Origin of the sequence: Kordiimonas laminariae (assembly GCF_023008165.1) — a bacterium.
Classification (GTDB): Bacteria; Pseudomonadota; Alphaproteobacteria; order Sphingomonadales; family Kordiimonadaceae; genus Kordiimonas; species Kordiimonas laminariae.
In genome coordinates this window covers 115056-342888 of the sequence record NZ_JAKQZA010000003.1, presented here as the reverse complement: position 1 = coordinate 342888, position 227833 = coordinate 115056, and the positions used below count along the sequence as shown (strand labels likewise).

At 46.1% G+C, this 227833-nt stretch carries 231 protein-coding genes, 1 tRNA gene and 1 other RNA gene (2 of these 233 only partly in view); 112 read left to right on the top strand and 121 right to left on the bottom strand.

All coding sequences use genetic code 11. From position 1 onward, the window contains the following. A protein-coding gene (locus tag MF542_RS07625; RefSeq protein ID WP_247017612.1) for a transglycosylase domain-containing protein crosses the window boundary here: on the bottom strand, positions 1-1464 show its 5' portion. 546 nt of this gene lie to the left of the window's left edge; 1464 of the gene's 2010 nt are visible here — the first part of the coding sequence; it begins with the start codon at positions 1462-1464; the stop codon falls past the left edge of the window. Positions 1465-1595: 131 nt separating this feature from the next. Here MF542_RS07625 and MF542_RS07620 point away from each other — a divergent pair, with 131 nt between their 5' ends. Then, complete coding sequence (locus MF542_RS07620) at positions 1596-2141, top strand: TetR/AcrR family transcriptional regulator (protein ID WP_247017610.1); 546 nt, start codon at positions 1596-1598, stop codon at positions 2139-2141. Between the two features lie 67 nt (positions 2142-2208). After that, positions 2209-2769 carry a NifU family protein gene (locus tag MF542_RS07615; protein ID WP_247017608.1) on the top strand — a complete coding sequence of 187 codons (561 nt, stop codon included), beginning with the start codon at positions 2209-2211 and terminating at the stop codon, positions 2767-2769. 5 nt (positions 2770-2774) lie between these two features. Here the strand turns inward: MF542_RS07615 and MF542_RS07610 are convergent, their stop codons facing one another. Beyond that, complete coding sequence (locus MF542_RS07610) at positions 2775-3809, bottom strand: polysaccharide deacetylase family protein (RefSeq protein WP_247017606.1); 1035 nt, start codon at positions 3807-3809, stop codon at positions 2775-2777. Between the two features lie 100 nt (positions 3810-3909). Here MF542_RS07610 and MF542_RS07605 point away from each other — a divergent pair, with 100 nt between their 5' ends. The 3 genes from MF542_RS07605 to rimI are packed head-to-tail and all read left to right on the top strand — an operon-like array spanning position 3910 to position 5670. After that, on the top strand, positions 3910-4500 hold the full coding sequence (locus MF542_RS07605) for a malonic semialdehyde reductase (protein ID WP_247017604.1): 591 nt from the start codon (positions 3910-3912) through the stop codon (positions 4498-4500). A 10-nt stretch (positions 4501-4510) separates the two neighbouring features. Continuing rightward, the gene (tsaB, locus tag MF542_RS07600; protein ID WP_247017602.1) at positions 4511-5170 is read left to right on the top strand and encodes a tRNA (adenosine(37)-N6)-threonylcarbamoyltransferase complex dimerization subunit type 1 TsaB; all 660 of its coding nucleotides are present in this window, start codon (positions 4511-4513) and stop codon (positions 5168-5170) included. Beyond that, a complete protein-coding gene (gene rimI / locus MF542_RS07595) occupies positions 5170-5670 on the top strand; it encodes a ribosomal protein S18-alanine N-acetyltransferase (protein WP_247017599.1) in 501 nt (166 codons plus the stop codon). The genes tsaB and rimI overlap by 1 nt, the downstream gene beginning before the upstream one ends. A 28-nt stretch (positions 5671-5698) precedes the next feature. On the opposite strand, the gene MF542_RS17890 is transcribed toward rimI, so the two are convergent. After that, on the bottom strand, positions 5699-5992 hold the full coding sequence (locus MF542_RS17890) for a sulfurtransferase TusA family protein (protein WP_425531248.1): 294 nt from the start codon (positions 5990-5992) through the stop codon (positions 5699-5701). A gap of 129 nt (positions 5993-6121) precedes the next feature. Here MF542_RS17890 and MF542_RS07590 point away from each other — a divergent pair, with 129 nt between their 5' ends. From MF542_RS07590 to MF542_RS07505, 18 genes are all read left to right on the top strand, one after another. Then, positions 6122-6532 carry a Ros/MucR family transcriptional regulator gene (locus MF542_RS07590; protein ID WP_247017597.1) on the top strand — a complete coding sequence of 137 codons (411 nt, stop codon included), beginning with the start codon at positions 6122-6124 and terminating at the stop codon, positions 6530-6532. A 135-nt stretch (positions 6533-6667) separates the two neighbouring features. Further along, the gene (locus MF542_RS07585; protein WP_247017596.1) at positions 6668-7090 is read left to right on the top strand and encodes a Fur family transcriptional regulator; all 423 of its coding nucleotides are present in this window, start codon (positions 6668-6670) and stop codon (positions 7088-7090) included. A 19-nt stretch (positions 7091-7109) separates the two neighbouring features. Further along, positions 7110-8009, top strand: a complete 900-nt coding sequence (locus MF542_RS07580; RefSeq protein ID WP_247017594.1) for a lysophospholipid acyltransferase family protein — start codon at positions 7110-7112, stop codon at positions 8007-8009. A gap of 132 nt (positions 8010-8141) precedes the next feature. Beyond that, positions 8142-9548, top strand: a complete 1407-nt coding sequence (gene miaB, locus MF542_RS07575) for a tRNA (N6-isopentenyl adenosine(37)-C2)-methylthiotransferase MiaB (protein WP_247017592.1) — start codon at positions 8142-8144, stop codon at positions 9546-9548. A 45-nt stretch (positions 9549-9593) separates the two neighbouring features. Further along, positions 9594-10649, top strand: a complete 1056-nt coding sequence (locus MF542_RS07570) for a PhoH family protein (protein WP_281501580.1) — start codon at positions 9594-9596, stop codon at positions 10647-10649. Next, on the top strand, positions 10621-11181 hold the full coding sequence (gene ybeY, locus MF542_RS07565; RefSeq protein WP_247017960.1) for an rRNA maturation RNase YbeY: 561 nt from the start codon (positions 10621-10623) through the stop codon (positions 11179-11181). The genes MF542_RS07570 and ybeY overlap by 29 nt, the downstream gene beginning before the upstream one ends. Next, entirely contained in the window at positions 11181-12092 is a 912-nt protein-coding gene (locus MF542_RS07560; RefSeq protein WP_247017588.1) for a hemolysin family protein, read from the top strand. The genes ybeY and MF542_RS07560 overlap by 1 nt, the downstream gene beginning before the upstream one ends. Then, positions 12082-13695, top strand: a complete 1614-nt coding sequence (lnt, locus tag MF542_RS07555; RefSeq protein ID WP_247017586.1) for an apolipoprotein N-acyltransferase — start codon at positions 12082-12084, stop codon at positions 13693-13695. Before MF542_RS07560 ends, lnt begins: the two co-directional genes overlap by 11 nt. 40 nt (positions 13696-13735) lie before the next feature. Beyond that, positions 13736-14458: a tRNA (guanosine(46)-N7)-methyltransferase TrmB gene (gene trmB, locus MF542_RS07550; protein WP_247017584.1), complete on the top strand. Its 723-nt coding sequence runs from the start codon at positions 13736-13738 to the stop codon at positions 14456-14458. Between the two features lie 274 nt (positions 14459-14732). Continuing rightward, entirely contained in the window at positions 14733-15239 is a 507-nt protein-coding gene (gene rimP, locus MF542_RS07545) for a ribosome maturation factor RimP (protein WP_247017582.1), read from the top strand. Between the two features lie 57 nt (positions 15240-15296). After that, positions 15297-16925: a transcription termination factor NusA gene (gene nusA, locus MF542_RS07540; RefSeq protein ID WP_247017580.1), complete on the top strand. Its 1629-nt coding sequence runs from the start codon at positions 15297-15299 to the stop codon at positions 16923-16925. A gap of 39 nt (positions 16926-16964) precedes the next feature. Continuing rightward, a complete protein-coding gene (locus MF542_RS07535; RefSeq protein ID WP_247017578.1) occupies positions 16965-17648 on the top strand; it encodes a DUF448 domain-containing protein in 684 nt (227 codons plus the stop codon). 1 nt (position 17649) lies between these two features. Further along, positions 17650-20352: a translation initiation factor IF-2 gene (gene infB / locus MF542_RS07530; RefSeq protein WP_247017576.1), complete on the top strand. Its 2703-nt coding sequence runs from the start codon at positions 17650-17652 to the stop codon at positions 20350-20352. A gap of 40 nt (positions 20353-20392) precedes the next feature. Continuing rightward, entirely contained in the window at positions 20393-20815 is a 423-nt protein-coding gene (gene rbfA / locus MF542_RS07525; RefSeq protein ID WP_247017574.1) for a 30S ribosome-binding factor RbfA, read from the top strand. Between the two features lie 9 nt (positions 20816-20824). Further along, a complete protein-coding gene (truB, locus tag MF542_RS07520) occupies positions 20825-21727 on the top strand; it encodes a tRNA pseudouridine(55) synthase TruB (RefSeq protein ID WP_247017572.1) in 903 nt (300 codons plus the stop codon). Between the two features lie 22 nt (positions 21728-21749). After that, the gene (rpsO, locus tag MF542_RS07515; protein WP_247017570.1) at positions 21750-22019 is read left to right on the top strand and encodes a 30S ribosomal protein S15; all 270 of its coding nucleotides are present in this window, start codon (positions 21750-21752) and stop codon (positions 22017-22019) included. Positions 22020-22212: 193 nt separating this feature from the next. Further along, positions 22213-24387 carry a polyribonucleotide nucleotidyltransferase gene (pnp, locus tag MF542_RS07510; RefSeq protein WP_247017568.1) on the top strand — a complete coding sequence of 725 codons (2175 nt, stop codon included), beginning with the start codon at positions 22213-22215 and terminating at the stop codon, positions 24385-24387. An 84-nt stretch (positions 24388-24471) separates the two neighbouring features. Further along, on the top strand, positions 24472-25866 hold the full coding sequence (locus MF542_RS07505; RefSeq protein WP_247017566.1) for an NAD(P)H-dependent flavin oxidoreductase: 1395 nt from the start codon (positions 24472-24474) through the stop codon (positions 25864-25866). Between the two features lie 49 nt (positions 25867-25915). On the opposite strand, the gene MF542_RS07500 is transcribed toward MF542_RS07505, so the two are convergent. Further along, positions 25916-26290: a nuclear transport factor 2 family protein gene (locus tag MF542_RS07500; RefSeq protein ID WP_247017564.1), complete on the bottom strand. Its 375-nt coding sequence runs from the start codon at positions 26288-26290 to the stop codon at positions 25916-25918. A gap of 184 nt (positions 26291-26474) precedes the next feature. Between MF542_RS07500 and MF542_RS07495 the strand changes: the two genes are divergently transcribed. Then, positions 26475-27044, top strand: coding sequence for an ANTAR domain-containing protein (locus MF542_RS07495; RefSeq protein WP_247017562.1), 570 nt, complete (start codon positions 26475-26477; stop codon positions 27042-27044). Here MF542_RS07495 and MF542_RS07490 read toward each other — a convergent pair. The 5 genes from MF542_RS07490 to MF542_RS07470 all read right to left on the bottom strand — a co-directional run bounded on the left by MF542_RS07490 (position 27041) and on the right by MF542_RS07470 (position 29965). After that, on the bottom strand, positions 27041-27562 hold the full coding sequence (locus tag MF542_RS07490) for a GNAT family N-acetyltransferase (protein WP_247017560.1): 522 nt from the start codon (positions 27560-27562) through the stop codon (positions 27041-27043). The two genes, MF542_RS07495 and MF542_RS07490, sit on opposite strands and share 4 nt — an antisense overlap. Continuing rightward, positions 27559-28020 (bottom strand): GNAT family N-acetyltransferase, encoded by a 462-nt coding sequence (locus MF542_RS07485; RefSeq protein ID WP_247017558.1) that lies wholly within the window; start codon positions 28018-28020, stop codon positions 27559-27561. Before MF542_RS07485 ends, MF542_RS07490 begins: the two co-directional genes overlap by 4 nt. After that, positions 28010-28483, bottom strand: a complete 474-nt coding sequence (locus MF542_RS07480) for a GNAT family N-acetyltransferase (protein ID WP_247017556.1) — start codon at positions 28481-28483, stop codon at positions 28010-28012. The genes MF542_RS07485 and MF542_RS07480 overlap by 11 nt, the downstream gene beginning before the upstream one ends. Then, positions 28484-29437, bottom strand: a complete 954-nt coding sequence (locus MF542_RS07475) for a bifunctional helix-turn-helix transcriptional regulator/GNAT family N-acetyltransferase (RefSeq protein ID WP_247017554.1) — start codon at positions 29435-29437, stop codon at positions 28484-28486. A gap of 126 nt (positions 29438-29563) precedes the next feature. After that, entirely contained in the window at positions 29564-29965 is a 402-nt protein-coding gene (locus MF542_RS07470; RefSeq protein ID WP_247017552.1) for an SH3 domain-containing protein, read from the bottom strand. Positions 29966-30171: 206 nt separating this feature from the next. On the opposite strand from MF542_RS07470, the gene MF542_RS07465 reads away from it, so the two are divergent. The 3 genes from MF542_RS07465 (at position 30172) to MF542_RS07455 (ending at position 34187) form a co-directional block, all read left to right on the top strand. After that, positions 30172-31164, top strand: coding sequence for a 2-hydroxyacid dehydrogenase (locus tag MF542_RS07465; RefSeq protein WP_247017550.1), 993 nt, complete (start codon positions 30172-30174; stop codon positions 31162-31164). A gap of 69 nt (positions 31165-31233) precedes the next feature. Next, on the top strand, positions 31234-33036 hold the full coding sequence (gene lepA / locus MF542_RS07460) for a translation elongation factor 4 (protein WP_247017548.1): 1803 nt from the start codon (positions 31234-31236) through the stop codon (positions 33034-33036). A gap of 317 nt (positions 33037-33353) precedes the next feature. Further along, positions 33354-34187, top strand: coding sequence for a hypothetical protein (locus MF542_RS07455; protein ID WP_247017546.1), 834 nt, complete (start codon positions 33354-33356; stop codon positions 34185-34187). Positions 34188-34421: 234 nt separating this feature from the next. On the opposite strand, the gene MF542_RS07450 is transcribed toward MF542_RS07455, so the two are convergent. Further along, on the bottom strand, positions 34422-36035 hold the full coding sequence (locus MF542_RS07450; RefSeq protein WP_247017544.1) for an EAL domain-containing protein: 1614 nt from the start codon (positions 36033-36035) through the stop codon (positions 34422-34424). Positions 36036-36201: 166 nt separating this feature from the next. On the opposite strand from MF542_RS07450, the gene MF542_RS07445 reads away from it, so the two are divergent. Beyond that, positions 36202-38229, top strand: coding sequence for an alpha/beta hydrolase family protein (locus tag MF542_RS07445; protein WP_247017542.1), 2028 nt, complete (start codon positions 36202-36204; stop codon positions 38227-38229). Positions 38230-38285: 56 nt separating this feature from the next. Here the strand turns inward: MF542_RS07445 and MF542_RS07440 are convergent, their stop codons facing one another. Next, positions 38286-38696 carry a SufE family protein gene (locus tag MF542_RS07440; protein ID WP_247017540.1) on the bottom strand — a complete coding sequence of 137 codons (411 nt, stop codon included), beginning with the start codon at positions 38694-38696 and terminating at the stop codon, positions 38286-38288. A gap of 148 nt (positions 38697-38844) precedes the next feature. Here MF542_RS07440 and MF542_RS07435 point away from each other — a divergent pair, with 148 nt between their 5' ends. Next, entirely contained in the window at positions 38845-40179 is a 1335-nt protein-coding gene (locus MF542_RS07435) for a spinster family MFS transporter (RefSeq protein ID WP_247017538.1), read from the top strand. A 56-nt stretch (positions 40180-40235) separates the two neighbouring features. Here the strand turns inward: MF542_RS07435 and pspC are convergent, their stop codons facing one another. The 3 genes from pspC to pspA are packed head-to-tail and all read right to left on the bottom strand — an operon-like array spanning position 40236 to position 41600. Further along, positions 40236-40628, bottom strand: a complete 393-nt coding sequence (gene pspC / locus MF542_RS07430; protein WP_247017536.1) for an envelope stress response membrane protein PspC — start codon at positions 40626-40628, stop codon at positions 40236-40238. After that, positions 40615-40845, bottom strand: coding sequence for an envelope stress response membrane protein PspB (pspB, locus tag MF542_RS07425; protein ID WP_247017534.1), 231 nt, complete (start codon positions 40843-40845; stop codon positions 40615-40617). The genes pspC and pspB overlap by 14 nt, the downstream gene beginning before the upstream one ends. A gap of 47 nt (positions 40846-40892) precedes the next feature. Next, positions 40893-41600: a phage shock protein PspA gene (pspA, locus tag MF542_RS07420; RefSeq protein WP_247017532.1), complete on the bottom strand. Its 708-nt coding sequence runs from the start codon at positions 41598-41600 to the stop codon at positions 40893-40895. A gap of 486 nt (positions 41601-42086) precedes the next feature. Here pspA and pspF point away from each other — a divergent pair, with 486 nt between their 5' ends. Both pspF and MF542_RS07410 read left to right on the top strand, forming a co-directional pair. After that, positions 42087-43121 (top strand): phage shock protein operon transcriptional activator, encoded by a 1035-nt coding sequence (gene pspF, locus MF542_RS07415; protein ID WP_247017530.1) that lies wholly within the window; start codon positions 42087-42089, stop codon positions 43119-43121. A 39-nt stretch (positions 43122-43160) separates the two neighbouring features. Further along, positions 43161-43490 (top strand): hypothetical protein, encoded by a 330-nt coding sequence (locus MF542_RS07410; RefSeq protein ID WP_247017528.1) that lies wholly within the window; start codon positions 43161-43163, stop codon positions 43488-43490. Here the strand turns inward: MF542_RS07410 and MF542_RS07405 are convergent. Beyond that, positions 43487-44863, bottom strand: a complete 1377-nt coding sequence (locus MF542_RS07405) for a putative O-glycosylation ligase, exosortase A system-associated (RefSeq protein WP_247017526.1) — start codon at positions 44861-44863, stop codon at positions 43487-43489. The two genes, MF542_RS07410 and MF542_RS07405, sit on opposite strands and share 4 nt — an antisense overlap. Positions 44864-45036: 173 nt before the next feature. On the opposite strand from MF542_RS07405, the gene MF542_RS07400 reads away from it, so the two are divergent. Continuing rightward, on the top strand, positions 45037-46752 hold the full coding sequence (locus MF542_RS07400) for an amidohydrolase (RefSeq protein ID WP_247017524.1): 1716 nt from the start codon (positions 45037-45039) through the stop codon (positions 46750-46752). Positions 46753-46890: 138 nt separating this feature from the next. Next, positions 46891-47310 carry a helix-turn-helix domain-containing protein gene (locus MF542_RS07395; RefSeq protein ID WP_247017522.1) on the top strand — a complete coding sequence of 140 codons (420 nt, stop codon included), beginning with the start codon at positions 46891-46893 and terminating at the stop codon, positions 47308-47310. Between the two features lie 48 nt (positions 47311-47358). Here the strand turns inward: MF542_RS07395 and MF542_RS07390 are convergent, their stop codons facing one another. From MF542_RS07390 to pdxR, 4 genes are all read right to left on the bottom strand, one after another. Continuing rightward, positions 47359-48702, bottom strand: a complete 1344-nt coding sequence (locus MF542_RS07390; protein ID WP_247017521.1) for a sodium-dependent transporter — start codon at positions 48700-48702, stop codon at positions 47359-47361. Between the two features lie 147 nt (positions 48703-48849). Continuing rightward, a complete protein-coding gene (locus MF542_RS07385; RefSeq protein WP_247017519.1) occupies positions 48850-49668 on the bottom strand; it encodes an SPOR domain-containing protein in 819 nt (272 codons plus the stop codon). Then, a complete protein-coding gene (locus MF542_RS07380) occupies positions 49652-50401 on the bottom strand; it encodes a carbonic anhydrase (RefSeq protein ID WP_247017517.1) in 750 nt (249 codons plus the stop codon). Before MF542_RS07380 ends, MF542_RS07385 begins: the two co-directional genes overlap by 17 nt. 72 nt (positions 50402-50473) lie before the next feature. Further along, positions 50474-51892, bottom strand: a complete 1419-nt coding sequence (gene pdxR / locus MF542_RS07375; protein WP_247017515.1) for a MocR-like pyridoxine biosynthesis transcription factor PdxR — start codon at positions 51890-51892, stop codon at positions 50474-50476. Between the two features lie 93 nt (positions 51893-51985). On the opposite strand from pdxR, the gene MF542_RS07370 reads away from it, so the two are divergent. The 4 genes from MF542_RS07370 (at position 51986) to MF542_RS07355 (ending at position 54748) form a co-directional block, all read left to right on the top strand. Continuing rightward, entirely contained in the window at positions 51986-52645 is a 660-nt protein-coding gene (locus MF542_RS07370; protein WP_247017513.1) for a pyridoxamine 5'-phosphate oxidase family protein, read from the top strand. After that, positions 52645-52953, top strand: coding sequence for a DUF1272 domain-containing protein (locus MF542_RS07365; protein WP_343264861.1), 309 nt, complete (start codon positions 52645-52647; stop codon positions 52951-52953). Before MF542_RS07370 ends, MF542_RS07365 begins: the two co-directional genes overlap by 1 nt. After that, complete coding sequence (locus tag MF542_RS07360; RefSeq protein WP_247017511.1) at positions 52954-53628, top strand: GNAT family N-acetyltransferase; 675 nt, start codon at positions 52954-52956, stop codon at positions 53626-53628. A gap of 316 nt (positions 53629-53944) precedes the next feature. Continuing rightward, complete coding sequence (locus tag MF542_RS07355; protein WP_247017509.1) at positions 53945-54748, top strand: hypothetical protein; 804 nt, start codon at positions 53945-53947, stop codon at positions 54746-54748. 37 nt (positions 54749-54785) lie between these two features. On the opposite strand, the gene MF542_RS07350 is transcribed toward MF542_RS07355, so the two are convergent. Together MF542_RS07350 and MF542_RS07345 are read right to left on the bottom strand one after the other, a co-directional pair. Beyond that, on the bottom strand, positions 54786-55688 hold the full coding sequence (locus tag MF542_RS07350; protein WP_247017507.1) for a DMT family transporter: 903 nt from the start codon (positions 55686-55688) through the stop codon (positions 54786-54788). A 66-nt stretch (positions 55689-55754) separates the two neighbouring features. Continuing rightward, positions 55755-56276 (bottom strand): DnaJ domain-containing protein, encoded by a 522-nt coding sequence (locus MF542_RS07345; RefSeq protein WP_247017505.1) that lies wholly within the window; start codon positions 56274-56276, stop codon positions 55755-55757. Positions 56277-56461: 185 nt separating this feature from the next. On the opposite strand from MF542_RS07345, the gene MF542_RS07340 reads away from it, so the two are divergent. The 4 genes from MF542_RS07340 to MF542_RS07325 are packed head-to-tail and all read left to right on the top strand — an operon-like array spanning position 56462 to position 60921. After that, positions 56462-57139: a DNA-3-methyladenine glycosylase I gene (locus MF542_RS07340; protein ID WP_247017503.1), complete on the top strand. Its 678-nt coding sequence runs from the start codon at positions 56462-56464 to the stop codon at positions 57137-57139. Between the two features lie 47 nt (positions 57140-57186). Next, entirely contained in the window at positions 57187-57582 is a 396-nt protein-coding gene (locus tag MF542_RS07335; protein WP_247017501.1) for a hypothetical protein, read from the top strand. Positions 57583-57627: 45 nt separating this feature from the next. Continuing rightward, on the top strand, positions 57628-59664 hold the full coding sequence (locus MF542_RS07330; protein WP_247017499.1) for a TonB-dependent receptor: 2037 nt from the start codon (positions 57628-57630) through the stop codon (positions 59662-59664). An 18-nt stretch (positions 59665-59682) separates the two neighbouring features. After that, the gene (locus MF542_RS07325; protein ID WP_247017497.1) at positions 59683-60921 is read left to right on the top strand and encodes a PepSY-associated TM helix domain-containing protein; all 1239 of its coding nucleotides are present in this window, start codon (positions 59683-59685) and stop codon (positions 60919-60921) included. 232 nt (positions 60922-61153) lie between these two features. Here MF542_RS07325 and MF542_RS07320 read toward each other — a convergent pair whose 3' ends face one another. Beyond that, the gene (locus MF542_RS07320; RefSeq protein ID WP_247017496.1) at positions 61154-61687 is read right to left on the bottom strand and encodes a hypothetical protein; all 534 of its coding nucleotides are present in this window, start codon (positions 61685-61687) and stop codon (positions 61154-61156) included. A gap of 141 nt (positions 61688-61828) precedes the next feature. Beyond that, positions 61829-63388 (bottom strand): phosphoenolpyruvate carboxykinase, encoded by a 1560-nt coding sequence (locus tag MF542_RS07315; protein ID WP_425531247.1) that lies wholly within the window; start codon positions 63386-63388, stop codon positions 61829-61831. A gap of 353 nt (positions 63389-63741) precedes the next feature. On the opposite strand from MF542_RS07315, the gene MF542_RS07310 reads away from it, so the two are divergent. The 16 genes from MF542_RS07310 to MF542_RS07235 all read left to right on the top strand — a co-directional run bounded on the left by MF542_RS07310 (position 63742) and on the right by MF542_RS07235 (position 82486). Continuing rightward, on the top strand, positions 63742-64452 hold the full coding sequence (locus MF542_RS07310) for a response regulator transcription factor (protein WP_247017492.1): 711 nt from the start codon (positions 63742-63744) through the stop codon (positions 64450-64452). A gap of 101 nt (positions 64453-64553) precedes the next feature. After that, positions 64554-66110, top strand: a complete 1557-nt coding sequence (locus tag MF542_RS07305) for a stimulus-sensing domain-containing protein (protein ID WP_247017490.1) — start codon at positions 64554-64556, stop codon at positions 66108-66110. Between the two features lie 39 nt (positions 66111-66149). After that, the gene (locus tag MF542_RS07300) at positions 66150-66590 is read left to right on the top strand and encodes an HPr kinase/phosphorylase (protein WP_247017488.1); all 441 of its coding nucleotides are present in this window, start codon (positions 66150-66152) and stop codon (positions 66588-66590) included. Then, positions 66583-67482 carry an RNase adapter RapZ gene (rapZ, locus tag MF542_RS07295; protein WP_247017486.1) on the top strand — a complete coding sequence of 300 codons (900 nt, stop codon included), beginning with the start codon at positions 66583-66585 and terminating at the stop codon, positions 67480-67482. The genes MF542_RS07300 and rapZ overlap by 8 nt, the downstream gene beginning before the upstream one ends. Positions 67483-67520: 38 nt before the next feature. Beyond that, entirely contained in the window at positions 67521-67919 is a 399-nt protein-coding gene (locus MF542_RS07290) for a PTS sugar transporter subunit IIA (protein WP_247017484.1), read from the top strand. A gap of 7 nt (positions 67920-67926) precedes the next feature. Next, positions 67927-68208 (top strand): HPr family phosphocarrier protein, encoded by a 282-nt coding sequence (locus MF542_RS07285; protein WP_247017482.1) that lies wholly within the window; start codon positions 67927-67929, stop codon positions 68206-68208. A gap of 126 nt (positions 68209-68334) precedes the next feature. Then, positions 68335-69621 carry an adenosylhomocysteinase gene (ahcY, locus tag MF542_RS07280; RefSeq protein WP_247017480.1) on the top strand — a complete coding sequence of 429 codons (1287 nt, stop codon included), beginning with the start codon at positions 68335-68337 and terminating at the stop codon, positions 69619-69621. A 42-nt stretch (positions 69622-69663) separates the two neighbouring features. Then, positions 69664-70830: a methionine adenosyltransferase gene (gene metK, locus MF542_RS07275; RefSeq protein WP_247017478.1), complete on the top strand. Its 1167-nt coding sequence runs from the start codon at positions 69664-69666 to the stop codon at positions 70828-70830. Between the two features lie 105 nt (positions 70831-70935). Further along, entirely contained in the window at positions 70936-73287 is a 2352-nt protein-coding gene (locus MF542_RS07270; protein WP_247017476.1) for a PAS domain-containing sensor histidine kinase, read from the top strand. Between the two features lie 11 nt (positions 73288-73298). Then, the gene (gene tsaE / locus MF542_RS07265) at positions 73299-73778 is read left to right on the top strand and encodes a tRNA (adenosine(37)-N6)-threonylcarbamoyltransferase complex ATPase subunit type 1 TsaE (RefSeq protein ID WP_247017474.1); all 480 of its coding nucleotides are present in this window, start codon (positions 73299-73301) and stop codon (positions 73776-73778) included. 2 nt (positions 73779-73780) lie between these two features. Next, complete coding sequence (locus MF542_RS07260) at positions 73781-74512, top strand: nucleotidyltransferase family protein (RefSeq protein WP_247017472.1); 732 nt, start codon at positions 73781-73783, stop codon at positions 74510-74512. A 3-nt stretch (positions 74513-74515) separates the two neighbouring features. Continuing rightward, positions 74516-77503 carry a double-strand break repair protein AddB gene (addB, locus tag MF542_RS07255; protein WP_247017470.1) on the top strand — a complete coding sequence of 996 codons (2988 nt, stop codon included), beginning with the start codon at positions 74516-74518 and terminating at the stop codon, positions 77501-77503. Next, positions 77496-80918: a double-strand break repair helicase AddA gene (addA, locus tag MF542_RS07250; RefSeq protein WP_247017468.1), complete on the top strand. Its 3423-nt coding sequence runs from the start codon at positions 77496-77498 to the stop codon at positions 80916-80918. The genes addB and addA overlap by 8 nt, the downstream gene beginning before the upstream one ends. 137 nt (positions 80919-81055) lie before the next feature. Beyond that, complete coding sequence (gene trxA, locus MF542_RS07245; protein WP_255833807.1) at positions 81056-81373, top strand: thioredoxin; 318 nt, start codon at positions 81056-81058, stop codon at positions 81371-81373. Positions 81374-81494: 121 nt separating this feature from the next. After that, positions 81495-81944 (top strand): DUF1801 domain-containing protein, encoded by a 450-nt coding sequence (locus MF542_RS07240; protein WP_247017466.1) that lies wholly within the window; start codon positions 81495-81497, stop codon positions 81942-81944. Then, the gene (locus MF542_RS07235; protein ID WP_247017464.1) at positions 81941-82486 is read left to right on the top strand and encodes a DUF1697 domain-containing protein; all 546 of its coding nucleotides are present in this window, start codon (positions 81941-81943) and stop codon (positions 82484-82486) included. Before MF542_RS07240 ends, MF542_RS07235 begins: the two co-directional genes overlap by 4 nt. Here MF542_RS07235 and MF542_RS07230 read toward each other — a convergent pair whose 3' ends face one another. The 9 genes from MF542_RS07230 to MF542_RS07190 all read right to left on the bottom strand — a co-directional run bounded on the left by MF542_RS07230 (position 82487) and on the right by MF542_RS07190 (position 91458). After that, positions 82487-83827, bottom strand: a complete 1341-nt coding sequence (locus tag MF542_RS07230; RefSeq protein ID WP_247017462.1) for a bifunctional folylpolyglutamate synthase/dihydrofolate synthase — start codon at positions 83825-83827, stop codon at positions 82487-82489. A 27-nt stretch (positions 83828-83854) separates the two neighbouring features. Beyond that, complete coding sequence (gene accD / locus MF542_RS07225; RefSeq protein ID WP_247017459.1) at positions 83855-84727, bottom strand: acetyl-CoA carboxylase, carboxyltransferase subunit beta; 873 nt, start codon at positions 84725-84727, stop codon at positions 83855-83857. 19 nt (positions 84728-84746) lie between these two features. Beyond that, on the bottom strand, positions 84747-85568 hold the full coding sequence (gene trpA, locus MF542_RS07220) for a tryptophan synthase subunit alpha (protein ID WP_247017457.1): 822 nt from the start codon (positions 85566-85568) through the stop codon (positions 84747-84749). A 14-nt stretch (positions 85569-85582) separates the two neighbouring features. After that, complete coding sequence (trpB, locus tag MF542_RS07215) at positions 85583-86791, bottom strand: tryptophan synthase subunit beta (protein WP_247017455.1); 1209 nt, start codon at positions 86789-86791, stop codon at positions 85583-85585. 29 nt (positions 86792-86820) lie between these two features. After that, the gene (locus tag MF542_RS07210; protein WP_247017454.1) at positions 86821-87465 is read right to left on the bottom strand and encodes a phosphoribosylanthranilate isomerase; all 645 of its coding nucleotides are present in this window, start codon (positions 87463-87465) and stop codon (positions 86821-86823) included. Beyond that, positions 87465-88406: an NINE protein gene (locus MF542_RS07205; RefSeq protein ID WP_247017452.1), complete on the bottom strand. Its 942-nt coding sequence runs from the start codon at positions 88404-88406 to the stop codon at positions 87465-87467. The genes MF542_RS07210 and MF542_RS07205 overlap by 1 nt, the downstream gene beginning before the upstream one ends. Continuing rightward, positions 88407-89249: a crotonase/enoyl-CoA hydratase family protein gene (locus MF542_RS07200; protein WP_247017450.1), complete on the bottom strand. Its 843-nt coding sequence runs from the start codon at positions 89247-89249 to the stop codon at positions 88407-88409. A gap of 66 nt (positions 89250-89315) precedes the next feature. Then, positions 89316-90764, bottom strand: a complete 1449-nt coding sequence (locus MF542_RS07195; protein WP_247017448.1) for a M1 family aminopeptidase — start codon at positions 90762-90764, stop codon at positions 89316-89318. Positions 90765-90819: 55 nt separating this feature from the next. Further along, entirely contained in the window at positions 90820-91458 is a 639-nt protein-coding gene (locus tag MF542_RS07190; protein WP_247017446.1) for a B3/B4 domain-containing protein, read from the bottom strand. Positions 91459-92024: 566 nt separating this feature from the next. On the opposite strand from MF542_RS07190, the gene MF542_RS07185 reads away from it, so the two are divergent. Beyond that, entirely contained in the window at positions 92025-95081 is a 3057-nt protein-coding gene (locus MF542_RS07185; protein WP_247017444.1) for a TonB-dependent receptor domain-containing protein, read from the top strand. Positions 95082-95180: 99 nt separating this feature from the next. On the opposite strand, the gene MF542_RS07180 is transcribed toward MF542_RS07185, so the two are convergent. Beyond that, positions 95181-97013, bottom strand: a complete 1833-nt coding sequence (locus MF542_RS07180) for a 2OG-Fe(II) oxygenase family protein (RefSeq protein ID WP_247017442.1) — start codon at positions 97011-97013, stop codon at positions 95181-95183. An 83-nt stretch (positions 97014-97096) separates the two neighbouring features. Then, positions 97097-97672, bottom strand: coding sequence for a TetR/AcrR family transcriptional regulator (locus tag MF542_RS07175; protein WP_247017440.1), 576 nt, complete (start codon positions 97670-97672; stop codon positions 97097-97099). Between the two features lie 87 nt (positions 97673-97759). On the opposite strand from MF542_RS07175, the gene MF542_RS07170 reads away from it, so the two are divergent. The 3 genes from MF542_RS07170 to MF542_RS07160 are packed head-to-tail and all read left to right on the top strand — an operon-like array spanning position 97760 to position 100080. Then, the gene (locus MF542_RS07170) at positions 97760-98233 is read left to right on the top strand and encodes a DUF2141 domain-containing protein (RefSeq protein ID WP_247017438.1); all 474 of its coding nucleotides are present in this window, start codon (positions 97760-97762) and stop codon (positions 98231-98233) included. Between the two features lie 18 nt (positions 98234-98251). Beyond that, positions 98252-99127, top strand: a complete 876-nt coding sequence (locus tag MF542_RS07165) for a sterol desaturase family protein (RefSeq protein ID WP_425531246.1) — start codon at positions 98252-98254, stop codon at positions 99125-99127. A 59-nt stretch (positions 99128-99186) separates the two neighbouring features. Continuing rightward, the gene (locus MF542_RS07160) at positions 99187-100080 is read left to right on the top strand and encodes an ABC transporter six-transmembrane domain-containing protein (protein WP_247017434.1); all 894 of its coding nucleotides are present in this window, start codon (positions 99187-99189) and stop codon (positions 100078-100080) included. Here the strand turns inward: MF542_RS07160 and MF542_RS07155 are convergent. From MF542_RS07155 to MF542_RS07120, 8 genes are all read right to left on the bottom strand, one after another. Further along, entirely contained in the window at positions 100068-100727 is a 660-nt protein-coding gene (locus tag MF542_RS07155; RefSeq protein ID WP_247017433.1) for a DUF2461 domain-containing protein, read from the bottom strand. The genes MF542_RS07160 and MF542_RS07155 overlap by 13 nt on opposite strands. 10 nt (positions 100728-100737) lie before the next feature. Then, positions 100738-101082 (bottom strand): TfoX/Sxy family protein, encoded by a 345-nt coding sequence (locus MF542_RS07150; RefSeq protein ID WP_247017431.1) that lies wholly within the window; start codon positions 101080-101082, stop codon positions 100738-100740. A gap of 128 nt (positions 101083-101210) precedes the next feature. Further along, positions 101211-102095 (bottom strand): hypothetical protein, encoded by an 885-nt coding sequence (locus MF542_RS07145; RefSeq protein WP_247017429.1) that lies wholly within the window; start codon positions 102093-102095, stop codon positions 101211-101213. Position 102096: 1 nt separating this feature from the next. Next, positions 102097-102483 carry a GntR family transcriptional regulator gene (locus MF542_RS07140; RefSeq protein WP_247017427.1) on the bottom strand — a complete coding sequence of 129 codons (387 nt, stop codon included), beginning with the start codon at positions 102481-102483 and terminating at the stop codon, positions 102097-102099. Between the two features lie 318 nt (positions 102484-102801). After that, a complete protein-coding gene (locus MF542_RS07135) occupies positions 102802-105012 on the bottom strand; it encodes a 3-hydroxyacyl-CoA dehydrogenase NAD-binding domain-containing protein (RefSeq protein WP_247017426.1) in 2211 nt (736 codons plus the stop codon). A 32-nt stretch (positions 105013-105044) separates the two neighbouring features. Beyond that, positions 105045-106250, bottom strand: a complete 1206-nt coding sequence (locus MF542_RS07130) for an acetyl-CoA C-acetyltransferase (RefSeq protein ID WP_247017424.1) — start codon at positions 106248-106250, stop codon at positions 105045-105047. A 31-nt stretch (positions 106251-106281) separates the two neighbouring features. Further along, complete coding sequence (locus tag MF542_RS07125; protein WP_247017422.1) at positions 106282-108075, bottom strand: acyl-CoA dehydrogenase C-terminal domain-containing protein; 1794 nt, start codon at positions 108073-108075, stop codon at positions 106282-106284. Positions 108076-108112: 37 nt separating this feature from the next. Next, positions 108113-108559: a MerR family transcriptional regulator gene (locus MF542_RS07120; protein WP_247017420.1), complete on the bottom strand. Its 447-nt coding sequence runs from the start codon at positions 108557-108559 to the stop codon at positions 108113-108115. 320 nt (positions 108560-108879) lie between these two features. Here MF542_RS07120 and MF542_RS07115 point away from each other — a divergent pair, with 320 nt between their 5' ends. After that, the gene (locus tag MF542_RS07115; protein ID WP_247017418.1) at positions 108880-109818 is read left to right on the top strand and encodes a sulfite exporter TauE/SafE family protein; all 939 of its coding nucleotides are present in this window, start codon (positions 108880-108882) and stop codon (positions 109816-109818) included. Further along, the gene (locus tag MF542_RS07110; protein WP_247017416.1) at positions 109818-110576 is read left to right on the top strand and encodes a TIGR02186 family protein; all 759 of its coding nucleotides are present in this window, start codon (positions 109818-109820) and stop codon (positions 110574-110576) included. Before MF542_RS07115 ends, MF542_RS07110 begins: the two co-directional genes overlap by 1 nt. 8 nt (positions 110577-110584) lie before the next feature. Here the strand turns inward: MF542_RS07110 and MF542_RS07105 are convergent, their stop codons facing one another. The 5 genes from MF542_RS07105 to MF542_RS07085 form a co-directional block, all read right to left on the bottom strand. Continuing rightward, positions 110585-110842: a sulfurtransferase TusA family protein gene (locus tag MF542_RS07105; protein ID WP_247017414.1), complete on the bottom strand. Its 258-nt coding sequence runs from the start codon at positions 110840-110842 to the stop codon at positions 110585-110587. 85 nt (positions 110843-110927) lie between these two features. Further along, positions 110928-111713: a response regulator transcription factor gene (locus MF542_RS17785; RefSeq protein ID WP_247017412.1), complete on the bottom strand. Its 786-nt coding sequence runs from the start codon at positions 111711-111713 to the stop codon at positions 110928-110930. A gap of 232 nt (positions 111714-111945) precedes the next feature. Continuing rightward, positions 111946-112173 carry a hypothetical protein gene (locus tag MF542_RS07095; protein ID WP_247017410.1) on the bottom strand — a complete coding sequence of 76 codons (228 nt, stop codon included), beginning with the start codon at positions 112171-112173 and terminating at the stop codon, positions 111946-111948. Between the two features lie 156 nt (positions 112174-112329). Beyond that, entirely contained in the window at positions 112330-113004 is a 675-nt protein-coding gene (gene bioD / locus MF542_RS07090; protein WP_247017408.1) for a dethiobiotin synthase, read from the bottom strand. Position 113005: 1 nt separating this feature from the next. Further along, complete coding sequence (locus MF542_RS07085) at positions 113006-114184, bottom strand: aminotransferase class I/II-fold pyridoxal phosphate-dependent enzyme (protein ID WP_247017406.1); 1179 nt, start codon at positions 114182-114184, stop codon at positions 113006-113008. Between the two features lie 119 nt (positions 114185-114303). Here MF542_RS07085 and bioB point away from each other — a divergent pair, with 119 nt between their 5' ends. The 3 genes from bioB (at position 114304) to MF542_RS07070 (ending at position 117521) form a co-directional block, all read left to right on the top strand. Then, positions 114304-115329 (top strand): biotin synthase BioB, encoded by a 1026-nt coding sequence (gene bioB, locus MF542_RS07080; RefSeq protein WP_343264860.1) that lies wholly within the window; start codon positions 114304-114306, stop codon positions 115327-115329. After that, positions 115319-116587, top strand: a complete 1269-nt coding sequence (locus MF542_RS07075) for an adenosylmethionine--8-amino-7-oxononanoate transaminase (protein WP_247017404.1) — start codon at positions 115319-115321, stop codon at positions 116585-116587. The genes bioB and MF542_RS07075 overlap by 11 nt, the downstream gene beginning before the upstream one ends. 79 nt (positions 116588-116666) lie before the next feature. Then, entirely contained in the window at positions 116667-117521 is an 855-nt protein-coding gene (locus MF542_RS07070) for a peroxiredoxin family protein (protein ID WP_247017403.1), read from the top strand. Positions 117522-117580: 59 nt separating this feature from the next. Here MF542_RS07070 and MF542_RS07065 read toward each other — a convergent pair whose 3' ends face one another. The 3 genes from MF542_RS07065 to MF542_RS07055 form a co-directional block, all read right to left on the bottom strand. After that, on the bottom strand, positions 117581-118294 hold the full coding sequence (locus MF542_RS07065) for a Bax inhibitor-1/YccA family protein (protein ID WP_247017402.1): 714 nt from the start codon (positions 118292-118294) through the stop codon (positions 117581-117583). A gap of 101 nt (positions 118295-118395) precedes the next feature. Next, positions 118396-120930: an ABC transporter permease gene (locus MF542_RS07060; RefSeq protein ID WP_247017401.1), complete on the bottom strand. Its 2535-nt coding sequence runs from the start codon at positions 120928-120930 to the stop codon at positions 118396-118398. Further along, positions 120930-121670, bottom strand: a complete 741-nt coding sequence (locus tag MF542_RS07055) for an ABC transporter ATP-binding protein (RefSeq protein WP_247017400.1) — start codon at positions 121668-121670, stop codon at positions 120930-120932. The genes MF542_RS07060 and MF542_RS07055 overlap by 1 nt, the downstream gene beginning before the upstream one ends. A 77-nt stretch (positions 121671-121747) precedes the next feature. Here MF542_RS07055 and MF542_RS07050 point away from each other — a divergent pair, with 77 nt between their 5' ends. Together MF542_RS07050 and thpR are read left to right on the top strand one after the other, a co-directional pair. Further along, positions 121748-122428, top strand: a complete 681-nt coding sequence (locus MF542_RS07050) for an arylesterase (protein ID WP_247017399.1) — start codon at positions 121748-121750, stop codon at positions 122426-122428. A gap of 41 nt (positions 122429-122469) precedes the next feature. Further along, complete coding sequence (thpR, locus tag MF542_RS07045) at positions 122470-123039, top strand: RNA 2',3'-cyclic phosphodiesterase (protein ID WP_247017398.1); 570 nt, start codon at positions 122470-122472, stop codon at positions 123037-123039. On the opposite strand, the gene MF542_RS07040 is transcribed toward thpR, so the two are convergent. From MF542_RS07040 to MF542_RS07030, 3 genes are all read right to left on the bottom strand, one after another. After that, complete coding sequence (locus MF542_RS07040) at positions 123036-123905, bottom strand: alpha/beta fold hydrolase (RefSeq protein WP_247017397.1); 870 nt, start codon at positions 123903-123905, stop codon at positions 123036-123038. The genes thpR and MF542_RS07040 overlap by 4 nt on opposite strands. Positions 123906-124010: 105 nt before the next feature. Next, the gene (locus MF542_RS07035) at positions 124011-124877 is read right to left on the bottom strand and encodes a fructosamine kinase family protein (RefSeq protein WP_247017396.1); all 867 of its coding nucleotides are present in this window, start codon (positions 124875-124877) and stop codon (positions 124011-124013) included. Next, positions 124877-125353 (bottom strand): low molecular weight protein-tyrosine-phosphatase, encoded by a 477-nt coding sequence (locus MF542_RS07030; RefSeq protein ID WP_247017395.1) that lies wholly within the window; start codon positions 125351-125353, stop codon positions 124877-124879. The genes MF542_RS07035 and MF542_RS07030 overlap by 1 nt, the downstream gene beginning before the upstream one ends. A gap of 71 nt (positions 125354-125424) precedes the next feature. Here MF542_RS07030 and cobB point away from each other — a divergent pair, with 71 nt between their 5' ends. Together cobB and MF542_RS07020 are read left to right on the top strand one after the other, a co-directional pair. Next, positions 125425-126129, top strand: coding sequence for a Sir2 family NAD+-dependent deacetylase (cobB, locus tag MF542_RS07025; protein ID WP_247017394.1), 705 nt, complete (start codon positions 125425-125427; stop codon positions 126127-126129). A 9-nt stretch (positions 126130-126138) separates the two neighbouring features. Beyond that, entirely contained in the window at positions 126139-126438 is a 300-nt protein-coding gene (locus MF542_RS07020; RefSeq protein WP_247017392.1) for a 4a-hydroxytetrahydrobiopterin dehydratase, read from the top strand. Here the strand turns inward: MF542_RS07020 and MF542_RS07015 are convergent. Genes MF542_RS07015 through nudC form a run of 3 tightly spaced genes read right to left on the bottom strand, consistent with a single transcriptional unit; the run spans position 126435 to position 128554 of the window. Next, on the bottom strand, positions 126435-127241 hold the full coding sequence (locus MF542_RS07015; RefSeq protein WP_247017390.1) for an alpha/beta fold hydrolase: 807 nt from the start codon (positions 127239-127241) through the stop codon (positions 126435-126437). The genes MF542_RS07020 and MF542_RS07015 overlap by 4 nt on opposite strands. 42 nt (positions 127242-127283) lie before the next feature. Then, positions 127284-127589: a hypothetical protein gene (locus MF542_RS07010; RefSeq protein ID WP_247017388.1), complete on the bottom strand. Its 306-nt coding sequence runs from the start codon at positions 127587-127589 to the stop codon at positions 127284-127286. A gap of 2 nt (positions 127590-127591) precedes the next feature. Further along, on the bottom strand, positions 127592-128554 hold the full coding sequence (nudC, locus tag MF542_RS07005) for an NAD(+) diphosphatase (protein ID WP_247017386.1): 963 nt from the start codon (positions 128552-128554) through the stop codon (positions 127592-127594). 82 nt (positions 128555-128636) lie between these two features. Between nudC and ffs the strand changes: the two genes are divergently transcribed. From ffs to MF542_RS06980, 5 genes are all read left to right on the top strand, one after another. Next, an RNA gene (ffs, locus tag MF542_RS07000) (signal recognition particle sRNA small type) lies at positions 128637-128735 on the top strand. Positions 128736-128829: 94 nt separating this feature from the next. Further along, positions 128830-130605: a DNA polymerase III subunit gamma/tau gene (locus tag MF542_RS06995; protein ID WP_247017384.1), complete on the top strand. Its 1776-nt coding sequence runs from the start codon at positions 128830-128832 to the stop codon at positions 130603-130605. Between the two features lie 37 nt (positions 130606-130642). Then, complete coding sequence (locus MF542_RS06990; protein ID WP_247017382.1) at positions 130643-130960, top strand: YbaB/EbfC family nucleoid-associated protein; 318 nt, start codon at positions 130643-130645, stop codon at positions 130958-130960. A 12-nt stretch (positions 130961-130972) separates the two neighbouring features. Next, positions 130973-131581 carry a recombination mediator RecR gene (gene recR / locus MF542_RS06985; RefSeq protein ID WP_247017380.1) on the top strand — a complete coding sequence of 203 codons (609 nt, stop codon included), beginning with the start codon at positions 130973-130975 and terminating at the stop codon, positions 131579-131581. After that, positions 131578-131955: a GFA family protein gene (locus MF542_RS06980; protein ID WP_247017378.1), complete on the top strand. Its 378-nt coding sequence runs from the start codon at positions 131578-131580 to the stop codon at positions 131953-131955. The genes recR and MF542_RS06980 overlap by 4 nt, the downstream gene beginning before the upstream one ends. Here MF542_RS06980 and MF542_RS06975 read toward each other — a convergent pair. From MF542_RS06975 to MF542_RS06955, 5 genes are all read right to left on the bottom strand, one after another. Next, positions 131952-132344: a hypothetical protein gene (locus tag MF542_RS06975; RefSeq protein WP_247017376.1), complete on the bottom strand. Its 393-nt coding sequence runs from the start codon at positions 132342-132344 to the stop codon at positions 131952-131954. The two genes, MF542_RS06980 and MF542_RS06975, sit on opposite strands and share 4 nt — an antisense overlap. A 23-nt stretch (positions 132345-132367) precedes the next feature. Beyond that, positions 132368-132685 carry a hypothetical protein gene (locus MF542_RS06970; RefSeq protein WP_247017374.1) on the bottom strand — a complete coding sequence of 106 codons (318 nt, stop codon included), beginning with the start codon at positions 132683-132685 and terminating at the stop codon, positions 132368-132370. Positions 132686-133155: 470 nt separating this feature from the next. Continuing rightward, positions 133156-134304 (bottom strand): succinyl-diaminopimelate desuccinylase, encoded by a 1149-nt coding sequence (gene dapE / locus MF542_RS06965; protein ID WP_247017372.1) that lies wholly within the window; start codon positions 134302-134304, stop codon positions 133156-133158. 6 nt (positions 134305-134310) lie between these two features. Beyond that, complete coding sequence (dapD, locus tag MF542_RS06960) at positions 134311-135156, bottom strand: 2,3,4,5-tetrahydropyridine-2,6-dicarboxylate N-succinyltransferase (protein WP_247017370.1); 846 nt, start codon at positions 135154-135156, stop codon at positions 134311-134313. Positions 135157-135301: 145 nt separating this feature from the next. Then, complete coding sequence (locus MF542_RS06955) at positions 135302-135934, bottom strand: pyrimidine 5'-nucleotidase (RefSeq protein WP_247017368.1); 633 nt, start codon at positions 135932-135934, stop codon at positions 135302-135304. 179 nt (positions 135935-136113) lie between these two features. Here MF542_RS06955 and MF542_RS06950 point away from each other — a divergent pair, with 179 nt between their 5' ends. Next, positions 136114-137748 carry a sensor domain-containing diguanylate cyclase gene (locus MF542_RS06950; RefSeq protein WP_247017366.1) on the top strand — a complete coding sequence of 545 codons (1635 nt, stop codon included), beginning with the start codon at positions 136114-136116 and terminating at the stop codon, positions 137746-137748. A 9-nt stretch (positions 137749-137757) separates the two neighbouring features. Then, complete coding sequence (locus tag MF542_RS06945) at positions 137758-139023, top strand: DUF2336 domain-containing protein (RefSeq protein ID WP_247017364.1); 1266 nt, start codon at positions 137758-137760, stop codon at positions 139021-139023. Here the strand turns inward: MF542_RS06945 and argB are convergent, their stop codons facing one another. From argB to MF542_RS06925, 4 genes are all read right to left on the bottom strand, one after another. Continuing rightward, positions 139024-139926: an acetylglutamate kinase gene (argB, locus tag MF542_RS06940; RefSeq protein WP_247017362.1), complete on the bottom strand. Its 903-nt coding sequence runs from the start codon at positions 139924-139926 to the stop codon at positions 139024-139026. It lies immediately after the preceding gene. A 47-nt stretch (positions 139927-139973) separates the two neighbouring features. Next, positions 139974-140681 (bottom strand): lysoplasmalogenase, encoded by a 708-nt coding sequence (locus tag MF542_RS06935; protein ID WP_247017360.1) that lies wholly within the window; start codon positions 140679-140681, stop codon positions 139974-139976. Positions 140682-140787: 106 nt separating this feature from the next. Continuing rightward, a complete protein-coding gene (locus tag MF542_RS06930; protein ID WP_247017358.1) occupies positions 140788-142068 on the bottom strand; it encodes an MFS transporter in 1281 nt (426 codons plus the stop codon). A gap of 9 nt (positions 142069-142077) precedes the next feature. Further along, positions 142078-142719, bottom strand: coding sequence for a cation efflux transmembrane domain-containing protein (locus MF542_RS06925; RefSeq protein WP_247017356.1), 642 nt, complete (start codon positions 142717-142719; stop codon positions 142078-142080). Between the two features lie 155 nt (positions 142720-142874). Here MF542_RS06925 and MF542_RS06920 point away from each other — a divergent pair, with 155 nt between their 5' ends. After that, entirely contained in the window at positions 142875-143957 is a 1083-nt protein-coding gene (locus MF542_RS06920; protein ID WP_247017354.1) for a succinylglutamate desuccinylase/aspartoacylase family protein, read from the top strand. On the opposite strand, the gene MF542_RS06915 is transcribed toward MF542_RS06920, so the two are convergent. Next, a complete protein-coding gene (locus tag MF542_RS06915) occupies positions 143947-144336 on the bottom strand; it encodes a hypothetical protein (protein WP_247017352.1) in 390 nt (129 codons plus the stop codon). The two genes, MF542_RS06920 and MF542_RS06915, sit on opposite strands and share 11 nt — an antisense overlap. Positions 144337-144487: 151 nt before the next feature. Here MF542_RS06915 and hemH point away from each other — a divergent pair, with 151 nt between their 5' ends. Continuing rightward, positions 144488-145498, top strand: a complete 1011-nt coding sequence (gene hemH / locus MF542_RS06910; RefSeq protein ID WP_247017350.1) for a ferrochelatase — start codon at positions 144488-144490, stop codon at positions 145496-145498. Positions 145499-145500: 2 nt separating this feature from the next. On the opposite strand, the gene MF542_RS06905 is transcribed toward hemH, so the two are convergent. From MF542_RS06905 to MF542_RS06890, 4 genes are all read right to left on the bottom strand, one after another. Beyond that, positions 145501-145956 (bottom strand): copper chaperone PCu(A)C, encoded by a 456-nt coding sequence (locus tag MF542_RS06905; RefSeq protein ID WP_247017348.1) that lies wholly within the window; start codon positions 145954-145956, stop codon positions 145501-145503. Positions 145957-145969: 13 nt separating this feature from the next. Further along, positions 145970-146935, bottom strand: coding sequence for a prolyl aminopeptidase (gene pip, locus MF542_RS06900; protein ID WP_247017346.1), 966 nt, complete (start codon positions 146933-146935; stop codon positions 145970-145972). 118 nt (positions 146936-147053) lie between these two features. Continuing rightward, positions 147054-147863, bottom strand: coding sequence for an NTP transferase domain-containing protein (locus MF542_RS06895; protein WP_247017344.1), 810 nt, complete (start codon positions 147861-147863; stop codon positions 147054-147056). A gap of 45 nt (positions 147864-147908) precedes the next feature. Next, positions 147909-149309, bottom strand: a complete 1401-nt coding sequence (locus tag MF542_RS06890) for an MmgE/PrpD family protein (RefSeq protein ID WP_247017342.1) — start codon at positions 149307-149309, stop codon at positions 147909-147911. A 141-nt stretch (positions 149310-149450) separates the two neighbouring features. On the opposite strand from MF542_RS06890, the gene MF542_RS06885 reads away from it, so the two are divergent. From MF542_RS06885 to MF542_RS06870, 4 genes are read left to right on the top strand one after another with little or no spacing between them, the layout of a single operon-like run. Further along, positions 149451-150590, top strand: coding sequence for an ABC transporter permease (locus MF542_RS06885; RefSeq protein WP_247017340.1), 1140 nt, complete (start codon positions 149451-149453; stop codon positions 150588-150590). 6 nt (positions 150591-150596) lie between these two features. Next, a complete protein-coding gene (locus MF542_RS06880; RefSeq protein ID WP_247017338.1) occupies positions 150597-151379 on the top strand; it encodes an ABC transporter ATP-binding protein in 783 nt (260 codons plus the stop codon). Positions 151380-151383: 4 nt separating this feature from the next. Further along, the gene (locus MF542_RS06875; protein ID WP_247017336.1) at positions 151384-152355 is read left to right on the top strand and encodes an MlaD family protein; all 972 of its coding nucleotides are present in this window, start codon (positions 151384-151386) and stop codon (positions 152353-152355) included. After that, on the top strand, positions 152352-152993 hold the full coding sequence (locus tag MF542_RS06870; RefSeq protein ID WP_247017334.1) for an ABC-type transport auxiliary lipoprotein family protein: 642 nt from the start codon (positions 152352-152354) through the stop codon (positions 152991-152993). Before MF542_RS06875 ends, MF542_RS06870 begins: the two co-directional genes overlap by 4 nt. Here MF542_RS06870 and MF542_RS06865 read toward each other — a convergent pair whose 3' ends face one another. Together MF542_RS06865 and phaR are read right to left on the bottom strand one after the other, a co-directional pair. Beyond that, positions 152994-154175 (bottom strand): MFS transporter, encoded by a 1182-nt coding sequence (locus MF542_RS06865; protein WP_247017332.1) that lies wholly within the window; start codon positions 154173-154175, stop codon positions 152994-152996. Between the two features lie 57 nt (positions 154176-154232). Next, positions 154233-154799 carry a polyhydroxyalkanoate synthesis repressor PhaR gene (gene phaR / locus MF542_RS06860; protein ID WP_247017330.1) on the bottom strand — a complete coding sequence of 189 codons (567 nt, stop codon included), beginning with the start codon at positions 154797-154799 and terminating at the stop codon, positions 154233-154235. A gap of 71 nt (positions 154800-154870) precedes the next feature. Here phaR and MF542_RS06855 point away from each other — a divergent pair, with 71 nt between their 5' ends. The 5 genes from MF542_RS06855 to rraA all read left to right on the top strand — a co-directional run bounded on the left by MF542_RS06855 (position 154871) and on the right by rraA (position 157988). Then, positions 154871-155113 carry a hypothetical protein gene (locus tag MF542_RS06855; protein WP_247017328.1) on the top strand — a complete coding sequence of 81 codons (243 nt, stop codon included), beginning with the start codon at positions 154871-154873 and terminating at the stop codon, positions 155111-155113. 7 nt (positions 155114-155120) lie between these two features. After that, the gene (locus tag MF542_RS06850) at positions 155121-156329 is read left to right on the top strand and encodes an alpha/beta fold hydrolase (protein WP_247017326.1); all 1209 of its coding nucleotides are present in this window, start codon (positions 155121-155123) and stop codon (positions 156327-156329) included. Further along, positions 156319-157056, top strand: coding sequence for a methyltransferase domain-containing protein (locus tag MF542_RS06845; RefSeq protein WP_247017324.1), 738 nt, complete (start codon positions 156319-156321; stop codon positions 157054-157056). Before MF542_RS06850 ends, MF542_RS06845 begins: the two co-directional genes overlap by 11 nt. Before the next feature lie 209 nt (positions 157057-157265). Next, positions 157266-157478, top strand: a complete 213-nt coding sequence (locus tag MF542_RS06840; protein WP_247017322.1) for an SMc00767 family acetate metabolism repressor — start codon at positions 157266-157268, stop codon at positions 157476-157478. Positions 157479-157481: 3 nt separating this feature from the next. Continuing rightward, complete coding sequence (gene rraA, locus MF542_RS06835) at positions 157482-157988, top strand: ribonuclease E activity regulator RraA (RefSeq protein WP_247017320.1); 507 nt, start codon at positions 157482-157484, stop codon at positions 157986-157988. Here the strand turns inward: rraA and metW are convergent, their stop codons facing one another. The 5 genes from metW to MF542_RS06810 form a co-directional block, all read right to left on the bottom strand. Next, a complete protein-coding gene (gene metW / locus MF542_RS06830) occupies positions 157989-158588 on the bottom strand; it encodes a methionine biosynthesis protein MetW (protein ID WP_247017318.1) in 600 nt (199 codons plus the stop codon). Then, positions 158585-159721 (bottom strand): homoserine O-acetyltransferase MetX, encoded by a 1137-nt coding sequence (gene metX, locus MF542_RS06825; RefSeq protein ID WP_247017316.1) that lies wholly within the window; start codon positions 159719-159721, stop codon positions 158585-158587. Before metX ends, metW begins: the two co-directional genes overlap by 4 nt. A 29-nt stretch (positions 159722-159750) precedes the next feature. Beyond that, positions 159751-160356, bottom strand: coding sequence for a flavin reductase family protein (locus tag MF542_RS06820; protein ID WP_247017314.1), 606 nt, complete (start codon positions 160354-160356; stop codon positions 159751-159753). A 171-nt stretch (positions 160357-160527) separates the two neighbouring features. After that, the gene (locus MF542_RS06815; RefSeq protein ID WP_247017312.1) at positions 160528-161196 is read right to left on the bottom strand and encodes a glutathione S-transferase family protein; all 669 of its coding nucleotides are present in this window, start codon (positions 161194-161196) and stop codon (positions 160528-160530) included. A 17-nt stretch (positions 161197-161213) separates the two neighbouring features. Continuing rightward, positions 161214-161645: a MarR family winged helix-turn-helix transcriptional regulator gene (locus tag MF542_RS06810; RefSeq protein ID WP_247017309.1), complete on the bottom strand. Its 432-nt coding sequence runs from the start codon at positions 161643-161645 to the stop codon at positions 161214-161216. Between the two features lie 259 nt (positions 161646-161904). Between MF542_RS06810 and hisC the strand changes: the two genes are divergently transcribed. Both hisC and MF542_RS06800 read left to right on the top strand, forming a co-directional pair. Continuing rightward, complete coding sequence (gene hisC / locus MF542_RS06805) at positions 161905-162984, top strand: histidinol-phosphate transaminase (RefSeq protein WP_247017307.1); 1080 nt, start codon at positions 161905-161907, stop codon at positions 162982-162984. A 3-nt stretch (positions 162985-162987) separates the two neighbouring features. Further along, positions 162988-163914, top strand: coding sequence for a prephenate/arogenate dehydrogenase family protein (locus tag MF542_RS06800; RefSeq protein WP_247017305.1), 927 nt, complete (start codon positions 162988-162990; stop codon positions 163912-163914). On the opposite strand, the gene MF542_RS06795 is transcribed toward MF542_RS06800, so the two are convergent. Genes MF542_RS06795 through ftsE form a run of 4 tightly spaced genes read right to left on the bottom strand, consistent with a single transcriptional unit; the run spans position 163911 to position 167017 of the window. Continuing rightward, on the bottom strand, positions 163911-164846 hold the full coding sequence (locus MF542_RS06795; RefSeq protein ID WP_247017303.1) for a DUF2125 domain-containing protein: 936 nt from the start codon (positions 164844-164846) through the stop codon (positions 163911-163913). The two genes, MF542_RS06800 and MF542_RS06795, sit on opposite strands and share 4 nt — an antisense overlap. Positions 164847-164868: 22 nt before the next feature. Then, complete coding sequence (locus tag MF542_RS06790) at positions 164869-165438, bottom strand: YdcF family protein (RefSeq protein ID WP_247017301.1); 570 nt, start codon at positions 165436-165438, stop codon at positions 164869-164871. A gap of 8 nt (positions 165439-165446) precedes the next feature. Continuing rightward, a complete protein-coding gene (locus MF542_RS06785) occupies positions 165447-166328 on the bottom strand; it encodes a cell division protein FtsX (RefSeq protein ID WP_247017299.1) in 882 nt (293 codons plus the stop codon). Between the two features lie 2 nt (positions 166329-166330). Next, positions 166331-167017, bottom strand: coding sequence for a cell division ATP-binding protein FtsE (gene ftsE, locus MF542_RS06780; protein ID WP_247017297.1), 687 nt, complete (start codon positions 167015-167017; stop codon positions 166331-166333). 187 nt (positions 167018-167204) lie between these two features. Here ftsE and MF542_RS06775 point away from each other — a divergent pair, with 187 nt between their 5' ends. Continuing rightward, on the top strand, positions 167205-168299 hold the full coding sequence (locus MF542_RS06775) for a zinc-ribbon domain-containing protein (protein ID WP_247017295.1): 1095 nt from the start codon (positions 167205-167207) through the stop codon (positions 168297-168299). A 266-nt stretch (positions 168300-168565) separates the two neighbouring features. Then, positions 168566-169000, top strand: coding sequence for a response regulator (locus tag MF542_RS06770; protein WP_247017293.1), 435 nt, complete (start codon positions 168566-168568; stop codon positions 168998-169000). On the opposite strand, the gene lysA is transcribed toward MF542_RS06770, so the two are convergent. The 3 genes from lysA to argH are packed head-to-tail and all read right to left on the bottom strand — an operon-like array spanning position 168937 to position 171750. Beyond that, complete coding sequence (gene lysA / locus MF542_RS06765) at positions 168937-170211, bottom strand: diaminopimelate decarboxylase (protein WP_247017291.1); 1275 nt, start codon at positions 170209-170211, stop codon at positions 168937-168939. The genes MF542_RS06770 and lysA overlap by 64 nt on opposite strands. Before the next feature lies 1 nt (position 170212). Further along, complete coding sequence (gene lptM / locus MF542_RS17885; protein WP_425531245.1) at positions 170213-170332, bottom strand: LPS translocon maturation chaperone LptM; 120 nt, start codon at positions 170330-170332, stop codon at positions 170213-170215. Between the two features lie 2 nt (positions 170333-170334). After that, positions 170335-171750 carry an argininosuccinate lyase gene (gene argH / locus MF542_RS06760; RefSeq protein WP_343264865.1) on the bottom strand — a complete coding sequence of 472 codons (1416 nt, stop codon included), beginning with the start codon at positions 171748-171750 and terminating at the stop codon, positions 170335-170337. A gap of 90 nt (positions 171751-171840) precedes the next feature. Here argH and MF542_RS06755 point away from each other — a divergent pair, with 90 nt between their 5' ends. Next, positions 171841-172422, top strand: coding sequence for a TlpA disulfide reductase family protein (locus MF542_RS06755; RefSeq protein ID WP_247017287.1), 582 nt, complete (start codon positions 171841-171843; stop codon positions 172420-172422). Here the strand turns inward: MF542_RS06755 and MF542_RS06750 are convergent, their stop codons facing one another. From MF542_RS06750 to MF542_RS06735, 4 genes are all read right to left on the bottom strand, one after another. After that, positions 172423-172923 carry a SixA phosphatase family protein gene (locus MF542_RS06750; RefSeq protein ID WP_247017285.1) on the bottom strand — a complete coding sequence of 167 codons (501 nt, stop codon included), beginning with the start codon at positions 172921-172923 and terminating at the stop codon, positions 172423-172425. A gap of 64 nt (positions 172924-172987) precedes the next feature. Then, on the bottom strand, positions 172988-173650 hold the full coding sequence (locus MF542_RS06745) for a DJ-1/PfpI family protein (RefSeq protein WP_247017283.1): 663 nt from the start codon (positions 173648-173650) through the stop codon (positions 172988-172990). Next, the gene (locus MF542_RS06740; RefSeq protein ID WP_247017281.1) at positions 173647-174660 is read right to left on the bottom strand and encodes a GlxA family transcriptional regulator; all 1014 of its coding nucleotides are present in this window, start codon (positions 174658-174660) and stop codon (positions 173647-173649) included. The genes MF542_RS06745 and MF542_RS06740 overlap by 4 nt, the downstream gene beginning before the upstream one ends. Before the next feature lie 79 nt (positions 174661-174739). Then, positions 174740-175414 carry a glutathione S-transferase family protein gene (locus tag MF542_RS06735; protein ID WP_247017279.1) on the bottom strand — a complete coding sequence of 225 codons (675 nt, stop codon included), beginning with the start codon at positions 175412-175414 and terminating at the stop codon, positions 174740-174742. A gap of 342 nt (positions 175415-175756) precedes the next feature. Between MF542_RS06735 and MF542_RS06730 the strand changes: the two genes are divergently transcribed. Then, entirely contained in the window at positions 175757-176407 is a 651-nt protein-coding gene (locus tag MF542_RS06730; protein ID WP_486209770.1) for an FAD:protein FMN transferase, read from the top strand. A gap of 58 nt (positions 176408-176465) precedes the next feature. On the opposite strand, the gene MF542_RS06725 is transcribed toward MF542_RS06730, so the two are convergent. After that, entirely contained in the window at positions 176466-177071 is a 606-nt protein-coding gene (locus tag MF542_RS06725) for a hypothetical protein (protein WP_247017275.1), read from the bottom strand. A 185-nt stretch (positions 177072-177256) separates the two neighbouring features. On the opposite strand from MF542_RS06725, the gene MF542_RS06720 reads away from it, so the two are divergent. After that, positions 177257-179188 carry a tetratricopeptide repeat protein gene (locus tag MF542_RS06720; protein WP_247017273.1) on the top strand — a complete coding sequence of 644 codons (1932 nt, stop codon included), beginning with the start codon at positions 177257-177259 and terminating at the stop codon, positions 179186-179188. A 39-nt stretch (positions 179189-179227) separates the two neighbouring features. Here the strand turns inward: MF542_RS06720 and MF542_RS06715 are convergent, their stop codons facing one another. From MF542_RS06715 to MF542_RS06690, 6 genes are all read right to left on the bottom strand, one after another. After that, complete coding sequence (locus MF542_RS06715) at positions 179228-180103, bottom strand: 3-hydroxybutyryl-CoA dehydrogenase (protein ID WP_247017271.1); 876 nt, start codon at positions 180101-180103, stop codon at positions 179228-179230. A gap of 109 nt (positions 180104-180212) precedes the next feature. Then, positions 180213-181139, bottom strand: coding sequence for an electron transfer flavoprotein subunit alpha/FixB family protein (locus MF542_RS06710; protein WP_247017270.1), 927 nt, complete (start codon positions 181137-181139; stop codon positions 180213-180215). After that, positions 181140-181886: an electron transfer flavoprotein subunit beta/FixA family protein gene (locus tag MF542_RS06705; protein ID WP_247017268.1), complete on the bottom strand. Its 747-nt coding sequence runs from the start codon at positions 181884-181886 to the stop codon at positions 181140-181142. A gap of 195 nt (positions 181887-182081) precedes the next feature. Then, entirely contained in the window at positions 182082-182648 is a 567-nt protein-coding gene (locus tag MF542_RS06700; RefSeq protein WP_247017266.1) for a cob(I)yrinic acid a,c-diamide adenosyltransferase, read from the bottom strand. A gap of 3 nt (positions 182649-182651) precedes the next feature. Continuing rightward, a complete protein-coding gene (locus MF542_RS06695) occupies positions 182652-182840 on the bottom strand; it encodes an HIG1 domain-containing protein (RefSeq protein ID WP_247017264.1) in 189 nt (62 codons plus the stop codon). A gap of 118 nt (positions 182841-182958) precedes the next feature. Then, positions 182959-183405, bottom strand: a complete 447-nt coding sequence (locus MF542_RS06690) for a MerR family transcriptional regulator (RefSeq protein ID WP_247017262.1) — start codon at positions 183403-183405, stop codon at positions 182959-182961. A 313-nt stretch (positions 183406-183718) separates the two neighbouring features. On the opposite strand from MF542_RS06690, the gene MF542_RS06685 reads away from it, so the two are divergent. Continuing rightward, entirely contained in the window at positions 183719-186247 is a 2529-nt protein-coding gene (locus tag MF542_RS06685) for a M1 family metallopeptidase (protein ID WP_247017260.1), read from the top strand. Here MF542_RS06685 and gluQRS read toward each other — a convergent pair. Further along, positions 186223-187095 (bottom strand): tRNA glutamyl-Q(34) synthetase GluQRS, encoded by an 873-nt coding sequence (gluQRS, locus tag MF542_RS06680; protein WP_247017258.1) that lies wholly within the window; start codon positions 187093-187095, stop codon positions 186223-186225. The genes MF542_RS06685 and gluQRS overlap by 25 nt on opposite strands. 240 nt (positions 187096-187335) lie before the next feature. Between gluQRS and MF542_RS06675 the strand changes: the two genes are divergently transcribed. Beyond that, on the top strand, positions 187336-187911 hold the full coding sequence (locus MF542_RS06675) for an HNH endonuclease (RefSeq protein ID WP_247017256.1): 576 nt from the start codon (positions 187336-187338) through the stop codon (positions 187909-187911). Positions 187912-187955: 44 nt separating this feature from the next. On the opposite strand, the gene MF542_RS06670 is transcribed toward MF542_RS06675, so the two are convergent. The 4 genes from MF542_RS06670 to MF542_RS06655 form a co-directional block, all read right to left on the bottom strand. Continuing rightward, positions 187956-188315: a DUF6232 family protein gene (locus MF542_RS06670; protein ID WP_247017254.1), complete on the bottom strand. Its 360-nt coding sequence runs from the start codon at positions 188313-188315 to the stop codon at positions 187956-187958. A 173-nt stretch (positions 188316-188488) separates the two neighbouring features. Then, positions 188489-189079, bottom strand: coding sequence for a demethoxyubiquinone hydroxylase family protein (locus MF542_RS06665; protein ID WP_247017252.1), 591 nt, complete (start codon positions 189077-189079; stop codon positions 188489-188491). A gap of 13 nt (positions 189080-189092) precedes the next feature. Continuing rightward, on the bottom strand, positions 189093-189578 hold the full coding sequence (locus MF542_RS06660; RefSeq protein ID WP_247017251.1) for a disulfide bond formation protein B: 486 nt from the start codon (positions 189576-189578) through the stop codon (positions 189093-189095). Between the two features lie 7 nt (positions 189579-189585). Beyond that, on the bottom strand, positions 189586-190164 hold the full coding sequence (locus tag MF542_RS06655; protein ID WP_247017249.1) for a YqaA family protein: 579 nt from the start codon (positions 190162-190164) through the stop codon (positions 189586-189588). A gap of 146 nt (positions 190165-190310) precedes the next feature. Between MF542_RS06655 and MF542_RS06650 the strand changes: the two genes are divergently transcribed. The 5 genes from MF542_RS06650 to MF542_RS06630 all read left to right on the top strand — a co-directional run bounded on the left by MF542_RS06650 (position 190311) and on the right by MF542_RS06630 (position 200798). Then, a tRNA-Leu gene (locus tag MF542_RS06650) sits at positions 190311-190397 on the top strand. 778 nt (positions 190398-191175) lie between these two features. Next, positions 191176-192435, top strand: coding sequence for an MBL fold metallo-hydrolase (locus MF542_RS06645; protein ID WP_247017247.1), 1260 nt, complete (start codon positions 191176-191178; stop codon positions 192433-192435). A gap of 98 nt (positions 192436-192533) precedes the next feature. Beyond that, on the top strand, positions 192534-193646 hold the full coding sequence (locus MF542_RS06640; protein WP_247017245.1) for a hemolysin family protein: 1113 nt from the start codon (positions 192534-192536) through the stop codon (positions 193644-193646). Between the two features lie 502 nt (positions 193647-194148). Beyond that, positions 194149-199365, top strand: a complete 5217-nt coding sequence (locus MF542_RS06635) for an endonuclease/exonuclease/phosphatase family protein (protein ID WP_247017243.1) — start codon at positions 194149-194151, stop codon at positions 199363-199365. 167 nt (positions 199366-199532) lie between these two features. Next, positions 199533-200798: a serine hydrolase domain-containing protein gene (locus tag MF542_RS06630; RefSeq protein ID WP_247017242.1), complete on the top strand. Its 1266-nt coding sequence runs from the start codon at positions 199533-199535 to the stop codon at positions 200796-200798. Between the two features lie 32 nt (positions 200799-200830). Here the strand turns inward: MF542_RS06630 and MF542_RS06625 are convergent, their stop codons facing one another. From MF542_RS06625 to pabB, 10 genes are all read right to left on the bottom strand, one after another. Beyond that, a complete protein-coding gene (locus MF542_RS06625; RefSeq protein WP_247017239.1) occupies positions 200831-201232 on the bottom strand; it encodes an ExbD/TolR family protein in 402 nt (133 codons plus the stop codon). Between the two features lie 14 nt (positions 201233-201246). Then, a complete protein-coding gene (locus MF542_RS06620) occupies positions 201247-201849 on the bottom strand; it encodes an energy transducer TonB (RefSeq protein ID WP_247017238.1) in 603 nt (200 codons plus the stop codon). A 179-nt stretch (positions 201850-202028) separates the two neighbouring features. Next, the gene (locus MF542_RS06615; protein ID WP_247017235.1) at positions 202029-203432 is read right to left on the bottom strand and encodes a tetratricopeptide repeat protein; all 1404 of its coding nucleotides are present in this window, start codon (positions 203430-203432) and stop codon (positions 202029-202031) included. Positions 203433-203450: 18 nt separating this feature from the next. Next, positions 203451-204068, bottom strand: a complete 618-nt coding sequence (locus MF542_RS06610) for an energy transducer TonB (protein ID WP_247017234.1) — start codon at positions 204066-204068, stop codon at positions 203451-203453. Between the two features lies 1 nt (position 204069). Further along, complete coding sequence (locus MF542_RS06605; protein WP_247017232.1) at positions 204070-204468, bottom strand: ExbD/TolR family protein; 399 nt, start codon at positions 204466-204468, stop codon at positions 204070-204072. A gap of 63 nt (positions 204469-204531) precedes the next feature. After that, positions 204532-204948: an ExbD/TolR family protein gene (locus MF542_RS06600; RefSeq protein ID WP_247017230.1), complete on the bottom strand. Its 417-nt coding sequence runs from the start codon at positions 204946-204948 to the stop codon at positions 204532-204534. A 23-nt stretch (positions 204949-204971) separates the two neighbouring features. Further along, entirely contained in the window at positions 204972-205499 is a 528-nt protein-coding gene (locus MF542_RS06595; RefSeq protein WP_247017229.1) for a MotA/TolQ/ExbB proton channel family protein, read from the bottom strand. Then, on the bottom strand, positions 205499-206851 hold the full coding sequence (locus MF542_RS06590) for a MotA/TolQ/ExbB proton channel family protein (RefSeq protein ID WP_247017227.1): 1353 nt from the start codon (positions 206849-206851) through the stop codon (positions 205499-205501). Before MF542_RS06590 ends, MF542_RS06595 begins: the two co-directional genes overlap by 1 nt. 15 nt (positions 206852-206866) lie before the next feature. Continuing rightward, positions 206867-207637, bottom strand: a complete 771-nt coding sequence (locus MF542_RS06585; protein ID WP_247017225.1) for a DUF3450 domain-containing protein — start codon at positions 207635-207637, stop codon at positions 206867-206869. A 976-nt stretch (positions 207638-208613) separates the two neighbouring features. Beyond that, the gene (pabB, locus tag MF542_RS06580) at positions 208614-210416 is read right to left on the bottom strand and encodes an aminodeoxychorismate synthase component I (RefSeq protein ID WP_247017223.1); all 1803 of its coding nucleotides are present in this window, start codon (positions 210414-210416) and stop codon (positions 208614-208616) included. Between the two features lie 144 nt (positions 210417-210560). On the opposite strand from pabB, the gene MF542_RS06575 reads away from it, so the two are divergent. After that, positions 210561-212936: a hypothetical protein gene (locus MF542_RS06575; protein ID WP_247017221.1), complete on the top strand. Its 2376-nt coding sequence runs from the start codon at positions 210561-210563 to the stop codon at positions 212934-212936. Between the two features lie 42 nt (positions 212937-212978). On the opposite strand, the gene MF542_RS06570 is transcribed toward MF542_RS06575, so the two are convergent. Next, positions 212979-213734, bottom strand: a complete 756-nt coding sequence (locus MF542_RS06570; protein ID WP_247017219.1) for a ubiquinone biosynthesis protein COQ4 — start codon at positions 213732-213734, stop codon at positions 212979-212981. A 92-nt stretch (positions 213735-213826) separates the two neighbouring features. Between MF542_RS06570 and MF542_RS06565 the strand changes: the two genes are divergently transcribed. Continuing rightward, a complete protein-coding gene (locus tag MF542_RS06565; RefSeq protein ID WP_247017217.1) occupies positions 213827-214480 on the top strand; it encodes a TetR/AcrR family transcriptional regulator in 654 nt (217 codons plus the stop codon). Positions 214481-214496: 16 nt separating this feature from the next. Here the strand turns inward: MF542_RS06565 and MF542_RS06560 are convergent, their stop codons facing one another. Further along, entirely contained in the window at positions 214497-214886 is a 390-nt protein-coding gene (locus MF542_RS06560; RefSeq protein ID WP_247017215.1) for an MAPEG family protein, read from the bottom strand. Between the two features lie 126 nt (positions 214887-215012). On the opposite strand from MF542_RS06560, the gene MF542_RS06555 reads away from it, so the two are divergent. Next, complete coding sequence (locus MF542_RS06555; RefSeq protein ID WP_247017213.1) at positions 215013-215591, top strand: SRPBCC family protein; 579 nt, start codon at positions 215013-215015, stop codon at positions 215589-215591. A 20-nt stretch (positions 215592-215611) separates the two neighbouring features. Here MF542_RS06555 and MF542_RS06550 read toward each other — a convergent pair whose 3' ends face one another. From MF542_RS06550 to MF542_RS06535, 4 genes are all read right to left on the bottom strand, one after another. Beyond that, positions 215612-215791: a hypothetical protein gene (locus MF542_RS06550; protein ID WP_247017211.1), complete on the bottom strand. Its 180-nt coding sequence runs from the start codon at positions 215789-215791 to the stop codon at positions 215612-215614. Between the two features lie 81 nt (positions 215792-215872). Beyond that, complete coding sequence (locus tag MF542_RS06545; protein ID WP_247017209.1) at positions 215873-217012, bottom strand: acyl-CoA dehydrogenase family protein; 1140 nt, start codon at positions 217010-217012, stop codon at positions 215873-215875. 158 nt (positions 217013-217170) lie between these two features. Continuing rightward, positions 217171-217521 carry a hypothetical protein gene (locus tag MF542_RS06540; protein ID WP_247017207.1) on the bottom strand — a complete coding sequence of 117 codons (351 nt, stop codon included), beginning with the start codon at positions 217519-217521 and terminating at the stop codon, positions 217171-217173. A gap of 95 nt (positions 217522-217616) precedes the next feature. Next, the gene (locus MF542_RS06535; protein ID WP_247017205.1) at positions 217617-218402 is read right to left on the bottom strand and encodes a hypothetical protein; all 786 of its coding nucleotides are present in this window, start codon (positions 218400-218402) and stop codon (positions 217617-217619) included. Between the two features lie 196 nt (positions 218403-218598). Here MF542_RS06535 and MF542_RS06530 point away from each other — a divergent pair, with 196 nt between their 5' ends. Continuing rightward, positions 218599-219039 (top strand): hypothetical protein, encoded by a 441-nt coding sequence (locus MF542_RS06530; protein ID WP_247017203.1) that lies wholly within the window; start codon positions 218599-218601, stop codon positions 219037-219039. Here the strand turns inward: MF542_RS06530 and MF542_RS06525 are convergent. Genes MF542_RS06525 through MF542_RS06515 form a run of 3 tightly spaced genes read right to left on the bottom strand, consistent with a single transcriptional unit; the run spans position 219036 to position 220706 of the window. Next, entirely contained in the window at positions 219036-219563 is a 528-nt protein-coding gene (locus MF542_RS06525) for a hypothetical protein (RefSeq protein ID WP_247017201.1), read from the bottom strand. The two genes, MF542_RS06530 and MF542_RS06525, sit on opposite strands and share 4 nt — an antisense overlap. A 43-nt stretch (positions 219564-219606) precedes the next feature. Continuing rightward, positions 219607-219906 carry an SCP2 sterol-binding domain-containing protein gene (locus tag MF542_RS06520; protein WP_247017199.1) on the bottom strand — a complete coding sequence of 100 codons (300 nt, stop codon included), beginning with the start codon at positions 219904-219906 and terminating at the stop codon, positions 219607-219609. 59 nt (positions 219907-219965) lie between these two features. Beyond that, complete coding sequence (locus tag MF542_RS06515) at positions 219966-220706, bottom strand: DUF748 domain-containing protein (protein ID WP_247017197.1); 741 nt, start codon at positions 220704-220706, stop codon at positions 219966-219968. Between the two features lie 174 nt (positions 220707-220880). Between MF542_RS06515 and MF542_RS06510 the strand changes: the two genes are divergently transcribed. Together MF542_RS06510 and MF542_RS06505 are read left to right on the top strand one after the other, a co-directional pair. Beyond that, positions 220881-222302 (top strand): EAL domain-containing protein, encoded by a 1422-nt coding sequence (locus MF542_RS06510; protein WP_247017195.1) that lies wholly within the window; start codon positions 220881-220883, stop codon positions 222300-222302. A gap of 8 nt (positions 222303-222310) precedes the next feature. Beyond that, positions 222311-223198, top strand: coding sequence for a TIGR01459 family HAD-type hydrolase (locus MF542_RS06505; protein WP_247017193.1), 888 nt, complete (start codon positions 222311-222313; stop codon positions 223196-223198). Positions 223199-223201: 3 nt separating this feature from the next. Here the strand turns inward: MF542_RS06505 and MF542_RS06500 are convergent, their stop codons facing one another. Both MF542_RS06500 and MF542_RS06495 read right to left on the bottom strand, forming a co-directional pair. Continuing rightward, positions 223202-224191 carry a protein phosphatase CheZ gene (locus MF542_RS06500; RefSeq protein WP_247017191.1) on the bottom strand — a complete coding sequence of 330 codons (990 nt, stop codon included), beginning with the start codon at positions 224189-224191 and terminating at the stop codon, positions 223202-223204. After that, positions 224192-224578: a response regulator gene (locus MF542_RS06495; RefSeq protein ID WP_247017189.1), complete on the bottom strand. Its 387-nt coding sequence runs from the start codon at positions 224576-224578 to the stop codon at positions 224192-224194. It lies immediately after the preceding gene. Between the two features lie 246 nt (positions 224579-224824). On the opposite strand from MF542_RS06495, the gene MF542_RS06490 reads away from it, so the two are divergent. The 4 genes in view from MF542_RS06490 to MF542_RS06475 are tightly spaced (at most 56 nt apart) and all read left to right on the top strand, a layout consistent with a single transcriptional unit that may run on beyond the window. Beyond that, positions 224825-225250, top strand: coding sequence for a MaoC family dehydratase (locus MF542_RS06490; protein WP_247017187.1), 426 nt, complete (start codon positions 224825-224827; stop codon positions 225248-225250). A gap of 54 nt (positions 225251-225304) precedes the next feature. Next, entirely contained in the window at positions 225305-226336 is a 1032-nt protein-coding gene (locus tag MF542_RS06485) for a bifunctional riboflavin kinase/FAD synthetase (RefSeq protein ID WP_247017185.1), read from the top strand. A 56-nt stretch (positions 226337-226392) separates the two neighbouring features. Beyond that, positions 226393-227265, top strand: a complete 873-nt coding sequence (locus MF542_RS06480; RefSeq protein WP_247017183.1) for a substrate-binding periplasmic protein — start codon at positions 226393-226395, stop codon at positions 227263-227265. Between the two features lie 33 nt (positions 227266-227298). Beyond that, a protein-coding gene (locus MF542_RS06475; protein WP_247017181.1) for a substrate-binding periplasmic protein crosses the window boundary here: on the top strand, positions 227299-227833 show its 5' portion. It continues 269 nt past the right edge of the window; the window shows 535 of its 804 coding nt (coding positions 1-535); its start codon is at positions 227299-227301; its stop codon lies beyond the right edge, outside the window.

Genomic DNA, 227833 nt, shown 5'->3' with positions numbered 1-227833 from the left:
CTCTTCTGTACCGAGCGGTAGGCTGGCAAGGGCTTCTACTTCGGTGGAAATGCCAAGGCGTTTGGCCATGCTGGCAACGCGGTTCCTACCTGCCTCTTCAGAAATTTGTACAGCTACAGTGTTGATTGACCGTGCAAAAGCTTCTTGCATGTCCATTGGACCGTTGAATTTACCATTGTAGTTCTTCGGGGACCAATCACCGATGCTCGTTTTTTCATCAATGTATCGATCTGTCGGTTTTATGCCTGCTTCCAAGGCGGCTAGGTAAGAAAACAGTTTGAAGGCTGAGCCAGGTTGGCGCAAGGCTTGTGTGGCCCGGTTATACTGTGTTTTAGCATAGTCACTTCCGCCCACCATCGCGCGCACCGCGCCGTCATGATCAATGGCGACCACCGCACCTTGGCTGGCGCCGCGCTCTTTGCCTTCACCTTCCAGACCGCGCTCTAGTGCCATAGCCGCAGCACGTTGAACACTGGGATCAAGCGTTGTGTATATGATAAGTGATTTACCAGCCGTTTCCGGCAACATTTGATGGGCGGCTTGTTCAACCCAGTCGGTGAAGAAACGTACATCCCTACCGGCGCTTGCTTCTTTTATGCGAGGTGGTTGGGTTTTAAGTTTGTCAGCTACTTGCTGGGTAATAACACCCTCTTCAACCATAGTTTTTAGAACCACACGTGCGCGTTTCCAAGCACCTTCCGGGTTAATATGGGGCGCATAGCGTGAGGGCGCTTTCACAAGGCCTGCGAGCAATGCAGCTTCACTGATTGAAAGGTCTCTAGCGCTGTGGCCGTAGAATTTACGGCTTGCTGCATCAATGCCGTATGCGCCACCACCGAAGTATACGTTGTTGAGATAGAGGGTAAGTATCTGTTCTTTGGTGAAGCGCTGCTCAATCCAAAGGGTGAGCAGAAGTTCTTGTGCTTTCCTTTTGATCGTACGTTCATTGGAGAGGAATAGATTCTTTGCGAGCTGCTGGGTGATCGTACTCCCTCCCGCACGCACGCCTCCTGCACGAATATTGGTCCAAAGTGCGCGGATGAGGCCTTTGGCATTTACTCCAGAATGGGAGAAAAATTCCCTGTCTTCCACAGAAGTGAAAGCGCGAACGAGGGCATCGGGGATTTCATTATATGGGATGCGGTCACCGTGGATAGGTCCACTGCGTACAAGAGTTGCGCCGTTAGCTGCTTTTACAACAACAGCTGTATCATTTGAGCCTGGAGTAGGTGGATTTTCCAGATCCGGTAAATCTAGCGAGAGATAGGCGAGCGTAAGGAAGCCAAGAATAAAACCCCAGACACCAATTACAGCGCTGTAGTAAAATAGGCGCTTCCAGATTGGTTTCTTTGGCGTTTCGGGTTGAGCCTGTTTTTTAGCAGCCTTTGATATAGCCCCCTTTTTAGCTTTCGCTGATTTCTTGGGTGTCGCTTTTCTTGGCTTTTTTGTTGGCTGTTTGCTCACGCAGGTTCCTTTGGTTTCTTTCTGCTTCCATAACATGGCAATAAAATGCGGCAAAGTTTGGAATTAATTTACATTAAATTATAGAAACAAACCAAATGTTCGGTTATTATTGTGGCGAAAGAAGAAAGAATATGCCTCGCATTGCGAAATTGAATAAAACCGAAATGGCAGCGCGTCTTAGTAATGTGTTTCAGGAAAATGGTTATGAAGGTGCGAGTATGGCAATGCTCGCGGGAGCTGCGGAACTGTCTAAAGCCAGTCTGTATCATCATTTTCCAAACGGTAAGAAAGATATGGCTGATAAGGTTTTGGCACATGCAGGCGCGCGCCTGCAAAAATATGTGCTTGCGCCCCTAAATGGTAAGGACACGCCTGAGAAGCGGCTCGCAAATAGCTTTGAAGGTGTCGCACAATATTATGAGGGCGATGTTCCTTTTTGCCTTATGAATAGTTTGTTGGTGGGGGAAGGTAAGGCGTTATTTCAGCAGCAAATTAACACTGCTGTTGGTATGTGGCAGGCCGGGCTTGAAAGGGCATACCTGGAAATGGGTTTGGCTACAGAAGAAGCAGAACGTAAAGCACGGAGCAGGTTGGTCGCTATTCAGGGCAGTTTGGTTTTGTGCCGTGTGGAAAATTCCCGCGCACCTCTTGAAGAGTGCCTTCAGGCTTTCAAGTAACGGTCTTTTTGCTTGACCTTTAGCGGCAAAATCACCAAATGAAGGCTACATAAAGAAGGATTTTGTTATGTTTATTGAAACTGAAATGACGCCAAACCCGGATACGCTTAAGTTTCTGCCGGGTAAAATACTGCTTGAAGCGGGTACTGCGAATTTCACTGATGTAGAAGCGGCAGAATCCTCACCTCTTGCGAATGCTTTGTTTGCACAAACGGGTGTTGCCGGTGTGTTTATTGGGCACGATTTCATCACGGTGACCAAGGCTGGTGATACCGAGTGGGATGAGCTTAAGCCAAATGTGCTTGCGGGTCTTATGCAGTTTTTCGCTTCAGGTGCCCCGGTTGTGAACGCCGATGCTTCTATGAGTGAATCTTCTTTTGAAGATGATGAAGCTGATGCCGAGATTATTGAGCAAATCAAGACATTGCTTGATGAAAAAGTTCGGCCAGCTGTTGCTGGTGATGGCGGTGATATCACCTATCATGGTTTCCAGGAGGGTGTTGTTTATTTGCAGATGCAGGGTGCCTGCGCCGGATGCCCAAGTGCGACTATGACACTGAAACACGGCATTGAAAATCTGCTTAAATACTATATCCCGGAAGTAACAGAAGTACGGGCTGTTGAATAACAGCTTTAATCCAGTTTGCCGCCCGGCAGCAGGAAAAACTTCCCTAGCCAATACCAGCGCCCGTTTCCAGCGGGCATGGTGCAGTTGATCCGACTTCTGCCTTTCGGAAATGGTTTGTCGAATCTCACTTCTATTCGGTGATCAAGTGGTTTTACCAAATCCGCAGCTTTACCAAGATGGCTTGGGTAACATGCTAAGGCACCAGGGCCTCTTACATTTTCATCAACACTAAAGCCAAAAAGCGGTGGATTGTTGGTATCGCTTAAAAGTGGTTCAGCCGGTATGATATCGGATACTGGCAGGGCCATGGCTTGGCTGATAAGTTTAAACCTGTTCTCGCCGCCATAGCGCTCATTTACAGGGAAGCGCGGCAAAGCATATAAGTTATCCCACTGGGCTATAGCGCCTGAGAATTGAGCGAAAGCTGCATTAAAGCCTTCGTCTTGGATGGCATCAGCTATCTCCAGACTATGTTCCCCATACGGATAGGCGAAGATTTTGGGCACTTCGCCTAATTCTTCTTCGAAACGTTTGCTGGCTCTGCGCACATCTGCCATAGCTGCTTCAAGACCTGCATGAACCATATGTAGGTGAGACGCAGTATGGTGGGCTATTTCTACGCCTTCTTCCTTAAGCTGCCTGATCTCGTCCCACGACATGTAATTGCTGCTGCCACTGTCTACTGGATCAGTAGACACAAACACAGCAAGGGGAATTCCTGCTGCTTTCAACATTGGCCAACCATTCGTGAATACTGACTTATATGCATCATCCACCGTGATAATCACTGTACGTTCTGGGAAGTCTCGTTTCTCCTTGAGATGAGCAATAGCATCCGTAAGCGCCATGAAGTGGTAACCGCCTTCTTTTAGGATTTTGATATGGGCTTCAAACTGTTCCAGCCGGATATTGGTGGAGGGTATATTATCTTCGCCGAAACGGTGGTAGAGCAACACAGATGCTGATTTATCTGCGTAGGCAGGTGAAAAGCCAAGTAGCATGCTAAACAGGCTTAAAATACATAGAAAAAAAGGCCGCATTTCAAAACTCCCTCCTTACTAGTCTTGCCTTGTTTGCGTGAAACTGGCAAGACGAAGAAAAAAATATACGAAAATCCCCCAACTTTCGGAGAGTAAAACCATGTCCATCAGTTTAAACGATCAAGCGCTTGACCAATTATTTCGTGAAGCACGCAGCATCAATGTTTGGGAAGACAAACCTGTAAGTGATGAGCAAATTCAAGCGCTTTATGATTTAGTGAAAATGGGCCCTACAAGTGCAAATTGCTGCCCTGCTCGTTTTCATTTTGTGAAATCTGATGCGGCGAAAGCACGTTTGAAGCCACTTGTGATGGAAGGCAATGATACGAAGGTAATGCAGGCGCCGGTTACGGTGATTATTGCAAACGACATGGATTTTGCTGAAAAACTGCCTCAGCTTTTCCCGCATAATCTGGATGCGAAAAGCTGGTTTGCTGATCCGGCTGTTGCAGAGGAAACTGCTATGCGAAATGCCACGCTTCAAGGTGGGTATCTGATTATGGCAGCGCGCAGCCTTGGCCTTGATTGTGGCCCAATGTCGGGTTTTGATAAAGATGCGGTGGATGCAGAGTTTTTTGCGGGTACTAACCTTAAATCAAACTTTATCTGCTCCATTGGGTATGGTTCTTCTGAGGGTATTTTTGACCGCAGCCCTCGTCTTGCTTTTGATGACGCAGCGAAAATTCTTTAGGGTATAAACGGTGGCAATACTCGCGATTGATACATGTGAAAGCTATTGCTCTTCCGCTGTGCTACTTGCTTCTGGTGAGATGTTTTCGTCTGCGGATGCTATCGGCCGAGGGCATGCGGAACATTTGATTCCTCAATTAGAGGGTTTGATGAAGCAAGCAAGCATTAGTTATACAGATATCACGCGCGTTGCTGTTACGACAGGGCCTGGCACTTTTACCGGGCTCCGCATAGGTTTGTCCGTCGCGCGCGGTATCGCGCTTGCACAGAATATCCCTTGTGTTGGCTTAACGGCATTATCCGTTTTGGCAGCACAGGCGCACCCAAAAGATGGTGAGCCGGTCTACAGTCTGATGAAGGGGCGAGGCGGGCAGGTGTTCCTGCAAGCTTTTGTTGGCCTTGAGGCTGATGGGCTCCCCAAAATGCTTGGTGAACCTATGAATATAGATGAGCCTGATGCGCTGCAAATGATAGAAGATAATCCTGGCCGAGTAGTGGGAAGTGGCGCCGCTCTTTTAGGGCTGAGTACAGAGCATGATTATGTCGATCCTGCTATTTTGGCCAGAATCGCACATAATGTTAGCCCTGAGGCTTATCCTCCGGAGCCCACATATTACCGCCAAGCTGATGCTGCGAAAGCAAAACGGCTTATCCCTATCGGTGATAGTTAATGACTGAATCGGTCAGTGGAAAATATTCTGCAACGGCAGTTAATGTTTCTGACGAAGATACTATTGCGGCATTTTCTGAGGTGCATCAAGCTGCATTTGCGGCGCAGAATGAGAACGGGTGGGCTGAAAAATCGATTAAATCATCCTTGGAAACTTCTGGTACAGCCGGGTTTGTTTTCAAGGATGGAGAGCAGACGGTTGGTGCGTTAATGGTTCGTACAGTATGTGATGAATCTGAGCTCATTACGGTAGCGGTACATCCTGAATGGCAATTAAAAGGTGTAGGGAAGTGGATTCTTTCCTTCATGGTAGACTATCTGAAGGGGCAGAATGTAGCTACCTGTTTCCTAGAGGTGAGGCAAGACAACTTAAAGGCAGTTAGTCTCTATTCAAAAATAGGATTTGTACAGGTGGGGCTTCGTAGAGGTTATTATCAAAATCGAGAAGGTAAAAGAACGGATGCCTTGTTGTACTCTTTCGATTTATTAAATAAAAAATAATAGTTAAAATTTTAACTATTATTTTTCTTTATATCTTTACTTGAATTTCAACTCTAATTACATGTAGCGTACCACTTCGGGAGGAAGCGTCGGAGTTGGGTACAGTATCGTCAGTACTTTCAAATTGGGTTTTTGAAAGTACGGTATGTCCTAGCGCCTCAATGGATCTAATTAGAGGTTCGTTGGCAGGGGTATCCTCGAAGACAATAACGGTAACCGCTGAGTTGGGTAATTGGTCTATGTGCATCCGTGCTTTGACAAAAGCCATAGGGCAACTTGTGCCAATTAGATTTAATGCGTTCTGTTGGGTGGCTGAAGGCATAAAAGAACCAATGACTGAGGTTGAAACAAAGGCTTTGTATAGCACGTGGCTCTGAGGAACTAAACTGCGCAATGCAGTGAAAATAGAGTTATCCATTGTTATGCCACGATATAAAATAGAATGAGTAAAATGGAAGATACACAGGTTTTAAAACATGAGCTGTTGGCGCTGACAACAGATATAGTTTCTTCACATGTGGCCAATAATAAAGTGGATGTGGCGGAGCTTCCGTCATTAATTAGTAGTGTATTTAATACTTTGTCGGGATTGGGTGCCTCTCAGGTTTCTGGACAGGACCGTCCGCGTCCTGCTGTGCCAATTAAAAAATCTATTACACCGGATTACATAGTGTGCCTTGAGGATGGGAAGCAGCTTAAGATGCTGAAGAGGCATTTGAAGACACAATATGGTTTAACGCCGGAAGAATATCGTGATCGCTGGGGGTTGCCTGTAGATTATCCGATGGTGGCGCCTAATTATGCAGATCAACGCCGGGTTCTTGCCAAGAAAATTGGCTTGGGCAGAGATAAGCGTAAATAAAGCAGTCAAAACTGGTAAAAGCTTAGTGAATCGAACGTTTTAAATTGACGCTCGACTTGCTCTTCTTATTGAGTTATGCCATCTTTCAACTGAAATACCACTAAAACTATCTCATTTAGGGGAGTGCATTAGCTCATGCCTTCAAACACACCGTCTATCGAAGAATTATGCCTGCAAAAAGGCATGCGTATGACAGATCAGCGTCGTGTAATCGCTCGGGTTCTGACGGAAGCTGAAGATCACCCGGATGTAGATGAAGTTTACAGCCGTTCAAAAGAAGTAGATGATGGTATCAGCATTGCCACTGTTTACCGTACAGTTCGCTTGTTTGAAGAAGCTGGAATTCTTGAACGTCATGATTTCCGTGATGGCCGTTCGCGTTATGAGCCTGCATCTGATGATCACCATGATCACCTTATTAATGTTGAATCAGGTGAGGTGGTGGAATTCCACAGCGAAGAAATTGAAAAGCTGCAGGAAGAAATCGCTCGCAAACTAGGCTATAAATTAGTAGACCACCGCATGGAACTCTACGGGGTACCTCTTAAGGAAGAATAAGCGTTCTGGTGGATAGAAAATGGCAGAAGAATATGGCGGCTTAAAATCCAACTTGAAGTCTGATGGTTGGTCCAAGCTTGGTCTGGTTCGTGTTTCCAGTGTTATTGCCTTTTCTGCTTTGGTTCTTCCTTTCCAGTATCTAATGATCAAAAGTGGCCTCCGGATATGGTGGCCTATTGCAGGTTTCTGGCACCGTACTGTGTGCCGGATTATGGGCGTTAAGGTTCAATTCAAGGGATTGAAGAAACACAAGGGCCCTGTTCTTTATGCTGCAAACCACATTTCCTGGCTGGATATTATTATCCTTGGTGGCTCCCTTAAGAATAGCAGTTTTGTCGCGAAATCAGATATTGAAGGTTGGGGTACAATTGCCTCACTTTGTAAGCTTCAGAAAACTGTATTTGTAAATAGAGAGCGCCGTACAGATAGTGCGCGTCAGCGTGATGCCCTTAGTTCTCGTGTGCAGGACGGTGATAGTTTAATCCTATTCCCAGAGGGTACTTCCACCGATGGTGTGAAAATGGCACCGTTTAAATCCGCTCTTTTCTCTGTGGCAGAACGGGCTGATGCAGCAACAGATCATAATCTCCTTATCCAGCCGCTAACCATTGCCTATACCGAGATGAACGGTATGCCGATTATCCGTAGCCAGAAGCCTCGTGTTGCTTGGCTTGGGGATGTAGAATTATTTGAGCATTTGCGTGAGTTTCTGGGCATGGCTCGTACGGTGGTCACAGTGGAATTTCATGAACCAACGAGCTTTGAAGCAATGGGGTCCAGAAAAGCGCTCGCGAAATACTGTGAAGCAGAGGTGCGGGGCGGACTGGAGCGTGCTCTTCGTCATGAAATGAAGTTGGGGCCGAGGGAAAAGGTTTTGCTGGCAGCTCCTCAGGAAGCTCCTGTGGAAGAAGGCGTGTAGCCTTTCCGTCTGGAAATCTTGACTCTCACCGCTTTGGTGCTAGTCTCCGGCACCTTTTGAGAACACACAGTTAACGGCACGGAGTTTCGCGGTCAGATCGCGAAAGCTTCAGTATTTGCAGGAGAGATCCTCATGAGTAAAAAAGTATTCGTAAAAACATATGGTTGTCAGATGAATGTCTATGACAGTGACCGTATGACAGATGTACTGAAGCCTCATGGATATGAAGTCTCTCAGTCTGCTGATGATGCTGATCTGGTGATTCTCAATACCTGCCATATCCGTGAAAAAGCCGCAGAGAAGGTATATTCTGAAATCGGCCGTCTGAAACTGAATAAGCAGGAGAAGGCGGCAGAAGGTAAAGATACCTATATTGCTGTTGCTGGCTGTGTGGCGCAGGCTGAGGGTGGCGAAATGATGAAGCGTGCGCCTGCCATTGATATGGTACTTGGTCCGCAAACTTATCACCGTTTGCCTGAGCTTCTCAAAGAAGCTGAAGAACAGCGCGGTGGCGGTAAAAATCATGCTCGTGTGCTGGATACTGATTTCCCGGCTGAAACCAAGTTTGACTACCTGCCGGAAGAGAAAACCTTTGATAATGCTGCTCAGTTCCTGACTGTGCAGGAAGGCTGTGATAAATTCTGCGCTTTCTGCGTAGTGCCTTACACACGTGGTGCTGAATATAGTCGCCCACTAAAGGCCATTCTTGAAGAGGCGCAGCGTATGGCTGATGCAGGTGTAGTGGAAATTACGCTTCTAGGTCAGAATGTGAATGCCTACCACGGTGAGAAATCTGGCGGCGGTACAGCATCCCTTGCCGAGTTGATCCGCGAGTTGGATAAAATCGATGGTATTGAGCGCATTCGTTATACCACATCGCATCCTAATGATATGGAAGATGATCTCTTTAATGTGCACGGCGAAGTAGCGGCTTGTATGCCTTATTTGCACCTGCCTGTCCAAAGTGGTTCTGATAACACGCTTAAAGCTATGAACCGGAAGCATACACGGGAAGAGTATTTCGCAATCATCGAACGCCTTCGTGCATCGCGCCCGGATATTGCGCTTTCTGGTGATTTTATTGTTGGTTTCCCGGGTGAAACTGATGAAGATTTTGAGCAAACACTTGACCTCGTTCGCCGCGTTAAATACGCGCAAGCTTACAGTTTTAAATATAGCCCGCGCCCAGGCACGCCAGCTTCTGCAACTGAAGATCAGGTGCCGGAATATGTTAAATCTCAGCGCCTGCAACGTTTGCAGGCTCTGCTAAATGAGCATCAGTTGGAGTTTAATGAAAGCAAGCTTGGTACAGAAATGGATGTGCTTCTGGAACGTCCAGGTAAGCTTGAAGGCCAGTTGATTGGCCGTAGCCCATATCTGCAATCTGTTCACGTAGATTTAACAAAAGGTGGCGAGAACAAACTGGACGCTGGCCCAGATAACACTTACAATGCATATATGGGTAAATTGGTACGCGTGAAAATTGTTGATGCGGGACCAAACAGCCTTAAAGGGGAATTTGTCAGTCTTTTGAATTAATGGTGGTTCAAAAGGCGGCAGCTAAGGAGCCTGAAACCTTTTAATATGTACGCCAAGGCAAGCTCGGAGAGCGATCACTCTGCAGGGGTGCAAACCTCGGAAAACGGCAACAATTCAAACCAGAACCGTACGGTTATAGAGTTTGAAGATAATCGTTTAGCCGCAATTATTTTCGGCCAGCACGACCACAACCTCGCTCGCATAGAACAGCGGCTTGGTGTCCTTCTTATAAATCGTGGAAATAGAGTTGCTATTGAGGGCAGCCCTGAAGCTATGGATCTTGCCAAGAAAGTTCTGGAAGAACTGTATGAGCGTGCCAAGGCTGGCCATGATGTGGAAATGGGAGATGTAGACGGTGCACTTCGTATGATTGCCGGTGTTGACGAGCCAGTTAAGAAGAAAACTCCTAAACCTGCTGCTGAAAGTAGGGCGCACAATAGCCATCTCAAAATCACTACTCGAAACAAGGTAATTATGCCGCGTTCCCCCGGGCAGGCTGATTATATGGCTAAACTCCAAAAGAACGAGATGGTGTTCGGTGTAGGTCCTGCAGGTACTGGTAAAACATATTTGGCTGTTGCGATGGCTGTTTCGCGGATGCTGGCTGGAGAAATTGACCGTATCGTGCTCTCTCGTCCAGCGGTGGAAGCTGGTGAAAACCTTGGCTTTTTGCCTGGTGATCTGAAGGATAAAGTCGATCCATACCTTCGCCCACTTTATGATGCGCTCTATGATATGATGCCAGCTGAGCAGGTGGAAAAACGTATTGCCAGTGGGCATATTGAAATTGCGCCACTTGCCTACATGCGAGGGCGGACGCTTTCAAACGCTTTTGTTATTCTTGATGAAGCGCAAAATACCACACCAATGCAGATGAAAATGTTCCTCACCCGTTTTGGCGAGAATAGCCGGATGGTGGTGTGTGGTGATCCAAGCCAGGTAGATTTGCCGCGTGGGACACGTTCTGGCCTTCGGCACGCTCTTGATATTCTTCGCGGTGTTGACGGTATTGCGGTAACGCGCTTTAACCAGAAAGACGTAGTGCGCCATCCGCTTGTGGCTCGTATTGTCGATGCATACGGCGATGATGATGGACGGTAACCATACAGCGCCGGATGAATTTGCAAGGCTGCAGCTTGATGTGGAATTGAGCGATAGTATTCTTGATGCCGATGTGGATTGGGAAAGCCTGATTGTTCGAGCGACAAAAGCAGCGCTTTCGGGTGGGTTATCTACGAAAAATGCTCCGATGGAGCTTTATGTTGAACTGGTGGATGACGAGCAAAGCCAGCAGCTTAATTGTGATTATCGCGGAAAAGATAAACCAACAAATGTTTTGTCTTTCCCCGGTATTGAGCCAAATGATCTCCCTGCAGCATTTCTTAAGGCCATAAAGGGCGGACCGCCGGTTTTGCTGGGAGATTTAATGATTGCGGATAATGTTGTTATCCGCGAAGCAGTCGAGCAACAAAAGACTATAGAAAACCATTTAAGCCATCTTGTGGTGCATGGGGTTTTACATTTGCTGGGTTATGACCATATAGAGGATGAGGAAGCAGAGGAAATGGAAGCGCTGGAACGTGAAATTCTGGCTGGCCTCGGCATCTCAGACCCTTACGAGACGGAAGACTAATGCCTGACGAACAGAGCGAACCATCCAGTAGTAGGCCTAACGGCGGCTTTTGGAAGGGACTAAAAGAAAAGTTTGGATTTAAAAACGGTGAGACCTCTCTCCGGGAAAGCCTTGAAGAAGCGCTTGAGGAGCATGAAGAGGAAAACCGAATAAAAGCACTGGGGGATGAAGAGCGGGAGATGCTCTTCAATGTGCTTGAATATGGTACGCTCCGGGTGACCGATGTGATGGTGCCGCGTGCTGATATTGTCTCTGTCCCACAGGGTATTTCATACAGTGAATTAGTGAAGGTATTTGCGGATGCTTTCCATTCTCGTATCCCTGTGTTTCGGGAAACGTTGGATGATGTGCTTGGTATGGTGCATGTGAAGGACGCGCTCAAGGAAGTGGCGGACGGTAAGGATCCTGAAGCTTTCAGTATCGAGAGTATTCAGAGACCGGTTCTTTTTGTGCCGCCCTCTATGAAAGCAATCGATCTGCTCTCTAAAATGCGTCAAGGGCGTACCCATATGGCCATCGTAGTTGATGAATATGGCGGTACTGACGGCCTTGTGACCGTGGAAGATATCGTTGAAGAAATTGTTGGCGAAATTGAAGACGAGCACGATGAAATCGAAGAAGCTGATCTGGTAGCTCTTGATGGTGGCGGCTATGATGCTGATGCTCGTGTGGAAATTGATGAGCTAGAGGAATTGCTTGCAATTAACTTCTTGCCAGAAGATCAAGATGAAGATGTAGATACCCTTGGGGGGCTTGTTTTTGCGCTTGCGGGTTGCGTGCCAGAGATTGGTGAAGTAATCCTACATGAAAGCGGATATAAATTTGAAGTGGTGGACGCTGATCCGCGCAGAATACAAAAATTGCGTATTCACCCACCAGCGAGGGAATACATAGCCAAAAATGGCGACTAAATCTGAACAGAGCCAACCGCAAGGCTATGCTGCGCGGCTTCTCAATTTTCTGGATGGGCAAGGGCGATTTCGAATTGCGCTGATCGCCTTTCTGGGTGGAGCATTGCTTGCGCAAGCTTTTGCGCCGCGTAATTTTTTTCCTGCCCTTTTTATCGCGTTCCCGCTTTTTGTTTTGCTTGTTGATCGGGCACGTACCGGTGGTGAGGCTTTTGGCCGTGGTTGGTGGGCTGGCTTTGGGTTTCTATCTATAGGCCTGAACTGGATAAGCCATTCCTTTACCCAGCAGGATAATGTTCCTGCCATATTAGGGCCTTTTGCTGTGTTTGGCCTTTCTGCGTTGATGGCGATTTATATTGGCCTGACGTTCTGGTTGTCCTGGCGTATCAATACCCGTGGAATTGGCCGTGTAGTTTTGTTTGCTGCCAGTTGGACCCTTTTTGAGGGCGCGCGCGGGATGTTGTTTACGGGCTTTCCGTGGCATTTGGTGGGGTCCGCTTGGTCTGAATGGCTTTCAGTTGCGCAGGCTGTTCACTATACAGGCGTTTATGGGCTTTCTTTTATAACAGTACTGGCGGCTGGTAGTTTGGCACTGTTGGTAACAACAGGCGGTTCGCTTAAGAAAAATGCTTTTGTTGTATTGCCGCTTTTGCTTGTTTTGCCAGTTATGTCTTTTACAGGGAAAAGTCGTTTAGATGCCAATGAAACACGGTATCATCTTGGTGTAACACTTCGGCTTGTGCAGGCGAATGTATCTCAGCGTGACAAATGGCGCTCCTATCTGATCAATGACCACTTCGATAATCATATGCAGCTTTCTCGCGGCAATGATGCTGACGGTAAGGCACGTGATGTAAAGCTGCTTATCTGGCCAGAAACAGCTGTGCAGCGCGAAACTTTTGATCGAGAAGGATCCCTGCAACGCTGGCGTATGTCACGCCTTTTGGAGTACGGCAATTTTGCTGTTACTGGTGTGCCGCGTTTTGAACGCCGTGATAACCGTATTCAATATTTTAACAGTTTGATGGCTGTGAATTCTGAAGGCGATATTTACGCGCGCTATGATAAAAATCACCTAGTCCCTTTTGGTGAATATGTACCGTTTGCATCTCTCTTTGAAGCGGTGGGGCTTGGTCAATTAACGGGTGGTGTGCCATTTTCCTCAGGTGCTGAATTACAGACAATTAATCTGCCAGGAGTGCCATCTTTCTCTCCTCTTATTTGTTATGAAGCTATTTTCCCTGGGCGGGTCGTGAGAAATGATGAACGTCCTGAATGGATGCTGAATATCAGTAACGATGCCTGGTTTGGCCTAACAAGTGGTCCCTACCAACATCTGGCGCTGGCACGTCTTCGTGCAATTGAAGAAGGTATGCCAATCGTACGGTCAACCAGCACAGGCATCTCTGCCGTTCTCGATAGCTTTGGTCGTACTGTAGGTGCCATGGGGTTAAACAAACGAGGAGTGCTTGATCTCCCGCTTCCTGTTGCTCTGGAAGCGCCGGCTGTTGAAACTATAGTGCGAGTATATGCAGTTCTTACGCTGTGTCTTTGGCTTGTTATCGGGTTTGCGGTTGTTTCTTACGTAGGCTCATGGCGCAAATAAAGCTTGGCTCTGGCGGCTAACTTCGGTTATAGGGGCGCTCATGAACGATACAGCTGATACAAAAAAAGAATTCCTTCCGCCAACACAGCGCTTTTTTGGGCGCCGTAAAGGGCCTTCTCTGTCTGACCGTAAGCAAGGCCTGATGGATGGTCTTCTGCCGCGTATCAGTGTGCAAATCCCTGAAGGGGATGATGATCAGATTGATCTGGAAGCTTTGTTTGGCGCAAAGAAGGCCGAGGTTTGGCTGGAAATCGGTTTCGGTAAAGGTGAGCATATGGCTTGGCAGGGGCAACATAACCCTGACAAAGGCATGATTGGTTGCGAACCTTATTTGAATGGTGTTGCGGGCTTGCTTACGCAGATTGAAGAGCAGGGAATCGATAATATCCGTGTTTATGGTGATGATGCGCGTCATGTGCTTTGGAAATTACCAGATGCGAGTGTTGATCGAGTTTTCCTGATTCACCCAGATCCGTGGCCGAAGAAGCGTCACGCACGCCGCCGTTTCGTGAACCCGGACAATCTCAATGAAATTGCTCGTGTACTTAAGGATGGTGGTGAGTTCCGAGTGGGGACAGATCATCCTATCTACCGTGAATGGACGGCCCTTCAGATGTCAGCGCGTGAAGACTTTGAGTGGCAGGCCAAAGAACCATCTGATTGGCTTGTTCGCCCTGATGACTGGCCAGAGACTCGGTATGAAGTAAAGGCTCTTGAAGGGCATGCAACATACTTCCGTTTCACGCGTTTGGTGCGTAAATAGAAGCTACTCTCTTTTCTCTGTATCGATTCGAATAGTGAAGAATCTTTGGTGAATCCTGTGCTTTAGTTAAAAAGCGCAGGATTGCGTGCTTTTTGCCCTTGCCCCCGGGGTGTCTTGGGGGTATATAGGGGCCACTTCTCCTAGAGTATTGGTTAATTATTCAAGGGGTGAGCCTAGGCTCACAGCCGCGATAACCTATATCTAAGGCGCAGTTTGTAGCAGTTTTAGCGCCGTAGACGAGTTGAGTTTGGAGAAGAAGGAAAGGACAAGCTTGGTGAGCGAAGCCGCAGATAAAATTTCTGATATCATTGAGGCGACTGTAGAGTCGCTTGGCTTTGAGTTGATTCGCGTAACATATGGCGGTGGTCGTAAGCCGACCCTGCAAATTATGGCGGAACGGCCTGATGGCACAATGAATGTTGATGACTGTGCGACGCTATCGCGGGAAATTTCCCTTCTGTTGGATGTGGAAGACCCGCTACCTGAAGAGTATCTGCTTGAAGTATCTTCTCCTGGAATTGATCGTCCGCTCACACGCGTGAAAGACTTTGAGCGCTGGATCGGATTTGATGCCAAGATTGAGCTGAATGAACAGCTTGATGGGCGTCGTCGTTTCAGAGGAAAGATGTTGAAGTTTGATGGTGAAACCATCTCCATCTCTACAGATGAAGGTGATTTTGATCTGGCTTATGCAGATGTTTCAAAAGCCAAGCTGTTATTAACGGATGAACTGCTTGAAGCGGTGCAAAAGAGTGCGCCGGATCAAGCTGCCAATGAGTAAAGTTACGCCGGTTGGTTAACTTTCAGGGGCTTGTCCCCTAGCAATGGAGTGAAGTCGATGGCATCTGCTGTCAGTGCAAACCGTCTTGAGCTACTGCAAATCGCAGACCTGGTAGCGCGCGAGAAATCTATCGATAAAGATATCGTTCTCGAAGCTATGGAAGAAGCTATCCAGAAAGCTGCCCGTTCCAAATATGGTGCGGAAAACGAAATCAGAGCGCAGATTGATAAGAATAACGGTGATATCCGTTTGTTCCGTGTGCTTGAAGTTGTTGAAGAAGTTGAAGAGCCAGCCGTTCAAATCAGCGTTGAAGATGCGCGTGAAGATAAGCCAGACGCTGTCGTGGGTGATTTCCTTGCATCAAGCCTTCCTCCAATGGATTTTGGCCGTATCGCAGCACAAACTGCAAAGCAGGTTATTGTTCAGAAAGTACGTGATGCTGAGCGTGAGCGTCAGTATAACGAATATAAAGACCGCGTTGGTGAAGTGATCACTGGTCTTGTGAAACGTGTTGAATATGGCAACGTGATTGTCGATCTGGGTCGTGCGGAAGCAATTATGCGCCGTGATCAGGTGATCCCGCGTGAGCATATTCGTCAGAATGAGCGTATCCGCGGTTTCATTTATGAAGTACGCCGTGAAAACCGTGGTCCGCAAATCTTCATGTCTCGCACGAAGCCTGAATATATGGGCGCTCTTTTCGCTCAGGAAGTACCAGAGATCTATGATAATATTATCGAGATTCGTTCTGTAGCGCGTGATCCTGGTAGCCGTGCGAAAATCGCAGTTATATCAAATGATAATTCAATTGATCCTGTTGGTGCATGTGTTGGTATGCGCGGTAGCCGTGTGCAGGCCGTTGTAAACGAACTGCAGGGTGAGAAGATTGATATTATTCCTTGGTCGCCAGATGTAGCTTCTTTCATTGTAAATGCTCTTCAGCCTGCTGAAGTTGCAAAGGTAGTGATGGACGAAGAAAGCAACCGTGTTGAAGTTGTGGTTCCTGATGATCAGCTGTCTCTGGCAATCGGTCGTCGTGGTCAGAACGTTCGTCTTGCATCACAGCTTACAGGCTGGACGATTGATATCATGACGGAAGCTGAAGAAAGCGAACGCCGTCAGGAAGAATTCATGGCTCAGAGTAAAGCGTTCGTTGCTGCTCTAGATGTGGATGAAACACTTGCACATCTTCTCGTTGCTGAAGGTTTCACTGAGCTTGAAGAAATTGCTTATGTTGAGCCTGAAGAGCTTCTTTCTGTTGAAGGTCTGGAAGAGGAACTCGTTGTTGAGCTTCAGCGCCGTGCAAATGATCATCTTGAAGCGGCTGCTCGTGAAGCAGAAGCTAAGCGTGTAGAGCTTGGTGTAGCTGATGAGCTTGCGGATGTTGAAGGCTTGACACCTCAGATGCTTGTAGCTCTTGGTGAAGACGAAGTGAAAACGCTTGAAGACTTTGCTGGTTGTGCAGCTGATGAACTAACAAGCAAGGAAGATGGCATTCTTAAAGCATTCCCGCTGACGCAGGATGAAGCCAGTGATATGATCATGGCAACACGTGTTGCGCTTGGCTGGATTTCTGCTGAAGAAGCTTTTGGTGGTTCTGAAGAAGAAGTTACCGAAGAAGCTGAAGAAGTGGAAGGCGAAGAAACTACTGAGGTTGAAGCTGTAGCTGAAGAAGCAGAAGCTTAATCACAGAATAGGTGCACTGAATTTGTTGGAAGGCGTATAATGCCAGAAAATGAAAAGCCTGATACCAGCGCGAAATCGCGCAGAAAAAATGGGCGTCGGTGCATTTTAACAAACGAAACCGAACCAACAGAAAACTTGGTTCGGTTGGTCGAGGGACCAGATGGAACTTTGGTACCTGATCTGGCAGAGCGCTTGCCAGGGCGTGGTATCTGGGTTTCAGCAGATGGACCCAAACTGCGTGAAGCAGTAGAAAACGGTCAGCTCCATAAGGCTGCATGTCGGTCATTGAAGGCGAAGCTTTCAAAGGATGTAGTGCAGAATGATCTTGTTGATTTGATTGATCGTTTGCTGGTTCGACGAGTACTTGACCGATTAAACCTTGAACGCCGGGCAGGCAATTTGGTTACAGGCTTTGATAAAATCAAGGCAGCTATGACCAAAGCGGGTAAAGGAAAAGCTGGCATAAAGCCTGCGGTTCTGGTAACTGCCTCTGACAGCGGCGATGATGGGCGAAAAAAGATAAAAGCAGCTGTAGGCGATGTGCCTGAAGTTGCAGTGTTTGACCGGGATGCGCTTTCTGATGCGCTGGGTCGTGATAATGTAGTGCACGGACTTTTGTTTAAAAGTGGCGGTGCCGAGAAGTTTATGGCTGATGTCAGCCGTTTGTTAAGTATGCGAGGCCTCGCCCCGCTGACTTGTGAAGCGCAAGGGAACGAAGAATAGTATGAGCGACGATAAGAAATTAACCCTGTCCGGCAAAACCCTTGGTGTAAGCAAAGGGGTTGAAACGGGCCAGGTTCGTCAAAACTTCAGTCAGGGACGCGGCAAGGCGGTAGTTGTTGAGCGCAAGAAAAAGCGTGTACTAACAAAAGGTGGTGCGCCGGAACAACCAGCAGGTCAAAAGCCAGCAGGTCAAAAGCCGGCAGGCCAAAGGCCAGCAGGTGGTGGTCAGAAACCAGGGGGTAACAAACCAAGAAAACCTCGTGGTTATTCTCCTAAGAAGCCACAAAACGATGGTCGTGTTCTATCAAGCACTGAGCAAGAAGCTCGTGTGCGTGCGCTCGAGATGGCGAAGAAACGCGCTGAGGAGCAGGCGAAAGAAAAAGCTGCAATTGAAGCACGACGTGCTGTGGAAGAAGCTGAGCGCAAGAAGCGCGAAGCGGCTGAGAAAGCTACACGTGATGCTGAAACTGCTGCTGCAGAAAAGGCTGCTGCTGACGCGAAGAAAAAAGCAGAAGCTGCTGCTGCCGAAAAAGCTGCTGCAGAAGCAGAGAAGAAAAAAGCTGATAATGCTGCAGCAAAAGAAAAAGCTGCTGTAGACGCGAAGAAAAAAGCATCTCTTGCAGCGCGGGCTGTTCAGCTTAAGAAAGCAAATGAAGCACGTCAGGCTCCTGCCGCTGGTGGTGCCGCTGATGCTAATAAAGAAGATACACGCCGGGCAGCTAAGCCTAAGCGTAAAGACGTTAAAAAAGGCAATAACCAAAACGACCGTAACCAACGTGGTGCCCGTGGTCGTGGCGGTGATGATCGCCGCAAAGGCCGTCTGACAATATCAAGTGCTACAGGTGATAGTGAGCGTCAACGTTCATTAGCGTCATATAAGCGTGCGCAGGCTAAGAAACGCGCTGCTGAAATGGGTGGACGTCAGCAACAGCAAGAACGCCAGAGCCGCGAAATTACAATTCCGGAAGGTATTACTGTACAGGAACTTGCGCAGCGTATGGCTGAAAAAGGCGTTGCAGTAATCAAGGTTCTTATGGGCCTTGGTATCATGGCAACGATCAATGAAGTTCTTGACCAGGATACAGCGCAGCTTGTTGTGGAAGAGTTTGGCCATACTGCAAAACGTGTAAGCGAAGCGGATGTTGAAATCGGCCTCTTCGGTGAAGAAGATAAAGATGAGGACTTGATCTCTCGTGCGCCGATCGTGACAGTAATGGGTCACGTTGACCACGGTAAAACATCACTTCTAGATGCTCTTCGCAAAGCGAATGTGGTTTCAGGTGAAGCAGGTGGTATCACGCAGCACATTGGTGCTTATCAGGTGAAAACAGATGGTGGTGACCTTCTGACATTCCTTGATACACCAGGCCACGCAGCTTTCACTGAAATGCGTGCACGTGGTGCCTCTGTAACAGATATCGTAATTCTGGTTGTAGCTGCTGACGATAGCGTTATGCCGCAGACTATTGAAGCGATTAACCACTCCAAGGCTGCTGGCGTGCCGATGATCGTAGCGATCAACAAAATGGACCGCGAAGGTGCTAACCCAGATAAAGTTCGTCAGGAACTGCTTCAGTATGAAGTTGTGACTGAAAGCTTCTCTGGTGATACACAGGAAGTGGAAGTTTCTGCGCTTAAAGGCACTGGCCTTGATAAGCTTAAAGAAGCGATCGCGCTTCAAGCTGAAATCCTTGAACTGAAAGCCAACCCGAACCGTGCTGCTGAAGGTGTGGTTGTGGAAGCGAAGCTTGATAAAGGCCGTGGCCCTGTTGCAACGGTTCTTGTTCAACGTGGTACACTGAAGGTTGGTGATATCTTTGTTGCTGGCGCTGAGTGGGGTAAAGTTCGTGCCCTTATCAATGATAAAGGCCAGCAGGTTAAAGAAGCAGGTCCTTCACAGCCGGTTGAGGTTCTTGGTTCAAATGCAACACCAGGTGCTGGTGATGACTTTGCGGTTGTTGATAGTGAAGCGCGTGCTCGTGAAATTACTGAATACCGCCAAGATCAACAACGTAAGAAGCGCCAAGCTGCTCTTGCTGCACCTAAGACGCTTGAAAGCATCTTTACTCAGCTTAAAGAGAGCGATGGTAAGCAGGTGTTTGATGTTGTTGTGAAAGGTGACGTACAGGGTTCTGTTGAAGCTATTCAGCAATCTCTTGTGAAAGCTGGTAACGATGAAATCGAATGTCGTGTTATCCACGGTGCTGTAGGTGGTATTACTGAGACAGACATTGGTCTTGCACAGGCATCTAACGCACTTGTAATTGGCTTCAATGTTCGTCCAAGTACTCAGGCTCGTAAGCAGGCTGAAGAAGACGGCATTACCATCAAATACTACAACATTATCTATGATCTCATTGATGATGTGAAAGCAGCGATGGCTGGCCAGCTTGGTCCGGAATATAAAGAGAACGTTGTTGGTCGTGCGAACATTCAGGAAGCCTTCCAGGCTGGTAAAGCCGGTAAGGCGGCTGGTTGTATGGTTACTGAAGGTAATATCCGCAACGATCTTAAGGCCCGTATCCTCCGTGATGATGTGATTATCTACGAAGGTCAGATTGAAAACCTACGCCGCTTCAAGGATGATGTGAAGAAGGTTGAATCTGGTCAGGAATGTGGTCTGACATTTGAAAACTATCATGACTTCAAAGCTGGTGATGTTCTTGAAGTTTACGAGCTAGAGGAAATCGCACGTACCCTTTAAGGGGCGTGCGGCCTTCTGGCTGCTTACTTAGGTAAAAGTTATGTCCAAGTCACGGTTTGATGGGGATGGTTCCCCAAGCCTGCGGCTATTGCGCGTGGGCGAAAATGTACGCCATGCGATCTCAAGCATTCTTGCACGCGGCGATGTGCAGGATCCTGACCTTGAGACTGCCTCTGTAACTGTTTCTGAAGTTCGGATTAGCCCTGATCTTCGGAATGCTACGGTTTTTGTTATGCCGCTAGGCGGTGATGAAGATGGCAAGGTAACCAAAGCACTGAACAAAAACAGTGCGTTCATCCGAGGCCAGATGAGCAAGGTTGTGCATATGAAATATATGCCGCGTCTTAAGTTCAAGCTTGATGAAAGCTTCGATGAAGCAAGCCATATTGATGCGATCCTTCGCGACCCTCGTGTTCAGCAGGATATCAAAACTCTGGCTGACGTATCGGACGACGAAGAATAGGGCACTTCCTTGGCGAGAAAACGCAAAGGCAACAAAATTGATGGCTGGCTGATCATTGATAAACCGCTTGGTATCTCAAGCGCGAAGGTGGTTGGCGCTGTTAAGTTCCATACGAAAGCACAAAAGGTAGGCCACGGCGGTACGCTAGATCCGCTAGCCTCTGGTATTTTGCCGATTGGTCTTGGTGAAGCAACTAAGACTATGCCTTATATTGTGGACGCTTCAAAAGAATATGCCTTTACGGTTCAGTGGGGAACTGCCACCGATTCGGATGACAAAGAAGGCGAAGTGATAGAAACTGGCGGCAGAACGCCTTCAAAAGAAGAAGTAGAAAATCTTCTGCCTCAGTTTACTGGTTCTATTGAGCAGGTTCCGCCCGCATACAGTGCCATCAAGGTAGATGGTCAGCGAGCTTATAAGCTTGCACGTGATGGTGAAAAGGTGGAGCTCAAAGCCAGAACCGTTGAAATTCAATCACTTAAGTTAACTGATTTTGATGAAAAGGCTAATGAAGCCAGTTTTCATGTAACATGCGGTAAGGGCACTTATGTACGCTCACTTGGGCGCGATATTGCAAAAGCACTTGGCACATGTGCTCATATTACCGTTCTCCGCAGACTGCGTGTTGGCCCCTTTACTCTCAACAAAGCGATTTCGCTGGAAAAGCTTGAGGAGTTGGGCCATAGTGCGCGCGCTGTGGAAGCACTTCTTCCTGTAACGACTGCACTAGACGACATCCCGGTGCTAGCCGTTACGGAAACGGAGGCTCAAGAGATCAGATTTGGTCGGAGTTTCCAAACTTCCAAAGCTAAGCGGGATGGCACTTATGTGCTGATGGCAGGTGATACGCCTTTGGCGATTGCTGAAGCCAGTGACGAACTTGTTCGTCCCCTGCGGGTCTTCAATATGTAACTTTATTTTTAGGAGAAGATCGATGTCGATTGCAGCTGATGTTAAAGAACAGCTTATTAAAGAATATGCAGTGAAAGAAGGCGATACAGGTTCCCCAGAGGTTCAGGTTGCTATTCTAACTTCACGTATCACTACGCTGACAGAGCACTTCAAAGATCACAAGAAAGATAACCACTCTCGTCGTGGTCTGATCAAGATGGTTAACCAGCGTCGTAAGCTTCTTGATTACTTGAAGGGCAAAGACCAGGAGCGCTACAAGTCGCTTATTTCTCGTCTAGGTCTCCGTAAGTAAGAATTTAGCGAAGGCCGGTTCATTTGGACCGGCCTTTTCTTTTTCAGGTGGGTTGCCTGAAAGTAAAACGCATACCTTGCCCGGCAATGGGGCCGTGTGAGGTTATATTTTTAGCGGGGTATGCCCAAGGGGGTATGCCGGGAACCATACGGTTGGGTAAGTATTTTTCCGGTGGTTCCGCGAAAGGAAAAAAATGTTCGATATTTATCGTAAAGAAATTGAGTGGGGTGGTCGTACTCTGGTTCTCGAAACTGGCCACATTGCGAGACAAGCAAGCGGTGCCGTAATGGCAACATATGGTGATACAACAGTGATGTGTACTGTTGTTGGTGCCAAATCAGTAAAGCCGGGTCAGGACTTCTTCCCGCTTACTGTTAACTACACAGAAAAATACTATTCTGCGGGTAAAATTCCTGGTGGTTTCTTTAAACGTGAAGGCCGTCCAACAGAGAAAGAAACTCTTGTTAGCCGTCTGATCGACCGCCCAATCCGTCCACTATTTCCAGGCGGATTTAAAAACGAAGTGCAGGTTATCTGTACAGTTGTAAGCCACGATCTTGAAAACGATAGCGATATTGTTGCAATGATTGGTGCCTCTGCTGCTCTTTGCCTATCAGGTCTGCCGTTCATGGGCCCAATCGCTGGCGCGAAAGTTGGCTATAAAGACGGCGAATATATTCTGAACCCATCCCTTGAAGCTGTTAAAGAAAGCGATCTTGAACTTGTTGTTGCAGGTACATCAGATGCTGTTCTTATGGTGGAATCAGAAGCAAAAGAACTTTCTGAAGATGTAATGCTTGGTGCTGTTGAATTCGGTCATAACGCATGTAAGCCAGTGATTGATGCTATCATTGATCTTGCTGAGCAAGCTGCGAAAGAGCCATGGGAACTTGCAGAAGGTCCAGATACATCAGCTCTTAAAGCGAAAATTGCTGAAGTTGCTGAAGCTGATCTACGCGCTGCTTATGAAATCATTTCCAAGCAGGACCGCGTTGCGAAAATCAACGAAGTGAAAGCTGCAATTGCTGAAGCTGTAGCTCCGGTACTTGAAGAAAACGAAGAGCTTACAGAGCAGATGGTGGGTGATCTCACTAAGAAGCTTGAAAGCGCAATTGTTCGCGGCAATATCCTTGAAACTAAGAAACGTATCGACGGCCGCGGCCTTGATGATGTGCGTGATATCCGCGCTGAAGCAGGTATCCTACCACGTACACACGGTTCTGCACTGTTTACACGCGGTGAAACTCAGGGTCTTGTTGTAGCGACACTTGGTACAGGCGAAGACGAGCAGATCATTGATGGTCTTGAAGGTTCATACCGCTCAAACTTCATGCTGCACTATAACTTCCCTCCATTCTCTGTTGGTGAATGTGGCCGTGTTGGCTTCACTGGTCGCCGTGAGGTTGGTCATGGTAAGCTTGCATGGCGCGCGGTGAACGCAGTTCTGCCAACAGCTGAAGAATTCCCATACACAATCCGCATTGTTTCAGAGATTACTGAATCAAACGGTTCGTCTTCTATGGCGTCTGTATGTGGTGCATCTCTATCTATGATGGATGCTGGTGTTCCGATTACACGCCCAGTTTCTGGTATTGCTATGGGCTTGATTAAAGAAGGCGATGATTTCGCTGTTCTTTCTGACATTCTTGGCGATGAAGATCACCTTGGTGATATGGACTTTAAGGTGGCTGGTACATCTGAAGGTATCACTGCACTGCAGATGGATATCAAGATTACTGGTATTACCAAAGAGATCATGGAAGTTGCGCTTGAGCAGGCTGGTCGTGGTCGTGCCTACATCCTTGATGAGATGAACAAAGGTCTTGCTGATGCTCGTACAGAGCTTTCTGAGCATGCTCCTCGCATCGAAACAATGAAGATCCCTGTGGACAAAATCCGCGAAGTGATCGGTACTGGTGGTAAAGTGATCCGTGAGATCGTGGAAACTACTGGTGCGAAGGTTAACATCGAGGACGACGGTACAATCAAGATCGCATCTTCTGTTGCTTCACAGATTGAAGCAGCGAAAGACTGGATCATCGGTATCGTTGCTGAGCCTGAAGTTGGCACAATCTACAAAGGTAAAGTTGTTCGTATTATGGACTTCGGTGCGTTTGTTAACTTCATGGGTAGCCGTGACGGTCTTGTTCACATTTCGGAACTTGTTGAAGAGCGCGTTGAAAATGTGACTGACGTTGTGAAAGAAGGCGACGAAGTTTACGTGAAGTGTCTTGAGATTGATGGCCGCGGTAAGGTTCGCCTGTCTATGCGTGTTGTTGATCAGGAAACAGGTGAAGAAGATCCTGATGCACGCCCTGCTAAAGCTGCACCGCAGAAAAAGCGTGGCCCACGTAAAGACCGCGATTAATTTCCGATAAAAAAATGTTATACTGGCGCAGAATTTCCTGCGCCAGCTACTCCTGCGAGGGGCAGGGGAACTTGGGAGAGTTTAATGAGTTTTAGCCTTAATTCGATCCGTATGGGTGGTAAAGAGGTGTTGCCACTTATCGAAGGTGGTAAAGGCGTTGCCATTTCAACTGGGGCAAGCAGTGGGCCTTGGGCCGCAGCTGGCGGAATTGGCACTATTTCTGCGGTAATCGCAGACGCATATGATGAACACGGTAATGTAATCCCACATGATTACATGGGGAAAAGCCGCCGTGATCGCCATAATGAAATGATTGATTTTTCCATTAGAGGTACCATTGATCAGGTACGCAAAGCTTGGGAAATTTCAAAGGGCGAAGGTCATATCAATATTAATATGCTTTGGGAACTAGGTGGCGCGCAGAAAATTCTGCATGGCGTTCTGGAGAAAACCAAAGGCATGATCCACGGGGTTACCTGTGGTGCAGGTATGCCGTTTAAGCTGGCCGAACTGGCTTCAAAATACGGTGTGCATTATTATCCAATCGTATCTTCAGGCCGTGCTTTTAACCTGTTGTGGCGCCGTGCGTATAAAAACGCGGCTGACCTTCTGGGGGGTGTTGTTTATGAAGACCCTTGGCGTGCAGGTGGCCATAATGGCCTTTCAAACGCAGAAGACCCAACAAAGCCAGGCGATCCGTACCCACGGGTATTAGAGCTACGTAAAATCATGCGTAAGCTTGGCCTTGACCATGTGCCGATCATTATGGCGGGTGGTGTTTGGAACCTGAAAGAATGGAAAGACTGGATCGATAACAAAGAACTTGGTCCGATTGTTTTCCAATTTGGTACACGTCCGCTCCTTACGAAAGAAAGCCCGATTTCTGAGCGCTGGAAGAAGAAGCTTCTTGAACTGAAATCAGGCGATGTTCTTTTGCAGAATTTTAGCCCTACAGGCTTTTTCTCAAGCGCAATTAAGAACAGCTTCCTTGGTGAACTTGTTGGCCGTAGTGACCGTCAGGTAGACTTCCGCACCGAGCAAGATGAAGAGTTCAACACCGAAGTAATGGTTGCTCGTAAGAAATATATCGTGCGCGGTGAAGATGCAGCGAAAATCGAAAACTGGGTAGCGGCTGGTTACGATCAGGCAATGAAAACACCTGATGATACGCTCTTGTTTGTGGATGCTGATAAGGCAACTGAAATCCGTAAAGACCAGAAAGACTGTGTTGGTTGTTTGAGCCAGTGCCGTTTTTCTAGCTGGGCGGATAATGAGAAGAATTCAACAGGCCGACTTGCTGACCCGCGCAGCTTCTGTATTCAGAAAACACTCGAAGACGTGGCCCATGATGGTAACATCGAAAAGAACCTTCTTTTCGCAGGTCATAATGCTTTCCGTTTTGGTTCTGATCCATTCTACTCGAACGGGTTTGTGCCGTCAGTGAAGCAGCTGGTTGACCGTATCATGACAGGCGATTAAGCCTTCAGAACATATTGTAGAGAAGCCCGGTTGAATAACTGGGCTTTTTTTATGGGCGCAAGGTTCCCTGATGAAAAAGGATCTGCCAATCGCCGTTTATCCGTGACCATATGGAGCTTCTAAGCGACCCTTTTCTCGCGGTACCATCTGTTAGTGTGCGTGGCGGAATCAAATAGGTGACATGTACGGTTTTTTCATCAATAGATACCGCCTGAAAATCTTCCAACTCATAGTCTGTAAAGCTGGATTCAGTAGTCAGTAGGTCAATGATCTCAACTTTACTGAAAATGCGGCCAGATGAACCAAACTCTTTGAAGTTATCTGATAAGGTATTTTGCAGAAAAGTTTTATCTGTCCGGCAGGTGGATTTTGCTAGTTTTTTCTCTAGCGTATAAAGAGCTTTTTTCTCGGATTCATTGATCATGTAACTAACTGATGTTATTATATTCTTAGGTCTCGCGCTTGCATGTAAGTGGCTTGAATCACTTTCTTATTTCCTAGTTAACCTTAATAATCACTCTTCAACTAGTTAAAATTCTAAGGAATTGGAGAAAGTTTCTAAAGATTATGCCGCTACACTTAATCTGCGTGATTGGAAAGTGGTTTAAATGTCGTATGAAGAGTTGAATGCGCTTGTTGCTGTTTCTTCCCCAGAACTATCAGCAGGTGTTTGTGAATTCTTAATTTCTAAAGGTATCAAGCGTGTGCGTACAGCTGACTGTATGCATGAAGCGATTGATTATATGTTGAAGACAGAGATTTCCCTCTTTGTCATAGATGGCCAGTTACTAGCGACACATGAAGATCTTCGCAAATTGATAGTAGGTGTAGATTTCGCACGCTTTATTCGTATGTGCGAAGGGCCAATGGCTGAGGCTCATGTGATCTTTTTCCGGTCCAGCACGGACCAGATGGACTTGATTGAAGCAAATAATGAAATAATGGAAGCCCGGCAGGCCGGTGTAACTTGTATCTTGCCACAGCCCTTTAATGCTGAACGATTTGAAACTATCGCAGAGCCGTTCATACTGCACCCGCAGCCTTTTGTCCGATCTGCAGATTATACAGGTCCTAGCAGGCGCATTGTTGATGTACCTGTTTCGGTGGAACGTAGAAGCGGCAAAAACAATCCTGGCCCCGCTAACGATGATGACAGTGATGAACTGAGTTTTGGCTAGCCAAGCTCTCGGTGCATCACGAATGAAGCAGCATGCTCTTGCCCGACAACAAGGCTAGGACCATCAGCCATAATCTTGAAATTATGTTTGGCGTAAAAGCGTTGTGCACGAATATTTTTTTGTGCCACGATCAGCCAATGTAGTTTTATATCTCTGTTTGTTTCTTCCAGCTTTTTCAGAAATGTTGCCGCCAGTCCTGTACCGTGGGCTGAGGGCATCAGATAAAGCTTATCAATTTCAAAAGCAGGAGTATCCGGGCTTAGTAAGCTCGGCTTATCATGAAACACAAAAACACCTTCCAGATCATGTTCCCGTTTAGCTAACCACACAGATGTAATCGGAGCAGAAAGCCAACTGTCCACTTTTGCTTCCGTATAATTGAGATCAAAATATTCTTCGATGTCTGCGGGTTGGTACCGGTCGGGGTAGGCAGCTCTGAAGCTTTCTTTCAGAAGCGTAACAATAGCTTGTGTATCGTTATCTGTAGCTTGGAACAAAGTATAAGGCTTGGTGGTCATAAGGCCCGTTTCATATAAACAACGTCATCTTCTGGGTTGAAGTTATAAGGGGCTGTTTCTTCAAAGCCGAGCTTTTTATAGAGATTAACAGCTGCTTCCAGACGCCTCAGGCTATCAAGCAGCATGGTACTATAGCCCTCATTTTTAGCTTCTGTAAGCAGCACGTCGCAAAGTGCACGTCCTGCGCCTGTTCCCTGCGCCTCAGGTAAAACATAAAGGCGCTTCATCTCGCACACATCATCGCTGTGTCTCTTGAGCGCTACTGCGCCTAGCGGTTTATCATCCATCTTTGCCAGAAGAAGAAATTCATAAATCTTTGGGAACTCTGCCATCTCGCTATCAATCCCCTGAAATCCAAGATCGATAGGCAGGAAAGCAACAAACGCTTCGAATATCCGTTTAACAGCTGCGATGTCCTCTGCGGTTTCAGCCCGTGCGATAGTTACATTACTTTTCATGATCGCCACGCCATTCCATATAACAGTTGGTGCAAAGATATTCACCGCCGTTTGGGTGTTCACCCATTTCAAAGCCCAGTTTTTTATAGAGTGCGACGGCCGCCGTTAGCATAGTGTTGCTTTCAAGGAATAAGGTTTTGCCACCTACTGTTTTGAAACGTTCAATCACAGCTTCACCAAGTAAGCGGCCGTAACCTTTCCCTTTGCCTTGGTCCGTTACGCCCATCTTTGTTAGTTCGTAAACACCATCACCATGATTTTTCATGCCAACGGTGCCAATAACTTCATCACCTTCCAGTACGAAGAAAACTTCACCACCATTTTTCAGCAATACTTCCTCAGGTTTGGTAAGCATCTCTGTATGTTGTGGTTCAACGGTAAAGTCCTTAGCTAGCCACGCCATGGTGATGTCATAGAAAGCTTGTTTGTATTTCGGGTCATAGGAAATAATGCGGCCAGTCATCTATGCGTCCTCTCGCCATTCCATATAGTAATTGGCTCGTTCATAAGGGCTTTCAAAAGGGCTAGGCAGTTCTACAAACCCAATACGTTTATAGATACGGATTGCAGGCTCTAGCAGGGTGTTGGTTTCAAGGAATAGCTTGTTGCCAGCGCGTGCCTGAAAGCGCTCAATTACTTTGTTACATAAAGCTGTACCAACACCGCCTTTATGAAGGGTTGGGTCAACCGCCAGTTTGGTAAGTTCAAAAACACCGTCACCCGTCGGTTTCATCGCTACACAGCCAATAGCCTTGCCTTTATCGACAGCGAAAAATATCTCTCCACCTTTACTGAGAATATATTCTTCAGGTTGAGAGAGCACTTTTTCATCGATTGGTTCTACTACGAAATATTTCTTCAACCACGCAACATTGAAATCATAGAAAGCTTGTTTGTGGTTGGCACTGTAGGGTTCAATGGAAAAGCTTACGTCATTGGTATCTGCGGCGAGTTTTTCTTTGGCCCGATCATAAAGGCTTTTCTGGTTATAAACTTCTTCAGTACGGCAGATGGCGTTGAGGAGACTGATGTTTGCTTCCTCCATTACATCTTTCATACTGGCCTCTAATGCTTGCCAATAAGGGCGCAAATCATCGGCAAGTTGTTTGCCTCTTGCAGAAAGTGCTACGAGCTTTTGACGCCCGTCTGAGGTGGCATCAGTTTCTACTAAATCTTCAGCAATCAGTTTCTTCACTGTTTGGCTAACAGCAGAATGGCTGAAGCCTGCGAGCTTCGCGATATCTGCGATAGGCATCGCACCGCGCAGTGCAAGCGCATATATCACATAGAAGTAACTCACACGAAAATTAAGTCCGGCTTCTTCATAAAGTTTATCAGCATCAGCGGACATAGCTTCATAAAGCCGTCTGATACGGGTGCCGATCCCAAGCTCCAGATAAATTTCTTCCTGTGACATATACGCAAACTCCTCACTGTCAGGTAGGATAAGAAATTATATAAGTGCTTACATAAAATATTCAAGAAAGAAATTTCAGACCATTATCTGAATAAATCTTGTGAACCTAATAGGGGTATAAAAGGCTTAATTAATCACTTCGCGGCTATATACGCCCCACAGGTGATGACGTTCAATCCAGCCCTTTGTACCTTCGATTTCCAGTTGGCACCAATCATCTGCACATTCAATGATATGACCGACTACATTTTCTTCAGCTGTAATAGCGAGTTGGGAATTAGTGTCTTTGCTGCGGAATAGTGATTTTTTGCCACCCATCATCATAGCGGTACGGCGGCCTGAAAGGAGGGCGCGATGAATCCAGCCCGTTGAACCTTCATGGTCTGTTACTTTTCGCCATGGGCCTTTCTCATCCACCACCTCAAGCGGTAGATATTTCCGTTTATATACCCACATGATGGGATATTGGCGGCCCGGCCCAGTGCGCATGTTAGCTTCTGTTGCATTCATGGAAACAAACCGCGGCAATGGATTTCCGCTTGCGCCCACATTCTGGGCGAAACTGGTTCCTGTTATTGAAAAGGCGCATAAACACACCACAAGTATAACAAAATGCCTCATAACCGCGATTCCCCCTCGCTTGGCGTTTGAAACAAGCGCTCCCTTCTGGTACAGAAGCCTTAAGTCTGTGCTCGAGCGCTTTTCTCGCTCGACAGAAAAGGTTATTTTGCATCATGAGTCAAACAGGAAACCGTATTCGGCCTAAGGTAATTGTAACGCGCAAGCTGCCAGACAGCATTGAAACGCGGATGGCTGAACTATTTGATGTAACGCTGAATTTGGCAGATAAGCCCTTAACGGAAGAGCAGCTTAAAGCCGCTGTTGCTGAAGCAGATGTGCTTGTGCCAACCGTAACTGATTCTATCAGTGCAGAGGTTTTGGCCGCGGCTGGTGACCAACTGAAATTGATAGCTAACTTTGGCGCTGGCGTGGATCATATTGATATGGCCGCTGCCAAAGAAAAAGGTATCGCGGTTACAAACACACCGGGCGTACTCACTGAAGATACGGCTGATCTTACTATGGCGCTTCTCTTGTCAGTACCGCGCCGCATTTTTGAAGGTGAAAAAATCCTTCGTGCTGGTGATTGGAGTGGCTGGACCCCGACATTCCTTATGGGGCACCGTATTCAAGGTAAACGCCTTGGTATTATTGGTATGGGCCGTATTGGTCAGGCGGTGGCAAGGCGCGCTAAAGCCTTTAATATGGCTGTTCATTATCATAAGCGTTCACGCTTGCCTGAGCAGATTGAAGGTGAGCTTGAAGCAACATACTGGGAAGACTTGGATGAGATGCTGAGCCGTATGGATTTCATCTCTATCAATTGCCCACTTACAGATGAAACGTTCCGTCTTCTTAATCGCGCACGCCTTAAGAAGCTGCAGCCGCATGCGATTGTGATTAATACTGCCCGTGGTGAAGTGGTGGATGAGGAAGCGCTCGCTGATCTTATTGAAGTGGGCCGAATTGCTGGTGCTGGCCTTGATGTGTTTGAGGAAGAACCAACCATTAATCCAAAGCTACTTGAGCTTGAAAATGTAGTGCTGCTGCCGCATATGGGTTCTGCTACAATAGAGGCGCGGGTTGCAATGGGCGAAAAAGTGCTTATTAACATCCGGGCATTTGCCGATAAACACCGTTTGCCGGACCGGGTTATCCCAGATTAAGCGTTAGCCTGAATAATACAGCGCGGTGTTTGCCGCAGTTAAAAACAAGAAAAGTAATAAGTAACGGCCATGACCGAATTAAAGAACATTCGCAACTTCTCAATTGTTGCGCACATTGACCACGGAAAATCCACACTTGCTGACCGTTTGATCCAGCACACAGGTGCTCTTGAAGATCGCGAAATGAAGCAGCAGGTGCTTGATTCCATGGATATTGAGCGCGAGCGGGGTATTACAATTAAGGCGCAAACAGTGCGCCTTGAATACCGCGCGAAAGATGGTGAGATATATGTTCTGAACCTGATGGACACGCCGGGTCACGTGGATTTCGCCTATGAGGTAAGCCGCTGTCTTTCTGCCTGTGAGGGTTCACTGCTTGTGGTAGATGCCAGCCAGGGTGTGGAAGCGCAGACACTGGCAAACGTGTATCAGGCCATTGAAAATGATCATGATATCGTGCCCGTTCTTAATAAGATCGATCTGCCTGCCGCTGAGCCAGAACGTGTGCGTACACAGATTGAAGATGTGATTGGTATTGATGCCTCTGAAGCTATTGAGTGTTCTGCGAAATCGGGGATTGGTATTGAAGAGGTTCTCGACGGTATCGTTGAACGCTTGCCTGCGCCTGAGGGCGACCCGAACGCGCCTCTTAAAGCCATGCTGGTGGATAGCTGGTACGATAGTTATCTGGGTGTGATGGTTCTTGTGCGTGTGATCGACGGCACCATCAAAAAAGGCCAGACCATTAAAATGCTCGCAGCTGATAGTGAGCATAAAATTGACCGCGTTGGCGTGTTCACACCAAAAGGTGTGATGGTGCCGGAACTTGGCCCGGGTGAAGTAGGCTTTATTACAGCGTCTATCAAAGAAGTGGCTGACACTCACGTAGGTGACACGATTACGGATATTAAAGTGCCGTGTAAAGAGGCGCTGCCGGGCTTCCAGCCAAGCCGTTCTGTAGTATTCTGTGGTCTGTTCCCTGCGGATACGTCTGAATATGAAGCCCTTAAGGAAGCGCTGGCGAAATTGCGCCTGAACGATGCCAGCTTTGAATTTGAAACCGAAAGCTCTACAGCGCTTGGTTTTGGTTTCCGCTGTGGTTTCCTTGGTATGTTGCACCTTGAGATTATTCAAGAGCGTATCAACCGCGAGTTTGATATTGAGCTTATCACCACAAGCCCAAGCGTTATCTACCATATCTATATGAAGAACGGTGAACGCGTGGAGCTGCATAATCCAGCTGATATGCCTGATGTAACCAAGATTGACCGTATCGAAGAACCGTGGATTGATGCAACAATCCTTGTGCCGGATGAGCATCTGGGTACAGTTCTGAAGCTTTGTGAAGACAAGCGCGGTATTCAGGAAGACCTCACGTATGTTGGCGCTCGTGCAATGCTCAAATATAAACTACCGCTCAACGAAGTGGTTTATGACTTCTATGATCGCCTTAAATCTGTAAGTCGTGGTTACGCGAGCTTTGATTATGAGCTTCGCGGTTATGAAGAATCAGACCTTGTGAAGATGTCTATCCTTGTGAACGCAGAGCCTGTGGATGCGCTTTCCATGCTAGTGCACCGCACGCAGGCAGATAGCCGTGGCCGTGCGCTTTGTGAGCGCCTTAAGGACCTGATCCCTCGCCAGCTGTTTAAGATTCCAATTCAAGCAGCAATCGGCGGCAAGGTTATCGCCCGCGAAACTATTTCCGCTATGCGTAAAGATGTAACAGCGAAATGTTATGGTGGTGATATTACCCGTAAGAAAAAGCTCCTTGAGAAACAGAAGAAGGGTAAAGCCAAGATGCGTATGTACGGTAAGGTGGAAATACCGCACAGTGCATTTATTGCAGCCTTGAAGATGAGAGAAAATTAAAGATAGAATCAGATCAATTTTCTCAAGCTAAACATTCCGCCTATTTCAAATAGGCGGGATTTTTTATGCTTTTTGGAGAGATTTTCTAAAAACAAGGCATAGAATATATTTTTTTAACGTGTTGTTAATATAAGTTTGAGAACCTAATACTGCTGATACAGCCTAATAGCTCCCTTGATCTGACTGTGTCGCGCGGAACCGCATGTCCTCCCCCGAATGCGGTTCCGTTTTTTTATGCTTCTTCCAAACTCGAATAATGATTGCATTGTTGACCGGTATGTTTTTCAATGGGCTATAGGTAACAAGCGGGTAATATTATGCGAAATCTGCTGCGAATATTGATACTTACAGGTTTTCTATCAGTTGGTTTTTCATCTGCTCAAGCACAGAGCGGTTTGAATGAAACTGATCCAAGGCAAATGTCGCTTGATCTATATGCTGGCATCAATCGAGGAGTTTTACCGGAAAACCTCGCATTGCAGCTCCGAGATATTATCCAGCTTTTTCGTTACCGCTGTACTCGGGTTACTGATTATCAGGTTTTCCAACAGCGTCCTAATCTGATCGATTTGAAAGTGAAATGTTCAGGTGACCCATTATATGGGGTGACTGTCGCTTCTAATGGGTTTGTCAGTGTTTTTGGTGGTAACGGGATTTTGTCGGGTTTCGATAGGCGTGATGGCCTCATCCTAAGCTTCCGTGTAGAGGGCGAGACGACCGATTCCAGTCTCACAGTTGATCAAGCATTTGATGAAACAGTAAGCCGGATAGAAATGGGTGATGAGTTTGATTACATCTACCTGTTAAGTACCTTCATGATGATCCTTGGGATAGGGATTGTTGTCTTTGTTGTTTGGTTGAAGATGTATAGGTTTAAACAGGGACGTAAGCCGCGCCAGCGTCATAAGCCAATGCAGAAGCATAGAGTACGCTTGTCTAGCAAGGTGAAGGATCAGTTGTTGGAAGAGTCTACGGAGGTGGCTAAATATGTGCACCGCCACCCTTCAGGTGTTTATCTTTCTGTTGGTAAAACAGGGAAGCGTAGATTGTTTCGGTCGAGATTTTGGGCTGTGATATATGCACGTTTCGGCATGAAAATGTTTGAAACCTCGCTCGAAGAAGCTGCTGCTGAAGAAGAACCTGCAAGCTAAAAGTTATTAGCTTTTAGCGCCTTCCACCGAAGGGCGATTCCCATGTAATACCTGTTACATGAGCTACTAGATTAGCGGCCAGAATTAGAAACCCCATCATTGCAAAAAACTGCCAGTAGTAATAAGGCACGATAGGAACCTGACCTATTTGCTTGTGCTTTTGCTTCCAGGCAGCAATGGCGTACACGAAGCAACAAACCAACATGCTGCCAATAAGATAATATGTTGTCATAATTAGAGGTTTGTTCTTGGTGTGAAATCCGGTTTCCCGAAATGATAGCCCTGGCCGAAGTCAACACCAAGCGTTTTCAAGAATTCAGCCTGGAATTTATTCTCTACGTGCTCGCCAATAGTTTTTACGCCCAGATCATTACAGAGCTTCACGATAGAAAGCAGGAATGTGGGGCGATAACCTGGCGCATTCATATCTTGAACGTAAGCGCCGTCAATTTTTACAAAATCGACATTGAAAGCCCTAAGATATTGGTACCCGGCAGCACCCGCACCAAAATCATCAAGGCAAACGCGGTAATTGGCTGCTTTCAGGTCATTCAGGATTGCTTCGACCTTTTCAAAATTCTCTACACCTGTGGTTTCGGTAAGCTCAAGCAATAGTGAGTGGGCAATATCTTTTGCACTCAGAAGTGTTTTCATCAAAGGATCTACAAACCTGCCGCTGTCTAGCGTACGCCCGGACAGGTTCACAGCAAGCGTAACTGGGGTTCCCAGCTTTTTCATTTTACGGATATAATCAATGGCTTTATGGCATAGAGCAATGTCGAATTCTTCAATAATGCCAACATCTTCAGCGAAGCGGATTACCTCAAGAGGCGTGCTATCACCCATATTGTTGTTAAAGCGGGAGAGTACTTCGTTATGATGAATATCACCGGTTTTCAGATCAAGCACTGGCTGGAAAGCGATGTTGAAGTTACCGCTTTCTATCATGCTGCGCATGTTGGTGACACGTTTTTGTGCAGCACCCGCCATGTCCTCATAGGCATTAGTTAGAGATTCGAAAGTAACATTCTTTGGGTCTTTACAGAATTGATTGAGAATATAGGAAAGTGTTCTCAAAATCTGATCTTCAGAAACATCGCCCCCTTCAGCGGAAATCGTTGCACTGCTGGCTGTCAGAGTTACGTTTTCGTCGACGGATTTAAGGCTATTGGTTAGGTGTTCACCATCTGCTTTGTTCTTGTGCAGGAAGGCAAATTCTTTTTCCCCAATCTGGCTTGCGGACTGTCCGTCAACAGACAGGGTTTTCATATGGGCGGCAACACGCTTCAGAAGTTGCCGCATATATCGTGGGCCAAATTTTTCTTTTGCTTCTTCGAGGCCATCAACAGCCACGGTGGTCATATAGAGATTGCTGGAAGTTGGGGTACTTGCCATGGTGCTGGATGCCATTTCCATAAAGGCATCTTGTGTGAGAAGGCCAGTTTCCTCATCTACAGCACTATCGCTTACACTCGTGCCAAGCGGCGCTGAGCGTAAAGCAAGAAAGGTATGAGTACCTTCTTGCTGTGGCATATTCAGTGCAAAGGCGCGCAGCGCAATTGATCTATTGTCGTTTGTATTGAAGCGAAGTGGTAAAGGCCCGATACGACCTTTGTGACTCAGATGGGTGACAAGGGCATGATAGATATCGATATCATCTTTATCCACGATGCTGTCGATGCTTTCCCCAATAAGGCTTTTACCTTGTGGTGTGATGCGATCAGATGCGCCGCCAGCAAATAGAATCTTTCCTGTATTGTCCAGTTCCAGAAAGATCTCGGCTGCAGCAAAAGCAAAGGCCACAAACCGTTCACGTTCTTTTCTGGTTTCTTCAAGTAACCCGGACATAAACCCCCCAAGAGCATGGAATTGATTATAGAAATATACTGATTATCACCACCTTAGTCACTTTAAATGGGTAAGTATGAATAAATTGTGCACAAACCATAGGTTTTGTTGGCTTGCATCCGCCGTTCTCTTTGCTAGGGTGCTTTAAACACACGGGGAGATATTCATGAAACGGTTTAAGTTACTGCTTGGGACAGTATTAGCGGCTGCGTCGCTGAATGTTCAGGCGCAGGAAGAAAAATTCTCATACGAAGATATTTTTAATCTGGAATATGCAACAGGGCCGCGCATCACACCAAATGGCGAGGCTGTAGTCTATGAACGCCGTTCTATGGATATTATGACAGACGGTATGCGGTCTAATATCTGGATGGTGAATTTAGACGGTACAGAGCATCGCCCTCTATTGTCTGGCAAAGCGCAGTACCGGATGCCGCGTTTTTCGCCTGATGGTACCCGTATGGCTTATGTTTCTAGCGTTGAAGGTAAAAACCAGATTTATGTGCGCTGGCTCGATAGTGGTGAGACAGCACGTGTTACTGATCTTCAATATGGCCCGGGTAATTTAAGCTGGTCACCTGATGGCAAGTCAATTGCCTTCACCATGTTCGTGCCCAAGAAAAACAAACCGCTGTTCACTCTGCCGGCAAAACCTAAGGGTGCTAAGTGGGCAGGAAATGCGAAGGTTATTGATAAAGTAACATACCGAGCGGATGGACAAGGCTTCCTGCCAAGTGGTTATACCCAGGTTTTTGTGGTGCCGGCGGATGGTGGCACACCTCGCCAAATTACCAAAGGCGAATTTAATAATGGCGGTAGCCTTGCGTGGATGCCTGATAGCGGCAGTATTATTTTTTCCGCGAACCGTACTGAAAACTGGGAACTGAACCCACGGGAAGCTGATCTTTACCGGGTGGATGTAAATAGTGGTGACCTAACGCAGCTAACAACGCGTTCAGGACCAGACGGTAACCCGGTAATTTCTCCAGATGGTTCCAAGATCGCTTTCACGAGCTTTGAAGATAAAAAGCTTTCACACCAAAATGCAGCGCTGCATATTATGAATGTGGACGGCAGTGGTGTGCAGGAATTTACAACACTGCTGGATCGGAATATTCAAGGGGTTCAGTGGGCGCCGGATAGTCAGGGGGTCTATTATTCTTATGATAATGAAGGCAAACGGCTTGTTGGGTACGCCACACTTGCTGGTGGTAGCCGTATTCTGACAAATGCTGTTGGCGGCACTACACTTGGTCGCCCCTATACAAGCGGTGATTTCCGCGCAGTGGGTGATGGCCGCGTGGTGTTTACGCGTAGCGAAACTGACCGTCCCGCTGATCTGGCGGTTGTAGACCGTATTGGCCGTGTTACATCACTTACCAACCTCAATGGTGATATTCTCGCGGGCAAAGGTATGGCAACTGTTGAGGAGTTCACCGTTCAGTCGAGCCTTGATGGCCTTACGGTACAGGGATGGATTGCAAAGCCTGCGAACTTTGATCCGAACAAAAAATATCCGCTTATCCTTGAAATTCATGGTGGCCCACATGCAGCTTATGGTCCGCAGTTCAGTGCGGAGGTTCAGCTTTATGCAGCCGCTGGGTATGTTGTGCTTTGGACAAACCCGCGGGGCAGTACATCATACGGTGAAGAGTTCGCCAATGAAATCCACCATAAATATCCAGCATCTGACTATAACGATCTGATGGATTCTGTAGATGGTTTAATCGCAAGCGGCGTAGTTGATGAAGATAAGCTGTATGTAACTGGTGGTTCTGGCGGTGGTGTGCTTACATCATGGATTGTCGGTAAAACCAAACGGTTCAAGGCTGCTGTTGTTGCAAAGCCTGTGATTAACTGGGCTAGCTTTGTTCTTACCGCTGATTTTAGCCCGTTTTTCACGCAGTACTGGTTCCCTGATATGCCGTGGAACATCCCGACCCACTATTGGGAACGTTCGCCGCTATCGCTTGTTGGTAACGTGACAACACCAACAATGTTGCTGACAGGTGAGAATGACTACCGCACGCCTATGTCTGAAACTGAACAATATTATCAGGCGCTTAAACTTCAGGGCGTGGATACGGTTATGGTGCGTGTACCAGGCGTTGGCCACGGAATTGCTGCTAAGCCAAGTAATCTGGCGCAGAAGGTTGGTAATATTCTGGCCTGGTTTGAGAAATATAAAGATTAAAGCGGATGCGCTTGAAGAACAGAAGGGGCCGATTGGCCCCTTTTTTTGTGTCTGGATTATGCAGCCATGCGTTCGATGCGCTCCACCATGGAGAAAAGGCCATTGGCGCGAAGAGGGGATAGGTGGGCGGAAAGGCCCATTTGATCCAGAATTTCTTTAGCATTTGTTGCTTGAATTTCAGCGGCAGTCTTGCCAGAGAAAATTAGAAGAACTACAGCAACCAAGCCTTTTACAATGAAGGCATCGCTATCACCGCGTAGGTGAATTTTGCCGTCAGCATCTGTTTCTGCAACAAGCCACACCTGGCTTTGGCAACCACGAACCTTATTTTCATCAACCATTTCTTCTGGGGCTAGCGGTGTAAGCTTTTTCCCTAGGTCGATAATATATTTATAGCGCTCTTCCCAATCATCGAGGAATTCAAAAGTATCCAAAATTTCAACGATCGTTGTATTTTCAAGCGACATGGTTTATTCCAATATAGTTACGCAACAAGAGGCCTTGACAGTTTGGTCATTCATCCAACCTAATGCTCACGACCTCTATAGAATTGGCTACAATAAGAAAAGAGCTAATTCTCTGTATAGTCTCGATTTGATAGCGAGGGGAGCGCTTATGTCAGACCAATCTAACGGTTACCCACGCCCGGCTTATGCCTGGTATATGGTGGCCCTTCTGCTACTTATCTATACTTTTTCTTTTATTGATCGCCAAATTCTTGGCTTGCTTGGTTCATCAATTAAAGCAGATTTCCAGATTTCCGATACGGAATTTGGCTTGCTTACAGGTTTTGCATTTGCGGTGTTTTACACTGTTTTTGGCCTGTTTTGCGCGAGAATCGCGGATACTCGATCCCGTCGGGGCTTAATTGCGGTGGGGCTATTTGTGTGGAGCTTGATGACAGCAGCGTCATCGCTTGCGCGAAGCTTTGGCCAGCTTTTCCTCCTCCGTATCGGTGTTGGTGTTGGTGAAGCAACGCTTGCGCCTGCTGCTAATTCACTGCTTGCAGATAGTTTTCCAAAGGAGCGGTTGGCAACGGCGCTTTCTGTTTACTCGATGGGGATTCCTGTTGGCTCCGCACTCGCCTTTATTGTGGGCGGGCAGGTGATTGCGCTCGCTGGTTCTATGCCTGATATCTCGGTACCAGGGTTTGGCCTGCTTACTGGCTGGCAGAAGGTGTTCCTTATGGTTGGTCTGCCGGGCATATTGCTTACGCTTCTGGTGTTCACAATCAAGGAGCCTGAGCGTAAGGGTTTGTCAGGTGATGCGAAGGCCATTCCAGTAAAGGAGGTTTGGGGGCACGTAAAGCAGCGTTTTAGAGCATACTCCAGCATATGTCTGGGAGTGTCCTTTAACGCAGCCCTTGGGTTCGGTAGCGTTACTTTTCTTGCGCTTTTCTTTGACCGGTTCCACGGTGTTGGTCCAGCAGAGGTTGGTACGACTTTTGGTACTATCTCAATATTTACAGGAACCGGCGGTTTGCTGCTCGGCGGTTTTATAGCGGATAAGCTCTACAAAATGGGCCGAAAAGATGCGCATGTTATCGCACTGCTGGTTGCGCCGCTTGGATATGGCATTCCGTCATTAGTGCTTCCTTTTGTGGAAAACACTACAACGGTTTGGGTGCTTCTTGGGTTTGCAAACTTCTTCATTAACCTGCCGTCGGGCGTAGCTTACGCAAGCCTTCAGCTTATTACGCCAAACCAAATGCGTGGTCAGATTATTGCCATGTATGTGCTGTGTACCAGTATTATTGGATATGGCGCAGGACCATTCCTTTTGGGGTTCTTCACAGATAGCTTGTTCGGCGATGAGATGATGCTGAATTATTCGATGGCACTACTCGCTGCAACGGCAACACCGCTTAGTATCGGTTTTTATCTCTGGGGGCGGAAAGCTTATGCGAAGGCCCTGGAAGAAGAAGAGGCGCGGATAGCAGCGGCTTCATAAAGGTAAAAAGAAAAAGGGCAGTGAAATCACTGCCCTTTTTCTGTGTATGAAGATTTTTAGTCTTCTAGTTTTTGGAACTCGCGCTCTAGGCGGAAGCGTTTGCTGGTCATGTAAGCTTCCATATCTGTTGTGCGGCGCTCTATATCCCGGAAGCGGCGACGTAGTTCTGCTGCTGTATAATCCGGTGCTTTACGTGTTTGTTTCCAGAATTCTTCTTCTTGCTCATCCTCGTAAAGGTCATATGGTTTTGCGTCCAAGACCATCGCAAGTATTGCGTAGATGATCAAAGCTGGAATTATGGAAGTGAAAAGCGCCAGAACAACTGTCATAAACCTTACGGCACCTGTGCTGATATCTAGGTAATCAGCAACTCCGGCACATACACCTGCAACACGTCCACGCTGCGGGATTTTATAAAGTTTGGTTGGTCTGTGATCAAAACTTCTCATGATGACGGCTCCTCCAGTCCGGTATTTCATCATCCATAATACGCTCCATTGTGCGCAAGCGTTCCTCAAGACGGTCTGCTGAAGTTCTCAAGTCTGAGAAAGAAGCTTCATCTTCTGGCGAAATGCCCTTCATTGCTTTCCATTTTGTGATGTAGTGGAAGATAATCCACGGTAAAATCACAAACAGAATTATCATTATTGGAATGGCTTCATCCATTGTCAGGGTTCCCTATGTTTTATTTTTTTGACCCGGAGGGGCGCCGATTATTTCGACGCCGCTTTTTTCTTTGGAGCTGCCTTATTATCGTTTGCCCCCGATGATGCTTTTGCTTTCAGTGCTTCAAGCTCTTTTTCGATGTCGTCGTCAGCTTCTAGGCCGGCGATTTCTTCAGCCAGTGTTTGTGTTTTGCCGAGATCCATCGCTTCAGCTTCAGCTTCAATACGGTCAAGACGAGCATCTACTTTATCAAAGCGATCAAATGCGTCCTGGATGCGACCATCGTGAAGGTTCTTTTTCACGCGAACCTGAGCAGAGGCTGTTTTATGGCGCGCTTGAAGTGTTGCTTTCTTGGCGCGTGCTTCACGAAGTTTACCTTCAAGCTTAACAACGTCTTCCTCGTTACGTGTAAGCGCTTCGGCTAGTTGAGTAACCTCTTCTTGAAGGTGGGCAGCCATATCAGCTACTTTGGCCTTTTCAATAAGAGCGCCTTTCGCAAGATCATCGCGACCTTTGGAAATTGCTAGTTCGGCTTTCTTTTCCCAATCAGCTTGTGCTTTATCAAGCTTCTTAAGTCGGCGTTCTACATCTTTCTGGTCCGCGATAGACTTGGCAGCACTGGAACGTACTTCAACAAGTGTATCTTCCATTTCCTGGATAACCATACGGATGATTTTCTCCGGATCTTCAGCCCGATCAAGAATCGAATTAATGTTTGAATTAACAATGTCTGTCAGGCGGGAAAAAATACCCATAACTAAGTTCCTTTCTTATTATTCCTCGCTATGTGCCCGGGGTGTTGACCACTTTTTTGGGCGCCTCCGTGAACGACCTCTTTGAGCTTATGCTTCTTATCGGGGCCGCTCAGCCCGGCGTCCTCGCAATCGCCGGGCTGAAGTATTAAAATTATCGGCGACGACGGCGCGCTAGGCGACGTGAACGACTTGTGCCCGCAGGGATTCGAGCCTCAGCAAGTTGGGCATCGAGGCCTCTTTTTGTATTTGCTGATTGTGTTTGCATCGTTCTGTTTCCTCTAATTTTAATTTCGCTGTCTGTATTCTTTTTTATGTTTGTCAGTCGTTTTGTTTGCTGACGTCCTATACTTTGCAGGGGGTGTGCCAGTTTTGAGAAAAAAATTAAGTTATTGTTTTTAAACGATTTTATTTTTGAGTGCTTGAATAACTGTTATTTAGGAAATAAATAATTACTAATAATTAGTGAAAATTACTATGGATTGGTAAATGGCAAGTCACTCGGATCAGATGATCGGATCATCTCCTGCGCTTCTTGATATGATGGATAAAATCAGTCGGGCAGCTCCTCTTGATAAACCCATGTTGGTCATCGGTGAGCGCGGGACGGGTAAAGAAATGATTGCAGCCCGCTTGCACTATCTTTCCAACCGTTGGAACAACACATATCAAAAGGTGAATTGCGCGGCACTTCCGGAAACCTTGCTTGAAAGTGAGTTGTTTGGTTATGAAGCTGGCGCTTTTACTGGCGCGCAAAAACGCCGTAAGGGGCGCTTTGAAGTAGCTGATGACGGGAGCCTGTTTCTTGACGAGATTGGTACTATGAGCGCCGCAGCTCAGGAAAAGCTACTCAGGGTTATCGAGTATGGTGAATTTGAACGTGTTGGCGGTACGGAAACGCTTACTGTTAATGTACGCATTATAGCAGCTACGAACATTGATCTGCCGTCTGCGGCTGAGGCAGGCGAGTTTCGCCATGACCTTCTTGACCGTTTAGCTTTTGACGTGATTACCGTGCCGCCACTTCGGGAACGGTCAGAAGATATTCCAGTGCTCGCTGAGCATTTTGGGATGCAAATGGCAAGTGATCTGGAATGGCTCCAGTTCCCAGGGTTCACGAAAGATGCCATGGATGCCATGCTTGAATATGCATGGCCGGGCAATATTCGTGAATTGAAGAATGTGGTTGAGCGGGCAATTTACTGTGCGTGGGATGGTGAAGCACCGGTGGGTGATATTATCTTTGATCCTTTCGACAGCCCATACAGGCCTAAGACAAAAACAAATCGCCGCCAACAAGAGTTAGACACGCCAAAGGCCGAAGCTGAAATCTCAAAAGAGCCAAGTGTTGCCTTGCCTACTGATGAGTTTTGTTTCCGTACGCAAGTTAATGCCTACGAAACGGAGCTTCTGAAACATGCGCTGACAGAGAATAAGTATAATCAAAGAGCAGCGGCAAAGTTTACCGGATTGAGTTATGATCAGTTCAGGCATGCTTTAAAGAAACATTCTATTGATATTTGATTGCTTGATTGTTGAGGAGCATGAGCCCATATTGCGGCTATGTCTGAGAACCAATATATCAAGAAACGTAAGCGGCTACGTGACCGTCCGTTTATCACCACAAAAGCTATCTTAATGCTGGTAGGGTTATCTGGTTTTATTTATCTGGGTTTTTATTCTGAATATGGCGGTGTTAATGACGCAGCTTGTGATGGCGCATGCGAAAGCACGTACAGCTTATGGACGTCCGTCTTTGCATTTCTTTTGATGTTTGCTGCCATTATTGGTGCAGGCGCGTTGGTTGGTGTGCTTGTTGCAAAATTTGGTGCCAGAAAAAGCACAGACGCCGTTTCTATCTATCAGCAAAATACCGAAAATACCAAAGACTAGTTGTCTAACCGTACCTGAGTGGATTTTTCTTTATCCCCGCGGGATGTTTGCGCCGCGGCGGCACCTCCCGGTGTCCATTTGGTGCTTTCTTGCTTTGCACCATATACTTCCCCTGTTGATATAAGGGTAAGCTTCCCGGCGCGCAATTGTTCACCAACCACCGAACTCATCACAACGATCGCTAATATATGGTAAAATACGTCAAAAGTAGCGATATTTACCGTAAGACCGCCAATGGCGTAGGCTACCAGCGATAGCTGGCACGCCCAACACAGGTCCCCTACCCATTTCGTTTCTTCATACTTGCGGTAAAGTTTGGCTTGGCTGCCTCCAGCATACCAGCCCGTAAACAACATAGTTAAAAACAGTATAAGCCCTGTATATCCATGCTCTGCTAATACCTCAAAATAGATCGAATGTGGTGCCCGGGCTTTGTAGCCAGGAGGCATCCATAATTCCGCAGCATGGCGAACATAAAAGATATCAAAACCAGCGCCAAAAACAGGCTCGTCTTCCACAACATTGGTTGAGAACTTCCACATGGATACACGGCCAAGAAAACTATTATCTTCTGTGGCGCTTTCTGTACTTTCAATACGGTTCTTCCAGCTTTGAGGCATAAAGGCGACAGCTGCTACGCCTACTATGGCAATCACAAATAGGGTGAGAAACTTGCGTTTAGTTTTTAAGACCAGCATCCCTACCACGCCTAAAAGCGCCACGAAGCCACCACGAGAGTGTGTTCCAACGACAGATATCGGTATTAAAATAGCGGCACCGCGCAGAGGCCATTTTAGTAATTTAGTTGGGGGGTGCATCGCCATATAAATAGCAAATGGAATAAGCATCGACATAGCCATGGCAAGCTGATTGTTATCACCCATCATGCCGCCTGCGCCCTGTACTCTTGAGTTCCCACCGGTCAGGACTGTAAATAATCCCCCTTTAATGCCAATGAATGCCAGCGAAGCAAACATGACCCAAACAAAGGCTTTTAAACGATTAGGCGACTGCATAATCACGGTCGATAAAATCGCGAAAAGCATTACCTTGGAAACATGAATCAGTTTTGGTTGTGAAACACTGGGCTCCATAGCCGCTGCAGTAGTGATCAGAACCCAAGCCCAATACATAAGCATTGCGACGATTGCCGGGTGCCAAGCAAGTCGGTTTTTATCCCTACTAAGAAACATACCAATAATAGTGACGCCAGCCACTGTTACAAGGAAAGGAAAGCCTCTGGCAAAGTTATATGTGTAGCTTTGAGGCACCATATGTGACACCCAGCTCCAAACCAAAACACCAATTTGTGGTTTGAAGACTGCCAGTGGCATCCACATGAATATAAGCAATGCTACAAAAAGCCCGCGCATGTATGCTTCGTTTCCTCTAGGCAAAGATAAGGGCCTGTATTTTGACGAATAGCATAAGGCCGCGCAAGTAAAAGAAAATTCAAGCGATAAAATAAGTATGTTCTCTGTTCATTCTTGTACTTATTCATATGCGCGATTAGCATAGGGCCAACATTCAAGAGAGGCCTATAATAATGCGATATCTCAAGTCACTGTTTTTAGCCATGGTACTTGCAACACCAGCTTGGGCGCAGGATGATTTCCTGCAGGAAGATTCGGCACCTCTGGCTGCTGAAGAACAGCAGGTAGCAGATACCATTATATGGGGTGGCATGATTTACACCGCTGATGATACAAAGCCGCAAGTGGAAGCGGTCGCTATTAAGAATGGTCGTTTTATTGCTGTTGGATCAAGAGCTGAAGTGGAGTTACTGCAAGGAGCAGAAACACGAATTATCGATTTGGATGGTAATACGTTATTCCCGGGGTTTGTTGATGCTCATGCCCACCTTTCAGGTATTGGAAATCGGGAGCTATCACTGAATTTGGATACTGTAAAATCTCTTTCTGCTTTCAAGGGCGCAGTGCTGGCGTGGCGGGCTTCTCACCCTGATGATGTTGTGGTTACCGGCAGAGGATGGATTGAAACGCACTGGCCGGAAAAACGTTTTCCATCACGCTGGGATATTGATGATGTTGTATCTGATGTGCCCGTTATTCTTCGGCGCGCAGATGGTCATGCGCTCGTCGCTAATTCCAAAGCTTTTGAGTTGGCTGGTATCACCAGTGAAACTGAAGCACCGTTTGGCGGTGAAATTGTTCGCAACAAGCTTGGTGAAAATACAGGTATGCTTGTGGATGCTGCGCAATCTCTGCTGAATGATTTGGTGCCTGAAACAACAGACGAAGATATTGCAGAGCGTTTGATTAAGGGGGGTGAAGTTTATGCCTCCCGTGGTTGGACTGGCATGCATAATATGTCTGTAAGCTGGGGTGAAGTTGACCAGCTGGAAGGACTTTCTGATAGCGATGGTGTGAAAATACGCGTGTATAATAGTGTAGTGCCGGAAGCTGCTACTGATCTTTTTGCTTCTGGTGCTCGTGTCAGTGATGACGGTACAATTATTACCCGTGCGATCAAGCTTTATATGGATGGTGCACTAGGCTCTCGTGGTGCAGCTCTTATTGAGCCCTATTCAGACGCAGATACTTCAGGTCTTGTGCTGATCACCAAAGAAGACACTATGCCGATGCTGGTTGAAGCACTGAATGAAGGCATTCAGGTAAACATGCATGCCATTGGTGACCGTGCAAACCGTATGCTTCTTGATTGGTTTGAAGAAGCTATGAACACTGTACCCGCGATAGCGCGACCTGTTGAGAATCCGCGGTGGCGCGATGAACATACCCAGATCGTAAATCAGGAGGATATTCTCAGGTATCAGCAGCTTGGAGTTATCCCAAGTATGCAGCCCTCGCACGCGATTGGTGATTTGCACTTTGCACCAGATCGTTTGGGCGATGAACGTCTTGATGGCGCTTATGCATGGTCTAGTCTGATCGATAGCGGTGTTATTATCGCTGGTGGTTCGGATGCGCCTGTCGAAAAGGGTGATCCGCTTATTGAGTTTTATGCGGCAACTGCCCGGAAAGATCTGAATGGTTTTCAGGCTGATAATTGGCACGAAGATGAAGCACTCACGCGTGCTGAAGCGCTGAAGATGTTTACCCTGTGGCCAGCAATCGCATCTTTTCAGGAAGAAGAACTCGGTAGTATTGCAGTTGGTAAAAAGGCCGATCTCACTGCGTTTGATACCGATCTAATGACCGCCATAGAAAGCGATATTCCTAAAGCCAAAGCTATGATGACCATGGTAGATGGTGATATTATTTATCTTCGTAGTGAGTGAGGAAAAAGAGGTTTTTTTACCCTTTTTTTTTCAAGCTTTGTCTTATGACTGTCGAGGTGTTGTCCCCCAACTGACGTAGCGAGGGATGCCGCTGTTCGTTTAACATTTCATCATCTGGAAACAGTAATGGACAATTTAATGAGCATAAAAAAGTTGCGACTGGAACGAGGATGGTCACAGCAACAGTTGGCAGATATCAGTGGCATCAGCGGGCGTACTATTCAGCGTATTGAAAATGGCGCGAATGCGGGTTTGGATTCTCAAAATGCCCTCGCAGCGGCTTTCGGGCTATCGCTTTCTGATTTGCAGATAAAGCTGTCTTCCTATGCAAAACAGGATGTTGAGGAAAAAATGGACGAACAGGTGAATAGCCTTAACTGGAAGGGCTTTTTTATCCATCTGGCAGTATATATGGCAGTGATTTCGTGGATTGCAGCCCTTTCACATATGATGGACTGGTCAAGCGATGGTGTGTTGTGGGCAGCCCTAGTATGGGCGAACATGCTTTTGCTTCATCTTCTTAAACTTATCAATAAAAGCGAAGCAGACGACCAATAAAAAAGGCCCTCGATTGAGGGCCTTTCTTTTATCTTTATGTCAGCTGATTTAGATAATCAGTGAAACAAACACTGCGCCAATCGCAACCGGGCAAACGAAGCGCACAAGGAAGTACCAGATTTTGAAGGTGCTATCTTCCATAGCCAGTTCTTCCATCATGTTCTTACGGCTTGCAAACCAACCTACGAAGATTGCGATGAACATCCCACCCAGTGGCATCATGATGTTGTTAGTGAGATAATCTTTAACGCTCATGATATCGAGGCCAAAGAGCTTCACATCGCCAAGCATGTTACCGCTCTGACCCCATGCGGAAAGAGTACCAAGTACAAATGCTGCCAGACCAATAATGATAGCTACTTTTTTACGGTCAATGCCTGTGCGTTCTTCCACATAGGCAACTGCAGGCTCAAGAAGCGAAATCGCACTTGTAACCGCTGCTACTGTTAGCAGGAAGAAGAACAGGATTGCCACGATAGAAGGCATCTGACCAAAGGCAATTGGTAGTGTTGTGAATACAAGACCAACGCTCTGGCCAGGGTTCAAATCGTATGCGAATACAATCGGGAAAATCGCAAGACCAGCCATAAGAGCTACAGCACTATCCGCTGTTGCGATTGTGAAAGCTGAGCGTGTGATGTTGATATCTTTTGTCAGGTATGAACCGTAGGTCATGATCGAACCAAGCGCTAGTGATAGCGAGAAGAATGAAAGACCAAGAGCCTGTAGTACCTTATCACCTGTCAGTTTACTGAAATCTGGGCTGAACAGGAAGTTTACTGCTGCACCAAAATCTGCGGTGATACCGGAATAAATCATCAAGCCGAGTAGTAGAACAAAAAGCGCTGGCATCAAGAAGGTTACAGCCTTCTCCAAGCCGCCCTGAACGCCGCGTGCCACGATACCCAGTGTTATGAACAAGAATGCAGCGTGAGCGATGATCGGCTTTGTAGGATCAGTGATAAAGGCCGTGAATGTGGCACCTGATTTAGCAGCGTCATATCCTTCGAAACCAGTGAAAGCTTCAACAATATAATAAAGAACCCAACCGCCCACTACAGAATAAAAGCTAAGAACGATAAAGCCGCCGAGAACTCCAGACCAACCAAGAAGAGACCAAAGCTTGCTGCGGCCTTCCTCTTCGGCGATTTTGCTCATGGAGCCAATTGGCGAAAGTTGACCACGACGCCCAAGCGAAAGCTCGGCGATCAGGCACGGCAGGCCAATGGCGAATACAAATGCCAGATACACAAGTACGAACGCACCGCCGCCGCCTTCGCCTGCTTCATATGGAAATTTCCAGATATTACCAAGCCCAACAGCACTACCGACTGCCGCGAGCATAAAAGTCCAGCGTGATGACCACTGCTGGTGACCAGTAGCTCCAGCCATAATCCCATTCTCCCCTTAAATCATTACAGAGTGTATTATTGTTATGCTGGCCCAACCCTGACCAGTAAAATTTGCGCCATCATAGGTATCGCGCACGTTTAAGACCAGCCTGAATATGAAATTTTTATTATATGGCTGGGTTAGATTTTAACGTGATGTATCCATTACCGCGCAGTAATTACCACTGTTTTTAATGGCTGCACACAGTCGGTCTGCTTCTGATTTATCTTGTAGACGAACACCCAGGCGAATAGCTGTGCCGCCGCTGTCTACTTCCCACTGGTCTATAAACCCTTTTAATGCCGGGTACTTAGTTTCCAGAGTTGGGCGGTTTTTAATGGCATTATCCATTGAACGGTATGAAGATAAATGCACAAACCAGTTACCAAATGGGCTGTTTGTTGTCGGCCGGGGGAGGCTGGTTACGGGGCCTTTAGTGCGCCTTGGTGTTGGCTTTCCAGCCGCGGGCAAAACAGTTTGTTGTGGTTTGCTGCTTGCAGGTAGGCCTTTGTGAAGAGGGCGGGTGGGCCTGAGATTGGCGTCTAAAAGTGCCATATCCCGGGAAATTACAGCTAAACGCCTGCCTGCTTCATTGGGAACAGGCCCGTATGCGATAATTTCATCACCACATAGAATAGAAACACTCTCGCGGGTGTTGGTTTGCATCAGGCCTGCATAAATTTGTCTGGCTCGCGTTACCATGCCGCCACGCTCAAGGGCTGCGGCCACAAAGAAACGATCTGCCGGTGAGGCCATAGGCTCTTCAGAAAGCAGGTCTAGTGCTTCCACCGGGGCGTTCTGGCACAAAGCGGAAAGCGCTGCGCGAGGCATTTCGATAGTACGCCCCGTTTGAGCTGTAGGTAGTTTTGAACTTCCTCCGCCTGAACAAGCTGCAACCAACGTCGTAGCAAGAATGAACAGGCTGGTCTTAGTTGCTTTGCCGAATGTGTTATTCTGGGTTTGCATCTAGGATAATCCTGTTATTTCGTGGCTGTGTTGGGCGTGCAGTACCGCTGCCAATCAATCCGCGTACCATTGAGATTTGCTGTGCGGACATTTCAACTGGTGTTTTTAACACATACCAATTAACCCCTTCAGTGCACGGCGGCGTGGTATAAGAACCCATGTAGCGGTAGTAGCTTTTATCCTGCGGCATAAAATCGCGAGCATTTATATAAATTTTGTCATTTTTGGATGATTGGCCCGGTTCAAGCGGAAGATAGTTCCATAACTCTTTGGCGGCTTTGTTTTCCGATCCTTCTTTTACAAGAACTGAAACGATAGCAGGTGTGCCGTTTGCGCTTTCATGCATAAACTGAATTTCCATGGGAAAGCGTTCGCCGGATACTGTGTGTTCAGAAGGGGTATGGAATTTGAAATTCTTCAACATAAAGCTTTTTTGGCCAACATGAAGCATATTGCCCATATCATATGTTGCGGTAATCGTGTGCTCAGCATTCCGCATATTCACACCTGAAACATCATAATGTGTTCTCAGGCGGTGCATAGCCACTGGTTCTGTACCTTCAAGATCGATAGGTGATTGTAGGGTTCCAAGCGAACAGGCTGCGTATGTTGGGTTAAGGTCTCCCCATTTTGCCGGGCCATCGTTTGCGCCATAACCCCAATCATCATCTGCCGCGATTGCTGTGCTTGTTAATAGCCCAGCACAAAGTGCGGCAGTTACATGCTTTTTCATATTTCACTCCTGACCTTAAGGTCCCCACCAGATACGCTTACTTTCGGTAACGTTACTATGGACAGGAATTGATTAATAGTCTGTTTCTGACCGGATAGTATTTGAGAATTTTTTCAGGCGTTCTTCTAAATCAATATCCGGTATATCGGCAAACCCGAGAAGCATACCGTGCTTTTTGCTTGTGGCTCTGAAGCATTGGCTCAGGGGAGCAGCGCCAATAGCAGCATTATGTGCTAGTTCGCACCACCGTGTGTCTTTGCCTAATACTGTACTGTATGGGGTCGCAACCAGATGCAAGCCACCATCGCTTGGCAAAAGAGCAAACAGATCCCCTAGATGTTTGGTGAAAAGCTCAATGAAAGCCTTTTGCCGTCGGCCATGTATCTTTCGTAGTTTACGGATATGGCGTGCAAACTCACCACTTTCCATAAAGGCATGAAGGCTTAGTTGGTTTACAAGGCCAGGATAGCTATCGATTGCTTTCCTAAAGTTCAGTACCGGATCGATCAGGTGTTTTGGGATTACGAGATAACCCAGCCTGAAGGCGGGGAAGATGGTTTTTGAAAATGTCCCACCATAGATAACACGTTTACCGCCATCGAGACCCTGCATGCTGTTAAGTGGACGCCCGCTATACCGGAACTCGCTATCATAATCATCCTCGAGGATGAGGCTTTTTGTTTCATATGCCCATTTGAGCAGCTCCGCTCGCCTACCGTGCGGCATGGTATAACCGTAAGGGTACTGTCGAGACGGGCTGGTGACCAGCAGGCCTTTTGTCTGTTTGGGTAACGTAGCACCAGATATATCAATTGGCAGGTTATGAATTGGGAAGCCGCTAGCTTGTGCTGAAGCAACAAGACCGTAGTATCCAGGGTCTTCCAGAATAATCTGATCTTCACTGTGAAGAAGTGATTTTGATAAGATGAATAAGCCTTGTTGCAAACCCGAAACGATCATTATTTGTTCATAGCTACATTTAATGTTGCGGCTTGCTTGTAGATATTCTGCGATATTCTGCCTGAGAGGATAATACCCCATTGGGTCGTCGTGATGGAGTTGCTGCTTCGTTACTTTCCGCCATGCTTTGTTAGTGTATTTGGTCCAAATTTCATAAGGAAATTGATCAAGCGCTGCCATGCCTGAATGTAGGTTTGTGCTCGCAGTATTTCGAGAAGGTAGAGATGACGAATGAGCTGGCTCTCCAGCGTTTAAAAACTCATCTGGAACTTTATGACAACTGAAGGTGCCTGCGCCCTTCCGGGTTTCCAAATATCCTTCCGCGATCAACTGTTCATAGGCATAAACTACTGTATTTCTTCCAATACCAAGTCGAGAAGCCAACATGCGGGAGGACGGTAATTTAACATTGGGCTTGATAGTACCGCTTAGTATCTGGTCTCTGATTTGATCATGCAGTTGTTCCTGCAAGGTGTGTTGGCCTGCTGGAGAAAGGGAGAAGTGCCACAGATCAGCTATAGAGTTTTTCATAGTGGTTCTATCATTTTTATAAAAAATGGTTCTTTTAATAGGATTACTTTAACGTCACTTTTGCCATAGTTAAAGGCACAAGGTAGATAGATTATGGCTGACGGTAGTTTTGGAATTAATTCTCGTAACCGGGTAAAGCGGGGGCATAACAGAGCGCTTTATGATGAGGCGACGGTTTACGGCATACTTGATAGCCATTTTTTGTGCCACGTGAGTTTTGAGATAGAGGGACAGCCTCATATTATTCCCACGTGTCATTGGCGGGAAGGCAATAAACTCTATTGGCATGGTAGTAGCAAAAGTATGATGATCCGGCATTTGGCCATGGGTAATCCTGCCGCAGTAAGTGTAACACATCTGGATGGTTTGGTGTTGGCACGTTCGGCTTTTAGTACCAGTGTTAACTACAGGTCTGTAATTTGTTACGGCATGCCAGAGCTGGTTACAGATGAGGCTGAATTTGACCGCCAGATGGAGCTGTTTTTTGAAATGCTTGCTCCCGGGCGGTGGCCTCAATTGAGACCAATGACAGATCAGGAAAGAAAAGCCACCGGGCTTCTTGTAATGGAAATTGAGGATGCGGCCGCCAAGGTAAGGGCTGCACCACCCGGTGATCCTGAAGAAGCAGAGTATCCGGTATGGGCTGGTGTCGTGCCCTTGGCTACCAACCAGTTGCAGCCACAGGCTGCTCCGGAAGGTGAGAGGGCATCTTTAAATTACGGCTTAATGCCTGCCTATGATTGGAACAAATAATGCTAGAGATGCGCCCCAACTGTGAAAATTGTGATTGTGATCTACCTTCGAATAGTACGGAGGCCATGATCTGTAGCTATGAATGCACTTTTTGTAGGGATTGTGTGGAAGATGTTTTGGGGAATGTTTGCCCCAATTGTGGAGGTGGTTTTTCCCCTCGGCCCTCACGGGTGAAAACAGAGCACGGCCAAGGTGTATCTATTCAGCATCAACCTGCATCCAGAAAGCGCGTTCTGAAGCCGGTGGACAAAACATCACATGTAGTTTTTGCACAAGAGATTAAAAACATCCCGCCGGAGCACAGATAAATGACTGATGATTTGCAAAACTGGGCAGGGTGCAAACATCCGGGCCAAGAAATATGTGTGGGTAGCTATGCCATTATCGAACCATACCAAAGGCAAGAACATCTGGAAGGATTGTTTGCTGCGGTGGGTGGTCAAGACAATGCTGAAATCTGGCACTATATGCCAATTGGACCATTTCTCAGCGAGGCTGATTTCGCAAACTTCCTATGTAAAGTGCATGAAGAGGGTGATTGGGAAACGCTTGTTATCAAAGAGCGGGCATCAGGTGAAATTCTGGGGATGTTCAGCTTGATGCGTATCCGTGCAGAGCACGGCAGTGCAGAAGTAGGGTGCGTGGCCTATGGTCCTAAGCTAAAGCGCACTAGGATAGCAACAGAAGCGCTTTATCTGTTGGCTGCACATTTGTTTGATAATCTAGGGTACCGGCGTTTTGAATGGAAATGTAATTCTGCGAACCAGGCGTCCATGAATGCAGCGATACGCTATGGCTTCCGTTTTGAAGGTGTTTTCCGTAACGATATGGTTTCAAAAGGTGTTAACAGAGATACAGCTTGGTACGCCATGATCGATAGTGATTGGCCAGCGCTGAAAGTTGGATACCAAGCGTGGTTTGAACCAGAAAACTTTGATGAAAATCTCAGGCAACAAAAACGTTTACAAGAATTGAGGAATTAAGAAACTCTTCCTAAAGTAGATAGTTGACAGCTATTGGTATCATGAATAAGTTTTCTATACTTTGAGGGGCGAGTGGCTACACATTGTTGGGTGGCTTATAAAAGTATTGAGCACTTATCGGATATCTTTGTATTACGTCAGTTCTTTGATGAAATGAAATCAAGGATGCAAGGAAGTTTGAACGTAAATTGTAAATATTCCCGCAAAGCAACAGATCAATCAGGTGAGGCGGGGCACCATGTTGTATATCCATATAGGTTTGCCAAAGGCGGGCTCTACTTTTCTTCAGAAATGGTTTATCCAGAATGCTGAGCACTTGAATAAAGTTGGTTTGCATTTTCCCAATAATCGATTTCTAAATGGTTTAGGCCATCATTCGCTTTTTCTTCCGATTATGAGGGAAGAGGGGACTATTTCCAAAATACCTGCCTTTGTCTTTAGGGGGGTATGGTCGCACTTCAAATCCTTTTACTTGAAAAGCGGGAAGGATGTGTTTGTCTCCAGCGAACTTGCAATGATAGCTGCCTTACGTGCCGGGCAGGATTTTGATCGACTGTTATCAGAAACTCTAAACGGAATTGATTATAAGCTTGTCATTTGTGTTCGACCACATGTGGAATTGATACAGTCAGCTTATAATCAGTTAATTAAAAAATCTCATTTTGTAGGTTCGGTTTCAGACCTTTATGCTCAATATGGAAATGATATTCTTTCATATTGCGCAGTGATTTCGCGGCTTTCATCCAGTTTTTCCAAGGAACGCATTATTCTACTTGATGCGTCTCAAAGTGCGTCGGAACATAATACGATTGTTGAGCAATTCTTTGCTTGTACAGACTATAAGATCGAAGCTGATTTAACGTCTATAGAAGGACGGGCGAATGTTTCCTTAAGGCCTAATAAGCTTAAGAAACGTTGGTTTGAAACCATGACAGGTGAACGTAAATTCAAGCCAATTTTGGATAATAAAGAAGCGCTTGTTCCCCACAACACTGACAGTCTATCCATCCCTTCAGATGATTTTTTTGTGTTGCAGGATGAACAGCGACAAGAAATTAGGGAAAGGTATCAGCCTGAATGGGAAAAACTTTGGTTTCTGTATGATAGGTTCGCTGTCTAAGACGACGCAGCTGTCTGTTGCTGGAGAGGAAGCTGTATTATGATTTTTCAAAAGCGCTTTTAGCCTTCCTCACGTAAAGCGCAATGGTAATGCCGCCAAGAATGAAAATTAACCCAATTGCTTCAAGCATGTTGGGGATTTCTTTCAGAATAAAAAAGGCCAGTACCGTTGATATCACTGGAATAAGGGAGTTGATAACTGTCGCTTTGGCTGCGCCCATCAAAGCGACACCTTTAGAGAATAAAATCACAGCGAGCGCACCAGATAGAGCGCCTTGCCAAAGCCCCTGAAAGATAATTGTGCGGGTGGGGAGTACTTCTAACCCAGGCTGGTTTGTAACTAGATAATAGGCCCCCATAATGAAGGTGGAAACAAGAGCAATTCGTGCTGTCAGCAGAATGGCATCCGTTGGCCATATTCGGAGCATCAGGGTGTAAGTGCCCCACATTAAACCGCCTACGAAAAACAGAGCATCCCCGAGAAGCGATGCTTGATCACCGCCTGAACTGCCCCCGAAAGCCAGAAGGCCTAACCCAGTTATAATAGCGCAGCCGCCCAGAAGACGGTTTCTGGTTAATCGGTCTTTTAATATAAAATGGCTGGATAGGAGCCCAAATAATAAAACAGTGCCAGGAATGATAACCCCACCATGAGTAGCGTTGGTATATTGAAAGCTGGTAGATACCAGAAGGCTGTAGGGCGCCCCGGCAAGGAAGGTCAGGCAAACAACTTGTCCCCAGGCTTTGATGGTGTTTTTCCCGCGAAATAGAAAAGGCAGAAGAATAGGAAACGCAACCAAGGTTCTGAGGAGAACAACTTGATAGGGGCTTAGGTTATCTTCAATCGCAAGTTCAGTAACAACAGGCCAACCACCCCAAATAAGGGTTGCTATAGCCCCCATTATCATGCCTTTGCGCATTTGTTGTGGATCGGTTGTCATCTTGACCCTTCAAAGCCATATGGGAACGATGAAAGAAGTTAGAGTGAACTGGATGTAAAACCAGTTTTAACCAGGGAAGTTTTTCTCACGGAGCAGGTCATAAGCTTGCTGAACTTGATGGAACTTTTCCGCTGCCACGCTATCGCCTGGATTGGTGTCAGGATGGTAAAGCTTTGCAAGTTTGCGGTATTGGCGTTTAATTTCTTCCTGAGTTGCTGTGCTGTCGACCTCAAGCGTATCGAATGCAGATTGCTCTGTTGATGTGAAACCGTCTTCATCCATCGCACCGCCCCATTCGAAGGTTTTGGCGCTTGCGAACGCGTCTGAGCTTTCACTTGAATCATGCATGTGGCGCTGAGCTTCCTCGTCGCTCATACCCTGGAAGAAATCCCAGTTACGGTTATATTCTGCCGCATGCTTTTTGCAGAAATACCAGCGTTCATTAGAACCAGGGGATTTCGGTGCGGGATGTGGCCCTACCTCACTACAGCCAACATAATCACACATTTGGAGCGCTTCTGTTTCTTTGTTGAGGCCATATTCACCCCAACGAGGAAAACCAAAACTTTTAATATAGTCGCTTGCCATAACTCTTTAACACAAAGCCGTTTATGGCCTTGCCCCGTGTGATTACTCAGTAATATTAAACACCTTATCTTTATGAAGGCATCAACCTATATATTTAAAGGAATTCCTCGAGAGGGTCCAGTAAATAGGCTGGACCAGAATGCTGCATATCCATAAGTTATTGTAAACTAAAAAAGGAAATTACTGTGCGTACGTTTGATGAACTTGTTGAAATGGCGGTGGCTTATCGTGGAAGTGCTGATGAAGTACTGAGCCTGATGCCAGATATCCTTTCAGCTGAAGAAATCAAGCAAATGGGTGATGACCGTATTTTAGCAGCGATGGCTCAGGCCGTTTTTCAGGCCGGTTTTAGCTGGAAAGTGATCCGTAATAAGTGGCCGGGCTTTGAGGAAACGTTTGAAGGTTTTGTTCCTGTACGCTGGAAATTTATGTCGGACGATGATCTGGATAGCTTGCTCAAAGATACACGTATCGTCCGGCACGGCGCCAAAATCCTTTCTGTACGAGATAACGCAATCCTTCTTTGTGATCTGGAAGATGAATATGGTTCTGCCGCAAAATGTATTGCTGAATGGCCTCAGGATGACTTCGCAGGGCTCTTAGAAATGCTCAAGAAACGTGGAACCCGTCTTGGCGGTAATAGTGGCCCTTATTTCTTGCGGTCTATTGGCCGGGATGGTTGGGTGCTTTCACGAGATGTCGTGCAGGCCCTGATAAGGGACGGCGTTGTGGATAAAAACCCGACATCGAAAACGGCCTTGCGCGCGGTACAGGCTGCATTCAGTAAATGTGCTTCAGAGAGCGGTCGGCCGTTTGCTCATATTTCTCGGGCACTTGCGCTTAGTGTTGGCCCCAACATGTAACAATATATCCGGTTGTGGCGCTTTGGTTTCTATGATACCGGAGCGTTATGAGAAAGCGGCTTAACAACAATATGTTCCTGAAAACAGTGCAATATATGCTTATTGCGTTGGTTGTTTTCGTGCAGGGACAAGCCGCCGTTAAAGCTACAGAGCACGCGGCCAGCGGTGGCCTTGGCTATCTTTGTGGCGAAAGCCGCCTGCCACCAGCTGCTGTTGCTAACATTAAATACCTACTAGCCCTTCAAGGGGAAGAGGTAGACGGTACTGCAGCTGATTGTGAATTCTGCTTCAATTTTGCCGTCACTGAAAATGATACCAACCACCTGAACCTACCCGTTTTTGTTGCGGTATCGGATAGCGGCCCGTTTATAGAGGCGACAGGCCCTGATTACCGTTCATCAGTGTTTGTGCCTGTTGGGCTTAGAGCACCTCCAATCTTTTAACTTCTGCTTTCGAAATTTGAATCAAAGTTAAAAGAGTATCAGACAATGAAATACCTTTATCTGGCTGCATTTGCAGCCTTGCCTGTGCTGCCTGCAGCAAATGCTTTCGCACGGACTGAGACTGAACCATCTGAGGCGAATACCGATGATATTGAAACTATCACAGTGATTGGTGAAGCCGCTTTTAAAAACGCGACACTTGGCGGTACCAACCTCTCTGAGTTGCCGCTCGCGTCTCATGTTGTGAACCGTGCGGAAATTGATCGGTTGCGGTTTGTGGACCCAGACGAACTTCTGGACCGTATCCCTGGCGAAACGCAGGTGCGGAACCTGCGTATTCCGGCTGGTGGTAAAAGCTATACCGTACCGCTTGTAGATGGTTTGCCACTCGCAAGTCCCTATAGCGGTGCAACGCAAGATATCACCACTGTGAATTCGTTTGATATTGAGCGTGTTGAAGTGATCAAAGGCCCATCCTCAGCGCTGTTTGCCAATAATGCTTTTGGTGGTGTGATCAATGTGGTGACGCGTGATGCGCCTGAGGAGTTTGAGGGCCGTGTTTGGGCGGAAGCAGGGTCATTTGACCGCCGCCGAGCAGGCGTGAGTGCCGCAGGTACATTTGGTGGTTTTGGCTTTTTCCTTGATGCAAACACCCAAAATCTGGATGGCCTTAGAGATACATTTAAAAATGATCGTGATCAGTTCAGCGGAAAGCTTATCTACAGCCCATCCGATGCTACTCGTGTTTTTGTGCGTTATGAACATCTAAACAGGGATGAAGTATTCCCCGGTGATTTGCGTGCCAATGAGTTTTTCTCTGACCCAACGGTGGTTGGCCGTACAGCAGGATCTAATGAACGCACAAAATCCAATGCATACTCTTTCAAGCTGGAGCATGATTTCGGCTTTGGTTTTCTTGATTTTGGTGCAGTAAGACGCATTGAAGATGAACAAGGTGACGGCCGTTTTTCTCCGCCGCGTGATACTGCCGACAAAAGCTTTGATGTAAGGCTGAGTTACCGACATGATTTTGAAACGTCAAACCTGATCATAGGTGGCGAAATCTTTGATGGTGATATCCTGACTGATGACTACGCTGGTGATGATATTGCGCTGGAAGGTGATGTTCTTGCCCGTTCCGACAGCGATCTTCAGATTAAGTCTTTGTTTGCTCAGTACAGCATCGACCTGACAGACAGGTTGAACATCACCGCGGGTGTTCGTCATGAAGACATCACCCTTAGAACTGAATTTCTTTTTGATACCACAAACGACCTAAATGACGGCCAAACCTTCGAGCGCAAGTTTAATAACACATCGCCCAAGTTTGGCGTGACATACGACATCACGGATAAAATTCAGATTTGGGGTGGTTACTCTCGCGGTTTCTTGCCACCTGATATTGGGGATTTATTTCTTGATCGTCCTGAAGCTAATCCAAATCTGGACGCTGAAAAAGCAGATCATTTTGAAGTTGGTGTACGCGGCAATGTTGGTGATGTGAATATCAACACATCCTATTATCACACGCGTATCAATAACTTCCTTGTAACAGAAGATGACGGTGAAATTGAAACGGTGACCAACGCAGGGCAGGTAACTGTCCAGGGCGTGGAATCAGTTATTGAATATGCACCGAGTGATGAATGGCGTTTCAGCGCTACGCATACATATGCAAAGAATGTTTATGATATTTTCTTTGGTCCCGATGATGACGGCGACAATGATTTAAGTGGTAACCGCATCAGCCGTTCACCTGACCACCATTTGAACGTACGCGCTGCTTGGTCGCCTATTGAAAATCTGGTTCTTGAAGGCGAGGGCGATTTCTACACCGGTTATTATACACGTGATGATAACTCCATTGATCCGGATGGTAAGTTCACCCGAGGGGAACGGCTTAATTTCCGTGCTTCCTACAGTTTTGGGCAGTGGGATATCTGGTTCCATGCCTTGAACCTGACAGATACGCTTGCTGACCGAGTGAGTTATAGCCCGCCTCGTGGCGGTCGGCCGGGGCGCAGGAACTTCCGTATTATTGATGGCCGTACTTTCTACGGCGGCATTGCATTCAGATTTTAAGCAGGAAGGAACAGGCTTATGCAAAAGCATAAACATCTGAACCGCTGGCTATGGAAATGGCATATTATTGCAGGGCTTATCACCCTGCCTTTGATGATCCTGCTTGCGGTAACCGGGATAATTTACCTGTTTAAAGGTGATTATGAGGATAGTGTTTACAGCCATCTTAAACAGGTTGAGATTGGCGCAGAAACACTTCCCTATGCAGATCAATTGAAGGCGGCACAAGCCTCGGCTAAGCAGCCGATCACCAGTGTTATTTTACCAGCTGAGCCAACACAGGCGACAGAGTTTGTTTCTGGTATGCGCAGGGGCAAAAGTACAATTTATGTGAACCCTTATACGGGGGAAGCGCTGGGGGCAGTGAAAGCTGCTGATACCTTGATGATGACTGTGAGGAAACTTCATGGTGAACTGCTGCTGGGGAAAGGCGGCACTTATACTGTTGAGCTAGCAGCCAGCTGGTTCGTCGTTTTGATCCTGACGGGCATTTATGTGTGGTGGCCATCAACTGGTTTTTCGCTGGCGGGTTTCTTTACGGTTCGGACCAGCAAAGGAAAACGGATTTTTTACCGTGATCTCCATTCTGTTCTGGCTTTTTGGCTTTCAGTTTTCATGCTGGTTTTGCTTTCCGGTGCGATGCCGTGGACCGATATTTTTGGATCTCAGCTTAAATGGGTTCAAGCCCAAACAGATACAGGATATCCCAAAACATGGCAGCGCCCGGTGGGCTTGAAATCAGTGGTTCACGGTCAACCAATGACCTTAGATGCCGCAGTGGACGTCGTGAAAGCAAGAGAACTTAAAGGCCGGATAACCATCAAACTCCCCAAGGGGCCAGAAGGAGTTATATCGGTTTCTAACCGGTCATTGCTTTTGCGCCATCAGGAGGTGCTGCATTTTGACCAGTACAGCGGTGATCTTATCAGGCGCCATACATGGGATGATGTGGGTATCCTAATGGATATGCGGCAGGTGGCTATGCGTCTTCACCAAGGGGAATACGGCCTTATCAGCTGGTATGCGGTGTTACTGACCGCCCTTGTTTTTGCCCTCAGCACACTGGCGGGGTTGGTTTCATATATTAAACGCAAACCTGTTGGAGACTGGGGGCTGCCCAAAGTGCCTGACCATTGGCGTGTAGGGTATGGGATTGTCGCACTGCTTGTAATTCTAGCAGTTGTGTTCCCACTTTTCGGTGCCAGCCTGATATTAATTACGGTGTTTGAAAAACTGAAAAGCTTGAAGAGCACATAACTAACCAAAAGGAGCGAGAGGAGCTCGTCCCTCTTATAGCAATGATAGTGTTATGTATCTTTCCATTGAAAACTATTTATCTGCCAGTATCGCGGCAGGGGATATTAATGGTAACGGGAAGCCAAATATAATAGTTGCTAACTTAGGAAGCGGGAATGAAATATATTATCAGCATTAAGATGCTGAGATAGTGTATGGGTATGGGCGCCGACAGCCCATGTTAGTTTATGTGTTATGTATCTGACTTCTTACAAGAAAGATAATCACCCATTTTATAGCCGTTTTCGCCGCGTTTTACTTCCCAGGTTACTTCGAGCTTTTCAGAGGAATTAATCTGGAAAAGAAAACGGTGTTCCGCAAAAAGAGGGCTCCAAAGCTCTCGTGCATTCAGCAGAAGAGTTGTCGCATCCCAGCTCTCAGCTTCGAACATGTCGGTAGAAACGCCCGTCGGGCTCATATAACGGCGGCTCACGATAAGGTTTTGATTTGGTGCATCGTAGGCCCAGACACTTTCAAGCGTATTGGTATGCCCTTTTGTGCCCACCTGTGTGAAAGTGTAAACTTGGTTGTTGTGCTTGCCTTTAAACTCAATAGTTGCAGCGGTTTTTGTGCCGCCTGCGGTACCGCCTTCGCAGTTCCACTGACCGGAAAGGTTGTTCATAAATTGCGCAAGCTTGGCAGGGTCACGTTGATTAACGGTTTGATCATCTGCGACTGCTTCTAGTGAAGTTAAGCCCATGATGATCAGGGCGATGTTTTTTAACATATAGTCTCCTCTAATTAATGGATTTAGAGGATTTATGGTGTGCCTTGGTTATGCACCAGTCACGTTCGCGAGAGATATCAACGGGATAAAAAAAAGCAGAGGCAATATGCCTCTGCTTAAAATCATTTCATATGCTTTTAACTAAGCAACTTTAGGTGCTGCTGCGTTTACTTCATCATCCACGTGATCCGAGAATGTTTCGAAGTTTTCAACAAACAGTTCAACCAGATACTTAGCTTTTGCATCATAAGCATCTTTATCAGCCCATGTATCACGTGGGTTAAGGATTGCAGTGTCAACGCCAGGAACTTCTGTCGGTACATCAAAGCCAAAGTTTTCATCTTTGCGCATTGGCGCATCGTTAAGGCTACCATCAAGTGCAGCGTGCAGAAGCGCGCGCGTTGCTTTAATTGGCATACGGTTACCAGTGCCGTATTCGCCGCCTGTCCAGCCTGTGTTCACAAGCCAGCAGTTTACGCCAGTTTCTGCAATTTTCTTACGGAGAAGATCACCATATACACTTGGGTGACGCGGCATGAACGGTGCACCGAAACATGTTGAGAAAGTAGCCTGTGGTTCTTTCACACCGATCTCTGTGCCAGCAACCTTTGCAGTGTAACCGCTTAGGAAGTGATACATCGCCTGCTCAGGTGTGAGCTTTGAAATAGGAGGTAGAACGCCAAAAGCATCAGCTGTTAGCATGATGATATTCTTAGGCTTACCACCACGGTTCTTTTCGGATGTGTTCGGGATGAAATCAATCGGGTATGCGCCGCGAGTGTTCTCAGCCAGTGTGTTGTCATCCAGATCAAGCACACGTGTGTGTTCATCCATAACAACGTTTTCTAGTACTGTGCCGTAACGCTTTGTTGTTGCGTAAATTTCTGGCTCTGCCTCCTCTGACAGGCGGATCATTTTCGCGTAACAACCACCTTCGAAGTTAAATACGCTATCGTCTGACCAGCCGTGCTCATCATCACCGATAAGGGTACGGCTGCTATCAGCTGAAAGTGTTGTTTTACCTGTGCCAGAAAGGCCAAAGAAGATAGCTACGTCACCGTCAGGACCAATGTTGGCAGAACAGTGCATTGGCATAATGCCTTTTTCAGGCAGCAGGTAATTAAGGATAGAAAAGACAGATTTCTTATTCTCGCCTGCGTATTCTGTACCGCCGATAAGCACAAGACCTTTGGCGAAGTTCACAGCAATCACTGTTTCGCTGCGGCAACCCATTGTCTCTGGGTTCGCGCGGAAACTTGGTAGATTGATGATTGTGAACTGCGGGTTCATTTCCTGCTGTTCAGCAGCTTCCGGGCGTACAAGCATGGTGCGGCAGAAAAGGCTGTGCCATGCATATTCACCGATCGTGCGAACCGCAACGCGGTTCTCAGGGTCAGAACCACCCCATAGATCCTGAACAAATACATCTTTACCTTTGATGTGCTCAAGAAATGCTTCGTGCAGTGTATCGAACTGCTCGGATGTCATTGGGCGGTTTACTTTGCCCCAATCAACCGTATTTTCCGTATGTTCATCACGAACAGTAAATTTATCATTTGCGGAACGGCCAGTATGCTTCCCTGTTTTAACAACAAGAGCACCGCCTTTTGCCATCTTGCCTTCACCGCGGCTGATAGCTTCTTCATAAAGCGCTTCTGTACCTAAATTCCAAAATTGATTCCCAGTGCCTGTGATACCCATAGCATCAAGGCTCACTCTGTTCGAGCAGGCGCCAAAGACTTGCAACGTCTTTCCTTCCAGTAACTTTTGGGGCTGCTTTATCGCAACCGATAAAACCGTACGGAACCCTGTTTTTATTATGGGTGGGTCCCTTTATTTTATACTCCGTTTCTAACGAACGGATGAGTCCGCTTAGGATGCTCATAAAAGCTTCAAAATCAACCGGATTCTAAATTTCGTTGCAGATGATTGCACATAGGTCACAATCAAGGCGCAACCGCGCCATTATTTTGTCGTAAATCGTGCTTAACTCAGAGACTGAAAGTGAGTAGTGTGTACCAAACGGATAGGCACATAATAATAAGAGGGTTTTTATGACGCATTCCATCGCACTTGTTGATGATGATCGCAATATCCTGACATCTGTTACAATCGCGCTTGAAGCTGAAGGTTTCCGTGTTCGCACGTATCCTGATGGGCAGAAAGGCTGGGAAGCCTTGTCGAAAAACCCGGCTGATCTAGCGGTCCTTGACGTGAAAATGCCGCGCATGGACGGTATGGAGCTTCTTCGGAAACTTCGGGAAGTAACTGATATGCCTATCATTCTCCTTACGTCCAAGGATGAAGAGATTGATCAGCTTCTTGGTCTCCGTATGGGGGCGGATGATTATATTGGGAAACCGTTTTCTCAGCGCCTTTTGATCGAACGAATCCGGGCTTTGTTACGCCGTTCTGAAATGCGTCAGCAGGATAAAGTGGAAATACCTGTTGAAGAGGAAGAAGAAAGCCAGATGGTGCGCGGCAAGCTGTTGCTTGATTCGCTCCGTCACAGCGTAACTTGGGACGGCAAAGATGTAACTCTTACGGTAACAGAATTTCTCATTTTGCAAACGCTGGCTCAGCATCCAGGGCACGTAAAAAGCCGTGACCAATTGATGGATGCCGCTTATTCTGATGATGTATATGTAGATGACCGCACAATTGATAGCCACATCAAACGCCTGCGCCGTAAGTTCCGTGCAGTGGCGGATGATTTTACCGCTATTGAAACACTGTATGGTGTTGGTTACCGTTATAAAGAATAAGCCTTAAGGAGGCGGTTACGCAATCGACGCCACAAAATACCGCGAACACTGATCGCCAAGCTGTACGCCCTCGGCACTATACCCGGGGGCTTTCGCCTCTTATGACCCGCATTATGGCGGTGAATGTGATGGCGCTTGTTATTCTTGTAGGTAGTGTTCTTTACCTGAACCAATTCCAGCGTAACCTTATTGAAGCGGAAGTGGAAAGCCTCACTATTCAGGCGGAAATTATTGCGGGAGCACTTGGTGAAGGCGCTTCTGTTGGCCCGGAATCAACGGAAATTGATATTGCGCCTGCCCGGGGTATTATCACACGCCTTGTAAGTCCTACGGAAAATCGTGCGCGCCTTTTTGCTCCTAATGGCGGCTTGCTTGCGGATAGCCAGTTTCTTGCGGGCGATAAACGGCTTGTTGAAGAACGACTTGAAAATATTGGTTATAGAGCTGGTTTTCGGGAACGTATTACTGAAAGCCTTCATGCATTTCTTGATAGCTTTACGCGTCAACCAGATGTGCCGCCTTCTATTGATCGCCCCTCAGTAAGGGCTAGTGATTTTCTTGAAGTATCAACGGCTCTCGAAGGAGAGCTTACAACTCAGTTACGGGTGCGTGAAGATGGGAACCTTGTAATTAACATTGCAGTGCCTGTTCAGCGTTTCAGGCGTGTACTGGGTGTCATGCTTCTCACGGCTCAAACCGAGAATATTCAGAAAATTGTTCGTGCGGAACAGATGCTGACGGTGAAGATTTTTCTAGGAACATTAATCTTTACAATTTTTCTATCCTTCTTTCTCGGCAGAACATTGGTGCGGCCAATTCGAGTTCTTGCTCGTGCTGCAGAACGGGTAAGGCGCGGCATTGGTCAGGAAGAGCGTATTCCTGAATTTGCTGAGCGTATGGATGAAATTGGTGATCTCTCTCGGTCACTCTCTGATATGACCAGCGCACTATACAGGCAAATTGATGGCGTGGAGCGATTTGCTGCAGATGTGGCTCACGAAATCAAAAATCCGCTTTCCAGTATGCGCAGTGCCCTTGAGACTATTCAGATGACTGATAAGCCAGAGGTGCAGCAAAAACTGTTTGGTATCCTCGAGGATGATGTAAAGCGCATCGACAGATTGATCACTGATATTTCTGATGCGTCTCGGGTGGATGCGGAACTCACCCGAGGTAAGATGGCACGAATTGATTTGGGTGTTATGCTCAATATGCTTGCAGACGCATACCATACAACAGCTTGCAAGGATGGCACCCAGCTTGAGTATTCTGAACAAGAAGCCGATGTGTTTGTTGTGAAAGGCATTGAAAGTCGCCTTGGACAGGTGTGGCGGAATCTTATCGATAACGCGCTTAGTTTCAGCCCTGAAAGCGGCACTGTTTTCGTAAGCCTCAGCAATAAAGATCGTTTTGTTATCTTAACTGTGGAAGATGAAGGCCCTGGACTGCCCGAAGGCGCTGAAAACAAAGTCTTTAAAAGGTTTTATTCGGAACGACCAAATAGTGAAGAATTTGGTAGCCATTCAGGGTTAGGCCTGTCAATTTGTAAGCAGGTAATTGAAGCTCATGGTGGTCAGATATTTGCTGAAAACCGAATGAATGAAGAAGGCAGTGTTTTGGGGGCTTGTTTCAGGGTTCGATTGCCAATTGGCTTGTAAAAATTCCGGGAAAGCTTCCGGATAAAAACGGAATCGGATATGCAGAGAGTACACGGAACAGTAGTTGATATCGCGGGAAGTGGTGTCATGCTGTGTGGTGAATCCGGGAGCGGGAAATCTGATTTAGCGTTAAGGCTTATAGACCGTGGGGCATGTTTAGTATCGGATGATCAAGTCTGCTTAACTCCCCGTGGAAAAGGTGTATATGCCACGGCACCAAAAGCACTTAGAGGTTTTTTGGAAATCAGGGGTTTAGGAGTTGTCTCCATGCCTGTCACAGGTGGTGCGTACTTGCGCCTTATTGTGCATTTAACGTCAGCCTTGAACGTGCCCCGACTTCCAGATGTTGAAATCGAAAATATTCTTGGCGCAGAAATTCACAGTTTAAAATTAAATGCATTTGAACAATCCACCCCGATTAAAATAGAATTGGCGTTGGGGAATTTATCTCGTATCGGTGGGGGAGGACCAGGTGACTGATACAAAATTGGGGAAGGATGGCAAGCGACAGCTTGTGATCGTTACGGGCCTTTCTGGTGCTGGAAAATCGGCGGCTTTACACGCTTTTGAAGATATTGGCTTTCAGGCAATCGATAATTTACCGCTTACTATGGTGTCTCGATTGGTAAGTGACGCGGTGACCGACACTGAAGAAGGTTCAATCGCGATTGGTATCGATTCGCGTACTATGCACTTCTCACCGGAAGATTTTGTACGAACGATCAAGCAACTTCGTACGCGCGAGGATGTATATTTGCATGTATTATTCATGGATGCATCAGACGAAGTGTTGATGAAGCGGTTTTCAGAAACCCGAAGGCCACATCCGCTTGGTGAGGGGCAATTACTAAGAGCTGCTATTAAACAAGAGCGTGAGATGATGGTGGTTGTGCGCGATCATATTGACGGTATTCTTGATACAAGTGCTCGCACAGGTGCAGAAACCAGGCGTATTATCCGTCGGAGATTTACTGGAGATAATCAGCCAAAACTGATTGTAACCTTCATGTCCTTTGGGTTTTCAAATGGTGTACCGCGTGATGCGGACCTGGTTCTTGATGTGCGCTTTCTCAGGAATCCGCATTATGTGGAAGAACTTCGACCGTTTACTGGGCGGGATAAAAAAGTTTCCAACTATGTTCGTGCAGATGAAGGCTTTGCACCGTTTTTAAACAAGGTTGAAGACCTATTTGATTTCCTTTTGCCGCGCTATAAAGATGAAGGAAAATCATATTTGACCATTGCATTTGGATGCACTGGTGGACGCCATCGGTCTGTGGCAACAGCGGAAGCACTTGCCGCACGCGCAACAGGCGATAATATGGCTGTTAATCTTTATCACCGGGAGTTGATTGGTGATGAAAAGAGGTAACCCGCGTTTGGGTAAGTAGAGTATATAGAGGAATCCCTATGATAGGCATGGTGCTAGTAACCCACGGACGTTTAGCTGATGAATTTGTTGCCGCTACAGAACATGTAGTTGGTGCGCAGGATCAGATGAAAGCAATATGTATTGGTCCCGATGATGATATGGAAAAGCGCCGTCAGGATATTATGGATGCTATCAAGGGTACCGATAAAGGTGATGGTGTTGTGCTTCTTACCGACATGTTTGGAGGGACACCTTCTAATCTCGCGATTTCGCTTCTTGAAAAAGATCGTGTAGAGGTGGTCGCTGGTATCAATCTACCGATGCTCATCAAGCTTGCAAGTGTTCGGGCTGATCTTTCTCTGCAGGAAGCAGTTGAAGCTGCAAAGGATGCAGGTATCAAATATATCAATGTAGCCAGCCAGGTACTTGGGGCCTGATTCTTTTATGACCGATACAGAAATTTCAAATGAAGTGCAGATCGCTAATCGTCGTGGTTTGCACGCGCGCGCTTCAGCCCGCTTTGCTAAAGAAGCCGGACTTTTTGATGCCAAAGTGCACGTTTCCAAAGATGGTAACAGCGTTGTCGGAACTTCTATCATGGGATTGATGATGCTGGGTGCTGCCAAGGGTGATAGCATTACAATTGCTGCTTCTGGTGTACAGGCACAGCAAGCGCTTGATACTCTTATCGCTCTTGTGAGCGATTTATTTGGTGAAGAAGAATAATAAAATCAAAGCCTTAATGTTTCTTGTTAAGTATCAATTAACCATTATATAAAGAAATCTTTATCTTTTTAGCTTCTGCTGTTATAAGACATGCTGAATAAAGTTATTCTGTATGCAGGAGCCATCATGACTGATTATAAAATTGCGGATATTTCTTTGGCTGAATGGGGCCGCAAGGAAATCAATATTGCGGAAACTGAAATGCCGGGCCTAATGGCTCTGCGTGAAGAATACGGCGAAAGCCAACCTCTTAAAGGTGCACGCATTGCCGGTTGTCTGCATATGACAATTCAAACAGCTGTTCTTATTGAAACACTTACAGCGCTTGGCGCTGAGGTACGTTGGTCCAGCTGTAATATCTTCTCAACACAAGATCAGGCCGCGGCTGCTATGGCTGCAAGCGGTATTCCTGTGTTCGCTTGGAAAGGTGAAACAGAAGAAGAAGCAGTATGGTGTATTCACCAAACTATTAAAGGCCCTGATGGTTGGGTGCCAAATATCATTCTTGATGATGGTGGTGATCTTACACAGATCATGCATGATGATTACCCGGAATTGATGGCGGATATCAAAGGTATTTCTGAAGAAACCACAACAGGTGTTCTTCGCCTTTATGAAATGGCAAAAGAAGGCCGTTTGATGGTACCAGCGATTAACGTGAATGACAGTGTTACCAAATCCAAGTTTGATAACCTTTACGGTTGCCGTGAGAGCCTTGTGGATGGTGTGAAGCGCGCTACAGATGTGATGATCGCGGGTAAAGTTGCGGTTATTTGTGGTTACGGTGATGTTGGTAAGGGTTCCGCCGAATCTATGCGCAGTCAGGGTGCTCGTGTACTTGTAACCGAGATTGACCCGATCTGTGCGCTTCAGGCTGCCATGGAAGGTTATGAAGTGACAACAATGGAAGAAGCCGCTTCCCATGGTGACATTTTCGTAACAACAACAGGCAACAAAGACGTCATTACGCTCGATCACATGCGCGAAATGAAAGATCGTGCGATTGTTTGTAACATCGGTCACTTCGACAGTGAAATCCAGATCGCTGCGCTTGACAATTATAAGTGGGAAGAAGTGAAGCCGCAGGTGGATGAAGTTATCTTCCCTGACGGTAAGCGTTTGATCGTTCTTGCAAAAGGTCGTCTTGTGAACCTTGGTTGTGCAACGGGGCACCCGAGTTTTGTAATGTCCGCGAGCTTCACAAATCAGGTTCTTGCGCAGATCGAGCTTTGGAACAATTCTGAAAGCTACGGTAAAGAAGTTTATGTTCTGCCGAAGCACCTTGATGAAAAAGTAGCGAAACTTCACCTTGCCAAGCTTGGCGCAAAGCTAACAAAACTTACAGAAGATCAAGCAAAATATCTTGGCCTCAATGTAGCGGGCCCATTCAAGCCGGAGCACTACCGCTACTAAGCGGTGGTCGCCACTTGAAACGTTTAAGTAAAGGAAACGCCCATGAGTGAATATCTTTTCACAAGTGAATCTGTTTCAGAAGGCCACCCGGATAAGGTAGCTGACCGTATTTCAGACGGTATTGTTGATCTATATCTAGGCCAGATGCCAGAAGCACGTGTTGCTGCTGAAACTATGGTGACAACAAACCGTATTGTTGTAGCTGGTGAAGTACGCGGCCCGGCAAGCATTACAGCTGATGATATTGAAGCGGTTGCTCGTGATGCAGTGAAAGAAATCGGTTACGAACAGGATGGCTTTCACTGGAAAAATGCTGTTTTTGAAAATTACCTGCATGAGCAGTCCGCAGATATTGCAGTTGGTGTTGATGCAGCTGGCAGCAAGGACGAAGGCGCTGGTGACCAGGGCATTATGTTTGGCTACGCATGTGATGAAACAGAAAGCCTGATGCCTGCACCGATTGATTTCTCACACCGTATTTTGAAATCTCTGGCGGATGCCCGTCATAGCGGTACAACTGAACTTGAACCAGATAGCAAAAGCCAGGTTACGCTCCGTTATGTAGATGGTCGTCCTGTAGGTGCTACCAGCGTTGTTGTGTCAACACAGCATAAAGAAGGTGTTTCTCAGGATGCACTGCGTGAGATCGTACGTGAACATGTTGAAGGCGTGCTCCCAGATGGTTGGATGTGCCCTGAAGATGAGTTCTATGTGAACCCAACGGGCAATTTCGTAATTGGTGGCCCTGATGGTGATTGTGGTCTAACTGGCCGTAAGATCATCGTGGATACATATGGCGGTGCAGCTCCTCATGGTGGTGGTGCATTCTCTGGTAAAGACCCAACCAAAGTAGATCGTTCTGCGGCGTACGCCTCTCGCTATCTGGCGAAAAATGTTGTGGCAGCAGGTCTGGCTAATAACTGCACGATACAGCTTGCATACGCGATCGGTGTATCGAAGCCGCTCGCGGTTTATGTTGATCTTTGGGGTGATAACCCGAAAGTGGACCCTAGCCGACTTGCTAAGGTTCTTCAGGAAATGGTTGATCTCAGCCCGCGAGGTATTCGTGAACACCTTCAGCTCAACCGAGCAATTTACAAACGCACGGCTGCTTATGGTCACTTTGGCCGTACACCAACTGAAGATGGTGGCTTCTCTTGGGAGCGCACTGATCTGGTTGACGCTCTGAAATCAGAGTTTGGCGTTTAAAAATAAGCTGTTATTTCTGTCTGCTCTTGCCCATGCAGGTAGTTAAAGGCTAATCTCCCTTCATTCCGGTATTGTGCCGGGATGTGGGGTAAAGGGCATCTGTTTATGAGCGCTGATAGCTGGATGGATACAGGCCTGATCATCGTGTTCACACTTGTGGGCATAATTTGGGTCGCATTAAGTCTTTATGCCTTTTGGCGCGCGGGTCGAATGACTGACCGCGCCAGCTCACTGCAAGATCTAGCTGAATTCCTTGATACCATGATTAAAACTGATCACAGGTACCCAATCTGGGTTTGGCCTGATGGTCGTCTACAGGCAGATGCAGGTGCATTGTCGCTCATTGGTATTTCAGGCGTTGTTACTAATCTAGAGGATCTGCAGGGAGTAGAAGATACCGGACTTCCTGCTGATGTTTTAAATATTGTTCGTTCAAGCATGCAGGAAGATGCCGATTTGCCGGGCCCTCTTGTAGTGGAGCGCCAAAAGGATCAGTTAGGCCTTATCATTGATATTCAGTGGCTTCACAGCAAAGACCCACGCTGGCCTCATTGCATTATGTGGATTGAAGAATCCTTTGAAAATACAGCGCGCTCTACAAAACAAAGCGTACGTGCTCTTGAATTGAGGCTGAAGGATTTATCGCGAGTTTTCAATACCTTGCCTTATCCTGTATGGATCCGAGGTGCCGATAACGCAATATTGGAAGTGAATGAAGCCTATGTGAAGGCTGTGGATGGAGAAACTCAGCAAAAAACACTTGATGAAAAGTTGGAGCTTTTTGGCCGAGCGGGTGTTAATGCTCTTGATCATGCTCGTGAAAATGGTCACGCGGTTCGGGAGCGTAAGTTTGGGGTTATCGAAGGGCAACGAAGAGCATTCGCTGTTACCCATTCCCCTCTCGATAGTGGTGGTACTGTACTTTCAATTGCCATTGATGTGACAGGTGAAGAAGAGGCGCTCTCAGAACTTGCCAGAGTACTCGAAAGCCAGTCAGAAACATTGAACCGGTTAAGAAGCCCTGTAGCAATTTTTGGTCCAGGGCAAATTCTCAGATTTTATAATAGCGCTTTCGCACGCCTTACGCATATCCCCGAAGAACGTCTTTCATCTGAGCTGTCGCATAGTGAACTGCTTGATGTGATGCGAGAAAAGAGACGTTTGCCGGAACAAGCTGATTTCAGGGCTTGGAAGGATAATCTACTAAAGCAATATACCTCGCTCCTCGAACCGTTTGAGGAAATGTGGCATTTGCCAGATGGAACAGCCCACCGAGTGGTGACACAACCACATCCCTTGGGCGGTCTTCTTATTTTGTTTGAGGATGTAACAGATAAGTTGGCTCTTGAGCGATCTTACAATACGCTTATCGCTGTTCAGCAGGAAACGCTGGACAATATGCGCGAAGGGATCGCTGTGTTCGGAACAGATGGTAGATTAGAGCTATCTAACCCCGCCTTCAAAAGCATTTGGAATTTGGCCGATAATGATATTTCAGGACGTCCGCATCTTTCCGATCTGGTAGTAGCAATCGAAGGGCGAAACGAGTTGGCTGGGGATGAAAATCAATTCATCTCTAACCTCGCTGTGTGGGCCACTGAACGGGTTCATAAAAATGGCCGTTTAATCATGCAAAAAGGTACGGTGATCGAATGTTCGCTCGCGCCTTTACCTGATGGGGGTATGATGCTTACCCAGGGCGATGTTACTGATAGTTTTCAGGTGGAAAAGGCGCTCAGGGAACGCTCCAATGCACTTGAGGCAGCGGACAGACTAAGATCAGAGTTTATCACCAATATGTCTTATGAACTCAGAACACCGCTTAACAGTATTATTGGGTTTGCTGAACTGCTTGATAAGCGCATTTTTGGTGATCTTACCAATCAGCAAGGTGAGTATGTAAAAGATATTTTGAGTGCAGCGGATGGCTTGAAACATCTTATCTCGGACGTTCTTGATCTAGCTGTAATTGAAGCAGGAGAAGTAGCTCTTAGCCTTTCGCAGGTAGATGTAGCTGATGCCCTTCAGGAGTCTGCGGCACTGGCGCAGGATTTAGCGCATAAAGTAGACATTATTCTGATGCTGAATATCCCTGCGCCGATCAAGCCAATTGAAGGTGATCAGCGCCGTCTGAAACAAGCTTTTTATAATATGGTTTCCTCTATGCTGAACTTTGCCAGATACGGCGGTAAATTCATGATGGAATTGATTGGCGAAACCGAAACCGTGAAGGTGACTATCAGTAATGCAGACTCTGGCCTCGCACAGCGGGAGCGGGACAGGCTTATTTCGGCTGTTGAAATGGGTGCTACCCCGGGCGGCAGGAACGCGACAGGTCTGGATCTGGCGCTTGTACGTAGTATTGTTCAGTTGCATGGCGGGTCAATTTCATTAGAACCATTCGGCGAAGAAGGATTGGCGCTCAGCTGTACCCTTCCGCGAAAACAACCTTCTTAAGCTAAGCAGTTATGGCTCAAATTAAAATTCATTGTAATTCCCAAACAGAAACAGAGGGACTTGCAGCTAAATTAGCGCAAATCGCAAAACCGGGCGATCTGTTTGCCCTAACCGGAGATCTAGGAGCGGGGAAAAGCACCTTTGCACGCGCTTTTATTCGATCTCTTCTTGATAGTCCTGAGGCAGAAGTACCAAGTCCAACCTTTACGCTTGTGCAGGCATATGAAGGCCCTGACTATCCCGTGTATCATGCTGATTTGTACCGATTACATGATCCAGAAGAAGTATATGATTTAGGGCTTGATGATGAACGGACGGAAGCGGTGATGCTGATAGAGTGGCCCGACCGTTTGCCAGAAGAATGGCTTCAGGAAGCTTCCGAAATCTCCCTTGTTCGTGCTGAGAAAATTGGCGGGCAGCAAGGCGATGATGAAGCTCGGACTGTAACGATTACAAGTGATGATAATACGATAATGGCGTTGGACGAATAATGATGACCAAGCTTCAAACAGCAATGATTTTGGCAGCCGGAAAAGGTACGCGCATGCGCGAGTTATCTGAACAAATGCCGAAGCCAATGGTGCTCGTTAACGGTATCTCACTCGTAGATAGGCTTCTTGCTCATGCTGAACAGGCTGGAATTGAGAAAGTGATCATAAATGTTCACCATCTAGCAGGTATGCTTGAACATCATTTGGCGCCCTATACATCCGATGGGTTTGTCGAGGTATCTGATGAACGTGGTGAGCTTTTGGAAACAGGTGGTGGTGTAAAAAAAGCGCTGCCAAAACTCGGAAATGAACCGTTTTTGGTAATGAACGGTGACGCCCTCTGGATAGATAAAGACGAAAGCAATATTGACCGTTTGGCAGAGCATTGGAATCCCGAAGAAATGGATGTACTTCTCTTGCTCGTACCCACCGATGAAGCGCTTGGCTATGATGGTGTAGGTGATTTTCTAGGTGCAGGTGAGGGCGCTTTCTCGATTGAATTCCTCGGAGAGGCGAGCACTGCCTCAAATATGTATGCAGGTGTGCAGATCGTAAAACCCGAAATGTATGAAGGTACGCCTGATGGCGCATTTTCTAATGTAGAAATATTTAGAAAGGCTGCACAACATGGTCGGCTTTATGGCCTTGTGATAGATGGGTCGTGGATGCATGTAGGCACGCCTGAGGCAGTCAAGGAAGCAGAAGAGAAGCTAAAAGAACTGGGGGCGGCATAATACGTGGCTTCTTCACCCACCATATATACGGTTGATCCTTCCGTTTCGTTTGTTGATGCACTCGCAAGCGGCTTGCTTAAGATGGTAGGTGGTGATCCTACAGGATTAGCTGAGATCACGGTATTGGTGCCCAACCGCAGGGCGCAACGTTCATTGCAGGATGCTTTCCTTCGGCTCCTTGAACACCGTACGACACTGTTGCCTGTGATGCGGCCCATTGGAGATGTAGACGAAGAGGAGATTAACTTCCTAGGTGCAGGGATGACTGTTGATCCATCTGATATCTTGCCTGCCATTACATCTGCAAGGCGACAAACTCTGTTGATGCGACAAGTTATGGCGTGGGGTGGTTTTGGTGAAAAACTAGCGCCTGCGCAAGGTTGGCGACTTGCGGAAGAACTAGCGAAATTTATGGATCAGGTGGATACGGAAAACTTGAGTTATGAAACTCTTGCTGAACTTGTACCGGAAAGTCTTTCTGAGCATTGGGATATCACGCTGCAGTTTTTAAAAATTGTAACTGAAGCCTGGCCGCTTATTCTTGAAGCAGAAGGGGCGATTAATCCCGTAGTGCGTAGAGATGCACTCCTCCGTATGCTTGCATCGGTCTGGCAGGAAAATCCGCCTAAAGGTAAGCTCGTTGCAGCGGGTTCTACAGGTTCTATTCCTGCCACAGCAGAACTGTTGTCTGTGGTGGCGCGATTGCCGGAAGGCATGGTCATTCTACCCGGAGTAGATCACATAGCGAGTGATGAATGCTGGGACTTGATTGACCCTACCCATCCGCAAACAGCGATGAAGAACCTGTTGGAAACAATGGGTGCTTCACGGCACGAGATTGAACTATGGCCACATGATCTCTTAGATGCCAATTATGGGCGTAGTAAGTTTTTCAGGGATGCATTGCTCCCTGCTGCACTGACCCGCAATTGGCGGCAAATGGATTACAGAGACAAACCCACTGAAGAACTCTTTGCTGGTATCGACGCTATTGTTGCACCAACCCGTCGTGAGGAGGCGGATAGCATCGCTGTTCTGATGCGTGAGGTGCTGGAAGAACCAAGTAAAACCGCAGCGCTTGTAACACCTGATCGCCAGCTAGCACGGCATGTGCGCGCAAGCCTTGGCCGTTGGGGAATTGATATTGACGATTCCGGTGGTGACCGTGCTTTAAATACAGTGCCGGGGCGCTTGTTTGGTTTAATAGCAACCGCTGTTTCTGACCGTTTGGCACCTGTACCGTTTTTGGCGGTGTTACAGCATCCATTGGTTTCCCTTGGTCGGTCCCGACAAGAATATCTCGAATTTGTCCATCGGTTAGATCATGGCGTGCTCAGAGGAGTTAGGCCTGCAGGCGGCGCTGATGGCCTTTTGAAACGCGCGTCGGCTGCTGCGGAAGATGACCGTAATGGTTTCCAGAAAGATGATATTCCACTCCTTGAAGAAGCGCTGGATGCATTTTTGCCGCTTCTTGGCGCATTTGATAGTGATGCTTCCCTTTCTGAGCTTTTAAGAGCGCATATTGAATGCGCAGAAATGCTAGCAGCTAATGATACAGAGACAGGCAGTGATGCCTTGTGGCGGGGAGAAGCAGGACTGGCGCTTGCGGATAGTTTTGCAGAACATATTGAGCAGACGGCTGACCTGAAGGAGATTTCTGCGGAAAGCTATGCTCCGTTGTTCGCTGAAATGCTGTCGCCTGCAATGGTCCGCCCCGTATGGCGTAAACACCCGCGGTTAAGCATATGGGGTCCGCTTGAGGCGCGTTTGCAGCGTGCAGATGTGATGGTATTGGGTGGCTTGAATGAAGGCGTGTGGCCCGGTGAGATTAAAGCTAACAGCTGGATGAACCGTCAGATGCGCCGAGAGTATGGTTTGCCACCACTTGAGCGACGTATGGGGCAATCAGCTCATGATTTTATGCAGGCTGCATCGGGAGGTAAGGTTTACCTCACGCGCGCCGAAAAAGTAGACGGTTCCCCAACAGTGCCGAGCCGTTGGTGGTTCCGTATAGAAGCGCTTGCCGGGCGCGAGATACCGCGAGCTGAGAAATATGTTCAGTGGGCAGGTTTGCTTGCCAAAACAGAAACCAAGCCTGTTCCCGCGCCAGCCCCGAAACCACCATTTGAAGCGCGACCTAAACGCTTATCTGTTACGCAGGTGGAACAGTGGATGCGTGACCCATACGGTTTGTATGCAAAACAGATACTGGGCTTTAGAACGCTTGATCCTGTGGATGACAGACCAAACGCGGCACAGAAAGGTACACTTCTTCACGAAGCACTTGAACTGTTTCTGAAAGAGAAAGGTGCTAAATACGGTGATGAAGGCTTGAAGCGCCTTGTTGCTGTGGGGCGTCGTGTATTCGAACCAGTGATTACCCAACCCGCCGTTTATGCATTCTGGTGGCCCCGGTTTGAGCATATCGCCAAATGGTTTGTAGCCAATGAGGAAAAGCGCCAAAAGTCTCATGAAGTGGCTCTGGTGGAAGGCTGGGGGGAAGCAACAGTTCCGCATACAGATTTCAAAGTATTTGCCAAAGCGGACCGTATTGACCGGGTGAAAGAGAGCGGCAAGCTGGAAATCATTGATTATAAAACAGGTAATATTCCAACAGCCAAGCGTGTCGCGGCGGGATTTGCTCCTCAGTTGCCGCTTGAGGCATGGCTCGCTGAAGTAGGTGGCTTTGACGGTATCACCGCAAGTGCGGTGGAAGACCTTATTTTCTGGGAACTGAAGGGCGGTGACCCTATCCAGCGGCAGGCGAAGCCTATCAAAGATATTGAACATGCTGTTTGGGCAGCGGAAGACGGTCTCAGACGCCTTGTAGAAGCTTTTAGTAATGAGGGAACGCCTTATCTATCCAACCCACGCCCAAGCGAGGCAGGGTACGGGGATTATGATCATCTGGCGCGGGCCAAGGAGTGGCGTGGTAGCGAAAATCCTGAAGATAATTTGAGGGGCGCGTTAGGGGAGAAGTCTGATGGCTAAACCCCGGATGACCTATGAACAGGCTCGCGCTACAACACCTGATCTTACCGCCTGGGTGGGGGCATCGGCAGGGACCGGGAAAACCCATGTACTGACTGCGCGTGTTTTGCGGTTAATGCTCACAGGCACACGGCCTGAAAATATTGTTTGCCTCACTTTCACCAAAGCTGCTGCTGCGGAGATGACAAACCGTATTTTCGAAGAGTTAGGCCGTTGGGCCTTGATGTCTGATGAGGAGCTAAGCGAAGAAATTAATCGCCGTACTGAAGAGCATGCGGATGAAGAGATGCTCGTACGTGCACGGCAGTTGTTCGCTGAAGTGCTCGATCTTTCTCCTGGACTTCAGATCCAGACATTCCATAGCTTTTGCCAGTCTCTTCTTGGACGTTTCCCGCTTGAGGCAGGTATGGCCCCAGGTTTTGAAGGTGTGGATGAAGCCGAAGCCCGAGATCTTATGGCGGGGGCTAAAGATCAGATGCTGGCAGCTACCCGTAAACCTCGAAACAAAGATCTACAAGACGCACTTTCCGATGTTGCAAAACTGGTTACTGAAAACACTTTCGATGAAGTGATTGATCGCCTGTCATTCGAGGCAGCGACGCTGAGCCGTGCTGAAGCAGAATATGGCGGTATTGATGGACTTATCGCAGCGCTTTATAGAGCGCTGGAGGTCACGCCGGGGGATAGCCCTTCGCGCGTTGTGAAATCAGCACTTGATAATCAGGTGTTTGATACAAACGGCATTCATAAACTCGGCATGGCAATGCTTGAAGGGAGCGCTGCGGAAGCGAAAAAAGGCGATGCACTCTGCGCCTTTATCAATGCCGATACGGCAAAGCGTGAGCAGTTATTTGGTGAATACAAGCTTGTTTTCCTAACGGCTAAGGACGAAGCTCGCGCTCGAGTTGCTAATAAGAAAACGGTGGAAGGCGATCCGGGGCTTATTGATGTTATTGAAAAAGAACAACGACGCCTAATTCATATTGCAGACACTATGCTCCGGCTGAAAGCTGCGGCGGCGACTGCATCACTCTTGAAGCTTGGGTCTTCTCAGCTTGCACGGTACCATTTTCTGAAGTCCGAACGGGGGCTTGTGGATTTTGATGATATGATCCAGAAAACCGTGGGGTTGTTCAGGCGAGCGGATATCGCACCGTGGGTGCTTTTTAAACTGGATGCTGAGGTTGAGCATATTCTGGTGGATGAAGCACAGGATACCAACCGTGACCAGTGGCGTGTAGTAGAGGCGCTAGCGGCTGAGTTTTTTGCTGGTGAAGGTACAACAGATAAAGTACGCACGCTTTTCGCAGTAGGCGATGCAAAGCAATCTATTTTCTCTTTCCAGCGTGCTGATCCAAAAGAATTTATCGCAGCAAGAGATCGGGTGTTCCGTCAAGCTTATGAAGCAGGCATGTATGCGGATAATGTGCCGCTAAATCTCTCGTTCCGATCAGGGGAAGCAGTGCTTAGCCTTGTTGATAAAGTGTTTGAACGTGAGCACCGTGCATCTATCGGGCTTTCGCCCGATAATGAAGACGTGAAACATGATTTTATCCGCAAAGGGCATGGTGGCCTTGTGGAAATGTGGCCGCTTGAAGCACCGCAATCTACAGCGAAAGAAGATACACCTGAATGGGCGCTGCCGCTTACGCAGGAAAGCGTAGATGACGCGGAAGAACGCACCGCTTGGCGAATTGCACGCCGGGTGAAGGCCATGATCACCAGCGGTGAACTACTTGAAAGTCAAGGTCGTCCGGTCCGTGCTGGTGATGTACTGGTGCTTGTGCGCAGGCGCACAGGGTTTGTGGATCATCTCGTGAAAGCGTTCAAAAGCCTCCGTATCCCGGTTGCGGGGCGAGACCGTATGGTGCTTACGGAAGAACTTGCAGTGATGGACCTTCTTGTACTTGCCCGTTTTGTCTTGCAGCCGAGGGATGATCTGAGCCTTGCAACAGTGCTGAAAGGCCCGTTTGTCGGGTTTGATGATGATGCGCTGTTCGAACTGGCATACGGCAGAAAGGCATCTCTTTGGAATGCACTTCTTGCCAAGGCGAAGGAACCCAAGTTTGCTCGTGCTGCTACACTTTTGACCAAACTCCTTAATGCGGTAGACCTGAAAACACCCTTTGAGTTTTTCAGTTATCTATTGACCGATTTGGACGGCAGGAAAATGCTGGTATCGCGCCTGGGTGAGGATATTCATGATCCGGTTGATGAATTGCTTGAAGAAGCCCTACGGTTTGAGCTTACAAGTGCGGCGTCCATGCAGGCCTTTGTGAAGGCGGTGGATGATAGTGGTATGCAAATCAAGCGCGACCTTGAAGCCGCTGGCGATAATGTACGGATCATGACAGCGCATAGCGCAAAGGGCCTTCAGGCTCCTATCGTGTTTTTGTCTGATCTTGTTGGTTTGCCTGATGTAACCCGAGATACTCGTCTTCTTCCTCTAGAAAGCGCAACAGGGGGCAGTCCTATCCCGTTCTGGACCTCACCCGCAAAGGGGCTTCCGCTTGTGGATAGTATGAAGGCAGATGTGAAGCATAGGCAGCTTGCTGAATATCGCAGACTTCTTTACGTGGCACTGACACGGGCCGAAGACAGACTTTATATTGCAGGCTGGCAGGGGCGCGATGAACCGTCTGATGACTGCTGGGCAGTTGCAATTGAAGAAGGTTTCCACAGGCTTGGCGCTGAGAAGGTGCAAGCGGGTGATATTGAAGTTCTGCGTTATGAGGTTCCTCAAACACTTGAAGTATTTGCAAAGGAGCTGAAGCAGGATACGGCTGTGGAGCAAGCAGCACCTGATTGGCTGTTTGATATAATGCCTGAAGAACCTGTGCCACCAAAGCCGCTTGCGCCGTCAAAGCCAGAGGAAGAACCATCGGTTTCCAGCCCCTTGGTGCGGACAGATGAGAAGCGCTTCCAGCGCGGCAGATATATTCATGCCCTCTTGCAATGGCTACCTGATTTACCTGTCGTTGATCGAGAAGAAGCGGCTTACAGATATTTGAAGCGCACGGCAGGAGACCTTACTAATGTTCAGCATGAACAGCTTTGGCAGGAAGTTAATCATATCCTGAGTGATGAGAGTTTCAGTGCGCTCTTTACTTGGGGCAGCAAAGCAGAAGTTCCAATTGCTGGTATCGTGGCTGGTCGAGCGATTTCAGGGCAGGTTGACAGACTTGTGGTAACTCAAAATGAAGTGCTGGTGGTGGACTATAAAACCAATCGCCCGCCGCCGGTGCGTGTTGAAGATGTACAGCGGGTATATGTGCGGCAGATGGCGCTTTATGTCAAAGCTCTGGAAGGTATTTATAGAGGTAAAATAGTACGAGGGGCCTTATTGTGGACAGACGCATCACGCTTGATGGAACTGCCCAAACCTATGTTAGATGCAGCCCTGAATAGTGTTTAAATATTACAATATATAGAAATATTCACGGCTCTGTTACTAAACCTTGACCCTGAGGGGTCGGGTACTTACTTTATGAAACCAAGGCCCTGAAGGGCGAGTTTTTATGATGCGTATGCACAAACAGAAAGATTGTACCAATGGCTACTATCACAGTAACTGATGCGAACTTTAAAGAGCTTGTACTAGAATCAGACAAGCCAGTTCTTCTTGACTTTTGGGCACAGTGGTGTGGCCCGTGTAAAATGATTGGCCCCGTTCTGGAAGAAATTTCCAATGGCCGTGATGATATTGTAATCGCTAAGATGGATATTGATGAGAACCCAGAAACTCCAACAAGCTTTGGTGTGCGTTCCATCCCAACAATGCTGATTTTTAAAGGTGGCGAATCTGTTGCAACAACAATGGGTGCAAAGCCAAAAGCACAGCTTGAAGCTTGGATTAATCAGTCGCTCTAATAGAGATTAGAACTCTTAGCGAATTAGAAGGCACCTATTGGGTGCCTTTTTTGTTTTTGGGTTACCTCTTTATTGGAAGACGGTTTCCAGATAGTATTTTCAGCGAAAATGGGAGGCGGAAATGGCGGAACTGAAAACCAAAGAAAATGACGCGAGTGTTGAGGCATTTTTGGAAGCTGTTGAGCATAAAAAACGCCGCGAGGATGCGTTTGTTATCAAGGAAGTGTTTGACCGTATTACCGGATGGCCCGCTAAAATGTGGGGTTCTTCTATCGTTGGGTATGGGTCTTATGATTATAAATACCCTACTGGCCGTACGGGTACATGGATGATCACTGGTTTTTCCCCCAGAAAAACATCACTTACCCTATATATCATGCCGGGTTTCGGTAGGTATGAAGAATTAATGTCCAAGCTCGGGAAATATAAAACCGGGAAAAGCTGTCTTTATGTAAACAAGCTTGAAGATGTTGATATGGATGTACTCGAGGAACTGATCAAAGCATCTGTGCAGCATATGGTAGATAACTATCATAAAGATAATCCTGTTTGCGGATCGGTGGACGTATGACAGTTTGGATTGTGCTGCTTCGCGGTGTGAACGTTGGCGGTGGCAAAAATAACACCATCATTATGAAAGACTTCAAGGTCATGCTTGAGGAACTTGGGTACAAAGGTGTGAAAACTTATATCCAGAGTGGAAATGCCGTTTTTAATGCGCCTGAAACAAGTGCAGAAGCTATCAAGCAAGCAGTGGGTAAAGCGATTGAACGTACATTCGGTTTCTTGCCGCAAATTATGGTGTTGAAACGAGAAGAGTTTCGGCAAAAGTTTGCTGACAATCCATTTCCTCAAGCTGAAGATGATCCCAAAACGCTGATGATCTGCTTTTTAGAACGAGAGCCTGATGCGCCGAACTTTGATAAAATGAAGGAACTGCAGGCAGATACTGAAGAGTTTCAGTTTGAGGGTAATACATTTTATTTTTATGCACCAAAAGGTATTGGCCGATCCAAGCTTGCCGAGAAACTCGAGCGTCTGCTCGGCGTACCTGTTACCGCGAGGAACTTGCGTTCAGTGGGCAAGATACTCGAGCTTGCAGAAGTTTTATAACTATTCTGGATAAAGCTCTGCTTCACGAAGGACATGGCCAGCCAAGTAAAGTGAACCGCCAATGAGTACAAATTGCTTGCGGTTTAGATCCGGTTGGTTGGCGACCATTTTCAGTGCGCTTTCTACATCTTTAGCGATGGTACCACTGATACCAATATCTGTTGCTGCTGCGGCCAGGAAGGAAGGCTCTGCCGTATTTTCTTCACCGGGGATTGCAACGGCGATGACGCGGTCAATAACACCTGAGAGAGATTTCAAATATCCTGCCGCATCTTTTGTTCCCATCATACCGAGAATAAGGGTTACTGATTTTTCAACAGGATCAAGTTTTCTTAGGTGGCTTTTGATAATACGTGCGGCAGCAGGATTATGGCCACCATCAAGCCATAGGTCGGCCTCTTCAGGGAGTATCTTGTGCAGACTGCTGCCGTTCAGGCTTTCCATGCGTGCAGGCCAGCGTACCCAGCCAAGTCCTGCTTTAATAGCGGCATCAGGAATATGTACGGCTTTTTGTGCGTGCAGTGCGGCGATAGCCGTGGCAGCATTTAAAATCTGGTGGTCGCCAGCGAGGTTTGGTGACGGCAGGCTTAAAACTGTTTTCCAATCCTCAAACAGGAAACCTTCCCCGTTTTTAATAGCTTCGGCGTGCCATGCTTCATCGCAGTGGAGTGGTTTTACATTTCGTGCAGCGGCAATTTCATTAATGCGGGTAAGCGCATCTTTTGGCTGAGGTCCTACCACAAGGGGGCTACCTTCTTTGATGATGCCAGCTTTTTCACCTGCAATTGCAGTGATGGTGTCGCCTAGGAATTGTTCGTGATCAATGCTGATAGGGGTAATTACCGTACAAGCCGGCTTTGCCACAACATTGGTGGCATCTAACCTGCCGCCAAGGCCCACTTCGAGTATGCAAAGATCAGCGGGTGTTTCAGAGAAGGCTAGAAGGGCCGCGGCGGTAGTGATTTCGAAGAAAGTGATAGGTTCACCACCTGTTGCTTCTTCGCAGCGTTCTAAAAGCTCTGTAAGAGCATCTTCTTCAATAATTTTGCCTGCAATGCGAATACGTTCGGCAAAGCGCACGAGGTGAGGAGATGTATAAACATGCACGCGGTGGCCCGCAGCTTCTGCAATAGCGCGAATGGTAGCTGTGGTGGAGCCTTTGCCGTTTGTGCCAGCAACATGGATAACAGGAGGAAGTTTATCTTGAGGATTGCCGAGCGCTTCAAGGATGCTGTGCATCCGGTCAAGCGAGAGATCAATCAGCTTTGGGTGAAGCTTCATCAGCCGCGCCAGAACAGCATCTGACGCGGAAGTATCATACCGTGATTGATCTGTTGTCATTTAAACTCGGCACCACTAGTGCTGAGATTACTCAGCGGCTGCTTTAACGTTTCTACCGCCCATTAATAGCGACAAAACCTTACCAAGTTCTTCACGCATGTTATGGCGGTGTACTACCATATCCACCATACCGTGTTCACGTAGGTATTCTGCACGCTGGAAACCATCAGGTAGTTTCTCACGGATTGTTTGTTCAATCACACGAGGGCCAGAGAAAGCGATCATCGCACCCGGCTCTGCAATCTGAATATCACCAAGCATCGCATATGATGCAGAAACACCGCCGGTTGTTGGATCTGTTAGAACCACAATGTACGGTAGGCCAGCATCACGAAGCATTTGGAGGGCAACTGTTGTACGCGGCATCTGCATAAGAGACAGAATACCTTCCTGCATACGTGCGCCGCCAGAGGCTGTGTGCATCACAAACGGGAGGCCAAGGCGCAGTGCTTCTTTGGCGCCAGCAATTATGCCTTCACCAAGCGCCATCCCCATAGAGCCACCCATGAAGAAGAAGTTCTGGATACCAACAACAGCTTCCTGGCCGCCGATTTTACCAACACCAACTTTGATTGCATCTTCATCGCCAGTTGATGCGCGCGCTGCTTTAAGGCGGTCAGTATATTTTTTTGTATCTTTGAACTTCAGTGGATCAATCTTCACCTTTGGAAGATCAAGAAGTGTGTAATTGGCGTTATCGAAGAGAGCATCGAAACGATCTTTTGGCGGTACACGGTCGTGATGTTCACAGTGCGCGCAAACATATTGGTTCGCGATGAATTCTTTCTGGAAAATCATCTGTCCACAGTTTTTACACTTGTGCCAAAGGTTATCTGGCGTTTCCCGTGCATTCAGCACTTTTTGAAGTTTCGGTTTTACATAGTTGGTGAGCCAGCTCATGAGACCACCCTTTCTCTACTTAACGTCCGCTCTTAACACCATCCGCTAATTCGCGGGTGAAGTCCAGAACCTCTTGTACTACACCATCACGGATGGTGCCATCATCATTTATGCCTGCTTCAATCAGATCAACGATTGCTGATCCAACAACAGCGGCATCAGCCCTTGCCGCCACGGCAGCCGCCTGTTCAGGGGTGCGGATACCGAATCCTACGGCAACTGGCAAGCCTGTATGTGATTTAATACGCTGAACTGCAGTACCAATATCATCAGCAGTTGCAGATTTCCCGCCGGTTACACCAGCAACCGCTACATAATAAACAAACCCACTGGCGCCGTTTAGAACCGCAGGAAGGCGTTCATCATCAGATGTTGGTGTCGCAAGGCGGATAATATCAATGCCTTTTGCATTTGCTGGAATACGTAGTTCATCATCCTCTTCAGGTGGCAGGTCAACCACGATCAAACCATCAACACCAGCTTCAGCAGCATCTGAGCAGAAGCGCTCAACACCATATGCATATACCGGGTTAAAGTACCCCATTAGTACAATTGGTGTACTATCGTTTTCTTCGCGGAACTCACGCACCATTTGAAGCGTTTGCTTCATAGAGGCGCCAGCTGCGAGGGAGCGCTGTGCTGCGCGGTCAATGGCAGGGCCATCGGCTGCTGGGTCAGAGAAGGGCATACCAAGCTCGATAATATCTGCACCAGCTGCAGGCAGGCCCTTGAAAATTTCTGTCGAGATTTCCCGGTTAGGATCACCAGCCTGCACGTAAGTAACGAAGGCTGCGCGGTCTTCAGCTTTAAGGGCTTCAAAACAAGGCTTTAAACGAGACATAACTATTTCCGCCCTTAAATTTCTTCACCAAGTGCTTCAGCAACAGTGAAGATATCTTTGTCGCCGCGACCGGATAGGTTCATAACCATGATATGATCTTTTGGAAGCGTTGGTGCCATTCTCATTACGTGGGCAAGCGCATGGCTTGATTCAAGGGCAGGGATGATCCCTTCCATCTTACAGCAAAGCTGGAATGCTTCCAGTGCTTCATCATCTGTCGCTGATACATAATGTACGCGCTCTTGCTCATGCAACCATACATGCTCTGGCCCAATGCCCGGATAATCAAGGCCTGCCGAGATAGAGTGAGCTTCCTGAATTTGGCCGTCTTCACTTTGCAGAAGGTATGTACGGTTACCGTGGAGGACACCGGGTGTGCCGCCCGCGATGGAAGCTGCATTTTTATCTGTATCCACGCCGTGGCCTGATGCTTCCACGCAGTAAGCTTCAACTTCTGGATCATCAAGAAACGGATGGATAAGACCAAGCGCGTTTGAGCCACCACCAATACACGCCACAAGGCTGTCTGGCAGGCGACCTTCAAGATCAAGGATTTGTTCACGGGTTTCGCGGCCAATGATGCTCTGGAAATCCCGCACCATCATTGGGTAGGGATGTGGGCCCGCCGCGGTGCCGATGATATAAAAAGTATCGTGAACGTTTGTCACCCAGTCTCTGAGCGCATCATTCATCGCGTCTTTAAGTGTTGCAGAACCAGATGTAACGGGCTGTACCTCAGCACCCAGCATTTTCATACGGAACACGTTTGGTTTCTGGCGTTCAATATCCACAGCACCCATAAAGACCGTGCATTTAAGGCCAAAGCGTGCTGCAACGGTGGCTGTTGCCACACCGTGCTGCCCTGCGCCTGTTTCAGCAATTACACGGGTTTTACCCATGCGTTTAGCAAGCAGTACCTGTCCAATTGCGTGGTTAATTTTGTGGGCACCAGTATGGTTCAATTCTTCACGTTTGAAGTAAACCTTGGCGCCGCCTAAATGTTCCGTAAGACGTTCAGCGTAATAAAGTGGGCTTGGGCGGCCAATATAAACTCGGTTAAGTTCATCCAGCTCTGCTAGAAAAGCTGGGTCCTTGATGGCTTTCTGATATTCTTTTTCAACATCCATTACGAGCGGCATCAGTGTCTCAGACACATACCGTCCACCATAAATACCAAAATGGCCCTTTTCATCCGGGCCAGTGCGATAACTGTTCAGCGCCATAACTTGCTCACTCTTACTGTTTGGGGAGTTTATGTAGCGCTTTTTACGGCTTGAAGAAAGGCTTCGATCATCACATTAGATTTTTTACCTGGTGAATTCTCCACACCAGAAGAGATATCAAGGGCTTGAGCATCACTTTCTTCAATCGCCTGCTGTGCATTCTCGGCGGAAAGACCACCTGCGAGCATCCAGCGGTAAGGTAATTCCTGACCTTTTAAGATATTCCAAGGGAAGGAAACAGCATTTCCGCCCGGGAGGACGGCTCCTTTTGGCGGTTTTGCGTCAAAGAGAATTCGATCTGCAATTCCGGTAAATGGATCAGCTTTCTTAAGATCTTCTAATGTACTAACGCCAAACGCTTTGATGATGCGTACACCGAACTTCTCTTTGATACGTTTTGCATCCTCTGGAGTCTCACTGCCGTGTAGTTGTACGACATCAAGAGAAAGGGCATTGATTGCCTGCCCCAGAAGTTCGTCTGAAGCGTTTACAAACACACCAACCTTTTTGGGGCCTGAAGGTAATTTCGGGCCGAGAGAGCGAGCCGCTTCAATGGTGAGATTACGTGGACTTTTTTCAAAGAACACAAAGCCAAGCCAACGAGCACCAGCGTGAGCAGCCGTTTTGGCATGCTCAGCTTCCGTAATGCCGCAAATTTTAACGTCAGCAGTCATTAAGCGTGATGTTGCTGTGTGATGAGCGGATCTGGTGCCCATAGACGTACAGGGCGACCTTTACCGTCTGTGAATACGCCGAAGAGAATAAGCACAAGATCAATCAAAAGGCCAATTCCAAGGAAGCCGAAGGTTATGAGATACAGGAATCCTGTGAAAGGGCGCCTTACATAAAATCGGTGAATGCCGAAAACGCCGATTAGGAAACAGAGTAAAAGAGTAACCGAGCGATTTTTGGGCGACGAGGTAGCGTATAGAGCTTCTTTTTGTGTCGCGTATGATCGACCGGTTTCCGGGTTTTTGCCCACTTGTGTCGGTTTTAATTCTTCTGAGATACGAGCAACAATTTTTGCAGCGATTGATTCCTGAATAGCAAACAAATCATCTCCAACTGCAGTGAAGCGATCAGACCATATGTTAGCACCAGAATGATCCACAAGCTGTGCTGATACTCGTATTTTATCGTCTTGCATGCGAGCGCTTGTTGAAAGCACATAGCCAACACTTAATGTGCGTGCAATTTCTTGGGGACCAAGGCCTTGGGAAGCTAACTGAGCGACAGTGTTTTTTTCAGGTGTCGCTAATTTTGCTTTTTGAAGGTCTGCAAGAAGCTCTTCAATTAGACCATCAGAGAAGTGTTCTTGGATATCACCAATTTCTTTTATGGGTAAAATGGCGATCGCCGTTTTACCGCCGAATTCTGGAGATGGGCCTGGTGCATCAATGAAGCTTGTATCTCTTACGCCTGTGGCAAGCGCAGTTGATCCTGTATTAGGGGCGATGCCAAGAGTTTGTGTAGGTGTTTCACCGCGCATGCGGTGCATAATGATTTTGCCGTTCGTTAACGCAACAGTTGTGATTGCGAAAATTGCGGCAATGCCCCCAAGGACATCACCATATTCTTTTAGCCATTCAATGATCGGCGTTAACGATTCAAACATTTAGTCGTCACTTTCGAGCAAATCGGCGAATTCGACCTCCTGACGTGTGAGGGCCGCACTCGCAGCTTTCATTAAATCTTCACCCAGCAATTGGCCACTGTTCCATGTTGCTACATAGTCCAGCCCATCGCGAACGGTATGATCCCTAGAATGATTAAGTACCGCTTTTGTACCACTTACTGCAAGAGGGCTTTTTGATGCAATGAGTTGTGCCATTTCTTTTGCTGTATCTAATGCAGCTTCTGCTGTTGGCAGAACTCGGTTTACAAAACCGTATTTATCGGCTTCTGCACTGGTGAATTTGCGGCCGGTATAGGAAAGCTCTCTGAGTATTCCTTGGGGCAGGTGATGAGGCATGCGCTGTAGTGTGCCAACGTCGGCTACAATTCCAACGTTCACTTCCTGAATGGTGAAGTATGCATCTTCCGTACATATCCGCATATCAGCCGCTGAGATCAAATCAATACCGCCGCCAAGGCACGCCCCGTGTACACAAGCAATAACAGGTGCGCGCGTTTCTTCAAGGGCAGTGAAACAGTCTTGTAAAAACAAGATATGACGGCGGAGTTTTTCTCTCGCTCGTGCTGGGTCACCATCGTTACCGCCAAGAACAGAGCCACTTTCCTTCAGGTCCAGGCCTGCCGTGAAATGTTTGCCGTTAGCGTTGAGGATAATGGCTCTGACTGCTGGAACGGTATCTAGCTGTCTGAAAGCTTCGCCAATTTCACGGAACATGGCACCGTTCATGGCGTTCAGTTTATTTGGGCGATTAAGGGTGACTGTAGCGATATGTCCATTTACCGCTACATCCAGTGTTTCATATTCGAGATTTTCTACGCTCATAAATTTACCCTTCAAGAAGCTGTTTTCCTGAATATTGGGCAAATTTGTTTGCAGACCAGTTTATGGCTAACTTTGGAAACTGGTTTGTTTATAAAGTGCCATCAGATCAGTGAAAGAATTGACGTTTGTCAGGTCTTGACCGATCGTACCTTTTGAAAACCAATTGTCCGCGAATTTGCGAAGATTTCGATTTTTGAGGTTTTTCCTCATAAAGTCTGAGAAATCTTCATTAAAGATGCCGGTCAGCGCATAGGTGTTTTGAAGTTCTTTGAGAAGAGTAATGAAACGTTCCTGCCCCAGGCTCTCATGCAATAAAGCAAAGTACACAGCACCCGTCAGATATGCTAAATCTGTTATGTCTTCCTCACCATAGTTTTGTAGTGGTGTATCGGCATGTTTGGGCATGTCCGCAAGCTGTTTCTTTGCTCGTTGGAAAAGCTCTTCTTTATAGTTTGCTAGATCGTATTCTGCATTGAAGTGTGTAGAAATGAGGCCTTCAAGGAAGGTGGCGAGACCCTCATTCCACCGGCTTGGTTTACTAACACGCTCTTTGGGATGCCATATATGCGCTAGTTCGTGATAAAGTTCATTGTAATTTTCGGGCGCAAATGTAGCACTATCCTGAATGATCAATCCAGGCATTCTCTGGGAGCCATAACCTTCTGGGATAGCGGTGATTACCAATTGTTTTTTCGCTTGAGGCGGCATGAACCAGCCTTCAAGCAGCTTTAGTGTTTTTTCTGATTGTTGATGCAAGGTGGTTGCGGTTGTGATTTGATCTTCGAAATAATTTAGAACAGCAGAGTGGTTTTTGAGCTGCCTATAGGGTGCGATAGGAATTACCGTGAAAGGGATTTTTCCGTCGCTTTTAAGATCATATTCAACTCTGTCATTTAGTAATTTTGTTTCTTTGATCTTTAGATTGCCTGCGGGAATGTATCCTTCCGGTAGTTCCAACGTCATTCTGGTAGAGTAGTTTTGTAGCCGTGCAGCGGCCCCAAGGCTTGATTGATCTGGTTCAGAGATGACTGGCAGTGAAAAATTCTCTGTTCTTAGAATGGTGAATTCAGATGAAAGATATTCTTTTACATATCCCATACCGCTGGCGGTAAGTGGTTGAAGGTTGCCTTCAAAATAGAGAGTGATTTCGATTGTGCCCTTGTTTTTCAAGGGAGTTAATAAGTTAATCGAAACAGTATTCAGCTCAAGCGTGGACCAATCTTCAAACCCAGCAATTTTTTGGGTAAAATTCAGCGGCTTGTTACCTTTAGTAATTTTAGAGATACGGAGGCCCGGATTTAGAAGCACTGGAATAGTGTTCGTCGCTTTCCCCGTTTGGTTTCTCAGGCGAAGCCAAGATGCCGCTTTCATTTTGCCTGCTTCTGGCGTTTTATCCAGATGGAGTTTAACGGCATGATAGGTGTTTAAAATTTGAAAATAATTATCTGCTGCAACGGTGCTGTGGCTTTGTGCGAGTAAAGTACAACAGAAAAAAACTAATGAAATGATACGCATAACATAACCCCTTATATGGGCGTTACGTTATATTGCGGTTGTAAAAGGTCAAGAGCTAATCGGCTGTGCAAAAACGACTTATAAGGGTATCTGATATTTCCGCAGCGGCTTCGATATGCCCCACTTCGACATTGATGCCGTAGAGAACAAACAGCAGATTGGTTGTGTCATCGGTTACAGCTGTCCGGACGCTGTCGGAAAAGGGGGTGCCGAAAGGACCGTCATTATCTGCTAGAAGTGGAAGGTTCTCCAGGTTTATGGTGCCTTTTCCGATCCCCGTATATTCTTCGTTTTCCAGTCCTTTTCGCAGAGTAATATCCCCTGAGATTTTATCTGCATCATAGCAGCCAATGGGAACGCCAGTCATAAGAGAAACAAGATTCCCGCAATCAACAACGTTGTTCACAAAGTACAGGTCTTTACCAGCAAGTATTTTGCGTGTGAGGGCTTCAGAGGATGGACGGTAGCGACTTGGGTCTTTACCAAGTGTTTTAAATGCAGTACGAACGCCGCTGATCACGGGGTCAGCAGAGGCAGCTTCCCCGAGAAGCTCTTGCATGCGAACTTCGGCACCGTCTTCCACTGAGTGGATTAGGGCGGGTGCTGATGCCTTAACTTCAACAGAATAATCTAAAATACCCATATGAATAGGTAGATTGTTTTGAGAAAAAACGGGGTCGATGTGTAGTTGCATTGATGTGTCCTTGATTGATTCTTTTCTCTCATAAACACGATCATTTTCAAAATATACTATTAGTTTATTAACTTAAAATACGCGTTTAACGTGTTAATTTATAGTTTATACGATATAAACTATAGTTATATAATTATAATATTAATCTCAATAGTATAAAACAAAATACAAAATTATTCATATTTTAATAGTAAAATATATCCATAAAAGTTTATTTAATAGATATATTTTTCTAAAACTATTTTTTTTAAAGTATAGATAAGTAAATATTTTTACATATAATAAATATATAAATAAAATATACATATTATAAGAGTCGTCGTTAACTAATATTTACTTATAAAATTATATCTATAAATAAACTGTAATTAACCTAAATAAAAGGCGTGACTTAAAGATCACAATGCTTTGAAAATGTTGTGAACATGCCAATCTATACTAACCATTTAGCTCGGAAAATTCCCGTCGCCCGTGAAAGTTTAAGCCTATTAGCAAGTCGCCGCAGGGCTAGTTGGGGGCTTGCCAATATTCAACTAAAGGCAACAACAAAGGGAAGGAATTTCAAAGTGATAGATAATCTATCTTTATTCCGCCGCGCAGCGTTACTGGGGAGTACAGCTGCAATTGCTATGGGCATGTGTAGTGTGTCCGTGGCAGCACAAGATGCAGACGACACAGAGGTCGAGGAAGTAGTAGTTACAGGTTCGCGTATTTCGCGTCCAAACATTACATCTTCAAGTCCAGTAACGGTACTGGAAGCTGAGGCATTTGATATCCTTGGTGCTGTTGACACAATTGATTTGGTTAACCAGTTACCTCAGGCATTCGTTGCTCAGGACAGTTCTTTTGCTAACGGTGCTAACGGTACATCCACTTTGAACTTGCGTGGTCTTGGCGCAATTCGTACGCTCGTTCTAGCAAACGGTAAACGTTTACCTTACGGTTCTCCGACACAGGGTGGTATTCCATCTGATATTAACCTGATTCCTGCACAGCTTGTTGAGCGTGTGGAAATTATTACAGGTGGCGCATCTGCGGTATATGGTTCAGACGCGATTGGCGGCGTAGCAAACTTCATTTTGAAGAGAGACTTCGAAGGTATTGAACTTGATGCTCTATATGGTTTTAACCAGAGTAATAACAGTTCAGACTTCGCTCGTCAGGCTCTTGAAGATCTTGGCGAAGATCCAGTTCAAGGTAGTGTAACAGACAATAGCACTATCGATATTTCTGGTGTTATCGGTGCTAACCTTGATGATGGCCGTGGTAACGTAACAGCTTACTTCCGCTACCTAGATTCAAACGGTACACAACAGGGCGACCGTGACTTTGCTCGTTGTGCGCTTGGTGAGTTTGGTGGCGATCCATTCTGTCTAGGTTCTAACCAGGGTCCATTCCCGACAACATTTGTACTGTCTCCAGTGACTTCATCTGATGGTGAAGCTATTGGCGGTGGCTCATTCTCTTTGAACCAAGATGGTTCACTGTCGTCTGGCTTCAATAACGCGTTTAACTTTAACCCGTTTAACCCAGTACGTCGTGCGATTGAGCGTATTAACGCTGGTTTCTCTGGCCGTTACAACGTGACTGACAATATCGAAGCATATGCTGACTTCGGTTATACACGTTCTAACTCTCCACAAATCATTGCGCCTTCAGCGGCGTTTGGTTCATCTATCAACCAGGTTAACTGTGATAACCCACTTCTTGGCGATAACCTTGCAACAATTTGTGGTACAGTTGATTCAAACGGTAACTTCTCACGTGATCCAGATGGTGACGGTTTCGTACAAGCAGAAGTTCGTCGTCGTTTCGTAGAAGGTGGTCCTCGTACAGATGACCGTACTCTTGCAAACTACCGTCTGGTATATGGTCTACGTGGTGAGCTTGACGATAACTGGAACTGGGATGCATTTGGTCAGCTAGGTCGTACAGATCTTGCTCGTCTACAGTTTAACCAGGTTACACGTGCTAACCTAGCGAACTCACTTGATATCGTAGCAGATGCAAACGGCAACCCTGTTTGTCGTTCTGTAGTAGATGGTACTGATCCTGCGTGTATTCCGTTCACAACAGCATTTGACCCGAACGCAACAGTTGATGCTGATGCTCTACGTCAATATGTAGATACACCAACTCTTACTCAGGGTTCTATTACTCAGACAGTGTTTGGTGGTACAATTAACGGTGACCTAACAGATTACGGTCTTGCTACACCTTGGGCTGACGATGGCGTTGCGGTTCTATTCGGTTTCGAATTCCGTCGTGATGGTCTACGCACACAGGCTGATGGTACTAACCAAAGCGGTAGTCTCGTAGGTTCTGGTGGTGCTGTACTACCAACTAACGGTGAAACAGAAGTGTATGACTTCTTCACAGAGGTTCAGGTTCCTATTATTCAGGGTGCTGACTTTGCGAAAGAACTTACACTGACAGGTGCTTATCGTCGTTCTGAATACAGCTCTACTGATATTCTAAACAACGTTGAAGGCGGTGACTTCGGTGCGGACGCTTACTCACTTGGTATCTCTTGGGCACCAGTTGATGACATCCGTTTCCGTGTTCAGTATCAGCGTGCGGTACGTGCGGCGAACATTGGTGAGCTATTCTTACCACAGAATACAAACCTGACTTCGCTATCTGATCCATGTGCGGGCTTCGCCGGTACAGATGATGCACCAACAGCTACAGCTGCTGCATGTGCGAATACAGGTGTAACAGCAGCTCAGTTCGGTGCTATTCCACCTGATTCTGGTCAGCTTAACGTTCTTGTTGGTGGTAACCCGAACCTACAGCCTGAAACATCTGATACATTCACTGTTGGTGTTGTTATTCAGCCAGAAGCTATTCCTGGTCTGTCTGTATCTGTTGATTACTACAATATCGATATCACTGATGTAGTAAGCACAATCCCTGCATCATTCACTCTACAGAGATGTCTTGATACAGGTGATGCACAGTTCTGTAACCTGATTAACCGTGGTCCTGATGGCTCGCTTACTTTCTTCCCACGTGAGCAAGCGAACATTGTGACAACAAACACAAACATCGGTGCGTTCAAAACTTCAGGTCTTGACTGGCAAGTTGCTTACAACTTTGGCATTGGCGAAGACTGGGGTGACCTAGCTCTTAGCTATGTTGCTACATACCAGTTCGAAAACACATCTACGCCGCTTCCTGGTGCAGGTACATTCGACTGTGTTGGCTTCTTCGACCAAGGTTGTGGTAACCCAACATTCACATACCGTCACATTGTGAACGCTAACTGGCAGACACCTTGGGATGTAACAGTAGCTGCAAACTGGCGTTATTTCGCTGCAGTTGACCGTATCTCTTCTATCGATACAGACACTGGCGAAATCACAACATTTGCTGACGAAGGTAACGGTGAGCTAACAAGTGCTACACTTGAAGCTCAACACTACTTCGATCTGACTGTATTCTGGGACGCTACAGAGAATGTACAGCTACGTGCTGGTGTACGTAACGTATTTGATAATGACCCACCAGTACTCCCAGCATTTGGCCCATCACCAACTGCTAACGTGGAAGCAAACACTGTTGCAGGTGTTTATGAAGCTGGCGGTCGTTTCATCTTCTTTGGTGCTAAATTCAGCTTCTAATCCCTAGATAGAGAAGCTTAATCTCCCTAAATATGAATGCCCGGCTAATGGCCGGGCATTTTTTATGGCTGGTGTCGAAGGTTCGAATTGTATTGATGGTTAAATGGGTAACACGTCAAAAGGGGCAGTTAAGCGAACGCCGTTGCCCACAATGGGGTTAGTCCCGTGCCAGCAATAGGATGGAAATAGTGCTAAAAGCCCGGGTTCAGGTTTAACAAGGCGAGCTGGCGGCACCTCTTTTCCCGGCAGATCGATACCTGGTACACCAAAATGAAGCCATCCATCAGGGCGAGATGGATCATCGCTGACAGTGGATTTATCAAATGCAACGTAGAAAGCGCTTGATAACCAGCCTGCTGGATGTACATGGCTGATGTGAAAGCCTGTTTGTGTCAGCTTAACGGACCAGCTGGCAGAAAAACGGAATGCGCCCGTTTTCCTTTTTAAAAATGGGTGCTCATCATCATTTGGAAGAGCGTTGATAATATCTTGTACGGTGCTTTGAAGGGCCTGTTTATATGACTGAATAATAGCTACATCATGTTCAAGTAATTGCCCGATAGTTTGAGTGCCATGCTTCAACGTTTGATTTATGGGGGCATTTTGAGCGGTGTGTAGTGTATTTAGCTGATTAGTCAGATCATTGAGAAATTCCTCTGGTTCTAAATAACCAGCTGGAAGATTTATATGACGCGCAGTTACAAAGCGGTCATATCCAAAAAGCCAATCTGCTTTTTTGTGATCACCCATAATTGTCCAAGCGGTACCACGCAGCGCCCAGAGGTTTTGATCAAATGGCGTTGTTTTTTCGGCGGTATCAAGAATATCAAGCGCTTCGGTATCTTTGCCGATACCAATCATGTAACGTGCAAGCGAAGTAGCGATCGCTGGATCTTCGGGAGAAAGCTGATGAGCGGTTTCAAGATAATCAACAGCGCCTTCAAGGTCTTTTTTCCTGGCGCATAGTGTGCCAAATCGCGCTTTGAGAACGGCTTGAGTACCTAGATCTTTTTCTGCTTTTTTTAATGCTGCAGCACACTCATCATATCGCTCTGCTTGTAACAAGGCATCAATTTCTGTGATGCGTAATGGAATTGAGGTTGGCGCCTGTGCGATACCAATCGCAAAAGATTTTGCAAACTTGTCATTATACCCAAATTCGAAATACAGATTATTAAGAAGCTGATGTGTTTCTGTGTCTATTGGATCGAGTGTTAATACACGTCTGAAGGCGATATCCGCCTCCTCTGCTTCACCAAGTTGATAGTGGATGTTAGCCAGCACAAACCAGGCTTCCTTGGATTTTGGCAATGCTCTGGTAGCAATAAGGATATATTTTTTAGCCTCTTCGAAGCGGCCATTTTCCCTAAGCAAAACGGCTAGGGCATATAGAGTTTGAAAATCATAAAGGTTGAGCTCTAAAAGGTATTCATATTTTTCTATGGCAGCATCTATTTGCCCTGTTTGGCCAAGAGCTTGTGCTTCAATATATTTAAACTTAGGGTCATTTGGGTAATTGATGATGCCGGTTTGGGCATAATTCAGTGCTGTGTTTCCTTCGTTAAGTGCGATTGCTGTTAAAGCGCTGTTATAAAGCGCATCAGCATGGTGTGGCTGGGCACTAAGAACTTTATCATAAGTGTCTAGTGCTTTTTTATAATTACCCTGAGCATAATAGGTGCTGCCAAGGCTATTGCTAACGGCAATTGTATCTGCGCCGTTTTGGATGGCTTTTTCAAGAGAGCTAACAGCGGCATCGAATTGATTGTTTTTTTTATATATGAGGCCAAGCAGGTGCAGGCTATTGGGTTCATTGGGATATTGATTAAGTAAATCGCGGACCAGTTTTTCTGAATGGACAATCTGATTATTCTGCAGAAAGCCGTGGGCTTTTTGAAGGGTTGATTGAATGAATTGTTCGGCGTTAATCAACAATAGGCCCAAGCATAATTTAGTTTATCACATCGGTATCTTGTAGGTTAAACTAAAGTATGTAACTTAGGCAAGCGCAGGGGTTATGTCTTATCAAGTGTTTGTAAGAGCTTTAAAGCTGCTGCTTTTGATGCAGCCTTCATATTTTCCATATCGTCTAACACATTAAAAGATACAGCATTCAGATAAATGCCTTCAATGCCAGCACTCACGATATGAAGATTGTCCTTGGTTGCATCAGGGTATATGGCTTTAAGAATATTGGTAAGTTGATCGTGGAAATCGTTTGTCCATCTTGTAAGTTGTTTCCTGATGTTTTCATGTTCCGGAGCTGCAACCATTAAAGCCTGGGATACTTGTGCAGTAAGATCGCCTTCCTCATAGAATAGGTAATCAATGATTTTCTGGGGAGATGCATTTTTCAGAGAGTTTGCCAGCAGTTGCATATCAGCATCTGAACGTTCAATATAGCGTGCAATAAGGGCATCAATCAGTTCGTCTCTGTTACCGATATAATGTCTTAAAAGGCTACGTCTGAGGCCAGCTTCTTCAGCAATTTTTTCAAGCGTTGAACCTTCCACACCAAAGCGAGCAACGCATTTTTCAAACGCGTTTAAAATTTCCTCGGTACGTTTTTCCTTCACACTTGGGCGTGCCATATATGTCTCCATAAATTGTCAATATTGACAATTTAATATTCAATCCCTATTTATTATCAAAATTGATCATAAACGAAGGATCGTTCAATGAACATTAAAAACTTGCTTGTTTCTAGCGCTTTTATTTTAGCAAGTACAACTGCTTGTTCCGCAGGGAGTATAGAAGTAAAGCCCACTAAAAATGAGCAGACAGGAACTTTAACTGTGCATGTAACCAATATCAGGGATGCAAAAGGCCAGTTGATGGTGGCTATTCATGATACCAAACGTGCTTATGATAATAATAATGAGCGTGCAGCATACGCGGCTATCACCATGAAGCTGAAGAGTAAGGCGGCTAGTTTTAGTTTTCATGATTTACCGCAAGGTAACTATGCTGTGGTTTTATTTCATGATGAAAACGCAAATGGGGTTTTCGATATCAGAGGCGACGAACCGCTTGAAGGATATGGTATGTCGGGGGCGCGACATGCGCTTGATCAGCCATCCTTCCGCAAGGCCAGTGTGCCTGTTGGCAATGAAACACGGACAGTGTCTGTAAAAATGCATTATTATAAATAGTAAGGGGAGGTGGATATGATGGAATTTCTGAATACTCCTTTCACTGAAACGGAAATCTATGGCCTTGAGATTGTAATTGGCGACTGGATCTATGTTGTCTCTATGCTCTTTCTAGGTTTTGAGCTGATAAAGTTGTTTGCGAGAAAAGCACTAAGTTGGAATATCATTGGTGATGCGATTGCAAATTTTTTAACGCTTGTTGGCATGATTGGAATCAGCCTTGCTATCTTTAGCTTTTACCTCGGCATTTTTTATCTAACAGCTGATTACCTTGAGGTTGTTCAACTCCCAATCAATGGCTGGACTATACTAGCTGCGCTCATATTAGCGGATATTGCATATTATTGGGAGCATCGTTTTATGCACCGAGTGGGCTTTGGGTGGGCCACACATGCTGTGCACCATAGCTCGCCATATTTTAATATTTCGGTAGCGTACCGATTTGGTCCACTAGATAGTATTATACCGATTTTCTTCCATTTGCCTTTGGTGCTGATGGGACTCAATCCAATCTTGATATTGTTTGCTGAAGCAATGGTACAAGGGTATCAAACACTTCTACATACAGAAACTATCGGTAAGTTTCCTCGTCCGATTGAATATTTGATGAACACGCCTTCTCATCACAGGGTACACCATGGTTCCAACCCTCAGTATCTGGATAAGAACTATGGCGGTATTTTCATTATCTGGGACCGTATGTTCGGTACCTTTGAAGAAGAAAAAGAGAAGGTTGTTTACGGCGTGACAGAACCAATCAACAGCGTAAATCCGCTTGTAGTGTTCTTTTGCGGTTTTACATGGCTCGCTAAACGTATGTGGAACGCACCTGGTCTCGGCAATAAAATCAAAGCATTTTTCTTGCCGCCTGATTGGGAACCCAAAAAAGATTAGGGGCTTTGGAAAAAAAATATGCAAACCTGTAAATAGAACAGCGGGTAGGGGCGATGGTCTTGGAAAACATTACGCACGGTGAAATTCTAAAGAAATTTAGCGGCAAGATATCCATTACATTCTTAATGTTGGTGCTTGAGAACTTGTTAAGGGTTCTTGAGCCCTTGGCCCTTGGTATGGCAATTAACGGCCTGGTGGGGAAAGAATGGTTGGGCATTTATATTTTTCTTGGCGTTGAAGTTGGAATGATCGTGGTTGGCACTCTCCGGCGTTTCTATGATACTCGTGCTTATGGGGCTATTTACCGGGAAATCAGTGAAGATATTTCTGGGGAAGCAATTGAAAACCACGATGATTTGTCTCCTGCCATTGGCCGGGCAGATCTACTAAAGGAAGTGATTGATTTCTTTGAGAATGAACTGCCGATGGGATTGACGTCAGTGTTCGCTATTGGCGGCGCACTTATCATGCTCTTTATCATTGCACCCTTAACAGGGACGGTGGCTGTGGGCGCTGCGCTTCTTATTGGTCTGGTTTTTCTCTTGTCTAAGAAGCGTATGATTTCCTTGAATAAACTCATCAACAATGAGCTTGAGGCAAGGGCGCGGGTCTTCATGAGCCGGCAGAAGGAAAAGCTTGAAGGCCATTTCGGAAGCCTTGTTAAACACAGGATTGCTCTTTCTGATCTTGAAGCCAGAAACTTTGGCCTGACCTATATGTTTGTGGTGTTGATGATTGCTTTTTCTCTTTACGATTCCGTATTGCTGATTGGTGCTAATATGGGGGATGTATTCGCCATAATCACCTATGCATCCCAGTTTGCGGAAGGTGTGACTATCCTTCCCTATATGTACCAGCAGTATATTCGTACACAAGAGATCACAGGACGTCTTAAAGATGCACCGTCAACAGAGGAAACTGAAGAGCCTGCGAAAGAAGTTCAAGAACTTTGATAGAAAGATTGCATCCAATCAAAGAAGGGTTTCATCTCCCGGTAGGTTTTAGTGCAAAGAGCAATCAAATCTCCGGATGTAGCTGGTGTTGTATCAGCAAAGTCGCGCCATACCGTTAAACCTTTATAGCGAAGTAGGTAGGCATTAGGGTGGTTTGCATCAAAACCCCGCGGTATCTTTTTCAGATCTGGTTTACCAATGCGGAAACCATTTTCCTGTAAATCAGCCAGGATATCTGCAAGTTGATCCCCTTTTTTGCTGACAATGGTTTCTCTGAAGTTATTTAAGCGGTCTTTTTCAAAACCAAATACACCCGTACCAAGCACCAGATTTTCGGCCTGTAGGCCAAAATACCAGGCGAGGCTTTTCAGCCCCGATGGTACAAAAGAAATATGAAGATGGGTATTATAGGGAGTTTTATCTTTGGAAAATCTCAAGTCCCTATAAATACGGAATATTTTAGCATTATAGCTTTCGCCAAATGCGTCTTCCAGTTGGTGTTGCATAATGTTTTTAAAGAAATCAGCCGGTTCTTTGTAGTCTGCCGTGAAACGAGCCTTATTTTCTGTGAACCAATCTTTGGTATTGTTCGCTTTCAGGTCATTCAGAAATACAATGGTTTCTGGGTCAAAATGCCAACCAGCCATGATGTTATCCTTATTTAGGTGGAAGGGTAGAGACAAAGCTTAAAGCAAGTGAAACCCAATCCTGTAATATTTCATCTTCTTCGCAAGCATCTTCTGCAACAAAAATAAGGCCGCTCATGCGCCTGCCACCTTGTTCCATGATAGTTGCCCCTTCTCTTGTTAGGGCTTCGGTTTCATTTTCTTTGCCCACACGGAACATGAACCGGCCTTCGCCAGATTTAGTGCGGTCAGCTCCACCAATCATATTGCCGTTTATAAGAAAGCACACGCCACCCATCATTCGTTTTTCAGAGATATCCATAATACCTTCCAGGCATTCTCTGAAACGGTCGGTTAAATATTCATCATAGGCCATGGCTATTCCTTTTCTCAGTAAAGGATAAGGAAGGAGCATGACAGTTTTTGGCAGGAGTGAAAAGGTGTGTACTACGGAGTTAGAAAAGGTGGCCGTAGGGGCAGCCACCAGTTGGAGCTAGGGTATTGTTATTGTTGGGAGCTGGTTCCCCGGTATACCTCATAATCAATGGTTTCAACCTTATGGGTACGGAATAATAGTTCCATGATGCAGCCAACCAAGACCTGAAAATATATAGTAGTAGCGATAGGGTCGAGAACCTCATGCCCTGATATTTCAATCGCCGTGTTGAGCAGTAGAAACAGGTTCATGAAAATCAGAGAATAAACATACATTTTCACTTTGGTTTCAATTGCACCCAGTTGGTCTTTCGTAGCTTGATGGGGGTCTTGCTTTTTGCCGTGTAGAGCTTGCCGTATCGCGAAGATATAGCCGACATGAACAGCGATAAGTATTGTCAGCGAGATATAAACGTTGTCTTGCCATTCTGTAATGGAACCTTCTGATGAAATGAAGAACATAAGCCAACTGACGAAAAGAACCGCTGCGGCCAACACCGCTATTGGTGAAACGAAATCAAATAATTTTCTTGGTGCTAACTCAGCTACTCGCTTGGTGCTTTTGTCGAAATACTGCATTGCTTTAAGTTGCTGGTAGGCTGCTATTTCTGCCCTTATATGTGGGAAAGATTGCACAAACAGATATCCTACTATGATGACTTCTTCACCACCTGTTGGGCTCGGGGTATATCCTGTGTAGATTGCCCAGGTGAGAAGCCCTAGGCCCACCAAAATAGCGATACCATTCATGACTTTGTAACTGGTTAATCCACTTGTATATGCAGCCTTGGAATCATACCCGAATGAACTGGGGTACAGTTTTGGGTAATCCGTAGGCGGATATGTTTCAATTACATACCGAGCACGTTTTATAAATCTCGATGGATAGTAAAAGGAAAGCAGGAATATCTGGCTAAGGAAAGCTAGATACAGAATGAGTGTCGTGATAGCCATGTTACGCCTCTTTTTCTTTGAAGGTTCTATTGTTGATTACATCCCCGAAGGCGATACGGATTTCACTGTCTGTTGCACCTGCTTTTCGGAGTGTCTCTATCGTCTCGCTGAGTTTTTCAAAAACCCATGCATTCAAATCAAAGCTACAGTTTGCCTTGGCATCAGGATGCACAAAGGTGCCTCTGTAGCCCTTGGTTTGAATAACATTGTCGCGCTCGAGCAATTGGTATGCTTTTGCCACTGTTTTATTGTTCACATTCAAGTCGTTGGCGAGCTGCCTGATTGAAGGCAATCCATCTCCCGGCTTGATGGAATCCGTCTGCACCGCCTTTTTGATCTGTTCAATCAGCTGGGCGAACATTGGAGTGTTGCTGTCGATGTCTATCATTATTTGCATTTTTATGTTGTTCCATATGTACCGTGTGATTAAGGGGTACATATGGAACAACATAAAAGCAAGAAGTTTTTGAAAAATAATTGCGGCTTAGAAAATTCTTTTGGAATGTGAAGAGGTTAGTTGTCGTCAAATAGAGTAATGATTGAGCCACTCTTTTCCCTTGTATTGGCTCATTCATTAGAATCGCTCGGTTTTCAGGTGGTTCATTTACCTTAGCTTACGAGCCTGCGCCACCCCCTTATGGTGCAGGATTTTCCAATAAAAAAGGCCGCCGAAGCGACCTTTTCTTTTGGCTAATTTTTAGCTGGTTTATGCAGCGAGGCGGCCTCGTGTGTCGCCTTTGCTGTAGAAAGTTTCACCTTTTTTAGCCATATCGCGCAGCATTTGCGGTGGTGTGAAGCGTGCGCCGTATGCTTGAGCAAGGCGGTCTGCTTCAGCTACGAATTCAGCAACACCGTATGTGTCAATAAAGCTGAACGGGCCACCTGTGAATGGTGCAAAGCCCCAGCCGAAGATCGCACCGATATCGCCGGAGGAGGCATCAATAAGAACGCCTTCTTCAAAGCAGCGAGCTGCTTCCACAGCCTGGCGAACCATGAAACGTGATTTTACTTCGTCTACAGTTGGTTGCTCGTCGGATAGCGGGAAATGATCCTGAAGGCCAGGCCACAGGTATTTCTTACCACCGTCTTCAGGATACACATAGTTACCCTTGCCGTTCTTGCGGCCGAAACGCTCTAGATCAACAACCATTTTCTCAACGAAACCGTCTGCCGGGCTTTCTACGTATGCGTCACCAAGCGCCTTCTTCGTTGCCATACCCACTTTGTAGGATAGATCAAGCGCAACCTCATCACCCACAGCAAGTGGGCCAACAGGCATACCAGCCATCTTACCAGCGTTTTCGATAAGCGCAGGGTTCACGCCTTCTTTCACCATCGCGTAACCTTCGGTTACGTATGTGCCGAAACAGCGGCTTGTGTAGAAACCACGGCTATCGTTCACAACGATTGGTGTTTTCTTGATCTGGCTTACATAGTCAAGCGCTAGAGCAAGTGTTGCATCATCAGTTTTCTCACCCATGATGATTTCAACAAGAGGCATCTTGTCTACTGGTGAGAAGAAGTGAATACCGATGAACTGGTGCGGGCGAGAGAAGTTTTTCGCGAGACCAGTAATTGGCAGTGTGGATGTGTTTGATGCAAACACAATATCATCACCAATAACGGCTTCTGTTTTCTCGGTTACATCTTTCTTGATGTCTTCTGCTTCAAACACTGCTTCGATGATCAAATCACAGTCTTTAAGGTCAGCATAATCAGATGTTGTTGTAATGCGCTCTAGAAGTGCGTCGCCTTTTTCCTGAGAAACCTTACCGCGCTCAACACCTTTTTTCACAAGGTTACGGCTGTAGTCTTTACCTTTTTCGGCAGATGCTTCGTCGCGGTCTAACAGCACAACTTCCATGCCTACTTTCGCAGAAACATAAGCAACACCAGCACCCATAAGACCAGCACCAAGCATACCAAGACGCTTCACTTTCTTGCGCTCGATACCTTCAGGGCGAAGGGAACCTTTTTCAACTGCTTGCTTGTTGATGAACAGGCTGCGGATCATGTTGCCGGCAACCGGATCAGCAAGAAGGCTCATGAAGTATTTGCTTTCAATACGGATCGCTGTATCGAAATCAACAACACCACCTTCAAACAGGCAAGAAAGGATCGCCTGAACCGCAGGGTAGTTATGCTGTGTTTGCTTTTGAGCCATAGCGTTCGCACCAACAAATGTTTGCACGCTGCCTGGGTGCATTGCGCCAGAACCACCTGGGTATTTGAAGCCTTTCTTATCCCACGGAGCGAGCGCAGAAGGAGATTTTTTAACCCATTCTTTGGCTTTCGTTACCACATCTTCAAGCGGTGCGATTTCCTGAGCAATACCAAGACCAACAGCCATTTGGCCTTTGAAAGGCTTGCCTGTTGTAATTGCTTGTGCTGCTGCCTGAATACCAATCAGGCGTGGTAGACGCTGTGTACCGCCAGCACCTGGAAGCAGGCCAACTTGAACTTCTGGGAAACCAAGCTGCATGCTAGGTACGTCTGCAAGCACGCGGTAGTGACAACCAAGAACGAGTTCGAAACCACCACCAAGCGCAAGGCCGTTAACAGCGGCTGCAAAAGGTTTTGTACCTTCTTTTGCTAGAACTTTACGGTTCTTGTCGCCTGTTTCCATCTTGCGAAGGATTTTATTCAAGCGGAAAGCGCTTTCAAAAGCTTCTTCTGGTGTTGCATCGCCGCCAGCCTGGCCGCCAAGCATGTTTAGGTCAGCACCCGCAAGGAACGCCGGCTTACCAGATGTGATAACCGCACCTTTGATCGCATCATCAGCAAGAACCTTATCCACACATGTGTCCAGGTCTTCGATAAGCTGTGCGTTGAATACGTTCATGCCTGTGTTTGGCAGATCGATTGTTAGAAGTGCAATGCCATCGCCATCTACTTCAAAACGAATTGTTTCAGTCATTTTCAAATATCCCCGAAAATATCAGTTGGCGATTAAACGCGTTCGATGATTGTTGCTGTACCCATGCCTGCACCAATACAAAGTGTAGCAAGCGCTGTTTCTTTGTTTGAACGCTCAAGCTCATCAAGAACAGTACCAAGGATCATGGAACCAGTTGCACCAAGTGGGTGACCCATCGCGATAGCACCACCGTTTACGTTGATGTCGCTGTGATCAATATTCAGTGCTTCCATAAAGCGCAGAACAACAGAAGCGAACGCTTCGTTCAGTTCCCAAACATCAATATCTGATGTGCTCATGCCAGCACGTTTCAGTGCTTTCTCTGCCGCGAAAGATGGGCCTGTAAGCATGATTGTTGGCTCAGAACCAACAGATGCCATCGAGCGGATGCGAGCACGTGCCTTAAGGCCAAGCTTTTCACCCATTTCTTTTGTGCCAACGAGAATGGCGGAAGAGCCGTCTACGATACCGGATGAGTTACCAGCATGGTGTACGTGATTGATACGTTCAATTTCTGGGTATTTCTGGATTGCAACGTTATCAAAACCGAATTCACCCATCTGTACGAAAGATGGCTTAAGAGCGCCAAGAGACTGCATTGTTGTTTCAGGGCGCATGAACTCATCATGGTCCAGCACAGTCATGCCTACAACGTCTTTCACTGGCACGATGGATTTTGCAAAACGGTTATCATCCCAAGATGCTTTCGCACGGTTCTGGGATTCAACAGCGTATGCATCCACATCATCACGGCTATAGCCGTATTTTGTTGCAATAAGATCAGCTGAAATACCTTGTGGTACGAAGTAGCTGTCGAACGCTACAGATGGATCCATCGGCCATGCGCCGCCATCAGACCCCATTGGTACGCGTGACATGCTTTCAACACCGCCGCCGATTGCCATATCTGCTTCACCAGACATAACTTTTGCTGCTGCTACGTTCACAGCTTCAAGGCCAGACGCACAAAAACGGTTCAGCTGGAAGCCTGCAACAGTTTCTGCGTAACCAGCATTGATCGCTGCAACACGTGCAATGTTTGAACCTTGCTCACCAACCGGAGCCACACAACCAAGAACCACATCGTCTACAACAGATGTATCAAGGTCGTTGCGGTCACGAATTGCTTCTAGCGCCTGAGTGGCAAGCTGAACTGGTGTAATTTCGTGGAGCGAGCCATCTTTACGACCGCGTCCGCGCGGTGTTCTGATAGCATCATAAATATAAGCATCAGTCATTCTTAATATCCCTTTCAGTGTGCCAAGCGGCTTAGAAATTTGCTGCGTCAAGCGCCATTACATCTTCTGCACCCGTTTGCAGTTCACCAAGAAGGGCTGCAGTTTCCGGCATGCGGCGGTTCATGTAATAACGGCCTGTGATTAACTTGTTTTCATAGAAGGTAGGGTCACTTGTGCCTGCGTCCAGTTGTTCAGTTGCAATTTTTGCAATTTGTGCCCACTGGAAACCAAGGAGTACATGGCCAAACAGGTGCATATATGGTGTAGAAGCGGCACCAGCATTATCTGGGTTTGCCATACCATTTTGCACAAGCCACATTGTTGCTGTTTGAAGATCAGTCAGTGCTTTGCTGAGTGGTTTCACGAAATCAGCAAGCTTTTCGTTCTCTTTGTTGGCAGACAGGAATTTGCCTACATAGCTGAAGAAAGCCTGAATGCCGCGACCACCATTTGCGGGAAGTTTACGGCCCACAAGATCAAGCGCCTGAATACCGTTTGCACCTTCATAAATTTGAGTAATACGTGCATCACGGACAAACTGTTCCATACCCCATTCAGAGATATAACCGTGGCCGCCAAATACTTGCTGCGAGCTAGCGCAATATTCAAAACCGCGATCGGTAAACACGCCCTTCATCACAGGAGTTAGAAGACCAACGATATCATCTGCCCACTGGCGTTTTTCTTCGTCAGGTTCGTTATGTGATACATCAACAAGAAGTGCACACCACATAGCTGCCGCGCGCGCTGCTTCATTGAAAGAGCGGGCGTTCATAAGGTTACGGCGTACATCTGGATGTACTATAATGGAATCAGCTGCTTTTTCCGGCATTTTAGGGCCAGTAAGGGCACGGCCTTGGATACGGTCTTTCGCATACTCAACAGCGTTTTGGTAAGCAACTTCAGAAAGGCCATAACCCTGAACAGCAACACCAATACGTGCAGCGTTCATCATGATGAACATAGAGCGCAGGCCTTTGTGAGGTTCGCCTAGTAAGAAACCCTTCGCGTTGTCATAGTTCATCACACAAGTAGAGTTACCGTGAATACCCATTTTTTCTTCAATGGAACCACAAGAGACGCCGTTCTTCTCACCAACGGAGCCATCTTCATTCAGATTGAATTTCGGCACGATGAAGAGCGAAATACCTTTCACGCCTTTTGGCGCATCTGGCAAGCGTGCAAGAACAAGGTGGATGATGTTATCAGCCATGTCGTGTTCACCGGCTGAGATAAAAATCTTCGTGCCGGAGATTGCATAGGAGCCATCATCATTTGGTTCTGCTTTAGTGCGCAGCATACCAAGATCTGTGCCACAGTGTGGTTCAGTCAAGTTCATGGTACCTGTCCACTCACCAGAAATCATTTTCGGCAGGTATGTTTGCTTTTGCTCGTCAGTACCATCAATATTGATAGCAGCACGTGCACCAGCTGTAAGGCCAGGATACATAGCAAACGCCATGTTTGAAGACACCATCATTTCCTCAAGACAGAAACCAAGTGTGTGAGGCATGCCTTGACCGCCGAAATCTGGGTTTTCTGTAAGGCCAGGCCAGCCACCTTCAGTATATTTTGCGTATGCTTCTTTGAAGCCTTTCGGTGTTGTTACAGAACCGTCTTCTGCGCGGTGACAGCCTTCTTGGTCACCTGAAAGGTTAAGGGGGGCTAGTTCGTTTTCACAAAGCTTCGCACCTTCTTCAAGAATAGCGGAGATTAGATCAGGGGTTGCTTCATCGTAACCCGGAAGGTGTGAATACTGGCTGAGGTTCAGCACTTCATTCAAAACGAAACTCATGTCCTTTACAGGGGCCTTATAGCTTGGCATGGGTGTTCCTATCTATGTTGAGATCTTATTAATTTGTTTATTCAGGGTTGAAGCTGCTCATGATTTCGCCGGTTGTGGTATCAACCCACTGGCCGGTTTTTTCACAGCGTTTCAAATTGGAAAGCAGATCGCAGAAGCCTTCGAGCTCCACGATGGTTGCGTTAATATCGTCCCGTTGGGCCTTCAAGGCTGTTATTCTTTCGCGGCAACGGTTTTCAGCGACTTCACGTTGGGTTTGGCGGCCATCGCCAATATCATACAAGTCCAACATCTCACCTACCTCAGCGAGGGAGAAACCAACTCGCTTACCTCGGAGTATCCAGGAAAGGCGGGCGCGGTCAGCACCGCTATAGACACGTGTTTGGCCTTGGCGCTGCGGTGCGATGAGCCCTTGCTCTTCATAGTGCCGCAAGGTCCGGGGGGTTATGTGGAACTCGGTTGCGAGATCCTGAATTGAATAGGTTCTGTTTTCTTGTTTTGACATGAAACCATCCTTTAATGCTGAACATTAAAATATGTTCCGTTGACGTTAACGTCAAGTGTTTCTCAGTCACTTTTATAAGGCACTGGATTCCCGAAGGAATTGGGGGTTTTGAGCCAAGAAAGATAGTAAGAGATAACGGAAAGTCACCGAATCGTGTGGTTTTCGGGTTTGAATAGATAAAAAAACTTATCTGAATTGCATAAAAGACCTTATGCGGGATTGATCTTAATTCTATTTTTAGCTTAGGGTATTAAGAATAACTGAATGTCAGGTACCGGACCTTCTTCCGTACTTCATGCTATTTTCAGGGCCAAAACAGTATGCCTCTTTATCTGCCGATTGCCGAACTCTCCATGAACATATTTTTGGTGATTGGAATGGGGGCTGTTGTTGGCTTTCTTTCAGGCATGTTTGGAGTTGGTGGCGGTTTCCTTATGACACCGCTGTTAATTTTTTCTGGCGTGCCGCCTGCTGTTGCTGTGGCGACTGAATCCAATGAAATTACTGCAGCTTCTGTATCGGGTGCGCTGGCGCACTGGCGAAGGCAAGGTGTGGACGTAAAGATGGGAGCGGTCCTTATTGTGGGCGGTGCTATTGGTTCCTTCTTTGGGGCACAGGTCTTTACATATCTGAAATCACTGGGGCAGGTTGATCTGATGATCGCCCTTGCTTACGTGGTTTTCCTTGGATCTGTTGGTGGTTTGATGTTCTGGGAAAGTATGCGGGCCATATACCGTCAGTATACAGGATATGTGCCGCCAAAGCTTTCTCGGGAAGATCGTCATAAAGCCTGGATACATGCACTGCCATTTAAGATGCGTTTCCGTAAATCTCGCCTTTATATTTCTGCAATCCTGCCACTTGCTATTGGTATGCTTGTGGGTGTTTTAGCGGCGATTATGGGTGTTGGTGGTGGTTTCATCATGGTTCCAGCCATGATTTATATCCTTGGTATGCCGACCAATGTGGTTGTGGGAACATCTCTGTTCCAGATTATTTTCGTTACAGCACTAACCACAATCTTCCATTCAGTGAATACCCAAACAGTGGATATCTTCCTTGCAGTTCTATTGTTGTTCGGCGCGGTGATTGGCGCACAAGTTGGAGCGCGTGTTGGCCTTAAAATGAAAGGCGAGCAGCTGCGAGCACTTCTTGCTGTTATGGTGTTAGGCGTGTGTATCAAGATGGGCTTTGGATTGGTGATTGAGCCAGAAGAACTATACAGTGTTGCAGAAGCAGCAGAGCAGGGTGGTCATTGATGCGTCTGCTTGTTCTTATTTATATGCTGTTTGTAACTGTGGTTTTACCGTCGCCCGCCATGGCTTTGGTAACCGATCTCTCGAACAATAAAATTGAGATACGTTACAGTTTTGATGGTGCACAGTTGATCTTGTTTGGGGCGGTGGGCACATCGCTCAAGGACCCAGATAGTGCACCTTATGAAGTTGTTGTGGTGGTCCGCGGACCAAATAGCGAAACTGTGGTGCGCAAGAAAGAAAGGGTTGGCGTTATCTGGGTTAATAACCAGAATATCACTTTCCCGTCTGCCCCAGGGTATTATGCTGTTGCTGCAACTGCGTCCCTGGATGAAATTGCTCCGGCAGCTGTGTTTGAAAAATACGGTATTGGGTTTGATTACCTACCACTTGTTGTGCGCTCAGGTGATGATGTAGCAGCCCCCGAGCCCGCTTTTAGAGAGGCTCTTTTCCGCCTTCGTGCTGGAGAAGAATTGTTCCGCCAGGAACTTGATAGCGTTACCAAGCTAACGCAGGGGCTTTTCAGGACAGATATCCACTTGCCAGCGAACGTACCCGTTGGTGATTTTATTGTTGAAACGTTTTTGTTTCAGGACGGTAAAATCAAAGATCGCAGTCGTATCAAGTTAGATGTTGGTAAAGAAGGTTTCGAACGGGCCGCTTATGACTTCGCTCATGGATCACCATTTTTATACGGTTTAACCGCCGTTGTTGTGGCTTTAAGCGCTGGCTGGCTTGCAGGTGTTTTAGGGAAGAAATAATTTCTTCCCTATGTCTCTGAGGGCAGGCATTTCTCAATTTCAAAGATATAATTGTCGTCTTCTACATATGCCATTAAAAGCTTATGGCCTGCCATGCGGCAGAAAGCAGGCATATCATGCACCGATGCTGGATCAGACGCTGTTACCTGTAAAATTTCACCAACTGTCATATCGTCAAGAAATCTACGTGCACGCAGCACTGGCATAGGGCACATAAGGCCCGTTGCATCTAATTCAACAGCAATTTTGTTTGGATGTTTACTCATTAACCCGGCAATCCTCTCGCTGCCTATACTACTAAGATAACTTTAAAATTAAATTCTCAATAGCACGTTAATGAATTTAGGTATTTTACCCATCCAGAATGCCGTGCCTTAAGGCAGTGGGTAATATCTCGCGTGTTGATGCAACATCAAGTGTTTCTCGAAGTTCTTTCAAGTGAAAGGATACGGTGGGAGTTGACATGCCTAACATTTCCCCGATTTGAGTATTGGTGTAACCGGCATGTAGCTTTTGCAGAACTTCATATGGTCTGCCCTTAATGCCAAGTGCTTCGGCATAAACATAGCGCATATGATTTTGGAAAACCGTATGCATGTAAAGTGCAGCAATATGGCATTCATTTACTGCCGACGGTGCGATTTGATTTTCTAAATCTTCTACTTCCATATCACAGAAAAGGCTGACATCAGCATTATTACGACCAAACAAATGTTTGATAGGAATAAGTAGAAAGGAACGAAGGCCATTTTCATGCATATGATCCATGAATTCAAAACGAACATCATAGAATGGGTCGTTTGGTTCCAGTTTTGTTTTGCCGTGAAAGGATGGTTTCAATGTAGGTGACACAAGATAGTTCCTGGTTGGGTCCAGATTTTTTGCGCGTTTTTTTCGATATCCCTCAATAACGGTTGCATCAATACTGGTAATCCAGCTTTTACCGGCTAAGGACACATGAAGTAGATTAGAACTGCCTTCAATAGTATGTGAAGGAACTTCTCGGGTGGCGTAGCCGTAGCTATAGGAAGCGTGTGTAAAATTACGCTCTCTAATAAATTCCAGGAATTCTTCCCAGACTTGAAGATTTGACTGGCAAGCCTCCAAGCTTTCAATAAAACTATGAATTAATTGCACTTTCTACAATCTCTATCTGACCCCCATAGTTATATAAATAGCCTTTAGCGCACTATGTTTTCAATAGTGTTTCACCATAATCGTCGAATTTTATGCAGGTGTGAGTAAAATGTTAAAGACCCGCCCCTTGGGTGAAAGGGCGGGCCTTATGACCGGAATTGGGTATGTTCCGGTCACAGACAGGACTTCGGGTGCCGGGTGCTGAGAGATGCCCTGTCTGTATCTGGGTGTTTTAGTGGATCATTGCAGTATCTGCGTGATGTTCTGGCATAGAGCGCATGATCAGGTGTTCATGAATATTAAGCCAGATATCCAAACCTTTTTCATCACCGAGTGATTTCATTTTCGCCAGAGCATGATCTGCATAGTGCAGTGCCTTTGGACCAAGGTTCTTCAGTAGGTTATCAGCGACGATACCGTAGTAGACATTCGGGTCGAAAGGTAATTGCTCTTGTTGCATTGGTTGCTCCATCACAGGGTGATTACGTTTGGAACATTAAGAGCAACTGCTGTGCCAGTTTTGAAATGGTTGGAATACTGGGGTTTTGATCAAGCTCGTATCTTGGATGGTGAAAGCTGCCGGGCATATATGGCCCAGCAGGGAAAGGCTTGCCTGCTAGAGATTTAATTGGCTGAGCATGTCGGGGCTTACACGCCATAGGTCAGGCGTTTTGATACGAGGTAGCGCGATTACCGGAATATCTGTCCAATGCTTAACCTGCTCAATGGTGGCGATGAAATCCGGGTGGTCGTCTCCGGCTGTCTCGCTGATCACGACGGCTCTTACAGGCAGTTTGCGTGCCTGCATAGCTTCAAGTGTTGCAGTGATATGGGATAGGGTTCCTAGATAGCTACCAGCAACGAGGATGGAATCCAGCTTCAGGTCCGCAATCCAGTTGGCAACGAGTTTATCATCATTAAGCGGTACAAAGCTGCCGCCAACACCTTCTACAAGGGTGAATGGGTTTTCATTTAGTTGTTTCCGGCAAAAAGCAATAAGTGCATCATAATCTAGCGTTTTACCTTCGAGTTTCGCTGCCATGCTTGGTGCAAGTGGTGCTTTATAGCGGAATGGAGAAATGGCATTCCATGTCGAAACTGTTGGCTCAAGCCCGAGACTCTCAGCAATCACGGCAGTATCCGTACCTGTCATGTCATCTTCGATACCACTGATAATAGCTTTGATAGCATGCACGGGTTTGCCAGCGGCTTTCAGTTGATGGCAAAGGCAGGCAGTTACGAAGGTTTTGCCAATTTCGGTACCTGTAGAGGTAATGAAAAGACCGTTCATACTATGCTCCATACCCTAAAGCCTTACAGGCCATAATTAAGCCCTCAACGTCTTCGTCATTATGGCTTGCGGAAAAACTGAAACGCAAACGTGAAGTACCCTCTGGTATGGTAGGTGGACGGAAAGCGATCACTTTATAGCCCTTTTCGGCAAGCTCAGTGGAAGCATCTAGCGCAGCAGTTTCAGCACCAATCACCAATGGTACGATAGGGGATTGAGGTTCTGGCAAGCCAAGTGCCGCTGCAAATTGCTTTGCAAGCTTAAGCGGGCGCTCTGTGAGCGCTTTGTCATTCTCAATCAGGTCAAGCGCTTTGATGCTGGCACCAAGAGCAGCTGGTGGCAGGCCCGTCGTGTAAATAAATGGCCGAGCACGAGTTTTCATCAGGTCGATGACAGGCTTTGATGCGGCCAGATAACCGCCATATGAGCCAGCACCTTTTGATAAGGTGCCCATCTGCAGTGGTACATAACCTTCAGCACCAAGTGCATGGGCTGAACCACGGCCTCCGCCAACAGTACCAAGTGCATGGGCGTCATCATTCATCAACCAGGCATCAAATACCTTGGCCAGCCTGCCTAATTCCAGAAGCGGAGCCAGATCACCGTCCATAGAATAGATACCGTCTACAACGATTAGAACACGTTCATAGTCATGACGGTGCCCGCGAAGCAATTCTTTCACATGATCAACATCATTGTGTCTGAAGAAATGGCAAGTGGCACGTGAGAGCGTGATACCTGCATGAATGCAAGTGTGGACCAGTTCATCCGCAATGATCAAATCTTTGGGGCCAATAAGCGTTGGAATAATGCCAACGTTCGCCATGTAGCCAGAGCCAAATACAGCGGCATCTTCCGTGCCTTTAATACGGGCTATCGTAGCTTCCAGTTCCGCGTACAGTGGACAGTTGCCTGTAACCAGGCGGCTCGCGCCTGTGCCTGCACCGTAGCGGGCACTTGCTTCCTGTGCGGCAGCCACTACATCAGGGTGTGTGGATAAGCCCAGATAATCATTATCTGTAAAACTGATCAGGCGAGGGCCACCGTTAACGGAGAGGGCCATATCCTGTGTGCGGCTTGTGTTCACCAAAGTACGGCGCTGGTTTTTGGCTTCCAGCGCTTGAAGCTTGCCGGATGCAAAATCATTCAGGCTGGCGGGTGCTTTGTTTTCTGTGCTCATGCGGGTCAGATAGTGTTTAGATACCCATACGTCAACCAGTGATTTTGCTTGACTTCACGGCTCTATATCGCGACTTTGCCCACAAACAGAGCCTATGCTTTTAAGGAGTGGCTAAGAGTATGAATGCCCCGGTTAAAATTGATACAACTGATATGAACCAAGAACCAGAAATCCGTCATGACTGGACTAAGCAAGAGATCATGGATCTTTTTGCCTTACCTTTCATGGACTTGGTGTTTGAAGCACAGCGTGTTCACCGCCTGTACCACAACCCAAATCAGGTTCAGTTGTCCCAGCTGATTTCAATTAAAACTGGTGGCTGTGCGGAAGATTGCTCCTACTGTTCCCAGTCAGCTAAATACAAGAAAACTACAGGACTCGACGCTACCAAGCTTATGGAAGTACAGCGTGTTGTAGATGCTGCCAAGAAAGCAAAAGAAGGTGGTGCAACCCGTTACTGTATGGGAGCGGCGTGGACTAGCCCGAAAGATCGGGATATGGACAGTATCATAGCCATGGTTGAAGGTGTGAAAGACTTGGGCATGGAAACATGCATGACGCTTGGCATGCTTGATGATGAACAGACATTGCGCCTTAAGAATGCTGGCCTCGATTATTATAACCACAATGTGGATACGTCTGAGGAATACTATAAAGAGATTATCACCACGCGCTCGTATCAGGAGCGGCTGGATACGCTTGAACGTGTGCGCAATGCGGGCATGAATGTTTGCTCTGGTGGTATCGTGGGTATGGGCGAGAAGCCGGAAGATCGTGCTGGTATGCTTATGACGCTTGCGAACCTACCGCATCACCCTGATAGTGTGCCGATTAACATGCTGGTCGCTGTACCGGGTACTCCGATGGAGCATCTTGAGCGCCTTGACCCGTTTGAATTCGTGCGCACTATTGCTGTTGCGCGCATTATGATGCCGAAATCGGAAGTACGTCTTTCCGCTGGCCGTCAGGAAATGTCAGAAGAAACTCAGGCGTTTTGCTTTATGGCGGGTGCAAGCAGCATCTTCTATGGTGAGCAATTGCTGACAACTGCGAACCCTGAAAATAATAAAGACATGATGCTGTTCAATAAGCTTGGTCTGAAGCCTGCTGAAGTGAACGCTAAAAAAGAGTGTCATGCCAAATAGTCCAGAATGGTATTCTGAGGGGCTTGGGCATATCTGGCTCCCTTACACCCAAATGAAAACAACACGTCCGCCACTTCCCGTGGAATCTGCGGGTGGTGTGCGCTTGAAGCTCGCGGATGGGCGCGAGCTTATTGACGGTATTTCCAGCTGGTGGGCAGCCTCTCACGGTTATGGTAATGCGCATATCGTTGAAGCGATGAAAGTCCAGCTTGATAAAGCGGCGCATGTGATGTTTGGCGGGTTAGTTAACGAACCTGCTCTTAAGCTTTCAAAACGTCTTGCTGATATGCTTCCTGGTGATCTTAATCGCTGCTTTATTGCAGAATCAGGCTCTGTTTCTGTAGAAGTAGCCATGAAAATGGCAGTGCAGTATTTCCTTAACCGGGGGGAGCGCCGTAGTAAATTTGTGCATTTCCGCGGCACATACCACGGCGATACTCTTGGTACCATGGCAGTGTGTGACCCTGATGAAGGTATGCACAGTCTGTTTTCGGATATCCTTATGGATAATATGCTTACTGATCTGCCTCGCAATGAGACGGAAGCAACTGCGTTTAAAGCATATCTCAAAGAACATGCATCCGACGTTGCTGCTGTGATCACTGAGCCCCTTGTGCAGGGTGCAGGCGGCATGGTGATGCATGGTCCTGAAACACTTAAGTGGCTCCGCGAAGCATGTGATGAAGCGGGTGTGCTTTTCATTGTGGATGAAATTTTCACTGGTTTTTACCGTACAGGTACCCGTTTTGCTATAGAGCAGGCGGATATTGTGCCGGATATGGTAACGCTCTCCAAGGCACTGTCTGGCGGAGCGTCACCGCTTTCTGTATGTGTGGCGCGAGATGAAATCTTTGATGCTTTCTATGATGATGATCCGATGAAAGCTTTGATGCACGGGCCAACCTATATGGGGCACGCTCTTGGATGTGCAGCCGCGAACGCCTCTCTTGATTTGTTTGAGCAGGAAGACTACGGCGCAAAAGCAAAGCGAATTAATGAACTGCTTGTTGAGGGACTTGAGCGTTGCCGTGCACTACCAAACGTGAAAGATGTGCGCACGCTGGGCGCGATTGGTGTGGTGCAGCTTGAGGATGCCTCTAATATTGAAGCGTTGAAGCCGCTGTTTGTTGAAGCTGGTGTCTGGATCAGGCCGTTCCGGGATATTGTCTATCTAACCCCGCCGCTGGTGATTAGTGACGATGATCTCATTAAGCTTACAAACACCATTTATCAGGTGTTAAAAGCCAATCAGACATAAATGTGATGATTAATCACTGGTTTAATCGGGCCTTCCAGCTATATCCTCGGTTTATAGGGAATTGCTGGAGGGCTGGTTCGTGCTGAAATCTATATTCATTGTTGCTTATCTCACGGTAGCGACTGTTGTCTCTATCAATAGTATTCAACATATCATTTCGGGGAATGAGTTTTATTCCTATCTGGGTGTGCTTTTCACATCTGCACCTATTGTGCTATTTGTTATGCGTATCATGATTTTGAAAGATAAAGCGCGTACCAGTAATAACCTGAATATTGTTTTGCTGTTGGCAGTATTCGGTGTGGGGCTTACGCTTTTTAATGGTGTGTTAAAAGGCGATGATATTGAGCTACTTTACATAGCCACTGGTATGACAGCTCTATTCCTTCTCTATGATCATTGGTATTCAAAGCTGGATCGTAGTTCCTCTAAACTGGCTGTTGGCGAAGCGTTGCCACCCTTTGAACTGAGAACTACAGATGGTGAAGCTGTTACAAGCGAACGCCTTTCATCTGGTGCGAAAATCTTTGTTTTTTATCGAGGCAATTGGTGTCCACTTTGTGTAGCGCAAGTGAAGGAAATGGTAGCAGGTTACGCGGGCATTAAAGAGGCTGGGGCGACTGTCGCTTTTATTTCTCCGCAACCACAGAAATACAGCCGATCGCTAGCGAAGAAGTTCGGTGTGGAAGGGATTGAGTTTTATCAGGATGAAGGTAATGCTGCTGCTAGAGCGCTTGGCATTTTCTCTGCTTACGGTACCCCTATGGGAATGCAGGCGATGGGGTATGATAGTGATACGGTAATGCCCACAGTTATTATTACTGATAGGGAGGGTAAAGTACTCTGGACCCATGAAACGGATAACTATCGTGTGCGACCAGAACCTGAAACCTATATTGAGGTGCTAAAAGAACACGGCATTGCACCAGTATAAAATAATAAAAAAAGCCCGGCCAATTTGACCGGGCTTTTTTAATGATTGTATTGAACCGATTATTCGCGTTCACCGAGGAAGTTCAGTAGGAACATGAACAGGTTCACGAAATCCAGATAAAGGTTCACAGCACCCATAATAGCGCCTTTAGCAACAGCTTCACCTGTTGTGGTCATAAAGTAGCTCTCTTTAATGCGCTGTGTGTCATAAGCTGTAAGACCAGCAAAGATCAGTACACCTGCTACATTGATCACAAATGCCATCATAGAAGATGCCAGGAAGAAGTTCACGATGCTGGCAATGATAATACCAATCAGGCCCATAAACAGGAATGTACCCATGCCAGAAAGGGATTTCTTCGTCGTGTAACCATAAAGGCTAAGTGCACCAAAAGATGCAGCCGTTATGAAGAAGGTGCGTGCGATGCTTTCTGCGCTGTATACAGCAAAGATACTAGCCATCGAAAGGCCCATAACCGCAGCAAAGGCCCAGAAGACCATTTGAAGTGTGCCAGAGCTCATTCTATGTGCACCAAAGCTCATCACCAGAATGAAAGCAAGAGGTGCAAGTGCCACGATCCAGCGAAGGCCGCCGCCATAAATAGCAACCATCAGATCTTGGTTTGTACCAACAATCATCGCAATGATGCCTGTCAGCAGTACACCAGATGCCATATAGTTATAGACCTTCAGCATATAAGCGCGAAGGCCTGCATCAAATTCAGCCGTTTGGGTAGCTGTGCCAGCCCGGTAGGCAGTGTTGTAACGTTCCATGTCAACTCCCCATAGGAATAAACTTACATTCCCATATAATATGGGCATTTGAAGGCGATCTTGCAACCGCCTTCGCATTATATTTTAACCATATATCCTAGTTACTCGTTCCTGAGAACTTCGTTAGGCTTGATGGAAAGTGCTTTGAAGCTGGATGATAATCCAAATAGCACCGTGATGAACAAGCTGGTGCCAACTGTAAAGATCATTGGTACCGGCAAGAAGGTAAACTCCATTTCCATCATTTTTTCCACAACAAGCCAGCCAACGATGCTGCCCAGACCAAGAGCAATAGCCGCTGTTACTGCGCCAATCAGAGCATATTCAAGAAGATATCCGCGCAAGATCTGGCCGCGTACAGCACCAACTACCTTGAGGATAACACTTTCGTAAACCCGCTGACGGAAACCAGCGGCGATGGCGCCAGCAAGAACCAGAATACCAGCAGCAATCGCAACGATAGCTGTTGCACGTACTGCGGTGCCAATCTGATCCACCATATTGTTTACACTGGAAAGAACTTCTTTCATGCGAATGGCGGTGATGTTTTGGAACTTGGCCGTAATTTTCTTATTCAGTTCATTTTCAGCTTCACCGCTTGCTCTGATGGTTGCCATCATAGTGTGCGGCGCGGCTTTCAGTGTGTGAGGATCAAAGATAATCACAAAGTTAAAGCCGAAAGAGCCCCAATTGATTTCACGGATTGACCGGATGGTGGCGGTGATCTCACGTCCGAGAACTGAGATCGTCATAGTATCGCCAATGGTCAGGCCCAAGCCATCTGCAGCTTCTTTACCAAGACTGATTTCAGGCTCGCCATCATATCCCTCAGGCCACCATTCACCTTCCACAATTGTGCTGCCTTCACCAAGGTCGTTTTGATATGTAAGGCCGCGATCACCACGGAGAATCCAACGTACTTCCTGAGATACTTCTGCGTCCTTTGCTAGTACATCATTGAGCTTAGTTACCCGACCACGCAGGTTTGGGGTCACAACAAGTTCTCGCATACCTTCAACTGAGTTTGCGATCTCAGTAAACTCATCAATCTGATAAGGCTGAATATCCAGCATAAAGAATGCTGGTGCATCTTCTGGTACCTGTTCACGCAGCTGTTTGCCTAGATTGCCTTCAATAAGAGCAAGGCTTGCAAATAGCGTAAGGCCGAGACCAAGGGAAAGAACAACTGTACCCGTTGCAGCACCAGGCCGGTGTAAGTTTGCAATAGCCATCCGGCGGATCGCATTTTTAGGCCGTGGCAACTTGGCTGCACCACGTTCAATGAGCCAGCTAGTAAGCCTTAAAATACCGAGCGTTACACCCGCGCCGATCATAAAGCCAGCTGCAAGGGCACGGTTGTCAGAAAGGCCTACAGCTAGAAGCACCACTACTAATGCTGCGCCGAAAATAGTTGCCATATAAATCATACGAGGCCAGCGGCGCTCAGGTGAAACAATTGAACGGAACAAGTGTACGGCAGGTAAATCCCGTGCTTTGCCAAGTGGCCACACAGTAAAGGCCACAGTGATCATCAGTCCATATAGCGCAGCTAAAGCCAGAGCAAGAGGATATACGCCACCTTCCGGTTTTACAGGTAGGCTATCTGGCAGCATCTGTGCAAGTACACTAGGTAGGAACGCACCAACCGTTAAGCCAACCGCAATAGCAACAAGACTGATCAGGATAATTTGATAGAAGTAAGTTTTGAAAACCATACTGCCATCAGCACCAAGAATTTTTAGTGTCGCAATGGTTTTAGTTTTACGGTCCATATAGCCACGCACCGCGTTACCTACGCCGACACCGCCCACAACAAGCGCAGATACACCAACAAGGGTAAGGAACATCCCCATTTGTTCAATGAAACGACGTAGACCAGGAGCTGAAGTAGTACGGTCACGTACACGCCAGCGGGAGTCTGGAAACGCTTCTTTTAAATCTTCTCTGATCGCTTTTACATTCTCAGGGTTGGGGACCTTGACGCGGTAAAGATAGTTGATAAGGGAGCCTGTAGTAACAAGGCCTGTTTCATTCAGCGCGTTGATATCAAGGAAAGCTGATGGGCCAAGTTGGAAGCCAAGATTGGCTTTGTCCGGTTCAGTTTCAATTAACGCTCTAACTTCAGCTGTCACTCGGCCAAAAACAAGCTTATCACCTACAGCTACTTCAAGCTTGTCAGCCAGTAGCGGATCAATCACTGTGCCCCAAACATCGCCTTGTTTCGCAAGGAGATCTGATAGAGGGGCCGATGCCGTGCTTTTGAAGGTGCCGTATAGCGGGTAAAGGTTATCTACAGCACGTAGCTCAGCGAGCGTAGATTTCGGTATGCCGTCAACTCGGGCCATGGTGCGGAAACGGGCTGTTGTTGAAACTTCCCCTTCGGCTTGCATCCATGCTTCGAGGTTGGGACCAGCTTGAGCCTGAAATATGTTGATTTCAATATCACCGCCAAGGATGGATTGTCCCTCGCGCTGCATGCCGTCTTGGATCGCGCGCGTAAGCGAACCAATGGAAGCGATCGCAGTTACGCCCAAAATCAGGCATGCCATAAAAATTTTAAAACCGCTAAGCCCGCCACGAAGCTCTCTTAGCGCCAGTTTTAGGGAAACTGGTAAACTAGCTGATCGGGTAAGCATTAGCTTTGTGCCACTTCACGAACAGCATCTGTAGTGCCGGATACAGAGCTTGTGTCGCCTGTATCATCGATAATGTTACCATCGGCCATTGAAATCACACGGTCACAGCGATCAGCAAGGGCAGGATCATGCGTTACGATCACAAGAGTTGAACCACGTTCTTTTGCAAGCTCAAAAATCAGGTCAATAACTGCCCGGCCTGTTTTGCCATCAAGGTTACCTGTTGGTTCATCACCAAAAAGAATTGCTGGCTGTGGCGCTAGAGCACGAGCAAGTGCGACACGCTGTTGCTCGCCACCAGAAAGCTGGGCAGGATAGTGATCCATGCGGTGGGCAAGGCCAACAAGTTCAAGTTCTTTAGCTGCGATCTCAAAGGCATCATTTTTGCCGGCGAGTTCAAGAGGTACTGCCACATTTTCGAGTGCAGTCATGGTTGGGATCAGATGGAAAGCCTGCATCACAATACCAACACGGCTGAGCCTGTGCCGCGCGAGTGCATCTTCGTCTGCACCTGTGAATGAAAGTTCATCCACAACAACTTCCCCGGTTGTTGCTTGTTCAAGACCTGTCATCAAACTCATAAGAGATGATTTTCCTGAGCCCGACGGCCCGACAATTCCTACGGATTGCCCTTCAGAGATAGAAAAATTGATACCTTTTAGGATGTTTACCGGGCCCGCGCCGCTTTCGAGCGTGAGTGTTACATCCGACAATTTGATCACGTCAGCTTTATTCGCCATTGTAATTTTTATCCTTCGCTGCCAAATATTTTATTTATTGTACTCAAAGCACCTAATTCAGGCCCAAGGAGCAGATTATGCAAGTTGCAAGCTCACTAAAGATATTCGTTATTATTGCGATTACCAGTTTTTTCACGGTTTTTTCCGCAGAAAAGGCCGTAGCTATTCAAAATAACGAGAATGTGAAAGGTGCTGTTGAAATTCTCGCGTTTGGCGACAGCCTAACAGCTGGCTATGGCCTTCCTGCTGGTGATGGTTTTACGGACCAGCTTGAGGTTTGGCTCACAGAAAAACTTGGGAAAACAGTTAAAGTTACAAATGGCGGTGTTTCTGGTGATACATCATCAGGTGGCCGCTCTCGTCTAGATTGGTCTTTGGCTCCTTTCAAGAATGGTCGTCCGGATCTTGTTATTCTTGAGCTTGGTGCAAATGACGCACTCCGTGGTGTGCAGCCTGAGGTAACACGGGAAAACATGGATGCCATGATGAAAAGCCTTTCAGATAAAGGCATTAAAGTGCTTCTTGCTGGTATGTTGGCTACCCCAAGTTGGGGGCCAGAGTATGGTAGAGCTTTTGATACTATCTATCCAGATATGGCGAAGAAATATAACGCTGATTTTTATCCATTTTTCCTGGATGGTGTTGCAGCTGATCAAAGTCTTAATCAATCAGATGGTCTCCACCCAACAAAAGAAGGTGTAGCGATTATTATCGAAAAGATCGGCCCTTATGTAATAGAGGCTCTTTCACACGACTGAAATAAAGAGTATCATTAATGGACCAGTAAAAGGAGGGCCCCATGGTACGCCTGTTTGTTGGTCTGGAAATTCCAGATAGTATGTTCGCTGCCCTTGATGAGGCGCGAGGTGGTGTGGAAGAAGTTCATTGGCAACGGGATGATCAACTTCATCTCACGCTGGCATTTATTGGTGACGTTTCCAAAAATATCATGCGTGAAATAGAAGGCGAACTGGCTCGGGTCAGCTTTGATCCTTTCGAACTTAGCCTTTCCGGTGTTGGTATGTTTGGCAAACCCGGAAGCCCTAAAGCTCTATGGGCAGGAGTTGAGAACAAAAGACCGCTCAAACATCTTCATGAAAAAATATTGCAGGCGTTGGAGCCTTTAGAGCTGGAACTTGATTACCGAAAATACAGGCCACATGTTACATTGGCTCGATTCAGAAAACAGGCTCATTCCAGAGTGGGAGATTGGCTTTCTGTTAACGAAGCCCTGGAGACGCCTGCCGAGACCATTTCGCATTTCAGTCTGTTTTCAAGTCAACTTACACAAAACGGCTCCTATTATACGATAGAAAGCCGATTTGGTGATGTGTTTGATGATATGTATGCTGAAGCGGAATACGCTTAACGGGCAGCCGTCTTCTGTTCTTCTTCGAGGCTTTTAGAAATATCAAAAACAGCTTCGCGCAGCTCATCCCGCGAACGCCACTGAAGGAAATGGTTCATCCCTTCAATAGTGGTTACTTTGAAAGAGGCAACACCCGTCATCTCTTTTTCCATAAAGGGTACATTTTCATATGGTACTAGCTCGTCTTCTGTGCCGTGTACAATGCGAACATGCTGCCTAATACCTGCAAGCTTCGGCTGAAGTAACCGCAGTTCATCTTCAAGTGCGATAAGTTCTTTGTTGGAATGTTTAGCAGTTTTATCAAGCAGCCAAACAAAGGGTGGGACGTTACCAACATGTTGGATAAATAACACTTCCTCGAGGTCGGGGTCCAGTGCGCCCGCAGCAACGACAATACCAGCAACTTTATCTGGGAAATTGGCAGCGGCATTTGTAACTACTGGGCCGCCAAGGGAATGACCAACAAGGATTGTTCCTTTTCCGTTACGAGTGACAAGAAGAGGTTCCAACACAGCAGCTTGTCTGTCTAGTTCCACAACTTGTTTGCGTGGTTTGGTGTGACCAAAGCCTGGGCGATCAATGGCAATAAACTGGTATCCATCAGGAACATTTCTCAGCATTTCATACCAGTTACCACCAGCATCCCCCGGTGTGCCGTGTAGGAAAATAACTCGTTGACCGTTAGGATCACCACTGATTAGGTAACTGAGGCTGATATCATCCACTTGAAGCTGTTCACGGCTTACGAATTCATCGCTTACAAAATCAGAATCAAAATCCATAATCCAGCTAGAACATCCAACAAGAACCATTGGCAGCAGTAGAATAACGATCCAGAATTTTAGAGATTTTACGAGCTTTTTCATAAAACGCATCACAGCCTCAGTCGCAGTATTACTTATGGTTATAGCTTATAGTATAGGAAGTGTTGTGGCGGAAAAAAGTGAAAACGCCTTCACAGCTGTGTGAAATTAGCATCCGAATTTAGAAAGAATGTTAGCAACATCCAGTACGTAGCCGCCACCGAATAGACGAACATGTACAAGAAGCGGCCATAGCTGATAAATGAATTTCCGCTCTTCATGAAAGCCAGCATCAATGGGCATTGCATGCTGATAAGCATCAAAGAAATGATCACTAAGCCCACCCATAAGCTCTATGAATGCAAGGTCTATTTCATTGTGACCATATGAAATTGCAGGGTCAATAAAACCAACAGCTTTATCTTGTGAGAAAAGCATATTCCCGGACCATAGATCACCGTGCAGAAGTGATGCCTTGGGTTCTTCAGGTATCAGGTCGCAAAGCTTCTCGGAAAATTGGGTGATCCGCTTATAGAAGGCTTGATCAATTTTCCCGGTGTTTAAGCACGATCGTGCCATGGCGAGAAGGCGCTGTTCTTTGAAGAAATTGGCCCAGCTATTATCAAAGGTATTGAGTTGAGGCAGAGGGCCGATACACGTGTTTTCCTTAAAACCGAATTGATTTGAACTGCGCTGATGCAGTTTGGCTATGTGTATGGCTGCGTTTTCGGAAGCCTGTTTAGGATCTGTTTGGGCGCCATTAGGAATATAGCTAATCACTAGCATGCTGCGAGTTTGAAACAATACCTTCGGAACTGGTAGTTCGCTATTTTTTGCCAGATACTTAAGCATCATAGCTTCAGTAGCAGTAGTGTCGGGTTGGTCCATTCTGGGGCGTTTGGCCACTACATAGGTGTGGTTTTCAAGCTCAAGGAGCGAGACATCGGCGATATCACCACCTGGTAACGCCTGACTGCGAATAATACGAGCGCCCAGTGCTTTGTGCAGTTTTTTTGATAGTGCACTACCAGACATCAGAGAGATTGTTCTTTCTTAATGAGGTTTAGAAGGCCGTCAGAAGCATCCACTGCTGCGTTAAAGCACATATCAAAGCCGCGATCATGCCCATAATATGGGTCTGGCATTTCATTAATTGGCAGATGCGGTGCGTGGCTGAGGAATAATGTGATTTTATGTTGGTGTTCTTGAGGACAATGGGAGAACAGATCAGACATGTTATCTTCATCCATTGCAAGAATGTAATCAAACTCCTCGAAGTCAGATTGCGTAACTTTGCGGGAACGTTGCCCACCTATATCAATACCGTTCTTCTTTGAGGTTTCTCTGGCGCGTGGATCAGGTGCTTCACCCGCGTGGTAACCCGTTGTACCAGCACTATCGATCATGAATTGTGCTTCCAATCCATTACTTTTTACGGCGTCTCTGAATGTACCTTCCGCCATGGGAGATCGACAAATATTTCCCATGCAGACAAAAAGAACAGCAACCATGATGATCTCCCACTTGTACTTTTCCAAATTATTAGTAGCCTGCTTGCGGGGCAAAACAAGGGGCTAGTTACGTGGGGCAGTATAAAAATATTGTAATCCTGACGGGCGCGGGGATATCGGCGGAGTCCGGTGTCGCTACTTTTAGGGATAATGACGGGCTTTGGGAAAAGCACCGTATCGAAGATGTTGCAACGCCTGAAGCGTTTGCACGTGACCCGGATTTAGTCCAACGTTTTTACAGCTTAAGACGCAGGCAACTGAATGAAGTTGAGCCAAACGCTGCGCATAAGGCGCTGGCGAAGTTGCAGCGTGAACTGGACGGGAAAGTAACAATCATTACCCAAAATGTAGATGATCTGCATGAACGCGGCGGTGGTACGAATATTATCCATATGCATGGTGAACTGAGAAAAGTACGCTGTAAGGCTTGTTCATCGGTTCATGATTGGCGGGAAGACTGTGCACAGGAAACAGAGTGCCCATCCTGTGGGCGTGCACCGTCTCTGCGGCCGCATATCGTATGGTTTGGGGAAATGCCCTTTTTCATGGATAGAATCGCTGAGTATTTAGCTGAGTGTGATTTGTTTATCTCAATTGGTACCAGCGGAAATGTATATCCCGCAGCAGGGTTTGTTGCCGAGGTGCGAGCAAAGGGAAATGCGCATACTATTGAAGTAAACCTTGAACCCAGCGAGGGGGCGAGTATGTTTGCGGAACATCGCCACGGAAAAGCAGGGGAACTTCTACCAGCCCTTGTTGAAGAACTTTTGAATTAGGAAGTACACATGTCTGATAGACCATCTAAAATGACCGAACAGGACCGTAGTGCAGCTCTCACAGGCCTGAGCGGGTGGACATATGATGCAGATGCAAAAGCCATTAATAAAACATTCCAATTTGCTGATTTCAGTGAAGCGTGGGCGTTTATGAACCGTGCGGCGTTACTCGCAGAAAAAATGGATCATCACCCAGAGTGGTTTAATGTCTATAACCGTGTGGAAGTGAAGATGACGACCCATGATGCAGATGGTGTTACATCCCTCGATATTGAAATGGCAACAGCCATGGAAAAGTTCGCGGCTTAAGCTTCTGCTAAAAATCTACTGATAACGTTATTCAGCAACTCAGATTTTTCCTGATGCAGAAAATGCGTAGCGCCCGGCACGATGAAGAGCTGGGCGTTTTTTATGGCCTCATACATGGTAAGTGTGTGCGCGAGATCAACATCTTCATGGTCGCCATTTATGATAAGTGTTTTTGCCGTGATACGATGTAAGTCCTCGTCGGTAAAGTTTGGGCTTGATACCCACATGGTAATCATTTCCTGAAGTTGATCATTAAAGCCGTCCATTGAACCGTGATGCTTGAGCCAATCTTCTGTGAAAATTCCTGCAAATCCTTCATCGGCCATATTGGGTTGCCATTGATAATTTCGCAGATAGTTTTTTGCTTCCTCAGAGACTGCTGAATGATTGTAAAGTGTGCCCAAGAGGATAAGGCTTTTCACGCGTTCTGGATGGTTGATCGCGATATGCAGGGCTGTAATACCGCCGTCTGATTGACCGAACAGGCTAAATTCCTGAATACCAAGATGGTTGGCAAGCGCGAGTACATCGCTGGCCATTAGTTCATATGATATCTGTTCTGTTGATTGGCTGCTGCGGCCTTGCTCGCGGCTATCCAGCGCAATGATTTTATGTGTAGCAGAAAGCACCGTGATTTGGAGGGATAAGTCATCTCTTGAAACCATACCACCATGGAGCATGAAAAGCGCTGGACCAGAACCGCTGACTGTATAATCAAGAGTTACGCCATTGTGGTTGAAAGTATCTGCTTTCAAGGTGTTTGAAAGGAAGATCAGAGAAAGAATTACTATAATATATTTCATGGCGACCTCTATAGCGAACCGCCATGACAAAATCTGGCAGGATTATTCGTAAGATATACCACCGATAAGCGCATGCGCCATAGCGGACCAAGGGTTTTCTTTCCCTGCGCCGATATCGTTTTCATCCATGAGCGATAGAATAGCCGCTATATAGCTGTGCGGGTCTGTATGTTCTACATACCCCCAAGAAAACTTCCTTTCAGTCACCGCTAAAAGAACAGCCATAAACTCTTCACGTGTTTTAATCTTGGGAATTAGTGCTTCAAGCTTTTGCTCAAATTCATGTTCTTCCGCATCCAGTAGGGTGGCAAAATCTTGCCCAAGCTTTTCTTTTACAGCTGCCGTCATGCTTATTCTTCGATCCAGGCCTTGATTAGGTTGTGCGCAATGGCAAATGGTGGTGGCACTAAACGGTAAGGGTGTTCTTCACGCATGCTTTTTAGCACATCTTCTTTTGTGATCCAGATAGCGTCTTCAATTTCAGAACTATCAATATTCAGTTCACCTTCTTTAACCCATGCCTCTACGCCAATCATTAGGCTTGACGGCCATGGCCAAGGTTGGCTTGCTTTATAGTGTACCCTGGTGGTTTTGAGGCCCACCTCTTCAAACACTTCGCGAGCAACAGCTTCTTCCATGCTCTCACCTGGCTCCATAAAGCCTGCAAGCGCTGAATAGTGTCCTTCTGGCCAGCCCTTACCTCGACCTACCAGTGCCTTTTCCCCAGCACGTACCAGCATAATCACAACAGGATCAGTTCTCGGGAAGTGACTGGTTTCACACGCGGCACACTTGCGTTCATAACCTGCTTTTACAAGCTTGCTTTCTTCTCCGCATTTCGCACAAAAGCGGTGGCTTTCATGCCATAAGAGCATGCTTTTTGCTTGCGCAATGATTCCGAGAGAAGGATGAGCGCCACCTAGTTTAAAGGCGATGCCGCGACCGTCTCTGAACTTGGCACCATCAGCTTCAAACATTTCAGTGAAATCATCAGCGCTGCCATTAAGCATTGCTGCATAACGGGGGGAGCCGTTATCAAGGCCTAGGAAAATGGTTGTGCCAACGGGAAAAAACCGGCATTTGCGCGGGCTTTGCCATGCAATATCCCCCACTACATCGGTGAGGATACGACTTTCAGAGGTGAGAGAGACACGAACTTCTCCATCAGTTTGTCTGCTTTCACCAGCAAGCAAGACGATTCGTGCATCTTCTCGCTGCATATAGTCCCCGAAAATCTCAGGATCAGTACGCAGATGGTCGGCGCGGTCCAGCGGATTGCCTGAAAATGCAGTGGTAATATCGGCTAAAGCCATAAAATTCCTCCCGAGTGATACCAGAATTAGGTAGGGCGGAAGGATTCTACTTGCAAGTCCAGAATAAAATCGCCATATAAGCCGCGGGAGGCCGGTGGACATTCCGCCCGCCAATCCGGTCAGGTCCGAAAGGAAGCAGCCGTAACGGGTTTCGAATGGGTCATTCGGTTCTCCCACCTTCTCAAATCTTCCCTTTAAAATTTTTGCCAAAGGTCTTTGAATAGGCTTTATATCCTGCTAGTCATGATGCTCTAGCGCTAGGGAGATAATAACGCATGACCGCAGCAGATCAGGATCAGGGTTACAGGGTTCTTGCCCGTAAGTACCGCCCGGCGGATTTCGATACACTTATCGGCCAGGAAGCAATGGTTCGCACGCTATCGAATGCCATTGATACAGGCCGTCTTGCACATGCTTTTATTATGACCGGGGTTCGCGGTGTTGGTAAAACAACAACAGCGCGGATTATTGCTAAAGCGCTTAACTGTACATCCCATGATGGTCCGTCAATCAGTCCGTGTGGTACATGTGAAAACTGTGTCTCTATTGCTGAATCGCGCCATGTCGATGTGCTAGAGATGGATGCTGCATCTCGCACAGGTGTGGATGATATCCGCGAAATTATTGAAAGTGTGCGTTATGCACCTGTTTCTGCGCGCTTTAAAATTTACATCATCGATGAAGTACATATGCTTTCAAAGAATGCGTTTAACGCACTTCTTAAAACGCTTGAAGAACCACCAGAGCATGTGAAGTTTATTTTTGCGACCACAGAAATTCGCAAACTTCCCGTTACAGTTCTTTCCCGTTGTCAGCGTTTTGATCTGAAACGTGTGGAAGCTGATGTGCTTGTGGCGCACCTTGCGAACCTTGTTGAAAAAGAAGGCTGTACAGCGGAAGAGGGAGCGCTCAAACTGGTTGCTCGGGCTTCTGAAGGCTCAGTGCGGGATAGTTTATCCCTTCTTGATCAGGCTATTGCCCACGGTGCCGGGAATGTTTCCGAAACACAAGTTAGAGATATGCTTGGTCTTGCTGATCGGGCACAGGTACTTGATCTTTTTGAATTGGTGATGGAAGGCAAAATTGCTGAAGCACTTACGACCCTTCGTTCCCAGTATGATAGCGGTGCTGATCCGGCAGTTGTTCTAAATGATCTTTTGGAAGTAGCTCACTGGCTTACACGCTTAAAGGTAACGCCTGACACTGGCACAGATGCACTGGTGTCTGAGGCTGAAAAAAGCCAAGGCGGCGAGATGGCGAAAAAGCTCTCAATGCCGCACCTCACGCGCGCGTGGCAGATGCTTCTTAAAGGTCTGAGCGAAACTAAAGTGGCTCCTAGTCCTATTGCTGCGGCTGAGATGGTTCTTATTCGCCTTGCGTATGCGGCTGAACTACCAAACCCTGCTGATCTGGTGAAGAAACTTCAAACCGCTCCAGCGGGAGCAGGTGCGCCCACGCAAATGCCAACTGGCGGTGGCGGTAATGTTCAGGCTATGGGGGCTGCGGGGCCGCAAGCGACCGCACCACAAGCAGGGCCAACTATGCAGCAGGGCGCACAGGTTATCGCGCTTAATCCAAACGGTGGTGATGAGCATCATGCGCCATACCCGATGCCTGTTGATTTTGAAAAACTCGTAGCCATGTTCACTAAGGAACGCGAGGCTCAGCTCGCGGTACTGCTGAAAGATTACGTGCGCGTGGTGAGCTATAAGCCGGGTTCGATTGAAATGAACATCACCCGGAAAACACCGCCTGATTTCTTGATGCGTGTGAAAACCTGCCTGAAACACTGGACAGGTGCTGACTGGATGATCGCGGTAAGCGAACAGCAGGGCGATATCACCGTTAAGGAAAAAGAGCAGGTTCGCACTAAACAGCGCCGGGATGAAGCGCTTGAGGAACCGATCGTGAAAGCTTTGCTCGCACAGTTCCCGGAAGCGGAACTTCTTGCTGTGCGGGATAGCCGGCTTGAAGGTGATGACGGCATGGGCCTTGATAGCGGTGAGCCGGACCAGACAACAGATGAAGAAGCGAGCGACTTTGATTTCTAAGGATATCAAGTGGCGCTTAAGTGAAGGATAGACGACAATGAAAATGACAGAAATGCTGAAAAAAGCGCAGGAAATGCAGGCCAAAATGGGCGATATGCAGGCTGAGCTTGATAACATGGAAGTTGAAGGTGTGGCTGGGGCTGGCCTTGTGAAAGTAGTGCTGAGCGGCAAAGGTGATATGAAGTCTGTAAAGATTGACGATAGTCTATATTCCAGCGAAGACCGCGAAGTGCTCGAAGACCTTATTCTGGCGGCGCATAATCAAGCGAAAGCCAAAGTAGCAGATGCAGCCGCTAACCAAATGAAAGATATTACAGGTGGTCTTGATTTAGGCGGCATGAAGATGCCGTTTTAACGGAAACCATTTATGCCCAAGTCCCATGGAAGTGATATTGATGCTTTAATCCAGCTTCTGGCAAAATTGCCAGGGCTTGGACCCCGTTCAGCACGCCGCTCTACACTTCAGCTTCTAAAGAAGCGAGATAGTGTGATGGTGCCGCTTGCGCATGCACTAATGAATGTGGCGGATACAGTACAGATCTGTGAGGTATGCAGTAATATAGATACCCATAATCCCTGTCATGTTTGCGAAGATGTGAGGCGAGACCGTACCACCATATGCGTTGTTGAAGATGTGTCTGATCTATGGGCGCTGGACCGAAGTGAAACTTTCCGGGGACAGTATCACGTGCTGGGAGGCACGCTTTCAGCACTGGACGGCATTGGCCCTGATGATCTTACAGTCGATAGTCTTATTGGGCGAGTACGCAGTGGTGAGATTGACGAAGTTATTCTCGCACTCAATGCTACAGTTGATGGCCAGACAACAAGCCACTACCTTGCCGAAAAACTTGAAGAATTTGATGTAAAAGTAACTGCTCTTGCGCACGGCGTACCTGTGGGTGGAGAGCTTGACTATCTGGATGATGGTACCCTAGCTGCGGCACTTCGTGCCAGAGGAAGTGTAAGTTCATGAATAAAGTGACACACAAAGGTGGGTGCCATTGTGGTGCTGTACAGTTTGAAGTAGATGCTCCAGCGGATATTTCAGCACTATCATGTACCTGCAGTATGTGTAGCCAAACAGGTTTCCTGCATCTCTTTGCCACTAAAGAAGAGTTTCGTCTTCTTAAGGGAGAAGAGAGGCTGACCGAATACCGCTTTAATACCCAGACGGCGCGGCATCTGTTCTGCAGCAAGTGCGGTGTTAAAAGCTTTTATGTTCCCCGTAGCCACCCTGATGGCTGGTCAATCAATGTTAACTGCATAGACCGCAGTACGATTTCGTCTCTGAAAGTATCAGAGTTTGACGGCGCCAACTGGGAGCAGAACGTGGAAGATATTCGCTAATGTGATAGTTCTAGCGAACCTTCAGCGCGAGATTTTCGGTGAATGCCTATATCGTCTTCATCAAAATCTTCAGCAGTTTGTTCAGTTTCATATACAGGGCCTTCTGATCCAAAGATCACGATACTGAGTTCAGCATCAAAGTTGCTGAAGGTAAAATTACCTTCAAAGATATTTTCTGAGCTTTCAAAACGCAGAGGAATTGTATCGTGAAACTGGGTTACAAACTTGAGAAATACCTGATTTTCCACAGATGTATTCCAAAGCTTTCCTGCAGCAATCAGCATTCCTTCGCTATATCTGTTATAAGTAATATGTTTGCCAGCCATAGAGCCTAGGCACACCTTCTCGCCGTCGTCCTTAAGGACATATATTTTATAGTGATTATTCATTTTTAACGCCTGTATTGATGTAATTATGCTTCATGAAGAATGTTCACACCGCCAACGGACCGGAAAATGGCGCGCTGCGATTGTGGATCAAAAAATGAAAGGCAAAAATTACCAAGGAAAGTTTCTTCATCATCAGAAATGGAGAGTTTCATGATGTCGCCGTGTGTAGATGCCGTTTTCAGATAAACTTGCTTATCTACAGGTGCGGCTTGAAGAGCACCGTTAACGCAAACCTGACCGCCAAGTCTTGCGGAGCATTTTACGCTTTCCTTTGTTACCGACCCGAGAGAATATTTTCTCTTACTTCGGTCTATCAGGTCGATCCGATAAGTCTGTCCCATAAAAGACCTCCTTATGTTTCTAACCCTAACCCGTCCCAAAAATACTATAACAGAAAATGTGGGTTTAAGCATTTGACTCAAATGTCAGGAAATAGAAAGTTTGCTAAAAAATGCTATTTTTATACAATTATTTAGATTTATTTTCTCTTTAATATGATGTTTTTATAACGATGCATGAAACAAGATAGATCGCTTGTTAATTGTCTGTGGAAAATTATTGATATTGAGAAATTCGTTGTTCTTTATAGTTGTTATCTTATCGTTATACAGGATTGTACACAATTAAAGATTACAAATCTTATGGTTAAGATGGTAATAATATTTCTAAAATTCAATATTTTCCATTCTTAAAATTACATCGAATGTTGAAAAATAAATTTTTTCGAAGAAAGTATGGCCTGTGGATAAGTTTGTGGGAAAAGTACTTAAAAGTTTGCCCGAATCGGAAAATTTGATTCGAGCAAACTGACTTATTTTACCAATGTGTTAATCACATCTTCATAGATATCAGTGATCGTCTCAATATCACTTACAGCAACATGTTCATCAATTTTATGCATTGTTGCGCCCACGAGGCCAAATTCCACTACGGGACACATGTTTTTAATGAAACGTGCATCTGACGTGCCGCCTGTTGTCGAAAGTTCAGGCCTGCGACCTGTGTGCTTTTCAGCAGCATCTGCGACAGCTGTGGATAATGAGCACTCTGGTGTAAGGAAACTGTCGCCAGATAGCCACCAGTCAATCTTATAACCTACACCAGCACGATCCATACGGCGGATGAGTTCCTCTTGCAGGCTTTCAGGTGTAAATTCATTGTTAAAGCGTACATTAAAGCGCGCATGCGCCTCTGCCGGGATAACATTATGGCTTTCGTTGCCCACATGCACGTTTACGATTTCTAGGTTTGATGGTTGGAAACGTTCGTTTCCAGCATCGAGTGGTTCCTTATTCAGTTCTGCCAGAACCTTCACCATGTCCGGGATCGGGTTATGAGCAACATTCGGATAAGCAACATGACCTTGTGTACCGTCAACCGTGATCATGCCGTGGAGGCTACCACGGCGGCCAACTTTGATCATCTGCCCAAGTTCTTGCGGGTTTGTTGGTTCGCCAACAAGACAAAGATCAATCTTCTCGCCGCGCTCTTCCATCCAGTCGAGCACCTTGGTGGTACCGTTCACTGCAGGGCCTTCCTCATCTCCGGTAATAAGAAGAGAGAGAGAGCCTCTGAACTCTCCGTTGTTCTTATCAAGGAAGCGGCTAACTGCAGAGACGAAAGAAGCGATGGCAGCTTTCATGTCTGAAGCACCACGGCCCCATAACTGCCCGTCTTTCACTTCTGCCGCGAATGGGTCAACGCTCCAGCGGTTTGCAGCTCCAACAGGCACTACATCTGTGTGGCCTGCAAAGCAGAAGTTGGGTGAACTTGTGCCAAGGCGTGCGTAAAGGTTAGGGACAGGATCTGTCCCTTCTTCTTCAAACACCATCTTGTGGCAAGCAAAACCCATTTTCTCAAGGTGATAGGCTAGCGTATCAAGTGCATCACCTTTATCAGGTGTTACACTTTCGTGGCGGATCAGGGCTTGAGAAAGTTCAAGTGCGTCAACAATTGCCATGCGATATTAGTCTCTTAGTAGCTCGTTGATGGAAGTTTTAGAACGTGTACGTTCGTCAACACGCTTCACGATAACAGCACAATATAGGTTCGGGCCAGGTGTGCCGTCTGGTAGTGGTTTGCCCGGAAGTGTACCCGGTACAACTACACTGTATGCCGGTACACGGCCCATGAATACTTCGCCGGTTTCGCGGTCAACGATTTTGGTGGAAGCGCCGATGTAAACGCCCATGGAAACAACGGCGCCTTCTTCTACAACAACACCTTCAGCGATTTCACTACGTGCACCAATGAAACAGTTATCTTCAATGATAACCGGGCCAGCTTGAAGTGGTTCAAGTACTCCGCCAATGCCTACGCCGCCTGAAAGGTGAACGTTTGCACCAATTTGTGCGCAGGAGCCAACCGTTGTCCATGTATCAACCATTGTGCCTTCACCAACAAAAGCACCAAGGTTCACGAAAGATGGCATAAGTACAGCGCCTTTGGAGATATGTGCTGATTTACGTACGATTGCTCCCGGCACTGCACGGAAACCAGATGCTGCGAAGTCATCAGCACTCCAGCCTTCAAATTTGCTTGGTACTTTGTCCCACCAATTAGTATTTTCACCAGGGCCGCCAGCGATCATTTCCATATCGTTCAGGCGGAATGAAAGTAGTACTGCTTTCTTGAGCCACTGATGCACTTTCCATTCGCCGCCTTCTTTGGATGCAACGCGGGCTTTACCGCTATCCAGAAGATTAAGAGCTTCATTCACTGCATCGCGTACTTCGCCGGTTGTCTGACCGTTAATTGTATCGCGCGCTTCGAAAGCATTTGAGATGGTGTTTTCTAAATCAGCGTAACTCATGTGGCTTCCCATTGGGTTAGTCTTGGAATTCTATTCCAATTTGTTCATCAAAATTTTGATGAACAATAACGTTCACTTTGTTTGAGTCAATTGGCTCAGCATAATGTGAGCAATAGAATAACTTGCGTATCGCTTAATAAAAGGCTTAGCGGTTTAGGTATGCATGCAGCCATGTGGCAAGATTATTGGTTTCTGCGTGTACGATATCAGCATCATAATCAGCTTCGCCCCACACACTGCCTGTATTAATCCATACAGTGCCCATACCTAATTGGTGGGCTGGTTTGAGGTTTCTGACCATGTCTTCGAACATAACAGCTTTATTAGGGTCAAAATCATAGGTTTTGACGAACTTTTCATATACAGCCATGTCAGGCTTTGGTTTCAGGTCACCCTCTACTATGCCGAAGATATCTTCAAATAGATCATGAATGCCGAGCCGCTTCATAATGTTGGTGGCGTAAGGTTTGTCTGCATTTGTAAAAACCAGTTTGCGGCCATCAAGTTCTTGAATGGCAGATATTAGTTTCTCATCACGCTCGATGGGACTGAAATCAATATCATGTACGAACGAAAGATATTCTTCCGGGTCTACGTTATGGTGGGTCATCAACCCATTTAGTGTCGTACCGTTTTCCAGTAGATATTGTTTCTGAATTTTCCGAGCTTCTTCACGTTCAATGCCCAGAAAGTTCTGCACGAAATCACTGATTTTCTGGTCAACCTGATCAAAGAGGTTACATTCTGCGGCATAAAGAGTGTTGTCTAAATCAAACACCCACGTGTCTCTGTTATCGGAAAGGGTGGGATGAAATTCGACTTTATTATAATTCAGCATGTGTATCCGTAACTGTCTTCATTTTTATTTAATCTATAGCAAGAAAGTTAACGATACAGTGACAATTTATAATTTAGTGTCAAACTATTGTTATTTTCTGATGGGGATTGGTGAACATAGTGAGTTTGTTCAAGAGTTTAGGGCGATCAAAATTGGTGCTGGATGAAAGCGACATTTGTGCCATTTATGTGGATAAGCGTAAGGCGCTTGTTGCCCAGTCAGACACGTCTGAAAGCCTTGTTAGTCTTTGGGAAGAAGGGTATCCGGCCTTTCTTGATGCCTATGAGCAGGTTAGTGTCTCACAGGAGCCTCAGGAGTTCAGGCTGGCTGATGAACGTCATATCAAATGCTGGATTGTTGTAACGCCCTATGAAGGCGGGGCGTTTTTTGTAGCGCGCGAAACAACCTTAGCTGATCAAATGACAGAGGCGCTTATTGAAAGCCGGGCGATGCTTAAGGGGCTTCTTGATTCAGCGGTTGATTTTTCCTTTGAGGTTGACCCACTTGGTCGGTTTAAGTTTGTTTCCCCGGCTGTTGCCTTTGGCGAAAAAACTGAAAGCTGGATCGGTAAGGATGCTCATTCAGTATTTTGGCCAAAGGACAATGCGCCGGGCCGTAGCCCTTTTACCCAGCAAGTTCAAAAACATATGGATGGCGTTTCTACGGAAATTGCAGGTATCAAACGTTATGCCTCTTTCGCGGTTGAACCTGTGATCGATGAAGAGGGTAAAATAGTTGCTGTGCGCGGTTCGTGCCGGGATGTAACAGAGCGGATCGAAGCCGAGCGCAAGACAAGATTGGATAATCTACGGCTTTCAGTGCAACAGCGGATCACACAAATCCTGAACAGCACTGAGAACTCACAAGACCTGCTTGATAACGCATCCAAAGAACTTATTCAGGTGATGAGAGCTGATCTCGTATGGTCAGTGCTCAAGAAATATAAAGAAGGCTTGGTGCCTGCTTCCATTTGCGGTGATCTAGATGAAGAACTTGATCTGGATAGTATCTGGGAAAGCCTTTCGGGCGCGGATAGCGGTGTGCACGAAATCAATATTGATAGCCGTGGCCATCTTGTTATCCAGCTAGAGAGCGCTGGTGAAGATGTGGGTATGGTAATTATCAGCCGCGATACAACGATTAGCCCATGGTCTGATCTTGAAAAAGAACTGCTGGCGGATATCGCTGATGTTCTGACCGCAGCGTTTGGTAAGGCAAAGCTGATTGACCGCTTATATCGCCTGTCCAGCAAAGATGAGTTAACTGATCTTCTAAACCGCAGAGCGATGCGGGAAGGCGTGGAAGCACGGCTAAAACACCAATCGAGAACCAAGCAGTCTGGTTGCATGGTGTTTATTGATCTTGATCACTTTAAAGAAGTGAATGATACCCTCGGTCATAATGCCGGGGATGATGCCATCTGTTTGGTGGCTGAGAAAATGCAGTCCATCATCAGGCCATGTGATTTGGCAGGTCGAATGGGTGGAGATGAATTTGTTCTCTGGATTGAGGATGTTGATGAGGAAACAGCCGCGGTGAAAGCCCGTGAGTTGATCGATTATATGCCATCAATCCGAGAGAAAATTAATGGAGCGCATCTAAGGCTTGGTGCATCTATTGGCATTTGCAAGTCAGTGCCTGGTGTTGATTTAGCCTTTGATGTTTTGGCAGCACGTGCTGATGCCGCTCTATATGATGTTAAGAAAACCGGTAAAAATGACATTGCATTTGCGGGGGCGCCAGAAGAGGCGTAGGGGCATACTATGTTAGATAAATTAAAATCCATGCTTGGTGGGCAAAAGAAACTACCAGAAAAACTCTCCAAGGCAGATGAGGAAAAAATCCTCGAGCAGGGGAGCGATCAGGAACGTTTGCTACTGGCTTCGAGAAAAGATGCACGTCCAGAGGTGCTTTATTATCTGGCGGAAGATAAATCGCCAGAGGTTCGCAAATTAATTGCGCAAAACCCTTCTGCACCCGTGCAGGCAGACGAAATTCTTCAGAATGATGACGATGAAGAAGTACGTGAAGAACTAGCTCGCAAAATTGGCCGCATTGTTCCAGGGCTTGAAAGTGGTGAACGTACGGCGCTCCAAGAGAAAACCATCAAAGTTATGGAGGAATTGGCGCAGGATCAGTTACCTAAGGTGCGTGCTGTTATTGCTGAGGAAATTAAATCTGCGACCAATGTACCAAAGCATGTTGTGGACAAGCTTGCTAGGGATATGGAAGCCATTGTTTGTGGGCCGATCCTTCAATATTCCCCAATGCTTAATGATGATGATTTGCGGGAAATTATAGCTGCAGGTGCAACAGGTACTGCGCTTGAGGCAATTGCTAACCGTGAATTTGTTTCTGAAGTTGTCGCGGATGATATTGCAGCGAGTTTGGAAATCCCAGCTATCGCGGCATTGCTTACCAACAAAAATGCGCAAATTCGGGAAGACACGCTTGATCAGATTATCTCACAGGCGGAATCGGTTGAGGACCTGCACAAGCCTCTTGCACTAAGACCACAGCTTTCTATCAGAGCAATGAAACGCATCGCTGGATTTGTAGCATCTGCGCTTGTCCATTCAATGATGGAACAGTCAGAGCTTGATGAAACACAGGCAGAAGAATTGCTTGATCGGGTTCGAGAACGCATTGAAAATGAACGCGTTGGTGAAAGTGAAGAGGCAAATCTAGCTAAAACCGCACAGGATTATTATAGCCGCGGCATGTTGAATGATAAATTCGTTATAGAACAGGTTAACGAAAATCGCCGCGAACTTCTGATCCAGTGTTTAGCTGTTATGGCTGATTTGCCTGCCATGACAATCAGGCAGATCATTCATTCAAAAAGCGGCCGTGCTGTTACGGCACTTGCGTGGCGAGCTGAACTGAAAATGCGAACAGCCTATGAACTGCAGACCAAGTTCGCCCTTGTTCCTACCGCGCAGCTTCTAAGTGGTAAAGATGGCGATAAATATCCTATCGGTAAGGACGAACTTGAGTGGCATCTTAGCTACTTTATTGATCAGAGCTGATTAAGCTCTGATCAGGGTACCCGCGCCGCGTTCAGTGAAAATCTCGAGAAGGATGGCATGTTTCACACGGCCATCCAGAATAACGGCACCGTTTACACCTTTTTCAGCCGCTTTCAGGCATGTCTCGACTTTGGGCAGCATGCCGCCTGAAATGGTGCCTTCTTCAACGAGTGCATTGATTTCCTCACGGTCCAACTCTGTAAGCATTTCCCCGTCTTTATTCAGTACGCCTGGAACATCAGTAAGAAGGAAGAAACGGCGAGCATCAAGTGCGCCTGCGATAGCGCCGGCCATGGTGTCTGCATTTACATTATATGTGTGTTCATCAAGACCTGCAGCGATTGGTGAAATTACTGGGATCACGCCGCCCTCAATTGCCTGTTCAACAATGCGTGTGTTGATTTCAATAGGGTCACCAACAAAACCAAGATCAATTACCTTTTCGATATTCGAATCTGGATCGGCTTTCTTCCGCTCCATCTTGCGGGCCATAACCATGCCGTCATCTTTGCCTGAAAGGCCAATAGCACGACCACCAGCGGCTTGAATATCACCGACGATAGATTTACAGATAGAACCGCATAATACCATCTCAGCAACCTCAATTGTTGCCTTGCAGGTGACACGAAGACCATCAATAAATTCAGTTTTGATTGAGAGGCGTTCCAGCATCTTTCCAATTTGTGGGCCACCACCGTGGATGATTACCGGGTGGATACCAACTTGCTTTAGAAGAGTGATATCTTCGGCGAATTGTCGGGCCAGAGTATCATCTCCCATTGCATGGCCACCGTATTTAATAACGAAGATATCGCCTGCATATTTTTTAAGATACGGGAGTGCTTCAACAAGTGTGGAAGCTTTTTTCTGAAGTTTCTTTTTATCTTGGTCCACGATAATCATAACCTTTGCATCCTTGATATACAGTCTTTTGACCTGAAAAGGATCGGTTAGTCAAATCGATAACCTCCATAATGTGTTCTACGTTCATCTGTAAGCATGATGCCAAGTGTCATGAACAGTTGCGCAAAATAGTATGTCCCCCAAACAATATGCCCAAAATACTCAGGAACACTGAGGAATTGCCGAGCACCCAGAACAGCATCTGAAATGAGGAATAGAATAGCCCCTGTACCAACAAGAATAGCCGAAAAACGGCTCATTAACGCGGCACTTGCCATGGATGTTAGAACAAATGTGTATGCAAGAACTGGTATAAGCATGTCGCCGAGATAGGGGTATAAAAGTGCTGTAGAGGCAACGGCAATGATCCAGAGAACGAGCATAATCTGTTTACGCAGACGGGAAATATCGCTCCACGCTTGTTTGTTCTTTAAATATAAACCAATGAAGATCAAATGAGCGCTGAGAAACGCACTAAGGCCTTTTATAAAACTATTCTCAATAGGCATTGCAAGCAGTACATCACCGGCGACCGACGCAATGAGCGCAAGGAATAGAAGGAAGTGATTAACAGTTTGCATTCGAACAATTACAAACAGTGATATCAGGCTTACGGTTGCCCCTTTTGTAATAACAGGCCACCAATCTTCCTGTGGATACCACTGGCCACCGTAGACGAGTGCTACGACAAACGAAGCTAGTATGAAAAACTGGCTGATGCTCTCTCTAAGCGGACTTAATTTCTTATTGTACATAAGAGCAGGAACCCCCGTTCGCTAATCATTCTCTCCGACAATGTACATTGCCTCGCTGCCACCCCTGGCTACCCTCATCACTAACTTTATGGGTATCTGCAGAAAATTAAAGGATTTTATGTAATTTTATCGCGGGGCGAAGAAGTAGCAGGTTTGCCAGTGCGAGTATTAAGAGCACATCAGCGGTCGTTAACCCTACGGCAACAATAATCGTCGCAATTATTGAACCACCAGCCATAAATCCACTGTTTACGATATTGTTTGCTGCAATCATGCGTGACCGTTCAGATGTATCTGATCTATCTTGCAGAATAGCATACATGGGTACAATGATCATGCCAGCGAGTGCTGCGGTCGAGAGTAACAAGGCTAGAATAAACCAGTTGAAAGGTACTTGCATAAACTCTGTTATGTTCAAAAGCTTCTGGCTTTCACTGACGGTTGGCAAAGCTAGGTATAGTGCTGTTCCTAAAGCTAGTAGTCCAAGCAGAGCAGGTTTAGCGAGCCGTGCGGAAATTGAACCTTTCAACATTTTACTGCACAGCATAGAGCCAAGGCCTATACCCAGTGTAAAACAAGCCATGAATATAGTGACGACTGTTTCATCCCCTCGGAGGTGGTCTTTTGCGACTACCGGGATTTGGGTAATATACAGAGAGCCATACATCCATACCCAGCTGATGCCTAAGATGGAATAACGGCTGATATCAACAGACCACGCTTTTTTTAGTTGGTTACGTGTGGATGCGAAAACATTCTTGGTGATTTTCAGGTCAGGTGCTGCTGGAACTGTTTTTGGCACCAACCTCCCTGAGAACACTCCGATAAGAGCTGCGATGATCGTTAGAACTGAGACGCCCAAAACCCCGCCTTCACTTGTGGCGACCAAACCGCCAATAATGGTACCAAGCAGAATGGCGATAAAGGTTCCGGCCTCGATCAGCGCGTTGGCACTTAATAGCTCTTTTTGATTCATCAATTCAGGAAGAATGCTGTATTTAATGGGGCCAAAGAATGTTGATTGAAGGCCAAGACCCGCCAGTACTGCAATTAACATAGGCAAACTACCGAGATAGAAGCCTAAAGCGCCAACCAGCATCAACAGTACTTCCCAAATTTTAATCCAGACAATCTGGCCTGATTTCTCATATTTATCCGCAAGCTGTCCGGCAAGTGCTGAGAAGATAAAATAGGGCAGGATGAAAAGCCCAATCGCTACATTGTTAAGGATTGCTGGGGCGGTACCAATCTGTTCGGCCATGCCAAAGGTGATAAGCATGATGATGGCTGAGCGAAAAAGATTATCGTTAAAGGCGCCGAGGAATTGCGTAATAAACAGCGGCAAAAACCGTCTGGTGCCGAAGAAGCCCGGTGTTGGCTTATCCATAAAAAATCCTTATTCAGCAGCGGAGTGCGAATGTTCTGCCGCATGGGCTAATTCGCCCCGGGCCTGTTTAATAATGGTGAAAGCACCAGAAATAAATAAGGTTGCCATGATGCCGGCAACAATTAAATCTGGCCACCCTGTGTTTGTAGCCCAAACGCCAGAGGCGGCTATTAGTACCATCACATTACCAATTGCATCGTTCCGGCTGCACAACCAAACGGACCGAACGTTGGCATCACCATCTTTGTATTTCATTAGGAGCACAACACTCAACAAATTGGCTGCAAGAGCCGCCAAACCAACAGAACCCATAATAAGGGCAGCTGGCTGTTGAAGGTAAAAAACAGTGTAGATGGTAGAGCCAAGAACCCATATTCCCATCAATAATAAGCTGATGCCTTTAGCGAGGGCCGCTTTTGCACGCAGCGCCAGAGCCTGTCCAATAACAGCAAAAGAGATCAGATATGTAAGGGTGTCTCCGAGAAAGTCCAGCGCATCTGCTTTGAGCGCTTGAGATTGCCCCATAAAACCCATAGGCATTTCTACAAGGAACATGAAGCCATTGATCGCGGCTACCAGAATTAGCATACGTTTATATGCTTTATCCATGCCGTCGAATTTCACTTCATTGTGGCAGCAATGCGCGCCCATATCCGTTCCTTTAAAATTCCAGACAATTATTAGGCACTATCGGTGGCTCATACGCAAGCTTCAATTTCTATGGTAATGTGATGGATAGGCTGTCAGAATGGCGGAATTCTACCGTTATCTGATACTGTATAGCATACTGTAAATGAAGGATTTTTATGAAAAGCCTGTTTAAGATCACTGTCATATTGATATGTTGTTTTAGTTCCCTGGGAACCGCAGCAACCACCCAGCCTGGGATGGGAGTTGATCTTACTGGCGATATTGTTGGTGGTGTGCCTATTATTACTAGATTGGCAGCGAAACAGTTACCAACCGGCAGGCACAGATTCTATTTTCTCGCAGGCAGGCAGAATGCAGGCGCTGCTATTCATGTCCCTGTGGAGGTAATAAAAGGTAAAAAAACAGGTAAGACCCTTCTTCTTACTGCAGCTGTTCATGGTGATGAATTAAACGGCATTCGCGCTCTTCATAAGCTGATGGAAGATATTGATCCGGATACTCTGGCAGGTACGATAATAAGTGTGCCGGGTATCAACCAAACTGGTCTTGTTGGGAATAGCAGGCATTTTATTACATCTGCTGCAAATGGTGCGAAGGATGATTTGAACCGGCGTTTCCCTGGCAAACTTACAGGTGGTGGTACTGCGGCTCGCTATGTAGGAAACATTTGGCATAACCTATTGAAGAACAACGCGGATATGGTGGTTGATCTTCATACCCAGACAACAGGTACTGAATATCCACTCTTCGTTTTTGCGGATATGCGAAATGCCAAGGTTAAACAGATGGCACAAGCCTTGATGCCGGATATTATCAAGAATGATGAAGGGCAGAGCGGTACTCTTGAAACAACTTTCATGAAATTGGGTGTGCCAGCCGTAACTTATGAACTTGGCGCACCAAAAGTGTTTCAGCCAGATATGATCAGACGAGCTGTTTTAGGTCTTAAGAACTTGATGGTTGCGGAAGGATTTTTGTCCGGGTCGGTTATTGAGCCAGTAGTTCCCTCATTTGTTGGGGGCAATTATACAAATGTGTATGCCGAAGATGGTGGTATTGTGGTCGTGCAAGTGGATTTGCTCGAGAATGTAGAAAAGGGGCAATTAATTGCTATTGGGTATGATGCATTTGGCAGTGAAAACAAGCGCTATATAGCGCCACATGCAGGAAAAGTACTGGCCCGAGCAACTGATCCGTTCCGCGAAGCGGGAACGATGCTCGTGCGCATTATTCGGTAAACATTTCTACCTCAGTAATAGTTTCTTGCTGAGTTGAGCCGGTTGTGGCTTTTTTCAGATTAAACTTGCTGAGCTTCTTAGGGGGATTAGCAGATGCGAGTTTTTGAGAAACTTGCTTTCCTACTTTTGAAATATCCTGTTTCAAGGCGTGATGCTCATTAATGAGTTCTTGAACTTTGGCTTCAAGCCCTGATGTACATTGTAGCGGCGCTAAAGGGCATTTGCCGCAGTTAGGCTGATCACACCATCCTACGGTGCTTGCTTTCAAGCGGAGAAGGGCACCTGTAATATCTGTGAGTTTTGCATCCAGTGCTTTTTCTATTGATCTGTCCAGATCTTCTAGAAGCTCCTTTCGCGTTATTTCACTGTCGTTTTTCATTTCACTACGCCATCATTTTTCATTGGTTTTAATATTATCGCTATGGTGGTTTAAATTTCATGAAGCGATATAGTAAATTTAAATAAATAAATTGGTGATCTGATCGGACTTTTCCGCCATATAATGGAACACCGACTGTCAGGACCAATATATGAAAAATGAACATCCTCAGATAAATCACGGAAACATAGGCGTTTTATTGATTAGCCTAGGTACACCGGATGCGCCGACATACTGTGCTGTACGGAAGTATTTGGCTGAATTTTTGTCTGATCCACGAGTGATTGAAGTACCGAAATTGGCGTGGTTACCTGTACTTTATGGACCAATACTAACTTTTCGGCCGATGAAATCTGCAAAAGCTTATGCTAAAATCTGGGATTATGAGCGTATGGAATCGCCGCTCAGGACCTATTCCCGGTCTCAGGCGGAAAAGATGCAAGATCATTTCGGGGATAGCCTTCATGTGGAATGGGCATTTCGCTATGGTATGCCTTCTATTGAAACAGGTTTACAGGCGCTGAAAGAAAAAGGGTGCGACCGGATTGTTCTATTTGCTCTCTATCCTCAATATAGCGCAACATCTACAGCAACAGCATATGATAAAGCCTTTGATGTTCTGAAAAGCATGCGGTGGCAGCCATCCGTGCGTACGGTACCAGCTTATTATGATGAGACCGGGTATATAGAAGCTTTAGCGCGGACAGTTGATGAAAGTTTGGGAGAGATTGATTGGGAGCCGGAGCATATTCTGGCTAGTTACCATTCGATCCCGAATGAGTATTTTGAAAAGGGTGATCCTTACCCTTGCCAGTGCCGGAAAACCAGCCGATTGCTCTCTGAGAAGTTGAAGCTTGAGCAAGACAAGCTTGTTACCAGTTTCCAGTCTCGTGTTGGACCAACAAAATGGGTGGGCCCTTACACAGATAAAACGGTTGAAGAGCTGGCAAAATCTGGTGTGAAGAAGCTTGCTGTTCTGGCCCCAGCTTTTAGCTCAGATTGCCTTGAGACACTTGAGGAAATCAATATGGAGCTTCGGGAAACGTTTCTGGAAGCAGGCGGTACCCACTTCCATTATATTCCGTGCCTGAATGATACCGCACTTGGTATGAAAGTACTCAACAGTGTTACAGAAAAAGAATTGGCTGGTTGGCTCAAGTAATTTTACTTTGGCCCACCAACACCAGTGATTTCCACGATAACCTGCACCGTGCCTGCTTTTTCAAATTGAAGGCTGAGAGGGAACACCTCGCCGCGTTTCAGTGGTTGCTCGAGGCGCATCAGCATGATGTGATAAGAGCCGGGTTCTAGCGCTGCGTCCCCGCCTGCAGGTATTTCAAGTGCTTCTACATGATCCATTTTCATGATGCCATCATCTTCATAAGAACGATGTAGCATTGCAATTTCAGCTAAATCAGTTTCAACACCTACCAGCTTGTCAGCATGGTGTGTGTTGTTGTGGATTTTGAAATATACCGCCGCAGACATAGTGCGCCTGCCGGTATGCGGCGCCCATGGCTGGTCGATTGTAATGCCGTGGGAATGATTACCATCAAAAGCTGCTAGATCACTCGTAAAGAGAAACAGACTAGAAAGAAGCGTGAGTAGAAAACTTTTCATTACAGATACTCAGTTAAATAGCGTCAGTTGCGCAAATTAGCTCATGTTGAATGGCCGGCTCAAAGGCAGAGTGGCCTGCAACGGGTACCATCTTCAGTTTGGCCCAAGGCATTGCTTTTGATAGATCCCAAGCTGAGATCGGTGGGCATATTGCGTCGTAACGGCCTTGAACAATTGTCGTGGGAATATTTATCAGTTTCTTTGCGTCCGTTAGAAGCTGATCGTCGCTTTCAAGCCAGCCTTTATGTTTGAAATAGTGTGCTTCAATACGTGCAAACGCTAATGCAAATACCGGGTCAATTGAATGGGACCGCTGCTCATGATCAGGCATCAATGTTACTGTGCTACCTTCCCAAAGGCTCCATTCCTTCGCAAAAATTAACTGGTCTTCGGTGTATTCAACTTCGGTTAGGCGTTTGTAATATGCGGTAATCATATCGCCGCGCTCTTCCTCTGGAATAACGCGTTCAAAACGATCCCAAGCCTCGGGGAAGATAGAGCGTGTACCGTTTTGATAGAACCAGTCTAGTTCTCTTTGGCGCATTAGGAAAATACCGCGCAAGATAAGATTATCCACTTGAGCGGGATATGCCTGCGCATAAAGCAGTGCGAGGGTGCTGCCCCATGAACCACCAAATAGTGACCAGCGATTAATGCCTAAATGCTTACGAATGGCCTCCATATCGGCAACCAAGTCCCAGCTGGTGTTATTTTCCAGAGAAGCATGAGGGCGGCTTTTACCGCACCCCCGTTGATCAAACAAAATGATACGGAATTTTTTCGGGTTGAAGAAGCGGCGCTGAATACCGCTTGTGCCGCCACCGGGGCCGCCGTGCACAAACAGGATCGGTATACCGTTTGGGTTGCCGGATTGCTCCACGTAAATCTGATGCCCACCATCCACAGCTAAATGCTGTACAGAATATGGCTCAATTGTTGGGTACAGAGTTCTGAATGTGGTCGTGCTATCTGCGCGCAATGGACTATCCCTTTTTTCTTAACTGTACCGTTCGGAAAAATACAAGGCAAGAGCCGCAAACAAAATAAGCCTACCTTGTTCCAAGGCAGGCTTATGGGAATTCATTTGCGATTAGGTCTTATTGCGCTGCACGGCGAGATTGAAGAATCTCTTCTGTGCGTGCAAAATCACCTGGATTGTCTACATCGATTGGTGCATCGGCAAATGGCATGCGTACCACACGAAGCTTCATGTTCCATCGGCGCGAAAGCAGGCCAGCAAGCTGGTGAATAGTTGCCCAGCGGAATTTATAAAGCATCATGAACCACAGGCCAAATGCTGCCATGATGCGCTTAGGACGTTTACCAAACTGGCCACCGCCTTCAAATACCTTGGCAGCAGTGAGTGCTTTTTCATTCATGAGAGCATAGAGATTACAGCTAGACCAACCACCATCTTTTAGTTCGTGGAATGCACGCTTGCCGTCTGGGTAGGCTTTCAGGATTACATCTGATGGTGTCATCGCTACGGCACTGTCAATTGCTTCAGCACCAATCTCAGCGGTGAAATGGTCAACCATCTCTGATGTGTGCAGCGCGTTGTCGCCTGTTGAAATCACCAACGGCCAAGGATTGTCTATGGTCTCCGCAGCGCCTTTTACAGAAAGGAAAAGGTTATCTTCACTCGGCAGGTAGTGGATTTCACCAGCATCCAGCATTTCTTTAAGTGCAGGCACTGATTCAAGCAGTTCGCGGCTTTCAATGGAAACGAAGACGCGGTCAATATCTTTGGCAGCTTTAATTTCGCGTACAACGCGTTCAAGCATTACCATACCATCAATGACAACAAGGCATTTGTGACTGAGGTTTTGAATTTTTGCCACTTCATCAGCAGGTCCGCGGCGGCTTGCCGCAAGAATAAGTGCAGTGGCTTTAAGCTGTTGACCCATAGTATTGTCCCTGAGCCTATATTATGAGGCTCATTATATATATTTTTATCCAGTTAACAAACCAGTTAGCGAACGCACTTTCATACTATCACGCGTTGCTTCAAGCTCGTGTCTTATAGCGCCAATTTGTTGTTCTGATAAGATACCATTCACACAAGCCTGAAATTTTTCCCAAAGCTGTGCATTTGACAAAGGGTTTGCGCTGGAACCGACTGGCATGTCAACCTTTGTTGAAACTTTTTCTCCGGATTTTAAAGTCACATGCACTTCTGTTGGAAAATCTGATTCCAGTTTTTCCACATATTCTTTTTTCACGAGTGGCAGAAGGGCTGTTACCTCCGGGCGTTCTACTACTTCGTCCATATAATCAGCGAGGCCTGCATTTCCAGTTAGTAGACCAACGGTCAAACCATACTCCAAGCTGAATTTCGCTTCCATACTGTTTGTCGGGCGTTCGTACATAAGATTGCGGAGATGGGCCGCTGGTGCACGTACGAAAATATTTTCAACATCTTTTTCTGTGAAGCCATGTTTACTGCGCAGTTCCAATAGACCGTCGAGAGAGCGGTGTACACTGCCGCAGTTAGGGAAGCGTTTGAGCTTCAAACCATATTTCTCAATGTGGAGTGGCTCGCCAATGCTTTCAGTACGGAATTTCACTTTTTGGCCGTGTTCATCTTTGTCAGCCATAAAGGCGCGTAGTTCTTCTACGTCTGCGCCTACCATCAGTGTACCCATACCTTTTTCACCGTGCAGTGTTTCACTGCCTGCAGTTACACCAGCTTCTGCAAACTGCGCTGCTTGAACGGCACCCGCTGCCGCAAGACCTGCGTGGAGTGGTTTTGTCATGGTGCCAAACTGGCTCATAAACCCACCTGCCATGCTTGTGGCGAGGGAGATAGCGTGCGCAGTTTTTTCTGGGTCAAGACCCATGAGACGCGCGCATCCTGCTGCCGAACCAACCGCGCCCACTGTAGCTGTAGCGTGCCAGCCCCGACTGCGGTGGTATGGATTTACACCCTGACCAACCAAACCAATGATCTGAAGGCCAACGATGTAGGCATCAAGTAAGTCTTGCCCGTTTGCATCAATTTCATCCGCTACTGCAAGCAGGGCAGGTACAAGAACTGCGGAAGCATGTGCCTTTGCCGGGTCAAAGTTATCATCAAAATCCAGCGCGTGAGCAGCAGTTCCATTCAGAAGAGCTGCCATTGGCGCAGACAAGCTGTCTTTGAAGCCAACGGTGTTAATTGATCCTTTACCCCATTTCTGTGCTAGCTTTTGCACTGTCTTGGTTACAGGCTCTTTTGCGCCAGGGATCATCACAGCGACGGTGTCTGTAATTGCGTCACGGGCACGATCCAGTGCTAGATCTGACCATTTTCTATCTGCTGTAGATGTCCACAGAGCAAAAGCATGCAAAGGGTTTTGGGGATCAAGTGTCATTTTTTGGTCTTACAATAATCTTATGGGCTTGTTTTTAAGCGTAAACTCGGCAACTCTCTGTATAAGCTATTATGGCAACAGATTAAAGGTTGCGCCCGCTATGTGAGGATAGCGGGGACTAATGTCAAGAGCAGGGAGCATATGGCAGAGGCGATCCACAGAAATGAATTTATCTGTGTTGAAAGCGGCACACCTAGTTCCATTGTGCATTTTTCTGGCGCATGGATTATTGATAATGCCGCTGCTATTGATGCCGATATGTCTAACACGCTTTTGAAAGCGGGTGATCAGGTGGTGATCGATTGCTCTGGCCTTGAGCAGCTTGATACCACCGGGGCCGTTCTTATCCGACGTTTCGCTTCCCGGTTTGAAGATAAGGGTGTCGCACTGCTTACAGGGGTGAAAGCGGAGCATAAGCATCTGTTAGATGTGGTTGCAGCAAAGCCTGCGCCAGTGGAAACAGAACCTGAAACACTGCCGTGGTATTTGATACCAGTTGCTGAAGCTGGGCATGGCTTCATGAATGCAACGGCTTCTATCACGCGTCTTATCAGCTTCATTGGTCTCGTGCTTATCAGGCTCTTTGGTACACTTCTCGCCCCAGGCCGAATTCGCTTTATCCCGCTTGTACACCAGATGGATGCCGTTGGCGTGAAGGCTATGGGGATCGTGGGACTTATTTCATTCCTTATCGGTGCTGTGATGGTGAACCAAGGCTCAATCCAGCTTGCAAAGTTTGGAGCTGATGTCTTTGTCATTGATATGCTGGGAATTATTCATTTGCGCGAGATGGGAGTGCTCTTGACCTCCATTATCATTGCTGGCCGATCCGGTAGTGCTTTTACAGCGCAAATTGGTTCCATGAAACTTCATGAAGAAGTAGATGCAATGAAAACGTTGGGGATGAATCCCATTGATGTTCTTGTGCTTCCGCGTTTGATGGCACTTATGATTACATTGCCGCTTCTTACCTTTTATGCTGATATGATGGGAATTGCAGGTGGTATAGCGATGGCATGGGCACAGCTCGATATATCACCTGGGAATTTCCTCGTGTATTTCCGAGACGTTATTGAATTTGAACATTTTATTGTTGGTATTATCAAAGCACCATTTTTTGCGGCTGTTATAAGCGCCTGTGGCTGCTATCAGGGTTTAAGGGTGGCAAGTAGTGCAGATGTACTTGGAGCTCGCACGACGAAAAGCGTTGTTACTTCTATTTTCCTTGTGATTGTGCTGGATGCGCTGTTTGCAATTTTCTTCACAAGTGTTGGGATTTAATAGGCTATGGATGACACAGTTCAAACAGATGATGTGATTATCCGAGTACGCGGCCTTGTGAATGCCTTTGGCAGTCATGTTGTGCATAAGGGACTTGATCTCGATGTAAAACGAGGTGAGATCCTAGGTGTTGTTGGTGGGTCAGGGGCTGGTAAATCCGTGCTTTTGCGTACAATCATTGGGCTTAACCGTCAGGTGGCTGGTCAGATTGAAATCAATGACATTGACCAGAACTATATGACTGCTGATGAAGCACAACTTTCACGCAGGCACTGGGGTGTGCTGTTTCAGGATGGTGCGTTGTTCTCTGCTCTTACAGTTGCTCAGAATGTGATGGCTCCTATGCGAGAGCACTATAATTTCTCGCAAAACCTTCTGGAGGATTTGGCTAGTAGCAAAATCTCGATGGCAGGGTTGCCTCTTGATGCTGCAAATAAATTCCCCGCGGATTTGTCAGGCGGTATGCGAAAGCGTGCAGCCCTTGCGCGCTCCTTGGCGCTTGATCCAGAAATCCTGTTTCTGGATGAACCCACAGCTGGCCTTGACCCAATTGGCGCTGCCGCTTTTGATGGTCTCGTGAAAAATCTGAGTAAATCTCTTGGCCTAACTGTGTTCCTTGTAACACATGATTTGGATACGCTTGTGCGAGTCTGTGATAGGATCGCAGTGTTAGGTGATAAAAAAATGCTGATCACGGCACCCCTTGAAGAAGTACAGCAATATGACCATCCTTGGGTGCAGGAATATTTTGGCGGCCCCCGTGCCCGTGCCGCAGGAATAAAGGAATAAACTAATGGAAACCAGAGCATCCCATATCATCGTTGGTGGCTTCGTTTTAACATTCCTTGCGGGGCTTGTAGCATTTGCGATTTGGATCGCGAAAGTGGATCTGGACGCTGAATATGTAGATTATGAAATCTATTTTGAAGGTACAGTTTCAGGGCTTTATAAGCGTAGTATCGTTTATTATTCAGGTATTCCTGTTGGGGATGTGCGGGATATCACACTCGCTCCGAATGATCCGCAGAAAGTACTTGTCGTTGTCCGCCTTAAATCAGACGTGCCAGTGAATGAGGGTTCGGTTGCCAAACTGGAATTCCAAGGACTGACAGGCGTTGCTTATATCGAACTGCATGGCGGTCCGCCAGAGGCACCACAAATTGTGGCAGATGGTGCTTTCTCCAGACCTGTTATCCCGTCTGAGGCATCAGCCTTTCAGGCGCTATATGAAAACGCTCCAAACCTTATCAATGAAGCAATTGCCGCTGTAGTGCAGGTGAAGAAGTTGATGAGCGATGAGAATATCGCATCTGTTTCCAGCACACTTAGAAATGCAGATCAGTTAACTGGTAATATCGCAAGAGGTACACAAGACCTTGATCAAATTGTTGCCGAAGTACGTACTGTACTGGCGAATGCGAATACGGCGGTACTTAATGTGTCTGCCTTGGCAGCATCTGGAGATGAGCTGATCAAGGAAGACGCTAAACTGATGATCGCAGAAGCAACAGCAACCTTGAAAACAGCGAATATGACGCTGGCGAGAATTGATGCCTTGGTGGCAGCTAACCAAGAAAACGTAACACAGTTTATTGGGAATAGCTTACCAGAAGTAACACGCATGATCGTGGACCTGAGAACAACAGCGCAAAGTCTTTCGAGACTGATGAGCCGTATTGAGCAAAACCCCGCCGGCGCTATCTTTGGTAAAAAAGAAGCAAAGTATGACCTGGAAACCCGCAAAACTGAGGACGGCACAAAATGATGCATAAGCTATTGAAAACTGCCAAACTTGGAACCGCACTTGGCCTTATGGCGGTGGTGGGTGGATGTGGCCCATTGATTTCTTTTGGCGACGATGGCCCCGCTGATGAAGTTTACACTCTCGAATATCCGAAAATAGCTTCGAGCAACACGAATGATGGTGCAACAATGTATGTTTCTCATCCAGTGATGAGTAGCGGTATTGACGGTACTGAGGTTGTTGTCGCGCTGGATAATAACAAGCGTACCGTGTTGAAAGGAGTAAGCTGGGCTGGGCACCTTTCGGATTTGATGCAGGACTATCTGGTGCATTCCTTGCGCGCTGAAACAGTTGCTAATATCGTGAGTGATAAGGGACTTGATGTCCGCGTTAACTGCCGTATGGATGTGAAGGTCTGGAAAATGGAGTTTGCGCCAAGTGCTGATGGTAGCAGTGATATGGTGAATATTGAGATAGAGTTATCTCTTATCAGGCTTCAGGATGCCTATCTTGTGGGGCATCCCGTTTATACCCGTACAGAGAATGTTGTAGGCGGTTCTCATGATGATATTGTAGCTGCTTTTAATGGCGCGTTGAATGATATCGCCCGCGAACACGGAGCTTGGGTAAGCAGCAACCTTCAAGCATGTACCAGTTGATTATTCAGCTGGCGCTTTTATGTGGCTTGGGCGTGCGGATAGTTCCCAAACTGTCCAAAAAATTACAAGTATCCCCGTTGAGGCTATAATATAAAACGGTGCCGCGACACTTGCAGTAAATACCGTTCCTGCCGTGATAGGGCCTGCAATCCTGCCAAGAGATGATAGGCCATTCGAAATTCCAAGCGCTGTACCTTGCAAACGCTCATCGGTACGCCTGGATACAAGGCTGTTAAGTGCGGGGAAGGTAAGGGTCATGCCGCTCATAATGATCGGGAAGCCTAGAATGGCTGTGATAGGTTCAGCAGGGCCATAAAGAATAATCGCAACACCAATCAGGTGGAAACCAAGTGCCATACCGAGGGATTTAACCTCACCGAATTTCTTGAATAGTGGCCCAATGGCAAAAAGCTGAATGAAAAACACGCATACACCTGATGCCATTAACAGGTAACCTACTTGCGCTGAGTTCCAGCCAAGCACCCGTTCAGCCCAAAATGGTGTGATAGCAAAGCTGATGCTCTGGCCAATAGCCGTTATAATAAACATTGCAAGAAGCGCTGTTTGACCGGGTTGTTTGAATACACTGGTCCACCGAGGAACATCTTTATGGTCTTCGTTTTCTGTTTTCTTCTTGTTCGTTTCCGGCACAAAGATGGTGGTGAGAATCATTGCTGTAAATGATAAACATGCCGCAGTCATCCCTGCCCAGAAAATGTTGGGATCGCCATTGCCGCCGATGGTGCTGAGAATGCCACCAATGCCGGGGCCTAACGCAAAGCCCAGACCAAAAGCTGCGCCGATCCAGCCAATGGCTTTGCCGCGATTTTCTTCAGTAGTCACATCAGCCATAGCTGCCATTACAATACCTATATTCCCCGCCATGGCACCTGACATTGCACGAGCGAGAAACAAGAGAAGAAGCGTATCTGCCATGCCTAAAGTAATATAGGAGATAGTTGCGCCTAAGAATGTGCCAGCTAGTGCGGGTTTGCGGCCAAATTTGTCTGAAAAGCGCCCCCAGATTGGTCCCATAATAAAGGCTGCTAAGGAATAGATTGAAACCAGTGCCATGCCAGACACGGAATCGCCACCGAAATTCAGCACAATGAAGGGGAGCACCGGCACGATAATGCCGAACCCAAGAAGGTCAATAAATACTGCAAACAAAATTACGGGCATGCGCCTTTTCCTATCCTCTTAATGCCGAAGCTACTGTCTGGAAAGGCGGTGTGCGGGTTATGTGCTTATCTTATCCACCTTTTCCTGCAGGGCTTTTAGCTGAGCTTGTAGTTCCGCAATGTCTGTGTCGTCTGCTGCGTCTGCGGGCTCATTTGTGCTTTCAGCACCTGCTTGCATAAACATATGCATGGATTGTTCGAAGAAAGCCATATTCTGACGCACCATTTCTTCAAAAAGTGGGATCATATTTCCGTGACCAGTATCACTAAAGGTTAGATTTATCTGGTCTTTGTGTTTGTTTAGAATATCCATGGTGCTTTGAAGGTATGCAGGCACAAGTGTTTGCATGTTATCGCCGTAAAAGCGAATGAGTTGCTGCAGGAATGAAATTGGCAGCATATTTTCATCGCAATTTTCTTTTTCCACGATGATCTGAGTTAAAACCGAACGGGTTAGATCTTCCCCGGATTTTGCATCCATAACAACCAGCTCTTCGCCAGCTTTAATCATCTCGGCTAGATGGTCTAGTGTCACGTAGCTTGAAGTTTCAGTGTTATACAAACGGCGATTTGCATATTTTTTAATGGTGATTGGCTCCCCCGCCAAACGTTTCTTACGCGCCATGTGTCCCTCAAATGATAACGCTGTCAAGAAGCGTTATCCTTAGTTTGTTGTCCCTACAAGGAAATGATTAAATGGTATTTGGTGCGCTGCCGCAAGAAAAATTGTGCGCCTGCAAAAAAGAAACTTCTTCTGTCTTTGACGAGTTTTTCTATACTCACGTTATGACTAAAAACACTGAACTTGAAGAATATGTCGCTGAGTTTTTAGACTTGTGGCAGGAAAATATCCGCCTGTGGTCTGTGGATAAAGAGCTTTTAACACCTGATGATCTGAAAGCGCTTCTTTCCCCCGCTTTTGATGAGCAGAAACGGTAAAATGACTATGTCTGGCAGGATCAAAGGGCCGAGGCCTTTGTCTCTTCATTTCACCAATAGTGAAGCTATCTGGGGTGGAGCCACACTTGCCGGTAAAGCTGGGCTTGATTCTGGTGTCTGGCATCCTCAACTTGAAGCGGCGGTGGCAAACCTAAAAGAACAACTTGATGGTGTGTCTGACGCTGCTTTCCAGAAAGAGCTTGAGAAGCAGGCATCTGTAAGAAAGAATAAATTTCTGAAAGGTCTTAACCAATATCTAGCACATGCTTTCGAGCCACCAGTTACGGATGCCCCGATTACATATGAAATTGGATGTGTGAAATTACATGATTTGGGTGGAGAGGGGGCACCTATTCTTCTGGTGCCTAGCCTTATTAACCCGCATTATATTCTTGATCTGATGCCTGGAAGAAGTTTGGCAACCTTCCTAAGAAATCAAGGGTATAGACCACTCCTTGTTAATTGGGGTGACCCAGGGGATGAGGAAAAATATTTTGGTTTGGATGGATATATCTCTGAACGGTTAATACCGATTATCGAGCATGTTGTTCAAATGGCGGGTAAGGCTATCCCTCTCGTTGGTTACTGTATGGGGGGAACTTTGAGTGTGGCTGTCGCAGCCCGAACAGAAGGATTGATTTCTCAGTTAGTACTGCTAGCTGCACCATGGGATTTTAATACAGATAAACCCCACCCCGGCAGGCGCAATGCTCCCCAAATGCTAAGGTTTTTAGATAAACTCGTGGAAGGCAGCACAGTTGGTGTGGATGTGTTGCAAACTTTTTTCACAAGTGTTGATCCCACGTTGAATGACCGTAAGTTCCGTGCTTATGCAGATGGAAAGCATGAAGGCGAAGCAGTTGATTTTTTTGCTGCCATGGAGATGTGGGCAAATAATGGAGGCCCTTTAGCTAAAAAAGTGGGGCAGGAGTGTTTGTCTTATTGGTACGAACAGAACTTGACCATGAAAGGAGAATGGTTGGTTGCTGGACTGCCTGTGAGGCCTGAAGATATTGACTGTCCTACCTTTGTTGTTGCGCCGAAGGGGGATCGTTTGGTGCCGCAAGCGAGCGCGTTTGCGATTGCTGAAAAAATCTCGAGTGTCACAAAACATGTGCCACCATCAGGGCATATAGGTATGGTAGTTGGTGACAGGGCTAAAAAAGGCCTATGGGAACCGCTGGTTAACTGGTTGGAGATATCGCGTGAGACCTGATGTACTCACTTTACATAGGTTTTATGAAACACGTTTGGGTACTCAAGCAGCTCAGATTATTTCTGCGCGCGTTAAAGGGCTTTTGCCAACGCAAACTGGCGCTATTACGATTGGTCTTGGTTATACATTACCGTATCTGGATGCCTTGGCGGGCAGTGAAGGCGAAGATAGCCTCGCAAAATTTCTCGCATTTATGCCAGAGCGGCAAGGTGTATGCCACTGGCCGACCTTAGGTGACAGTCAGACTGCACTTGTGGACCAGTATAACCTACCACTTGCTGATTCTTCAATTGATCGAGTGCTACTTGTACATGCACTTGAGCATGCACATAAACCAACACATTTACTTAGAGAAGTGTGGCGTGTGTTGGCACCGGGCGGGCAGGTTGTTGTGGTTGTGCCGAACCGTATGCGTACATGGTCTGCTGCTGAAGCAACACCATTCGGGCATGGAAAACCTTACTCTAAGAGCCAGTTGTTCCGCTTGATGACTGAACAGATGTTGCCGCCAGAGGCGTGGCAAACTGCGTTGATGATGCCGCCTACAAATTTTCTGGGTGCTGCTAACTTGATGCGTGTTTCCGAGCATTTCATGGGTATGATGGGCAAAAATCTGGGTGGTGCGCTTATCGTTACTGCCAGAAAGCAGGTTTATGGCGCACTTCCCAAGAAAACGGTGAAAATGAAGGCGCGTCCGGTTCTTACCCATTTGCGAGAACGTCACTAGATATTTGTTTCGTTGACCCTTGAAAGATGGGGAAACCCATATAGCTACCTTTTGGTAAGTAGTTTCACCTATTATTGTTTTCTATGTGTAATACTTATACGCTAGTTTTGCGTCGACAAGAAATATTATCAGATTATTTCTTGTATTATTATTGCGCAAAATATAGTGTTTTCGTTATTAAATTACTCAACTCTTGTGGAGATAAACTCATGAGCGATACACCTGAAAGCCAATCAATGGAAGAAAGTCAGGAAATGGCGATCCGTCAGGTAGCCAATGCACTGCACCGCCTTAATGATGCGGTTATCTCTGCCGTGGGTAAAGGTGTGACAGTTGAGCTGATGCGTGCGTCAAGATATCATAACGAAGAAGGCGGCTGGGGTGATATGCTGGTGCCGATTATTCATAAAAACGGGAAGTAACATATGACGGCAGGCATTTTAAAAACACCGAAACTTGCTACTGCAGACGTATGTGATGCGGTAGGCAGTGATGCGGCTGTTCTGTCTGTCGATTTCCGAGATTTTGGGGGGCGGCGAGATTTCGCTGGTCCTGCGGTAACTGTACGCACACTGGATGATAATTCCAAAGTGAAAGAACTTCTGGCTGGTAAAGGTGAAGGTAGAGTATTGGTGGTGGACGGTGAAGGTAGTTGCCGAACCGCCCTTATGGGGGGGAATCTAGCGCTAGATGCCAATCGAAACGGCTGGGCAGGTGTTGTTATATACGGCTGCATACGAGATAAGCACGAACTTATCCGTGAAGATATAGGTATTAAAGCACTAGGTAGTTGCCCAAGAAAAACTGAAAAGCTGGGCCGTGGTGAAGTAGATGTGGAAGTCGCTTTTGGTGGTGTTACGATTCACCCGGGTGATTGGGTAATCGCGGATGCAGACGGTGTAGTTGTCACCCGCGAACTTCCTGAGCTCTAGTTATTTTTCTAATAGAAACAATGCTTGATCGGCGTGCCAATTTGCGCGCTTTCTGCCCATATTGAGGCGTGTACCGTCGCTCATATGAGGTACAAACTCTGCCACTTTTAAGTTTTCCTGTTCGATTAAATCAAACAGATCGGTAATCGTACAAAAATGAATGTTGCTGGTGTTGTACCACGTTTTATCAAGCGCCTTGGTAACAGGCATACGGCCTCGGGTAAGTAAGCTGAAACGTACACGCCACTGGCCGAAGTTGGGGATAGTGACAATCGCACGTTTTCCAATCCGGAGGAGATTGAGCATTACCTCACGAGGTTGATGCATCGCCTGTAGCGCTTTAGATAATATTACATAATCAAAGGTGTTGTCTGGATATTCGTGAAGGTCGTTATCAGCATCGCCTTGCACCACAAACAAACCTTTGGCGACACAGCTGTTTACACCCTTTTGGCTGATTTCAATACCGCGTCCATCGATACCTTTCTCGTTCACCAGATAATCTAGAAGTGCGCCGTCATCACAGCCAACATCCAATACGCGGTTTTCAGGTTCAATCATGTCCGCAATAAGCTGAAGGTCTTTTCTAAGTGTGGTCATGAACTAAGCCCCCTCGCTTTAGCTGCCGCTGAAATGAAGCCTTCAATCATCTGATCCATTTCCGGTTCCTCTAGAAGGAAAGCATCATGGCCGTGTGGCGATTCGATTTCGGCAAAGCTTACAGGAACACCAGCTGCATTTAGTGCATGTACAATGCGCTTGTTTTCAGCAGTTGGGTAAAGCCAATCCGTTGAGAAGCTGATTATACAGCAGCGAACATGGGCCGCATTTTTAAAGGCGTCAGCCAACCGGCCATCATGCCTGCCAGCGATATCCAGATAATCCATTGCACGGGTAATGTAGAGATAGCTGTTAGCATCGAACCGATCCACGAACGTACTGCCCTGATAACGAAGGTAACTCTCAACTTGGAAGTCTGCATCAAACCCAAAAGTGATGGCGTCTCGGCTTTGAAGGTTGCGACCAAATTTTCGGGTAAGTGCATCTTCAGACAGGTAAGTAATGTGGGCTGTCATGCGGGCAACAGACAAGCCTTTGTCTGGTTTTGCTTCTTTTTCATAATAGCGCCCACCATTCCAATTGGGATCAGCCATTACAGATTGGCGGCCAACTTCATGGAGAGCAATATTTTGTGCCGTATGCCGGGCAGCTGTAGCGAGAGCGATGGTACTATGTAGCCGTTCTGGGAAGGTGGCGAGCCATTCTAGTACTTGCATGCCTCCCATCGAACCGCCTATCAGAGCAAAGAGTGTATCGACGCCCAGATGATCCAACAGTGCTGCTTGGACCTTTACCATGTCGCGAATGGTAATAACCGGAAAATCAATGCCCCACGGTTTTTCAGTAGCCGGGTTAATTTCCTTGGGCCCTGTGGTGCCAAGGCAGCTTCCAAGTACATTTGAGCAAATGACGAAATATTTGTTGGTGTCCACAAGTTTACCGGGGCCGATAATACGTTCCCACCAGCCAGGTTTGCCAGTGATAGGATGATTGCTTGCTACATACTGATCACCGGTAAGGGCATGACAGATGAGAATGGCATTAGAGCGGCCCTCATTCAGTTCGCCGTAAGTTTCGAAACCTACATTTACAGGCGAAAGGGTAGCGCCACTATCCAGTTCAAGTGGGCTTTCAGTGAAGAGACTGACACTGTTGCAAGCTGATGTGTTCATAGATATTTTTCTTTCTCGTTTATCAGCTTTTATTTTGGACGTTGAATTTGAAATTGATCTGTTATTCTAGCGTAATCGGGACCAGCTAAGCGTGCTATCGGGTTTAGTTTATTTACATCAATTCGCAAAGGGTCTCGTTGTAGGATAATATCATCTTGCACATGAAATTGGACGACCTCACCAATGATGACACAGCCGCCACCCTCCAAAGCGGTATGTTGAAACAACTTACATTCCATGCTCACAGGCGATGCTTGAATACGAGGGGGCTTTACCTCGGTTGATTCCGTTACATTAATGTTAGCAATTTCTATCTCACTCTGGTCTTGCGTAAAGTTGCCAGCACAAATATTCATTTGAACTGCTAAGGCCTCATTCACAATATTAATCACAAACTCTTTGGTTTCTATAATGTTCCGAGGCGTGTCTTTTACACTATTGTCTACCTTCGGTTCAAAACCAAGCACAAGAACTGGTGGGCTACTGCCTACCGCATTGAAAAAACTGAAAGGGGCTGCGTTAACTATGCCGTCTTTGCCGAGTGTTGTGACAAAAGCAATGGGCCTTGGCACTACTGTTGACGTTAGCAACCTGTATGCAGTTGAAGATGTGATCTCAGATGACGCAAAACGCATAACTTGTGGTCTCATATTATATATGTCCGCAACTCGGTGCGGGTAGGTAACTATCGCCGAGAAGCTACCATTACACATGTCTCTCAAAACGTTGTTGCGCCAGAAAACCCAGAAGCACTGCGAATGTCAACGAGGGAAAACTATCGTAAAAGGTCAGAAACAATTGAAACACTATGCGAGTGGTTTGAACTTTCCATCTTTTTGGAGAGCTGCCTGATAAGCTGGGCGTGCTCGCATTTGCTCAAGATACTGCTGGGTATGAGGATAGCGATCGCCAAGACCAACACGTACAGCCATTACTTCAACGCAGTAACCCATGGTGATATCGGCTGCTGTCAGTTCATCTCCTGCGAACCATTTGGTTTTGGCAAGTTGGGCTTCCATTTGTACCAGTATGCGTTCAAGGCGTGGGGCTATGAAGTTTTCATTCAGTTTTTTACCAATACTGGCAACGATAGGTTTGATGAAGAAAGGAGCTCTGCTTGACATCATTGAAAAAACATACCTATTCGTTAACAGCGGCTGCAGGCTGCCTTGTGCCATATGAAACCAAAATAGATAATCCGTACGTTCAGGTGTGCCTGTTTTCGGCCGTAACTTTCCGTCGCCGTATGTTTCGATAATATAATCAATGATAGCGTTAGACTCGCTCAGGGTGACGTTACCATCGGTAATTGCCGGCGCAGTTCCTAGCGGCGATATCTCTTTATATTCAGAAGGTGCAAGCCTTGTGGCTGGGTCTCGATCATACATTTTGAAAGCATATTCTATACCCAGTTCTTCTAGGAGCCAGAGAATACGAATGGACTGTGAGTTTTCCAGATGGTGTAGTGTAAGCATAATAAGGCCTTTAGCTGTCAGAGCTTTTTCAGGATTTCATAAAGCGCGTTCATTTCATTTTCCGGAAGATCTATGCGTTGATTGAGGAGCAATTGATCCGCATCTGTATGGGCTTTTTCGCCAGCGTCGGTGATGGATACATAAACGGTACGTTGGTCTTGTTCGCTTCGAAGCTTGATCACGAGACCTGCTTCAACCAGCTTGTTAAGTGTGCGAGATACATTGGGGTTGTCATCCACCAGTGTTGCTTTCAAATCAGAAACCGTAAGGGTTTTCTTTGGAGCAAAAGAGAGCGAATGCAGAATAGAAAGCTGTAGGATAGAGAGACCTGATGGTTTGAGCAGGCGTTCCATCTCACTTTTCTTTTCCTGAGCAATACAGGCCAAAAGGCCCATTACTTTATGCTCAACACTCATGTCCGCATCAATGATCAATTGCTTATTAGCCATACTGATATCCAGTTACTATCCATGTATATAGTTTCCATGGAATATATATTCAAGATAATTATATTCCATGGATGATATTGTATTATAGAGGTGTCGGATTTGTGCTCAAGAGGCATGTAACTTTGTGGCGTCCGTAAAAAGTGAAAACGAAGCTTCACTGAACTTGCGCTTTAGTGAATGCCACTATAGTGTCCAAGCTGTTTTGAAGCTGCGGTACACAGGGAATCGTAGCGGATTAGTAAAATATTGGAGAATTAAAATGGCATCCCCGAAAGCTCATGATTGGATTATGGATATGGCACCTTATGTGCCGGGTCGTTCCAAGGTTGAGGGTGTTGAGGAAGTAGTGAAGCTTTCTTCAAACGAGTCTGTTTTTGGCGCAAGTCCCAAAGCTGTTGAAGCGTTCAAAGATACTGCTGGTGGCCTTATGCGCTACCCGGATGCCAATTCAAATGATCTTCGCGATGCAATTGCGGATGTTTATAATCTCAACGCAGATAATATTATCTGTGGTGCAGGTTCCGATGAACTCCTTACTCTTTTGATCCATACATTCGCAGGCCCGGGTGATGAGGTAATCTACAGCCAATATGGTTTTATGGTTTACCCAATTCAAACACGGGCGGTGGGCGCTACAGGTATTGCAGTGCCGAACAAAAACTGGGCTGCTGACGTAGACGGTATACTTGAAGCAGTTACATCAGACACCAAGCTTGTGTTTGTTGATAACCCGAACAATCCAACGGGTGCTTATAATACATGGTCAGAAATTGAGCGTCTGCATGCTGGACTGCCTGATAGCGTAATTCTTGTGCTGGATGCTGCGTATGCAGAGTGTGTAACAGCCGATGATTATAATGCGGGTGAAAGCCTCGTTGAAAAGTATGATAACGTGATCATGACACGTACTTTCTCAAAAATGTATGCGCTCGCAGGGCTGCGGGTTGGTTGGGCATATGGTGCGCCGGGCATTATTGATGTGATCAACCGTGTGCGTATGCCGTTTAATGTATGCGTGCCAGGCCAACCTGCTGCAATTGAGGCTGTGAAAGATGAAGAGCACCTTCAGGCATCTGTGGAATTCAATACAACGTGGCGTGATTGGCTAACAGCTGAGTTGAATGCACTTGGCCTGAAGGCGGTTGAAAGCCAAACTAACTTCGTGCTTGTAGAATTCCCAGATGAAAGCAAAAGCGCGCTGGCGTGTAATGAGTTCCTGACAAAGCGCGGTTATCTTGTTCGTGCCTTGCCTCCGCTTCCAAACCACCTACGTATCTCTATTGGTTCGGAAGAACAGAACAAGGGCGTTATTGCGCTGATTAAAGAGTTTCTTGGATAAATAATGACCGTTACAGACAGTATATTTAACCGCATTACCATTGTTGGTGCGGGCCTTATTGGTTCATCTGTTGCTCGGGCCGTTCGCAAATATGAAGTTTGTGAAACACTGGCGCTCGTGGATGCAAATGAAACCATCATTTCAGAAGCAAGAGATCTGGAACTTGCGGATGAATATTATACTGATGTAGAAAAATCCGTTGATAATTCTGATCTTATTATGCTTGCGGTACCAGTGGGGGCGATGACTTCTGTTGGTGCTGCTATTGCAGGCAACCTGAAAGCTGGTGCTATCATCAGTGATGTGGGCTCAGTAAAAGAAAGTGTTTTCAAGGCACTTGATCCGCTTCTGCCTGAAGGTGTGCATCTTATCCCTGGTCACCCGGTTGCGGGTACAGAACAATCTGGCCCTAGCGCTGGTTTCGCAACTCTCTTTGATGACCGTTGGTGTATTATCACACCGCCTGAAGGTGCTGATGAGGACGCGTTGGAAAAGCTATCTGCCCTTTGGAAAGCGTTTGGTAGCCGCGTAGAAATTATGACCCCCGGGCACCATGACTTGGTACTGGCAATTACATCCCACGTACCGCACCTGATCGCCTATAATATTGTAGGTACTGCCTCAGATCTGGAAGAAGTAACCCGTTCAGAAGTGATTAAATACTCTGCAGGTGGTTTCCGGGATTTCACACGTATTGCCGCGTCTGATCCTACCATGTGGCGAGATGTATTTTTGAACAATAAGGATGCGGTCCTTGAAATGCTTGGCCGTTTCTCGGAAGACTTAACGGCTTTACAGCGTGCTATTCGCTGGGGGGACGGGGACGCGCTCTTCGATCTCTTTACTCGCACCCGCGGTATCCGCCGCCGTATTATCGATGCAGGCCAAGATGATGCTGCGGCTGACTTTGGCCGGACGCACGAAGATTAATCTAGAACAGGTTTTAGCCTTCCGCTCGCATTTGCACCGCTCGAATATCTACCATTTTGCAGCATGATGTTTAGTGCACCGGAAGATGGGATGATAGCTGGGTTAATACCTGTTGTTTGAAGCAGTTTTTGGATGTTTTCACCGCCATTCACTGTCATGCTGGCGCTTCCAAGCGGCTTCATATTTTCATCTAGCGTTGCACTTAAGCTACCTCTCAGGCGGCCACCTTGTGAACGGATATCAATGATGCTGAATTCCACAAGGCCACCTTCATCACGCCAGTTTTCAAGTTCCCTTTTGTTCCAATCATGAATGATAGGGCCAGAGATACCGCCCGTGGCTTCCACAGATGTTGTGTCAGTATTGGCAACAAGCTTCAGATCTAAATATCTTTCGCCGTATAAGCCTTCTTTTGCTTGAGTGTTGGCGTCGCTGAAACGGAGGAAAAGTTGAAGGCCTGTTAACCGCGGTGGGATAACACCGAAGAAACGGTCTACATTCAGATCATCTGTGGTTAAGCTATCAATCGCAATAACACGTTGGCCATCTTCATAAAGCTTATAGCTGGCATTTAGCGCCTTATCGCGCAAAGCCAGTGATTTGTTAGCAAATTTTGCATCTAGTCCTGAAATCTGTGCTACCCAGTGGTTCGCTGTCCAAAGATGTGTGGTTAGAACCATTTTATCCGTATGGATATCGAGGCCACGACTACGAGTGCGAAGATCAAAGTCTTCAATTTCAACAGCAATACGGTAGGGGAAACCACTATGGCTTATGTTGCCGTGTTCTATTTGAATGCCTTGATCGCGCCAATCCGCTAGAAGGTTAACCGTATCTTTTTCCGCTTGAAAAGCCGCAGTGAACCAAAGGCCGCTATAGACCAGAATGGCCACAAACATAACAGCGATAGCAAGGCGCAATTGCTTTACCAAGGGTACTCTCCAGATATATTAGTTACAGGCTTAAACCCTCACGCACCAGCGTGATGAGGTATTTATTATATTCTTTTGCCAGTTTTAGCACGGGTAATTTTGTAGGTACCGAAACAGCGGTGATACTCGTATCTGGCAAATGCTTTCGGAATAAAATCAAACTACGCTGGATGTGATAATCTGAGGTTACGAGCAGAATAGTTTGAAAGCTGTTCTTATGTACCCATTCAGCTGATTCTTGGGCATTGCCAATGGTGCTGTCAGCTGCATAGCCTAAATCAATACAACAAGCAAAAAGGTCTGGATTAGCTCCTGTCCGGACTGCCAGCTCGCTAGGGCGTACATCTTCATGAACGCCTGAGATAAGCATGCGGCCTGCAACCTTGTTTTCCAGAAGAGTAATACCTGTTTCGAGCCGGTTAGGCCCGCCAGTTAAGACAATAACAGCGTCTGACTTACTGGCTGTTGTATCTGTTTTGGCTGCATAGGGTAGGCGTATCCAAAATAAAGCGAAGCCAATACCCCATGCAATGATGAGATAGCCAATCAGCTTTAGAAGAAAGCGGTGTATGCTAAAGCTCGAGCTTTTCAAAACCAGTCCTACATCAATTCCAGTAGTGCTTTACGTACAGTGATACGGGCAGTGAGCATAGTAATAATTGCGGCAGCAATGGGGAGAATGAAAAGCCATGAAAGATAGCTTAAATCTGGCAAGCTTGCGCTAATCAAGCCTTGTCCAAGGCGTTCTGCCATGCGTGATAACACCCATAGCGTGGTAGCCGCGAGAATAACGCCGAGCAGTCCCCCTTTGAGGCCGTGAATTAAATATCGGGCATCAAAAGCTTTCGCGATCATTTTATCTTCGGCACCCATCAGGTGCATAATCTCAATGCTTTCGTGATGGGTCGCAAGGCCTGCACGGCACCCAAATATAACGATAGCAACAGTGGACATCACTACCATAAAGACGACAGACCATAAGAGAATTTGAATAATAGCGGCGAGCTCAAGGATTTGAGTCATCCATGCTTGGTGATCATCAAGCTGAGCACCGGGTGCTGCGGCTCTCAATCGTTCTGAAAGCGCTTTGGTATCCGGTCTGTCTGCACTTTCATCTAGTTTAACATCAATCAACGTAGGAATTGGCAGGTTATTATCAATTGGCATTTCGCCCAACCATGGAGACAGAAGGGCGATAATTTCTGAATCTGCTAGGACTTCAGCTTTTTCAACACCAGGTGTGGCATTTAGTAAGCGAAGAGCGGCTTGTGTCTGGTTTTCCCGTTCTATTGCATCTTTTACAACAATCTGGACAGATAGATTTGCGGTGAGATGATTGCTCCATCTCTCAAGCCCTTGTCCAATGGCAAAAGCGCCTGCGAGAGAAAGTGTGCATAAAAACAGCATTACACCAATTACCCAGGGAAGGAGGCCCTCGCGTAAACTGCTTTCAGGCAGAAACTGTAATGTTTTCCCCCACATGGTTATTTCCTTGGGTCCATAGGTTTGCCGCCCGGTGTGTATGAAACTTGGCCTTTATCAAGGCGAAGAACGGGGGCCCCAACGCGTTTTACGAGCCCTTCATCGTGGGTAGCAACAATGGTTGTTGTACCTTCTTTATTAAGGGCCACGAAAAGCTGCATCAAACGTCGTGACATTTCTGCGTCAACGTTACCTGTTGGTTCATCAGCTACCAAAAGGTCTGGTTTATTGATAATAGAACGTGCAATCGCGACCCGCTGTTTTTCACCACCAGAAAGTGTCGCCGGTTTCGCATGCATACGGTCGCCCAAGCCTACCCATGACAAAAGTTCTTCCACATGGTCTGCGACCTGTATTTTCTTCGCACCTTGAATCCTTAAGGGGAGAGCGACATTTTCAAAAGCGGTCATGTGCTCAAACAGGCGGTAATCCTGAAAAACTACACCGATACGGCGCCTTATACGTGGAAGTGCATCCCGCTCAAGCGTTGATAGATCTTTGCCAAAAAAATTAACGAGGCCTCGAGATGGCCGATGTGCCAAATAAAGCAACTTTAGGAGAGTAGTTTTGCCAGCGCCCGAAGGGCCAACTAAAAAATGAAAGCTGCCGCGATCAAGGGAAAAGCTGACATCTGTCAGTACTTCCGCGCCCATGCCGTAACGCATGCCTACATTTTCGAAGCTTATCATAAGCCCTCCCAATCAAAACAAGCGTAGAATTGCATACGCTAATTCAAGCGGCAAGTATAGGATTCACATATAGCTACTTGTATTTTCTATGGGCATTCCTGTAGATTGGAAATAGATACTATATTGAAGTACACTTTCTGTGTGCGCTATGGGGTTCTCGATATAAGGCAACGGTTTAGGCAGTTTTATGATCCTTGTTTGTCCGTCATGTGACGCAAAATTCAATATTCCTGCCGGCGCAATATCCGGTGAAGGGCGTAAGGTTCGATGTGTGCGCTGCCAGCATTCATGGCATGCAACGTCAACTGATTTGCGCGATCCTGCGCCGACACCGCCACCAGCTGCGGTGCAAGCAGCCCCAATTCAGCAGCCAGCTGTTCAGCCTCAACCGCAAATGCCGCAACAACGGGTAGCAGAAACGCCCGTCAATTTTGATGGCAAGTTGGATGCAAACACAGCTGCGCAAACAGCTGCACTTAGGCAATCTGTGCGTGAAGAAGTAGCAGCACCGCCTTCAGTAGAACCTGAACCGGAAGATGATCCTTTTGCAGATGATATGGCTCCAGCTTCTGATTTTGATGATGATTTAGCTGATGCAGCCGCAGAGAGTGATGATTTTGGGGCTTCTCTGCGAGAGAAATACGGATCTGAATTCCTAGATGATGAAGATGATGATGATGATTTCATTACGCGCCGCCGCGCTGAGCAGCGTAAACAGAATGAGCGTGATCTAGTCGCGCGTGAACGCCGTTTGATGATGGTGGGCTGGTTTAGTCTTTTACTTTTTATTGTCGCGTCAATTTATCTGGTGTTTTTTGATCGCACTTTAATGCGTGCGTATTTACCGAATGCGGCTGCTTTCTTTGATGAAGCTGGTGAAAGTGTTTCTGAAGTAGAGGTAATGAGACAAGCTGCAGAAGCGGAAGGTGGAACGCTAACACCATCTAATGCCGAAGCGATTGAGGTAGTAAATGCAGTTCTCTACAACAGTAGTACTGGCGTAGAAATACGTAATGGTGAACAGGCGCTGATACTCAGGGGGTACGTGGAAAACCTCGGTACTACTGGTGCTAAAGTCCCTCAAGTTCTGGCACAGATTTTTAATGCTAATGGTCAGGTAATTGATAGTTGGGTGTTTGATCCACCAGGGCTTTTAATCCGTCGTGGTGGTAAGCTTGATTTTGAACAGGTTCGTGTACCAATCCCAGCAGGTATCGCAAATGTGCAGGTTTCTGTAATAAAAGACTCGCGCTCTTCCACCGAAGGCGCTTACCCACAATAGTAGAATAATCCTCAATTTACTTGAATTTACTATGCTATTGCGTTTGATATAGCGCGTTATAGTTGAAAGTTAATAGTTATAGTTAACTATTTATGTAAAATAACTGGACGTATGTTAAAATTATAGTCAAATTTTCTACAGTTCAGAGTGCTAAAGCTCATTCAATCACAGAAAAAACATGATTTTCGTGTTTTCTTGGAATGAGGGATTTTATTAAGTCTTTTAACTGCCCTCCAGAATAGAGGGTTTATGTCAGAGGAAGTCTGATGGCACGTATTTTAATAGTGGAAGATGAAGAAGCCGTTAGGGAGTTTGTCTCGCGGGTTCTCACTATGCATGGTCACAGCCTGTTGATAGCGAATGATGGTGCTGCTGCTGTAGAACTGATGACCAATCATCATTTTGATTTGCTTTTAAGTGATATTGCTATGCCAATGATGGATGGCATTTCTCTTGCACTTAAAGTGCGATCAGAACGACCACATATCCCAATTCTATTAATGACAGGTTTTGCCGACGAGCGACAGCGTGCGCATAATCTATCCTTGCTTATTGAAGGACTTCTTACAAAGCCCTTCAATATGGAACAACTTCTATCGGAGGTGAATAAAGCGCTCTCGAAACTTGAAGCTGAAGATTATGCCTCTGTTGAAAGCCAATCTGGCACGTTGTCCAGCGCTATTAGCTCTTCAACTGATTGACGTTTACGGATTACCGCGTACTTCTCATCCTTGACCAACACTTCCGGTACTAGTGGGCGCGTGTTGTATGTGCTTGCCATTACGGCACCGTATGCACCTGCTGATTTAATAGCAACAAGGTCGCCTGGCTGAAACTCAGGCAGGTTCCGGTCCTTTGCAAATACATCGCTGCTTTCGCAAACTGGCCCAACTATATCTACAGGATTATCAGTTGGTGCATCTGAAGATTTTACGGAAATAATCTCATGGTGCGCATCATACATTGCCGGGCGTGCCAGATCATTCATCGCTGCATCTACGATATAGAATTTTTTTGTGTCGCTGGTTTTTTCATACAGCATTTCTGTGATTAGAAGGCCAGCATTCCCTGCGATCATACGTCCGGGTTCAAAAATAACGCTACAATCGAGATCGCCGAGGACTTCAGTTACCATGCGGCCGTAAGCACCAGGAGAAGGTGGAGCTTCAACTCCGGCCTGATAAGGAATGCCAAGGCCACCACCGAGATCAATATGCTTAATAGCATGTCCTTGTGAACGTAGCTTTTCTACAAGTTCTACCACTTTGGCAAATGCCAGTTTGAAAGGCTCCAAATCCGTAAGCTGTGAGCCAATATGCACATCAACACCAACGGCTTTGAGATTGTTGAGTTCCCCGATACGGCGATACACATTTTCCGCGCGGCTCCATGGGATACCGAACTTATTTTCAGATTTCCCTGTGGAGATTTTAGCGTGGGTTTTAGCATCCACATCTGGATTAACCCTCACAGAGACAGGGGCGATCATGCCCAGTTCACCAGCTACTGTATCGAGCGTTTCAAACTCAGCTTCGCTTTCCACGTTGAACTGCTTGATGCCTGCTTTAAGTGCGGCTTTCATTTCTGAACGTGTTTTACCAACGCCTGAGAAAACAATCTTGTTTGCTGGAATGCCTGCTTGCAACGCACGAAGAAGTTCACCTTCACTTACCACATCGGCACCAGCGCCAGCTTTCGCGAGAGTGGTTAGTACGGCTTGGTTGCTATTGGCTTTAACTGCGTAACAAACAAGAGTATCAAGCCCCTCAAATGCTTCTGAGAAAACTCGAAAATGGCGTTCAAGTGTTGCGGAAGAATATACGTAGAAAGGTGTGCTTACTTCTTCAGCTATTTTGCTGATAGCCACACCTTCAGCGAACAGTTCGCCATTTTGATATTGAAAATGATCCATATTAGTTCACCGATACAGAATTTGTTTTTGGTTTAGGCGGGTTTACATCGCCTTTTTTACCACATGCGGTTACACCTATTGCCGCGGCAATAATGAAAGCAAATGTCAGTGTTTTTTTCATGATTAGTTACTTTCTTTAAGCGCTTCACGCGCAGCGTTAACAGCATTCTTTACATTTTCAGGGGATGTTCCCCCGAATGACGTGCGACTGTTTACCGAAGCTTCGACAGAAAGGACATCATAGATGCTTTCTGTAATTCGTGGTTCTACAGCCTGCATGGCATCAAGAGGCAGATCAGAAAGATACACATTTCTGGTTTCAGCTTCTTTCACAATTGCGCCAGTGACGTGATGTGCATCTCTAAATGGCAGGCCTAGTACTCTCACGAGCCAATCAGCAATGTCTGTTGCCGTTGAGAAGCCTTGCCCCGCGGCATGATGCATTGCTTTGGTATTTGGTTTCAGATCTTCCATCATGCCTGTCATGGCGGCTAGACAGAGTGCAAAATCATCTACTGCCTTAAAGACAGGTTCCTTGTCTTCCTGCATATCCTTGGAATAAGCGAGGGGGAGACCCTTCATCACTACCATTAAACCGTTTTGTGCTCCCATAATGCGCCCCACTTTTGCGCGGATTAGTTCCGCTGCATCTGGGTTTCGTTTTTGTGGCATAATGGAAGAGCCTGTTGAGAAACCATCAGATAGCTCTAGGAAGTTAAAGGCTGATGTGGCCCACAGTACTATTTCGTCTGCGAAACGAGATAGATGAACAGAGCCAATTGACATGACGGATAAAAGTTCAATTGCAAAATCCCGGGCGGAAACCGCGTCGAGTGAATTAGCCATTGGACGGTCAAAACCAAGTGCGTCTGATGTCATATGGCGATCTAACGGGAAGCTGGTCCCTGCAAGAGCAGCAGCACCTAATGGGTTTTCATTAAGTCGTTTGCGGCAGTCCTGTAGGCGTGAGCGGTCACGGCTGAACATTTCATAATATGCCATTAGGTGGTGGCCTAGGGTTACTGGCTGAGCAGTTTGCAGATGGGTAAACCCAGGCATTACAGCATCTGCATACTTTTCTGCCTGATCAAGGGTTGCGTTAATCAATGCAGTATAAGCAGTGTCTAACTCATCAATCGCTTTACGGGACCAAAGGCGGAAATCTGTTGCTACTTGGTCATTCCTCGAACGGCCTGTGTGAAGTCGTGCACCTGCATCACCCACAAGCTCGCGGAGACGGCTTTCCACATGCATGTGAATATCTTCGAGAGCAGGATCAAATGTCATGTGTCCTGCTTCGATTTCGCGTTCAACCTGATCAAGGCCTTTGTGGATAGCGTCACGGTCTTCTGCCGTGATAATGCCTTGTTTGGCAAGCATATCAGAATGGGCTTTTGAGCCAGCGATATCTTCTCGGTACAATCGTCGATCAAAACTGATGGATTCGTTGATTTCCTGCATAATTGCAGATGGTCCGCCACCGAAGCGACCACCCCACATGCTTTGGCCATCGCCAGATGTGTGCTTTTTCTGCTCCATCGCAGAGTTTTGATCGTTTGTATCCTTGCCTTTCACGGCAGTATCCTTATTTTCTTCGCTACTCAGTTACCATTCTGATCGGAGATAAGAATGTCCAAGAAGGCCATTATTTTACCAGTTATTCTAATAACCCTTCTGGGCGTGGCAGCTTATAGCCTGTTCCGTGCCCCTGCAACGCCGGATGGTAATATAAATTCTTATTTAAAAGGTGAAATGGCCAAGCTTTCCTTGCCTGAGGAACCACAAACCTTATCGAGCCATATTATTATGCGTGCTGATGGCTCGCCGGTTGCTTTAAAAGAGCTTAAAGGTAAAGCAATGCTTATCAATCTTTGGGCTCCTTGGTGTGCACCTTGTCGGGCTGAGATGAAAGAATTGGCGCATCTTGAGAAAATACTGGGTGATGAACAGTTTGAGGTGGTGGCGATTAACGCCAATCGGGGCGGTATTGCGGAAGCCGAAGAGACTCTGAAAGAATGGGATGTTGAAGGTTTGAACCTGTATGCCGACCCAACCATGAAAACTATGTTTGACCTGGCAGAAGGTGCCTTGCCAACAAGTTTCGTTGTAGACAAGGCAGGTAATATCAGAGCTTTTTATCTCGGGCCGCTTAAGTGGGATGCACCAGAAGCTCTTGAGCTATTCACTGCTCTAAAAGAAGGTAAACTTTAATTACTCAGTTCTTGGCTCAGTATAATCCATGCTGAGCGAGGCTTTACCGTCATTATCTATATGTACGATATAAACTCGATCATATTGCTTTTCATTGAGCATAGGCAGTTTCTCGCCGATCAAGAGCGATGCTAGATAGGGTGTTGTGTTACTGTGACCAACAACCAGATATGTGCCTTCTAGGTTCTTTAGTTCTGTTGCAAAATCCTTCAGCTTGCGCGGATCATATTTTGTAACGTCGAGCTTGTGCTGCTTTGCTGTTGGTTCAGCTGTTTGCAGCGTGCGCGTATAATCTGTTGAATAAACTGCGTTTAGCTTTTTGCCTTTTAGTTTTTCAGCAATAGCTTCAGCGCGTTTAACACCGGCTTCTGTAAGTGGTGGGTTATGGTCTGCTTGTTTTTCAGCATGCCGCACCAGATAAAAAGTGCCGTCAAAAGCTGCAGCAGACACAGTTGCTGCAAAAGTTACAGCAACTGAAAGGCATAGTGTTTTAAGTTTCATAGTAACTCCCTCCGTGAAGTTACTATGTACAGGCTTTGATCATATTTATAAATTAAGCAAAAGTTTAGTTTGAGTTTAATCCTCGATTTCTCTGTTCCATTGATGCGCTGAAATGCTGTGTCATTGCTGCACTAATATGGGGAGGTGCTTTGGCTAGTGACCCGGCATCATATGGCGGGGCTGGGTCATACTCGGTTGATAGCTGTATCATTTGAGCAGCGTCAGGTCCCATGATTTCGCCGACCATATAAAGGGCCATATCAATTCCAGCTGATACACCTGCTGCAGTTATGATTTTACCTTCTTGCACCCAGCGTTCCGCCTGATATGTGGCACCAAACTGCTCAAGATGCTTGGCTGCCGCCCAGTGGGTGGTCGCATTCAAGCCATTGAGAAGGCCTGCTGCGCCAAGGATGATAGAGCCCGTGCAAACGCTTGTTGTGAAACGGGTTGTTTTGTGGATTTTTTTTATCCAGGCAATGGTTTCACTATCACGGGCTGCCGCTGCCTCACCTGGCCCTCCGGGTATTACAAGAATATCAGCGTGTTCTATTTCATCAAAACTTGCAGTAGCCTGTATATTCAAAAATCCGGTCTCCGAGGAAATGATCTCTTTCTTTTTTGCAACAAACTGAAGGTCTACCATCGGGCCATGCGCCAGCATTTCATAGGGGCCAATAGCATCAAGCGCTGTGAAGTTCGGATAAAGTAAAATCGCTATTTTCATGAGGAGATACTTTCCTGTTGAAGTTTGAACTGGGCACTATAATCCTTTGGATGAAGGCCATAGATGCGTTCGAAAGATCGGGAAAATTGTTCGCCAGAGGAAAAGCCGGAAACGGTAGCTATGCTTTGAAGGCTCGCCTTTTGGTTTTCCTCAAGCACGATACGGCTATATTCAAGGCGAGATTTTTCCACAAATTTGGCAGGCGTTTCACCAATTTGCTGCTTGAATAAACGGCTGAAATTTCTCGTGCTCATGCCAGCATGTTCAGCCAAGGCATCAACACCAAGCTCTGTCTGAAGTTCAGAAAGTATTTTATGTACGACGGACTGAATGCGTTTGCTTTGCGGCTTATACTGCATCTTCATTGGCCAGCTGAATTGGCTTTGATTACCGCTACGCTTGAGGTGCATCACTAAACGCCGGGCGGTGGCTAAGGCAATTTCGTAGCCTAGGTCTTTTTCAATGATAGCAAGTGCCATGTCGATACCTGCAGTAACGCCTGCGGAGGTAATGACATTCCCATCAAACATATAAAGTGCATCTGGGTTTACGTTTACTTCGGGATAGTGATCTCTGAGATAATCGCATGTGATCCAGTGCGAGCAGGCCGTTTTACCGTTTAGAAGCCCGGCTTCACCAAGAAGGATAGAACCAGAGCAAACAGACATAATTCGCTGCTTCTGTTGGCACATAGAGAGCCATTTAATAAGAGCTGTGTTTTCAAGAGCGGTGAATACACCATTCCCGCCTGGGACAAGGATAGTGTCAAACGCATCGGGTGATTGGTTTGTGATTGTCTTAGTGGTGTGTAGCTGAAGGCCTGAGAGGCAAGTAATGGTTTCTTCGGCCGCGCTAACGAACTCATATTTGTAAAACTGGTCGTCAGAAGAATTCGTTTGTTCGCGATGCCAGTAATAGTTAGCAACCATAAAGGCATCTGTTGGCCCCACAACATCGAGCGGCATCAGGTTTTCAAATAGAATAACAGCGATGGTGTGTGGTTGGCGCATTGTAGCTCTGACCTCTTAATTTCATTGAGGTCAGAGTATATCTATTTATTTGTGTCCTAAAGGACATAAAATCGCAAATTCAGCCAAGTTGAGTTGCGTCAGCAGGGATTTCGTCCTGTGCAACAATCTGAGTTTCCGTGGCTGCATCTTCCTGCCACCGCAATAAAAGTGGATGATTGAGAATACTATCTACATAAGCCTGAGAGATTGGGCTTAATTGAATACCGTATGTTCGGAAGCGGCTAGCAACAGGGGCATACATCATATCCGCTGCTCCAAATTCCCCGAACAAAAATGCACCGGCTTGACCAAAACCTTCCCGGCACTCTTGCCAGATTTGGTCAATACGGTTCACGTCTTTCTGTACAGCTTCAGAAAGTATCAGATCCTTCCAGCTACCTCGGAAGTTCATCGGGGCGGCTCCACGTAAAGCCATAAATCCTGAATGCATTTCAGCACATATACTACGCGCTCTAGCATATGCCGCTTTATCAGTAGGCCACCAGTTTTTCTCAGGTGTTAGGTGCGCACAATAGTCGATGATCGCCAGTGAATCCCATACCTGAATATCTCCGTCCTGTAGAGCGGGTACGCATTTCGTGGGGCTGAAGGCTTCGATTTCGCGGTAGAATTCTTCTGTATCCAGCGCAAGCTTTGTTTCGCGGAAAGGAAGGCCTGTGTGTGCTACGGCTAACCACCCTCTTAGGGACCAGCTGCTGTAAGTTTTAGTGCCAATTACGATATGTAAGCTCATGCTGATCCCCTCTGTTTGATATGCCGGTATTTGTATCACCACGTTTAACATCACCGAAGTGAATGTTTCTTTTGTTGAAGGTTACAAATTATTCTTTCAATTAATAATGATTATTAATAACATTTTCTTGTGATAATGAAAAACAAGGTACCACTTATGCCCAACCCTCAAAAATGTGTTTGTAATCAGGTAACCAAATCTCGGCCATTGTTCGGGAAAGTAGCCCGGATAACAGTGGTGGGGAAGGGTAATGCGTGTGCATCCAGGATCATTGATTCTGTTTTTAACACCATTGAACGCTTTGATGAAATTACGAGTCAAACCCATTTGAGGCAGAGATTTTTGGAAATATCTCATACATCGCTTGATGAATATGTTCCCGTACCTTCTTTGCTTCGGCATGTGCTTCAGGTAGCCAATGATATTTCTTACCGTACAGACGGGATATTTGATGTGGCTGCTGCGGGTACTGACGGGGTGGCAGAATGGACAGATATAGATCTATCAGAGCGCCGGCAGATAAGGCTTCTTAGGCCGCTCAGTATATCGTTGGATGGTATTCGCAAAGGGTTTGCCGTTGATCTGGCCATACAGGCTCTTTTAGAACTGGGCGCGAATGCGGGGTTGGTTGATATAGGTGGCTGTATCAGGACATTTGGTTCACGTGAATGGCGAGTGGAATTTAATCCTGAAGTACGAACTGGATGTCAGCAATCCAGTGTGATTCCTGTTTCTCTAAATAAAGCTGCACTTGTTGGGTTGGGAGCGTATTTTGGAGGTTCGAAGCTTTATGATTACCGCCGAAGGCAACTTCGTAGTTCTGGTGAGTGGTTGGATGCGAGTTTGCTGGTACGAGCGCGTTCTTGCGCTGTTGCGGATGCTCTTACGAAAGTTGCTGCCCTTCAGCCTCACGAAAGTGAAAAAATGCTTGCTCAGTTTGGTGCAAAGGCGGTGAAACTCTCAGCCGCTGGTGTCTCTCAATTAGCCACGTAAAGAAAAAGCCTCCTGCATGATATGCAGAGGCTTTTAGAATTCTGTATATCTCTAAAACTTAGAGAGTTTTCTTCCGCTTGCGGCGTGTTGCAGCGTAAAGCATTGCAGGAAGCAGTAGTAGTAAACCTTCTGGCTCAGGAACCGCAGCGGGTGTGACCGTAAGAGCAACAACAAACCCTGTAGACGAAGAATTACCTGGGTTGAATGGGTCGTTAAAGTCATATTCCCCAAGCAGGTTTCCACCTGTTGTAGCAATGTTAAAAGGTGACAAGCTTCCAACAACGTTAAGCGCCAATTCATATGTGCCGGCTGTTTGAATGAAATCCCCTACACTACCTGTCGAAAGAACAAAGTTACTTCCTAGTGTACCAGGTGCATTCACAATGAAGCTAAGGGTACCTGTTGTAGTATTTCGAATTAACCAAGAGTAAGTGATGGTTGCTTCTTCAACAATATCACACACTGAATATGAATCTGCAGTGCCACTCACGTTAAAAGCAGAGTTACATGCATTCAGTGTTACATCACTTCCGAGTGCCACGGGTGCATAGTTGCCTACGTTTGCTTCAAAAACGCCAGGAACCTGTGCATGCGCACCTACAGTTATAATAATAGAAGATACAGCTAAACTGCATGCAGCTGCAAATGAACGTAACACTTTCATGATGATCCCCATCAGTATTTAAAATTTTAGAAAAACTATTAATACTTTGATTGTTTCCATATTACATTTTACAAATAAATTCCAGCAAAAAGAGTATTGTGTAGTTTCGTCTATGATTGGGGTTGTGGATAGAAACAATAAAAGCTGTTTATTTTGAGATTTTGATTACTGTGGGGAGTAAGTACTTGAAACGTAATAGTTTGTTCACTGTACTGGCAAGTGCTGTAATTTTAGTGTCTTGTGATTCTTCTATTGAAGAGGGAAATAAAGATTCTACGAGTGTAGATCCTAGAGACTATGATTTGGTTGCGATTGAACAAGTCATTGACGCTGGTGATTCGATTAAAGCGATAGAGATACTTACCGCGCGTTCGCAGTTGGGGCTGGCGACATCTGCTGAACTGATGAAATTAGCAGAACTCTATTTGAAAAATGGGCAGGGTGTCGCGGCTGCTGTTGCAGTAGAACAAGCGCGCCGCCATGGTCTTTCCAGAAGTAAATCTGCACTCTTACTTGCAAAGGCCTATTTGTTAGGTGAGGAATTTTCTAAAGCAGAAAGAGAGTTGGCCCTTGTTTCTTTACAGGGGGATGAAGGATTTGAAGCAATCCTGTTGAAAGGTGATGTTGCACAAAAACGTGAGCGCTTTGAAGAAGCAAGGAAGTTGTTTTCCATAGCTGCGGAAATTAAGCCAGAAAGCAACTTACCCGATAATGCTTTAGCTTTCATGGAATTACACCTTGGGAATTTGGCCGAAGCGGAAAAGTTTGCTCTACTTGCTAATGAGAAGAACCCCAATGATTTAACTGCTCAGTATATACTTGGTGCTGTGAAACGATATATGGGGCAGCAAGAAGAAGCTGAGAAAATTCTTAGTGAAATATTAGATGAAAACCCCAGATACTATACGGCTTTAATTGAGCTAGCAGGAGTATATCTAGATCTGCAAAACTTTGAAGAAGTCGAAAAATTACTTGATGTGATTTCACAGGTAATTCCTGGCAATACAATGGCACTTTATTATTCTGCGGCATTAGCTACTCAAGCTGAAGAATATGAAGAAGCTGAGAAAATTCTCGTGAGGCTTAATGAGCTTCGAAACTCCTACCTTCCAGCTAAGCGTCTTTATGCTTATGTATTGTATAAAGTTGGTAAATATGATGTTGCTAACGCGCTCCTCAGAAGCATTATTCAAGTTACACCAAATGATACGGTTATTCGCCGTGCTTTGGCGGACAGCCTCATACAAACTAATAAGAATGAGGAAGCAATGGAGGTTCTGGCTTATTTAACTAAGTCGAATACCAACGATGATATGGCGAATATGCAGATTGCTGTTGCACTTGCTCAAGAAGGAAAACTTGAAGAATCTGCTGATTATTTTTCACGGATTACAGAACAAGGTATCCCCTTGGAGGAAGATAAAAAGAGGCTTTATCGTTCAATGATTGAAAGCCAGTCGATGGCCGAGTTTATAGCCGGTAATGCTTCCAAGGCGATTGGTATTTTACAAGATTTGATGAAATCAGGTGTAGCAGAGAGCAAGCAATTGTTAACACTGGCTAATATGCAGATGGAAGTAGGGTCTTTGAATGACGCATCTGCAACGTTAGAGCTGCTGAAAGAGAAAGATCCTGAGAATATAGCTATTCATAACCTTGCGGGTACAATTGAACATCGTCGGGGAAGGTACCAACAAGCTGTAGTACATTATGGAACCGCTTTAGCGCTGAATCCAAAGTATGATTCAGCTGTTAAAAATAGGGCTTCTGCCTACATGGCCATGCGTAGGTACGCCGACGCAAATCGGGATCTGGTTGAGTTGATAGAGCGCGCATCAGGTGATCCTCAAGTCCAGGGCATGCTTGGTGAGAGCTATCTTGAACTGGAGAATTACCGTGAAGCAGTTAGGACACTTGAACGGACAGTAGAGATGTTACCGCAATCGCCTAGATACTCTTTTTTATTAACCAAAGCATTTGCGGGGAATAAGCAAGTGGATGAGGCTATCAATCAAGCTGAAGTAACTATGCGTTTGGTGAAAGGTGATAAAGAAGCTGAAACGTATTTGAGGCGAATGATTACGGAACTTAAAGATAAAAAAGCATTTGTTGGATAGGTAAAAGCCCCGTAATTAACGGGGCTTTTTCTTTGTGAATTACCGAGTTGGAACTGGCTCGCCTTCTACCCGGTAATCATAAAAACCGCGTTTGGTTTTACGGCCAAGCCAGCCAGCTTCCACATATTTCACCAGCAGCGGGCAAGGGCGGTATTTACTATCACCAAGACCTTCATAGAGTACCTGCATAATGGATAGGCAGGTGTCTAAGCCAATGAAGTCCGCAAGCTGTAACGGACCCATTGGATGGTTTGCGCCAAGCCGCATGGCTTTATCTATGCAATCAACTGAACCAACACCTTCATAGAGTGTGTAGATCGCTTCATTGATCATCGGCATTAGAATGCGGTTTACAATAAAGGCTGGGAAATCTTCTGATACAGCAGTTACTTTGCTAAGGTTATCTGTGAACTGCGTAAACCGTTCCTGTGTTTCCTTGGATGTCGCGATGCCTGGGATCAGTTCAACCAATTTCATCACTGGTACGGGATTCATGAAATGCACGCCCATGAACTGTTCAGGTCGGTCCGTGCTGGCAGCTAGACGTGTGATGGAAATCGAGGATGTGTTAGAAGCCAGAAGGGCAGATGATTTCAGGTGCGGGCAAAGTTCTTTGAAGATGCTCGTTTTAATCTGCTCGTTTTCTGTCGCTGCTTCAATGACCAAGTCACAGTTTTTATGTGCAGATAGATTATCAGCTAAAGTAATTCGGCCAAGAGCGGCTTCCATTTCTTCCGCAGAAATAACACCCTTGCCAACCTGGCGCATCAGGTTCTGCTCTACAACACTAAGGCCTGCTTGCGCCTGTTCCATGGAAACATCGCTAAGCACAACATTAAGGCCTGCAACAGCAGAAACATGAGCGATGCCATTCCCCATCTGGCCCGCGCCAACAACCCCTACAGTATCAACCATCTCTTCCCTTTCAGAACGGTATATTTTTATTCTTAGTTATTAGTATACAAAAAAGGGCGCCGAAATCGACGCCCTTTTTCTAAAAGCTCAAGTGCTTAAAGCGTGCGCCTTAAAGAGCAGCTTCCAGTGCTGGAACTGCTTCGAACAGATCAGCAACAAGACCGTAATCAGCAACCTGGAAAATAGGTGCTTCTTCGTCTTTGTTGATTGCTACAATCACTTTACTGTCTTTCATACCTGCAAGGTGCTGGATCGCGCCAGAGATACCAACAGCGATGTAAAGTTCAGGCGCAACAATCTTACCTGTCTGGCCAACCTGGTAATCGTTTGGTACGAAGCCCGCATCCACGGCAGCGCGTGATGCACCAACAGCAGCGCCAAGTTTGTCAGCTACTTTATCAATAATCGCGAAGTTTTCGCCGGAACCCATACCGCGACCACCAGAAATGATGATTTTCGCAGATGTAAGTTCTGGACGGTCAGATTCAGAAAGTTCTGATTTCACGAAGCTTGAAACGCCAACGGTGTCTGCGCCTTTAGCATCTTCAACGCTTGCAGAACCGCCTTCAGCAGCAGCTTTATCAAACGCTGTACCGCGTACTGTAATAACTTTTACAGCATCAGCGCTCTGTACTGTCGCTATAGCGTTACCAGCGTAGATAGGGCGCTTGAATGTGTCTGTGCTAACAACTTCTGTGATGTCAGAAATCTGAGCAACATCAAGAGAGGCTGCAACACGTGGCAGGAAGTTCTTACCAGTTGTTGTCGCAGGTGCGATGATTGCATCGTACCCTTCAGCGTTTGCAAGAACTACTGCTGTAAGTTCTTCCGCTAGTGGGTGAGCGTATGCATCAGCGTCAGCAACGAGAACCTTGTTTACGCCAGCGATTTTGCTTGCAGCTTCTGCAACAGCGCCGCAGCCTGAACCAGCAACAAGAAGATCAACATCACCAAATGCCTGTGCAGCTGTTACAGCAGCTAGTGTAGCATCTTTAAGTTCTGTATTATCGTGTTCAACAAATACGAGAGCAGACATTTAGATTACTCCCTTTTCTTTAAGCTTGGAAACTAGGTCTTCAACGCTTTCAACCATGATACCAGCTTCGCGTTGTGGTGGCTCTTCAACCTTTAGAACAGTAAGGCGCGTGCCCATGTCTACACCGTAATCAGCAGGTGTTTTCATATCGATTGGCTTGCGCTTCGCCTTCATAATGTTTGGTAGAGACGCATAACGTGGCTCGTTCAAACGAAGGTCTGTTGTTACAACGGCAGGAAGGTTCAGCTTCACTGTTTCCAGACCACCGTCGATTTCACGAGTAACGCTTAGGCTACCATCTTCAGGAGCAACTTCTGAAGCGAATGTACCTTGTGGCCAACCAAGAAGCTGTGCCAGCATCTGGCCAGTTTGGTTGTTATCGCCGTCAATTGCTTGCTTACCGAGAAGAACGATATCTGGATTTTCTTCAGTAACGATTGCTTTCAGCGTTTTAGCAACAGCTAGCGGCTCAGTTTCGCCATCATGCTCTACAAGAATACCGCGATCAGCACCCATTGCGAGACCTGTGCGAATTGTTTCCTGAGCAAGCTTAGGGCCTACAGATACAACAACGATCTCTTCTGCTTTACCAGCTTCCTTGAGGCGAATTGCTTCTTCAACAGCAATTTCGTCAAAAGGGTTCATGGACATTTTTACGTTGGCGAGCTCAACGCCAGTGTTGTCTGATTTTACGCGAACTTTCACGTTGTAATCGACTACCCGTTTGACGGGGACCATGATTTTCATGGACTAACTTCTCCCGGTTTTTGTGCAGGGCAACAAAGCCCCCATTTCCAGTTGTGTAAGGACTGGCATTTGGCAGTGCCAATCCTTGAAATTCAAGGGTACACAGCGTTAGCGCATGCGGTGGCATGAGTCAATGCAGTGCAACATATTCCGGGGAACCGTAACGGTAAGGTGACACCTTGAAAGAAGGTTTGATTACCTGTTGGCTCCCGGTACCCACAAAACATCAGCAGAGCCTTTATTATTAAGGTACCTTGATGCAACAAATAGGTGGTCAGAGAGACGATTCAAATATTTTATTGCTTCAGGATTAATAGCTGTTTCTTTTGAAGCTGTTATAGCGTGGCGTTCTGCGCGGCGACATACGGTACGAGCTTGATGAAGAAAAGCGCTCGCTGGGCTACCGCCCGGCAGAATAAAGCTATTCAGAGGCGCTAGTTCGGCGTTCAGTGTGTCGATCTCTTTTTCAAGCCGTTCAACCTGCTCGCTGGTTATGCGGAGGGTCATTTCACCAGGGGTGAAATCGTCACCAGGTGTCGCAAGATCTGCGCCCAGATCGAAGAGATCATTTTGAATTTGCGACAGCATATCATCCGCCGCTGCTTTGGTGTGCAGTCGAGCTAGGCCAATGATAGAGTTTGTTTCGTCTACGTCGCCGTATGCTATAATGCGGGCATTATCTTTATCGAGCCGACTACCATCAACGAGGGATGTTTGTCCTTTGTCGCCGCCGCGGGTATAGATTTTAGTAAGCTTGACCATTGATTAGCCGGTGGCAGCAGCAAGAATCAAAAGGAAAAGTGTAGTGAATTGAAGAGTAACACGGGCGCGCATAAGTTTTTGGCCGCGGCGTTGGTTTTTCTTCTCTGTTTTTCCCATCGTCATCACGCCCATCAGCATTACGATTAACGTTGCTACGGCGCTTAGAATTGCCAATACAAAAATGGCTTTCATTGAATTTCCATTCGTAATTTATAAACCTCACATGCTCGCATAATAGTCGTCAGGAATATAAGAACAACTCTTAATCGGTGATCGCGACAGTGTGTCTCACTTATGTGATGTGGGTTTCTTACACATTGATTAGTTTTAAATCTGCACTGCCGGAGCAGGCGCAGCTTCGAACGGCACACCTGAACAAAGCATTACTGACACTGCAGGCTGGGGTGGAACAATCACGGCAATCATCAAGTATGGTTGTGAGTGCTTTTTCCATTTCTTGAAGAGCTGCGATTTTGGCACGCACTACATCTAGGTGTGTAAAAGCAGTTGGCCGCATGCTGGAACAATGTTCATCCTGATCAGCCATATCGAGAAGGCTTCGGATATCCTCAAGTGGAAATCCGAGATCGCGACAACGACGAATAAACAGGAGGCGCTCCGTATGAGTTTCGTCATAGATTCGGTGACCACCATCGCTTCTGAAAGGGGGAGGCATGAGTTTGATACGTTCATAGTAGCGAATTGTCTCAATATTCACGTCGCTTTTCTTACTCAATTTTCCAATGGATAGCCGCATACCTATTTCCTGAAAAAAACTCTTGAATCTGTAGTTGCTACAGATTGTAGCTTTTATTTTCTTGAATGAAAACTTAAGAAAGGAAATGAAGATGACAGAAGAGCAAACATGTGAGTGTAAGTGTGGCTCAGGCTGTGAATGTACAAATTGTGACTGTAAAGCACGGGATGCTGCCCAGTGTTGTTGCAGTAGTTCCGACTAACTAAATGAAGGCCTGTTCTCTCCCATAGGCAGGCCTTCTAACATCTTTGTGGCTGGCCTTCCGCGGCGTGTTCGATAAAATACCTTTATTGTAACTGAACGGGACACTGTTATGCCGCGACTCTTTAGCTTGTTTACTGCTTTTCTGGTTTGGATTTCTTTTAGTGAAAGTAATGTTTTAGCCGCTCCGATTGAGCCAGGTGTGTCTCTTGAGCTTGCGAAAGAACGAAAGCAGCTTCTCTCCAATATCCACTATGATCTCACTTTTAATCTGAAGGATGAAGCAGAAGCTGAAATTAACAGCCAAGCGATTATTACGTTTGATCTTTCCAGCATTCCTGAAACGTTGCAGTTGGATTTCAAAGAGAACGGCGAAAAAATACACCAACTATGGGTGAATGGTACGGAAAGAAATATTAGGTTTGAAAATGAGCATTTAGTGTTGGATGGTACATTCCTGAATGCTGGTGACAATAGTGTTAAAATAGAGTTTTTCGCAGGGCAAAGTTCTTTAAACCGGAACGATGATTATCTTTATACACTGTTTGTGCCCGACCGTGCGAGAACTGCCTTCCCGGTGTTTGATCAACCAAACCTGAAAGCTACATATAATCTTACCCTTACAATGCCAGAAGCCTGGCAGGCAATTGCGAATGGTGCAGTGAAGCATCAGTCTATAGATGCTGGCGTGAAAACCATTGCCTTTCAAACCAGTGACCGTATCAGTAGTTATCTTTTCTCCTTTGTTGCTGGCCGTTTTGATGTCGTACGCCGGGAACATAACGGTCAAATTTTCCAGATGCTGCACCGTGAAACTGATACGGAAAAATTAGAACGGAATGTGGATGAAATTTTTGATCAACATTATGCGGCGCTTAAATGGCTTGAAGACTATACGGGCATCAAGCATCCCTTTCAGAAAATGGATTTCGCCTTAATTCCAGCCTTTCAGTATGGCGGTATGGAACATGTTGGCGCCATTCAGTACCGGGCAAGCAGCTTGTTTCTGGAGAAAGATGCATCAAAAGCTCAGGAGCTTGGACGAGCAAACCTTATTGCACATGAAGTTGCGCACATGTGGTTTGGTAATCTCGTAACGATGGATTGGTTCAATGATGTATGGACCAAAGAAGTGTTTGCTAATTTTATGGCCGCGAAAATTGTTAACCCCAGCTTCCCTGATGTGAACCATGATCTGAATTTTCATATCAGAAATTTCCCGAGGGCTTATGCCGTAGACCGTACAGAAGGGGCAAATGCTATCCGTCAGGAACTGCCAAATTTAAATGAGGCAGGCACTTTGTATGGCAGTATTATCTATAATAAAGCACCGATTATGATGCAGCAGCTTGAGTTGCTTTTAGGTAAGGAAGAGTTCCAAACAGGTATCCAAGAGTATTTAAATACATTTGCCGGTGCCAATGCTACTTGGCCAGGGTTGATCAGCATTCTAGATCGACGTTCGGAGCATGATCTGAAAGCATGGAGCGAGGTGTGGGTTAATTCACCCAGAATGCCATATATTAATGTTTCGGGTAGTGGTTTGGAACAGTCTGACCCTATGAATAACGGCAGAGTGTGGCCGCAGCAATTCACTGTTCGCAGACTAGATGGTACTGCGGAAAAGCAAATGATTGATTTCGCAGAGGCAAACGTGGATGTCGTACTGGCCGAAAGTGATGTGTTGCTCTTTAATACAGATGGTAAAGGCTACGGTATTTTCCCCGTTGATTTGGGGGCGATTAGGGAGCATTGGGGGACGTTTTCTGAATTGGAAAGAGCTAGTGTTTTCATTAGTGCATATGAACGTATGCTGGATGGTGACAAATCTATAGCGCCATATGAATACTATAGTTTCTTGTCTGAAAGGGTGTTTCAGGAACCTAATCAGTTATTACAGGGTTTAGTTCTTACACAGATCGAAAATATCTTCTGGAATTTTCTGCCTGAAAAACAGCGCAACAATACCGCAAAAAAATTGGAAGCAATGCTCTTAAAAGCAGTGCTTTTGGAAACAAATAAATCGATCCAGAAACGGCTATTTCGTAGTTTTCAAAATATTGCCATTTCACGTAAGCAGTTGAGTTATTTGTACGCTGTATGGGAAGGTACTATTGAAATTGAAGGTTTGGTTTTGTCTGAGATTGACAGAATAAGACTTGCTTCCACATTAGCGATTAAACTTCCCAAGTTTGGGCAAAAAATTATTAATCAGCAATATGTGGCAATCCAAAACCCTGATCGCCAACACAGATTTAAATTTGTGGCTGGAGCTCTTTCCCCAGATAAAAAGATCAGAGAAACCTTCTTTGAATTGTTAAAGCAAGAAAAACATCGTGCAGTAGAAGCTTGGGTTTTATCTGCAATTTCTTATTTGCATCACCCTTTAAGGCGCAAACATGCTGAAAGATTTATTGGACCAAGTATTGAGCTGTTAGAAGAGATTCAGAAAACTGGTGATATTTTCTTTCCGGGGCGTTGGATAGTCACGACGTTGAATTCACACCGATCAGAAGAGGCCGTCGATATGATTGATACCTTCTTGAAAGAACATCCGAGTTATAATTACCAGCTGAAGTTAAAACTTTTACAAGCAGCAGACCAGACAAAGCGGGCTCATAAATTAACAGGCGGGAAGTAATTAAAACCCAGCTTTGTGTATAGATCTTTTACGCTAGCACCGCTCTCGCGAATGGACTTTAGCGTCACGGATTTGTTGCGTTTGGCGAATTTTTCACCGCTTTCGTCAAGCAACAGTTCGTGATGCCAATAGCTAGGATGAGGTAATTTCAACAGCGACTGAAGCACAACATGTATATGGGTTGCATGCCATAGATCTTTGCCTCTGATTACATGGGTGATGTTTTGCAAAGCGTCATCTACCACAACGGAAAGGTGATAGCTCGTTGGTGTATCTTTTCTCGCTAGAATAACATCTCCCAGTAATTCAGGGGTCGCAGCTATTTGTCCTGCGATTTGATCCCGCCAAAATATAGGTGTGTCTATTTTTTCTAGTGCGGCATCCAGATTTAACCGCCATGAATGAGATTTACCCATATCTATAAGCTGTTGCTGTTCTTCTGCGGTTAGATGTTTGCAGATGCCGGGATAGATAATGCCTTCTGGCCCTATTTGGGACTGAGTGTTCTGGATTTCTTTCCGTGTGCAAAAACATGGGTAGATAACCCCCATGCTTTTAAGCGTATCAAGTGCTTGCTGAAAATCAGTGAAGTGTTGACTCTGACACCGAACAGGGGCTTCCCATCTAAGGCCAAGCCACTCTAAATCTTTGTAGATATCTTCAATAAATTCAGGTTTGCAGCGGGTGGTATCAATATCCTCAATCCGGAGCAGAAAACGTCCATCATTCTTTTGCGCTTCATGAAAGGCGAGAAGCGCTGAATAGGCATGCCCCATATGCAATCCTCCCGTTGGGCTGGGGGCAAAGCGTGTGATGAACATATGTGATTTCTGATCATTTTCTGTCATAGCTGCACCATAAGATATGAGAAGAAAAAGAAAATAGGAAACGCTGTTTTTGCCATCTGATTTTGGTTTGTATGCGTATTAAGAAGTACAGAAAAAAGTGGTAAAGCACATAATATAGTATTTTGTCATACTGCTGTAATACTGTATCTTGATTCTACGGAGTATCGGAGTTGAGTGTATGGCAGCACCGATTGTTGTATCGGTTTTGCCCGTGTCTGATTGTTCAGGGGGACCGAAAGAATGGGCATTAACTTTGTGCCAACCAGCCAGAGATCACCGGAATCCTGCCCGGCACTGGTGCTGAATGCGGACTATCGGCCGCTCAGTTATTATCCGCTTAGTCTTTGGAATTGGCAATTGGCCTTAAAGGCTGTTTTCCTTGATCGTGTGAATATTGTTTCTGAATACGACAGGGAAGTACGGTCACCATCTTTTAGTATGAAACTGCCCAGTGTTATTGCGCTTAAGGAATATGTGAAGCAGCCTGAATATCCTGCCTTTACTCGCTTTAATTTGTTTCTTAGAGACCAATTTACATGCCAGTTCTGCGGTTCGAAAGAAGACCTTACCTTTGATCATGTGATCCCCAGAACACAAGGTGGGCGAACTAGTTGGGAAAATATCTCGGCAGCCTGTGCACCGTGTAATATGCGAAAGGGTGGAAGAACACCCCAAGAAGCGGGTATGCACATAAGGCGCTGGCCCTATAGGCCGACTGCTACCGAATTACATACTATTGGACGTTTATTCCCGCCTAACTATCTTCATGAAAGTTGGCGGGATTTTTTATATTGGGATGCAGAGCTGGAAGCATAGTTGCATAGCTGATTTTGACGGAGTGATTATTTGTGATTTTGCGTTTAGCCTCTACTAATTATCGCTTCGTTTAAGGCAGCTACAACCTTTTCAATATGATTTTTGTCATCGCTCGTAAGTGCTTGGTTTTCTCCAGCTGCTGTACTCAAAATAACTGAATAACTATCTTTTGAAGACATAAGAATGGCGATGCCAACCGCAATAAGAATAAGCCCTATAACTGCCGAGAATGCGGTGGTGATTAGGCCGATTATAATGATCAGTATTTTAGGTGCTTTAGGGTCGACATTAGTGCCAGTTTTAACGGATGTAACATTACTCATTGCATAAGTTTGTCCGCTAACAATGAAGCGACTGTTTGATACTGAAACATTATTACTATCGAAAAACACCTTTTCTTCCATAAAAGCCCCCAAATAGTGTCCATGATAAAGTCTAATAAAGTGATATTATATTTTTGTAAGTATGCATGGTACAGAATTTCGATAATCTATCAACGATAATAATGATCGAAATAGGTGTATAAGAAGTATTTATATTTAAGTATATGAATACTGAGCAGGTTATGAGTGTTTAATCAAACCCGTTTTGAAATCCAGATAGCCGCTTTACAGCCTGCTTTGATAGCTGCGGAAAGAACAGAGTAACCTGGTGCTTCTTCAGCACCGTGTTCTTCCGCAATACGTTTATGCTCTACTTCCTCAGCCTGAAAAACTTCAATCATTTCCTCAAGCTCAGGATCCGCACCATCAAGGGTATCAAGTTGGTGCTGATAGTGATCATCGATCACTTCTTCTACCGCCTGTGTGCAGGCCATGGCAGCCTTTTCACCCATCAGGGCTGTACCTGCGCCTAGCGCAAAACCAACAACATGCCAGAAAGGCGCCATAATAGTTGGGCGCACACCGCGTTCGCGAATGAACTTGTTGAAACGCTCCAGATGCACTTCTTCCTGTTCATACATATGCTTAAGGAGGCCCGCCTTAGGGTGTTTTTCGCCCATGATAGCGCGCTGCCCGGCATAAATACGCACAGCGCCGAATTCACCAGCATGGTCAACACGGATCATGCGCTTTGCCTGTTCAGATATATCTCTATCACCCGGAAGGGGGCGTGCAGGCGTTTGCTTTTCAAGTGTGGGTTTATGAACTGGTTCTCTGTCTGTCATGGCGAACGTACTTTCAAGACCGTTTGAATTTCACAGCGCAATAAATGGTCATTCCCGTTGCGATAATTGCATTATAGCCTGCCATCGAAATGCTGAAAAGAGACCATGGTATTTCGTCGCACCGAACAACTGGGGCAGCGTTAATGGCAGCCAGCGCATCTTCAATATTGCCTGTTAAATCAAGTCCTGATGAGCAGCTGGTGAAACCTTCCCACCATTTTTGTTCAACACCAGCATGGAAAACAGCGATGGAAGCATCCGCAGCGAAAAGAAGAGTCACTAAGAGTAGTACCCAGCGGTTTTTATCTGTTTTGGTGAAAACAGAGGCAAGCACGAGTAGTATCATGGCCATATAGGGGTAGCGTTGCCACCAACACATTTCACAAGGAGGGTACCCAGCAAACTGAAAACCATATGCACCGGCAAGCAAGCCGAAAGCTACAAGGCCGCCGAAGCGAACTGGTTGCTCTTTGATAAGTGTTTGAAGGAAGGTGATCATATTATCCCTAAATATATTTAATCGCTACAAAACCAAGAATGCCAAGTATCATCATCGCACTTGTCACTAAACCCAAGCGTTTTTCGATAAAATCTTTGATAGGTTCCCCGAACATATAGAGAAGAGCCGCTACCAGATAGAAACGCGCACCACGGGCCGGAATAGAAACCAACGTGAAAACTGCAGGGTTCAGCCCTACTGCTCCCGAAGCAATGGTAACCACTTTGAACGGCAGTGGTGTGAAACCAGCTACAAGCACAATCAAGATACCGTATTCTTTATAGTATTCCTGAAATTCGGCGAATTTCTCACCGTACCCATAAAAATCAATGATGGGCTGGCCAATTACTTCAAAAAGGAAAGCGCCAATCATATAGCCTGCAATGCCGCCTAGAACCGACATGATGAGCGTGATAGTAGCAAGGCGCCACGCTTTCAGCCGATTTGCCAAAATCATTGGAATTAACATGATATCAATGGGGATCGGGAAAAAGCTACTTTCTGCAAATGCCAGACCTCCAAGCCAGCGTTCGCTAGCTGGGCTTTGTGCTTTTTCTATGGTCCAGTCATACAGCTTTCTGAGCACACATTTTCTCCCTGGTGCAACGTTGCTTCCAGCCTTAGCAAAAAGCCGGGAGGGGAACAATCAGGGATATATTTATTTTAGGGTATTCGCAGCTTGACGAGGCCACCTTTTTGGATATGATGCGCCGACTACCTCACCGGACAGTTGCCCCTGTGGCGGAATTGGTAGACGCGCGGGATTCAAAATCCCGTTCCCTTACGGGAGTGTCGGTTCGATTCCGACCGGGGGCACCATTTTCAAGATATTGAAGTTATGCAGTTTATACCGTTTGGGCTGAGCCTGAGATTTTTGTTTTAAAACGGTAATGACCAAACTTCAGATAGAATTCGGACATACATCTTAGTGTTTCTAAGCTGAGCCTGCAGTACATCCAAAACTAGCAAAGCTACCCAACTGCTAAGTATCCAGGGCCCCCAATTCATGCCGATTCTTGTTAGTACAACAAGTATAATCGTCACCAAACTCCATGTGAGTAGACCACCAACAATGTTGCCAGTGTTCTCTATTTCGTTTTCATGCTCTGACATAACCCCTCCAATATATTTAGAACTTATATGGGTGCCTTGGGGACCGCCGCAACAGTTTGGGTATTTCTGTTTCGAGAACGATGCTCTTTGATAAGGAAGTTTTGTTTTAGAATTTTTTTTGTAGAAGATTGTTTTTAAATATTTTTTTGAGGAATAAACGTTACTGATCTTCAAAAAAATCATCACGACATAATCACGACATTCAGTCTGTATGCTCGCCGCGCGTGCCAAAAATTTGGCTCATAATGTATATAAATGGCAGTTTGGGAATGTTTTTATGAAAAGCTTCTTACCTCGGATAAAGATGTCCGTAGCAATATTTTTGGTGTTTGTTGCCTCACCCGTTTCATTGCAAGCAGGTGATAAAGAAGAAACTATAATAGCCAAAACGCATCAGGCTTATGGTGGGGATTATTTAGCCTTAGCTCGTTCAATAAATATATTTGAGCACAAGAAACTTCTTTGGCCAGGACAAGATGCGAGTTTGAAGCAGCCCGATTTTTTCCGGGAAAAGTCAGAACTCCTTATAGATTTTGAGAAACGCCGAAAAACTATGCTTTCCTGGCGTGTTTCCAGAACTTCTGTCGATCTGGAACGGTTTGTGTTCGATGGTGAGAAGGGGCGCCTCTATGATATTCTCAATCGGAAATATTCAGATGAAGATTGGTTGACGTTTGATAGTGTTGGCGTAAGCGCAGTAAGGGCTAGTGATACGATGATTGCTCGCGTTTTGCCTAAGCTTCTAACCTTTGCTGAGCATGTGGGAAACGGCTATTTTAGAGGCGCATTACATGAAATGCTGAAGGTGAGATTTCTTTCTGGATTTGAGGCGATACTCTATATCCAGCAAGATACCGGCTTTATCTCTAAAATGGAACGAAGCCATCTGCGCGCAGGTACGCTAAGCTATATCTTCTCAAATCATATACATGCTGATGGCATAGTGTATGCGCAGGATATGAATTTTTTTGTTGGTGATCAGCCAAGGCAGGTGTCGCTTGACCGGAAAGTAACCCTTAATCCTTCAACGAATAGCGCGTTTGATGTTCCTGCTGGTTTCACGCCTTGGGGTGAAGTGCTTAAGACATCTGAATGGAAAATACAGGAAGTTGCGAAAAACACATATCTGGTAGGAAAAGGCCGATCCTATACGGTTTTTGTTGATACGGGTGAGGCTTATATTGCTTCAGGTGGGCAGCGGGATTTTAGGGATGCCTTAGAGAAACTCTATGAGTATAGAGATGAAAGCAAGCCAGTTGGGTCTTTTGTTTTAACCCATCATCACAGTGAACATCTGGCTGACCTTCCAGATGTTGCGGAGCTTGGTGCTACGATCTTTACGGTAACAGAACATTTGTCAGCCGTGAAGGATAGGGTGGGGAAACAGCTCAAGGATAAGCAAATTCAAGAGGTGAATACATTTGTTTCTTTGGCTGATGGGCAGGTGGAAATCTATGATATCTCTACAGCGCATTCAGAGCATAATTTGGTGATGTATGTCCCGCAGGCAAAACTTCTTTTCGCAGAAGATCACTATGAAACCCAGTTAAAGAATGCACTGCCACGGGTTCATAAAGATATGATAAACTTTAAAAAGGCAGTCAGACGATTGAAGCTTGATGTAGATGCTTACCTTGATGGGCATAGCCCCCGGATACTAACAAATGAAGAATTTGACCAAGCTATAAAACTATATGGCGGTGAAGCGTGCCCTGAAGGGTATAATATCTGTGTACAGGGATAAAATGAACTAGAGAAGCAGCTGATAGTCGTTTCTTTTTACTTAGACCAGTTGGTACTTGGTGTGTATCCTGACTTTATCTTTAATGTGAGGTTGTCTATATGCCAGATCCATCATCAACTGACATTATCCTGTTAGTGATTTTCGTTTCTATTGCTCTGTTATTTTCATTCCTTTGTTCTATCGCAGAAGCTGTGCTTCTTAGTATTACCCCTTCTTATATCGAGAAGATGAAAGGTGAAAATCCAGAGAGAGCAGAACGATTAAAAAGCCTTAGACAAGATAACGTGGACCGTTCACTAGCGGCTATTCTAAGTGTGAATACGATTGCCCATACGCTAGGTGCTATTGCCGCAGGGGCGCAAGCAACAACGGTGTTTGGAAGTGCGTGGATAGGTGTGTTCTCAGGTGTGATGACACTGGCTATTCTGTTTTTATCGGAAATTATCCCCAAGACCATTGGCGCGATTTACTGGGCAAATCTTATTGGGCCGACTATGGGGTTTATCCGTTTTTCAATCATCCTTCTTTATCCGCTTATAAGAATCTCGGAAGGACTGACTAAGCTCATAGCAAAAGGGAAGCCGGTTCATCCTTTCTCTCGCGATGAACTTCTTGCCATGACAAGCATTGGTGAGCGTTCAGGGCATATTGAAAAACGCGAAGCGAAGATTATTAGAAACCTTATCCAGTTTAGCCAACTGAATGCGACAGATATTATGACGCCCCGTACGGTAGTTACCGCCCTTCATATAGGTACACCTATAGTTGAGGCTTCGAAGGCCAGTTTGGAAAGTACATTCTCGCGAATGCCTGTGTATGGTGAAAACCTTGACGATATCCAAGGTGTGGTTTTGCGGGATGAGCTACTGGCATTTGATATGCGGGAGGGACAGGATGCACGGTTAAGTGATTTGTCACGGGATATTAAACGCGTTGCTGAAGATATTAGTCTTCCCGATTTATTGGAATATTTTCTAAACAGTAGGCAGCATATCGCCCTTGTAGAAGACGCTTTTGGCGGCACAAAAGGTATTGTAACACTTGAAGATGTTATTGAAGCACTTCTCGGTATGGAAATTATGGACGAAATGGACAGCGTAGAAGATATGCGTTCCCTTGCCCGACAGCAGTGGCAAGAACGAGCGCGTAAACTGGGTATTGATGTCGCTTCGTTAGACACTGAAATAGCTAAAGACGGCGATGCAGGTTAGTGTCGCTTTTCTATTGATATGTAATTAGTTTCTTATTATTTAGTTACGTGAAAAGCAGCTATAACTGATAGCTAATTCTATTTGATCACCAATAAGCATATTCTTGCGTTGCTACCTCTTAGCAGTGGTAAAGTTTTAACGTTACACTTTTATATAGATCAGGGGTGAACAGTATTTTGATGCATGTTGTGATCTAGGGCATTGTTAAATCATTAAAATTTAGTGAATCACTATAGTTTTACCAAAAGTGAAAATCCTACCTATGGTTTTAGGTGATTTAAACTTTTTTGATCATGATTGTACAAAACAAAAAAGTTTGCTGATAATTCAATCAGTTAAATATGGTTAAAATTTCATTAATAAATATGTCATTGATGAATGATTTATATCCCGTCACTTTCTGATCGTTTCGTCAGGAACTTAGCGAAAACAACATTATGCATTACTTCGACCAGGATTTTGGGGCCGGGGAAGTTTTGATTAAAGACTTGGGAATAGGGATATGCCAGCACCGGTAATTAATGAATTTGTAGCAAATCACGACAGTACGGATACCAATGAATACATTGAGATTTTTGGAGATCCAAATACTGATCTTTCTAATTATTGGATCATTGATATTGATGGGGACAGTAATGCCCCTGGCCGTATTAATAATGTGTACCAAGTGGGTACAACAGATGAGAATGGTTTTTGGGTTACAGATTTTCAAAATAATGCGATCCAAAATGGCACGGGAACGCTGCTTTTAGTAACAAACTTTACTGGTTCAGACGGTAGTGATTTGGATGCAGATGATGATGGTGTGCTTGATGTAACACCTTGGGATGCGATTATTGATAGTATTGCCGTTAGTGATGGCGGTAGCGGCGATCAAACATACTCGTCTGTGGTGCTTACGCGAGGTTTTGATGGTGATTCAAATACTGTTGGGGGTGCATCACGTGTTACCGACGGTGTTGATACAGATGTTGTAGCTGATTGGGTACGTAACGACTTTGACGGTCAGGGTATTATCGATGGCGCTCAGGCGGAAGATGGTGAAGCGATTAACACGCCAGGTACCGCAAATCTGGTTTTTGAGGCAACAGCAACTTTTACAATTAATGAATTCCATGCTGACGCCGCAGACACGGCAAACCAGTTTATTGAGCTATATGACGGTGGTATTGGCAGCAGTGCACTAGATGGTTTGGTTCTAGTGTTGTTTGATGGTGATACCGATCAATCTTACCGTACTATTGATCTTACCGGCCAAACAACTGATGCTGACGGTTATTTTGTGATCGGTGATACAGGTATTGCGGGCGCAGGCCTTACGATTGCATCGCTCGGGCTGCAAACTGGCGCTGACGCGATTGGGCTTTTCATAGCTTCAGCTGCTGATTTTCCAGATGGAACGGCTGTAACAGACACCAATCTTGTAGACGCTGTTGTATATGGTTCCAGCGATGCAGATGATACAGGCCTACTTACAGGGCTGAACCAGACTACGCAGTTTGATGATAGCGCTTCAGATAGCGATGGTTCCAGCTCCCTTGGTCGCTTGACTGATGAGAACTTTGAAGAAACAAGCGTGACTGCAGGTGCTGAAAATGCTGAACCAGTCCCGGAGCCTGTGTTTGTGATCAATGAAATTGATACAACGACAGATGCTGGTGCTGACACATCAGAGTTTATCGAGATTTATGATGGTGGTGTTGGTAATGCGTCCCTTGATGGATTGATTCTGGTTCTCTTTGACGGTGATACAAATAATTCATATCTAACAATTGATCTTACAGGTCAAACAACGGATGCAGACGGATATTTTGTTATTGGCTCAAGCGCCGTTGCTGGTGTGGATCAGGTGATTGCGGATAACCTTATTCAAAATGGGCCAGATGGAGTTGCCCTTTATCAAGATACAGCGGCCAATTTCCCAGATGGCACTGCTGCGACTACTGTAAACTTGATAGATGCTGTTGTGTATAATACGGGCGGTGATGCAAGTGCGCTTCTCACTGCTTTAGGTGAAACAACTGCGCTGGATGAAAATGGTTTCGAAGATGCTGATAGGCATTCTATTGGCCGGACTTCAGATGGTGGGGAAACAGAAGGTGTATTGATAGCCACGCCTGGCGCCGAAAACGAGGCTGCTCCAGCGCCTTTGACCCCTGTTGCATCTAATATTGTGATCAATGAAGTTGATGCTCAAACGCCAGAATCTGACACTGCTGAATTCGTCGAACTTTACGATGGCGGTGCAGGTAACACACCTCTTGATGGTCTTGTGCTGGTATTCTTCAATGGTAGTGATGATGCATCATACAATGCTATCAGCCTTGATGGTCATTCAACAGATGAAAACGGGTTCTTTGTTATTGGTAATGCAGCCACACCGAATGTGGATCTGGTGTTTGGTAACAGTGGTCTTCAAAATGGTGCTGATGCAGTGGCTCTTTATCAAGGCACGGAAGCTGATTTTCCGAACGATACACCAATTACAACAACAAACCTGATTGATGTGATTGTATATGATGACGGGGATGCAGATGATGCAGGCCTTCTTACTGGTTTTGGTGAAACCACTCAATTCAGTGAAGCCGAAAATGGTGATGCAGATAACCAATCTGTTGGACGCATAACAGATGGCGGTGATACCATCACTGCACTTGCAGCAACACCAGGCATTTCTAATGAACCTGTACCTGATTTTGAGTTTAACGAAATTCGTATTAGTTCTTCTGGTTCTAGTGATGACACAAGTAACTTTATTGAATTGCACGGTACACCAGGGGCTAGCTTGGATGGTCTTACTCTATTAGCGATTTCCAGCGAATTTGCGCCAGGTACCATCGATTTTGTTTTTGATCTCACTGGTGGTGTTGCAGATGCCGATGGTATATTCCTGTTAGGGAACTCAGGTTCAGGTTATAGCTTTGATGTTGGTGATATTCAGGAAAGCGTTGATTTCTTCAGCTCTCCGGTGACGTTCATTCTGGTACAGGATTTTACAGGCACCGCTGCTGATGACCTTGATACCAATGATGATGGTACACTTGATGTAACACCATTTGGTAATGTCATTGCTTCGATTACACTCTCGAATACTGATGCAACACCTGATCAGGCATATAGTGATACCGTTGTAACATCTCCTGATGGTTTTGCGCCTGCTCATGTATTCCGGGCTACAGACGGTGAAGGTGAATTCACTCAGGGTGATTTCAGTGACCTTTCTGATGATACACCTGGTATAACCAATGCTGTTGGTAGTTCAGGCAACCCTGTAGAAGCTGCGATATACGATATACAGGGAGAAAGCCATCTTTCTTCTTTTGAAGGTCAGGTTGTTATTACAACCGGTATTGTAACTGCTATTGATACCGACAGCAGCACACCAGGTTTCTATCTGCAGGATCCTGATGGCGATGGTAATGCCAATACTTCTGATGGTATTTTTGTTGCAACAGACGGTAATCCTACAGTGGCTGTTGGTGATGCAGTTCAGGTGATAGGTGAGGTAGAAGAAGCAGGCTTCTCTGGTCGCCTGACAGTTACAAGAATTGATGCCAGCGATGTTACTGTGGAATCTTCAGGCAATGAACTTCCAGATGCTGTAGTTATCGGCATTAATGGCCTGAGACCTCCAACTGAAACAATTATCAGTGAAGATGAAATTGGATCTGGAATTGATCTATCTGATCCAACTGATGTTGCAGCAAACAATTTCGATCCGGAAAATGACGGTATTGATTTCTTTGAAGCACTCGAAGGTATGCGAGTTACAATTGAAGATGCGGTAGCAGTTTCCAACGGCGCAAACTTCGGAGAGATTTATACTCTGGCCAATCGTGGTGGAGGATCAACTGGTATAACGAACCGCCATACGATTTCGACGACAGAGGGTGATCTTAACCCAGAACGTATTCAAATTGATTTTGACAACAGTATTGGTGTTGATTTTGATACAACAAGTGTAAATGCGGGTGATTTACTTGGTGATGTAACAGGCGTTGTTACATATAACTTTGGTAACTACGAAGTGATACCGCTTGAATTTGAAGGTGTTACAGACGGAAATCTGGAACCAGAAGTTACGCGCTTAGTAGGGGATTCAAATTCTGTATCTGTTGCAAGTTATAATGTACTTAATCTTGATCCCGATGATGTAGATCAAATTGCTGCTCAGGCACAGCAAATTGTAACAAACCTCCGTAGTCCAGATGTTATCGCTCTTCAGGAGGTGCAAGATAATAATGGTTCGGCATCAGGCACCGTTGCGTCGGATCAAACTTTGCAGGCATTAATTGATGCGATTGAAGCAGCAGGCGGCCCAACTTATTCATTTGCGGTAATTGACCCTGTTGCCGAAAATACTCAAGGTGGCCAACCAAATGGCAATATCCGGGTTGCTTATCTGTATAATGATGATCGTGTAGATCTTGTTGAAGGTAGCTTGAAGGCTCTTGATGAAACACTTTTGACTGATGCTGGTGTTGATGCCGCGGATGCGTTCAACGGATCTCGTTTGCCGCTGGAGGCGCAGTTCTCGTTTAACGGTGAAATCTTTACGGTTATCAATAATCATTTCACCTCTAAAGGTGGGTCCGACGATTTGTTCGGTTCGAATCAACCTGCAGAAGAGGCTGGCGTTGAACGTCGTGAAGGTCAGGCGACAGCCTTGAATGGATATGTTGATACACTTCTTGCTGCAGACAGTGATGCTAATATTATTGTTTTGGGTGACTTGAATGATTTCGATTTCTCTAACACCGTTGATATTTTGGCTGGAGGTGAAGGCGATGATAGAATTCTCTTTAATCAGGTAGACAATATTCCTATTGCTGAAGGTCGTTATACGTTTAATTTCCAAGGTAATTCACAGGCAATCGACCAATTTCTGGTAAGTGAAAATTTAAATGGTCATGTTCGTTTCGATATCGTCCATGTGAATGCTGATTTTATTGAGCAGGCAAGTGATCATGATCCTCTCCTTGGCCTTATCACGTTCCCAACAGAAGCTGTTGTCGTTGAAACCCCTGATCCGGTTGTCGTGACTGGTACAGATGGTGATGATGAGCAAACGGGTTCTGCTGTGGCTGATCAATTTGATGGTGGTGCAGGTAATGATGTAATTAACGCTGCCGCTGGTGATGACTTTATCATTGGTGGTGATGGCGATGATACAATCATTGCCGGCGAAGGTTCAGATGCCAGCTTCGCTGGTGCTGATGATACTGGTGATGACGTTGTAGATGGTGGTCAAGGTTCGGATACGCTTGGCGGCGGTGCCGGTGATGATGAGGTCGATGGCGGAGAAGACGACGATGTCGTCTACGGTGGTGCCGGTAATGATAGCGTTAACGGTGGCGCCGATAATGATACCTTATTCTCAGGAGAAGGTGACGATACTGCGAACGGTGGTTCAGGGGATGATATTCTGTGGGCCGGCGCTGGTAATGATACGCTTACTGGTGGTGATGGTGAAGATACCTTTATCTTCGGTCGTAATGCAGGGCAGGATGTGATTGCCGATTTTGATCTGGCTGAAGATATTCTAAATCTTGAATATGCTGTAACTGACTTTACTTCAGTGGCAGATGTAACTGCAGCGGCGAGCGTTGTTACCGTTGATGGCATTGATGGTGTGCGTATCGATCTGGGCGATGAAAATAGTGTGTTTATTCAGGGGTTAGAACTTTCTGATCTAACTACAGTAAATTACGTTTTCTAGAATGCTAATATAAAAGCTTTAAGCCCGTGCGAGTAATCGTGCGGGCTTTTTTATACTCCAATTATTTAAGATGCTAATCTTATATGAGTGTTCATCGTGGATACAGCTCTTGAACAATATCCTCGATGCCATAGTTTATTAGAAAGCAACAGGGGAGAGGATAGATAATGCTTAGATCATTTGTTTTATGTTTAGGCGCTTGGGCGGCGTTATCTGCCAGTGTATCAGCAAAAGACCTGCCAAAAGTTGAACCGGAAACTGTTGGGTTGTCTTCTGCTAAACTAGAAGACCTAAAAAAGCATTTTCAAGGTTATGTAGATAGCGGGAAGCTTGCTGGATTAACCACTCTTGTTGCCAGGCAGGGTAAGGTTGCTCATTTCGAAACCTATGGAGATCAGGATATCGCTGCAGGCAAGGCGATGGGAGATGAAGCTGTTTTCAGAATTTATTCCATGACGAAGCCAATAACGACAGCAGCGTTAATGATGCTTTGGGAAGAGGGAAAGTTCAGTTTGGATGATCCTGTTTCCAAGTATTTACCTAGCTTTGCAGACCAACGTGTGTTTGCGGGGCAAGATGAAGATGGCTTTAAAACGGTTCCAGCAAATAGAGAAGCGACTATATTGGATTTAATGCGCCATACTGCAGGCCTTTCCTATGGCGTTTTCTCTGATACCCCCGTTGATAGGTCGTACCGAAAAAATGGTGTTTTCTCTTTTGGCGCTGATGATTCTATTAAAACACTGACGGAAAAGCTTGGTAAGGAACCGCTATTATACCAACCGGGTGGTGCATGGGTGTATTCTTTATCAGTTGATGTACAGGGTCGCTTGATTGAAGTTCTATCCGGAATGGAACTAGACGAATTCTTTAGTAAGCGTATTTTCAAACCACTTGGAATGGATGATACCGGATTCTATGCTGAGGGGGATGAGCAATCTCGTCTGGTAGAGATGTATGCCTTAGATGAAAAGAAGGCCCTTGTGCCATACAAGGGGGAGTTTTGGCAGGATTTTACCGTTCAGCCTGGGGTACTTTCTGGCGGTGGTGGTTTGGTGTCTACCACAGAAGATTACTGGAGATTTTCACAGATGATTGCCAATGGTGGCGAGTTGGATGGTGTTCGTCTGCTTAAAGAAAAGACTGTGGCGATGATGCGTACAAATCAGCTTCCGGGTAATTTGAATGGTATTGCTGGCGGTAAGCAGGGATTAGGTTTTGGGCTTGGTTTTGCTGTTGTTCAGGACCCTAGTGTTGTTAAAGGCCAAACCAATATTGGTAATTATTTCTGGGGTGGTATGGCAAATACCATTTTTTGGATTGATCCGAAAGAAGAATTGGTCGTGATTTTGATGACGAATGTACTGCCTTCCGGGATTTATCCATTACGTAAGGATATGCGTAATAAAGTTTATGACGCGTTAGTGCATTAGAATAAAAGGCACCCGTTTGGGTGCCTTTTTCTTTATGAGTGGGTCAGGACAGGCAGTCTATATTTAGGCACCCCAACCTTTCGAAGGCCGTCATAGATACGCATGAAAGTTTTCATATCTGCTCCTTCCTTCAGGTTAATGGCAACAGCTGTTTCCGGATCTATGGTTATGGCTTCTTTTACTAAAGCTTCAGCTGACCAGATATCGATATTCCTGCCGTTCAGTGAAAGTCGATTGTCTGCTTCAACGTGAAATACCAAGGCTTGTTGTTCTTTATCAGGCGCTTTGGCTATGCCTTCCGGCCTTTGTACAGTAACACCTGTTTCCTTAAGGAAAGTTGTTGTTACGATGAAGAAAATCAACATGATGAAGACAATATCTAACATAGGAGTCATATCAACACGGCCAGCAGTTTGTTTTGATTTATATCGCATAATTCCCTCGGCCCTTATTCATCTAAATTAAACACCATTCTGAACTGACCGAAAGATTCCACAGCTTGGCCATTGATAACTTTTGGCTTGTATCTAAACTTCTTTATGGCCTTTAGAGTTGCCCGTTCAAAATAGCCTACAGGTTCTGCTTCGATAATTTCTGGGTCTTGCACCGTACCTGATGGATCAATGCGGAAAGCAACAACAGCCCAGCCAGCGATACCGCGCTCTAATGCCTTTCTTGGGTAGCTTGCCTGTATACGTACTAGAGGTATTTGAGCACCATCTGTATAGCCGCCTATTTGAGGCCCCTCTGGTGGACCAGGAAGGGGTGGTGGGCCAGTCGGAATATTGATGCTTGGATTGCCTTCTGTATCTGTTGGTAAGGGGGCAACTCTTGGAGGAGGAGGGGTTATTTCAACAGGAGGTTCAATTGTTCGGTCGGTGAGTGAAACCTCTGGCTCCTCGATAGCTTGTACAAAATCAATAATGCGTACAGGCTCTCTCTGATCAACCTGTATTTCATTGTCAGCGACTAAGCTTTGCATAAGAAAGAATAAGCCGCTGGTGGTTGTGATGGCTGTCGCTGTGATTGGTATGTATTTCCCTATCTTCATTAGTTTGCTCCTGAATTGTTATAGTATAACAATATCAAATCAAAAGATTATGTAAAGTTATAATATAACTTTTTGAGTGTAGCATGTTTATGACATGAAAAGAGTTAGGAAGAAGGGGAACAATCGACATAAAAAAACGGCGCCCGAAGGACGCCGTTTTAATCATTATGTAATGAAGTTTAACCTTTAAGCGTTGCTTCACGAGCTTCTTCAGCTTTGAGGTAACCTCTCCACTGAGAAATTTGCCTGCGTTGACGTGATGTCTTCGCAATTTTACTTGCTTCAGCAAAAGCGGTTTTAGCTTCTTTAAAACGCTTAAGTTCAATCAGAGCCTGAGCTTTCATCATCACAGTTGAGAAACGTTTACCAGCAGCTTTGGAATCTTTTGAAGAAGTAAATTCACTGTTCGCTTTATCAAAAGAGGTTACTGCATCGGTTAGGTCATCACTTGCCAGCTGTACCTGACCAATCTGGAACCATAGGTCTCCATCATTTTCAGATTTAGCAGCTGCTGTAAGAGGTGCAATTGCCTTATCAAACTCAGCGGCCTGCATATAGCATTGACCTAGCGTACGAAGGTTTTCTGCATCGCGTTCAAGCTGCTCTTCCTTTAGAGCATCTTCGATGATCCATGCACACTTGATTGGCGCGTCACGAGCGATTTGAATCTGCGCAACGTTACGAATTTGTGCTGGTTTATCATCCAGGAAACCCTGCTTATAGGCAGCTTCAAGAATAGACCATGATGCTGTTTCATTGCCTAGTTCCTGATACGTTGCAGCGAGCTGGTTCCAGTAGCTTGGGTCTGGCCAGTTAACGATAAGCGTGATCAATGTATCCTGAGCACGTTTATAGTCTTTCAGTTCCCATAGACAAGCTAGACGTAGACCATACCAGTTTTCTTTAACTTCGATGGTGTCTACTTTCTCAGCGTCAGTAATAGCACGATCAATATATGTGATCGCTGTATTGAATTCGTTGAGAGTGTAGTAAACCTGAGAAATAAAGACCAACTGGTTTACGCCTACGAGAGCAGGGTCAACAGCTGAAACTTCGCGCTCCCAATCCTTCAGATACTGCAAAGCTCTATCGTAGTTCTCGATGGAGTAATAAAGCTGTGCCAGATTATACATAATGCCATGTTCTTGAGCTACAGGAATAGATTCCTTGAACTTTAGAACGTTTTCAAAAGCATTAATTGCGCCTGGTGTATCTTCACGATCGAAAGCGATCTGAGCACGATACTGCCATACGATAGATTTAGCGTAATCATTTACACCGCGGCTATTGTAGGCATCATCTAACAACTGAGAAGCGCGAGCAAGACGCTCTGTCTGAGTTGCTTGCTTTTCAGCATCTGACATCTCTTCCGGGTTCAAGACTTCGCTAATTTTTTCCAGTTTTTTCTGGAAAGGAAGTGGGATCGCCTGCACTTTGCGGGTTTTCCGTGGCTTCTTAGCAGCTTGTTCTTGCGCGAAAGCTGTTTCAGCAAATGGTGTACCTTGCGGCATAGGGACGGTCGCAAATGCAACAGCTGCAACCGCCACTACCGACAGGGATTTAAGAGTGTTTTTGATACTCATGTCTCTTTCCTGTCTCGCTTATTGAGCCATGTTGAAGCTGAACTTGTATGTAACACCAGTCACTTCTTGGCCCTTACCGTTAATAACCTTCGGCTTATATTTGAACTTTTGAGCAGCTTTGATAGCAGCACGTTCAAAATAACCTTTTGGCTCGGCTTGCAGCACAACAATTGACTCTGGTGGTACAGTACCATCAGCAGCAACGGTTAGTTCCACAATCACAAAACCTTCGATTCCGCGCTCTTGAGCACGACGTGGGTATTGTGGCTGTACACGTACAAGCGGAAGATAGTCACCATCTGAACTTGGGCCAAGGTCAATGCCGCCAAGATCAACAGCTGCTGCTGTATTGGCGCGACCTACGGATAGGTTCAGTTTATCTGGACCAGAATTATCAACAACAGGTGTGTCGATCTCTGGCGGAGGTGCTTCCACCTCTGGTGGCTTCTCTACTTTACGTTCCAGACGTTGTGGAGGTTGTTCTTCGATGTCCTGTACAACATCGATGAAACGAGCTCTTTTGTCTTCGTTCAGTACTACTTCGCCGTCTCCCGCAACAAGTGAATGCATTACGAAAAACAGACCGAAAGTAACGCTAGAAGCGACAACAAGTGAGCTGGCTACCCGAGTAATCATATTATTTGACCTCCGTAGCGATAGCGATTTTTTCAACACCAGCATCTCTGATGGCGTCATACACTTTCATTACCAGAACGGCATCTGCTGTTTCATCACTCTGGATCGCAACGGAGCCTTTTGGGTTTTCCGCATGCAGTTTTTCAACGGCCGTACGAACTTCCTCTAACTCTTTTACTTCCCGATTGATGTGGATCTCGTCATCTTCTGTTACAGCGATCAGTACGCTTACCTGTTTAAGGCTCACAGCTGTCTCTGCTTCAGGTTTGATAACGGTCGTCCCAGATTCCTTTACGAATACCGCGGTAACGATGAAGAAGATCAACATGATGAACACGATGTCGAGCATCGGGGTCATGTTAATTTCGGTATCTTCTTCTTGTTGAGCGTGGTTACGCATGGTTTTCTCCAATTCGCCCCATAGGGCGCTTCGCCGTGATGGCGGGAATTTTCCCGCCAGCGATTACTTCTTAGGCGTCATTACGATCTTTTCATCACCAAGACCAACTGCTTTAGCCGCATCATAGATACGTATAGCTAAACCAAACTCGGAACCTTTAGCAGCCTGAATAACTACAGGAGCTTCTGGGCGCTCAACGCTTTCTTTTTTGATGATTGAAGAAACAGAAGATACATCAATACGAAGGAAATCGTGTGTAATTCTGTTGTTTTCATCAATCACAAATGCGATTGCGCGCTTATCTTCATCTGGTGGTGGAGGATTACTTGAATTGTTATCCTCCGGCTTGTTGATCTCGAGACCAGATTCGTTAACGAACGTTGCAGTTACGATAAAGAAGATCAGCATGATGAACACGATGTCGAGCATCGGGGTCATATTTACTTCAGCTTCTTCCTCTGCTTTTGCGAACTTGCGCATTAGTGTTCCTCTCCAAATCCAGCTTAGTGATCCATGGTCAGGCTGTCTTCAAGACTTTCTGACTCACGTTTAGCGCGGCGTTCAATATATGTGCTCAGGAAAATACCTGATAGTGCAGCAACCATACCCGCCATTGTCGGGATCGTTGCTTTGGATACACCGGCAGCCATCGCACGTGCGTTGGAACTACCTTGTGAACCCATAACGTCAAACACCTCGATCATACCTGTTACCGTACCGAGAAGTCCTACAAGAGGACAAAGTGCTACGAGCGTTTTAATGAGGTTTACACCACGGAATAGATCGTGGTTTACCTCTGAAATCATGGCTGTACGAATTTTGTGTGCAAACCATGATTTACGCTCGGTACGTGTTTCCCAAGCTTCGATCACGCGGTTTTTCTGCTTTTTATATTCAAGCGTGAAATACCACATACGTTCGACAATGAGCACCCACATAATGAACGTTACCGCGAGGATCAGGAACAAGACGTCTCCGCCCTGTTCCATGAACGCCCGGATAGCGTCAAATGCGTCGTTAAGGCTCCGCATTATCCGTTCGCTTTCTCAGCGTGAACTGCAATGATACCAGCAGACTGCTCTTCAAGAACGTGGATAACGCTCTTAGAGGAACCTGATACGAATGTATGCAGAAGCAGAGTTGGGATCGCTACAACAAGACCTTCCACAGTAGTCATAAGAGCCGCGGAAATACCGCCAGCCATCTGTGATGGGTCACCAGCACCGAACAGTGTGATAGCCTGGAATGTCTCAATCATACCAGTCACTGTACCGAGAAGACCAAATAGAGGTGCAACAGCAGAGATAAGCTTAACAATTGTTAGGCCACGCTCAAGAGCAGGAGTTTCTTTTAGAATTGCTTCGTCAAGTTTCAGCTCAAGAGTTTCAACATCAACACTGCGGTTTTGGTCGTAAACAGCCAATACACGACCAAGAGGGTTACCTGTGTCCGCAGTTTCAGAACGGATCTGTTTGCGTACTTTACCGCCAACTACCAGTAGGTATAGCCACTGTAGGATTGCGATGATAACACCAATAACACCAAGACCTAGAGTGATGTAACCAATTGGTCCACCTTGGTCTAGACGCTCTTCAATAGTTGGCTTGTCGATCTCAAGGTTAAGAAGCTGACCGCGTGTTGGGTCAATACCTAGAGCGTGCATGCCACTTGTTGAGTTCTCAAACGGAGCAATTGTGCTTGTGAAACGGTCAGAAGGCTGACGTTGAAGCTCAGCAACAACACCTTTTGGAGTTAGCTGAAGATATTTGCCACCACCAACAAGGCCAAAGTCACCAATACGAACAACTTCCATGTTCTGTGTAGAACCGTCGTTCAGGCGAACTTCGTGATTGAACTTTTTAACTTCAGAAGAACCGATCATTTCAAGGATCATCTGAGCTGGCCACGCGCGGATATCTGCTAGTGTTGGAAGCTCTGAAGATTCTTGTGCTTTAGAAATCAGGTTGTCGATTTCAGCAAGACGGTTTGGGTTATCAATAGAAACGTGTGATGTAGAAATGATTGATTTCGCATCACCAGCGTTTTGCTGAAGAACACCGAAAAGCTCGCTTAGCTGACCAAGACGTTCACGCTGGATTTCAACCTGACGTGTGATTTCTTGTTCATTGTTACGACGTTGCTCTTCAAGACGAGCGCTTTCACGCTCAAGACGAGCTTGTTCAGCACGAGCATCTGTAAGAAGCTTTTGTTGCTGACCTTTACGAGCCTGGAACTCTGCTTCACGTTTTTTGTGCTCAGCGCTTTCGCTTACACGACCTTCACGAACCTTGTTCAGAAGATCTGACATGCTGCCATCTTGTGCAGACACTGAAGCCGATAGGCCTACAGCGAGAAGAGCAGCGGAAGTAATAATCTTTTTCATTGCTAATTCCCCTACTTACTTCGGTGCTGAGATAGGAAGCACAGTTACGTCAGTCTGTGTACGGCGTAGAGCCATACGAATAAGCTGGCGAACTGGTGTCGTGAAATCTGCACCTAGAAGGTCCCAAGATTTTGTCTCAGAATTCCAGGCAGCTGTCTCTGTTGTGTCTTTAGTCTGGTAGTAAAAACCTACACGACCAAGACGAACAAAGTTCACGCTACGACCATCTGGAAGTGTATCTTCATACGCGAAATATGTACGACCATATTGAACTTCAGCTTTATACGCTTCTAGTACAACACGGAAACGCTCAGGATCACTTACGTTCGGGTTATCCATAGCTTCACGTAGGGAAGCGATACGCTCTTCACGTTCTGCAAGCAGGAACGGGATGTCCGCTTGAACGAATTCGTTAAGGTCTTCGATCATATCAAGCATCAGAGGAGTGATCTGACGTTTAATCTCATCGATCTGACCGATAGATTCTTTTAGCTTCCCGATTTCTTCTTCTTGACGAGAAATCACACGACGCTGCTGAGCGTTATATGCACGCAGGCCAGCATTTGTCTTGAGAACACTTTTGTAATCTACAAAAAGTTTTTCTGTTGCGTCGTTGATACCATCGATCTTCTGTTGAGAAGCTTGTGCGATTTGGTTAGCCGCGTTTACTTCGTCAACGATCGACTTCACTTGAGCTTCCTGTGCATTAGCAGCAGTTGCTCCTAGAAGGATCGCGGCGACTGCGGCTGTAGAGACAGCTATCCGTTTCACTTTAGCCTTATCCATTTTCTGCCCACATGGGTTTTATAAAGCCTCTTGGATACCTTTAATCCGGTTAAACGAATAACCAGAGGTAACCCTGAGGCGGATTAAACCTTGCAAAAATTCAAGAGCATTTAATGCTACTCAAACCTTTACCCTAACAAACTGGGAGTATGTCTGCCGTACCTCTCTGACAAAACGTGTTCATCAGATCACTGGCAGTTCCATTTAAAAGGTTTCCCGACCTCTCCCAATTGTGCCGACCACTCAACAAATTACTTTGTTCCGCTCTGCCATCCTTTGAGCTTTTATACTTAAGCACGGATGATCTTTTTAAATGACCTTATCCGTTTTCACGAACAGGTCGGGGTTGAGACGGGTGGTCCGGCTCGGGGCCTATCATCCAAGAATCTTTCACGATTCCAAGCAAAAATTTCACTTTTCGTGTTTCTAGGCACATATCTGTTTAATTTTGCACCTAAAAACAGCTGAAATATAGACCGTTATGTATATGTGATAATATTACATTATCTGAAAAGGTCAATATATAAGTGCATTTAAAGGTAGCATTTTTTTTAGAGGTTGATTTTTGTTGCTTGAAGACGAGAAATGATAACTAACGTTTATTTTACCTTACGTAGTCCGACTTTAACGTGCTTTTAGTTCCAGCAGTGCTGCAAGCACGCCGTGCCACTGATTCTCTTTGCTTACACGTATTGCATTCTCCAGCCCCATATGACCTGAAAGCTTAGTTGCTAATGATCGGCTGTGACTGGAAATGGAACTATTATCTATTCCAGATTGAGGGAGGGAGGAAGGAGAATTAGATGAATGCATTCAGTTGAACCTCACAAATTACTATAAACATTAGGCGTTCTGATTACCCGCTGAGGAAGCTAGCAACATTCTCTAAAAAAGCAGTTAACAGATACCTCTATTTTTTGCCGTAAAGAGGGGTAGTTTCTGAGTAATTGATCAGATGTTTAAATTTGATTCGTTTTTACAAATCCGAGATGGTGATCTTGCGGAGGCCTCTGATAGCGTTCCCTATATATAAGGCTTCTGCCTTTTGTAGATCACTCAAGGTCAAAGAACGAACAATTGCCAGATTGTTTTCCAGCATTGAGGCTCTGTGAATTCCTGGTAAAACGCCATCTGAAAGTGGTGGAGTATATAGATTCCCGTCAATCTCCGCGAAAATATTGCTGATTGCACCTTCGGTGATAAAACCATGTTGGTTAACGAAGAGAATATCCTGATACCCCTCGGCGACAGCATGCTTGAACTCTTCATTATATAGCGAACGATTCGTTGTTTTGTGTCGTAGGAAAACATCGGTCGAATCAGTTCGTTTCTGTGATAGCTTTATTTTCCCATGTCTCTGAATAGGTTCTGAAAGCTGGTCGCTGGTGATGCTGTATGTGCCTGTCTTGTTTAAAAGCAGTCGCAACTTGTGCTTTTTGCTCAGTATCGAGGCATGGTCCCTGAGCGCATTTTCTATTTCTGATTTTGGAAATGTAAAATTGAAGTAATCAGCGCTGCTTTTCATTCGTTTCATGTGCAGATCTAGATTCTTGCATTCGTTCTCTTCAACAAGGAGAGATTCGATAAGGGCAAACTCGTTGACAGTCCGTTCGGTAAAGCGGGCCTTTAGGAGGCATTCCTGATATTCGCCTTTTGGGTTGCTATCGGCCACTATCCCACTACCAACACTTAAGCGACCTTTTAGATTATCGTTCCTTACAAGTGTACGAATGGGTACATTCAGAGACCAGTTTTTGCTGTGGAAGTATCCAATTGTACCACAGTAGACACCGCGTGCTTGAGGTTCCAGCTCAGCAATGATTTCCATAGCCCGTACCTTTGGGGCGCCAGTTACAGAACCGCAAGGAAACATAGCTGCCAGAGCCTGCGTAGGCGTTAAGTCTTTTATTGCGGCGGCTGTTACAGTCGACGTCATTTGAAACAGTGTGTTGTATTTTTCTGTTTCAAAGAGTTTAGGTACCTGAACAGAACCTGGTTTGGCAATGCGGCTGAGGTCGTTCCTGATCAAATCTACAATCATTAGGTTTTCAGCTCTGGACTTATCGTCATTCACTAAGAACTGTTCAATCAATGCATCTTCTTCGATGTCTTTTCCGCGGGCGGCGGTGCCTTTCATTGGTTTAGACTTTAGCTGATTATCTTTGCGTTCTAAAAATAGTTCGGGAGAAAAAGATAGGACCTCTGTTTCACCAGTATTAATATAAGCACCGAATGATACGGGTTGGTTTTTCCTTAGCTCATTATATAGCTCTAACCTGCAGCCTTTTATCTCAACAGGGAGTGGGAAGGTAAAGTTTATCTGATAAACGTCGCCCGCTTCAATAAATTCATGGATGTTGGCGATTGCTTTATTATATTCTGCTTCGGCCAAATCAGGTTTTTTGAATTTAGTACTAAAGGTTTTTTTATTGCCACGACGCGACGTGTGAAGAAGTGTTTCCACCTGATTTGGTGTAAGTGCTTCGCGGTGGGTGGTGACCATCATCCAGATGAGTGGTTCTTCAGCTGACCGGGACAGAAGATGGTGTAATCGCTTTTCAAAATAGTAACCAACTTCGTAACTGATCCACCCGGCTGTATAAAAACCTGCCTCTACTGCTTCATCAATTGCAGTAAGCGCCCTTGGAATATCTTCAAAACTTTTTGCCTGAATAATATATTCGGGGTTGTGAAATAGGTAACTGTTGCCAGCCACGTGAGAAACCTGACTATCATCCAACAAGACAAAAGGTGTGGTGTGTAGGTCGATATTATTCAAACCACAGCTCCTTTCTCTTATCGTGGTGGCAGCCAAATGCAGATCTAGTATGCGACTTCTTTACTAGACTTCTGTGCACGAGGCCCTTATGTGACAGATGAAGAATGGCGTCAAGAACGCCCTATAATAAGAGGGATAAAAAGCATGGCTAAAGCCACGACCCGCGAAACTGCCCCAAAGGTTTCATCAGAGAATTCGTTGGTTTCTGCAGCAGAAGTGGAAACTATTAATAAGCTTTATGATCGCGTTCAGTGGCTTGCTTCCTGGACAATCCATAATGCCAACAATATTCGACCATCGGCTGATGGGCTAAAAGTGGGTGGACACCAAGCATCATCTGCATCACTAGCAACTATTTTGAGCGCCCTCTACTTTGGTGTGCTTAAGCCTGAGGATAGAGTTGCTGTGAAGCCGCATGCGAGCCCGGTTTTCCACGCCATTCAGTATTTGTTTGGCAAGCAAACTCGTGATCAACTTGAACGATTCCGTTCAATTGGTGGCGCTCAATCCTATCCAAGTCGTACCAAAGATAAAGATGATGTTGATTTTTCAACAGGATCGGTTGGTCTTGGTGTTGCGGTAACAGCTTTCGCTTCCCTCGTTCAGGATCATCTCATTGATAAAGGTGTGATGGACGAAGAAAAAGCGGGCCGTATGATCGCGCTGATGGGAGATGCGGAGCTTGATGAGGGTAACATTTATGAAGCTCTCATTGAAGGTTATAAGCACAATCTCCGTAATTGCTGGTGGATTATTGATTATAACCGTCAGAGCCTAGATGCCATTACTAGTGACCGAATGTTTACCCGTTTCACTGATATCTTTGAAACGACGGGTTGGAAAGTTATCAATCTTAAATACGGAAAGATGCAACAGGCTGCGTTTAAAAAGCCGGGTGGTATCGCTCTTCAAGAATGGATTGATGAATGCCCGAATGATCTCTACAGCGCACTTACCTACAAGGGCGGTGCTGCATGGCGTGAACGCTTACTTGCAGATATCGGTTCCAAACGAAGTGTGACAGCTTTGCTTGAAAGCTATGATGATGAGGACCTTCAGGCATTAATGACCAACCTTGGTGGTCATGATATGGAGCTGCTTTTAGAGACCTTCCGTAGCATTGATAGCGATCAACCGCACTGTTTCATTTGTTATACTGTGAAAGGTTATGGTCTGCCATTTCAGGGCCATAAAGACAACCATGCAGGCCTGATGAACCCAACCCAGATGGAAGAGCTTCGTAAATTGATGGGTGTGCCAGAAGGGCAAGAATGGGATAAGTTTGCAGGTATGGATGATGAAGCAGAAGCGCTTCAGGATTACCTTTCAAATGTACCCTTTAATACACCTGAACACCGCCGTTATGACGCAGCGGTGCTTCCTGTCCCTGAGTTGATGGATCTGGGTTCAAGTAAACAGTCAACACAGGTTGGTTTTGGTAAAATCATGAACGCTATGGCGAAATCATCAGATGCCATAGCAGATAATATTATTACCACCAGCCCGGATGTAACGGTTTCTACCAACCTTGGTGGTTGGGTAAACCAGCGCGGTATTTACGGTAGAGAAGGGCAGGAAGATACCTTCAAAAGCGAGAAGGTGATGAGCCCGCAAATCTGGCGTAGCCACAAAGGCGGTCAGCATCTTGAACTTGGTATCGCGGAAAATAATCTGTTCCTCGCACTCGCGGCTATGGGGCTTTCTGGCAGCTTGTTTGGCGAACGTCTGATCCCAGTTGGTACGCTTTATGATCCGTTTATTAACCGTGGTCTCGATGCACTTAATTATGCCTGCTATCAAGACGCCCGTTTTATGCTGGTTGCTACACCATCTGGTGTAACGTTGGCACCAGAAGGCGGTGCGCACCAGAGTATTCATACGCCGGTCATTGGTATGGCACAGGATAAACTTGTGTATTTCGAGCCAGCTTACAATGATGAACTCCGTCATATTATGCAGTGGGGCTTTGAGCATATGCAAAAGCCTGAGGGAGATAGTGTTTATCTTCGTCTGTCCACACGGCCGCTTGAGCAACCTGAGCGTGATGGTGATGCGTGGATTGCTGATATGCTCAAGGGTGCATATTGGGAACATGCACCAGAAGAGGGTGCTGAGTTTGCCATTATTTATACCGGTGCTGTAGCGCTAGAAGCAAATGAAGCGCTTCAAGAGGTTCTCGAAGATATTCCTGGCGCGGGCTTGTTAGCTGTTCCGTCACCTGATTTGATTCATAAAGAATGGTCATCGAGCGTTGCGGCACTTGGCAAAGAGAGTGTTGTTGTTCAGTCGCATATTGATGCACTTCTCAGTCGGCTTTCACCCAATGCGAAGCTGGTAACGGTGATAGATGGAGTGCCAGCAACGCTGAGTTGGTTGGGCGCTGTGCGTGGTCACCGAGTGATGCCACTCGGTATCGATCGTTTTGGTCAATCAGGTGATATTAACCAGCTCTATGAAGAGTACCGAATTGGTACAGAAGCAATACTGGATGCCTGTGCCTCAGCATTCGCAATGAAGTAAAAGAAAAGCCCCGCCAAATGGTGGGGCTTTTTCCTTTTGTCTTTATGCTTGTGTCGCTAATACCTCTGGTCGGGTGCCAGCAATCACATGATCCAGTTTTTGGTATTTCTGGGGTGTCCTGATGTTCAGAAATTCCCTAACTTCTTCAAGTGGTTTATCCATAAGGGCTTCCCAATTTACGCCCGGCAACCATGCAGCCTTGCGGCCGTTCATATAGGCCTGCCACATAGTGCTCCAGATATTTGCGTCCTGAAAATCGCTTTTAAACTTGTGAGCGCCCATAACCGCAATGGCCGCAAAGCCTAAGCTTTTGGTCTGTGCATAAGAGAAGGCAACAACGCATACTTCACCAAGCCCATCACGACCATAACCGCTTACCACATGCCAAAGATCATGACTTTCACGCGTGCGGTTTGCATAAAACTCGAGGTTTTTATCTTCAAAACCTTCATACTCCTCCGCGCTGGCTTCAATAAGGCCTTCAGGAGAAATGCCTTCGCGCTGGCAGAAATCATAGTATGTTTTACCAAGAGTGCCTTCTGGAAGCTTGGATAGATAATCGCGGTTGGTAAGTGTATCAAAAAGATTGATTCGTTCTTCTAACACTTTTGCGCCGAAATCTGTTTTGCGGAAGCGTTTGAATTCATTGAACAGGGAATTGCCTGCCAGCGCTTTCATGATCTTGAAAACTTGCGTGGTATCTTCTGGTGTTTCCATCAACTGCTTAAGCGCACGCCATGCATCGCCCCAGCGACGTGGTTGCGGAGTATATTTGATTTCTTCCGTATGGCTCGACATGCTTCTGCTTCCTCGCGTATGCTTAACCTTAAGGATAAAAATAACACTATCGACAAAAATGTCAATAGTGAAAAAGTTTAGAGATAGAATTTATGGCTACTGTGAAGAAACGTATCCGTCGAACACCTGAAGAAGCAAAGGCTCTGATCCTGAATGCTGCCAAAGAAAGACTGCAGGATGCAGGTCCTGAAGGATTGCAGGTAAAAGAAGTGGCCGGTGTTGCGGGAGTTGCCCATTCCACGGTTCTTCACCATTTTGGCAGCGCAGAGGGGGTAAGAGCAGCACTTATTGAGAGTATGGCCGCACGTCTTCTGGAAGATATCCTTGCCATTTATAAAACCCGTAAAGATCAGGTAACTGAAAATACGATTTTGATGAATGTATTTGAAACGTTGTCTGATGGTGGGCACGCGCGGCTTCTAGCCTGGATGATGTTGAAAGGGAACTTGCCAAAGGATGAAGACGGAAGAATGCGCAAGCTATTTGATCGTCTTGTCGAAGAGATTGCAGCTTTCGTTATCTCCGAAAACGGCGATGATAGTGAAGAAGGCTGGAAAGTTGCTCGGCAGAGAGCGCGTTATACAGTGATGTTATCCGCGCTTACAGCAGTTGGTGATGGAATCGCGGGAGATTTTTTGAAAGAGCAGCTGGGACTTTCTGAGGTAGAAGCCAAAACAGGCTTCCGGGATTGGTTTGCGAACTTGTTGATTCTGCCTGTAACAGAGCAAATGAAAGGCGACCGTTAGGCCGCCTTAATAATGTTTAGATAACGTGCAATGCCATTAAGACACCGGTAATTGAGGCAAATAAAATTGTTAGCCATGTGAATAGTGTACCATAAAAACGAAATGGGTTGCGACCTTCAAATTTTCCAAAAGTAACACCATGCATATAACGACCAACAACAAAAAATGTTGCAAAAGCAAGCATTAGCCAGTGATTCGCTCCGTTTGATTCCAATAAGCCAAAAAGAATGAGGGTTATCGGGGCATATTCTATTAAATTGGAATGCGCGCGGATCGCATGGTGTAGTCGGTCATCGCCACCATCTCCGATGCTGACTTTAGTGCGTTGGCGTTCTTTTACTACACCCCAAGATAGGTAGATGAGTAGCAGGCCGATAAGGCTTGCTGAAATAAGTGTGATTGGCATTTGTTGCTCCCCTCTATTCAAGCGATAAATGTTATAGTATACGCTATTAGTTCCTCTCCCAGCGACACACTGCTAGCTAATGAAGTAGACGTCAAGCAGGTAGAGGCAAGATAAAAGGCAGGAAGTATGGCTCGTAAGTATCGCGACAGATTTAAGGACTGGAATCTTTACCATAAAGGCGTGGCTGCGTTTATCACAGCACTTGTTGTGAGCGTTTTTTACCATGGCTACGTGGTATATGACGGTGCTTTTGAGTTTAAGCGGGAACGGGTAATTAATGCTCCCGTTTCAGAGGTTTGGCAGTTTGTTTCAGATAACGAAAATAGAGTGCGCTGGCAGGGTGAACTGACACTGGTGAATGGACTTTCTATAGAGGAGGGGCGTTCTAGAATGCTTTATTGGCAGCGAGTATACCGTCGTTGGCGTGCATGGGAAGAAACAACCGAACTGTTGCAAGAACGTGTTTTTAAAACCCGTCAGGAAGCGGACCATGAGATACGCTGGTGGAGCGTAGAACTTGAACCGTTAGGGCCATGCGAAACCAAGGTTATGATCCGCGATGTTATCAGGCCTAATGCGTATGAAGACCGTTTTTGGTTTTTCCGGGAAAGTGATGCTCAAGAAAAGCGTATGGATGTTTCTATTAATGCGCTGGAGCGCTGGACAGCAGGTAAAGATGCACAACAAAAAAGCTGCCAATCATAGGGATGGCAGCTTTTTCAAACTTATGCGTTTTCTACGTTATAGTCGCTGAATTCCCATTCGTGTGCATTTTCCATTTCCGCAAGGAATAGATTTTCTGCAGCAACTACGGCTTCTTCCTCAGAAGCGGCTTCAACTTCAGCAACCCAGTAAAAAGTACCGCGCTTAAGTTTTGCCTGTAGAGTTACTTTTTGAAGTGCCATTTTAAATGCCTCATCAATTTAGAATATGACGCCCCTCTAGCATGAAGAAGGACGTCACGCAAATATCTGAGACAAAAAGCCTTACAGTGTCCTTCCAATCAGTTCTTTCATGATTTCAGATGTACCGCCGTAAATACGCTGTACACGGGAATCAGTGAAATGATGTGCGATTTCATATTCAGACATAAAGCCATATCCACCATGAAGCTGGAGACACTGGTCTACCACGCGGCCTTGCATTTCTGTAGTCCAAAGTTTGGACATCGCGCCACCTTGCGCATCCAGTTCCCCTTTTATATGGCGGCTCAAGCACTGGTCCAGGAAGGCCCAGCCCACTTCCAGCTCAGTTTTCATTTCGGCCATTTTAAAGCGGGTGTTCTGGAATGCCATGATCGGCTTACCAAAAGCTTCACGTTGTTTTACATAGTCCAAGGTAATATCAAAAGCGCGCTGTGCCCCAGCCATTGCGATAACAGCAATAGATAGCCGTTCTTGTGGCAGTTGCTGCATAAGGTACATAAAGCCTGCGTTTTCCTGACCAATAAGGTTAGTAGCAGGTACACGTACTTCATCAAAAAACAACTCTGATGTATCAGATGAGTGCTGACCAATTTTATCCAGATTTCGCCCTCTACGGAACCCTTCGCGATCTGCTTCGACAACAATCAGGCTCACTCCGTGTGCACCAGCGTTCGAATCTGTTTTGCAGGCAACAATCACAAAATCACAGTTTTGTCCGTTGGAGATGAAAGTCTTGGAACCATTTACAACATAATGATTGCCGTCCATCTTGGCGGTGGTTTTCATGCCTTGTAAGTCAGAGCCTGTGCCTGGTTCCGTCATGGCGATAGCACCTACCATCTTCCCTGTTGCCATTTTGGGCAGAATACGTTCTTTCAAATCATCGGATCCGTATTCGAGTAAATAAGGTGCTACAATATCTGAATGTACCGCTAAAGCTGCACCTCCAGCCCGGCAATAGGCTTGTTCTTCATTGATAATACAGTTCAAACGGTAATCACCGCCGACACCGCCATATTCTTCAGGTAATTGAGGGCAAAGAATGCCTGCTTCACCAGCTCTGTTCCAGAATGTGCGTGGCACTTGCCCGGCCTTTGACCATTCTTCTGCATGCGGAGTTGCTTCTGTTTCGTAGAATTTTCGAACCGCATCTCTGAAAATATGGTGTTCTTCGTCATACACAGCGCGCTTTGCTAACACTGGTTTTCTCCCTTTATTTCCTCTTGTGAAGAAAGATGGGGCGCTCAGGGGGAAGAGTCAAATAAATTAGACTATTTAGTCTAATTGGGGCGAGAGTATATCTAGAAGCAAAAAAAAGGACCCATAAGGTCCTTTAAATTAATCGCATAATTAACTGTCTATTTCTTTCGAATAGCGTTCCTGTAAGCACGAATTGCTTCATTCATTTTAGTTTGAAGGTCGCGGCGTTTTTCATGGATGCTTGCCAGATCTTCATCCCAACGTACCTTTTGATCTTTGGTAAGATATGGGACAACATTTGTTGCTCGCCTATCCATACACTGAAGGTAGGTATCAACTTTTGTAGAGTAAGCAATTACAGAATCTCGGGCTGCACGAATAGATGCCTGAGTTGCGGTGGCCCCATCCGGAATAGTTGGCCTGTCCATTGGTGGTTCACCGCAATCAGCTGAAAGTGCTGATGTGCTCATAGCTGTTGCAATAACAAATGTAGCGATCCAGTTCTTCATTATACTATCCGTTATTCTTCTAAACCAGTTACCTAGGTAGCTAAAACTCATTCAAGGCAGATATCATATCTGCCCTGAATAGAAGATTAATCTGGCTATTTTGAGGCTGCCTTTTTTGGAGCTGCTTTTTTAGCTGCAGGCTTTTTAGCAGGAGCCTTTTTCTTCGCTGGCGCTTTTTTCTCAGCTGCCTTTTTTGGAGCTGCTTTTTTAGCAGGCGCTTTTTTCTTGTCAGCTGGTTGCTCAGTTTCTGTTTTTGCTGCTTCAGCAGCTTCCATTGCTTTTTGCTGTTCAGCTATCGCTTGTTTTTGCGCTTCTTCAGCACGTGCACGTGCTTCATCGTCTGCCTTTGCTTGTTCCGGGAACATTTGGCGGTAAACAGCATTTACGCGGCCTGCTACATCTGTCAGTGCATTAGCAACTGCTGGCAGGTTAAAGGAAACACCACGGTATGTGAAAATACGGGTGTCTGGGTTATAGCCGCGATAGATTGTTTCTTCTGTGCTGGTGCCATCACCAAGTACTTTTGGATCACCTACTAGGTCGAAGGCGATCTGCTTACCTTTTGTATTGGCAATCCATTCTTCCGTTTTCTCGTCTGAGCGCTCCCATACTTCCGAGAGGCGACGGTCATTGAGAGGGTGCTTATCATCAAGCTGAAGAACCTTACGTAGTGCTTCACCGCGGTGACGTGCGCGAGCACGTGTTGGCCATAAAAGAGAAGCAATCTGGCTTGTTGGCATCAAAATCATTTGGGCTGAATAAAGAATGCCTTGACCCTGACCCGCTTGAACAGACTGGTTGAACAGGTTGAAAGACGCCTGTGCATGAAGACACTGATTACGGAGTTCATGAATATAGATGGCGAGTGTGGTGTTATCCATTGTACAAATTCGCTTTTCTTTTACTCTTATCTTATTTCGAGTGTCTCTCCTCCCCCAGGAAGCAGCTACACATTCGCTCAACAGCGAGACCTAGCACAAGAAAAACGCCCATGCTAGGCCCATTCTGCTCAAAAAGTTGCCAAAAGGTATAGCTTGAGGGTAAAATAGCTGTGGGTGAAAATTTACGGGTGCCAATATGGCAGATGCAGCTTTTGCTAGCCAGTCGCGTGTTGTGACTGAGCCTACAAGGTTTGAACGTACTCCTGTGCGAGGTACGAACCCTTCTCTGCGCCCTCAAACAGTTGCTCATACCTTTGCGAGCCGCTTCCCAGAGACCAGTGAAACAGGACAGGATAATACCGCACCGCAAGCAATACCTGCTCAGTTTGAGCCTGCTGGTAGTGGTTTACTGGCGACGGGTACTGGGCTTTTACTAGCTGAAACCCGAACAGCTGAAGCCACGGCCCCTTTTGTTGCCCCTACCAGAATAGGGAATGCCCTTAATAGCTACAGGGAAACGCAGGCACAGATTAGAGAAAGCCTTCAGGGTAGGGCTGGTGGTAATTCCAGTTTTGTACAGATATCAACGCCAACATTACCTGGTGTTGATACCCAAGCTATTGAGGATGCTTCTTAAGAAGCAGCGTCGGCCTGCATTAAGCTAAGCCAACGTTCAACAGTCTCTCTATTTTGTGCCTTAGATGTGTCACCAACAGGGCGATAAGCATAGATGACCAGTTGGCTTGAATAAGGTGTAACTTCAATAATTTTCACAGATACTACTGTTGGGAATGGTTTTCCTGGTAGTTTCTCTGTGAATTCGAACTGGTTGGCGGCAAAGTTAAAGCTCAGAGTGTTGATGTTGCTATAATTGTCGGTGAAATCAGCAACTAATTGTCTCAGCTTTGCTGCAGATAACTGGAAGGTTTCTGGAATTTCATCAATTTCTGCATTTGGACAGATGTCTGGTGAACATAGAAGAAAGCCATCATCGCTGGTTGTATGTGACAGTGTACTGAAGTTTGTTGGTTCTAAAGAGCCTTCTTCGTTTCCAAGAAGGCCATCGCCACCTTTAATCTGTACATACATATAAAGGCCACCAAGGGCCAGAATAACGAAAAGACTAACGCCAATAAGCGCAGAACGGATTTTATCCAGCATATATACTCACCAAAAAAGGCGGCTCAGTGAGCCGCCGGGTTTTTTAGCCGAGAATGGATCCCAGCTGCATCGCAATGCTCATATCGCCTTCTACACGCAATTTGCCTGTCATGAAAGCCATCTGTGCGTTTAGGTTACCTTCTGCAATCTGGATGAAGTTTTCCATTGAAACTTTCACTGTACAGTCGGCATCTGTGTCGTCGTTATCAATTACGGTTGGTGAAGAAACGCCATCAATACGTACAATGCCGTCATCACCAAAATCAAATTTGATGACTTTCTGAATTGGTGAGTGTGCACCTACACGGCTGCGCATTTCTTCTGTGATTTTTTCAAGTGACATTGTTATCTCCCTAGATGATATATCAAGATAATGGACTGTCTGGTCTAGAAATCAATCCATTAATTATCCTTTTTTTTCTTTAGTTTGTTCAGAAGGCCACCAACACCTTTTTCTAATTTGCCGCGTGCATCGTCTGCAAGATTTTGAAGTTTCTTGGATGCCCCTGCGGCAACAAGGGCTTTTGCGATTTGAGGCTGAAGCGTATCCATCACGTGGCGGGCAATTTCTGCTGGTGCCAAACCTTTTTCATCAGTACCTAAATCTGTAATGGTAAAGTCCGCTAAGTTGATATCTTCATCTATTGATAACAGACCATCAGACTGGGCAAGAACTTTTGGAGAGGTCACTTTCATGCTGCGAATAGTAAGCGTGATTTCCTCAGAGGAAGCAGTTTCGGTTGTAGCAGGGTCTGTTTCCGGAATGTTTAAACCTTCTTGAAGGGCTTTGATATTCATCTTTCCGTCAAGCATACGAATATCAAAGAGAGGCTCGTTGATAACAATTTCGTCAATGATGATATGGTTCGTAAGCAGTGTTTCAGGCTCAAGCCTCATCTCGAAATTGCCGACCTTTGCAATTGGACCGTCGCCAAAGCCTTTGGGCTGACCAAGTGCAAGAGCAGAGACTTGTACTTCTCCAGATAAGGGAGAAATCTGGATTTCATCTACATTTACTGAAACATTCAGTACGTCAGGGCCGCCGACTTCAAAACCAGTTTTTACGATAGTGCCTAATTGTGTGTAGGCATAAGCGCCACCGGCGATAATGAGCAGAAGTACGATCAGGATGAATTTTTTCACGAAGTGTCCCCTTATTAAAATCGCTCCAGATACTGGATAAACTATAAGGCATTATGATGACACTGTTTCTGTGACATGTTAAGGGGAGGATTAAAGAAACGGAATTATAGCTTAACCACACTGCTTCTTTGTGGCAGTTTATAAGAAGTGGGTAACTGTCAGGCGGGAAGCTCTATGGCGCCAATAACGCAAATCTTATTGTTCATTTCTTATTTTATTCTCGGCGTAGCAGCGACGGTTATTCTGCCACGTGCTTTGGGTATTTCAATGTCGCATGCCGGATATATTGGCATGTTTATATTTTTCGGAGCTTGGCAGATACAAAATTGGCTCGTAGTTAGCCGCTCAGAGAAAAATGCTAAACATCGGTTGGATAGTCTTGAGGACACAGTCAAAATTCTGCGTAGGGATTTGGAACGCGCGCGGCGAGAGATGGTGAGCCGAAGCCGAATGGGTGAAGAACAGAATGAACTGGTAGTATCTGAACTTAAAGTATTACAAACGCTCCTTTCTCAAGTTACGGCACAGGAACGCGGGTTTAAGCCGGTTGAAGTTGTCGAAGATACTGTTGAACCCACTGAAGAAGAAGTGCTTGAACTTAGTGTAGATCACCTGCCGCCAATGAAAGAAGAAGACGAAGAAGAGATCGTTGAACAGGTGGAGGAAGAAACACCAGAAGTGATCACTGAAGAAGAGATCGAGGAGCTGGAGCTTACACCCGAAGAGGCGGCGCTTGCAGTTATTGATGATGGAACGCTTGATCAAAAATCCGATGATGAAGAAAGAAAATCAGTTGCAGAACCACGTGCTGCTGTTGGTCCACGCAGGGCGCCTATCCGTCTTATCAAACGTGAAGACCAACTTCTGAAAGTGGTGAAAGAATCGCTTTCTGAAAATCGTATTGATTTGTATTTACAGCCGCTTGTAAGCCTGCCAAGCCGAAAGAAAGTACACTATGAATGTTTCTCTCGCGTGAGAGATGAAGATGGTCGTATTGTACTGCCACGCCAATATATGAAAGTTGCGGAAAGCAAAGGGTTAATAGGTACTATCGATAACCTCTTATTGTTCCGTCTTATTCAGCTTGTTCGCCGGATGGGTAAGAGAAAGCCCGAGCTGCGCTTCTTCTGTAATATGTCCCGTCATTCCATGGAAGATGACGAGTTTTTCCCCCAGTTCATTGATTTCATGACGAGCAATGAGGAATTTTCAGGACGTTTGGTATTTGAAATTGCCCAGCAGGATTTTAAAATGCTGGATGGTGATGTTCTGGACCGTTTGAAAATTCTCGGGCAGAGAGGATTTGGTTTCTCCCTTGATATGGTTACAGAATTTGACGACAGCTTTACTGAGCTTGAAAAGTATAATTTCCAATTCATCAAGGCTGATTTAACGGCACTGATGGAAACACATCCGGAACGTGGTGATGTAGATGCCTTTAAGTCATCTTTGCGTCGCAGAGGTATGCAGCTTGTTGCCAGCCGTGTTGAAACGGAAGATATGGTGCTTCAGGCACTTGAGGCACAGATTGAATTTGCACAAGGTTATTTGTTTGGCGAACCAGCTTCTGCTCATGAATTAAGCCGGGAATTGTAGAGAGTTTTATGCCTAATAGCAGTGGTCTTTCCATTGATTTAATTTCAGGAATCCGAGAGTTTTCCGATCAGCTTGATCTCATTATTTGTGATCTTTGGGGGGTAATGCATGATGGAATTAGTCTGCACCCATCTGCAGAAATAGCCATACAGAAGGCTCGAGCTGCTGGAATTAAAACGGTTTTTCTATCAAATGCGCCAAGACCGAGGTTCCATGTAAGAGATCATCTTATTTCTATGGGGCTATCTGAAGATTTAACAGACTTTGTCGTAACGTCAGGTGGACTGGCTCGAGATGAAGTGCGGGCAAATTTTAGAGGAAAAAAACTCTATCACCTTGGGCCAGAAGGAGACAGGAATACGGTAGAGGGATTGCCTGTTGTTGAGGTGAACCATCCTGATGAAGCTGATGTTATTCTTGCAACAGATCTGGATTACAGTGATGTGAAAAAGCACAGGAATTGGCTGAAGATTGCTGCAGAAAAACAAACACCACTTTTATGTGCGAACCCTGACCGTATCGTGCATGTAGGAGATAAGCTCTATCAGTGTGCAGGTGCAGTTGCTGATCTATATGAAGAAATAGGCGGGGAGGTACGTTGGTTTGGTAAACCCACTGCTTATGCGCTGCAGTCATGCCTTAAAGAATGTGGTTTGCCCGCTGATACACCTAAAAACCGTATATTAATGGTTGGTGATAGTTTGCAAACTGATATGGCTGGTGCTCTGGCCGCTGGGTATAAGGGGTTATTTATTGCTGGCGGTATTCACCGTATGGAATTCCCTGAGCTTGAGCGGCAGGCTGAGGATAGCAGGGTTTCTGTTGTGCAGTTTAGAAAAATTTTCGGCGCAGGAAAGGCTGTTCCCCACGCCGTAATGCAACAGTTATCTTGGTAAACCTTAGCCAAAGAGCGCGTCAATATCATCCTGGCTAACTTCTTCACCAGAGGGAAGATCAATGTCCTCTTCCTTCTTTTCCTCTTTTTTGGCAGCTGCCTTTTTAGCTTCTTCCTCTTCGGCCTTTTTCTTGGCTTCTTCTTTTTCCGCTTCCTTTGCAGCTAATTCAGCTACAGGATCGAAGTCTTCTTCAAACATTGAATCCAACTGACGTGGATTAACAGGTTTGGGTGGCTCCGGTGCAGGAGGTGGAGGGGGCGCTTTTGGCTTAGGAGGCGGCGGAGGCGCTGCTTCTGCAACAGGCTCTGGAGTAGGTTCCGGAGCTGGTGCTTCCGCTGCGGGTGTCGCATCGTCATCGCCAAGAAGTTGATCAACCAGATTTTGATCGATCCCTTCACCTTCAAGCGCAGGGCCTGAAAGTAGAGCGCGTTCATCAAGTTCTTTTTGATGTTCTTCATTGGCTACGTCGATATCATCTTCAGTAACACCAAGAAGGCTACGAAGTTCCAGAACACGTTTTTCAATATAAGAAAGCGTTTCAACAACCTTGGAAATCCGCTGTCCAGTAATATCCTGGAAAGAACACGCCTCAAAAATTCGCATAACAGCATCTTGGGTAACAGCTTGATAGGCTTCAGAATCACTGGTGTCAGCACCCATGATTTCTTCGGCAGCTTCCATGATGGTGTTCGTAGCATCTTCTGTAGATTGAACAATGGCGTCCAATTCCAGACCTGCTCTCGGAATACGGGCGCTTTCCAAATCAGAAGGCTGCAAGGAAGCAATTTCCTTACGAGCGTTGCTGATATAATCACTGAGCGCCCGGCATTCCCGATAAACAGACGTATCAATGTTTGCGAAAAATACCTGCATTGTGCCCATCAATACTTCTGTGACAGATGCAACATCTGTCAGTGATAGGTTTGCGGTATTTTGCTTCCTCAGACTATCGACCAGTAACCTGATCTGATCCGGAAGCTCTTCGGCACTCATTTAGAAATCTCCGAGAACGGCATTCATTTTTGATTTTAGTGTCGCAGCGTTAAACGGCTTAACAATATAGTTGTTCACGCCAGCTTTTTTCGCAGCGATCACGTTGTCAGTTTTAGATTCTGCGGTCACCATGATGAATGGTGTATCTTTAAGCTGAGTATCAGCACGAACTTCTTTCAGGAATTCGTAACCAGTCATTGGCTCCATGTTCCAGTCAGAAATAATAAGGCCATATTTACCAGCGCGGGCTTTCTCCAGCGCCATAGAGCCATCTGTGGCTTCATCCACATTATTGAAACCAAGTTGTTTTAGTAGATTACGTACAATGCGGAGCATTGTTTTGTAGTCGTCGACGATCAGGATCGGCATACCCATATCAACGGCCATGATATTTCCTCAACATAATGATTTGCACTAAGAGTATCTCCAAAGAGATCCTCTGAACTATTCCCATATCGGGAAATTAGCCCCGACATTCTGAAGAATTGGTTAACCTAAAGATAATGATCTTTCAATTGCTTCTCATCATTAACCCTAATATTTCGCAAAGAAATTTGCAAATACTGTATATGTGCTGAAGGTATTTAGGTTTTTAACGACGCTGCTGATTTGATTTTTTTTGTAGGTGAACTTATGGAACAGATTTTTTTTGAAGATATTTCTGAAGGAATGCGCGAGAGTATGAGCTATTTGGTAACCGAAGAAATGGTGAATATGTTCGCGGTGGTATCTGGAGATCACAATCCCGTGCATGTGAACGCAGATTATGCTGCGGGGACCCAATTTAAAGAACGTATTGCTCACGGGGCGCTTAGTAGCAGTTTTATTTCTGCGGTGCTGGGGACCAAACTACCTGGTCCTGGGGCTATTTACATGAGCCAGTCAGTCAAGTTTTTGGCGCCCGTCAAGTTTGGTGACACAGTTAAAGCGGAAGTAAGTGTACTTGAATGCGTTGAAGGCAAAAACCGGGTTAGATTCGAGACTGCTTGTTTCGTAAAAGACAAAAAGGTGGTGACAGGCGAAGCCTTGGTGTATGTGCCTAGTCGCAAAAATATATAGGCAATATTTATATTTCACCTATATAAACCAAAAGCAAACAAGCAGGGATAAGAGATGCGCTTATTGAGGCATGTCAGTGAACTGGGAGCTGAAACACAAGGTAGTGTGGTGGCTCTTGGTAATTTTGATGGTTTTCATCGTGGCCACCAAGTGGTGATTGGTGAAGCTGGCCGACTAGCGCGTTTGCTTGGTTTAAAGCTCACTGTTGTGGTTACGGAACCGCACCCAGTTAGTTTTTTTGCACCCAATGCGCCACCATTTCGGCTGACACCTTTCCGTGAACGTTCACAGCTTCTAGAACGTTTTGGCGTGGATCAGCTTCTTGTGCTGCCGTTCGATAAAGAGCTTGCCAGTATGTCAGCCCAAGATTTTGTGTTGGACATTCTTGTTGATGGTCTTGGCGCTCAGCATGTTTTTGTTGGCTATGATTACCGGTTTGGCAGCAAGCGTGGCGGCGGTACCGACGTTCTAGCTTATATGGGCGATATGGAGGGTTTTGGTCTTTCTGTGATCAAGGCTGTAACTGTTGGCCTTGAAGGGTATGCGGGTGAGGTTTACAGCTCTACCGTTGTGAGGAAGGCCTTGCAAAATGGCGAGGCTAGAAAAGCTGCAGCACTGCTTGGGCATTGGTGGACAATTAATGGCCGTGTGACCCAAGGAGATCAGCGTGGTCGCACAATTAACTTTCCAACTGCAAATGTTGAGTTGGGGGAAAGCCTTCAGCCTAAACTCGGTGTTTATGCCGTCAGAGCGAGACTTGATGATGAAAGCCGCTTTATTATGGGGGTGGCTAATATCGGAAAGCGTCCCACCTTTGATAAGCACGATGTGTTGATGGAAGTACATCTATTTGATTTCAATGAAGAAATCTATGATCGCCATCTCCGGGTTGAACTTGTTGCTTTTCTTAGGCCTGAGATGAAGTTTAGTGGTCTTGAAGAACTGCAGAACCAGATTGCAAAAGATTGTCGAGTTGCCAAAATAGTACTTGCGGAGCCTGAAAATGACCGCGCACGTCTTGGAGGCCCAACCCTTGATGCTTATCTGGATTTGTTTCCTGAACCACATGTCAGAGCGCGAGACTGATTAAACCTACCCAGTTAAGGGCATCTTAAGTTGTTCATATTAATGCTTTTAATAAGATGCTCGGTTTAGACACAAAAAAAATAAAGACAGGAATAGTAGCTATCTCATTATGTGTGGGGTATTTGGCTATACCTTCAGTGTATGCTGAAGAAATTGAGCTTGTCACCAATATGGATTTCCCGCCTTTTATCACAGATGAAATTGCCTCTGGAGGTTTGTTTACAGAATTGGTTCGGGCAAGCTTTGCCGAAGTTGGGGTTACCTTGAAACTAAGATTGATGCCTTGGAAGCGAGCTCACCGAGCTCTGGAATTGGGGGAAATTACCGGCACCTTCAGTTGGGCACATACTAAAGAACGAGAAGAAAAATTCCTTCTGTCTCGGCCAATGTTTCGATCTGAAGCTGTTTTTGTAAGTAGGGTGGAAAATTTCAAGTATCCCGATACGTTTCACGAGAAACATAGCAAGGGTAAGCCGCTTGTTCTGTGCTCTCCACTAGGTTGGACACTTCCGGTTTTTGCCGAAGACATGAAAAACAAAGGGGTACTTGAGGTGGCTTTGCCTCCAAGTATCGAATCTTGTTTTCGTATGATATTTACCGGTCGGGTAGATATAGTTTTTGTGCAGCGTTTAGCGCTTGGTAGTAATATTCGTATTCTTCTGGCGGAAGGTATCAGACCTGGCCCGTTGTTCTTTCATCGTGCTCCTGACGATATTTATTTTGGCAATACACATATATTATTTGCGCGGACCCAAGCAGGTGAAAAGGCTAAAGCGCTATATGATAAAGGTTTTGAAGCTCTGGTAGAGAAGGGGCGCTACCTTGAAATCATCTCACCGTATTTGGTGGGCCTACCTATGGAAATACAGAAAGATATTAAAGCTGGTTTAAGTGATATAGGTGTTTTGCATGATGGGCGGGAGGAATAATTGGTGCTGAAGCAAGGCATAGTAGGAGGCTTCATGATCGCCATGCTTTTACTCTGGCCTCTGCTGTCTGCGGTTTCGGCTGAAGAACAGCGGGTTGAGCTTGCAACAGATGTCGATTTCGCACCGTATATTTCGAAGGCTCACCTTAATGATGGGTTGCTTACTGACATTGTAAGGCAAAGTTTGAAACTTGAAGGTGTTGATCTCGATCTTCTTATCAGGCCGTGGCCTCGCAGTTACCGGGATTTAGAGCTTAAAAGAATAATTGGGACATTTGCTTGGGTGTATTCAAAGGAAAGAGAGGAGAAATTCTACCTTTCTGATGTAATTTACATTTTCAAACATGTGTTTATATCTCACGATCCAGATTTTCGTTTTCCTTCAAGCCTTCATGATAGCTCGGCTGAACGTACCTGGTGTTATCCTCTTGGCTGGACCATTCCTGATTTTATTCGACCACATATTGAACATTATGATCTACGTGTTGTGAATCCTGCTTCGCTCGAAAACTGTTACCAGCTTGTAAAAACAGGACGGGCTGATTTTACACTATTGCCAACACTTACGG

Excerpts from the sequence above, each read along its gene's own strand:
- MF542_RS07360 (WP_247017511.1), top strand. The coding sequence starts at position 52,954 with ATGACTGATGATTTGCAAAACTGGGCAGGGTGCAAACATCCGGGCCAA.
- MF542_RS06485 (WP_247017185.1), top strand. The coding sequence starts at position 225,305 with ATGCGCTTATTGAGGCATGTCAGTGAACTGGGAGCTGAAACACAAGGT.
- MF542_RS07500 (WP_247017564.1), bottom strand. The coding sequence starts at position 26,290 with ATGATCAATGAATCCGAGAAAAAAGCTCTTTATACGCTAGAGAAAAAA.
- MF542_RS07335 (WP_247017501.1), top strand. The coding sequence starts at position 57,187 with ATGAGAAAGCGGCTTAACAACAATATGTTCCTGAAAACAGTGCAATAT.
- MF542_RS07115 (WP_247017418.1), top strand. The coding sequence starts at position 108,880 with ATGCCTCTTTATCTGCCGATTGCCGAACTCTCCATGAACATATTTTTG.
- MF542_RS06535 (WP_247017205.1), bottom strand. The coding sequence starts at position 218,402 with ATGGATAACACCACACTCGCCATCTATATTCATGAACTCCGTAATCAG.
- pspC (WP_247017536.1), bottom strand. The coding sequence starts at position 40,628 with ATGAGAAGTTTTGATCACAGACCAACCAAACTTTATAAAATCCCGCAG.
- rraA (WP_247017320.1), top strand. The coding sequence starts at position 157,482 with ATGACGGCAGGCATTTTAAAAACACCGAAACTTGCTACTGCAGACGTA.
- MF542_RS06570 (WP_247017219.1), bottom strand. The coding sequence starts at position 213,734 with ATGTCGAGCCATACGGAAGAAATCAAATATACTCCGCAACCACGTCGC.
- MF542_RS06885 (WP_247017340.1), top strand. The coding sequence starts at position 149,451 with ATGGCAGAGGCGATCCACAGAAATGAATTTATCTGTGTTGAAAGCGGC.
- MF542_RS07590 (WP_247017597.1), top strand. The coding sequence starts at position 6,122 with ATGGAAGATACACAGGTTTTAAAACATGAGCTGTTGGCGCTGACAACA.
- MF542_RS06820 (WP_247017314.1), bottom strand. The coding sequence starts at position 160,356 with ATGCGTTTTGCGTCATCTGAGATCACATCTTCAACTGCATACAGGTTG.
- MF542_RS07140 (WP_247017427.1), bottom strand. The coding sequence starts at position 102,483 with ATGATAGACATCGACAGCAACACTCCAATGTTCGCCCAGCTGATTGAA.
- MF542_RS06525 (WP_247017201.1), bottom strand. The coding sequence starts at position 219,563 with ATGCTGGATAAAATCCGTTCTGCGCTTATTGGCGTTAGTCTTTTCGTT.
- MF542_RS07010 (WP_247017388.1), bottom strand. The coding sequence starts at position 127,589 with ATGACGGCAGCTGTAAAAGAAAAGCTTGGGCAAGATTTTGCCACCCTA.
- MF542_RS06575 (WP_247017221.1), top strand. The coding sequence starts at position 210,561 with ATGGCTAAAGCCACGACCCGCGAAACTGCCCCAAAGGTTTCATCAGAG.
- MF542_RS06870 (WP_247017334.1), top strand. The coding sequence starts at position 152,352 with ATGATGCATAAGCTATTGAAAACTGCCAAACTTGGAACCGCACTTGGC.
- trmB (WP_247017584.1), top strand. The coding sequence starts at position 13,736 with ATGAACGATACAGCTGATACAAAAAAAGAATTCCTTCCGCCAACACAG.
- hemH (WP_247017350.1), top strand. The coding sequence starts at position 144,488 with ATGAAAAATGAACATCCTCAGATAAATCACGGAAACATAGGCGTTTTA.
- nudC (WP_247017386.1), bottom strand. The coding sequence starts at position 128,554 with ATGGCTTTAGCCGATATTACCACTGCATTTTCAGGCAATCCGCTGGAC.
- MF542_RS07435 (WP_247017538.1), top strand. The coding sequence starts at position 38,845 with ATGTCAGACCAATCTAACGGTTACCCACGCCCGGCTTATGCCTGGTAT.
- MF542_RS06685 (WP_247017260.1), top strand. The coding sequence starts at position 183,719 with ATGCCGCGACTCTTTAGCTTGTTTACTGCTTTTCTGGTTTGGATTTCT.
- MF542_RS06610 (WP_247017234.1), bottom strand. The coding sequence starts at position 204,068 with ATGATTACTCGGGTAGCCAGCTCACTTGTTGTCGCTTCTAGCGTTACT.
- MF542_RS07050 (WP_247017399.1), top strand. The coding sequence starts at position 121,748 with ATGCAAGTTGCAAGCTCACTAAAGATATTCGTTATTATTGCGATTACC.
- MF542_RS06695 (WP_247017264.1), bottom strand. The coding sequence starts at position 182,840 with ATGAAAGCCATTTTTGTATTGGCAATTCTAAGCGCCGTAGCAACGTTA.
- MF542_RS06980 (WP_247017378.1), top strand. The coding sequence starts at position 131,578 with ATGAATAAAGTGACACACAAAGGTGGGTGCCATTGTGGTGCTGTACAG.
- addA (WP_247017468.1), top strand. The coding sequence starts at position 77,496 with ATGGCTAAACCCCGGATGACCTATGAACAGGCTCGCGCTACAACACCT.
- lepA (WP_247017548.1), top strand. The coding sequence starts at position 31,234 with ATGACCGAATTAAAGAACATTCGCAACTTCTCAATTGTTGCGCACATT.
- MF542_RS06705 (WP_247017268.1), bottom strand. The coding sequence starts at position 181,886 with ATGAAAATCATGGTCCCCGTCAAACGGGTAGTCGATTACAACGTGAAA.
- MF542_RS17890 (WP_425531248.1), bottom strand. The coding sequence starts at position 5,992 with ATGCCTTCAGCCACCCAACAGAACGCATTAAATCTAATTGGCACAAGT.
- MF542_RS06585 (WP_247017225.1), bottom strand. The coding sequence starts at position 207,637 with ATGGATAAGGCTAAAGTGAAACGGATAGCTGTCTCTACAGCCGCAGTC.
- MF542_RS06530 (WP_247017203.1), top strand. The coding sequence starts at position 218,599 with ATGGCAGATGCAGCTTTTGCTAGCCAGTCGCGTGTTGTGACTGAGCCT.
- MF542_RS06995 (WP_247017384.1), top strand. The coding sequence starts at position 128,830 with ATGACCGCAGCAGATCAGGATCAGGGTTACAGGGTTCTTGCCCGTAAG.
- MF542_RS07505 (WP_247017566.1), top strand. The coding sequence starts at position 24,472 with ATGAGTTTTAGCCTTAATTCGATCCGTATGGGTGGTAAAGAGGTGTTG.
- MF542_RS06905 (WP_247017348.1), bottom strand. The coding sequence starts at position 145,956 with ATGAAAAGTTTTCTACTCACGCTTCTTTCTAGTCTGTTTCTCTTTACG.
- MF542_RS07190 (WP_247017446.1), bottom strand. The coding sequence starts at position 91,458 with ATGCAACTACACATCGACCCCGTTTTTTCTCAAAACAATCTACCTATT.
- trxA (WP_255833807.1), top strand. The coding sequence starts at position 81,056 with ATGGCTACTATCACAGTAACTGATGCGAACTTTAAAGAGCTTGTACTA.
- MF542_RS07170 (WP_247017438.1), top strand. The coding sequence starts at position 97,760 with ATGAACATTAAAAACTTGCTTGTTTCTAGCGCTTTTATTTTAGCAAGT.
- MF542_RS07610 (WP_247017606.1), bottom strand. The coding sequence starts at position 3,809 with ATGCGGCCTTTTTTTCTATGTATTTTAAGCCTGTTTAGCATGCTACTT.
- MF542_RS06755 (WP_247017287.1), top strand. The coding sequence starts at position 171,841 with ATGTCCAAGAAGGCCATTATTTTACCAGTTATTCTAATAACCCTTCTG.
- MF542_RS07495 (WP_247017562.1), top strand. The coding sequence starts at position 26,475 with ATGTCGTATGAAGAGTTGAATGCGCTTGTTGCTGTTTCTTCCCCAGAA.
- MF542_RS06565 (WP_247017217.1), top strand. The coding sequence starts at position 213,827 with ATGGCTACTGTGAAGAAACGTATCCGTCGAACACCTGAAGAAGCAAAG.
- MF542_RS06690 (WP_247017262.1), bottom strand. The coding sequence starts at position 183,405 with ATGCGGCTATCCATTGGAAAATTGAGTAAGAAAAGCGACGTGAATATT.
- MF542_RS07490 (WP_247017560.1), bottom strand. The coding sequence starts at position 27,562 with ATGACCACCAAGCCTTATACTTTGTTCCAAGCTACAGATAACGATACA.
- MF542_RS07465 (WP_247017550.1), top strand. The coding sequence starts at position 30,172 with ATGAGTCAAACAGGAAACCGTATTCGGCCTAAGGTAATTGTAACGCGC.
- MF542_RS06660 (WP_247017251.1), bottom strand. The coding sequence starts at position 189,578 with ATGATCACCTTCCTTCAAACACTTATCAAAGAGCAACCAGTTCGCTTC.
- MF542_RS06925 (WP_247017356.1), bottom strand. The coding sequence starts at position 142,719 with ATGGGCGCGCATTGCTGCCACAATGAAGTGAAATTCGACGGCATGGAT.
- MF542_RS06815 (WP_247017312.1), bottom strand. The coding sequence starts at position 161,196 with ATGCTTACACTACACCATCTGGAAAACTCACAGTCCATTCGTATTCTC.
- MF542_RS06540 (WP_247017207.1), bottom strand. The coding sequence starts at position 217,521 with ATGAAGAACTGGATCGCTACATTTGTTATTGCAACAGCTATGAGCACA.
- MF542_RS07285 (WP_247017482.1), top strand. The coding sequence starts at position 67,927 with ATGACCGATACAGAAATTTCAAATGAAGTGCAGATCGCTAATCGTCGT.
- MF542_RS07585 (WP_247017596.1), top strand. The coding sequence starts at position 6,668 with ATGCCTTCAAACACACCGTCTATCGAAGAATTATGCCTGCAAAAAGGC.
- MF542_RS07075 (WP_247017404.1), top strand. The coding sequence starts at position 115,319 with ATGCCAAATAGTCCAGAATGGTATTCTGAGGGGCTTGGGCATATCTGG.
- MF542_RS07260 (WP_247017472.1), top strand. The coding sequence starts at position 73,781 with ATGACCAAGCTTCAAACAGCAATGATTTTGGCAGCCGGAAAAGGTACG.
- MF542_RS07400 (WP_247017524.1), top strand. The coding sequence starts at position 45,037 with ATGCGATATCTCAAGTCACTGTTTTTAGCCATGGTACTTGCAACACCA.
- MF542_RS06490 (WP_247017187.1), top strand. The coding sequence starts at position 224,825 with ATGGAACAGATTTTTTTTGAAGATATTTCTGAAGGAATGCGCGAGAGT.
- MF542_RS07480 (WP_247017556.1), bottom strand. The coding sequence starts at position 28,483 with ATGACTGGCCGCATTATTTCCTATGACCCGAAATACAAACAAGCTTTC.
- MF542_RS07230 (WP_247017462.1), bottom strand. The coding sequence starts at position 83,827 with ATGACAACAGATCAATCACGGTATGATACTTCCGCGTCAGATGCTGTT.
- MF542_RS06710 (WP_247017270.1), bottom strand. The coding sequence starts at position 181,139 with ATGTCTGCTCTCGTATTTGTTGAACACGATAATACAGAACTTAAAGAT.
- hisC (WP_247017307.1), top strand. The coding sequence starts at position 161,905 with ATGGCATCCCCGAAAGCTCATGATTGGATTATGGATATGGCACCTTAT.
- MF542_RS06935 (WP_247017360.1), bottom strand. The coding sequence starts at position 140,681 with ATGTACAATAAGAAATTAAGTCCGCTTAGAGAGAGCATCAGCCAGTTT.
- MF542_RS07580 (WP_247017594.1), top strand. The coding sequence starts at position 7,110 with ATGGCAGAAGAATATGGCGGCTTAAAATCCAACTTGAAGTCTGATGGT.
- MF542_RS07370 (WP_247017513.1), top strand. The coding sequence starts at position 51,986 with ATGGCTGACGGTAGTTTTGGAATTAATTCTCGTAACCGGGTAAAGCGG.
- MF542_RS07195 (WP_247017448.1), bottom strand. The coding sequence starts at position 90,764 with ATGCGTATCATTTCATTAGTTTTTTTCTGTTGTACTTTACTCGCACAA.
- MF542_RS07385 (WP_247017519.1), bottom strand. The coding sequence starts at position 49,668 with ATGCAAACCCAGAATAACACATTCGGCAAAGCAACTAAGACCAGCCTG.
- thpR (WP_247017398.1), top strand. The coding sequence starts at position 122,470 with ATGGTACGCCTGTTTGTTGGTCTGGAAATTCCAGATAGTATGTTCGCT.
- MF542_RS07200 (WP_247017450.1), bottom strand. The coding sequence starts at position 89,249 with ATGAGCGTAGAAAATCTCGAATATGAAACACTGGATGTAGCGGTAAAT.
- MF542_RS06640 (WP_247017245.1), top strand. The coding sequence starts at position 192,534 with ATGCCAGATCCATCATCAACTGACATTATCCTGTTAGTGATTTTCGTT.
- MF542_RS07350 (WP_247017507.1), bottom strand. The coding sequence starts at position 55,688 with ATGACAACCGATCCACAACAAATGCGCAAAGGCATGATAATGGGGGCT.
- MF542_RS07365 (WP_343264861.1), top strand. The coding sequence starts at position 52,645 with ATGCTAGAGATGCGCCCCAACTGTGAAAATTGTGATTGTGATCTACCT.
- MF542_RS06945 (WP_247017364.1), top strand. The coding sequence starts at position 137,758 with ATGTTAGATAAATTAAAATCCATGCTTGGTGGGCAAAAGAAACTACCA.
- MF542_RS07015 (WP_247017390.1), bottom strand. The coding sequence starts at position 127,241 with ATGAAATATATTATAGTAATTCTTTCTCTGATCTTCCTTTCAAACACC.
- MF542_RS07130 (WP_247017424.1), bottom strand. The coding sequence starts at position 106,250 with ATGACTGATGCTTATATTTATGATGCTATCAGAACACCGCGCGGACGC.
- MF542_RS07150 (WP_247017431.1), bottom strand. The coding sequence starts at position 101,082 with ATGGCCTATGATGAATATTTAACCGACCGTTTCAGAGAATGCCTGGAA.
- pspA (WP_247017532.1), bottom strand. The coding sequence starts at position 41,600 with ATGGGTATTTTTTCCCGCCTGACAGACATTGTTAATTCAAACATTAAT.
- MF542_RS07615 (WP_247017608.1), top strand. The coding sequence starts at position 2,209 with ATGTTTATTGAAACTGAAATGACGCCAAACCCGGATACGCTTAAGTTT.
- MF542_RS06520 (WP_247017199.1), bottom strand. The coding sequence starts at position 219,906 with ATGTCACTTGAAAAAATCACAGAAGAAATGCGCAGCCGTGTAGGTGCA.
- MF542_RS07475 (WP_247017554.1), bottom strand. The coding sequence starts at position 29,437 with ATGTCACAGGAAGAAATTTATCTGGAGCTTGGGATCGGCACCCGTATC.
- MF542_RS07445 (WP_247017542.1), top strand. The coding sequence starts at position 36,202 with ATGAAACGGTTTAAGTTACTGCTTGGGACAGTATTAGCGGCTGCGTCG.
- MF542_RS07105 (WP_247017414.1), bottom strand. The coding sequence starts at position 110,842 with ATGAGTAAACATCCAAACAAAATTGCTGTTGAATTAGATGCAACGGGC.
- trpB (WP_247017455.1), bottom strand. The coding sequence starts at position 86,791 with ATGGCGCTGAACAGTTATCGCACTGGCCCGGATGAAAAGGGCCATTTT.
- MF542_RS06635 (WP_247017243.1), top strand. The coding sequence starts at position 194,149 with ATGCCAGCACCGGTAATTAATGAATTTGTAGCAAATCACGACAGTACG.
- MF542_RS07235 (WP_247017464.1), top strand. The coding sequence starts at position 81,941 with ATGACAGTTTGGATTGTGCTGCTTCGCGGTGTGAACGTTGGCGGTGGC.
- MF542_RS07060 (WP_247017401.1), bottom strand. The coding sequence starts at position 120,930 with ATGCTTACCCGATCAGCTAGTTTACCAGTTTCCCTAAAACTGGCGCTA.
- MF542_RS06810 (WP_247017309.1), bottom strand. The coding sequence starts at position 161,645 with ATGGCTAATAAGCAATTGATCATTGATGCGGACATGAGTGTTGAGCAT.
- tsaE (WP_247017474.1), top strand. The coding sequence starts at position 73,299 with ATGGCTCAAATTAAAATTCATTGTAATTCCCAAACAGAAACAGAGGGA.
- MF542_RS07240 (WP_247017466.1), top strand. The coding sequence starts at position 81,495 with ATGGCGGAACTGAAAACCAAAGAAAATGACGCGAGTGTTGAGGCATTT.
- dapE (WP_247017372.1), bottom strand. The coding sequence starts at position 134,304 with ATGGCAATTGTTGACGCACTTGAACTTTCTCAAGCCCTGATCCGCCAC.
- metK (WP_247017478.1), top strand. The coding sequence starts at position 69,664 with ATGAGTGAATATCTTTTCACAAGTGAATCTGTTTCAGAAGGCCACCCG.
- MF542_RS07330 (WP_247017499.1), top strand. The coding sequence starts at position 57,628 with ATGAAATACCTTTATCTGGCTGCATTTGCAGCCTTGCCTGTGCTGCCT.
- argB (WP_247017362.1), bottom strand. The coding sequence starts at position 139,926 with ATGATTATCGTGGACCAAGATAAAAAGAAACTTCAGAAAAAAGCTTCC.
- ahcY (WP_247017480.1), top strand. The coding sequence starts at position 68,335 with ATGACTGATTATAAAATTGCGGATATTTCTTTGGCTGAATGGGGCCGC.
- MF542_RS07310 (WP_247017492.1), top strand. The coding sequence starts at position 63,742 with ATGACGCATTCCATCGCACTTGTTGATGATGATCGCAATATCCTGACA.
- MF542_RS06665 (WP_247017252.1), bottom strand. The coding sequence starts at position 189,079 with ATGACAGACAGAGAACCAGTTCATAAACCCACACTTGAAAAGCAAACG.
- pdxR (WP_247017515.1), bottom strand. The coding sequence starts at position 51,892 with ATGAAAAACTCTATAGCTGATCTGTGGCACTTCTCCCTTTCTCCAGCA.
- ybeY (WP_247017960.1), top strand. The coding sequence starts at position 10,621 with ATGCATACGGCGATGATGATGGACGGTAACCATACAGCGCCGGATGAA.
- MF542_RS06735 (WP_247017279.1), bottom strand. The coding sequence starts at position 175,414 with ATGAGCTTACATATCGTAATTGGCACTAAAACTTACAGCAGCTGGTCC.
- MF542_RS07325 (WP_247017497.1), top strand. The coding sequence starts at position 59,683 with ATGCAAAAGCATAAACATCTGAACCGCTGGCTATGGAAATGGCATATT.
- MF542_RS06590 (WP_247017227.1), bottom strand. The coding sequence starts at position 206,851 with ATGAAAAAGATTATTACTTCCGCTGCTCTTCTCGCTGTAGGCCTATCG.
- MF542_RS06990 (WP_247017382.1), top strand. The coding sequence starts at position 130,643 with ATGAAAATGACAGAAATGCTGAAAAAAGCGCAGGAAATGCAGGCCAAA.
- MF542_RS06670 (WP_247017254.1), bottom strand. The coding sequence starts at position 188,315 with ATGGAAGAAAAGGTGTTTTTCGATAGTAATAATGTTTCAGTATCAAAC.
- MF542_RS06930 (WP_247017358.1), bottom strand. The coding sequence starts at position 142,068 with ATGGATAAGCCAACACCGGGCTTCTTCGGCACCAGACGGTTTTTGCCG.
- MF542_RS07055 (WP_247017400.1), bottom strand. The coding sequence starts at position 121,670 with ATGGCGAATAAAGCTGACGTGATCAAATTGTCGGATGTAACACTCACG.
- MF542_RS06855 (WP_247017328.1), top strand. The coding sequence starts at position 154,871 with ATGGTATTTGGTGCGCTGCCGCAAGAAAAATTGTGCGCCTGCAAAAAA.
- MF542_RS06745 (WP_247017283.1), bottom strand. The coding sequence starts at position 173,650 with ATGAAAATAGCGATTTTACTTTATCCGAACTTCACAGCGCTTGATGCT.
- nusA (WP_247017580.1), top strand. The coding sequence starts at position 15,297 with ATGGCATCTGCTGTCAGTGCAAACCGTCTTGAGCTACTGCAAATCGCA.
- MF542_RS06975 (WP_247017376.1), bottom strand. The coding sequence starts at position 132,344 with ATGAATAATCACTATAAAATATATGTCCTTAAGGACGACGGCGAGAAG.
- MF542_RS07405 (WP_247017526.1), bottom strand. The coding sequence starts at position 44,863 with ATGCGCGGGCTTTTTGTAGCATTGCTTATATTCATGTGGATGCCACTG.
- MF542_RS06770 (WP_247017293.1), top strand. The coding sequence starts at position 168,566 with ATGGCACGTATTTTAATAGTGGAAGATGAAGAAGCCGTTAGGGAGTTT.
- pspF (WP_247017530.1), top strand. The coding sequence starts at position 42,087 with ATGGCAAGTCACTCGGATCAGATGATCGGATCATCTCCTGCGCTTCTT.
- rimI (WP_247017599.1), top strand. The coding sequence starts at position 5,170 with ATGACTGAATCGGTCAGTGGAAAATATTCTGCAACGGCAGTTAATGTT.
- MF542_RS06560 (WP_247017215.1), bottom strand. The coding sequence starts at position 214,886 with ATGCCAATCACACTTATTTCAGCAAGCCTTATCGGCCTGCTACTCATC.
- MF542_RS06850 (WP_247017326.1), top strand. The coding sequence starts at position 155,121 with ATGTCTGGCAGGATCAAAGGGCCGAGGCCTTTGTCTCTTCATTTCACC.
- MF542_RS07305 (WP_247017490.1), top strand. The coding sequence starts at position 64,554 with ATGACCCGCATTATGGCGGTGAATGTGATGGCGCTTGTTATTCTTGTA.
- MF542_RS07120 (WP_247017420.1), bottom strand. The coding sequence starts at position 108,559 with ATGTCAAAACAAGAAAACAGAACCTATTCAATTCAGGATCTCGCAACC.
- MF542_RS06550 (WP_247017211.1), bottom strand. The coding sequence starts at position 215,791 with ATGGCACTTCAAAAAGTAACTCTACAGGCAAAACTTAAGCGCGGTACT.
- MF542_RS06630 (WP_247017242.1), top strand. The coding sequence starts at position 199,533 with ATGCTTAGATCATTTGTTTTATGTTTAGGCGCTTGGGCGGCGTTATCT.
- MF542_RS07205 (WP_247017452.1), bottom strand. The coding sequence starts at position 88,406 with ATGTTTGAATCGTTAACGCCGATCATTGAATGGCTAAAAGAATATGGT.
- MF542_RS06675 (WP_247017256.1), top strand. The coding sequence starts at position 187,336 with ATGGGCATTAACTTTGTGCCAACCAGCCAGAGATCACCGGAATCCTGC.
- dapD (WP_247017370.1), bottom strand. The coding sequence starts at position 135,156 with ATGAGTTACGCTGATTTAGAAAACACCATCTCAAATGCTTTCGAAGCG.
- MF542_RS07315 (WP_425531247.1), bottom strand. The coding sequence starts at position 63,388 with ATGGGTATCACAGGCACTGGGAATCAATTTTGGAATTTAGGTACAGAA.
- MF542_RS06495 (WP_247017189.1), bottom strand. The coding sequence starts at position 224,578 with ATGGCCGTTGATATGGGTATGCCGATCCTGATCGTCGACGACTACAAA.
- MF542_RS07165 (WP_425531246.1), top strand. The coding sequence starts at position 98,252 with ATGGAATTTCTGAATACTCCTTTCACTGAAACGGAAATCTATGGCCTT.
- lnt (WP_247017586.1), top strand. The coding sequence starts at position 12,082 with ATGGCGACTAAATCTGAACAGAGCCAACCGCAAGGCTATGCTGCGCGG.
- MF542_RS07560 (WP_247017588.1), top strand. The coding sequence starts at position 11,181 with ATGCCTGACGAACAGAGCGAACCATCCAGTAGTAGGCCTAACGGCGGC.
- MF542_RS07570 (WP_281501580.1), top strand. The coding sequence starts at position 9,594 with ATGTACGCCAAGGCAAGCTCGGAGAGCGATCACTCTGCAGGGGTGCAA.
- MF542_RS06775 (WP_247017295.1), top strand. The coding sequence starts at position 167,205 with ATGATCCTTGTTTGTCCGTCATGTGACGCAAAATTCAATATTCCTGCC.
- MF542_RS06595 (WP_247017229.1), bottom strand. The coding sequence starts at position 205,499 with ATGCGGAGCCTTAACGACGCATTTGACGCTATCCGGGCGTTCATGGAA.
- MF542_RS06750 (WP_247017285.1), bottom strand. The coding sequence starts at position 172,923 with ATGAAACTTAAAACACTATGCCTTTCAGTTGCTGTAACTTTTGCAGCA.
- MF542_RS07300 (WP_247017488.1), top strand. The coding sequence starts at position 66,150 with ATGCAGAGAGTACACGGAACAGTAGTTGATATCGCGGGAAGTGGTGTC.
- MF542_RS06725 (WP_247017275.1), bottom strand. The coding sequence starts at position 177,071 with ATGAAAGTGTTACGTTCATTTGCAGCTGCATGCAGTTTAGCTGTATCT.
- MF542_RS07155 (WP_247017433.1), bottom strand. The coding sequence starts at position 100,727 with ATGGCTGGTTGGCATTTTGACCCAGAAACCATTGTATTTCTGAATGAC.
- rbfA (WP_247017574.1), top strand. The coding sequence starts at position 20,393 with ATGTCCAAGTCACGGTTTGATGGGGATGGTTCCCCAAGCCTGCGGCTA.
- MF542_RS06890 (WP_247017342.1), bottom strand. The coding sequence starts at position 149,309 with ATGACACTTGATCCCCAAAACCCTTTGCATGCTTTTGCTCTGTGGACA.
- MF542_RS07175 (WP_247017440.1), bottom strand. The coding sequence starts at position 97,672 with ATGGCACGCCCAAGTGTGAAGGAAAAACGTACCGAGGAAATTTTAAAC.
- MF542_RS07135 (WP_247017426.1), bottom strand. The coding sequence starts at position 105,012 with ATGACTGAAACAATTCGTTTTGAAGTAGATGGCGATGGCATTGCACTT.
- MF542_RS07410 (WP_247017528.1), top strand. The coding sequence starts at position 43,161 with ATGTCTGAGAACCAATATATCAAGAAACGTAAGCGGCTACGTGACCGT.
- MF542_RS06970 (WP_247017374.1), bottom strand. The coding sequence starts at position 132,685 with ATGGGACAGACTTATCGGATCGACCTGATAGACCGAAGTAAGAGAAAA.
- miaB (WP_247017592.1), top strand. The coding sequence starts at position 8,142 with ATGAGTAAAAAAGTATTCGTAAAAACATATGGTTGTCAGATGAATGTC.
- accD (WP_247017459.1), bottom strand. The coding sequence starts at position 84,727 with ATGAGCTGGCTCACCAACTATGTAAAACCGAAACTTCAAAAAGTGCTG.
- MF542_RS07210 (WP_247017454.1), bottom strand. The coding sequence starts at position 87,465 with ATGACTGCTGACGTTAAAATTTGCGGCATTACGGAAGCTGAGCATGCC.
- MF542_RS06895 (WP_247017344.1), bottom strand. The coding sequence starts at position 147,863 with ATGGGTCAACAGCTTAAAGCCACTGCACTTATTCTTGCGGCAAGCCGC.
- bioB (WP_343264860.1), top strand. The coding sequence starts at position 114,304 with ATGAATGCCCCGGTTAAAATTGATACAACTGATATGAACCAAGAACCA.
- MF542_RS07455 (WP_247017546.1), top strand. The coding sequence starts at position 33,354 with ATGCGAAATCTGCTGCGAATATTGATACTTACAGGTTTTCTATCAGTT.
- MF542_RS07380 (WP_247017517.1), bottom strand. The coding sequence starts at position 50,401 with ATGAAAAAGCATGTAACTGCCGCACTTTGTGCTGGGCTATTAACAAGC.
- pspB (WP_247017534.1), bottom strand. The coding sequence starts at position 40,845 with ATGGATGAAGCCATTCCAATAATGATAATTCTGTTTGTGATTTTACCG.
- MF542_RS07270 (WP_247017476.1), top strand. The coding sequence starts at position 70,936 with ATGAGCGCTGATAGCTGGATGGATACAGGCCTGATCATCGTGTTCACA.
- MF542_RS07620 (WP_247017610.1), top strand. The coding sequence starts at position 1,596 with ATGCCTCGCATTGCGAAATTGAATAAAACCGAAATGGCAGCGCGTCTT.
- MF542_RS07320 (WP_247017496.1), bottom strand. The coding sequence starts at position 61,687 with ATGTTAAAAAACATCGCCCTGATCATCATGGGCTTAACTTCACTAGAA.
- trpA (WP_247017457.1), bottom strand. The coding sequence starts at position 85,568 with ATGTCTCGTTTAAAGCCTTGTTTTGAAGCCCTTAAAGCTGAAGACCGC.
- MF542_RS07290 (WP_247017484.1), top strand. The coding sequence starts at position 67,521 with ATGATAGGCATGGTGCTAGTAACCCACGGACGTTTAGCTGATGAATTT.
- MF542_RS06800 (WP_247017305.1), top strand. The coding sequence starts at position 162,988 with ATGACCGTTACAGACAGTATATTTAACCGCATTACCATTGTTGGTGCG.
- MF542_RS06740 (WP_247017281.1), bottom strand. The coding sequence starts at position 174,660 with ATGCGCCAACCACACACCATCGCTGTTATTCTATTTGAAAACCTGATG.
- MF542_RS06615 (WP_247017235.1), bottom strand. The coding sequence starts at position 203,432 with ATGAGTATCAAAAACACTCTTAAATCCCTGTCGGTAGTGGCGGTTGCA.
- MF542_RS07030 (WP_247017395.1), bottom strand. The coding sequence starts at position 125,353 with ATGGTTGCTGTTCTTTTTGTCTGCATGGGAAATATTTGTCGATCTCCC.
- metW (WP_247017318.1), bottom strand. The coding sequence starts at position 158,588 with ATGACCACACTTAGAAAAGACCTTCAGCTTATTGCGGACATGATTGAA.
- MF542_RS06480 (WP_247017183.1), top strand. The coding sequence starts at position 226,393 with ATGCTCGGTTTAGACACAAAAAAAATAAAGACAGGAATAGTAGCTATC.
- phaR (WP_247017330.1), bottom strand. The coding sequence starts at position 154,799 with ATGGCGCGTAAGAAACGTTTGGCGGGGGAGCCAATCACCATTAAAAAA.
- rpsO (WP_247017570.1), top strand. The coding sequence starts at position 21,750 with ATGTCGATTGCAGCTGATGTTAAAGAACAGCTTATTAAAGAATATGCA.
- metX (WP_247017316.1), bottom strand. The coding sequence starts at position 159,721 with ATGAACACATCAGCTTGCAACAGTGTCAGTCTCTTCACTGAAAGCCCA.
- MF542_RS06500 (WP_247017191.1), bottom strand. The coding sequence starts at position 224,191 with ATGAGTGCCGAAGAGCTTCCGGATCAGATCAGGTTACTGGTCGATAGT.
- MF542_RS06625 (WP_247017239.1), bottom strand. The coding sequence starts at position 201,232 with ATGCGATATAAATCAAAACAAACTGCTGGCCGTGTTGATATGACTCCT.
- MF542_RS06605 (WP_247017232.1), bottom strand. The coding sequence starts at position 204,468 with ATGCGTAACCACGCTCAACAAGAAGAAGATACCGAAATTAACATGACC.
- infB (WP_247017576.1), top strand. The coding sequence starts at position 17,650 with ATGAGCGACGATAAGAAATTAACCCTGTCCGGCAAAACCCTTGGTGTA.
- MF542_RS07485 (WP_247017558.1), bottom strand. The coding sequence starts at position 28,020 with ATGAAAAGTAATGTAACTATCGCACGGGCTGAAACCGCAGAGGACATC.
- gluQRS (WP_247017258.1), bottom strand. The coding sequence starts at position 187,095 with ATGACAGAAAATGATCAGAAATCACATATGTTCATCACACGCTTTGCC.
- MF542_RS06920 (WP_247017354.1), top strand. The coding sequence starts at position 142,875 with ATGAAAAGCCTGTTTAAGATCACTGTCATATTGATATGTTGTTTTAGT.
- MF542_RS07095 (WP_247017410.1), bottom strand. The coding sequence starts at position 112,173 with ATGCAACAAGAGCAATTACCTTTCGACCCGAATGTCTACTACGGTATC.
- lptM (WP_425531245.1), bottom strand. The coding sequence starts at position 170,332 with ATGAAAAAAACACTGACATTTGCTTTCATTATTGCCGCGGCAATAGGT.
- MF542_RS06600 (WP_247017230.1), bottom strand. The coding sequence starts at position 204,948 with ATGCGCAAGTTCGCAAAAGCAGAGGAAGAAGCTGAAGTAAATATGACC.
- argH (WP_343264865.1), bottom strand. The coding sequence starts at position 171,750 with ATGGAGCAGAAAAAGCACACATCTGGCGATGGCCAAAGCATGTGGGGT.
- MF542_RS06880 (WP_247017338.1), top strand. The coding sequence starts at position 150,597 with ATGGATGACACAGTTCAAACAGATGATGTGATTATCCGAGTACGCGGC.
- ftsE (WP_247017297.1), bottom strand. The coding sequence starts at position 167,017 with ATGATAAGCTTCGAAAATGTAGGCATGCGTTACGGCATGGGCGCGGAA.
- MF542_RS07125 (WP_247017422.1), bottom strand. The coding sequence starts at position 108,075 with ATGCCAAGCTATAAGGCCCCTGTAAAGGACATGAGTTTCGTTTTGAAT.
- MF542_RS07535 (WP_247017578.1), top strand. The coding sequence starts at position 16,965 with ATGCCAGAAAATGAAAAGCCTGATACCAGCGCGAAATCGCGCAGAAAA.
- MF542_RS07390 (WP_247017521.1), bottom strand. The coding sequence starts at position 48,702 with ATGGCTGGAGCTACTGGTCACCAGCAGTGGTCATCACGCTGGACTTTT.
- pnp (WP_247017568.1), top strand. The coding sequence starts at position 22,213 with ATGTTCGATATTTATCGTAAAGAAATTGAGTGGGGTGGTCGTACTCTG.
- MF542_RS07440 (WP_247017540.1), bottom strand. The coding sequence starts at position 38,696 with ATGTCGCTTGAAAATACAACGATCGTTGAAATTTTGGATACTTTTGAA.
- bioD (WP_247017408.1), bottom strand. The coding sequence starts at position 113,004 with ATGAACGGTCTTTTCATTACCTCTACAGGTACCGAAATTGGCAAAACC.
- MF542_RS07035 (WP_247017396.1), bottom strand. The coding sequence starts at position 124,877 with ATGTCTGGTAGTGCACTATCAAAAAAACTGCACAAAGCACTGGGCGCT.
- MF542_RS06505 (WP_247017193.1), top strand. The coding sequence starts at position 222,311 with ATGCCTAATAGCAGTGGTCTTTCCATTGATTTAATTTCAGGAATCCGA.
- MF542_RS06840 (WP_247017322.1), top strand. The coding sequence starts at position 157,266 with ATGAGCGATACACCTGAAAGCCAATCAATGGAAGAAAGTCAGGAAATG.
- MF542_RS06510 (WP_247017195.1), top strand. The coding sequence starts at position 220,881 with ATGGCGCCAATAACGCAAATCTTATTGTTCATTTCTTATTTTATTCTC.
- MF542_RS07020 (WP_247017392.1), top strand. The coding sequence starts at position 126,139 with ATGTCTGATAGACCATCTAAAATGACCGAACAGGACCGTAGTGCAGCT.
- MF542_RS06715 (WP_247017271.1), bottom strand. The coding sequence starts at position 180,103 with ATGGTTGATACTGTAGGGGTTGTTGGCGCGGGCCAGATGGGGAATGGC.
- MF542_RS06555 (WP_247017213.1), top strand. The coding sequence starts at position 215,013 with ATGGCTCGTAAGTATCGCGACAGATTTAAGGACTGGAATCTTTACCAT.
- MF542_RS06875 (WP_247017336.1), top strand. The coding sequence starts at position 151,384 with ATGGAAACCAGAGCATCCCATATCATCGTTGGTGGCTTCGTTTTAACA.
- MF542_RS07145 (WP_247017429.1), bottom strand. The coding sequence starts at position 102,095 with ATGGCTATCACGACACTCATTCTGTATCTAGCTTTCCTTAGCCAGATA.
- MF542_RS06785 (WP_247017299.1), bottom strand. The coding sequence starts at position 166,328 with ATGTGGGGGAAAACATTACAGTTTCTGCCTGAAAGCAGTTTACGCGAG.
- MF542_RS06915 (WP_247017352.1), bottom strand. The coding sequence starts at position 144,336 with ATGAAAAACGACAGTGAAATAACGCGAAAGGAGCTTCTAGAAGATCTG.
- recR (WP_247017380.1), top strand. The coding sequence starts at position 130,973 with ATGCCCAAGTCCCATGGAAGTGATATTGATGCTTTAATCCAGCTTCTG.
- MF542_RS06865 (WP_247017332.1), bottom strand. The coding sequence starts at position 154,175 with ATGCCCGTAATTTTGTTTGCAGTATTTATTGACCTTCTTGGGTTCGGC.
- MF542_RS07065 (WP_247017402.1), bottom strand. The coding sequence starts at position 118,294 with ATGGAACGTTACAACACTGCCTACCGGGCTGGCACAGCTACCCAAACG.
- MF542_RS07395 (WP_247017522.1), top strand. The coding sequence starts at position 46,891 with ATGAGCATAAAAAAGTTGCGACTGGAACGAGGATGGTCACAGCAACAG.
- lysA (WP_247017291.1), bottom strand. The coding sequence starts at position 170,211 with ATGGATCATTTTCAATATCAAAATGGCGAACTGTTCGCTGAAGGTGTG.
- MF542_RS06620 (WP_247017238.1), bottom strand. The coding sequence starts at position 201,849 with ATGAAGATAGGGAAATACATACCAATCACAGCGACAGCCATCACAACC.
- MF542_RS07085 (WP_247017406.1), bottom strand. The coding sequence starts at position 114,184 with ATGAGCACAGAAAACAAAGCACCCGCCAGCCTGAATGATTTTGCATCC.
- MF542_RS07110 (WP_247017416.1), top strand. The coding sequence starts at position 109,818 with ATGCGTCTGCTTGTTCTTATTTATATGCTGTTTGTAACTGTGGTTTTA.
- MF542_RS06700 (WP_247017266.1), bottom strand. The coding sequence starts at position 182,648 with ATGGTCAAGCTTACTAAAATCTATACCCGCGGCGGCGACAAAGGACAA.
- MF542_RS07450 (WP_247017544.1), bottom strand. The coding sequence starts at position 36,035 with ATGTCCGGGTTACTTGAAGAAACCAGAAAAGAACGTGAACGGTTTGTG.
- MF542_RS07605 (WP_247017604.1), top strand. The coding sequence starts at position 3,910 with ATGTCCATCAGTTTAAACGATCAAGCGCTTGACCAATTATTTCGTGAA.
- MF542_RS07040 (WP_247017397.1), bottom strand. The coding sequence starts at position 123,905 with ATGAAAAAGCTCGTAAAATCTCTAAAATTCTGGATCGTTATTCTACTG.
- MF542_RS07345 (WP_247017505.1), bottom strand. The coding sequence starts at position 56,276 with ATGGCAAGCGACTATATTAAAAGTTTTGGTTTTCCTCGTTGGGGTGAA.